General features: G+C 66.8%; 160 protein-coding genes and 1 riboswitch. Of the genes, 63 read left to right on the top strand and 97 right to left on the bottom strand.

Annotation, left to right across the window (positions count from 1 at the left end; genetic code table 11):
- Complete coding sequence (locus EYS42_RS13710) at positions 1-165, top strand: integrase core domain-containing protein (RefSeq protein WP_280960187.1); 165 nt, start codon at positions 1-3, stop codon at positions 163-165.
- 364 nt (positions 166-529) lie between these two features.
- Here the strand turns inward: EYS42_RS13710 and EYS42_RS13705 are convergent, their stop codons facing one another.
- The 3 genes from EYS42_RS13705 to ubiA form a co-directional block, all read right to left on the bottom strand.
- Complete coding sequence (locus EYS42_RS13705) at positions 530-2950, bottom strand: RHS repeat domain-containing protein (protein ID WP_165456787.1); 2421 nt, start codon at positions 2948-2950, stop codon at positions 530-532.
- Between the two features lie 35 nt (positions 2951-2985).
- A complete protein-coding gene (locus EYS42_RS13700; RefSeq protein WP_165456786.1) occupies positions 2986-4902 on the bottom strand; it encodes an RHS repeat domain-containing protein in 1917 nt (638 codons plus the stop codon).
- 733 nt (positions 4903-5635) lie between these two features.
- Positions 5636-6532: a 4-hydroxybenzoate octaprenyltransferase gene (gene ubiA, locus EYS42_RS13695; RefSeq protein ID WP_245503642.1), complete on the bottom strand. Its 897-nt coding sequence runs from the start codon at positions 6530-6532 to the stop codon at positions 5636-5638.
- A 79-nt stretch (positions 6533-6611) separates the two neighbouring features.
- Here ubiA and EYS42_RS13690 point away from each other — a divergent pair, with 79 nt between their 5' ends.
- The gene (locus EYS42_RS13690) at positions 6612-7343 is read left to right on the top strand and encodes a SapC family protein (RefSeq protein ID WP_165456785.1); all 732 of its coding nucleotides are present in this window, start codon (positions 6612-6614) and stop codon (positions 7341-7343) included.
- 104 nt (positions 7344-7447) lie between these two features.
- Here EYS42_RS13690 and EYS42_RS13685 read toward each other — a convergent pair whose 3' ends face one another.
- Genes EYS42_RS13685 through EYS42_RS13675 form a run of 3 tightly spaced genes read right to left on the bottom strand, consistent with a single transcriptional unit; the run spans position 7448 to position 13358 of the window.
- Positions 7448-8914 carry an efflux transporter outer membrane subunit gene (locus EYS42_RS13685; protein WP_342635526.1) on the bottom strand — a complete coding sequence of 489 codons (1467 nt, stop codon included), beginning with the start codon at positions 8912-8914 and terminating at the stop codon, positions 7448-7450.
- Positions 8915-8964: 50 nt separating this feature from the next.
- A complete protein-coding gene (locus EYS42_RS13680) occupies positions 8965-12111 on the bottom strand; it encodes an efflux RND transporter permease subunit (RefSeq protein WP_130968743.1) in 3147 nt (1048 codons plus the stop codon).
- 17 nt (positions 12112-12128) lie between these two features.
- On the bottom strand, positions 12129-13358 hold the full coding sequence (locus tag EYS42_RS13675) for an efflux RND transporter periplasmic adaptor subunit (RefSeq protein ID WP_130968742.1): 1230 nt from the start codon (positions 13356-13358) through the stop codon (positions 12129-12131).
- A 122-nt stretch (positions 13359-13480) separates the two neighbouring features.
- Here EYS42_RS13675 and EYS42_RS13670 point away from each other — a divergent pair, with 122 nt between their 5' ends.
- Entirely contained in the window at positions 13481-14092 is a 612-nt protein-coding gene (locus EYS42_RS13670) for a TetR family transcriptional regulator (RefSeq protein WP_130968741.1), read from the top strand.
- Here EYS42_RS13670 and EYS42_RS13665 read toward each other — a convergent pair.
- From EYS42_RS13665 to epsA, 14 genes are all read right to left on the bottom strand, one after another.
- On the bottom strand, positions 14068-14775 hold the full coding sequence (locus EYS42_RS13665) for a histidine phosphatase family protein (protein WP_130968740.1): 708 nt from the start codon (positions 14773-14775) through the stop codon (positions 14068-14070). The genes EYS42_RS13670 and EYS42_RS13665 overlap by 25 nt on opposite strands.
- 42 nt (positions 14776-14817) lie before the next feature.
- Entirely contained in the window at positions 14818-15141 is a 324-nt protein-coding gene (locus tag EYS42_RS17110; RefSeq protein WP_165456784.1) for a DUF1840 domain-containing protein, read from the bottom strand.
- Between the two features lie 4 nt (positions 15142-15145).
- Positions 15146-15856 carry a coiled-coil domain-containing protein gene (locus EYS42_RS17105; protein ID WP_165456783.1) on the bottom strand — a complete coding sequence of 237 codons (711 nt, stop codon included), beginning with the start codon at positions 15854-15856 and terminating at the stop codon, positions 15146-15148.
- On the bottom strand, positions 15843-17579 hold the full coding sequence (locus EYS42_RS13655; RefSeq protein ID WP_165456782.1) for a putative porin: 1737 nt from the start codon (positions 17577-17579) through the stop codon (positions 15843-15845). Before EYS42_RS13655 ends, EYS42_RS17105 begins: the two co-directional genes overlap by 14 nt.
- Positions 17580-17594: 15 nt before the next feature.
- On the bottom strand, positions 17595-18359 hold the full coding sequence (locus tag EYS42_RS13650; RefSeq protein ID WP_130968737.1) for a TonB family protein: 765 nt from the start codon (positions 18357-18359) through the stop codon (positions 17595-17597).
- 1 nt (position 18360) lies between these two features.
- Complete coding sequence (locus EYS42_RS13645) at positions 18361-18762, bottom strand: ExbD/TolR family protein (protein WP_130968736.1); 402 nt, start codon at positions 18760-18762, stop codon at positions 18361-18363.
- Between the two features lie 20 nt (positions 18763-18782).
- Entirely contained in the window at positions 18783-19190 is a 408-nt protein-coding gene (locus EYS42_RS13640) for an ExbD/TolR family protein (RefSeq protein ID WP_130968735.1), read from the bottom strand.
- A gap of 1 nt (position 19191) precedes the next feature.
- Positions 19192-20895: a DUF2341 domain-containing protein gene (locus tag EYS42_RS13635; RefSeq protein ID WP_130968734.1), complete on the bottom strand. Its 1704-nt coding sequence runs from the start codon at positions 20893-20895 to the stop codon at positions 19192-19194.
- Positions 20896-21031: 136 nt separating this feature from the next.
- Positions 21032-32518 carry a filamentous hemagglutinin family protein gene (locus tag EYS42_RS13630; protein ID WP_130968733.1) on the bottom strand — a complete coding sequence of 3829 codons (11487 nt, stop codon included), beginning with the start codon at positions 32516-32518 and terminating at the stop codon, positions 21032-21034.
- An 8-nt stretch (positions 32519-32526) separates the two neighbouring features.
- A complete protein-coding gene (locus tag EYS42_RS13625) occupies positions 32527-34155 on the bottom strand; it encodes a ShlB/FhaC/HecB family hemolysin secretion/activation protein (protein WP_130968732.1) in 1629 nt (542 codons plus the stop codon).
- 110 nt (positions 34156-34265) lie between these two features.
- Positions 34266-35600: a hypothetical protein gene (locus EYS42_RS13620; RefSeq protein ID WP_130968731.1), complete on the bottom strand. Its 1335-nt coding sequence runs from the start codon at positions 35598-35600 to the stop codon at positions 34266-34268.
- Positions 35601-35669: 69 nt separating this feature from the next.
- Positions 35670-36596, bottom strand: a complete 927-nt coding sequence (locus EYS42_RS17355; RefSeq protein ID WP_130968730.1) for a PEP-CTERM sorting domain-containing protein — start codon at positions 36594-36596, stop codon at positions 35670-35672.
- A gap of 398 nt (positions 36597-36994) precedes the next feature.
- Positions 36995-37888 (bottom strand): ankyrin repeat domain-containing protein, encoded by an 894-nt coding sequence (locus EYS42_RS13610; protein ID WP_130968729.1) that lies wholly within the window; start codon positions 37886-37888, stop codon positions 36995-36997.
- A gap of 4 nt (positions 37889-37892) precedes the next feature.
- The gene (gene epsA, locus EYS42_RS13605; protein ID WP_165456781.1) at positions 37893-38729 is read right to left on the bottom strand and encodes an XrtB/PEP-CTERM-associated transcriptional regulator EpsA; all 837 of its coding nucleotides are present in this window, start codon (positions 38727-38729) and stop codon (positions 37893-37895) included.
- Positions 38730-38799: 70 nt separating this feature from the next.
- Here epsA and EYS42_RS13600 point away from each other — a divergent pair, with 70 nt between their 5' ends.
- Positions 38800-39393: a YqiA/YcfP family alpha/beta fold hydrolase gene (locus tag EYS42_RS13600; protein WP_130968727.1), complete on the top strand. Its 594-nt coding sequence runs from the start codon at positions 38800-38802 to the stop codon at positions 39391-39393.
- Here EYS42_RS13600 and EYS42_RS13595 read toward each other — a convergent pair.
- From EYS42_RS13595 to gspG (EYS42_RS13550), 10 genes are all read right to left on the bottom strand, one after another.
- Positions 39341-39817: a type II secretion system protein gene (locus EYS42_RS13595; protein ID WP_130968726.1), complete on the bottom strand. Its 477-nt coding sequence runs from the start codon at positions 39815-39817 to the stop codon at positions 39341-39343. The genes EYS42_RS13600 and EYS42_RS13595 overlap by 53 nt on opposite strands.
- Complete coding sequence (locus tag EYS42_RS13590; protein WP_130968725.1) at positions 39817-40197, bottom strand: type II secretion system protein; 381 nt, start codon at positions 40195-40197, stop codon at positions 39817-39819. The genes EYS42_RS13595 and EYS42_RS13590 overlap by 1 nt, the downstream gene beginning before the upstream one ends.
- Positions 40198-40200: 3 nt before the next feature.
- Entirely contained in the window at positions 40201-40680 is a 480-nt protein-coding gene (locus tag EYS42_RS13585) for a type II secretion system protein (protein WP_130968724.1), read from the bottom strand.
- Positions 40680-42878 carry a secretin GspD/PilQ domain-containing protein gene (locus tag EYS42_RS13580; RefSeq protein WP_130968723.1) on the bottom strand — a complete coding sequence of 733 codons (2199 nt, stop codon included), beginning with the start codon at positions 42876-42878 and terminating at the stop codon, positions 40680-40682. The genes EYS42_RS13585 and EYS42_RS13580 overlap by 1 nt, the downstream gene beginning before the upstream one ends.
- A 116-nt stretch (positions 42879-42994) precedes the next feature.
- Positions 42995-43582 (bottom strand): hypothetical protein, encoded by a 588-nt coding sequence (locus tag EYS42_RS13575; protein ID WP_130968722.1) that lies wholly within the window; start codon positions 43580-43582, stop codon positions 42995-42997.
- Positions 43579-44253 carry a hypothetical protein gene (locus EYS42_RS13570; protein WP_130968721.1) on the bottom strand — a complete coding sequence of 225 codons (675 nt, stop codon included), beginning with the start codon at positions 44251-44253 and terminating at the stop codon, positions 43579-43581. The genes EYS42_RS13575 and EYS42_RS13570 overlap by 4 nt, the downstream gene beginning before the upstream one ends.
- Entirely contained in the window at positions 44250-45659 is a 1410-nt protein-coding gene (locus tag EYS42_RS13565; protein WP_130968720.1) for a hypothetical protein, read from the bottom strand. The genes EYS42_RS13570 and EYS42_RS13565 overlap by 4 nt, the downstream gene beginning before the upstream one ends.
- A 16-nt stretch (positions 45660-45675) precedes the next feature.
- Complete coding sequence (locus tag EYS42_RS13560; RefSeq protein ID WP_130968719.1) at positions 45676-47244, bottom strand: GspE/PulE family protein; 1569 nt, start codon at positions 47242-47244, stop codon at positions 45676-45678.
- 4 nt (positions 47245-47248) lie between these two features.
- Complete coding sequence (locus EYS42_RS13555; RefSeq protein ID WP_130968718.1) at positions 47249-48508, bottom strand: type II secretion system F family protein; 1260 nt, start codon at positions 48506-48508, stop codon at positions 47249-47251.
- A gap of 2 nt (positions 48509-48510) precedes the next feature.
- Positions 48511-48954 (bottom strand): type II secretion system major pseudopilin GspG, encoded by a 444-nt coding sequence (gspG, locus tag EYS42_RS13550; RefSeq protein WP_130968717.1) that lies wholly within the window; start codon positions 48952-48954, stop codon positions 48511-48513.
- Between the two features lie 202 nt (positions 48955-49156).
- Here gspG (EYS42_RS13550) and EYS42_RS13545 point away from each other — a divergent pair, with 202 nt between their 5' ends.
- From EYS42_RS13545 to EYS42_RS13525, 5 genes are all read left to right on the top strand, one after another.
- Positions 49157-51214, top strand: a complete 2058-nt coding sequence (locus EYS42_RS13545; protein ID WP_130968716.1) for a ribonuclease catalytic domain-containing protein — start codon at positions 49157-49159, stop codon at positions 51212-51214.
- Positions 51215-51295: 81 nt separating this feature from the next.
- Positions 51296-52147, top strand: coding sequence for an energy transducer TonB (locus EYS42_RS13540; RefSeq protein ID WP_245503641.1), 852 nt, complete (start codon positions 51296-51298; stop codon positions 52145-52147).
- Between the two features lie 22 nt (positions 52148-52169).
- Positions 52170-53027 carry a shikimate dehydrogenase gene (aroE, locus tag EYS42_RS13535; protein ID WP_130968714.1) on the top strand — a complete coding sequence of 286 codons (858 nt, stop codon included), beginning with the start codon at positions 52170-52172 and terminating at the stop codon, positions 53025-53027.
- 3 nt (positions 53028-53030) lie between these two features.
- Positions 53031-53828, top strand: coding sequence for a transglycosylase domain-containing protein (locus EYS42_RS13530; RefSeq protein WP_130968713.1), 798 nt, complete (start codon positions 53031-53033; stop codon positions 53826-53828).
- 24 nt (positions 53829-53852) lie between these two features.
- Positions 53853-54815, top strand: a complete 963-nt coding sequence (locus EYS42_RS13525; RefSeq protein WP_130968712.1) for an AraC family transcriptional regulator — start codon at positions 53853-53855, stop codon at positions 54813-54815.
- Positions 54816-54831: 16 nt separating this feature from the next.
- On the opposite strand, the gene EYS42_RS13520 is transcribed toward EYS42_RS13525, so the two are convergent.
- Together EYS42_RS13520 and EYS42_RS13515 are read right to left on the bottom strand one after the other, a co-directional pair.
- The gene (locus EYS42_RS13520; RefSeq protein WP_130968711.1) at positions 54832-56385 is read right to left on the bottom strand and encodes a DEAD/DEAH box helicase; all 1554 of its coding nucleotides are present in this window, start codon (positions 56383-56385) and stop codon (positions 54832-54834) included.
- 42 nt (positions 56386-56427) lie between these two features.
- Positions 56428-57522 (bottom strand): aminoglycoside phosphotransferase family protein, encoded by a 1095-nt coding sequence (locus EYS42_RS13515; protein WP_130968710.1) that lies wholly within the window; start codon positions 57520-57522, stop codon positions 56428-56430.
- A 146-nt stretch (positions 57523-57668) separates the two neighbouring features.
- On the opposite strand from EYS42_RS13515, the gene EYS42_RS13510 reads away from it, so the two are divergent.
- From EYS42_RS13510 to EYS42_RS13490, 5 genes are all read left to right on the top strand, one after another.
- On the top strand, positions 57669-60155 hold the full coding sequence (locus tag EYS42_RS13510) for an LPS-assembly protein LptD (protein ID WP_130968709.1): 2487 nt from the start codon (positions 57669-57671) through the stop codon (positions 60153-60155).
- A 10-nt stretch (positions 60156-60165) separates the two neighbouring features.
- On the top strand, positions 60166-61566 hold the full coding sequence (locus EYS42_RS13505) for a peptidylprolyl isomerase (protein WP_165456780.1): 1401 nt from the start codon (positions 60166-60168) through the stop codon (positions 61564-61566).
- Positions 61559-62392 (top strand): 16S rRNA (adenine(1518)-N(6)/adenine(1519)-N(6))-dimethyltransferase RsmA, encoded by an 834-nt coding sequence (gene rsmA, locus EYS42_RS13500; protein ID WP_130968707.1) that lies wholly within the window; start codon positions 61559-61561, stop codon positions 62390-62392. The genes EYS42_RS13505 and rsmA overlap by 8 nt, the downstream gene beginning before the upstream one ends.
- Positions 62393-62395: 3 nt before the next feature.
- The gene (locus EYS42_RS13495; RefSeq protein WP_130968706.1) at positions 62396-63628 is read left to right on the top strand and encodes a multifunctional CCA addition/repair protein; all 1233 of its coding nucleotides are present in this window, start codon (positions 62396-62398) and stop codon (positions 63626-63628) included.
- A gap of 113 nt (positions 63629-63741) precedes the next feature.
- On the top strand, positions 63742-64245 hold the full coding sequence (locus EYS42_RS13490) for a hypothetical protein (protein WP_130968705.1): 504 nt from the start codon (positions 63742-63744) through the stop codon (positions 64243-64245).
- A gap of 156 nt (positions 64246-64401) precedes the next feature.
- On the opposite strand, the gene ftsZ is transcribed toward EYS42_RS13490, so the two are convergent.
- From ftsZ to mraZ, 15 genes are all read right to left on the bottom strand, one after another.
- Positions 64402-65655: a cell division protein FtsZ gene (gene ftsZ, locus EYS42_RS13485; RefSeq protein WP_130968704.1), complete on the bottom strand. Its 1254-nt coding sequence runs from the start codon at positions 65653-65655 to the stop codon at positions 64402-64404.
- Positions 65656-65688: 33 nt separating this feature from the next.
- Positions 65689-66918, bottom strand: a complete 1230-nt coding sequence (ftsA, locus tag EYS42_RS13480; RefSeq protein ID WP_130968703.1) for a cell division protein FtsA — start codon at positions 66916-66918, stop codon at positions 65689-65691.
- Between the two features lie 28 nt (positions 66919-66946).
- Positions 66947-67774 carry a cell division protein FtsQ/DivIB gene (locus tag EYS42_RS13475; RefSeq protein ID WP_130968702.1) on the bottom strand — a complete coding sequence of 276 codons (828 nt, stop codon included), beginning with the start codon at positions 67772-67774 and terminating at the stop codon, positions 66947-66949.
- 33 nt (positions 67775-67807) lie between these two features.
- On the bottom strand, positions 67808-68779 hold the full coding sequence (locus tag EYS42_RS13470) for a D-alanine--D-alanine ligase (RefSeq protein WP_130968701.1): 972 nt from the start codon (positions 68777-68779) through the stop codon (positions 67808-67810).
- Positions 68780-68803: 24 nt separating this feature from the next.
- A complete protein-coding gene (gene murC / locus EYS42_RS13465) occupies positions 68804-70207 on the bottom strand; it encodes a UDP-N-acetylmuramate--L-alanine ligase (RefSeq protein ID WP_130968700.1) in 1404 nt (467 codons plus the stop codon).
- The gene (gene murG / locus EYS42_RS13460; protein WP_130968699.1) at positions 70204-71331 is read right to left on the bottom strand and encodes an undecaprenyldiphospho-muramoylpentapeptide beta-N-acetylglucosaminyltransferase; all 1128 of its coding nucleotides are present in this window, start codon (positions 71329-71331) and stop codon (positions 70204-70206) included. The genes murC and murG overlap by 4 nt, the downstream gene beginning before the upstream one ends.
- A gap of 106 nt (positions 71332-71437) precedes the next feature.
- Complete coding sequence (gene ftsW / locus EYS42_RS13455) at positions 71438-72733, bottom strand: putative lipid II flippase FtsW (protein WP_245503640.1); 1296 nt, start codon at positions 72731-72733, stop codon at positions 71438-71440.
- Positions 72730-74499, bottom strand: coding sequence for a UDP-N-acetylmuramoyl-L-alanine--D-glutamate ligase (gene murD / locus EYS42_RS13450; protein WP_130968698.1), 1770 nt, complete (start codon positions 74497-74499; stop codon positions 72730-72732). The genes ftsW and murD overlap by 4 nt, the downstream gene beginning before the upstream one ends.
- 16 nt (positions 74500-74515) lie before the next feature.
- Positions 74516-75694: a phospho-N-acetylmuramoyl-pentapeptide-transferase gene (gene mraY, locus EYS42_RS13445; RefSeq protein ID WP_130968697.1), complete on the bottom strand. Its 1179-nt coding sequence runs from the start codon at positions 75692-75694 to the stop codon at positions 74516-74518.
- Positions 75684-77123 (bottom strand): UDP-N-acetylmuramoyl-tripeptide--D-alanyl-D-alanine ligase, encoded by a 1440-nt coding sequence (locus EYS42_RS13440; RefSeq protein ID WP_245503639.1) that lies wholly within the window; start codon positions 77121-77123, stop codon positions 75684-75686. Before EYS42_RS13440 ends, mraY begins: the two co-directional genes overlap by 11 nt.
- The gene (locus EYS42_RS13435; RefSeq protein ID WP_130968696.1) at positions 77120-78676 is read right to left on the bottom strand and encodes a UDP-N-acetylmuramoyl-L-alanyl-D-glutamate--2,6-diaminopimelate ligase; all 1557 of its coding nucleotides are present in this window, start codon (positions 78674-78676) and stop codon (positions 77120-77122) included. Before EYS42_RS13435 ends, EYS42_RS13440 begins: the two co-directional genes overlap by 4 nt.
- Positions 78676-80505, bottom strand: coding sequence for a peptidoglycan D,D-transpeptidase FtsI family protein (locus tag EYS42_RS13430; RefSeq protein WP_130968695.1), 1830 nt, complete (start codon positions 80503-80505; stop codon positions 78676-78678). The genes EYS42_RS13435 and EYS42_RS13430 overlap by 1 nt, the downstream gene beginning before the upstream one ends.
- Positions 80506-80570: 65 nt before the next feature.
- Positions 80571-80867 (bottom strand): cell division protein FtsL, encoded by a 297-nt coding sequence (gene ftsL, locus EYS42_RS13425; RefSeq protein ID WP_425358905.1) that lies wholly within the window; start codon positions 80865-80867, stop codon positions 80571-80573.
- Positions 80868-80872: 5 nt separating this feature from the next.
- Positions 80873-81925, bottom strand: a complete 1053-nt coding sequence (gene rsmH / locus EYS42_RS13420; RefSeq protein ID WP_130968693.1) for a 16S rRNA (cytosine(1402)-N(4))-methyltransferase RsmH — start codon at positions 81923-81925, stop codon at positions 80873-80875.
- Positions 81926-81930: 5 nt separating this feature from the next.
- Positions 81931-82362, bottom strand: coding sequence for a division/cell wall cluster transcriptional repressor MraZ (mraZ, locus tag EYS42_RS13415; RefSeq protein ID WP_165456788.1), 432 nt, complete (start codon positions 82360-82362; stop codon positions 81931-81933).
- A 315-nt stretch (positions 82363-82677) separates the two neighbouring features.
- On the opposite strand from mraZ, the gene EYS42_RS13410 reads away from it, so the two are divergent.
- On the top strand, positions 82678-83001 hold the full coding sequence (locus EYS42_RS13410; RefSeq protein WP_130968691.1) for a hypothetical protein: 324 nt from the start codon (positions 82678-82680) through the stop codon (positions 82999-83001).
- A gap of 7 nt (positions 83002-83008) precedes the next feature.
- Here EYS42_RS13410 and EYS42_RS13405 read toward each other — a convergent pair whose 3' ends face one another.
- Positions 83009-84073: an AraC family transcriptional regulator gene (locus EYS42_RS13405; RefSeq protein WP_130968690.1), complete on the bottom strand. Its 1065-nt coding sequence runs from the start codon at positions 84071-84073 to the stop codon at positions 83009-83011.
- Between the two features lie 200 nt (positions 84074-84273).
- Between EYS42_RS13405 and EYS42_RS13400 the strand changes: the two genes are divergently transcribed.
- The 8 genes from EYS42_RS13400 to EYS42_RS13365 all read left to right on the top strand — a co-directional run bounded on the left by EYS42_RS13400 (position 84274) and on the right by EYS42_RS13365 (position 95795).
- On the top strand, positions 84274-85380 hold the full coding sequence (locus EYS42_RS13400; RefSeq protein WP_207301163.1) for a fatty acid desaturase: 1107 nt from the start codon (positions 84274-84276) through the stop codon (positions 85378-85380).
- 406 nt (positions 85381-85786) lie between these two features.
- A riboswitch (TPP riboswitch) is annotated at positions 85787-85904 on the top strand.
- A gap of 163 nt (positions 85905-86067) precedes the next feature.
- On the top strand, positions 86068-88029 hold the full coding sequence (gene thiC, locus EYS42_RS13395; protein WP_130968688.1) for a phosphomethylpyrimidine synthase ThiC: 1962 nt from the start codon (positions 86068-86070) through the stop codon (positions 88027-88029).
- Between the two features lie 8 nt (positions 88030-88037).
- Positions 88038-89144, top strand: a complete 1107-nt coding sequence (locus EYS42_RS13390; RefSeq protein WP_207301162.1) for an FAD-dependent oxidoreductase — start codon at positions 88038-88040, stop codon at positions 89142-89144.
- A gap of 4 nt (positions 89145-89148) precedes the next feature.
- Complete coding sequence (gene thiS, locus EYS42_RS13385) at positions 89149-89382, top strand: sulfur carrier protein ThiS (RefSeq protein ID WP_165456779.1); 234 nt, start codon at positions 89149-89151, stop codon at positions 89380-89382.
- Position 89383: 1 nt separating this feature from the next.
- Positions 89384-90217: a thiazole synthase gene (locus EYS42_RS13380; RefSeq protein WP_130968686.1), complete on the top strand. Its 834-nt coding sequence runs from the start codon at positions 89384-89386 to the stop codon at positions 90215-90217.
- 5 nt (positions 90218-90222) lie between these two features.
- Positions 90223-91884 carry a bifunctional hydroxymethylpyrimidine kinase/phosphomethylpyrimidine kinase gene (locus EYS42_RS13375; RefSeq protein ID WP_130968685.1) on the top strand — a complete coding sequence of 554 codons (1662 nt, stop codon included), beginning with the start codon at positions 90223-90225 and terminating at the stop codon, positions 91882-91884.
- A gap of 108 nt (positions 91885-91992) precedes the next feature.
- Positions 91993-94239 (top strand): autotransporter family protein, encoded by a 2247-nt coding sequence (locus EYS42_RS13370; RefSeq protein ID WP_165456778.1) that lies wholly within the window; start codon positions 91993-91995, stop codon positions 94237-94239.
- Positions 94240-94340: 101 nt separating this feature from the next.
- Entirely contained in the window at positions 94341-95795 is a 1455-nt protein-coding gene (locus EYS42_RS13365) for a class I adenylate-forming enzyme family protein (RefSeq protein ID WP_130968683.1), read from the top strand.
- 21 nt (positions 95796-95816) lie between these two features.
- Here EYS42_RS13365 and EYS42_RS13360 read toward each other — a convergent pair whose 3' ends face one another.
- A complete protein-coding gene (locus tag EYS42_RS13360; protein ID WP_130968682.1) occupies positions 95817-96302 on the bottom strand; it encodes an AtaL-like protein in 486 nt (161 codons plus the stop codon).
- Positions 96303-96419: 117 nt separating this feature from the next.
- Between EYS42_RS13360 and bioB the strand changes: the two genes are divergently transcribed.
- The 7 genes from bioB (at position 96420) to EYS42_RS13325 (ending at position 113839) form a co-directional block, all read left to right on the top strand.
- Entirely contained in the window at positions 96420-97502 is a 1083-nt protein-coding gene (gene bioB, locus EYS42_RS13355) for a biotin synthase BioB (RefSeq protein ID WP_130968681.1), read from the top strand.
- Between the two features lie 105 nt (positions 97503-97607).
- Positions 97608-98366, top strand: a complete 759-nt coding sequence (locus EYS42_RS13350) for a response regulator transcription factor (protein WP_130968680.1) — start codon at positions 97608-97610, stop codon at positions 98364-98366.
- 3 nt (positions 98367-98369) lie between these two features.
- A complete protein-coding gene (locus EYS42_RS13345; protein ID WP_130968679.1) occupies positions 98370-100382 on the top strand; it encodes a sensor histidine kinase in 2013 nt (670 codons plus the stop codon).
- A gap of 193 nt (positions 100383-100575) precedes the next feature.
- Positions 100576-102279 (top strand): ShlB/FhaC/HecB family hemolysin secretion/activation protein, encoded by a 1704-nt coding sequence (locus tag EYS42_RS13340; protein ID WP_130968678.1) that lies wholly within the window; start codon positions 100576-100578, stop codon positions 102277-102279.
- A 91-nt stretch (positions 102280-102370) separates the two neighbouring features.
- Positions 102371-110017 carry a two-partner secretion domain-containing protein gene (locus EYS42_RS13335; RefSeq protein WP_130968677.1) on the top strand — a complete coding sequence of 2549 codons (7647 nt, stop codon included), beginning with the start codon at positions 102371-102373 and terminating at the stop codon, positions 110015-110017.
- Between the two features lie 169 nt (positions 110018-110186).
- Positions 110187-112724: a JDVT-CTERM domain-containing protein gene (locus tag EYS42_RS13330; protein ID WP_130968676.1), complete on the top strand. Its 2538-nt coding sequence runs from the start codon at positions 110187-110189 to the stop codon at positions 112722-112724.
- Entirely contained in the window at positions 112724-113839 is a 1116-nt protein-coding gene (locus EYS42_RS13325) for a CPBP family intramembrane glutamic endopeptidase (RefSeq protein WP_130968675.1), read from the top strand. Before EYS42_RS13330 ends, EYS42_RS13325 begins: the two co-directional genes overlap by 1 nt.
- Positions 113840-113863: 24 nt before the next feature.
- Here EYS42_RS13325 and EYS42_RS13320 read toward each other — a convergent pair whose 3' ends face one another.
- From EYS42_RS13320 to EYS42_RS13305, 5 genes are all read right to left on the bottom strand, one after another.
- Positions 113864-114556: an OmpW/AlkL family protein gene (locus tag EYS42_RS13320; RefSeq protein WP_165456777.1), complete on the bottom strand. Its 693-nt coding sequence runs from the start codon at positions 114554-114556 to the stop codon at positions 113864-113866.
- A 16-nt stretch (positions 114557-114572) separates the two neighbouring features.
- On the bottom strand, positions 114573-115808 hold the full coding sequence (locus EYS42_RS17100; RefSeq protein ID WP_165456776.1) for an SGNH/GDSL hydrolase family protein: 1236 nt from the start codon (positions 115806-115808) through the stop codon (positions 114573-114575).
- A 147-nt stretch (positions 115809-115955) separates the two neighbouring features.
- Entirely contained in the window at positions 115956-116462 is a 507-nt protein-coding gene (locus tag EYS42_RS13315; RefSeq protein WP_207301161.1) for a DUF4442 domain-containing protein, read from the bottom strand.
- Positions 116463-116514: 52 nt separating this feature from the next.
- Positions 116515-117417 carry a ParB N-terminal domain-containing protein gene (locus EYS42_RS13310; protein ID WP_130968673.1) on the bottom strand — a complete coding sequence of 301 codons (903 nt, stop codon included), beginning with the start codon at positions 117415-117417 and terminating at the stop codon, positions 116515-116517.
- A gap of 67 nt (positions 117418-117484) precedes the next feature.
- A complete protein-coding gene (locus EYS42_RS13305; protein WP_130968672.1) occupies positions 117485-120793 on the bottom strand; it encodes an acetyl-CoA carboxylase family protein in 3309 nt (1102 codons plus the stop codon).
- Between the two features lie 254 nt (positions 120794-121047).
- Here EYS42_RS13305 and EYS42_RS13300 point away from each other — a divergent pair, with 254 nt between their 5' ends.
- The 8 genes from EYS42_RS13300 (at position 121048) to EYS42_RS13265 (ending at position 131984) form a co-directional block, all read left to right on the top strand.
- Positions 121048-121545 carry a Cache 3/Cache 2 fusion domain-containing protein gene (locus EYS42_RS13300; RefSeq protein WP_130968671.1) on the top strand — a complete coding sequence of 166 codons (498 nt, stop codon included), beginning with the start codon at positions 121048-121050 and terminating at the stop codon, positions 121543-121545.
- Between the two features lie 28 nt (positions 121546-121573).
- Positions 121574-123154 carry a methyl-accepting chemotaxis protein gene (locus EYS42_RS17450; RefSeq protein ID WP_130968670.1) on the top strand — a complete coding sequence of 527 codons (1581 nt, stop codon included), beginning with the start codon at positions 121574-121576 and terminating at the stop codon, positions 123152-123154.
- Between the two features lie 159 nt (positions 123155-123313).
- The gene (locus EYS42_RS13290) at positions 123314-124582 is read left to right on the top strand and encodes a pectin acetylesterase-family hydrolase (RefSeq protein ID WP_130968669.1); all 1269 of its coding nucleotides are present in this window, start codon (positions 123314-123316) and stop codon (positions 124580-124582) included.
- A 140-nt stretch (positions 124583-124722) separates the two neighbouring features.
- Positions 124723-125694, top strand: coding sequence for an HD-GYP domain-containing protein (locus tag EYS42_RS13285; protein WP_165456775.1), 972 nt, complete (start codon positions 124723-124725; stop codon positions 125692-125694).
- A gap of 147 nt (positions 125695-125841) precedes the next feature.
- Positions 125842-126876, top strand: a complete 1035-nt coding sequence (locus EYS42_RS13280; RefSeq protein WP_130968667.1) for a hypothetical protein — start codon at positions 125842-125844, stop codon at positions 126874-126876.
- A gap of 52 nt (positions 126877-126928) precedes the next feature.
- Complete coding sequence (locus EYS42_RS13275) at positions 126929-128320, top strand: hypothetical protein (RefSeq protein ID WP_207301160.1); 1392 nt, start codon at positions 126929-126931, stop codon at positions 128318-128320.
- Positions 128321-128322: 2 nt separating this feature from the next.
- Complete coding sequence (locus EYS42_RS13270) at positions 128323-129153, top strand: hypothetical protein (protein WP_130968666.1); 831 nt, start codon at positions 128323-128325, stop codon at positions 129151-129153.
- Between the two features lie 11 nt (positions 129154-129164).
- The gene (locus EYS42_RS13265) at positions 129165-131984 is read left to right on the top strand and encodes an ATP-binding protein (protein ID WP_130968665.1); all 2820 of its coding nucleotides are present in this window, start codon (positions 129165-129167) and stop codon (positions 131982-131984) included.
- Between the two features lie 99 nt (positions 131985-132083).
- On the opposite strand, the gene EYS42_RS13260 is transcribed toward EYS42_RS13265, so the two are convergent.
- Positions 132084-133940 carry a phosphoenolpyruvate carboxykinase (GTP) gene (locus EYS42_RS13260; protein WP_130968664.1) on the bottom strand — a complete coding sequence of 619 codons (1857 nt, stop codon included), beginning with the start codon at positions 133938-133940 and terminating at the stop codon, positions 132084-132086.
- Positions 133941-134294: 354 nt separating this feature from the next.
- On the opposite strand from EYS42_RS13260, the gene EYS42_RS13255 reads away from it, so the two are divergent.
- The 3 genes from EYS42_RS13255 to EYS42_RS13245 are packed head-to-tail and all read left to right on the top strand — an operon-like array spanning position 134295 to position 136817.
- Positions 134295-135014, top strand: a complete 720-nt coding sequence (locus EYS42_RS13255) for a molybdate ABC transporter permease subunit (RefSeq protein WP_165456774.1) — start codon at positions 134295-134297, stop codon at positions 135012-135014.
- Entirely contained in the window at positions 135011-136159 is a 1149-nt protein-coding gene (locus EYS42_RS13250; protein ID WP_130968662.1) for an ATP-binding cassette domain-containing protein, read from the top strand. The genes EYS42_RS13255 and EYS42_RS13250 overlap by 4 nt, the downstream gene beginning before the upstream one ends.
- A gap of 49 nt (positions 136160-136208) precedes the next feature.
- Positions 136209-136817 carry an MOSC domain-containing protein gene (locus tag EYS42_RS13245; RefSeq protein WP_130968661.1) on the top strand — a complete coding sequence of 203 codons (609 nt, stop codon included), beginning with the start codon at positions 136209-136211 and terminating at the stop codon, positions 136815-136817.
- A 14-nt stretch (positions 136818-136831) separates the two neighbouring features.
- Here EYS42_RS13245 and EYS42_RS13240 read toward each other — a convergent pair whose 3' ends face one another.
- Together EYS42_RS13240 and EYS42_RS13235 are read right to left on the bottom strand one after the other, a co-directional pair.
- Positions 136832-137743, bottom strand: coding sequence for a 5'-nucleotidase (locus EYS42_RS13240; protein ID WP_130968660.1), 912 nt, complete (start codon positions 137741-137743; stop codon positions 136832-136834).
- A gap of 53 nt (positions 137744-137796) precedes the next feature.
- Positions 137797-138789: an AAA family ATPase gene (locus EYS42_RS13235; RefSeq protein WP_130968759.1), complete on the bottom strand. Its 993-nt coding sequence runs from the start codon at positions 138787-138789 to the stop codon at positions 137797-137799.
- Between the two features lie 172 nt (positions 138790-138961).
- On the opposite strand from EYS42_RS13235, the gene EYS42_RS13230 reads away from it, so the two are divergent.
- Together EYS42_RS13230 and EYS42_RS13225 are read left to right on the top strand one after the other, a co-directional pair.
- The gene (locus tag EYS42_RS13230; RefSeq protein WP_130968659.1) at positions 138962-141355 is read left to right on the top strand and encodes a hybrid sensor histidine kinase/response regulator; all 2394 of its coding nucleotides are present in this window, start codon (positions 138962-138964) and stop codon (positions 141353-141355) included.
- 78 nt (positions 141356-141433) lie between these two features.
- Entirely contained in the window at positions 141434-143905 is a 2472-nt protein-coding gene (locus tag EYS42_RS13225) for an ATP-binding response regulator (protein ID WP_130968658.1), read from the top strand.
- Here EYS42_RS13225 and gspF read toward each other — a convergent pair.
- From gspF to gspG (EYS42_RS13170), 11 genes are all read right to left on the bottom strand, one after another.
- Positions 143877-145097: a type II secretion system inner membrane protein GspF gene (gene gspF / locus EYS42_RS13220; protein WP_130968657.1), complete on the bottom strand. Its 1221-nt coding sequence runs from the start codon at positions 145095-145097 to the stop codon at positions 143877-143879. The two genes, EYS42_RS13225 and gspF, sit on opposite strands and share 29 nt — an antisense overlap.
- 56 nt (positions 145098-145153) lie before the next feature.
- Positions 145154-146578: a type II secretion system ATPase GspE gene (gene gspE / locus EYS42_RS13215; protein WP_130968656.1), complete on the bottom strand. Its 1425-nt coding sequence runs from the start codon at positions 146576-146578 to the stop codon at positions 145154-145156.
- A gap of 9 nt (positions 146579-146587) precedes the next feature.
- Positions 146588-148807: a type II secretion system secretin GspD gene (gspD, locus tag EYS42_RS13210; protein ID WP_130968655.1), complete on the bottom strand. Its 2220-nt coding sequence runs from the start codon at positions 148805-148807 to the stop codon at positions 146588-146590.
- Positions 148808-148810: 3 nt separating this feature from the next.
- A complete protein-coding gene (gspN, locus tag EYS42_RS13205; RefSeq protein WP_245503638.1) occupies positions 148811-149716 on the bottom strand; it encodes a type II secretion system protein N in 906 nt (301 codons plus the stop codon).
- Positions 149717-149726: 10 nt separating this feature from the next.
- The gene (locus EYS42_RS13200) at positions 149727-150245 is read right to left on the bottom strand and encodes a type II secretion system protein M (protein WP_130968654.1); all 519 of its coding nucleotides are present in this window, start codon (positions 150243-150245) and stop codon (positions 149727-149729) included.
- A 2-nt stretch (positions 150246-150247) separates the two neighbouring features.
- On the bottom strand, positions 150248-151525 hold the full coding sequence (gene gspL, locus EYS42_RS13195; protein WP_130968653.1) for a type II secretion system protein GspL: 1278 nt from the start codon (positions 151523-151525) through the stop codon (positions 150248-150250).
- 112 nt (positions 151526-151637) lie between these two features.
- Positions 151638-152669: a type II secretion system minor pseudopilin GspK gene (gene gspK, locus EYS42_RS13190; RefSeq protein WP_165456773.1), complete on the bottom strand. Its 1032-nt coding sequence runs from the start codon at positions 152667-152669 to the stop codon at positions 151638-151640.
- A gap of 13 nt (positions 152670-152682) precedes the next feature.
- On the bottom strand, positions 152683-153393 hold the full coding sequence (locus EYS42_RS13185; RefSeq protein WP_130968652.1) for a PulJ/GspJ family protein: 711 nt from the start codon (positions 153391-153393) through the stop codon (positions 152683-152685).
- 5 nt (positions 153394-153398) lie between these two features.
- Positions 153399-153767, bottom strand: a complete 369-nt coding sequence (gene gspI, locus EYS42_RS13180) for a type II secretion system minor pseudopilin GspI (RefSeq protein WP_280960184.1) — start codon at positions 153765-153767, stop codon at positions 153399-153401.
- Positions 153757-154257: a prepilin-type N-terminal cleavage/methylation domain-containing protein gene (locus EYS42_RS13175; RefSeq protein ID WP_130968651.1), complete on the bottom strand. Its 501-nt coding sequence runs from the start codon at positions 154255-154257 to the stop codon at positions 153757-153759. The genes gspI and EYS42_RS13175 overlap by 11 nt, the downstream gene beginning before the upstream one ends.
- A gap of 12 nt (positions 154258-154269) precedes the next feature.
- Complete coding sequence (gene gspG / locus EYS42_RS13170) at positions 154270-154704, bottom strand: type II secretion system major pseudopilin GspG (RefSeq protein WP_130968650.1); 435 nt, start codon at positions 154702-154704, stop codon at positions 154270-154272.
- Between the two features lie 164 nt (positions 154705-154868).
- Between gspG (EYS42_RS13170) and EYS42_RS13165 the strand changes: the two genes are divergently transcribed.
- Positions 154869-155540 carry a type II secretion system protein N gene (locus tag EYS42_RS13165; RefSeq protein WP_165456772.1) on the top strand — a complete coding sequence of 224 codons (672 nt, stop codon included), beginning with the start codon at positions 154869-154871 and terminating at the stop codon, positions 155538-155540.
- Positions 155541-155626: 86 nt separating this feature from the next.
- Here EYS42_RS13165 and ilvA read toward each other — a convergent pair whose 3' ends face one another.
- The 11 genes from ilvA to EYS42_RS13110 all read right to left on the bottom strand — a co-directional run bounded on the left by ilvA (position 155627) and on the right by EYS42_RS13110 (position 166196).
- Positions 155627-157276, bottom strand: a complete 1650-nt coding sequence (ilvA, locus tag EYS42_RS13160; RefSeq protein WP_130968648.1) for a threonine ammonia-lyase, biosynthetic — start codon at positions 157274-157276, stop codon at positions 155627-155629.
- Positions 157277-157316: 40 nt separating this feature from the next.
- Positions 157317-158609: an oxygenase MpaB family protein gene (locus EYS42_RS13155; protein ID WP_207301159.1), complete on the bottom strand. Its 1293-nt coding sequence runs from the start codon at positions 158607-158609 to the stop codon at positions 157317-157319.
- Positions 158610-158829: 220 nt separating this feature from the next.
- Positions 158830-159252 (bottom strand): F0F1 ATP synthase subunit epsilon, encoded by a 423-nt coding sequence (locus EYS42_RS13150; protein ID WP_130968647.1) that lies wholly within the window; start codon positions 159250-159252, stop codon positions 158830-158832.
- 142 nt (positions 159253-159394) lie between these two features.
- Positions 159395-160807: a F0F1 ATP synthase subunit beta gene (atpD, locus tag EYS42_RS13145; protein WP_130968646.1), complete on the bottom strand. Its 1413-nt coding sequence runs from the start codon at positions 160805-160807 to the stop codon at positions 159395-159397.
- Between the two features lie 30 nt (positions 160808-160837).
- Positions 160838-161704 (bottom strand): F0F1 ATP synthase subunit gamma, encoded by an 867-nt coding sequence (atpG, locus tag EYS42_RS13140; protein ID WP_130968645.1) that lies wholly within the window; start codon positions 161702-161704, stop codon positions 160838-160840.
- A gap of 11 nt (positions 161705-161715) precedes the next feature.
- Positions 161716-163269, bottom strand: a complete 1554-nt coding sequence (gene atpA, locus EYS42_RS13135) for a F0F1 ATP synthase subunit alpha (RefSeq protein ID WP_130968644.1) — start codon at positions 163267-163269, stop codon at positions 161716-161718.
- A 121-nt stretch (positions 163270-163390) separates the two neighbouring features.
- Entirely contained in the window at positions 163391-163924 is a 534-nt protein-coding gene (locus EYS42_RS13130) for a F0F1 ATP synthase subunit delta (RefSeq protein WP_130968643.1), read from the bottom strand.
- A gap of 2 nt (positions 163925-163926) precedes the next feature.
- Positions 163927-164397 carry a F0F1 ATP synthase subunit B gene (locus EYS42_RS13125; protein WP_130968642.1) on the bottom strand — a complete coding sequence of 157 codons (471 nt, stop codon included), beginning with the start codon at positions 164395-164397 and terminating at the stop codon, positions 163927-163929.
- Positions 164398-164446: 49 nt separating this feature from the next.
- Entirely contained in the window at positions 164447-164704 is a 258-nt protein-coding gene (gene atpE, locus EYS42_RS13120) for a F0F1 ATP synthase subunit C (protein ID WP_130968641.1), read from the bottom strand.
- A gap of 71 nt (positions 164705-164775) precedes the next feature.
- Positions 164776-165684, bottom strand: a complete 909-nt coding sequence (gene atpB / locus EYS42_RS13115) for a F0F1 ATP synthase subunit A (protein ID WP_130968640.1) — start codon at positions 165682-165684, stop codon at positions 164776-164778.
- Positions 165685-165701: 17 nt separating this feature from the next.
- Positions 165702-166196, bottom strand: a complete 495-nt coding sequence (locus tag EYS42_RS13110; RefSeq protein WP_130968639.1) for an ATP synthase subunit I — start codon at positions 166194-166196, stop codon at positions 165702-165704.
- 388 nt (positions 166197-166584) lie between these two features.
- Between EYS42_RS13110 and EYS42_RS13105 the strand changes: the two genes are divergently transcribed.
- From EYS42_RS13105 to hemE, 7 genes are all read left to right on the top strand, one after another.
- Positions 166585-167460, top strand: coding sequence for a hypothetical protein (locus EYS42_RS13105; RefSeq protein WP_130968638.1), 876 nt, complete (start codon positions 166585-166587; stop codon positions 167458-167460).
- Between the two features lie 2 nt (positions 167461-167462).
- Complete coding sequence (locus EYS42_RS13100; RefSeq protein ID WP_130968637.1) at positions 167463-169118, top strand: GH3 family acyl-acid amido synthetase; 1656 nt, start codon at positions 167463-167465, stop codon at positions 169116-169118.
- 64 nt (positions 169119-169182) lie between these two features.
- Entirely contained in the window at positions 169183-170280 is a 1098-nt protein-coding gene (locus EYS42_RS13095; protein WP_130968636.1) for a GNAT family N-acetyltransferase, read from the top strand.
- A gap of 48 nt (positions 170281-170328) precedes the next feature.
- Positions 170329-171333, top strand: a complete 1005-nt coding sequence (locus EYS42_RS13090; RefSeq protein WP_130968635.1) for an HlyD family secretion protein — start codon at positions 170329-170331, stop codon at positions 171331-171333.
- A gap of 15 nt (positions 171334-171348) precedes the next feature.
- Entirely contained in the window at positions 171349-172287 is a 939-nt protein-coding gene (locus EYS42_RS17345) for an ABC transporter ATP-binding protein (protein WP_130968634.1), read from the top strand.
- A 9-nt stretch (positions 172288-172296) separates the two neighbouring features.
- Positions 172297-173424, top strand: coding sequence for an ABC transporter permease (locus EYS42_RS13080; RefSeq protein WP_130968633.1), 1128 nt, complete (start codon positions 172297-172299; stop codon positions 173422-173424).
- 95 nt (positions 173425-173519) lie between these two features.
- The gene (hemE, locus tag EYS42_RS13075; protein ID WP_130968632.1) at positions 173520-174647 is read left to right on the top strand and encodes a uroporphyrinogen decarboxylase; all 1128 of its coding nucleotides are present in this window, start codon (positions 173520-173522) and stop codon (positions 174645-174647) included.
- Between the two features lie 54 nt (positions 174648-174701).
- Here the strand turns inward: hemE and EYS42_RS13070 are convergent, their stop codons facing one another.
- Positions 174702-175622 carry a DMT family transporter gene (locus EYS42_RS13070; RefSeq protein ID WP_130968631.1) on the bottom strand — a complete coding sequence of 307 codons (921 nt, stop codon included), beginning with the start codon at positions 175620-175622 and terminating at the stop codon, positions 174702-174704.
- Between the two features lie 5 nt (positions 175623-175627).
- The gene (locus EYS42_RS17445; protein ID WP_130968630.1) at positions 175628-176794 is read right to left on the bottom strand and encodes a septal ring lytic transglycosylase RlpA family protein; all 1167 of its coding nucleotides are present in this window, start codon (positions 176792-176794) and stop codon (positions 175628-175630) included.
- Between the two features lie 118 nt (positions 176795-176912).
- On the opposite strand from EYS42_RS17445, the gene pcaCD reads away from it, so the two are divergent.
- The gene (pcaCD, locus tag EYS42_RS13060) at positions 176913-178172 is read left to right on the top strand and encodes a bifunctional 4-carboxymuconolactone decarboxylase/3-oxoadipate enol-lactonase PcaCD (RefSeq protein ID WP_130968629.1); all 1260 of its coding nucleotides are present in this window, start codon (positions 176913-176915) and stop codon (positions 178170-178172) included.
- Between the two features lie 99 nt (positions 178173-178271).
- On the opposite strand, the gene EYS42_RS13055 is transcribed toward pcaCD, so the two are convergent.
- A complete protein-coding gene (locus EYS42_RS13055; protein ID WP_165456771.1) occupies positions 178272-178928 on the bottom strand; it encodes a PEP-CTERM sorting domain-containing protein in 657 nt (218 codons plus the stop codon).
- 275 nt (positions 178929-179203) lie between these two features.
- Between EYS42_RS13055 and EYS42_RS13050 the strand changes: the two genes are divergently transcribed.
- Both EYS42_RS13050 and EYS42_RS13045 read left to right on the top strand, forming a co-directional pair.
- On the top strand, positions 179204-181303 hold the full coding sequence (locus EYS42_RS13050; protein ID WP_245503637.1) for an ATP-dependent helicase: 2100 nt from the start codon (positions 179204-179206) through the stop codon (positions 181301-181303).
- Between the two features lie 301 nt (positions 181304-181604).
- Positions 181605-182027 (top strand): OsmC family protein, encoded by a 423-nt coding sequence (locus EYS42_RS13045; protein ID WP_130968627.1) that lies wholly within the window; start codon positions 181605-181607, stop codon positions 182025-182027.
- 25 nt (positions 182028-182052) lie between these two features.
- Here the strand turns inward: EYS42_RS13045 and coq7 are convergent, their stop codons facing one another.
- The 6 genes from coq7 to EYS42_RS13015 form a co-directional block, all read right to left on the bottom strand.
- The gene (gene coq7 / locus EYS42_RS13040; protein WP_130968626.1) at positions 182053-182733 is read right to left on the bottom strand and encodes a 2-polyprenyl-3-methyl-6-methoxy-1,4-benzoquinone monooxygenase; all 681 of its coding nucleotides are present in this window, start codon (positions 182731-182733) and stop codon (positions 182053-182055) included.
- Between the two features lie 83 nt (positions 182734-182816).
- Positions 182817-183971, bottom strand: coding sequence for a rod shape-determining protein RodA (rodA, locus tag EYS42_RS13035; RefSeq protein ID WP_130968625.1), 1155 nt, complete (start codon positions 183969-183971; stop codon positions 182817-182819).
- The gene (mrdA, locus tag EYS42_RS13030; RefSeq protein WP_130968624.1) at positions 183968-186211 is read right to left on the bottom strand and encodes a penicillin-binding protein 2; all 2244 of its coding nucleotides are present in this window, start codon (positions 186209-186211) and stop codon (positions 183968-183970) included. The genes rodA and mrdA overlap by 4 nt, the downstream gene beginning before the upstream one ends.
- A gap of 4 nt (positions 186212-186215) precedes the next feature.
- On the bottom strand, positions 186216-186737 hold the full coding sequence (gene mreD, locus EYS42_RS13025; protein WP_130968623.1) for a rod shape-determining protein MreD: 522 nt from the start codon (positions 186735-186737) through the stop codon (positions 186216-186218).
- 1 nt (position 186738) lies between these two features.
- Positions 186739-187749, bottom strand: coding sequence for a rod shape-determining protein MreC (gene mreC, locus EYS42_RS13020; protein WP_130968622.1), 1011 nt, complete (start codon positions 187747-187749; stop codon positions 186739-186741).
- A gap of 49 nt (positions 187750-187798) precedes the next feature.
- The gene (locus EYS42_RS13015; RefSeq protein ID WP_130968621.1) at positions 187799-188842 is read right to left on the bottom strand and encodes a rod shape-determining protein; all 1044 of its coding nucleotides are present in this window, start codon (positions 188840-188842) and stop codon (positions 187799-187801) included.
- Between the two features lie 212 nt (positions 188843-189054).
- On the opposite strand from EYS42_RS13015, the gene gatC reads away from it, so the two are divergent.
- The 4 genes from gatC to gatB are packed head-to-tail and all read left to right on the top strand — an operon-like array spanning position 189055 to position 193297.
- Entirely contained in the window at positions 189055-189363 is a 309-nt protein-coding gene (gene gatC, locus EYS42_RS13010; protein ID WP_130968620.1) for an Asp-tRNA(Asn)/Glu-tRNA(Gln) amidotransferase subunit GatC, read from the top strand.
- A gap of 15 nt (positions 189364-189378) precedes the next feature.
- Positions 189379-190890: an Asp-tRNA(Asn)/Glu-tRNA(Gln) amidotransferase subunit GatA gene (gene gatA, locus EYS42_RS13005; RefSeq protein WP_130968619.1), complete on the top strand. Its 1512-nt coding sequence runs from the start codon at positions 189379-189381 to the stop codon at positions 190888-190890.
- A gap of 11 nt (positions 190891-190901) precedes the next feature.
- Positions 190902-191795 carry a metal-dependent hydrolase gene (locus tag EYS42_RS13000; protein WP_130968618.1) on the top strand — a complete coding sequence of 298 codons (894 nt, stop codon included), beginning with the start codon at positions 190902-190904 and terminating at the stop codon, positions 191793-191795.
- 8 nt (positions 191796-191803) lie between these two features.
- Positions 191804-193297 carry an Asp-tRNA(Asn)/Glu-tRNA(Gln) amidotransferase subunit GatB gene (gene gatB / locus EYS42_RS12995; protein ID WP_130968617.1) on the top strand — a complete coding sequence of 498 codons (1494 nt, stop codon included), beginning with the start codon at positions 191804-191806 and terminating at the stop codon, positions 193295-193297.
- Positions 193298-193353: 56 nt separating this feature from the next.
- Here gatB and EYS42_RS12990 read toward each other — a convergent pair whose 3' ends face one another.
- Both EYS42_RS12990 and pyrE read right to left on the bottom strand, forming a co-directional pair.
- Entirely contained in the window at positions 193354-194034 is a 681-nt protein-coding gene (locus EYS42_RS12990) for an SPFH domain-containing protein (RefSeq protein WP_245503636.1), read from the bottom strand.
- Between the two features lie 36 nt (positions 194035-194070).
- Positions 194071-194760 (bottom strand): orotate phosphoribosyltransferase, encoded by a 690-nt coding sequence (gene pyrE / locus EYS42_RS12985; RefSeq protein ID WP_130968616.1) that lies wholly within the window; start codon positions 194758-194760, stop codon positions 194071-194073.
- Positions 194761-194776: 16 nt separating this feature from the next.
- On the opposite strand from pyrE, the gene EYS42_RS12980 reads away from it, so the two are divergent.
- Entirely contained in the window at positions 194777-195586 is an 810-nt protein-coding gene (locus tag EYS42_RS12980; protein ID WP_130968615.1) for an exodeoxyribonuclease III, read from the top strand.
- Here the strand turns inward: EYS42_RS12980 and tssH are convergent.
- Positions 195576-198314, bottom strand: a complete 2739-nt coding sequence (gene tssH, locus EYS42_RS12975; RefSeq protein ID WP_130968614.1) for a type VI secretion system ATPase TssH — start codon at positions 198312-198314, stop codon at positions 195576-195578. The genes EYS42_RS12980 and tssH overlap by 11 nt on opposite strands.
- A gap of 264 nt (positions 198315-198578) precedes the next feature.
- Between tssH and EYS42_RS12970 the strand changes: the two genes are divergently transcribed.
- Genes EYS42_RS12970 through EYS42_RS12960 form a run of 3 tightly spaced genes read left to right on the top strand, consistent with a single transcriptional unit; the run spans position 198579 to position 203000 of the window.
- On the top strand, positions 198579-200159 hold the full coding sequence (locus tag EYS42_RS12970) for a PAS domain-containing protein (protein ID WP_130968613.1): 1581 nt from the start codon (positions 198579-198581) through the stop codon (positions 200157-200159).
- Positions 200156-202234 carry a PAS domain-containing protein gene (locus EYS42_RS12965; RefSeq protein ID WP_130968612.1) on the top strand — a complete coding sequence of 693 codons (2079 nt, stop codon included), beginning with the start codon at positions 200156-200158 and terminating at the stop codon, positions 202232-202234. Before EYS42_RS12970 ends, EYS42_RS12965 begins: the two co-directional genes overlap by 4 nt.
- 55 nt (positions 202235-202289) lie before the next feature.
- The gene (locus EYS42_RS12960; RefSeq protein WP_130968611.1) at positions 202290-203000 is read left to right on the top strand and encodes an NAD(P)H-dependent oxidoreductase; all 711 of its coding nucleotides are present in this window, start codon (positions 202290-202292) and stop codon (positions 202998-203000) included.
- Here the strand turns inward: EYS42_RS12960 and EYS42_RS12955 are convergent.
- The 5 genes from EYS42_RS12955 to EYS42_RS12935 all read right to left on the bottom strand — a co-directional run bounded on the left by EYS42_RS12955 (position 202950) and on the right by EYS42_RS12935 (position 209304).
- Complete coding sequence (locus EYS42_RS12955) at positions 202950-204794, bottom strand: ATP-binding protein (RefSeq protein ID WP_130968610.1); 1845 nt, start codon at positions 204792-204794, stop codon at positions 202950-202952. The genes EYS42_RS12960 and EYS42_RS12955 overlap by 51 nt on opposite strands.
- Before the next feature lie 191 nt (positions 204795-204985).
- Positions 204986-205888 carry a metal-dependent hydrolase gene (locus EYS42_RS12950; protein ID WP_130968609.1) on the bottom strand — a complete coding sequence of 301 codons (903 nt, stop codon included), beginning with the start codon at positions 205886-205888 and terminating at the stop codon, positions 204986-204988.
- A 12-nt stretch (positions 205889-205900) separates the two neighbouring features.
- A complete protein-coding gene (locus EYS42_RS12945) occupies positions 205901-206854 on the bottom strand; it encodes an alpha/beta fold hydrolase (protein WP_130968608.1) in 954 nt (317 codons plus the stop codon).
- Between the two features lie 181 nt (positions 206855-207035).
- Positions 207036-208154, bottom strand: coding sequence for a fatty acid desaturase family protein (locus EYS42_RS12940; RefSeq protein WP_130968607.1), 1119 nt, complete (start codon positions 208152-208154; stop codon positions 207036-207038).
- A 25-nt stretch (positions 208155-208179) separates the two neighbouring features.
- Positions 208180-209304, bottom strand: a complete 1125-nt coding sequence (locus EYS42_RS12935; protein ID WP_130968606.1) for a ferredoxin reductase — start codon at positions 209302-209304, stop codon at positions 208180-208182.
- 153 nt (positions 209305-209457) lie between these two features.
- On the opposite strand from EYS42_RS12935, the gene fabR reads away from it, so the two are divergent.
- Positions 209458-210156 (top strand): HTH-type transcriptional repressor FabR, encoded by a 699-nt coding sequence (fabR, locus tag EYS42_RS12930; protein WP_130968605.1) that lies wholly within the window; start codon positions 209458-209460, stop codon positions 210154-210156.
- Here the strand turns inward: fabR and putA are convergent, their stop codons facing one another.
- Positions 210157-213849 carry a bifunctional proline dehydrogenase/L-glutamate gamma-semialdehyde dehydrogenase PutA gene (gene putA, locus EYS42_RS12925; protein ID WP_130968604.1) on the bottom strand — a complete coding sequence of 1231 codons (3693 nt, stop codon included), beginning with the start codon at positions 213847-213849 and terminating at the stop codon, positions 210157-210159.
- Positions 213850-214232: the final 383 nt, after the last annotated feature.

Genomic DNA, 214232 nt, shown 5'->3' with positions numbered 1-214232 from the left:
GTGATCAGAACGCTCAAAGACCAGTGCGTGCACCGCCACCGGTTCGAAACCCTGCAGCACGCCAGCCGCGTGATCGCAGACTGGATCGGCTTTTACAACCACCGGCGCCCTCACCAGGCGCTGGGCATGAAGACCCCCGCTGAGGCTTATGCTTTGGCAGCCTGACCTGTGCAGAAACCGCTGGGTCAATACACGAGGACAAGGGCAAGAAGCCGACCTCATCGAAGCGCAAGACGTAAAACAACAGGGGCCGCTTCGCGGCCCCTGTTACTTCCATGCAGTCACGTTTATCAACGCTTGGTTAAATGCCAAGAAACCCAACAAACGCTTGCTCCAACAAACAGAACGAATCCTATGAAGCACAGCCTCTTTCCATAGGGATCATACTTTTCGGAATCCAGCCACCACCAAAAGGCCCAACTGAACCCACTTTTTCGTCGGGACTCTTCATCAATGATGTGGTCCCTGGCAATAAAACCCAGAACTGCATAGGCAATCCCCAGCAGAGTCCCCACGACAAAAAAAGTCATCAATTGAACAGCCCTCCCATGTCCACCGAGGGCACAAATGGAACGCCAATATGGGGGCCAATCTTTATACAAAACCTTCCATCATTCTTTATGGAGGGGCCGATGAACAGCCCGCCAGCACGCTCCGGAAGAGGAAGGCCAGGCGGCTGGAAAGGATTGGCTTTATCGCACTTTTCCGGCGGTGGATCACATATCTCGATACCCCCGCCAAGCGTCAATTCGGCACTCAATTGAGCACTTACATCATTAGGTCCGCTGGATACACACCCCAAGCCCACACAACCGAAGAAAGACCAACTGGGCGGCCTTCGATGGGCCGCGCCATTGCCTCGTCTCAGCCCATTTGCATCGACATAGCTCAGTGGGTTGCCGCCTACATATGCGTACGTGTTCAGCCCGCCCTCCAACCCGATGGGATCGGATTGCAGATACCGCCCCGTAGCAGGGTTGTACTGCCGATAGTGGTTGAAGTAGGTGCCCGTCTCGCGGTCAAAGTACTGCCCAGGCATCCTCAAATTCATCACGAACCGCACCTGCCCACGCGGCGCGTCAATCGGCATGGTCGAGCCAAAGGCATCATTGGCCAGCGGGCTCCAGTTCCAGCGAGACACCTTGGCCGCATCGGTCACCAGCCTCGGCGTGTTCAAGTGGTCGGCGTGCACGTAGTACACCGTCGGAGCATTGAAGCTGTCGATGGGTTGCTCGGGGTTGGCACCAGCCACAATTGCCACCGGAATGTCGTCCAGCCAGATGTACTCTCGTTTGACCTTGCGCGTGACGGCGTCAACCTCAGCCAGCAGGTGCCCCGCTTCGTCATGGTAATAGTAGGTGTCTGTGCCGCCCACTTCAGGTGCCGGGGTCACGGTCACCCCTTGTGCATTGGTGAAGCTGCTGCCGGTTTTGCGAATGCGGTTGCCAAAGTGGTTGTATTGGTAGGTGTACAAACCACCAGGCCCTTGGGTTTGCGCCATTCTGGGAAATGGCAAGGTGGTGCGCTGGTCATAGATGAAGCGCACAGCGCCCACTGGCGCCCCGGGGTCTTGGGTGATGTTGCCGTGCGGGTCATGCACCACGGCTTGCGCTGAGGTTTGCCCGGGCAACTGCACGGTTTGGATGCGGTTGCTGTCGGGCGCCACGGTGTATGAGGTCTGGGCATTGATCGCCTGCCGGGTCAGGCGATTGCCATTGGCGTCGTAGCTGTATGCAAACAAGGGCATGCCATCGAGCGCATGTCCGACCAGGCGATTTTGGTCGTCATGGTCAAAAACAGCTGTCGACCAGGTGCCTGTGTAGCGGTCAATCGCTTGAATTCTCCCGGCCTCGTCATAACTGAGCGAATGCAAACCGTACAGTGACTGCGCTGTCTGACCACGCCCTAGCGTGTATGTCACGATGCGACCAGCGTCGTCGTAGTCACGCACGTAGCGCTGACCTGAGTTGGCGCCAAACACCCAGCCCGTGACCGCGTGGGTGGCGGTTTCGACGCCCAAGGTTCGGTACGTGATGCTGCTCAGCACGGGCACAGTACTGCTGGCGCCAGGGTTGAGCAACGAGACGCCGCTGACACGGCCAAAGCTGTCGCGCGCAAGAACCACCCGGCGACCAGAGGGATAAGTGATGGTTTTCAATCGCCCGGCTCGAGCCCCCTCTGTGGCGCCCCCCCAGGTGTACGTGATGGCGTCACCAGCCGTCAATTGGGCTGTGTTGGGCTGCACACAAGTTGAGGGCGCCGTGCTTTGCGTCTGACAACGAGACAGCAAACGCCCCAAGGGGTCGTACCGCATCAACACCTGACTTTGAGCACCCTTGCCAAACACGTACTCAGTGACCCGGGTCAATCGGCCTTTGCCATAGTTCTCGCTGCCGGCAACGGTGCTGAATTCGTCATAACGAAACTGGGTGTAGCCCACCTGGTCGTCTTGCCTGAGCAAGCGGCCAAGTTTGTCATATTGAGCCAATTGGTAGATTGACTCGTCGGTCTTGCCGCGCTCTGCCATCAGACCCAGGTTGTTTTCAACCGTCACCAGCTCACCGGTGTCTGGGCTGCGCTGCGTGAGGTCATTGAACCCGGAATAGGTGTACGTGGTGGTGTTCTGTCGGGGGTCAGACACGCTGACCAATCGCCCCAACCCGTCATAAGCGTATGAGACGCTGCCCTCGGTAGCTTCTGGGGCTGGCGCTGGCAGCGTGACCTTTTTGAGGCGGCTCAATGCGTCGTATTGATTGCGCGTGACCACACCGCGGCCGTCGTGTACGGCCGTGACGTTGCCGACCGGGTCGTACTCCAACACGGTTTGCCCCGCGCGCTGCTCAGGTGTGAGTTGCTGCTGCGCCTGAACAGGCGAGCCCAAACTCAACAGATACACCATGGACGACATGGCACACACGAACCCCTGCGGGCGCTGTTGCTTGTGTTTCATCTGTTGGCCCACCTGTTTCGTATTATTTTGTTTCGTCATTGCGTGCCCGCCTTGACCGTCCACAGCCTGTTGAGGTTGTCGTAGGTTTTGGCCACTTTCACCAACAACTGGCCGCTGCTGTCGCTGACAGCCTCGTCGGTTCGGTTGCCCGCTTTGTCATAGGTGTATGACACGCGATTGCCCAAAGCGTCGGTGATGCTGGTCAGGCGATGGGCGTCGTCGTACGCGTAGCTCAAAGTGACATTGCCTGGCTGAGTGACGCTTTTGAGAAGCCCTGTGGGCCAGTACTCCATGCTGGTGGTATAGCCCAATGTGGTCGATTGCTTGATGCGCCCGCGCTCGTCGTACAGCATTGTGGTCACGATGCCGTTGGGGTCCTTCATCTCAAGGGGCAAGCCACGTGCGTCGTAACGCGTGTACTCGGTGACATGGCCCATGGCGTTGGTTTGCTTCCACACGTCACCCAAAGTGTGGCCGGTCGCTGCATTGGATTGATAGGCCAGCGTGGTGGTGTTGCCCGCCTCATCTGTACTGGTCAGCAGCTTGCCAAACTGGCTGTAGGTGTACGTACGAGTGCGGCTGGCAACGGCCGTGTCCACAGGGGCGGCCAAGCCCAACCATCCATTGGCATCGGTGGTGGCCTGAACCACTTCTTTGCACAACACTGCAATGGGCTGACCGTCAGGCAACACTGCCTCGGCGGGTGCGCAACTGGCTTTTTGACCGCCGCTGAAGGGGTCAGGCTGACCGTTGTAAACCCATGTGCTCAGCCTGAAAGGCTCAGCACGGCGGGTTTCGAGGCGCCACTGAGGGTGCCACTCTGTACTGATCTTGCGTGCTTCGGCAGGCAGGCCTGAAGCGCTTGGGGCTGCCAATGCTTCAATGCACGAATTGCCGTTGACGCCACCTTTCAGGCCTTCGATGCGGGTGGTGGGCCATGTGGCAGCGGCATCGGCATAACCAAAACAGGTGCGAATGCCGTTGAAATCATCGGTCGAGATTTGACGCCCCGACGAACTTTCATGAGCAATCGCACTTGTGCTGGCACCGCACCCTGAACCCTCGGCCTGGCTGCGGGCGCCGATTCGCAATTGCCCCTGGACACTTGCGCCAGGAGCACCCGACCTCACCACAGAAACGCGAAAGTCCGTAGCGTGCCCCGAAGGTTGCGTCACACGTACGCCCTCAGGTGCGGACCACTCTTTGTAACGCCAAACTGTGCGATTGGGATGGTCGATCACCTCCCTTACCGACGCCACTGGAGGTCTTTTGTAATCGATCTCATGTCGCTCAACCCCACCAGCGTGTTCCGTGCTTTTCGCCCACCCCTCTGGCGCATAGGTGAATGTTGCATATCGCCGCCCGTTCTCATCCAACACGCCAGTCAGCGCCCACCATTGAAGAGCGTTAGGGCTGTCATATAAAAAGGTTCGTTTTTGGCCATCCTGCCAAGTGACCGCCACCAGATTCTGCGCAGATCCATACTCAAAGATAATCGATTTACCGTTAGGATCTTTGATTCGTGACAGCACGACATCACCTTCAGCGGTTTTGATGTAGGCCAGACCAACCGACCTCCCTGTCGAGTCCTTCAACAAAATTAGTCTATTTGCGTCTGGCGCATCTTGGCTTGGCGTACTTCCCGAACTGTAAGTCGCCTCGATCCAGTATCCGTCCGCATGCTGAGTGCGCTTCAAACGCCCAGCATTATCATAAAGCCAAAAATTCCTTCCCTGCAGATCTGTAATACGCCAGCCATCCTCTGCTTTAGCAATCAATAGGCGCTCAAAATCCAAAAATGACCACTGCCCATTTGAAAAAGTTGCCGTAGCGAACGTACCATCGCCTTTTGGCCACAATATGGTGCCGCTTTGGGGGGATTGGGCATAAGTGCCACCGAAAATCAGGTCACGATGAACAGAACTCCACCAGAGGGGGCCAGCCTGACCCATGATCGCGGGTGATTCCCCAGGCAATACACCGTATGAGCCTTCTGCAACTGCGGGGGCAACAGCACCTGAAAGCCCCCATGGGGACCGAGCCGTGTCATATGTCAATTTGAAGTCCAAGTACCCCAAGGCCACGCCTAGCGAAACGGGTTGAACCTTTGTACCAGTGAGTGCTCGAATTGGATTTCCTGAGCTATCGCACCGATCAGGGTCAGAATCTGTGTCTTTGACGCCATAACATTGACCAGAGCGAAGATCACCGACCCAGCGTTGCCCCATTGAGCACAGCGACTTGCAAACCGACGACCCACTAGATTGATCTAAACCAAAGCCTATCGGACAAATCCTGTCTTCTCCAGTAACCCTCATCAACAACACATCAGGGGGATCTTTTTTATTGCACTGAATGTCAAAAACGTACCATCCAATGGTGCCCGTTGACGTGACAATATCTCCCAGCGAACCGCCCACTCTTGCGCAATCTTGGCTGAGTTGAGCGGATCGTTGAGACATCACCTCGCCCACCGACTCGCAAGCAGAGTCACCCACTAGGTTGTAAACGCTTTTTGCCTTGACAGAGCACTGCCCGCTCGCGCACGACTGTGATCCAGAAGTAGGCGTACTCCTCCATACAAACTTGTCTTGACAAGCAGCTGATGCCCAGCCGGACGCAAAAAACAGGCTTATTAACAGAAGCATTCTCATTCTGTGTCCTCCATCATTTTTTTTGATCGTACTACATTAAGCCAACGCTCCCAGTCAGCCCGCCCGGCAAGGCCGCCCACACGCCCGCGAACCAGGTGGCACCCAGCCAGTGGTTCATGCGGAAGGCTGCAAAGCATGATTCGCGGTCGCGGCCCCGGATCAGCCACACATGGCCCACGGCCTGCACAGCCGCCATGGTGATGCCGGCCCAGAAAGGCATGGCCAATCCGGCCATGTGCCCCACCTGGCTCCAGCACAGCAGGCTGACCATGTAGAACATGGCCACGCCGAAGACATCGGCCCGCCCCAGGGTGATGGCGCTGGTGCGGATGCCGATCTTCAGGTCGTCGTCGCGGTCGACCATGGCGTATTCGGTGTCGTAGGCCAGCACCCAGGCCACATTGCCCGCCACCAGCCACCAGGCCTCGGGCGGCACGTGGCCGCGCACCGCCGCATAAGCCATCGGGATGCCGAAGCTGAAGGCCAGCCCCAGCACGGCCTGCGGCATGGCCACCACGCGCTTGGCATAGGGGTAGGCCACGGCAATGGCCAGCGCCCCGAAGGACATGCCGATGGTCAGCGCATTGGTGGTCAGCACCAGCGCGAAGGCCAGCAAGGCCAGCACCACGGCCACGACCAGGGCTTCTTTCACGCCCAGGCGCCCCGAGGTGATGGGCCGCTCGGCCGTGCGCTTGACGTGCTTGTCGAACTCGCGGTCGGCGATGTCATTGACCGCGCAACCCGCCGAGCGCATGAGGATGGTGCCGCCTGTGAACACGGCCAGCAGGTGCCAGCCCGGGAAGCCGCCTGCAGCCAGCCACAGGGCCGCCAGCGTGGGCCACAACAACAGCAACCAGCCCTGCGGGCGGTTCCAGCGGATCAGGTCGAGGTAGAGCGAGAAGCGCTCACGCAAAGTCAGTGGTTTCACCCTCTGATTATCGCCAGAGCCGTCACACCGCGTTGGTATGCTGTGTGCTTTCCATCTCCGTCATTCAAGCAGGCCCGCCATGAAAACCATGCTGATCTACGACAAGCTCGTGCCCGTCAACCGCGAACAGCACCGCAGCCTGAAGATCAAGCCCAGCGCGCAGAACCTGTCGTTCGCCCGCGATCTCAACTCCATGCTGCTGGCCACCACCGAGCTGCCGCTGGCCGCGCTGGATTTCCCCTGTGTGTTCGTGGGCGAAGGCGACCAGCGCACGCTGGTGGCCATCGTCGGTCTGCGCGACAAGGAGAACCTGTTCCTGGACGACGCAGGTCGCTGGGAGCAGGGCACCTATGTGCCGGCTTTCGTGCGCCGCTACCCCTTCGTGCTGGCCCAGCCCGATGCGAACTCGCAAGAGCTGACCGTGTGCCTGGACGAGGCCTTTGACGGCTTCAACAGCGAAGAAGGTGAAGCCTTGTTCCAGGCCGATGGCCAGGACAGCGACTACCTCAAGCGCCTGCAGCAGTTCCTGCTGGACTTCCACAACGACATGGGCCGTACCGCCGCCTTCGCGCGCCAGCTGGTCGCCCTGGACCTGCTGGTCGAGCGCAACATCGACTTCCAGCTGGGCGAACAGCGCATGAACCTGCAAGGCATCCAGGTGGTCGATGAGAACAAGCTGCGCGCCCTGCCAGCCGACAAGGTGCAGGAGCTGTTCGCCTCGGGCGCCCTGGGCTTCATCCACGCCCACCTGCTGTCGCTGAACAACGTGAACAAGCTGGGCGCGCGCCTGATGCGCAAGCTGGCAAACTGAGCCTGACGCACCTGCAGCGGCAGTGCTCGCTGCCGCCATGAACAAGGGGCCCTTGCATGCATGCAGGGCCCCTTGTGGTTTCAGCGAGGAACAGGGTGCTGCTCTCAGGGTGTCGCTGGTGCCTCCAGCCCACCACCCAGGGCCTTGTACAAGCCGATGTGGGCTTGCTGGCGGGCCAGTTCGGTGCTGATCAGGCTTTGCTGCGCGGCAAACAGGCTGCGCTGTGCGTCCAGCAGGTCCAGCTGGCTGGCCACGCCGGTGCGGTAGCGCAGGGCCGACAACCTGAAGCGTGCCGCTTCGGCTTCGACCTGAGCCTGCTGAGCCTGCACCTGGTCACCGTAGGTGCTGCGGCTGACCAGGGCGTCAGACACCTCGCGGAAGGCGGTCTGGATGGCCTTGTCGTACTGGGCCACCGCCGCATCGCGCTTGAGCTCGGACACCTGCACGTTGGCGGCACTGCGGCCCATGTCGAAAATGGGGGCCGTGAGGTTGCCCGCAAAACTCCAGGCCGTGCGACCGTCGGTGAACAGGCCTTCCAGCGAATTGCTGGCCACGCCGGCACTGGCCGTGAGTGCGATGCGCGGGAAGCGTGCCGCACGCGCCGCACCGATGTTGGCATTGGCCGCCTTGAGCAGCTGCTCGGCCTGCACGATGTCGGGCCGCTTGAGCAGCACCTCAGACGGCAGCCCGACCGGCAGCGCACTCAGGCTGGGCCAGAGCTTGCGCGCGTCGATGATGGGCGCTGCGGCTTCGGCGTCGCCCTCGGTGCTCAGGCGCAAGGTCGGCACCAGAGGGGCCCACTGTGGCTGCAGCGGTTGGCCCAGCAACAAGGTCATGGCATTGGCATCGAGCTGCACGGCGCGCCTGAATTGCGCCACGGCGATGCGGGCCTGCTCCACGGCCGATTGGGCGGTGCGCAGGTCCAGCTCATTGAGCACGCCCTGATCGAACTTCAGCTGCTGCAGCTTGAGGGTGGCTTCGCGGGTGCGCAGGGTCTGCTCGGCCAGGGCCAGTTGCCACTGGTCGGCCCACCACTGGTAGTAGCCATGGGCCACCGACGCCACCAGGCTGATCTGCACGGTCTTGCGGGCCTCTTCAGTGGCCAGGAACTGAGCCGATGCAGCCTCGCTCAGGGCGGCCACGAGGCCGAACAGGTCCAGCTCGAAGGCCGAAATGCTCAAGCCACCGGTGGCCGTGGTGCCCACGGCGTAAGGTGCGGTGCTGCCCGGCTGCCGGGTGCCGTTCAGCGCCGCATTGACTGTGGGCAACTGGTCGGCACGGGCGATCTGCCAGGCCGCACGGGCCTGGTCGATGTTGAGCACGGCCACGCGCAGGTCGCGGTTCTGGGCCAGGGCGGCCTCGATCAAGGCCTGCAGCCGCTCGTCGGCGAAGTACTGGCGCCAGGTCAGGGAAGCCGGTGCAGCCGCCGGTGTGCCAGCGGTCTGCGCAGCGGCTCCGTCGGGCCACTGGGCGGCCACGGGCAGGGTGCGCTCGGGCATCACGGGCACCATGGAGCAACCGGCCATCAGGGCCGAGGCCAGCACGGCCAGGGACACAGAACGCAGGGGCACAGAAGGCAGGCTCACGTGCGGGACGGCCGCAACGGTACGGGGGGTGCAATTCATGCCTTCACCTCTTGAGATGGTTGCGTCTGGGCTTCGAGCTGGGCCGGTGTGGGCTTGTAGGGCACGAACTTGCGCACCACCACGAAGAACACGGGCACGAACAGCACCGCCAGCACGGTGGCCGTGACCATGCCGCTGAGCACGCCCGTGCCGATGGCACGCTGGGCTGCCGAACTGGCGCCCGAGGCGATGTACAGCGGCACCACGCCCAGGATGAAGGCCAGCGAGGTCATGATGATCGGGCGGAACCGCAGGCGGCAGGCTTCCAGCGTCGCTTCGAACAGACCCTTGCCCTGCTCTTGCAGCTCCTTGGCGAACTCGATGATCAGGATGGCGTTCTTGGCCGACAAGCCGATGATGGTGATCAGACCCACCTTGAAGAAGATGTCGTTGTTCATGCCGCGCAGGGTGACGCCAGCCAGCGAACCCAGGATGCCCAGGGGCACCACCAGCAGCACGGCCACCGGGATGACCCAGCTTTCGTACAAGGCCGCCAGGCACAGGAACACCGCCAGCAGCGAGAACACCAGCAAGGCCGTGGCTTGCGAGCCCGACAGCTTTTCTTCGCGCGACAGACCCGTCCATTCGATGCCGATGCCAGGGGGAAGTTGTGCCGCCAGCTTTTCCATCTCGGCCATAGCCTGACCGGTGGAGAAGCCCGCTGCCGCATCGCCCGCAATGCGCATGGCTGGGTAGCCGTTGTAGCGCACCGCCTGCATCTGGCCCGTGATCCAGCGGGTCTTGACAAAGGTGGACAAGGGAATGCTCTGACCGGCGTTGTTGACCACAGTCAGCGCCAGGATGTCTTCCGGACGGGACCGCGCCTGGGCGTCGGCCTGCACCACCACACGCTGCAGACGGCCCTGGTTGGGGAAGTCGTTCACGTAGCTGGAGCCCAGTGCGGTCGACAAGGTGGCACTGATGGTGTCCATGCCCACGCCCAGGGCCTGGGCCTTGTCACGGTCGATGTCGATCTGCAGCTGGGGGGCGTCCTCCAGGCCATCGGGCCGCAAGCCGGTCACCACCTTGCTCTGCGCGGCCATGCCCAGCATCTGGTTGCGTGCAGCCAGCAGGGCTTCGTGGCCCACACCGGCGCGGTCTTGCAGACGCAAGGCAAAGCCCGTGGCGTTGCCCAGCTCGCGGATGGCGGGCGGGTTCAGCGGGAAGATGAAGGCGTCCTTGACGCCCATGAGGGCGCCGAAGGCCTTGCCTGCCACGGAAGCGGCGTCCTGGCCAGGGCCCTTGCGCTCATCCCAGGGCTTGAGGGTGACGAAGCCCAGGGCGGCGTTCTGGCCCGTGCCCGAAAAGCTGAAGCCCACCACGCCCACGATCGATTCGACCTCGGGCTGGGCCAGGAAGTACTGCTCGACCTGCTGCACCACCTGCTCGGTGCGGCCGTTGGTGGCGCCCGGCGGCAGCTGGATGTTGACGATCAGGTTGCCCTGGTCTTCATTGGGCAAGAAGGCCGAGGGCAGGCGGGCGTACATGTAGCCCACGCCCAGCAGCAGCACGGCGTACACGATCAGCACACGGCCACCGCGCTTGACCAGGCCTTGCACCCAGCCGCCATAGCCTTCCGTGAGGCCATCGAAGCGGCGGTTGAACCAGCCGAAGAAGCCCTTTTGCGTGTGGTGGTCGACCTGCACCGGCTTGAGCAGGGTGGCGCACAAGGCCGGCGTGAAGGTCAGGGCCAGGAAGGCCGAGAACACGATGGACACAGCCATCGACAGCGAGAACTGGCGGTAGATGTTGCCCACCGAACCGGCAAAGAAGGCCATGGGCAGGAACACCGCCACCAGCACCACCGTGATGCCGATGACGGCGCCACTGATCTGCTGCATGGCCTTGACCGTGGCCTGGCGGGGCGACAACCCTTCCTTGGCCATCAGGCGCTCGACGTTTTCGACCACCACGATGGCGTCGTCGACCAGGATGCCGATGGCCAGCACCAGACCGAACATGGTCAGCACGTTGATGGAGTAGCCTGCGGCCAGCATGACCCCGAAGGTGCCCAGCAAGGCCACCGGCACCACCAGGGCCGGGATCAGGGTGTAGCGCCAGTTCTGCAGGAACAGGTACATCACGGCGAACACCAGCACCATGGCTTCCAGCAGCGTGTGCACGACCTGTTCGATCGACAACTTCACGAAGCCCGAGGTGTCGTAAGGCACGTTGTAGGTCACGCCTTCAGGGAAGAACTTCTGAAGCTCGGCCAGGCGGTCCTTGGCGGCCTGCGCAGCGGCCATGGCATTGGCTGTGGGCGAGAGCTGCAGGCCCATGCCCACGGCGTTCTGGCCATTCAGGCGTGCGTAGGTGCCGTAAGTCTGCGCACCCAGCTCGATGCGGGCCACGTCACGCAGACGCACCACCGAACCATCGGTCTTGGTGCGCAGGGCGATGTTGCCAAATTGCTCGACGCTGGCCAGCTGACCGCTGACCACCACGGTGGCCGACATGGTCTGGCTGCTCAGATTCGGCCGGTCACCGATGGCGCCCGCCGGCACCAGGGCGTTCTGCGCCCGGATGGCGGTGTTCACATCGGCGGGCGACAGGTTGTAGGCCACGAGCTTGGCCGGGTCCAGCCAGATGCGCATGGCACGCTCGGTGCCGAACAGCTGCACCTGCCCGATGCCGCTGACGCGCTGCAGTTCCGGCACCAGGTTGCGCGAGGCGTAGTCGCCCAGCGCAATCGGGTCATAGGCCGGGTTCTTGGACGACAGCATCACGAACATCAGGAAGTTGCTGCGTGATTTCTCGACCTTCACCCCCTGCTGGGTCACGGCAGCAGGCAAGCGAGGCGTGGCGCGCGCCAGGCGGTTCTGCACCTCCACCTGGGCCAGTTCCACGTTGGTGCCCGGCTCGAAGGTGACGGTGATCTGCCCGGTGCCGTTGGCCTGGCTGACCGATTCCATGTAGGCCAGATTGGGGGCGCCGTTGAGCTCCAGCTCGATGACGCTGATGACGGATTCATCGAGCGTCTTGGCCGACGCGCCCGGGTAGGTGGCGCTGATGACGATGGACGGCGGCGCCACATTGGGGTACTGCGCCACGGGCAACTGCCGAATGGCGACGGCACCGAGCACCGCGATGAACAAGGCGATCACCCACGCAAAGATGGGCCGATCGATGAAGAACTTGGACATGGTTCAGAACCCCCTGGTCAGCGCGCGGCGGCCGAAGCGGAAGATGCCGCAGAAGCATCAGGCACAGCCGCCTGCACCGCAGCGGGCGGGGCCCAGGGCACGGCCTTCACGGGCGTCTTGGGCCGGATCTTCTGGAAGCCTTCGACCACCACCTGCTCGCCAGCCTTCAGGCCCGACAACACCACCCACTGGTTGCCGATGGCACCGCCGAGCTGCACGGGGCGCGGGGTCACATTGCCCTGCGGGTCGACCACCAGCACGGTGTCGCCCGTGGCGCCACGTGTGACGGCCTGCTGGGGCAGCATCAGCCCACCGCCCACCTGGGCTGCCGCGGTGCGCACACGCACGTACAAGCCAGGCAGCAATGCGCCCTTGGGGTTGGGGATCTCGGCGCGCAGGCTCACCTGCCCTGATGTGGCGTCCACACTCAGGTCGGTGAACAGCAGCTTGCCGGCGATCGGGTACTCGGTGCCATCGTCCAGCACCACGCGCACCTGGGCGGCCTGCTGGCTGGCCTTGAGCTGCCCGCTGCCCAGGGCCTGCTTGAGCTTGAGGGCTTCGTTGGCCGACTGGGTGAAGTTCACGTACAGCGGGTCGATCTGCTGGATGGTGGCCAGCTGGGTGGCTTCGCCCTGCCCCACCAGCGCGCCTTCGGTCACCAGCGAGCGACCGATGCGACCGCTGATGGGGGCGGTGATGTTGGCGTAACCCAGGTTGATCTGGGCCGTGCGCACCGCGGCCTTGCCCGAAGCCACATCGGCCTGGGCCTGGCGCTGGGCCACCTGGGCATTGAGGAACTCTTGCGGGCTGATGGCCTTGGCCGCCGCCAGGGGCTGGTAACGCTCGACCAGGGCCGTGGCCTGGGCCAGGTTGGCTTCGGCCTTGGACAGCGCGGCCTGGGCCGTCTGCAAAGCCGCGTCGTAGGTGGCGGTGTCCAGTCGGTACAACGGCTGCCCAGCCTTCACGTCGCTGCCTTCGGCGAACACGCGTTGCTGCACCACGGCCGGCACCCGGGCCCGCACCTGGGCCACGCGGGAGGCCTCCAGCCGGCCGGGCAGTTCCTGCACCAGCGGCACATCTTGCGGCTGCACCGTCACCACGGCCACTTCGGGCGGCGGAGGCGCCTTGCCGGGCTGGCCCTGGGCCACGCCATCGCTGCAGGCCTGCAGCATCACCAGGCTGGCCGCAGCCAGGGTCACCGCGCTCCAGCGCAGCACGTTCGAATCAGGAATACGGGACAGTGACATGCTCACCTCGAAGATATTTGCTCAGTCAACCTTTGGGTGCACTATACATACAAGCACGAATGTATGTAAGATCCAGTCCCTCAATCCCCCCACAGATTCACCAGGTTTTTCACACACACGCCATGCGCCGCACCAAGGAATGCGCCGAACAGACCCGGCAGGCCCTGCTGGACGCCGCCGAGCGCGTGTTCGAAGAAAAAGGGGTGTCGCGGACCTCGCTGCAAGACGTGGCGCAGGCCGCGGGCCTGACCCGCGGGGCCGTGTACTGGCACTTCAAGGACAAGGCCGACCTGTTCAACGCCATGATGGACCGCACGGTCTTTCCCATGGAGCAGGCGGGGGAAAGGTTGAGCACAGCCCCGGAGGCCGACCCGGTTCAGCAGGTGCGCGAGGCCCTGCTGGAGGTGCTGCGGCAGATCGCAGGCTGCGAACGCACGCGCCGCGTGATCAACGTGGCCACCCGAAAGGCCGAGTTCGTGGCCGAACTGGACGCCGCCCGGCAGCGTCACCTGGAGGTTCACCTGAGCTGGCGCGCGCACATCGAAGGGGCCGTGGCACGGGCCCAGGCGGGCGGGCAACTCGGCGCTGCGCGCAGCGCGCGTGAAGTGGCCGTGGGCCTGAGCGCTCTGCTCAGCGGGCTGATCGAGTTGTGGATGCTGGAGCCCAGCCTGTTCCCGCTGGTCACGGCCGGGGAACAGAGCGTGGACACCTACCTGGCCGGGCTGAAGGCCTGAGCCGCGCCCGGGGCCAGGGCCCCGTCCGAGGATTCGTCGAGCCCGGGGGCTGCCCCCGGCAAGGCGTCGTCGAGGTGACGGGTGTCGGCCCAGCCCACCAGGCTGAAGCCTTCGCTGCTGAACATCAGGCGGTTCACGCTGGCGTTGGTGATCTTCCAGGAGCGCGGCGCTTCCAGGCCCACGTGCGTGGCCGCCCGGTAGAAGCAGTCGAGCACGCCGCCATGCGCCACCAGGGCGATGGTCTGCCCGGGGTGCCGAGCCGCCAGGCGCCTGCCCGCATGGATCACCCGCTCGTAGAAATCGGTCAGGGTTTCGCCACCCACAGGGCCGTAGGCCGGGTCACGCTCGCGCCAGCGCCGCCCTTCTTCGGGGTGCGTGGCCATGATCTCGTCGTGCGTGAGGCCCTCGAAGCGGCCGAAGTGGCGCTCACGCAGGGTGTCGTCGAACTGCACCGCCACACCCGCATGGCGCCCGATGGCACGGGCGGTGTCGGCCGCACGCAGCAGGTCGCTGCTGTAGATGGCGTGCAGGCCTTCATCGGCCAGCGCGCGTCCCACCTGCTCGGCCTGCCACAGGCCATGTTCGCTCAAGGGGATGTCGGTGTGGCCCTGGATGCGGATTTCGCGGTTCCAGGCGGTTTCGCCGTGGCGCACCGCCACGATTCGGGTGACAGAGTCGGTCATGCGCGCATCATGCACCAGGCTGGAAGGCCCTGATGAACCCGGTCAAACACCCCAGACGATGGGCTGCCCGCCGGCCTGGGCCTGCTCGATCATGCGGATGAATGGCACTGCACGCTGACGCAGGCTCACGGCCTCGTCCGCAAAGACCGGGGCCTCCGGCGTCTCGCCATCGTCTGGCGTGGGCACGGGCTCGGCCGCGGGCTCCTCGGCCAACCCGCGCAACAGCGTCAGGGCGGCCGGCATGTCGGCCACCTCCAGGATGCCCGGCGCGCCCGCGGTCTTGCCCAGCGCCAGCAACAAGGCCTCGGCATGGGCAGACAGCATCAGCAAGGGCCCAGTGGCCTGGGATTTGAACGTGACGGGCATGGGCTCAGTGTAGGCCCTTCTGGCCCGCTGGGAACCCCTCAGGTGCGGCAGTCGGCGCCTGCTGCGCCGGGCCCTGGCGAGCGGCATCGATGCGCCCCTGGTAACTGGCCTTGAGATTTTCCAGCCTGACCCGCCCGGTTTGCACGAACGGTTCATGGGCCGAGAGCACCTCGCGCAGGCCCTTGTGCTCGTAGCGCTCCAAAAGCTCCAGCCCCAGGTCGGCCAGCACGGCATTGTCCTGACGCGCGCGCTGCAGCTGGGCCTGAAGCTGCGAGACCTGCGCGCGCCAGCGGGCCTCGGCGTCGGCCGACTGCACACGCGCCCGTTCGGCCGATTCGCTCAGTGCCTGGTGCTGGGTCTTCAGGGCCTGCAGCTCGGCTTGCGCGACCGTCAGGGCGCTTTTCAGGGTGCCCTGCTCGCGGGCCAGGGTGGCCGCACGGCGCTCTGCGGCCTCGGCCACGCCCTTGTGCCGGGACAGCGCCTGGTCTTGTGCCTTCTGTGAGGCTTCGGCGCGCTGGCGGGCCTGTTCGGTCTGGGCCAGGGTTTCCTGGGCCTGTTGCAACTGCTGCTGCGACTGGCGCACCTGCAGGCGCAGGCGCTTGATCTGCTCGGCATCTTTGTCGGCCTGGGCCCACACGCCCGTGTGGCTCAGGGCCAGCACCAGGGCCAGCAACGCAGGCTTCGCGGGCCCCCATCGGCGGTCAGAAGCGCACATTGAGTTCCACCTGCAGCGTGTTGACCCCCAGTTGGCCCGGGTTGGTGTCGTTGATGGTCGAGTCGATGTTGCTGGCACTGAGGTAACGCACACCCAGGGTGGTGTTGCGCGCCAGGCCCAGATTCAGCCCCAGGATGTAGCCCTTGATGTTGGTGCCGCCCAGGCCCAGGTCGCTGTCGGTGAAGGCGTCGAGCACGGCGTCCGAGCCCAGGTGCTTGTAGCCCAGCGACAGCTGCCATTCGCCGGCTTCCCGCACATCGAGATGGCCCACGGCCAGCTTGACGTGGTAGCCGTCGCGGCGTCCGCCTGCATCGACGCCGTCAAAGCGGCTGCCGGCGCGCGCCCGGAAATCGGTCTGACTGAACGCGGTGTTGCGCACGTACTCGGCCGTGGCCAGCAGATTGAAGGGGCTGAAATGGTCGAACTGCGCCGAAGCCGTCAGCACCAGCGGCTTGAAGCGATGGGCCAGGCCGAACAGCACCGGGTAATCGGAAACACCCACCGGTGCTGCCGAGATCTCGTACAAGGTGTTGCCCTTCTGTCGCAGGGCGTCGCCATAGGCGGTCTGCCCGTAAGACGGGCCCGCCACGAAGTCGGTGCCCGACACGAGCCAGTCTTCTTCCTCCCGACCCTCGATGTTCTGGTACTCGTAATAGGCCAGGCCCACCTTGAAACGCGACAAGGGGCTCAGGTTGAAACGGGCACCGACCTGCGCGCCATACAGCCAGCGTTCGCGCTGCACAGGCGCGCGGCGCTCGCGCAGGGGGAAGGCACCCACGGTGGCAAAGGGCTCGAAGGTGTCGTCGGCATTGGTCCACCGACCGCTGACCGCCGCCCCCTCGAAGTTCAGGTTCTCGCTCCAGACCATGTCGGTGCTGAACCAGGGGTTGGGGATGCGGCCGAAAGACAGGTCCAGACCATAGGGCTGGTTCAGGCCCGCCAGCGGCGTGAGGCGGATGAACGCCCGGTCCACCATCAGCTGGTACTTGTTGAAGTTCTGCCCCAGCGTCTGATTGGTGGAGACACGGTCGGTGGCGCTGCCCGTGGCCAGGCGGATGCCCACACCGACCTCGTCGCTGACCCGTGCGGTCACGCCCAGGCGCATGCGCAGGCGCTCGCGGTCACGGCCCTCGGTGGTGGTCTCGGTGGGAAAGCCGTTGCTGACGCTGGCATACGACAGGGCCCGCGTGACGGCGGGCGACTGGTCCAACACAGCAGACACGTAGTTGCTGGCCGGCGTGTTGCCCGCATCCAGGCTGTCGCTCTGGTGGCGAAACCGCACATCCCCGTCGATCTGCAGGCGGCTGACCCACGGCGGCACGATGCCGGGCATGCCCCACCGCTCGGCACGGGCCTGCGACAGCACCTCTTCGCGCACTTCGGTGCGGATCTGGGCTTTCACGCTGTCAGGGATGTAGGGCACGCGCTGCACAGGCACGGCAGCGGTGCCGGGCGCCGCAGGCTGGCCGGCCGAGGGCTGGGCGGGGGTGGGCTGCTGCGCCTGTTGCTGTGCTTGCAGGCGCATGGCCTGGGCAGCCTCGGCGGTCAGCACGCCTTTGTCGACCAGCGCCTGGATCAGTGCCAGGGTGGTCTGGCGCAAGGATTCGAGCGACTCGCGCTCCGGGGCGGCCACAGCCGGGTTGGCCACCGCGGCAGACACCGACAGGCTGAGCCACGCGGCACAAGCCACTGCACGCATCGAAGTCGAAGGGTAAGAGGTCATCGTGAACATTCAGGGTCAGCCCGTCATGCGGTTGGTGATTCGCAGGCTGATGGGTTGAGGCAATTGGGCAGGCACATCCCTCATGGGCGGCAGGCGCATCAGCGCCGCCTCCAGCGCGCGGTCGAGGGCCGCGTCACCCGTGCTGGATTCCAGGCTCGCCTGGCGAAAGGCGCCACTGGGGTCCAGGTGCACGCTGACACGCACGCGGTAGTCACCCAGCTTGATGGTCGGGTCTTTGGCCAGCGCACTGGAGATGTGCCTTTGCAGCTGGCTGGTGAACAAGGAGAACTGCAGCTTGTTGACCGTGCCACCCCCTGAGCCGCCCCCGATCTCGCCCTTTTCATATTCGCGTGTGACGCTGCCCGAGCCAAAGGCGCTGGGGCCGTCACCCGCCGCACCCTCCATCTTGAGCTGCTGCGGCTCGGGCGGCGCTTCGACCACTTTCTGCTCTTGCGGCTGAGGGGGCGCGTCTTCCGGCTTGGGCTGCGGCTTGATTTCTTCCTTGGGCGGCGGCGGCGGTGGGGGCGGTGTGTCGGGCAGCACCGCGATCTTGACGGTCTGCCGCTTGGGGGCCGAACTGCCCTGCCCCAGGCTCTGAAAGCCGAGGTACACCAGGCCGCCCAGCAGCATCAGACCGACCAGCCCAAGCGCCCACGCACGGGCCGACGTGCCGCGCGGCGCGTCGGCGAGGTCGTCATCGGGCCATGGGGACCGTGTGGGTGCGGACAGGTCGATCCGACCATCCGCCTCGGGCTCACGGGGTTGCAGCATCGCGCTCATGTCAGGTTCCGATCCGCGAAGTGACCAGGCCCATGGCCACTTCCAGCTTGTTGCACAGATCGATCACGGCCACCACCTGGGCGTACTGGGCGCGTGCATCACCCTTGATGGCCACGCTCATCTTCGGGTCGCGCTGCTTGGCCTGCACCAGCTCCTGTTCGAGCTGGGCCAGGGTGACCGGTACGCCATTGACCATCAACTGCCCGCCTGGCGCCACCTGCACCACCTTGAGCTCGTGCTTCTCGGTACTGGGGGTGTTGCTGGGCTTGGGCATGCTGACCGTGAGGCCCTGCACCGAGGCGGTGGTCATCAGGATGAACACCACCAGCAGCACATAGGCCAGGTCCAGCATCGGTGTGACATTGATGCTGTCGTAGGGTTTGGTTTCGCCTTGAACCTGCATGGGGATACCTCAGCGGGCGCTCACTGGGCGCGTTTGGTGGCCAGGCCAATCTCGGTGATGTCCAGGCGCTTGGCTATTTCAAGCACCTGCATGACCTTGTCGTACTGGGCGGCCGCATCGGCCTTGAGCACGACCGGCAGGGCCGGGTTGGCGGCCTTGTACTGGGCCAGGTTGGTCTGCAGCTCGTCGAGGCTGACCGGGTAGGCGTCGAGGTACACCTGGCCGTCGGCCGTGATGGTGATGCCCTTGGTCTGCGGCTTGGCCAGGTTGTTGGCGGCCTGCGTGAGCGGGCTGTTGACCTTGACGCCTTGCACCGAGGCGGTCGTCATGATGATGAACACCACCAGCAGCACATAGGCCAGGTCCAGCATGGGCGTGACGTTGATGTCGTCGTACGCCTGCAGGTCGCCCTTGACGTCGCCAGCCATGTCAGCGGGCTCCGTGCGTTTCGGCCACGCGGGTGACGAACTCGTCGACGAAGATGCCCATGTCCGACGAGATGTTCTTGATGCGGGCAGCCAGGTAGTTGTAGCCGAACAGCGCCGGGATGGCCACGGCCAGGCCAGCCACGGTGGCCAGCAGCGCCGCCGCGATGCCGGGGGCGATGGCGTTGACGTTCACGTCACCGGCCGCGGCAATGGCTGCGAAGGTGATCATCACGCCCACCACGGTGCCCAGCAGGCCCAGGAAGGGGCCGCCCGAGATGGCAATGGTCAGCAGCACGATCTTGCTGTTGAGGGTGTGGCTTTCGCGGATCAGGTCGGCATCGACAGCGGCCTTGACCGCGTCGATCGAAGCGCCCGAGAGCTTGGCTGCACCGGCCTGCCCCACATCGCGCTTGTGCAGTTCACGCAGGCCGGCCTGGTACAGGCGCGCCAGCTGAGAATGCTTCATGCCACGGATGTCGACCGCCAGCACATCGCGCGCATTGCGGAAGTTCTGCAGGAACTTCATGTTGTCCTTGTCGGCTCGGCCCACCAGCACAGCCTTGTCCCACATCACCCACGCCGCGATGACGAACATCACGGCCAGGATGATGATGACCACCCAGGCGTCCACCGTGAGGTTGTCCACCAGGATGGCGAAATGGCCCTGTTCATGGGCCTCGCCGGCCTCCGCGGTGTCGGGCGTCTGGGTGTTGGACAGCATGAGCTTGGCGTCGGCGCTCTGTGCAGCGTGGGCAAACTTCAACCAGTCGGCACTGCGCACGGTGGCGGCCACCTCGAGCTGATCGACCAGGCCCGTGAGGCCCTGCCCCACCAGCACGGGGCCTTCGATGCCCGCCACGCCCTGCGGCAGATCGGCCTGCGCAGCCTGAGCGCCATTGACATACAGCGAGAGCTTGCCGTTGCCCACTGTGACGGCCAGGTGCGCCCAGGCCGAGGGCGGCAGGTCGCCACCCGCAGCGGTGGCGGCACCCAGTTGTGCCTGCACCTTGCCGTTGGTCAACTTCAGCTGCAGTGGGCCCTGCTGCAGCAGCACGCCCGACAGGGTTTCGGGCTTGAACCACAGGCTGGCGCTGTATGGCCCGGAGCCTGCGGCCTTGGTGGCTTCACCGGCCCATTGCAGGGGCTGCCCGTCCAGGCGTGCGGCCATGCCGATCAGTCCATTGGCTTCGCGGGCCACGCCGGCCGTGCTGCGCAGCTGGCCCGAAGCGTCCACCGCGGGCTCGCCCGGCTTGCCTGCAAACGAGATGGCTGCGCGCATGGCGCCATCGAACAGGGCCGGGCTGGTGGCCTCGGCGGCAGCGGCCTCGTGGCCTGCATACACATGCACCACGTTCTTGTCGGTGCCAGGCAGCGTATTGGGCACCTGCACCCACACCACGGCCAGCTCATTGGCGCCATCGAAGCGCTCCACCCAGAATTTCAGCGGGGTCTTGTCGTCGGCAGCGACCACACGCAGGTCGCTGCCATCGGGCTTGGCCGACAGGAAGTCGAAATTGCCCGAGTGCAGGCGCAGGGGCACCACCGTGCCCGACAGGGCCTCGCGCGTTTCGACGCCCTGCGCCGTGGTGTTCAGCACGAAGCGGGTGCGTTGTGCAAAGTCGGCGTTCCACCAGGCATGGGCAGGCTGGGCCAGGAACAGGGTGCCCAAGGCCAGGGCACCGCAGATTTTTTTCAACACATTCATGGTGGATCACGTGGGCAGGAACAACCCGAAATTCTCTTCACCGCATGTGTCCTCCGTGCCCCTGGCGCATGGATCACGCAGACCACAAAGCCTGCGTGATCCGGTCACGCCAATGTCACAAAGGCCACTCGACCACTCAGTCGCGGGAGTCCTGGGTGGCCTTGTCTTCTTCCTTCCGGGCGGGCTCACCGGCTGCCGTGGCAGGCAGGGCGGCATCGCCCAGGCCCAGCACGTCCACCGTGAGCAGCGAGCTGGGCGCCTTGGCCTGCTCCTTCTGGGTGCTCAGGGTCTTCTCGGCCTCACCTGCTGCTGTTTCGGCACCCAGGCCCGTGTTGACGGCCACAGGCACCGGCGCGGGCGGCGGCGGCGCACTGCCCGCCACACTGCCCTGCAGGTTGTCGCCCCCGATCACCGGGCCAGCCAGCTCGATCGACGGCGCATCGATGAAGGCGTCGAGCGCCCGCACCTCGCCGCGCGGCGCCAGCAGGCTGATCTTGCCTTCGCGGCGGCCTTGACCGTCCACGAAGATGGCCATGCCACTGCCCACGGTGGTCTTGCCCGCTGTCCAGCGCGGGGTGCCGTAGGCATCGACCACCACCACCTTGGGCGGCACGGTCACGGCATTGTTCGAGCCACGGCCCGAATCGATGTCGCCTTCGGCCGCGTACAGCATGATGTCGCCCGAGCCCACGATGTGCACCTTCTGCGAGGCCACCAGGAAATCGCCCTTCGAGTACGACCGCACATCGCCACCGCCATATGCCGCCAGCCCGCGCGTGGCCGCCTGCTGGGCATCGGCTGCCGTGGCCGTGGCCGAACCCACCTGCACCTTGCCGCCTGGGGTGAACATGTCGATCGAAGACTGGCCAGCCCCGCTGGCGCCCGTGAGATGCACCTTGCTGCGCGACAGGTCGGTGTCCCCCTGGAAGTCGAAGCCACGGTTCAAGCCCGCCGCCGTGGCCATGCGGGACACTTCGGCCCAGATGGCGTCACGCGTGGCGGCGCGGCGCGGGTTGAACAGCTGGTTGGCCGAGTCGGCCACCGCCGTGGCGACCGAACCGATGCGCTGAACCTCCTTGAGCAGCACCTGCTCGGCAAAGCGCTGGAAGGCTTCGCTGGCGAAGTCGTCGGCTTTCAGGTTCAACTCGGCCGCACGTTGCTGCCAGGCCTGCGCGTACACGGCGCTGGGCTCTGCGGCCAAGAAGGCCATGGCCATCAGGGGGCTGATGCTGCGTCGCTTGTCGACCAGAGTGGCCTTGTCGGCATTCGACATGACGCGGTACTGCGCCAGGGCCTGCTCGAAGCTCAGCCCGCTCAGGCCCTGCTGGTTCTGCACATGCGTGACCAGCGTGCGCTGTGCGGCCTGGTACTCGGCATACAGGGCCGAACCCTGATCGGCCACCGAAACACCCCCGGCACGGGCCAGCCAGGCCCAGATCGGGTCGGCGGTGCCCGCCGAAGGCTGCACGTATTCGCGTGCGAACTTGGGCAGCACCAGCTGCTTCATGGCGAAGTGGTTCTGGTGCTCGGGGGTCATGTCGCGGAACAGCGCCAAGGCCTGCTCGTAACCCAGGCCGTCGACCGCCAGCTGGGTCTGCACGTACTGCACCAGCTGCGCCCGCGCCTGGGCATCGGGCGCCAGGAACTCGGCGACCAGCTCGTCCACCTTCACCTGTCTGCGCATGCCCGAGGCCACGCGCAAGGAGGCCCCATTGCCGGTGGCCTCGATGCCGCCGGCCGTGCGCAGGTCCAGCGACAGGCCAGCCTGCACCTGCAGCTCACCCGGACCGTTGAGCTGCATCAGACCCAGTGGGCGAGATGGGTTCTGGCCGTTGTCGGCCCCCACCACGCTGCCGGCGGCCTCGATGCGGCTGATGTCCTGCGCGCTGTGGTGCTGGATACGCACCGCAGGGTTGAGGATGTCGCCCTGGGCCAGCACCGCCAGCGCCTTGGGCATGCTCAGGCTGGTGCGGCGGAAATCGATGTCACCCCCGGCGGTCAGCACGGCTGGCGTGCGGCTTTCGCGGTGCAGATTGGCCACCGCAAACGTGTTGGTGGCCGACCAGTTGACCGAACCGGTGACGGGCTGCTTCGTGCCGCCTGCCGCAGCCGCGGGGTCGAAGTCCAGCATGGCGATGCGGCGGCCGCCCGACTCGGGTTGCGCCAGGCGCACGCCCTGCGCACCGTGCACGCGGAACTGCCCCTTGGCAGACGGCGCCAGCAAGAGGTCGGTCTGCGGCAACTCGAACGCCACGCTGGTGTTGCCCGGGAAGCCGCCAAGCGACAAGGCCCCCAGCGCCATGACTTCGAAGCTGCCCGGCAGGGTCTGCAGCACCTGGCGTGATGCGGCGTCGTTGTTGCCCACAGTGAGCTTGTTGCGTTTGGCCCCGAAGCTGGAGTGCAGGGCCAGCAGGCCCGATGCCGCCTGCACCGCATTGCTGCTGCTGAGGCCCTGCAGCAGGTCGGCACGCCAGGCCACGCCTCCACCCAGGCTGTGGATGGAGACCGCTGCGTCGTCGCTGTAGGTCATCACGGATCGCGCCGACGTGACGCGCGCTGTGTCGGTCGCTCCCGACAGGGCGGTCGGGTTGTACACCGCGCTGACCTGGGCATCGCCCATGGCCTGCAGGCGCCACTGGCCGTCCATCAGGCCGAGCACCGGCGCCATGGCCTGGTACTGGGTCGATGCACTCAAGGCTTCGGTCCGGCGGTCACCCACCGTGATCTGCCCGGCGGCCTCCAGGGCACCCTGGCCGCGGCCCAGCAGGTACATGCCACCGGCAATGTCGCCGCCTGCGCGCACGGTCACGTGGCCCCCGTTCTGCACCTCGGCACCACTGGGCGAAGGCGAATCGGTCGGCATCAGGCTGGTGGGCGCCGCAGCCGTCAGGTTGCGGATGTGCCCCCCCGCCACCACGCGCAGGTCACCACCGCCCATCGAGCCCAGGCCCTGGCGGAAGGCGTCGAAATCGCTGGCCCAGGCCACCTCTTTGCCGCTGCCGGTGTGCAGCAACCAGTTGCCAAAGCCCTGAATGGCCGCAGGCGCCGTGATGTCACCCCGGGCGTGCACTTCAAGGCGACCGCCTTGCTGGGTGAAGCGTTGCCAGGTGCTGCGTGCCGCGGCGGAGCCCGTGGGCGCGACGGGCCGCCCCGCCACATACACCGCCGCCTGGGTGCGCTCTTCGGCTTTCGCGCCAGCCTCCTGCAGCACAGTGTTGGCGCCGCTGGCCAGCTCGATGGAGCCGTCGGTGGTGCGCACCACCTTGCTGCCCGCCACCGTCAAGTGGCCCTTCAGTTTGCCGCTCGCATCGGGCGCCTGCGCCAGGGTGCGCATGGTCTGCGCCGACGAGGTGTCGGCACCCGCCACCAACCGCATGGAGGCGGCCTTGTAGTCCGTGGGCGTGGTGGCCGTGGGCATGGCCGTGGGCGTGGTGGCCGAGTCGGCCGCGGGGCCTGCCGTGGCAAAGCCATCGCTGAGGTGCCCGTTCAAGGTCAGGTCACCGCCGGCCCGCAAGGTCAGGTCGAACGATTTGCTGCCTGCGGTGTACAGGTTCCAGTCGGCAGCCAGGGTCATGTTGCCGGTGCTGCGCAGCTCGTGGCCGTACCGCACCTCCAAGGCGCTGCCGGTCTGAAGGCCCAGCCCGCTGCGGACAGAGTCGGCACGCTGCGTGTAGAACGCGCTGGCGGCGTTCTTGAGGCTCGTCAGCTGTGCACTGCCCAGGGTCAGGTTGCCGATGGTCTGTGCCACCTTCACCGCCTCGTAGCTGACCTCGCCGGCGGTCAGGCCGCCGTTGATGCGGGTGGTGCGTTCGTCCGCTGGCCAGTCGTTGCCCAAAGTGCGCAGGGCCGTGCCGGCTTCGTTGAGCGGGCTGCGCAACACCACACGGCCCTTGCCGGCGTTGATGCTGGCGCCCTGGTCGATCTGGATCACGCCCTGGGCGGCATGCACGAGCACGTCGCCGCCCGAGCCCTGGCCCGTGGTGGCGCCGGCGGTCACCTTCGCCCCCTGACCATTGGCCCCTTGCAAGGCCACACGGTTCTGGGCGGCCAGCAACACCACACCGCCGCGCGGGGCGGCCTGGGTGGTGTCGATTTTGGCTTGATGGCCCAGGATCAGCTGGCCCTGGCCCGCGGCGGTGTCGTCTGCGGTCAGCGAGACGCGGCCGGCGCTCAGGCCACTCTGCAGGGTCAGGTTGCCTTCGGTGGTGCGCACCGACACTTCCCGGCCCATGCCACCGGCCTGAGCCAGTGCCGCCAGGCGGTCGAGCGAACCGACCGCGGTGTCCTTGGACTGTTCCTTGCCGTCTGAGCCTATCACCACATCCCGGGTGACCACACGAGCGGCGTCGATGTCCAGGCGGCCTGACTGGCTGAGCTGGTCGGCACGGCCCTTGAGTTCGGCAGCATCCCCCACGATCAGGCCCTGCTTGGCACCCAAGGCTTCCAGGCGGATGCTGCCCGCGGCCACGCCCACCTGGCTGAGGTCGGCCGCCTGCGGCGCAGACACATCCACCACACCCATGAGTTGCACTTGACCTTGTGTGGACACCACCGACACGGCGCCACCGCCGGTGGCGGCCACGGCACGGTCACCCTGCTGAATGCGTGCACCTGCGGCCGAGGTCAAGCTGAGCTTGGCCAACTCCACACCGTTCGTGCCGGCCAGATCGATCTGGCCGGAGGTCAGCTCGATTCGGCCCTTCTGCGCGATACTCTGGCCGGTGAAGGCCAGTTTGGCCCCCGTGCCCACCACATCCCCCAGCGTGCGAGCGTTGGTGGCCGCCGCGATGGTCAGCGCACCTTCAGCCTTCGCACCGTGGCGTGCGCCGGTTTCGGCCGTGATGCGGGCGGCGGTCAGGTCCAGCGCGCCTTGCGCTGCCAGCTGGCCCTGGCCGGCGAACACGATGTCTCCCTTGGTTGTGAGTTCGGCCTTGGCAAAGGCCAGGCGTTGCAGCCCGCCTTCGATGCGAATGCCGTCGGCGGTGGCGTCACGCACCGGCGGCGCGGCCTCCACCAGCAAGTTGCCCGTGCCGCTGTCTGCACTGGGCGCCACACCGCTGCTGTTGCGCAGCACCACCTGCTGGGCGGTGATGCGCGCCACGGCTTCACCCTGCCCCGAGCCCTTCAACACGGGCGCGTCCAGCACCAGGCGCTGCATGCTTTCACCCCCCAGGGTGCTGCCCGTCTGCAGCGTGATGCTGCCCGGCGAACGCAAGGTCAGCTGCTCGCGATCGGTCAAGGTGGCATCGGCTTGCAGCACCGCCAGGCTCTGTGCGCCCAGTCCCAGCCGACGTGTCTCGACCACCGTGGCCCCCGAGTCACCGCGCGCAGCCAGGGTGGCCACGGTTCCGTCCAGGCCGAGGATCGACCCGGTGCTGTCGAGGTCGATGGCGGCGCCTCGCAAGATGGCGCCCGCCTGCCGGGCTTGGCCTTGCGGCGCGTCGGCACGCAGGGTCAGCGCTGCGGTGGCATCGGGTGTCTCGGTGCCCAGCGCGCGGCGCACCGCCGTGTTGGCCAGGTGGCTGACCACCAACGCCGTGCCTGCGCCCTTGAAGGTGATGTCGTTCTGGCGGCCTGTGTCGGTGCCATTGGCCTGCACGGTCTTGCCCTCGGCCACCGTGACGCTCTTTTGGGCGGCCAGGATCAGCTCGCCTGCAGGGGCAGCCTGGCCCTCTGCCGCCAACCCGTGGTCGGTCAGCACCTGCACCGATGTGGCCAGGGTGGTGACCTCTTGCGCCGAGGTGCTGCCCGAACGCACACCGCCCAGCAACACGCTGGCGGCCTGTGTGGCGGCCAGCTGTTCAGCGCTGACCTGGTGCACCTCGTCGGCGGCCGGGACATCGGCGTTGGCCACCAGGGCCATGTTCGTGCCCATGGCCAGGTCGAACTGCCCGCCGGCCAGGTTGTAGCGGGCGGCCCAGTCAAAGCCGCTGGTGGACTGCAGGCTCACGCGCCCGGCATCACCGGGCAAGCCGGGCAAGGCCTGGGCGCGCTTGGCGGCATTGCGGCTGAGCAACTGGGCCACCGACGTGATCGACAGATCGGACTGCTGGCGCACCGTGTCTTCCGGCTCCACCAGGAAGGCCAGGCGGGGGTCGTTCCCCTGGGTGTGGCGCGTGCCGGCTGCCGTGAAGTAACCACCCACCCGCACGCCACCGTCGTCTTGCTCGATGGCCGACTGCGTGGGCGCACCCGAGCCCTGGTCGATGGCCGACACCAGCAACGCCCCCGGCAGCACGGCGTATTCGGCCGGCAGCAGGGTGTAGGTGCCCTTGGGCAGCAGCACCTGCTGCCCGTTCGCATCGGTGCGGGTGACATCGTGCGCCAGGGTGATGCGCTTGCCCACCGTGCCATCGGTGCCCGCCTTGGCCTGCGTGGCCAGGATCTCGGTGTCATGGGGTGCGAAGTCGTGGGTGTAGCTGGGCACGATGGCATACACCCCCGGGCGCGACAGCGTGTTCTTGCTGCCCATGACGCCCTCCAGGAACTCCCATGCGAGCAACTGCCCGCCGGCCTGGGCCTCGATGCGCGACTGTGGGTCGACCGTCAGTTGTGCACCGTCGACATGAATGCCTTTGACCAGGTTGGCCGCCCCCAGTTGCTGCACGACGTTGGCCTGGTCAAGCGAAGCGCCCCCGTTGGGCCCGATGCCCTGCGGCGTGTAGACCCAGGTGGTGCCCTCGATGGTGCGCCCCACGGGCACCGTGAGGCCCTCACCAGACACCGACAAGGCGCTGTTGGCGCCCAGGGTGAGCGAGCCTTCACCCTTCAGCGCAATGGCGCCAAACGGCTGCCGAAGCACGCCATCGATGTCGAGCGTGTGGGCCTGCAGCTTGAGCTGGGCCAGTGCCGACAGGGGTGTCCGGCTGGTCGAGCCTGGACCCTGTGCCTTCACCTCGATCCTGGCGAAGCGGGTTTTGTCCACCACCTGGTTGTTTTCTTCGACGTTGTACGAGACGTTCTGCCCCAGCACCGAGAACTGGCTGAGCGTGGTGGCGTACACCTGGCCGGCACGCATCAGCAGGTCGCCTGCAAAGTTCAACGAGCCGGTCAGGGCCGAACTGTTCGTGTCCTGGGTGCGGCCGATCAGGCGCACCTCGCCGTCGGTGCGCGTGTCGGTCTGGTGGTTGGCGCCCAGGGTGGCGTGCAATTTGGTGCGGTCCACCCCCTGCAGCACGCTGTGGCCGTGCACTTCGATCAGGCCGGCGTTCACCTTCAGGGTGGCTTGGGCTGCATCGGCCGCAGGGTCGGCCATGGTGGGCGCGGGCAAAGCCGCGGTGGTCTGCCCGGCCTTCAAGGGGTTGGTGGCGTCACCCAAGGCCACGCGCGTGGCCTGCAGGCTGTGCGTGCCCGTGCCCTCCAGTTGCAACACGGGGCTGTCGATGGCCAGGGCGCGCAGCGGCGTGCTGCTGGCCGCCCCGCCCAGGCTGACATTGTTTTCCAGCACCACGCGCCCTTCGGCGCGCAGTTGCACCTGCTCGAAGCCCGAGTTGTTGATCAGCTCGGCCGACACCAGGGCGGTGGTGGCGCTGGCCTCCGACTGGGCCAGGTCTTTCGGCACACGGGCCGACACGCGCAGCGTGCGTTCGCCGCCCAGGTGGTCTTGCGACACCGTGTTGTTTTCGCCGTCGCGCTGACGCAGGTAGTCGTCGCTGAAGCCTTCGCGGCTGAGCGACACGGACAGGCGGCCGCCCTCCACGCTGGCATCGAGCGCCTTGGCACTGACCGCGCCTTGCAGCAACACCCCGTCTGCGCTTTCAATGGACAAGGCGCCTGCCCCGGCGAACAAGGCGGTGCTCTGGCCGCGGCCAAAGCTCAAGGCGCCCTGGGCACCATTGAGCGAAATCTCTGAGTTGGCTTCGGTGATGACCTTGCCACGCACCGCCTGGGCCGCACCGCCTTGCGCGTTGAAGCTCACGGTGCCACCGGCCAGCACCACGCCGTCACGGCGGCCATTGTTCAAGGCGCGGGTGCGGTCAATGCCCGACACGTTGATCTTGCCGGTGCCGCTCAACACGATCTGCTGGTCAGGCAGGTAGCCCACCTTGTCGCCACCGGCGTCCGGTGCGCTGGCGGTGCCGCCACCGCGTGCACCCGAGAGGGCCAGGGCCACTTCGCCCCCACGGGCCACCAGGCTGCCTGCCACATGCACACTGCCTGCGGCCGTCAGCCCGATGCGCCCGCCCGCGCCCATGTTCACCGTGGCCTTTTCGCCAATGCGTACCGAGGCGGCCTGGTCCATGCCTTGGTAAGCACCGCCGTCGTTCTTCAGGGCGAATGCAGGGGCAGCCTGGGCCTGCAGCGACAACTGCATGCCGGCGCGCAGCTTCTCGTCCAGCACCGTTTCCTTGGCCAATGCACCTCGCGACTGGCGGAAATCGGCCACCAGGTTGCGCAGCACCGGCGTCAGGTTCACCCCCGAGGCCACGGCCACATCGCCAATGGCCTTGAAACTGAACTTGCCAAAACCATGGTCAGAGAATAAGCCGCTGGCCACTTGCAGGTCGTTGTGCGAATCGGCCAGGTTCCCGTCGGCATCGACCACGGTCAAGGTGCGCAAGCCCGACACCGACAGGCTGCCACCCTGGTTGAAATCGAGGGCCTTGAGCGTGCCCGCCATCTGCCAGGCCCCTGCCAGGGTGATCTGGCCCTCATCGTTCAGCGTCTTGAATTCATTGAGGCCCACCGAGAGCTGGCCCGCCTTGCCTTGCCGCGTGTCCCCTGTGGCTTCGCGCACCAGACCGGCCGACAGGTTGACCACACTGCCGGCTTGCTGCAGCACGGACAGGCCCGCATTCAGGAACAAGGAGCCGCCGTCAACGGCCAAGACCTCAGGGGCCACGACACCTCGGCGCTGGAGGTCGACCTGGTCGCCCGCAAGGTCGATCTGGGCCGTGCCCGACAAGGTGACATCGCCCTGCCGGGACTTCAGCACCACGGTGGCCTGAGGCGCGTCGAGGGTGCCACCGAAATCAAGCGCATCCAGGGACTCCATGCGCACCTGCCCGCCGGCAGCCACCGGCAGTGTGGCGCCCGGGGCCACGGCCACCTGCGGGGCCGCCACCTGCAAGGCGCCGAGCGATGTGCGCAGAGCCGACAGGTCGATCAGGTCGTGCCCGGGCCGGGCGGTCTGCCCGCCCAGGGTCAGGCCACGCTGCAAGGAAAAGGCCTCGCTCTGCCCGACGGTCTGGCCCAGGGCCAGGGTCATGGGCATGGGGCGCAGGCTGGCGTACAGATGCGGCGCCACCTTCAGCGCGGCCGGCCGGCCAATGGCGCGGCTGTTGGCCGGGTGGGTCAGCGCCTTGTCGTTCGCACCCAGCGTGCCCGCTTTGCGCAAGGCCTCGGCCCATTGCTCGGCGGTCTTGCCGTTGCGCTGCGTGAGGTTGCTGCGCACATCCCCCTTCACGCCCGACAGCGACACCGCCATGCCCGCAACACCTGACAGCGTCAAGGAACCCGCGTCAAAGCCCTGGATGAACGAGCCCACGTACCGCCCGGTACCATCGGCCGACACGATCAATTCGTCATAGCGCTCGCCCGGGTTGGCCTGGGCCAGCGTCAGCACGCGGTCGCCCTTGCGCAGCAAGGTGGTGCCCACCGTGCCGGCCTCGTACTTCACGGAGCCTCCGGACACATCCAGCACGCTGCCCGCCGACACGCCCAGCTGACCCTGCGTGGCCAAGGTGATGTGCCCGCCCACCGTCATCCACTCCCACGCGTCGCGGCGAAGGCCGTCGTACAGGCCCTTCACATTGGCCACCGTGACAGCCTGCCCGGCATCGGCCTTGATGTTCTGCCGGTACAGCACGCCGCCGCGCTGCACCGGCGCATCGGCCAGTTCGCTGCTGAACAGGCGCCCGCTGAGCTGGTTGCGCTGTGTGGGCAGGTTCACATCGGTCAGACCGGCCACGGTGACGGTGGCCCCCGCCTCGATGGTCAGGCGGCTGTCATCGGCCTCGGGTGCGCTGCCTTGCGAAGGGTTGATCAGGTAAGACGTGTTGTTGCTGACAGCACCGCGGGCCCCGCTGAGGGCCTGCAACTCGATCAAGCCCGCAGGGGCAGCCAAGGTAGCGCCCGACTGCACGGTCACGTCCTTGCCCATGGCACTGATGCGCGACCGCAAGAACACCTCGCTGTCGGTCTGCGTGACGGCCTCGTAAGCGGCCTTGGCCTGGTTGAACTGGCTGTCCCCCTCGGGGCCCGCGGCAAAGCTGGTGCGCACAGGCGCGGTTTGCGGCGCACGGGGGCCGTCGGGCGTGATCTCGGTGCGGCTGCCCGCGCCAAAGGTCAGCAAGCCCATCTGCTGGCCCAACGGCCGACTGAGGCTGGCGCCATCCCGGGGCTGCCCCTGGCTGTCCACGCCGTTCTTCCAGCTCTGCTCGATGAAAGTGGCTTCTGATGCGGCCTCGAGGGTGATGACCCCGTTGTCGCCTTTGACCGCCGTGGTGGCCGACAGCACACCGTTCTGCCGCACTGCCAGGCCCACCAGGTTGATCAGGCCACGACGCGCTTCCACCGTGCCGCCTGCCGCGTTCTCCGCCACGTTCACCACGCTGTTGTCGATGTGTTCGGTGCGCGTGCGTGTCTTTTCGGTTCCGTCTTCGTCCAGGTCCTTGACAGGCTGGCCCTGCGCGTCGAGTTCGTTGATGATGCGCTCGGCGTAGGCGTCGACCGCCACCACCAGGCCCCGCTGCGTGGGGTCGGCTGCGGCCGATGTCACGTACACCTTTTGACCTGCGGCCAGGACGGTCTGGCCATCGGGGGTTTCGATGCGCCCGGCATTGACCACACTGGGGCCCACGAGGATCACCGTGCCACCGGCCAGCGCACGGATCTCGGCCCCAGGCTCGACCACCACACCGCGCACCAGGCCTTCGGCATCACCCTGCCGGTAATGCGTCGATGCGTTGGGGCTGCTGCCGTCGAAGGCCAGGGACTTTTTCAGATCATCCCTTTCATCGGTCGCGGCCGAACTGAGGGCCAGAGCCGACGCCACAAAGCGTTGCGCATCCACGCGCGCACCGTTGCCGAAAATGAAACCGCCGTTCTGCGATTCGAGGATCACTTCGCCATTGGCCTTGATGCTGCCCAGGATGACGCTGGGCTTGAGGTCCCAGATCTTGTTCAAGGCCGTGCCACCGCTGACCTGATCAAACTCCACCATGTACCCGGGGGCGATGTTGAAGCTGTCCCAGTTGATGATGATCTGGCGCTTGTACTGATCGATCAGGAGCCGCCGACCGTCGTCCATCGTCTTCATCTGGAAGTGCAGCCCTTCACCTTCCGGCGAATTGCCCTTGATGCGCTCGCTGTCGGTGGAACGCACGGGCAAGTTGCTGCCGGGGTGGGTGCGGTTGAGCCAGGCCTGGTGGCCCTTGCGCACGACCGTGCCCTGTGCAGCAGGCACACTGCCCACCAGCGTGCGGGCCTGGGCCTCCTGGCCCGGCCCGCCCGGAAGCCCCGCCCAGCCCAGGGTGCCGAGCACCACGGCCGACACCATGCTGACCGCGGTGGCGCGGGTCTGGCCACCAGCGGCCTTGCCTGCACTGCGGGTGTTCTCGGCCGCGGGCACGCGCATGCCGCGGTGGCGACAGAAGACGAGACGGTGGGTGTGCTTGTTCATGGTGCTGCTCAGAAAGACTGGATGGCGCGCACATGGAGGCGCCAGGACGATTCGGTGGTGGGGCGCAGGCCGTCGGTTTCGGCCCGCTGGGTGGCGTGGATCGGCTTGGCCGCGTCAAGGGCCAGCTGGGTGCCTTGGCCCAGTTGCATGCGCAGGCCCAGGCCCCAGGCGCCCAGGTGGGCCCGTTCGACCTGACCCTCGAGGGCCTGCTGCAGGTTCACGAAACCGCGGTCCATGAACAGCAGGCCCGTCAGGCGGCTGGAGGCCAGCGACCAGGCCGGGGTCAACAGCTCGAAACGGGCGAACCAGCCCGCATCACCGGCCTGCTCGTGGTCGTAGTAGCCGCGCACGGTGTCGGCGCCACCCAGGGTGTACTGCTCGCCAGCCACCAGGGGGCCAGAGGCCAGCTGGCCGTCGAGCGTGGCGTTGAAGCGCCAGCGTCCCCACAGCGGGGCACTGATGTCCAGCGCATGCTTCCAGGCCAGGAAGCTGGGGCGTGCGCCATTGCGCTTGCATTCGAACTGTTCCAGCTGCTGGCCGTCGCAATCGACCTGGCGCGAGGCCAGTGAACCGGCCGAGCCCACCGCCGTGGTCGACCAGCTGACCGAGGTGCCTGCCGACGGGGTCCAGGTCAGGGCGTAGCCCACGCTGACCGCGCCATAGCGCAAAGGCGGCTTGCGGGTGTTCAGCGTGTCGAACAGTTCGGTCTGGTCGTCGTTGTGCTTGAGGTCCAGCGCGGTGCTGAACGAATGGCGGATCGGCCAGTGGCGCGACGGTAGCGCGCGGCGCCAGTTCAGGCCATAGAAGGCGCCCTTGGCCAGGGTGTTGCCGCCGTCGCCCACGCGCACGGGCGTGCTGCTGTCGTTGCGGGTGAGCGAGAAGGTCAGGGTGTCGTCTCTGCCCAGGGGCAGGCCGTACAGGAAGGTCAGGGAATTGGTGTCGTCCGGACGCCATGGGGCGTACTGCCAGGCCACCGACACCTGGTGGCCGCGCTGGAACAGGTTGCCGTGGCTGGCCACGGCCGACAAGCGGCCGCGTGAGGTGTTGAAGCTCTGGTTGTTGTTGAGTTCGACCGACGCACTGGAGGCTGGCGTGTCGTCCACCTTGATGTCCATCTGGATCAGCTCGGGCGCACTGCCACCCGACAGCACCGGGGTGACCTGCAGGTTGGCGGTCTGCGCCGCGGCCAGCTCCTGCTGCACCTGCGGGAAGTAAGGCACCTCGCCCGGATGCAGGCTGGGCAGTTGTTCGCGCAACAGGCTGGGCCGGTGGTGCTGCGCCCCTGACACGCTCAAGGCCTCCACGCGGGCCTGCGTGACCTGCAGACGCACCTCGCCATCGGGCCGCACTTTCTGGTTGGGCAGGCTGACCACCACGGACAGGTAACCCGCATCCTGGTAGGCGCGCTCCAGCGCTTCGCGGGCACGTTCGACGTCGCGCAGTGTCTTGCCCGGGCCCATGTGCGGCATCAGGGCGCGCTCGACCGCATCGGGCGGCAGCACGGTGTTGCCCTCCACCACGAACTCCAGCACATCAAAGCTCACCACCGCAGGGGTGGCCACGGCCTGGCCAGGCGCTTGGGCCTGCACCGCACCCAGGGCCCACAGCCCGCACATTGCCACGATCAGTTTTTTCATTTCGGCTCAAACGCAAAAAGGCAGTCCCCACGGGTGGGGACTGCGCCGTGTGCCCTGGGGGCACCGATCACGCCCTCGGGCCAAAAGCCCCAGGGCTGAGCAGGTTCAGATCAGTTGGCAACGTATGGCGCCACGGCATTGCCGCCGCGGCCAAACTTGGTCTCAGGGGCGCCCGAGAAGCTGTTCAGGAACAGGCCCGGGGTGGGAGCGCCCGTCAGCACCGATGCGTTGATCAGGTCGAGCAGGGGCACGCCTTGCGGGTTGAACAGGGCGGCTTCGTACACGAAGTCGAAGTCACCAGACAGGGCGGTGGCGGTCTGACTGTCGCCGGCCACGCCGCCGGTCATCGACACGTTGCTGATCTTGACGAAGCGGTAGGTGTCGCTGCCACCCAGCGGGTTGTTCTCGGCCGACAGCACGCCGAAGCTGAAGCCGGCGGCGTTCAGGCAGCTGCGCACGTTCGACGAACCGCTGTTCATGGCGAAGGTGACGGTGTTGCCGGTGGGCACTTCGTTGCCGCTGGCATCGAAGGACACGCCTTGCACCACTTCGTTGGCGGCGCCGTCCAGGTCAGGACCGTGGATGGTCAGCTTGCCGCCCAGGGCGCCGGTGGCCACCGGGTCAGCCATGAAGTACAGCTGGGCCGAAGCCTGCGTGCCCGAGGTGTTGGGGCGGCGGCAGTAGGTGATGTTGGTCTGGGTGGTGCCGGGCACCAGGAACTTGGGGCCCTGGGCCTTGGCCTGGTTGAAGTTGTCGGAGTTCATCAACGAGGCCAGCTTGGCGCGCGAAATGCTGGGCTGGTTGGCCGGGGTGGTGCTGCCCACGGTCAGGCCCTGGGCGGCTTGCAGGGCTTCGTACAGGGCCTTGGAAGCGGCCACGCCAAACACCTGGCTGAAGGTGGCTGCGGTGTAGGTGTACTGGCTGCTCAGCACGCCAGTGGCGGTGAACACGGGCGGCTCGACGTCGGTGAAGCCACCGACCGACTTGGCGGTGACCAGGGCGCTGCTGGGGCAGCTGGCGCGCAGCTTGTTGCCCAGGAAGGCCAGGGGGCCGGCGCCGGTCACGGTGGTGCAGGTCAGGCCGGCGGGCAGGAACTTGCCGCTGGCGGCTTGGGGTTCGCCGTTGTCGGCGGCTTCCTGGGTGAACAACACCGAGTTGATCGAACCACCGGTCAGGTCGAACTGGGCTTCGCTCTCGCCCGAGTCGGTGCCGTCAGCGCCGATGAAGTTGCCGCTGTTGCACTTCACGGTGAACTGGTTGCCCAGGTTGTTGTTGGTGGCGTTGGTCTTGAACACATTGACGTTCTCGCCGGCGCACATCTTGGTCAGGGCGATGACGTAGTTGTTCGAGGTGGCGGTGGCACCCGAAATGCGAACGGCGGCTTGGGCTTGCGAAGCCAGGGCCAGCAGGGCGGCCGAAGCCAGGGCGATCTTGGTGAATTGCATGGTGTACCTTGAAGGGTTGGAGCGGGGGGCAGGGAAGGAGGCCCTCAGGCCGAGGGCCTCCTGCGGGCATTACTGAGCGCGACGACGGCGGGCAGCCAGGGTGGCCACGGCCACGCCAGCCAGCATCAGGGCGTAGGTTTCGGGCTCGGGCACAGCCGGGGTGATGGCCGAAGCGGTCTTCCACGACACCGACAGGCCGTCGGCCGACACTTGCAGCGTGCCGCGATCGTTCAGCAGGCCGGTGCTGTCCCAGCCGGTGGCACCCGCAGGCAGAGCGAAGGTGCTGGTCAGACCCACAGCAGATTCCGAGCCGTTGGCACGAACTTCGGTCAGGTTGGTCTTGCCACCCAGCGAGGTCCAGGTCGACCAGAAGATGTTGTTGAGGTAACCGTTGACGGTGGTCAGGTTGTAGCCCGTGCCAACGTAACCCGTGTCAGTCGCACCCATCGAGTAAGCCCCGTTGTCAGCGGTGGCCAGGGTGCCGCCGTTGGCACCCTGGATGTACAGCGGCAGGTCAACCTGCTGCATGTTGGTGGTCTTGGCCGAGTTCTGGTTGGTCAGTTGCGTGGCAGTGGGCGTGCCGGCAGCGAGGAAAGCATTCACGTTCGAGCCTCGGCGCGAACCTGCCACCAGGGCGTACTTCACCTGTGCCATGTCGGCCTTGGAGATGAAGTCCGCCACCTGGCCCGACCAGTCGTTGGTGGCACCGGTCTGCACCGCACCGTTGATGGTGAAGGTGTTGTTGGCCAGGTCCCAGGCCAGGCTCTGGTCAGCGCCCGAGTACATGCCGCCGGCGCGCAGCTGCGAGAAGCTCAGACCCAGGTCCACGGTCAGGCCGCGCACATTGGGGCCGGCGGCGTTGTTGGTGCTGTCCAGCATCACCAGCAGGACCGAGCTGTCACCGTTGACAGTGACGCCGTCCATCTTGGTGATGCCGGCGTGGGCGGTGCCAGCGGCCACGAGGGCAGCGGCCATTGCGATCATCTTGAAGTTCATTGCTTGCTCCGTAGAGGAAAGGGAAATGTGGTTGGTTGTCTGACTCGAGCGCACTGCACCTCGAAGCCCGGCGAAGTATCGAAATCCCGCATGACAGACGTTCACGGAACTCCGAGGAAGCGCGTGATCCGATCCACCCAGGGGAGGCGTCCCGTTCTGACAGTGGCCGCACCAGGGGCGGCCACACCCCGTTCAAAGCGCCCCAAAACGGTCTGCAGGCCCCTCTGTCATGAGCCGTTCAGACCAGGCCGCATGACAAATGACCCCCACCCTTGGGGCCCTGCCTCTTCCCCTCCATTCAGGGGGTGCGCAGGCTTTGCCCCACGCGGGAGCCCATGAAAAACGCCCTGCAAGCAGGGCGTCGGAACCAAGGAGGCGAAAGGCCGTGGTGCTGCGGTTCAGGGCAGGGCCTGCACGCAAGCCGGCAGGCCGGGCGGGCACGCCCCCATCTGGTCGATCAGCACCTGGCTGAGCAGGGATGGCACAGGCACACCCTGCCTCCGCAACCACGCCACGGTGTCCGGCTGGTTGCCCAGGGCCGCGGCATGCACGGCATTGAGGCCGTGGGCGTCGGGCACAGCCAGAGGCTGCCCTGCCTGCACCAGCGCTTGCAGCGCCTGCACATGGCCTCGGTAGGCCGCCTGGTGGAGTGGCATGCGCCCCTCCTTGTTCAGGGCCTGGGGAGCCGCGCCGTGGCGAAGCAGCAAAGCAATGGTTCTTGAACGCCCCGCCTCGGCGGCCATGTGCAGGGGAGTCTGGCCCTGGTGGGTTCTGGCATTGACCTGCGCCCCTGCGCGCAAGAGGTCGTGCACCACCAGGTCATGGCCCTCGGCAGCTGCAGCGGCCAGCGGGGTCAGGCCATGCAGGGCAGGCGTGTCCAGCGGTGCGCCCTGGCGAATCAGTTCACGCACCAGGTCCAGCTGCCCCGCGCGGGCCGCCAGGCCCAGACCCGTGGCGCCCGAGGCATCGGGCACCCCCAGACGCATGCCGTGATCACTTTTCAGGGTGGCCAGGGCCTGCGCCCAGCGCCCGGCCTGCAGGTCGGCCATCCAGCGCTGCTCGGCCGCCGTCTGCACCGGCCTGTGGTCTGCGCGCCAGGGGCCCTCCTGCACGATGGCACGGAAGCTTTCATGCACCGCCAGGCCCTGCAAGGCATCCGGCGCGGGCGCAGCCGCCGCTGGGAAATCGCTCCAGGGGGTGGGGTCGGCCAGCGCCAGGCTCCGGGCCTGCACCACAGCGCCCATCATGCCCATTGAGCAGGCGGCCAGACACAACAATCGGTTCGGGTTCATGTGTTCAGTCTTGAGACGGGTCGGGCATGGACTGCACGGCCCCCAGGGAATGCAAGGTCATGGCCTTGGCCACGGCCTGCGCCCGGTTGGCCGCGCCCAGCTTGCGCAGGATCTTCTGGATGTGGTTCTTGACGGTCAGCGCGCTGATGCCCAGCTTCTCGCCGATCTGCTGGTTGCTCAGGCCGTCACGCACCCAGCTCAGGATCTCGCGCTCGCGCTCGGTGATCTGGGGCGTGCGCTGGGCCAGCGGGGTCAGCGAGGGCGTGCTGCCGCCCAGGCCGCCGCGGTGCTGCGGGCTCATCTGCTGTTCGGTGACATGCACCCGCTGGTAGGTCATGTGCAGGCAGGGCAGCAGCATGTCGATGCCCTGCAGGGCCTCGTGTCCGTACTGACCGCCTGGCAGGCCGAACAGGAAAAAACTCTCGATGTCGTCGGGACGCCCTGGCCGGCTCAGGCCATGCACCAGCAGGTGGTGGTAGCCGGCCTGGCACAGCGCCTGAGCGGCCACATCGGTCAGGGCCACCTCCTGCAAAGGCAGCAGGCAGGGCTGCTGCCGATGTTGTCGCCACAGGCGCATGGCGGCCGTCAGCACCTGGGCGCGGTGCCCCTGCAGTGCCGCCTGTGCCGCTTCGGTCAGCGGCACGCTGTTGAACACATCGAAGACCAGGTCTCGGGCCTGTCGGTCATAGGCGCCGCACACCAGCAGTTTGTGCGGCAACCAGCGCTGAAGGTCTCCCTGGCTCCACAAGAAGAACTGGTAGCGCCTGCGCACCTGCGGGGCCATCTCGACGATGCGCAGCAGGTGCTCGGAGGTGTCCACCGAGTGGGGTTGTGGATTCATGGCATTTATCGTGGTTGAAGCCGCCATGCTAGAAAGCTGGCATGACGATTTGTTGACGGATGGAAAGTTCATGACACCAGCCACCCACCTGCTGTATCTGCACGGCTTTCGGTCATCGCCCGCTTCGACCAAGGCGCAGCGCATGGCCCGTCATGTGGCCGAGCGTGCGGCACAGGGTCGCCAGATCACCTGGGCCTGCCCGCAGCTGCCCCCTTCGCCACGCGAGGCATGGGCCCTGATGCAGACGGTGGTGCAGCATTGGCCCGCCGAAACCACGGCCATCGTGGGCTCGTCGCTGGGCGGCTTTTATGCCACCGCACTGGCGCAAGACCTGGGCTGTCGCGCAGCCTTCATCAACCCGGCGGTGGCGCCAGCCCGTGACCTGGCGCGTTACATCGGCGAGCAAACCAGCTTTCACGACCCCGAAGACCGCTTCTTTTTCCAGCCAGCCTTCATCGAGGAATTCAAGGCGCTCGCGCCCTACCCCGTGCAGCCGCCTGCGCACTGGTGGCTGCTGGTGGCGCAGGGCGACGAGGTGCTGGACTGGCAGGAGATGGTGGCGGCCTACCCGGGTTGCGCCATGAAGGTGCTGCCAGGCAGCGACCATGCCGTCAGCGATTTCGAGGACCACTTGCCGGCACTGGTTCAGGCGCTGGGCTTGTGAGGGCGCCGTCTGGCATGAACACCCAATCCCGGTAGCGCTGTACGCCCACCGGGGGGGCCCAGGGCCGCGTGAGCGATGGGCTGAAAACGCCAACGATGCGGTCGCCCTCTTTCTGAAGGCCCCAAGGCCCGCGCGTGATGGGGTCACGCCCCACCTGACGCAGGTGGCGCAGGCGCTGTCCGCTGCGGGTGTCGTCCAGCAGTTCATCCAGCTGGCGGGGCGCTGTGGGCTGTCCGGGCGGTGTGGCGCGGGCGTAGCGCTGCAAGGCCTGGGTGATCTGTCCCGCGCGAAATACCAGATCGGCCTCGGCCTCGCGACGGGCCTGCGTGAGCCACTGCGTCCCCAGGGCCGACAGCATCACCCCGCTGACAGCCACCCAGCCCAGCAGCAGCAGGTAACTGAACCCCGACTGTCGACGTCTCATCACCAGCCGGCGTAAGGGCTGCCGTCCAGCCCACGGCCTGTGGCGCCGCTGCGCACATCGGCGGCTGCGCCTGGCAAGCCGCTGTCTGGGCGCGGGGGCAAGGTCATCCAGCTGTCGCGGGTGCCTGTGAAGGGGTCTTCCGGCACCTGGCGCAGATAGCCGGCCGCCACCAGGGCGTCCAGCGTGTCCGGGTAACGCCCCTTGTCGGCCGCGTACTTATCGAGCGCATCGCGCATCACGTTCAGGGAGGTGCGCAGGCTGGCCTCGCGGGCCCGCTCGACCTGCCGGTGGTAACGGGGGGCCACCAAGGTGGCCAGCAGGCCAATGATGGCCAGCACCACGATCAGCTCGATGAGGGTGAAGCCCCGCGTGCGCACCATGGCTCACCAGCCTTTCAATGGCGTGCCGTCCAGGCCCATGGCCTCGGAGCGTGAACGCACGTCGAACACATCGGCACCCGGCGCTGGCGCGTCGGGCGGGCTGGCATAACTGCGCAAGGCCCAGGTGTCGACCGGGGCCAGCGTGGGGTCGGCAAAGGGATCCCGGGGCAGGCTGCGCAAAAAGTAGATGCGGCGCTTGCGGGGGCTGCTCACATCTGGCACCCCCTGCACCAGGTGATGCAGGCTGGGCGGGTAGCCACTGTCATTGGGCTTGCGCTCGATGCGGCCTTCTTCCCAGGCCTGGTGGTAGGCGTCGATGGCTGCACGCACGGTGCGCAGGTTCTGGCGCAATTCAGCCTCTTGGGCACGCCGCTTGTTCAGGGCGAGCAGCGGCATGGCGGCGCTGGCCAGGATGCCCACGATCATCAGCACCACCACCATCTCGATGAGGGTGAAGCCGGGTCGACGGGTGGGCATGCGCATCAACGGCCTCCGTCCTGGGGGGTGGCAGGCTCAGGCTCGGTGGTGCGCTCGGCAGGCTCCGGCAGGGGCTCGGCCGAGCCCTGCGGCATGGCCTGCGGGTCGAACACCATGAAGGTGAACTGCTCGCCGGTGCTGCTGCCAATGGTGACCGGGCCCGCTGGGGTGCCGGGCCTGACCGTGAAGGCCACCGCCTGACGGCCTCGTGGTGGCACGGTCAGGGGGCCAGCGCCCAGGCCTGTGGCTGCGCTGCCCTCGGGCGTCAGCAGCACCGACGGGTCGTACTGCAAGGTCACGACCACCGGGGTGTCGCTGCGGTTGTTGAGCCCCAGGGTGAAGCCGCCACCGGCCTGCACCTGCTCGGGGCCGCTGAACAGGCCAGCCTCCACAGGCCCCATGCCTTTGCCAGATGCTGCTGCCCGAGGTGCCCCTGCGGTGGCTGCCCCGGCGCCCGACGGGCTGCCGCCCACCTGGCCCTTGCCGAGTTGCCAGGGTGCAGCACCTGGCTGGCTTTCGGTGCCCGAAGGCATGGGGGAGACCGGCAAGCTTTGCTGGTGCAGGTTGCGCACCACACGCGGCGTGATCAACAGCACCACCTCGGTCTTCTTCTGTGCGTCCTTGCGCGAGCCGAACAGGCGCCCCACCACGGGCGTCTCGTTCACATAGGGCAAGCCAGCACCGCTGCGGCTTTCGGTGTCGTTGATCAGGCCAGCCAGCACCTGGGTTTCACCATCACGCAGGCGCAGCGAGGTGCTGGCCTGGCGGGTGCCGATCTGGTAGGCCGTGGAGCCCGAGGGCCCCATCACCGTGCTGGTGATGCTGCTGACCTCCAGCCCCACCTTGATGGTCACTTCGTCATCGAGCTGCACCATGGGCTCGAGCTCGAGCTTCAACCCCACATCCTGGTAGCTGACCGATGCCGACACGCCCACGTTGGCGGTGGCGGTGGTGGTGAACACTGGCACCTTCTCGCCCAGCAGGATGCGGGCCTTCTCGCGGTTGCGAGCCCGGATGCGCGGGTTGGCCAGCAGGTTGGAAGCGTCCACACTGCTGCGCAGACGTGCCACCGACAAGGGGTTGGGCACGCTCACGCGCAAGCCTTCGGCACTGGTCAGGGCGGTGGCCGCGTTGGCGCCTGGCAGGCCGTAGGTGTACTCGCCAGGCCATGACAGGCCCAGGTCCATCTCGCGGCTGCTGGACACCTCCATCACTTCCAGCTCGAGCATCACCTCGGGGTCGGGCAGGTCCACACTGGCCACAAGCCGCTCGACCAGCCGGATGACCTCGGGGGTGTCACGCACCACCACCAGGTTCAGGCGCTCGTCGACATGGATGTCGCGGCTTTTGGCCATGGTGCGGATCAATGACTGCACCTGCTTGGGGTCGGCACTGGTGAGGTAGAAGCTGCGGGTGACGGTGTCCAGCAGTTCACGCTGCTTTTGCGGTGTGCCTGGAAAGACCAGCACCGTGCGCTCGTTGAGCAGCTTGTGGCCCAGCTGCTGCGTGCTCAGGATGACGCGCAGCGCCTCGTGCACCTGGGTGTCCCGCAGGAACAGCGTGACCTTGGCTTCGGCGCGCACGTCCTTGTCGAAGACAAAGTTCAGGCCAGCGGCACGGGCCAGGGTTTCGAACACGGTGCGCAGGGTGGCCTCCCGGAACTCGAGCGTGATGGGCCGGTCGGCCGCAGCCAGCACCAGGGCACTGCGCTGGCGTGTGGACGCCTGTCGTTGCTCGTCGATCAGGGCCAGTTCACGGCGGGCCTGCTGATGCGCGGGCTCATCGGCCAGCACGGCACGCCAGGCAGCCTCGGTGGCGGCCATGTCTTGCCGCTGCTGTGCGCGCTGGGCTTCCTGCACCAGCCGCTGGATGCGATCGCGGCGCGCAATGTCCTGGCGCAGGCCCTGCGTGCGGGGGTGCTGAGGGGCGGCCACCTCCAGGCGCGCAAGCACCTGCTGCAGAGCGCCCCACTGACCGGCCGCACGGGCCAGGTCGGCCTCGTACAGCAGCGCGGCCACCGTGGTCTCACGCTGTTTGGCCAGGGCCGCGGTGAGGCGGGTGTCGTCCGGGGTGGCCTGCTGTGCGCCTTGCAGGCGCTGCAAGGCGACTTCATGCTGGCCCGACTGGGCCAGACGTTCGGCATCCTGCAAGGCCGTGTGCCCGCAAGCCACCAGCCACAGGGGCGTGATCAGGCACAAGGCCATGGCGCCCAGCCCTCGCACGCATCGGGTGAATCGGCTGAATCGCCCGGGTGGCGACCGGTGGCCAGCATGGCCAGCATGGCCTGCACAAAGGGCGTCCGAAAAAATGGCGGTGTGGTTCATGGGGTCGCAGGCGAACGCGCAGACACCAGCACGGTCTGCTGCAGGGGAAGGTAGGTGAAACTGAGTTGACGCTCGCCCAGCGCATCGAGCCGCCACTGGCCGTCGAGCACCTCGCCGGCGCGCAGCACCCAGGTGCGCTGTGGACCGGCGATCACGGCGCGGGGCATGTCATCCACCACACGGCCCACCCAGGCGTGCGGAAACGCCGGGGCTTGCGGCGCGGTTTGCTCGGGTGCGCGGGCCAGGGGCGCGGGCACTTCGGGGGCCCAGGGGCCCCAGGCAGCGTGGGGCATGTCGAGGGGGCGCTCGGATGTCGTGGTGGCTCGCCGCGTCCATTCGGTGTGCTGAGCCTGCCACCACGCAGGGGAGGCCAGCGCGTCGCGCGGGCCAGATGCCGTGGCCTCCGCAGGCGGCGCCGTGTCAGCCTGCGACGAGACCATTGACGCCGGTGTGAGTCGATCGGGACGCGTGTCTCGGGGTGCCAGCAACTCGTCATCCGGCGTCTGGCCCAACCAGGCAGCCGCTGCAAGCACCAGGGCCAGCACACCCCACAGGGCACGGCCAGGGGCGCGGGAAGCGCTCATGGCCACTCCTTGTGCACCGCGGGCAGGCCCACGGCCTGAGGCGTGTCACGCGAGGTGGTCGGGTCGCGCGTCCAGAGCGACAGGCCCAGACGCAGTTGCCACACGTCGTCATGGGGCTGATCACGCTGCAGGGTGACGGCATCGATGCTGACCGCGGGCTGCGCCAACACATGGGCCATCCACTGCATCTGCTGCGACCAGGGCGCGGTGGTGCTCACACTCAGGCGCCAACGGGACAGACCCGGCAGGGACTTCACGCGTTCGTGCGAGAAACTCACCGGCTCAGACACCGTCTCTGCGGCTGCGCGCAGCAAGCTGGCCTGTCGCGGCCCTGCTTCGCTGGCCGTCGGCAGGGCTTGCCACACCTGCGCCCACAAGGCACTCGGCGTCGCAGGGCCCAGGCCCGGGGCCTCAGACGCGGCACTGTGGCGGGTGTCGGGTGCGGACAGCGTGGTCAGACGCTGCCGCAGCCAATCGTTGTGCGCGGCCAGCTCATCGACCTGCCGGTGCTGTGCAGGCAAGACTCCCCCCCAGACCGCCAATGCCAGGGCACACATGCACAGCCCGATGCGACCAGGCATGCCCAGACGCTGGGCGCCGGTGTGCCAGAGGCGACACCAGGGGCGAACCTGCAATGCCCACCGGTCCCCGAGCAGGCGCAGATCGGTCATCGTGAAACCTCCGGCCAGGGCATCTGCCATTGCCCTTTCAGGGTCAAGACGCCGGCCTGCCCCGGCACCGGTTGGGCCAGGCGTTCGCGCGACAGCCACCGGGCCTGAGGCTCACGGCGCAACCAGGGCGTCAAGGCGTCGTCGTGGGTGGCCCAGCCCGCCAGGGTGATCACGGGCGGCTCGCCCTGTGGCGAGTCCAGCTCACCGAGGTCGAGTTGCCAGTGCGTCCAGCGCGTGTGGGCGGGATCAACCCCGGCGGTGCTTCGGGACAGGCCTTGCATCCAGGGCCAGCCCAGGCGGGCCATCACCGCCTGGGCGGCGACCTGCTGTGCCGCGGGCCAGGGGTCGGCTGGCGCATGCACTGCCTGGGCCGCCTGCACTGGCGGCGAGGCCATGGCACGCGCCAGCCGCAACCGGTGCTCGGCCTGCAACAGCCGCTGCTGCTGAACCTGCAGGGCCTCGTGGCGAGCCTCCAGCGTCTGCCACTGCCACACACCCGCCACAAGGCCCAGCACCCCCATCACCGGCAAGGCCCAGGCCCATGGCGCCATGGGCTGTGCACGGCGTGTGAAATCGAAGGCTTCATCGGCGCGCAGGCGGTGGCACCGCCCGGGTGCCGACTTGCCCCCCCCGGTCCACACGGTCCACCGTCGTTCAGCGGGGGGAGCCCAGGCCACAGGCCCGGCGGCCAGGCCTGCATCGCCTGCGGGCCCCCGCACCGCGACCAGGCGACCGAGATCGCCCCCCGTGCCCGGCTCGGGTTGGGGCGACTGTGGGCCGGGCGAATCACAGGCCACCGGGTCCTGCGGGGCCCACGGCCGACAACTCAGGTGCAGGGCCTCAACGCCGGCAGCATCCCCGCCGGTCTGCACTTGGCGGCGCCATTGCAGCAACCAGCCCGCGTCATGCAGTTGCACAGCGGGCACATCGGCCTCCAGCCAATCGGCCCACCAGGGGCCCACCCACGCCAGGCGCACACGGGCGGCATCGGCCACAGCCCGCAGGTCGGCCAGCAAGGCCCGCGGCAAGGCCACCACCAGCCAAGGCCGCGTCCCCTTCTCGGCCTTCTCGGATGTCTGGGATGTCTGGCCACCCGGCAGCGGCCAGGCTCGCCAGGCCCAGGCTTGCGGCTGGAAGGCAGGGCCCAGGTAATGCGTGGCCTGGGCACAGGCGGCCTGCCAGGCCTGCTCCGGGCCAGCGTGCAAGGGCACCGCCACTTCCCACTGCAGGGACCAGCGGCATGACAGGCCCAGGCTCACCCGCCGCCCTGCATGCGCCACGCACCAGTCGCGCCAGCGCTGCAAGGTGGGTCCGTGCGGGCTGTCGTCCTGCAGCGTGGTGGGCGGGTCATGCGGCGCAGGCCACAGCACCACCGCAGCCGGGCGACGGGCGTGAAGGGCTGCCATCAGGCCGGCGAGCCGTTCATTCGGCCTGGGTGACACGGTCCAGCTCCTCCAGCGTGCTTTCGCCGCGCAGCACACAGGCCAGGCCCGCATGACGCAACAGGCGCGTGCCTTGTTGCAGGGCGTGCGCCTTGATGCGCACCAGCGGTGCACGCGCCACGATCAGGTCACGCAAGGTGTCGTCCATCCAGAGCACCTCGGTGATGGCCTTGCGGCCCGAATAGCCGGTGTGCCGGCACGCCGGGCAACCGCGTGCACGCAGCACCTCGGGCCATCGGCCTTGGGCATCTGCGGTCACCCCCAGGCTTTGCCAACGTGCCGGTGGCACGTCGTCAGGCAGTGCGCAATGGGGGCAGAGCTTGCGCATCAGGCGCTGGGCCACCACGCCATTGAGCGCAGAGACCATGTTGTACAGATCCACCCCCATGTGCATGAAGCGCCCCACCACATCGAAGCTGTTGTTGGCGTGGATGGTGCTGAGCACCAGGTGGCCGGTCAGTGCAGCTTGCGCCGCGATCTGTGCGGTTTCGGCGTCGCGGATCTCGCCCACCATCACGCGGTCGGGGTCGTGGCGCAGCACGCTGCGCAGACCGCGCGCAAAGGTGAGCCCCTTGCGCTCGTTCACCGGGATCTGCACCACCCCCGGCAGCTGGTACTCCACCGGGTCTTCGATGGTGATGATCTTGTCGCGGCCATCGTGGATCTGCTGCACCACGGCGTACAAGGTGGTCGTCTTGCCGCTGCCGGTGGGCCCGGTCACCAGCACCATGCCGTAAGGGCGGGTGGCCAGGTCCAGCAACTGCTGGGCATCGGCTGGCTCGAAACCCAAGGTGGCCAGGCTCATGGCCTGCGCATCGCTGGACAGCCGCGAGCGGTCCAGGATGCGCAGCACCGCATCTTCGCCAAAGCTGGTCGGCATGATGGACAGGCGGAAGTCGACATCGCGCACCCGCGCCTCAGCCCCCCCAGGGGCTGAGGCGGCACCGCTGCGCACGCGCAGCTTGAACCGCCCGTCTTGCGGCAGGCGTCGCTCACCGATGTCGAGCTCGGCCATCACCTTCAGGCGTGAGACCAGCTGCTCGGCCTGCTCGCGGCCTGCCACGCGCCCCACCTCCAGCATGACCCCGTCAATGCGATGGCGGATCACCAGGCCCTGCTCGGTGCTCTCGAGGTGCAGGTCACTGGCCTGGGCCTGCAGGGCGTCGAACAAGGTGGCATCCAACAGGCGAATGACCGGGCTGTCCTGCTGGCTGATGCGGGCCAGAGACAGCTCATGCCGGGGCACTTCGCGGCCCGGGCCGTCGGAGGTGTCGTCGCCCGCCGACGCGTCGGCCACGTCCACCATGCTGCGGGCCTTCAGGCCAGCCTCGGCCTGTAACAGCCACTGCTGCAGGGTCTCGGGGCTCACCTGCACCCATCGGGGCACATGGCCCAGTCGACGGGCCACGGCATCCTGCAAGGCAGAAGCCGCGGGCGCAGGCGCTGCCGCGATCCATTGGCCATCGGCCTGTCGACCAAGCACCACCGACAGGCGTTGTGCGTCGAGCAGGGGCCAGTGCTGCCAGTCGGGTGTGAAGGTCGCGTTCATGCGCTCATCCGATCTGCTCGGCCACCTGGAAGATGGGCAGGTACATCAGCACCACGATGCCGCCGATCAGGCTGCCCATGATCAGCATCAGCACCGGCCCCAGCACCTTGCCCACCCAGGCCGTGAAACGGGCCAGCTCTTCGTCGTAGAACAGGGCGGCGCGCTCGAACATGGCCCCGCTCTCACCGGTCTGCTCGCCCACCCGCACCATGCGCAGCGACACGGGGGTGCACAGGCCCTGGGCCTGCAAGGCCTCCGACAGCCGCTCACCGGCCTGCACCTGCTGCACGGCGCCAGCCAGCCCAGGGCGCAACACCGGGCCCAGCAGCTCACCGGCCGCCTGCAAGGCCGCCACGGCTGGCACGCCCGCCTGCAGCAGCAAGCCCAGCGTGCGGTACAGCGTGGCCAGCTCCAGCAGGCGCAGCCGCTCGCCCACGACCGGCCATTGCCAGGCCCAGGCGGCCGCCCAGGCGCGCAGCAGCGGATGGCGGCAGGCCATCACCACCGCCCCCGCCACCCCCACCAGGCCACCCAGGGTGACCCAGGGGTGCTGGCCCACGGCGCGGCCCACGGCCAGCAGCAGGCTGGACATCCAGGGCAGCTCGCCACCCAGGCCTTCATAGAGCTGGGCAAACCGCGGCACCACGAACACGGTCAGAAAGGCCATCACGAGCAGGCTGGCACCCACCAGGATGGCCGGGTAGATCAAGGCCCCCACCAGTTGCTCGCGCAGGCTGCTCACCCAGGCCAGGTACTGCGCATGCTGCTTCAAAGCCACTGGGGTGTGGCCGGTGCGCTGGCTGGCTTCCACCGACGCCACCAGCAGCTGCCCGAACGCCTGGGGCTGTGCGCGCAGGGCCTGCGCCAGGGTCTGCCCCTGAGAGATGGCCTGCGCCACCTCATGCAGCACCCACGCCACCTGGAGGTCGGCCTCTTTTTCATGCAGGGTGCTCAAGGCCTCGTGCAGGGCGATGCCGGCCTCCAGCAGCACGGCCAGTTCCTGACAGAACAGCCGCACCGGGAAATGCCCGCCCCGGGAACGCACCTCGGTGAAGCCCTGCCTGCCCCCTTCCTGGGCGGTCGGCGTCGGCAAGGCGAGGCCCGCCCGCACGTCCAGCGGGCGCACCCACAGCACATCGGCCGCACGCACGGGGCAGCCCAGCGCCGCGGCCAGGGCCTCGGGCACGGCCTCGCGACTCGGGGCATCGATGGGCATCTGCACAGGGCGACCCTGGGCCATGTGGCGAACGACAAAGCGCGGCATGGTCACCAGCTCGTGATGTCCTGGTTCTCGCCGTCACCGCCTTCTCGGCCGTCCTTGCCCAGCGTGAACAGGTCGAAGTCACCGTGCTGCCCGGGCGATCGGTACTGGTACGGACGGCCCCAGGGGTCGGCTGGCACGGCCTTGCGCAGGTAGGGGCCCCACCAGCGGGGCTCGTCCGATGGGCGGTTGAACAGGGCATCGAGGCCCTGAGCCGAGCTGGGGTAGCGCCCGGTGTCCAGCCGGTACTGGTCGAGCGCCTTGCCCAGCGCGTCGATCTGGGCCGTGGCGGTCTTGACCTCCGACTTGCCGATCTGGGCGAAAAACTTCGGGCCGACATACCCCGCCAGCAGGCCGATGATCACCAGCACGACCAGCAGTTCGAGCAGGGTGAAGCCGCGTGCGGCCGGGCGAATGCCCGAGGAAGAAAGAACCTGAGTGAATGTCATGGTGGGAGACCCGTGAGGCCTCGCATCTTCCCCAGGTGCGCTGACAGCTTTGTGACAGAAGTCTGCCGCCCGACCACCCAGGCCCCGCTGTTCGGTGTGCGCCACTCGGGAGGGCGCCACCGCCACCACCCGCCCCCTCGATTCAGGGGGGCGCCAAAGTGGGACAATGGCAGACTGACCACGACCATTCCCCGCTGATCGCATGTTTGCCCTGTTCGATGACGCTGGCAAGTTCCTCGCCGGCCGCGTGATGTCCGAAGCCGAAAGCTCCCTGCAGGTGGAGCTCGACTCGGGCAAGCGCGTGAAAGTGAAGGCGGCCAACGTGCTGATCCGCTTCGCCAAGCCTGCTCCCGCCGAACTGGTGGCCCAGGCCCTGGCACAAAGTGCCGAGATCGACGCCGACCTGGTGTGGGAAGTGGCGCCCGAAGAAGACTTCGGTTTCGAAGACATCGCCAGCGAATACTTCGGCGACAACCCCTCGAGCGTGCAGCAGGCCGCCATGCTGATGCGCCTGTTCGACACCCCGCACTACTTCCACCGCCGGGGCAAGGGCCGCTTCAAGAAGGCGCCCGAAGACATCCTCAAGCAGGCGCTGGCCGCCATCGAGCGCAAGAAGCAGCAAGCCTTGCAGATCGCGGAATGGGCCCAGGCCCTGGCCGCCGGCCAATGCCCGGCCCCGATCAAGGAACAGCTCTACCGCATCCTGTTCAAGCCCGACAAGAACGGCCCCGAGTACAAGGCCGTGGTCGAGGCGGCCAAGGCCAGCCAGCGCGCACCGCTGGACCTGCTCAAAGATGCCGGCGCCATCGACAGCCCCTACCAGTTCCACTGGCGCCGTTTCCTGTTCGAGCACTTCCCCAAGGGCCCGGGCTTTGCGGCCATGGACGCGCCGCCCATCACCGACGAACTGCCGCTGGCGGCCGTGCAGGCCTTCTCGATCGACGATTCGCAAACCACCGAAATCGACGACGCGCTGTCGGTGCAGGGCCTGGGCACAGGCACCGTCACGTACGGCATCCACATTGCCGCGCCCAGCCTGGCCATTGCGCCGGGCACGCCCATCGACAACGTGGCCCGCGGCCGCATGTCGACCGTGTACATGCCGGGGCACAAGATCACCATGCTGCCCGACGAGGTGGTGCAGCGCTACACCCTGCAGGAAGGCCGCGACTGCCCGGCCGTGTCGCTGTACGTCACCTTCGACGAAACCACGCTGGAACGCAAAGGCGCCGAGACCCGCCTGGAGCGCGTGCCCATTGCCGCCAACCTGCGCCACGACCAGCTCGACCAGGTCATCACCGAAGCCAGCCTGACCGGCCAGGCCCCGGCCGACTACGCTTTTGCCGCCGAACTGGCCTTTGCCTTCCGCCTGGCCAAGGCCCTGAAGGCGCAGCGCGAAGAAGTGCGCGGCAAGCCCGAGAACTTCAACCGCCCCGACTACACCTTCAAGCTGGAAGGCAAGGCCGAGGGTGCCGAGCCGGCAGGCCATGAAACCGTGGTGATCGGCACGCGCCTGCGCGGCGCCCCGCTCGACCTGATCGTGGCCGAAGCCATGATTCTGGCCAACAGCACCTGGGGTGGCTGGCTGGCCGAATGTGGCGTGCCCGGCATCTACCGCAGCCAGGCCAGCCTGCAGCCGGGCATCAAGGTGCGCATGAGCACCAAGGCCTTGCCACACGCCGGCATGGGCGTGGCGCAGTACACCTGGGCCACCTCGCCGCTGCGCCGTTACGTCGACCTGGTCAACCAGTGGCAGATCGTGGCCTGTGCCCGCCATGGCCGTACCGCCGCCCTGGCCGCGCCGTTCAAGCCGAAAGACGCCGAGCTGTTCGCCATCATCTCGAACTTCGATGCGGCCTACAGTGCCTACAACGGCTTCCAGTCGAGCATGGAACGCTACTGGACGCTCAAGCACCTGCAGCAAGCCGGCATCACCGAACTCGACTGCGCGGTCATGGTCAACGGCCTGGTGCGCGCCGACACCCTGCCCCTGGTGTTCAAGGCCCTGGGCTGCGAAGCCCTGCCGCGCCACACCAAGGTGCGCGTGCGCGTCACCGGCATTGACGAGCTCACGCTCGACGTGCATGCCAGCTTGCTGACCCGCCTGGAAGACGGAGCGGGCACCGATGCGGGTGACACCGAGAGTGAAGACGAGGGCGAAGCGCTCGACAATGCAGGGCCGCTGACCCTGGCCATCGACCTGTCGGATTCCGATGGCGATGCACCCGCGGCTGCGCCCTCTTCGGCACCTTCCGCCTGACCGCCAGACTGCCTGACCGCACGTACGCCACCACTTACCCGAACGGCCATGCTCACGCGCCTGTCCACCCACCTCCGGCAGATGTCCTTGCTTCACAAGGCGCTGCTGGGCTCGCTGGTGTTCCACGGGGCCCTGCTGACGGTGCGTTTCGTCGACCCCGAGGGCTTCAATCGGGTCTTCAAGGACACGCCGCTGGAGGTGGTGCTGGTGAACGCCGCCAGCGAGCAAAAGCCCGACAAGGCGCAGGCCCTGGCGCAAGCCAACCTGGCCGGCGGGGGCGATGCCGACACGGGCCGCGCCACCTCGCCGCTGCCCCCGTCGCCGCACAACGAGCTGGGCGATTCGCTGGAATCCACCCGGCGCATGATCGAAGACATGCAGGCCGAGCAGCAGCAACTGCTCAGCCAGGTGCGTGACGAACTGGCCGCGCTGCCGCCCCCGCAACGCCAGCGCCAGAGCAGCAGCGAACAACAGCGCGCCGAAGAAGAACGCCGCCGCCAGCTGACCGAGCTGCTGGCCGAGATCGAAAAGCGCATCCGCGAAGAGAACGCACGCCCCAAGAAACGCTACATCAGCCCGGCCACCATGAAGTCGGACGATGCGCTGTACTACAGCCACTTCCGCACCCGGGTGGAACGTGCCGGCACCGAAGCGTTTCCCATGGCCGAGGGCCGCAAGCTCTATGGCGACCTGGTCATGGAGGTGTGGCTGGACCGGCAGGGCCGTGTGCAGAACGCCATCGTCACGCGCAGCTCGGGCAATGCACGGCTCGACAAGCGGGCCCTGGCCATCGTGCGACAGGCTGGGCCTTTCGGGGCCGTGCCCGACGCCGTGCGTGCAGGCCATGACCTGATCCTGATTTCCTCGCGCTTCCGCTTCACGCGCGATGCCGGTTTCGAGGCCACCACCCAGGCCTCGGCCGATGCGCCCTGACCCCGCCCCCGTTGGAACTGCCATGTCTGTTGACCGCTATGCCGTGGCCGGCAACCCCGTGACCCACAGCCGCTCGCCCGCGATCCACGCCCTGTTTGCCAAGCAGACCGACCAGGCCGTGGACTACGGCCGCCTGCATTGCGAACTCGACGCCTTCAAGCCCACCGTGCAGGCCTTTGCTGCGGCAGGCGCCAAAGGCTGCAACGTGACGGTGCCCTTCAAGTTCGAGGCCTTCGAGCTGGGCGCCCGCCGCACCGAGCGGGCCGAGCTGGCCCAGGCCGCCAACACCCTGCGTTTCGACGCGGACGGCGGCTGGCTGGCCGACAACACCGACGGCGTCGGGCTGGTGCGCGACATCACGGTGAACGCCGGCGTGCCGCTCAAGGGCGCGCGCGTGCTGCTGCTGGGCGCCGGTGGTGCCAGCGCTGGCGTGCTGGGCCCCCTCCTGGCCGAAGGGCCGGCCGAAGTGGTGCTGGCCAACCGCACGGTCGAGAAAGCCGAGGCCATCGTGCAACGCCACGCCGCATGGGCGGCTCGGCACGGCGTGCAACTGCGCGCCAGCGGCCTGGCCCAGCCGGGCACGGCCTTCGACGTGTTCATCAATGGCACGGCGGCCAGCCTGGCGGGCTCGGGCGTGCCCGTGGGCCCCGAGGTGCTGCGCCCCGGCACCCTGGCGCTGGACATGATGTATGGCCCGGCAGCCCAGCCCTTCCTGGACTGGGCTACAGCCCACGGCGCCACGGGCCGTGACGGCCTGGGCATGCTGGTGGAACAGGCCGCCGAAGCCTTTGCCCTGTGGCGCGGCGTGCGTCCGCAGACCGCGCCCGTGCTGCAGGCCCTGCGCGCCCAGCTGGCCGCCGAGTACGCCACACCCCGCTGAGCCATGCGCACACTCGCTCGCATCCTAGTGCTGCTGATGCTTTCGGGCCTGAGCCTGCAGCTGTACTTCGCCGGTCGCATCGCGCTCATGAACGTGGTCGATCCGCAATCGACCACCTTCCAGCGCTCGGAAATGCGCCGGCTGGTGCAGGAGCAAGGCCTGTTCACCTGGTCGCAGCAGTGGCGCCCCGGCGCACAGATCAGCGACAACGCCCGCCGCGCCGTGATCGCCTCGGAAGACGCCGGCTTTGCCGACCACTGGGGTGTGGAATGGGATGCGCTGCAGCAGGCCTGGGAACGCAACCAGCGCGCCGAACAGCGCGTGCAGGCCCAGCAGCAGGCGGCCATGGCCCGCTACCAACGCGCCGTGGAGCGGGCCCAGAAACGAGGGCGTCCGCTGCCTGAGCCGCCCAACGCGCTGAACACCGTGCCCAAGGTGGTGGGCGGCTCGACCATCACACAGCAACTGGCCAAGAACCTGTTCCTGAGCAAGGAACGCAACTTCGTGCGCAAGGGGCAGGAGTTCCTGATCACCTTCATGCTCGAAGGACTGCTCAGCAAGGACCGCATCCTCGACATCTACCTCAACAACGTGGAGTGGGGCGAAGGCGTGTTCGGCATCGAGGCGGCCTCACGGCACTATTTCCGCACCAGCGCCGACCGGCTTGGCCCTTACCAGGCGGCCCGCCTGGCGGTGATGCTGCCCGCCCCGAAAAAGTTCGAGAAGAACCCAGGCTCTGGCTATGTCAGTGGCCGCGCCGGCACGATCGCCGCACGCATGCGGGCGGCCGAGCTACCCTGACCCCAGACCGCTCCCACACACGCCATGGACCCCTTGAGCCTCATCATCGACGACATGCGCTTCGATGGCGTGGTGTTCGTGGGCACGGTGCTGCATGCCCCGTGGTGCCTGCGCCTGCACACGCCCGGCCTGGCAGCTTTCCATGTGGTCACGCAAGGGCAGGCCTGGCTGCACCGCGACGGCCTGGAGGCGGTGCGCGTGCAAACGGGTGACCTGGTGGTGCTGCCAGCCGGTCAGGCCCACCACATCAGCGACAGTGCCGTGCTGCCGCGGGGGCCCGACGCACTGCTGGCAGACGACCTGGCCCCTCACCTGGCCCCTGGCCTGTGGACCCAGCGCGTGCTGCCAGGCGAAGGCCCGGCCACCACCCTGGTCAGTGGCCACGCCCGGTTTGACGTGCACATGGCCGCCCCGCTGGTGCAGGCCTTGCCACCCCTCATGCACATCCGGGGCATGGGGGAAGCGCCACCGCTGTGGCTGGCGATTGGTCTGCAGTTCCTGCAGCAGGAAATGGCCACAGCGCGGCCAGGACAGCAGGCCATCATCAACCGCCTGGGCGACATCCTGTTCATGGAATGCCTGCGCGACCATGTCAGCGCCCTGCCTGAACGCTCGGGCAACTGGCTGTCGGCCCTGAAAGACCGTGCCTTGTCGGCGGCGCTGGCCTGCATGCACCAGAACCCGGCCCACAACTGGAGCGTGCCCGAACTGGCGCAGCAGGCCTGCCTGTCTCGCTCGGCCTTTGCAGAGCGGTTCGGCCAGGTGCTGGGCGAACCGCCGCTGACCTACCTCACACGCCACCGCATGCGCCTGGCGGCGCGCCAGCTGGTCAGCAGCACGCTGCCGGTCAGCCGCGTGGCCACGCAGGTGGGCTACGCCTCAGAGGCCGCTTTCAGCCAGGCGTTCAAACGGGAGTATGGGCTGTCACCCAGTGCCTGGCGGCAGCAAAAAGCACGAAGCCCGGGCAATGCCCAGGCCTCGACGTGAACCGCAGGGCAGGACCTTACTTGCCCGCCGACGACGACCCGGTGCCCGAGCCCCCCAGCAGGAAAGCCACCTTGCGCTTGGGCTTGATGAAGCGTGACATCGACGAGCCACCACCGGCCGGCGTGGCCGGTGCCTTGGCTTCCCAGGCCGCAGGCGCGGTATCGGGCGAAGCTTCGTAGGGCTTGTCGAAGAAGGGGTCGGACGGACGGCGCGGGGCAGGCGCTGGGCGCGACTCGGTGCGCATGGGACGGGCACCACGCGGGCCATCGGTCTCTTCGCGACGCTCGCCACGGCGATCATCGGAACGCTCACCCGAGCCCTCGTTGCGGTCGCGGCGGAAACGCCGCTCCTGGCGATCGTCCAGGGCGAAGGTCTCGATGTCGAGCTTCTTCTTGGTGAGCTTCTCGATGTCAGCGATCAGGCGAGCATCGGCCCCGGTGACCAGCGACACGGCGAGACCCGACGCGCCGGCGCGGCCCGTGCGGCCGATGCGGTGCACGTAGTCTTCGGCGTTGAAGGGGATGTCGTAGTTGAACACCGCCGGCAGGGCCGCGATGTCGATGCCACGTGCGGCCACGTCGGTGGCCACCAGCAGGTCCATCTCGCCGGCCTTGAACGCGGCCAGGGCCTTCAGGCGCTCGTCCTGCGACTTGTCACCGTGCAGGGCGGCGGTCTTGAGACCATCGCGCTCGAAGGCACGCGCCAGGCGGCCAGCGCCCAGCTTGGAATTGACGAACACGATCGACTGCTTGATCTCGCGGTCGCGCAGCACCTGGCGGATCAGGGCGCGCTTGTCGTCTTCGTGCACGCTGTAAAAACGCTGCTCGACGGTGGAAGCCGTGGCATTGGGCCGGGCCACTTCCACCAGCACCGGATCTTGCAGGTAGCTGGCGGCCAGCTTCTTGATCTCGGGCGAGAACGTGGCCGAGAACAGCAGGGTCTGACGCTGCTTGGGCAGGTAGCTCAGGATGCGCTGCAGGTCAGGCAGGAAGCCGATGTCCAGCATGCGATCGGCCTCGTCCAGCACCACATACTCGACCTGCGACAGGTTGCAGTTCTTGGCCTCGATGTGGTCCAGCAGGCGGCCCGGCGTGGCGATCAGCACTTCCACACCGCCTTTGAGTTCGGCGGTCTGCGGCTTCATGTCCATGCCGCCAAACACCACCGCCACGCGCAGGTTGGTCTGCTTGGCGTAGGCCTTGACGTTGTTGGCCACCTGGTCGGCCAGTTCGCGCGTGGGCGCCAGCACCACGGCACGCACCGGGTGACGCGCCGGCGACATGCTGGCGTTCTCGTGCTTCATCATCTTCTGAAGCAGCGGGATGGAAAACGCCGCGGTCTTGCCAGTGCCCGTCTGGGCGGCGCCCATCACGTCCCGCCCGGCCAGCACCACCGGAATGGCCTTGGCCTGGATGGGCGTCATGTGGGCATAACCCTGCACCTCGATGGCGCGCAGCAGTTTGGCGTCAAGGGGCAGGGTGTCGAAACGCGCAGGCGCTTCGGGTGTTTCAGGTGCTGCAGCCGGCGCGGGTTCTTGGGGCGCGGGCGACTGGAAAGTGTCAGAGCTCATGGTGCTCCAGTGGGGCGCACATCAAAGGCACGTGCGCCGGGGTCAGAAGGTGTAGCCGGTCTGGCGCTGCAGACCCAGGTTCTGTGCTTCGGCCGCCTCCAGCAGGTGCGCCAAGGGGCCCAGACCCTGGTAGCGAGCGCACACCTTGTACGCGTATTGCCACACACGGGGAATGTCGTCGAGGTACTGCCGCTTGCCATCGCGCAGGGCCAACCGCGCGAAAATGCCCAGCACCTTCAGGTGACGCTGCAGCCCCATCCACTCGAAATCACGCCAGAAATCACCGAAATCATCGCGCACTGGAAGCCCCGCTTGGCGGGCCTGCTCCCAGTAACGGATGGCGATGTCGATCTGACGCTCTTCGTCCCATGTGACATAGGCATCACGCAGGAGAGACACCAGATCATACGTGATCGCCCCCCATACCGCATCCTGAAAATCAATGACCCCCAGGCGGGCCGCTGGATCGGCCGGCTGCGCCATCAGATTGCGCGAGTGATAGTCGCGGTGTACCAGCACCTTGGGCTGCGCCAGCACCTGCGCTTTGATCAAGGCAAAGCTGCGCTGGAGGGTGGACTGCTGCGCATCGGTGAGGGTCAGACCACGCAGCTTCGTGAGGTACCAGTCAGGCAGCAGGTCGAGCTCGCGCTGCAGCAAGGCGTCGTCGTAGGGCGGCACCTGCTCGGCGGCAGCAATGCCTTGCAGGCGAATCAGTTCGTCGGTGGCCGCCTGGTAGCGGGCCCGGTTGGCCTTGTCTTCGTTGGACCAGGGCGTGGCCTCAGGATGCAGGGTGGACAGCAGCGTGTGCGAGCCCAGATCGGCCAGCAGCATGAAGCCTTGCGGCTCGTCCCAGGCCAGCACGGCCGGCGCCGACACCCCCCCTTGGGTCAGCAGGTGCGCCACCTTCACGAAGGGGCGGCAATCCTCATGCTGGGGTGGCGCGTCCATGATGATGAAGCTGCCCTGCGCACCTTGCACACGAAAGTAGCGGCGGAAACTGGCGTCGGCACTGGCGGCCACCACCGATCCCGCGTCCAGCCCATGGGCAGGGGCCACGGCCTGCAGCCAGGCATCGAAGGCTTGCTGGCGGGCGGGGTCGGCCCAGGCAATCGGGGTTCGATCTTGTGCAGCACTCATGGGGGTCAGAAAACAGCGGGACGGGCGCCACGGCAGACCATGGCGAACAGTCGGCCCAAACGCTGGGTGGCGCTTCAGCCGCATGGAATAATCCACCCATTTTAGTCTGAGCCCTCGTGTTGCCCTCCCCCACCCACCGCCCCTGCATGCCCCGTCGCCGCACGCCCGTGGCCCTGGCGGTTGCCTGGTGCCTGGGCACCCTGCCGGTGTCCAGCTTGCAGGCTCAGTCTTCTGCCCCCCCTGCGGCATCCAAAGACTCCACGGCACCCACGGCTCCGACTGCCCCCGGCACGGCCACTGTCACGGAACCGACCGGGCTGCGCATCGCCAACACCCTGAGCTGGCCGGTGGGCGGCAGCAAGGAGGCTGAACAGCTGCCCATTCATTTCGAAGCCGATCGCCTCGAAGGCAGCCCTGACGATGTCATGAAGGCCACCGGCGACGTGCGCCTGACCCGTGGAGACCTGATCATGCGCGCCGATCAGGTCACGCATCGACAGGCAGACAACTCGGCCCAGGCCGAAGGCCATGTGCGGGTGATGCGCCGAGGCGATGTCTTCACCGGCCCATCGCTGAACCTGAAACTTGACAGCCTGGAAGGCGAGTTCACCTCGCCCATCTACCGCTTCGCGCGCACCGACGCGGGCGGTCAAGCCGCACGCATCGAGTTCCTGGGGCCCAACCGCCTGCGTGCGGTCGACGCGACATACTCCAGCTGCACCTCCGAGAACACGGCAGAGCCCGACTGGGTGCTGGAGACCGGCAGCGTGCTGCTCGACCAGGAAACCGCCGAAGGTGTGGCCCGCAATGCCGTGGTGCGCTTCAAGGGGGTGCCCATCCTGGCCGCGCCCGTGCTGTCATTCCCCTTGAATGACGCACGCAAGAGTGGCCTGCTGCCCCCCAGCTTCGACTACGACAGCAAGAACGGCTTCGAGTACAGCCAGCCTTACTACCTGAACATTGCGCCCGAGCGCGACGCCACGCTCACGCCCACGCTGTCGACCCGTCGCGGCCTGGGGCTGGACGCCGAATACCGTTACCTGGCGCCACGGGATGCCGGCACGGTGAAGGCCTCGGTGCTGCCCAATGACCGCGTGGCCCAGCGCACCCGCGGACTGCTCGATGTGCAGCACCAGGGCAACTCGGAAGACGGCAGCAGCACCCGGCTGACCAGCTACGACGTGCGCATTCGCCGGGTGTCGGACGATGACTACTGGAAAGACTTCCCGCGCACGCTCAACAGCAACATCACGCTGACCCCGCGGCTGCTCGGCAGCCAGCTGGCCGTGGAGCGCCAGGTCAATGCCCGCGCCTGGGGGCTGGGCGGCAACCAGGCCACGCTGTACGGCAAGGTGCAGAACTGGCAGAGCCTGAAAGACCTCGACACCACCTCCGACGTGAGCGCCCAGCTGGTGTCACCCTACCAGCGAGAGCCCCAGCTGGGTCTGCGCGCTCGCAGCGCCTCCGAGTCAGGGCTGGTGTGGGCCCTGACCACCGAGTTCAACCGCTTCACGAATGCCGACAGCACCCGCGTGTCGGGCAACCGCGCGCACGCACTGGGCCAGGTCGAACGCCGCTTCGGCAGCACCGCCTGGTACCTCACCCCACGCCTGAGCCTGAACGCCGCCAACTACACGCTCGACAACAACGCCGCACTGGGCACGCTCAAACGGCACTACACACGGAGCATCCCCACGGCCAGCGTCGAAGGGGGGCTGGTGTTCGAACGTGATTCGCAGTGGTTCGGCAAGGGCTATGTGCAGACACTGGAGCCACGCGTCCAGTACGTGCGCACGCCCTATCGCGACCAGAGCGGCATCCCGCTGTTCGACAGTGCAGCACGCGACTTCAACTCGTACAGCATCTACTCGGAAAATGCCTTCACAGGCGTCGATCGGGTGTCCGATGCCAACCTTGTCAGTGTGGGCGTGATGACCCGCCTGCTGGACCCGGTCACGGCGCAGGAAGCCATGCGTCTGGGCGTGGTGCAGAAGGTGCAGTTCAGCGATCAGCGTGTCACCCCCAACAACGGGGCCCCGATCACGCAGCGACTGTCCGACCTGCTGCTGGTGGGCTCGACCAGCGTGCTGCCGCGCACCTGGCTGGACACCACCGTGCAATACAGCGCGCAGAACAACCGCGTCGAACGCTCGACCACCAGCGTCCGCGTGAATGCCGGGCCCTGGCGCAATGTGGCCTTGAGTCACCTGTTCAGCCGAGACAGCAGCGAGCAGATCGACTTCAGCTGGCAAGTACCCCTCAGCGGCCGCACCCCACGCCTGGATGGCGACGGGCGCGTGGCCAAGGCCGTGCAGACCGAATGCCGCGGCTCGTGGTACAGCGTGGGCAAGGTCAGCTACAGCATGGTCGACAAGCGCATCAGCAGCAGCGTGCTGGGCTTCGAATACGACGGCGGCTGCTGGATCGGTCGCATCGTGGCCGACCAGTCGGCCATCGGCACCACCAACAGCACCCGCATCCTGTTCCAGCTGGAGCTGATCGGCCTGTCCCGACTGGGCACCAGCGCCCTCAAGACCCTGAGCACCAACGTGGGCGGCTACCGCCCGCTGCGCGACGAAAGCTCGACCCTGATCCCCGGGGCCTCTTCCGATTTCCACGCCTACGATGACTGACCTGAGCGCCATGAAACGCAACGCACTCCGCCGCATGCCTCGGCCCCTGCTGCCCCTCGTGGCGACCCTGGCGCTGAGCCTGGGACAGGCCCAGCCAGCCAGCGCCCAGGGCTTTCGCCTGCTGGACGCACCCCAGGTGTCTCCCCGCATCCCGGGTGCACGCAACCTGAGCACCGACCTGCAGCTGGCCGGCAAGCCCACCACGGCCGACTACATCGTGGCCATCGTCAACAGCGAGCCGATCACACACACCGAGGTCGACAAGCGGGTGGCCCGTATCTTCGACACCGCGGGGCGCAACACCCGCCTGCCGCCAGCCGACGAACTGCGCCGCCAGGTGCTTGATGCACTCATCAACGAACGCATCCAGATGCAGGCCGCCAAGGCCATGGGCATGACCGTGGCCGATGCCGATGTGGATGCTGCCATTGCCAACATCGCCGCGCAGAACAACCTGTCGCTGGGCGAACTGCAGTCGCGCATGAAGGCCGATGGCCTGGATTACGAACGTTATCGCAACAGCTTGCGCGAGCAGATCCTGCTGGAGCGCGTGCGTGAGCGCGAAGTGAACGGCCGCATCCGCATCACCGACGACGAGATCGATCGCGTGCGCGCAGAAGCCGCGGCTGCAGGCCGTGACGTGGACCTGAACCTGGCCCATCTGCTCCTGCTGATGCCCGAAGGCGCGTCGAGTGCCGAGCAGCAACGCCTGGCCCAGAAGGCCGCCGACCTGCAAGCCCGAGCGGCCCAGGGCGCCAACTTCGGCGACCTGGTCAAGCAGAACTCCGATGACAAAAGCACCCGCGACAACGGCGGCATCTTCGGCATGCGTCCGGCGAGCAAGCTGCCAGAGCTGTTCACCGATGCCGTGAAAGACCTGAAAGTGGGGCAAGTGTCGCGTGTGCTGCGCTCGAACGCCGGCTTTCACATCCTCAAACTGATCGAACGCGAGAACAGCGCTGCCGCCACCTACACGCAGCACCGTGCCCGCCACATCCTGCTGCGCACCACACCTCAGCAAGACGCAGAAGCCGGCAAGCGCAAGCTGGCCGACATCCGCAAGCAGATCGTGGGCGGCCAGGCCAGCTTCGCCCAGCTGGCCCGCCAGTTCTCGGAAGACGGCAGCGCCACCAAGGGCGGCGACCTGGGTTGGGCTGCCCCTGGCCAGTTCGTGCCTGAATTCGAGCAGGCCCTGGTGGCCCTGCAGCCCGGCCAGGTGTCCGAGCCCATCGTGAGCCGCTTCGGCGTGCACCTGATCCAGCTGATCGAACGCCGGGAGGTGCAGCTGACCGACGCCCAGCAGCGTGAAGCCGCCCGCGCCGTGCTGCGCGAAAAGCGTTTCGAGCAGGCCTATGAAGAATGGGCGGCCGAACTGCGCGCCGCCGCCTTCGTGGACATGCGCGATGAGTAAAGGCAGCCACGGTCACAAGCCCCGCCCGCAGCAAGGCCACGTGGCGCGCAAGCGCTTTGGACAGCACTTCCTGAGCGACGACGGCATCATCGACGAGATCGTGCGCGGCATCGACCCGCGCCCCGGGCAGTCACTGGTCGAGATCGGCCCAGGCCTGGGCGCCATGACCAATCCGGTGGTAGAGCGCTGCGACAAGCTCACGGTGGTCGAACTCGACCGCGACCTGGCGGCTCGCCTGCGCAAGCGCCCCGAGCTCGACGTGATCGAATCCGATGTGCTGCAGGTCGACTTCGGCGCCCTGGCCGATCGCTTCGGCCAGAAGCTGCGCGTGATCGGCAACCTGCCCTACAACATCTCCACACCGATCCTGTTCCACCTGCTACAGTGGGCGCACCGCGTGGAAGACCAGCACTTCATGCTGCAAAAGGAAGTGGTCGACCGCATGGTGGCCTCGCCCGGCAGCAAGGACTACGGCCGCCTGAGCGTGATGCTGCAGTGGCGCTACGAGATGGACAACATCCTCGATGTGCCGCCCGAATCGTTCGACCCGCCACCGAAGGTGGACTCGGCCATCGTGCGCATGGTGCCGCTGGCCCAGCCCCCTCAGGTCGACGATGCCTTGCTGTCCGAGATGGTCTCGGTGGCCTTTTCTCAGCGCCGCAAGATCCTGCGCAACACGCTGGGCGCCTGGGTGACGGCCCGCGGCCTGGACACCGACTTCGACATGCAGCGCCGCGCCGAAGAAGTGCCGGTGGACGACTACGTGGCCCTGGTGCAACTGGCGTCGAGCCAGGCGCCGAGGGCCACTCCGGCCCCCCAAGGCTGAGCCATGAAGGCCTACCTGGTCGGTGGTGCCGTGCGCGACCGGCTCTTGGGCCGGCCCGTGGGCGACCGCGACTGGGTGGTGGTGGGCAGCAGCCCCGAGGCCATGCTGGCGGCAGGCTTTCAGCCCGTGGGACAAGATTTCCCGGTGTTCCTGCACCCGCAGACCCACGAGGAATACGCCCTGGCCCGCACCGAGCGCAAGAGCGGGCACGGCTACCACGGCTTCACCTTCCACACCTCGCCCGAGGTCACGCTGGAAGAAGACCTGGCCCGGCGGGACCTGACCATCAACGCCATCGCGCAAGCCGATGACGGCACACTGATCGACCCCTGGGGCGGGCAAGCCGACCTGCAGGCCCGCGTGCTGCGCCATGTGTCGCCCGCGTTCGCCGAAGACCCGGTGCGCATCTTGCGCCTGGCGCGGTTCGCGGCACGGTTCGACGACTTCAGCGTGGCCCCCGACACCCTGGCCCTGATGCAGCAGATGGTGGCCGATGGCGAGGCCGACCACCTGGTGGCCGAACGCGTGTGGCAGGAACTGTCACGTGGGCTGATGGAAGCCCATCCGTCGCGCATGTTCGAGGTGCTGCGCGAGTGCGGCGCGCTGCAGCGCCTGCTGCCCGAGGTGAATCGCCTGTGGGGCGTGCCGCAGCGGGCCGAATACCACCCGGAAATCGACACCGGTGTGCACCTGATGATGGTGCTGGACATGGCCGCGCGGCTGCAGGCCCCTCTGCCCGTGCGCTATGCCTGTCTGGGCCACGACCTGGGCAAAGGCACCACCCCGCCCGATGTGCTGCCCCGCCACATCGGCCATGAAGAGCGCAGCGTGCGCCTGCTCAAGCCCCTGAGCGAACGCCTGCGCGTGCCCACCGACTGCCGTGAGCTGGCCGAGGTGGTGGCGCGTGAGCATGGCCACATCCACCAGTGCCTGGGGTTTTCGGCGGGCGCCCTGCTGCGCCTGCTGGAGCGGCTCGACGCCTTCCGCAAGCCCGCACGTCTGGCCGACATCCTGCTGGCCTGCGAATGCGACGCCAGAGGGCGTCTGGGCCTGAGCGAGCAGCCTTACCCGCAGGCTGAGCGCCTGACCGAGGCACACCGCGCGGCCCAGGCCGTGGCCACCGCGCCCATTGCGTCCGAGGCACAAGCCCGCGGCCTGAAAGGGCCAGCCATCGCCCAGGCCATCCACGAGGCACGCACCCGGGTCATCGAAGCGTCGCTGCCTGCGGCGCCCTGAGCCACGCCCCCTGATCGGGGGAAATGCGGGCGTATTCCCCAAGTGGCGCGCCCACCAAACAAATTCACGATGCGGAAGATGCGCAGATGCGCTTGTCATTCCGCCCCCGCGTCGTGTCACCTCCCCCCTCACCGCATGCCCGTGCCAGCCTTCAGCAGGCTGTCCAGCGCCAGCTGATGCAGCAGCTGGACCAGCGCTGGCAGCAGGTGCTGGGCAGCTTTGGCCTCAGCGTGCTGCTGCTCGGCTTCGGTGCACTGCGCATGAGCCGCATCGGCCTTGACCTCTGGGCTGTTGCCTTGCTGATGTGCGGCGGTCTGGCCGCCGTCTGGCACTTTCAAGCCCGAGCCCGCTGGAAGGCACAGCTGGGCCCGCACGACGATTGGCTGTCCCCGGTGGACCAGGCCCTGGTGGGCGCCGGGTGGCTCTGGGCCGAGGCCTGGCCGCTGGGTGCCGGCGAATGGGGCCTGGAAGCCGAGCAGGGCTTCTGGTGGCCCTTTCTGGCCGCCTGCACGTATGCATTGTGGCGCCTGCGCCAGAACGCCCGGCGCCACTGGTGCATCTGGCATGCACGCGCGCTCAGACACGCCTTGCGGGCCCATCGACAGCCCTTGCGGTGACCCAGAAACGCGCAGGCCCGGCATCACCCAACAGCGCACAGCACACGTCAAAAAGCGCACCGTCCTTTCGGAGGGTGCGCACAAATCATTGGCGGAGAAAGACACATCGGCGGCGCCCTGACCCGGGCGCCCCAGACTCAACCGACCGGCGTCAGGTCAGTCGGCCTGCTTGCGCAGGAAAGCAGGAATCTCCAGCTCGTCCATGCCGTTGCTGGCCAGGGCATCGACCTTCTGGGCCGCCGTGCGGCCATTGCGCCAGACGCTGGGCGTGTTGAGGCCCGAAAAGTCGTTGTGCACGTGGCCCATGGCCGGTGCGGCGTGGCCGCCCACCGAACCACCCAGCGCGGCCGAGGGGCTCACGGGGTTGTTCAGCACGGGGAAATTGTCGGTGCCGGTGCGGGCAAAGGCCTGGGTGGTGGCTTGCTGGGCGCTGTGCACCACGGTCATGCGCTGCTTGGCCGAGGTCAGGCCGGTGGCGATCACGGTGACGCGCAGCTGGTCGCCCAAGCTTTCGTCGTAAGCGGTGCCGTAGATCACATGGGCATCTTCCGACGCGTAGCGGCGGATGGTGTTCATGGCATTGCGCGATTCGGCCAGCTTGAAGTTCGACTTCGAGGCGGCGATCAGCACCAGCACGCCACGCGCGCCCGACAGGTCCACGCCTTCCAGCAGAGGGCAGGCCACCGCGGCTTCAGCAGCCTTGGTGGCGCGGTCCGGGCCGCCCGCGGTGGCGGTGCCCATCATGGCCTTGCCCGGCTCGCTCATCACGGTCTTGACGTCTTCGAAGTCGACGTTCACCAGACCGGGGATGTGGATGATGTCGGAGATGCCGCCCACGGCGTTCTTGAGCACGTCGTTGGCCTGGCAGAAGGCTTCTTCCTGGGTGACGTCATCGCCCAGCACTTCCAGCAGCTTGTCGTTGAGCACGACGATCAGCGAGTCGACGTTGGCTTCCAGTTCGGCCAGACCGGCGTCGGCCTGCTTGGTGCGGCGGGTGCCTTCGAATTCGAAGGGCTTGGTCACCACGCCCACGGTCAGGATGCCCATTTCCTTGGCCACACGGGCGATCACAGGGGCCGCGCCGGTGCCCGTGCCACCGCCCATGCCGGCGGTGATGAAGACCATGTGAGCGCCATCGAGCGAGTTGCGGATCTCGTCGACCGCTTCTTCGGCGGCCAGACGACCGGCTTCGGGCTTGGAGCCAGCGCCCAGGCCGCTGCGGCCCAGTTGCAGGTGCATCTCGGCGGGCGAGCGGCTGAGGGCCTGCGCGTCGGTGTTGGCGTTGATGAACTGCACGCCCTGAACGCCCTGCGCAATCATGTGATCGACGGCATTGCCGCCACCGCCCCCCACACCGATCACCTTGATCTGCGTGCCCATGTCGAAGTTTTCGATCATCTCGATGGTCATGTGTCTCTCCTAGTCTTTCAAGCAGTTGCCAATTTAAAAGTTGCCAATGAACCAGTCACGCATGCGCGAGAACAGGGTCTGTACCGACCCGGCCTTCTGAGAGGCTTTCATGCCTCGTGTGCGCGACAACCTTGCTTCTTCGAGCAAGCCCATCACGGTGGCTGACCGAGGGCTGGCCACCATGTCGTGGAGGGCGCCTGAGTACAAGGGGATGCCCTTGCGCACAGGCTTGAGGAAGATGTCTTCGGCCAGCTCGACCATGCCAGGCATGACCGCCGAGCCACCGGTGAGCACGATGCCCGACGACAGCAGTTCCTCGTATCCGGACTCGCGGATCACCTGGTGAACCAGCGAGAAAATTTCTTCGACGCGCGGCTCGATCACGCCGGCCAGGGCCTGGCGCGAGAGCATGCGCGGCGCACGGTCACCCAGGCCAGGCACTTCGACGTGCTCGTTCGGATCGGCCAGCAGCTGCTTGGCCACGCCGAAATCGACCTTGATGTCTTCGGCATCTTTGGTGGGCGTGCGCAGCGCCATCGCGATGTCGCTGGTGATCAGGTCACCGGCGATGGGAATGACCGCCGTGTGGCGGATGGCGCCGTCCGCGAAAATGGCCACATCGGTGGTGCCGGCGCCGATGTCGACCAGGGCCACGCCCAGGTCCTTCTCGTCTTCGGTGAGCACTGCGGCGCTCGAAGCACTCGGGTTGAGCACCAGCTGCTCGGCTTCCAGGCCGCAGCGGCGCACGCACTTGACGATGTTCTCGGCGGCGCTCTGGGCGCCCGTCACGATGTGCACCTTCACTTCGAGGCGGCCACCGCTCATGCCGATGGGCTCTTTCACCTCATGCCCATCGATGATGAACTCTTGCGGCTCGACCAGCAGCAGGCGCTGATCGTTGGGGATGTTGATGGCCTTGGCGGTTTCGACCACACGCTGCACATCGATCGGTGCGACTTCCTTGTCGCGCACGATGACCATGCCGGTGCTGTTCTGACCGCGGATGTGGCTGCCCGTGATGCCCGTCCAAACGCGACTGATCTTGCAGTCGGCCATGAGCTCGGCTTCTTTGAGGGCTTGCTGGATCGACTGCACGGTGGCGTCGATGTTGACCACCACGCCGCGCTTGAGGCCGTGTGTCGGAGCGACACCAAGGCCGGCGAGCCGGAGATCGCCACCAGGCAGGACTTCTGCGACAACGGCCATCACTTTCGCGGTGCCGATGTCCAGTCCGACGACAAGGTCCTTGTATTCCTTGGGCATGGTTGAACTGGTTTTGACAAGTTTAAGGTCATTGCCTTTGAATTGCACCGCTCTTCACCACAGAATTTTCCTGAAGTGTGGTGAGGCCACGAAGCTTGACGGCATAACCTTTGGGATAACGCAAATCAGCAGATTCCAGCGGCTGGCCATACTGGGCCTGCAACTGGGGCAAGGTGCGCACGAATCGGCTCGCACGTCCGATGACATCGGGGATCTCGCCCCGACCGAGGTTGATCACGGCCTCGTCTTCGAGGGTCACGATCCAGTTGCCGCGGTCGTTCAATTCGAGGGTGTCGATCTCGGTGCCCAGCGGTGCCAGCACGGTGCGCAAACGCCCCAGCATCTGCAGCATCTGCTGGGCCTGATCAGCGGTGGCATGGGTGGGTGCCTTGAGCGTGGGCAGGCGCTCGTCTTCGACGTCACCGATGTTCACGTCGAACACCTCGCCCTGGATGTTGACCAGCTGGTCGTCGCGCTCGTCGTGCGACCAGTAGGCCGCGGGGCGGTGCTCTTCGAGCGTGACGCGCAACTCGTTGGGCCAGACGCGACGCACCACGGCCTTGCGCACCCAGGGCACGGTCTCGAACACCTGGCGGGCATGCTGCAGGTCAACGCTGAAATAGTCGCCGTGGATGCGCGGCAGCGCGTTGGCGCGCACGGTGGGCAGGTTGTTGCGTTGCAGCTCGCCCTCGATGCGCACCTGGCGGATCTGGAAGAAGGGCTGGCGCGACACCCAGGTCAAGGCAGCTGCCACGGCCAATGCCAGCATCACCCAGGCCATGAACTGGGTGACGGCCTGCATCCAGCGGATGTCCGAAGGCATCTCGTGGGACTGGAAAGCGGCGGCGGCTTGCATGGTGGCTTTGGTGCGATCGATCGACTGCGTGAATCAGCGGCGGCTGTCCAGGCTGGCCGAAGCCAGCAGGTGGATGCACAACTGGGCATACGGCAGCCCGGCCACCTGGGCCGACATGGGCACCAGCGAGTGGCTGGTCATGCCCGGCGAGGTGTTGATCTCCAGCAGGAAGGGCTGGCGGTCGCTCTTGCGGATCATCACGTCGGCGCGGGCCCAGCCGCGGCAGCCCAGCGTGTTGAAGGCCCGCACCACCTGGCGCTGGATCTCGGCTTCCTCGTCGGCGGGCAGGCCGCTCGGACACAGGTAGCGCACGTCGTCGGTGAAGTACTTGTTGTTGTAGTCGTAGTTGCCATCAGGCGCCTGGATGCGGATGACCGGCAGGGCCTGCGCCACACCATCGACGATCAGCACCGGGCAGGTGGTCTCTTCGCCGTCGATGAACTGCTCGCACAGCACCTCGGGGTCGTGCTGGGCGGCCGCAGCATAGGCGGCGGCGCACTGGGCCACATCGGTCACCTTGGTCAGGCCGATGGACGAGCCTTCACGCGCCGGCTTGACGATCATGGGCGCGCCCAGCACGGCCAGGGCCTGTGCGCATTCTTCGGCCGACGACACCATGCGCCAGTCGGGTGTGGGCAGGCCTTCGAAGCGCCAGATGCGCTTGGTCATGATCTTGTCCATCGCGATGCTGGAAGCCATCACGCCCGAACCGGTGTACGGCACGCCCAGCAGCTCGAGTGCGCCTTGCAGCGTGCCATCTTCGCCGCCGCGGCCATGCAGGGCGATGAAGCAGCGGTCGACACCTTCGGCCTGCAGTTCGTGCAGCGGGCGCTGGGCCGGATCGAACGCGAAGGCGTTCACACCGGCGTCCTGCAGGGCCTTGAGCACGCCGGTGCCCGACATGATCGACACGTCGCGCTCGGCCGAGGTCCCGCCGAACAGCACGGCGACCTTGCCCAGCGAGGCGGGGTCGATGGCGGGAGGGGTCAGTTGGATGGCACTCATGGGGATGCGTTCAGGTCGTTGGGGTCAGGGCTTGAGCTGCTCGGCCACCTTGGCCGGCACGGCACCGATGGAGCCTGCCCCCATGCAGATCACGACGTCGCCGTCGCGGGTGTTGTCGGCAATGGCCTGGGGCAGTGCGGCCACGTCGTCCACGAACAGGGGCTCGACCTTGCCGGCCACGCGCACGGCGCGGGTCAGGGCGCGGCCGTCGGCGGCCACGATGGGGGCTTCGCCGGCGGCATACACCTCGGTCAGCAGCACGGCGTCGGCGGTGCCCAGCACCTTGACGAAGTCTTCGAAGCAGTCGCGGGTGCGGGTGTAGCGGTGCGGCTGGAAGGCCAGCACCAGGCGCTGGCCCGGGAAGGCACCCCGCGCGGCGCTGATCACGGCGGCCATTTCCACCGGGTGGTGGCCGTAATCGTCGATCAGCAGGAACTGGCCGCCATCCGCGGCCTTGCACTGACCATGGCGCTGGAAGCGGCGGCCCACCCCGCTGAACTCGCCCAGGGCCTTGGCCACGGGTGCATCGTCCAGCTCGATCTCGGTGGCCACGGCAATGGCGGCCAGGGCGTTCAGCACATTGTGCTGACCGGGCAGATTCAGGGTGACCTGCATGTCAGGCATGACCACGCCATTGCGACGCTGCACCGTGAAACGCATCTGACCACCGGGCAGGGCTTCGACGTTGACAGCACGCACCTGGGCTTCTTCGCTGAAGCCGTAAGTGATCACCGGACGCGAGACCAGCGGGATGATGCTGCGCACGCCGGGGTCGTCCACGCAGACGATGGCCGAGCCGTAGAAGGGCATGCGGTGCAGGAAGTCGACGAAGGCCTGCTTCAGCCTGGCGAAGTCATGGCCATAGGTGTCCATGTGGTCGGCGTCGATGTTGGTGACCACCGACAGCACGGGCAGCAGGTTCAGGAAGGAAGCGTCGGATTCGTCAGCCTCGACCACGATGAACTCGCCCTGGCCCAGGGCCGAGTTGGCGCCCGCACTGTGCAGCTTGCCACCGATGACGAAGGTGGGGTCCACACCAGCTTCGGTCAGGATGGCCGTGACCAGCGAGGTGGTGGTGGTCTTGCCGTGTGTGCCTGCAATGGCAATGCCCTGCTTGAGGCGCATCAGCTCGGCCAGCATCACGGCGCGCGGTACCACGGGCACCCGCTTGGCGCGTGCGGCGATGACCTCGGGGTTGTCGCCCTTCACGGCGGTGGAGGTGACCACTGCCTCGGCGCCGTCGATGTGCGCTGCGTCATGGCCCACGTGCACGGTGATGCCCAGCGAAGCCAGGCGGCGCGAGGTGGCGCTGTCGGCCTGGTCGGAGCCCGACACGGTGAAGCCCAGGTTGTGCAGGATCTCGGCGATGCCGCTCATGCCAGCGCCCCCGATGCCCACGAAATGGATGTGCTTGACGGCGTGCTTCATCGAGCAGGCCCCTTCTTGTTGCTCAGTTGTTCGATGTCGTCGGCGACGGCAGCCGCGGCACGGGCCTTGGCCAGCGTGCGGGCCTGGGTGGCCATGTTCAGCAGCTCGCTGCGGTTCAGTCGGCCCAGCAAGGCAGCGAGTGAATCGGCGTTGAGCTCGCCTTGCGGCAAATGGATGGCCGCGCCGTTCGCGGCCATGTACTGGGCGTTGTCGCGCTGGTGCGAAGTGGTCGACACCACCAGGGGCACCAGCACGCTGGCCACGCCGGCCGCGCACAGCTCGCTCACGGTGATGGCCCCTGCACGGCACACGATCACGTCGCAGTCGGCCAGGCGCTCGGCCATGTTGTCGATGAAGGGCAGCACTTCGACCTGCCCCTCCAGGGCGATGCCCAGCTTGCCGTAGCGTGAACGCACGGCCTCGAACTGGGCCAGGCCCGTCTGGTGCGTCAGGCGCGGACGCTGCTCGGGCGGCAGCTTGGCCAGGGCCTCAGGCAAGGTGTCGTTCAGCACCTTGGCGCCCAGGCTGCCCCCGACCACCAGCACGCGCAGCGGGCCAGTGCGGGCCGCGAAGCGCTGGGCTGGTGGCTCGATGGCTTCGATCTCGGCGCGCACCGGGTTGCCAGTGACACGGGCGATGCGGTGGCGATTGGCCAGGCCCTTGACGTCGTCGCAGTCAAAGCCGAACTCGATGGCGTCGACCACGGGCAGCAAAGCCTTGTTGCTCATCAGCAAGGCCGCGTCGGCATTGACCAGCACCAGCGGCTTGCCGCGCAGCGAAGCCATCAGCCCACCGGGGAAGCACACATAGCCGCCCATGCCCAGCACGGCGTCGGCACGGCGTTGGCCGATGATGCGGAAGCAATCGACGAAGGCCTTGAGCAGGCGCAACCCGCCGGTCAATGTGTGCAGCAGGCCTTTGCCACGCAGGCCACTGAAACCCAGTGTGTCCATGGGGATGCCGGTGGGCGGCACCAGGCGGTTTTCCATGCCGGTGGTGGTGCCCAGCCAGGACACGGTCCAACCCCGGGCCTGCATTTCGCGGGCCACGGCCAGGCCGGGCATGATGTGTCCGCCGGTGCCAGCGGCCATGATGACGAGGTGGCGAGAGGGGGTCGCACTCATGCGCGGCCTCCGCGAATGAGTTGTCTGTTTTGGCTGCGCCGAAATCGACGCCCTGCGCGCTGACTGCGCGCAGTGTCGATGTCGCCGTAGAACGTCGCCAACGCCATCATGCGCGGCCTCCGCGCATGAGTTGTCGATTTTCAATGTCCACACGCAGGCAGATGGCCAGGGCGATGCAGTTGAGCAAGATGGCCGAACCGCCGTAGCTCATCAGCGGCAGGGTCAGGCCCTTGGTGGGCAGCACGCCCAGGTTCACACCCATGTTGATGAAGGCCTGTCCGCCCATCCACACGCCCACGCCTTGCGCCACCAGGCCAGCGAACACGCGGTCGAGCGCGATGGCCTGCCGGCCGATGTGGAACAGGCGCACCACCATCCAGAAGAACATGCAGATGACCACCGCCACGCCGATGAAGCCGAGTTCTTCGCCGATCACGGCGAGCAGGAAGTCGGTGTGGGCCTCCGGCAGGTAGTGCAGCTTTTCCAGACTGGAGCCCAGGCCTTCGCCAAAGATCTCGCCTCGACCGAAAGCGATCAGCGAGTGGGTGAGCTGGTAGGCCTTGCCCAATGCATTTTTTTCTTCCCAGGGATCGAGGTAGGCAAAGATGCGCTCACGCCGCCAGGGGCTGAGGCTGACCATCAGCACGAAGGCGCCCACCAGCACAGCCGTGATCAGGAAGAACATGCGGCCGTTCACGCCCCCCAGGAACAGGATGGCCATGGCGATGGCGGCGATCACCATGAAGGCCCCCATGTCGGGCTCGGCCAGCAACAGCAGGCCCACCACACCCACGGCCACCGCCATCGGGGCCACGGCGCGGAAGAAGTGCTCCTTCACGTCCATCTTGCGCACCATGTAATCGGCCGCATACAGGGTGATGGCCAGCTTGGCCAGCTCGGAAGGCTGGAAGTTCATGACGCCCAGGGGCAGCCATCGGCGCGCACCGTTCACACCCTTGCCCACATGGGGCACCAGCACGAGCATCAGCAGCAGCAGAGCCACCACGAACAACCAGGGCGCCCAGCGCTCCCACACGGCCATCGGAATCTGCGACACCACGGCACCGGCCGTCAGCGCCAGCCCGATGGACAGCAGATGCCGCATGAAAAAGTGCGTGGGCTGGTAGTTGGCGTACTTGGGGCTTTCGGGCAAGGCGATCGATGCCGAATACACCATCACCAGGCCCAGCATCATCAGCGAGATGGCCACCCACATCAGCGGCTGGTCGAAGCCCATCACCTTGGTGGGCTGCGTGTTCACCTGCACCCAGTCGCGCACCGGCAAGCGGCCCACCACCTCGGCGCCGCTGGCGGCGGCCCGACCGGTCAGGCGGCGGAACCAGCCCACCAGACCCGAGGCTTCAGCGGGCGCGCTGCCGGGAGTGTCCATGGCCTCGCTCATGCGATGTCTCCACGGTCGGCGGCCAGTTCGCGCACGGTGTCGATGAACACCTGGGCGCGGTGGCCATAGTTGCGGAACATGTCCAGGCTGGCGCAGGCCGGGCTCAGCAGCACCGCGTCGCCCGGCAGGGCCTGCTCGAAGCACCAGCGGGTGGCGGCTTCCAGGCTGTCATGGCGCTGCATGGGAATGCCCCCCCCCATGGGGTCGCTGAGGCGACCACTGCCGTTCAAGGCCAGTTCGATGGGGCCCGCGTCACGGCCGATCAGGGCCACGGCGCGCGCAAAGCGGCTGACCGGCTCGGCCAGCGGCTCGAAGGCCTGGCCCTTGCCGTCGCCGCCCAGGATGATGACCAGCTTGCCGGGCGACAGGTCGGCACCCAGGCCCAGCAGGGCGGCCACGGTGGCGCCCACGTTGGTGCCCTTGCTGTCGTCGATGGCGTCGACACCGCCCACGGTGGTGACCAGCTCGACGCGGTGCGGCTCGCCGCGGTATTCGCGCAGGCCGTGCAGCATGGGCGCCAGCGGCAGGCCGATGGCCGTGGTCAGCGACAGCGCGGCCAATGCGTTCGATGCGTTGTGGCGGCCGCGGATGCGCAGCGCATCGGCGGGCATCAGGCGCTGCAGCACGATGTCTTCGGTCTCGCCCTTCTTGAGCTTGAGGGTCGGATCGCTTTCGCGGGCGCGAACCAGCCAGGCCATGCCGGCTTCTTCGACCAGGCCGAAATCACCCGGGCGCCTGGGCGCGTCAAGCCCGAAGCGCACCACCTGGCGTTCGACCACGCGGGCCGGGCGGCCTCGCACCCCCGATTTCACCACCTCGGGCGCGGGCACCATGGCTTCGACCAGGGGCTCGTCGCGGTTGATGACCATGACGGCCTGCTTGCCGTAGATGCGGGCCTTGGCCTCGGCGTAGGCGTGCATCGAACCGTGCCAGTCGAGGTGATCCTGGGTGATGTTGAGCACGACCGAAGCGCTGGGCTCGAAGTTGCTGACGCCGTCGAGCTGGAAGCTGGACAGCTCGAGCACCCACACCTCGGGCAGCACCTGGAACTCCGGGGCCGCTGGCGGGGGTGGGGCCAGGACGACGGCTGGCGCGTCTTCGTCGTCGGACAAAGGTGCTTGTTGAACAGACTCTTCGGTGAGCGCTTCTTCAGGGATCGCCTCTGCCGAGGCCGCTTCATCCGTGGCCACGACATCTGTCGCCTCTTCAGCCGCGGGTTCGGCCACAGGCACAGGTTCGGTCTCGGCTAGCTCCGGCTCCTGGTCCAGCGCCTGGCTCAGGGTGTCCAGCAGCGTCGGGCCGATGTTGCCGGCCAAGCCCACGCGCTTGCCGCAGCGCTCGACCAGCATCGCCGTCAGCGAGGTGGTGGTGGTCTTCCCGTTGGTGCCCGTGATGGCCAGCACGTGGGGTGCATAACCGCGCGTGGCTTTCAGGTCGGCCAGGGCCGAAGCAAACAGGGCCAGCTCGCCGCGCACCGGAATGCCGCGCTCGTCGCAGGCGGCCAGCAAGGGCGCCACGGCGGCATCGCCCGGCATCAGGCCCGGGCTCTTGAGCACGATGTTCACGCCCTCGAGCAGTTCGGGACTGAGCCCATGGTGCAGCGACGCGCCCGGCACGTCGGCGACCAGGCGAGGCGCTTGCGGCGGGTTGGCGCGCGTGTCGGCCACACGCACCGTGGCACCACAGCGCGCACACCAGCGCGCCATGGCCAAGCCGGAGTCACCCAGACCCAGGATCAGCACGGTGAGTTGGTTCAGATGCAGCATGGTGTGAACGGGGCGGTCAGCGCAGCTTGAGGGTGCTCAGGCCAGCCAGGCACAGCAGCATGGTGATGATCCAGAAGCGCACGACGACCTGCGTTTCCTTCCAGCCCGATTTTTCGAAGTGGTGGTGCAGCGGCGCCATCAGCAAGATGCGACGGCCTTCGCCGTACTTCTTCTTGGTGTACTTGAAGTAGCTGACCTGCACCATGACCGACAGGGCTTCGAGCACGAACACGCCGCCCATGACGGCCAGGACGATCTCCTGGCGCACGATCACGGCGATGGTGCCCAGGGCACCGCCCAGGGCCAGCGCGCCCACGTCGCCCATGAACACCTGGGCCGGGTAGGCGTTGAACCACAGGAAGGCCAGCCCCGCACCGGCCATGGCCGCGCAGAACACCAGCAACTCGCCGGCCCCCGGGATGTGCGGCAGCAGCAGGTACTTGGCGAACACCGAGTTGCCGGTCACGTAGCAGAAGATGCCCAGGGCCGAGCCCACCATGACCACGGGCATGATGGCCAGGCCATCCAGGCCGTCGGTCAGGTTCACGGCATTGCTGGTGCCCACGATGACCACGTAGGTCAGGGCCATGAAGCCCCACACACCCAGCGGGTAGCTGATGGTCTTGAAGAAGGGCACGATCAGGTCGGCCTTGGGCGGCAGGTCTTTCGCGAAGCCCGAAGCCACCCAGTCGAAGAACAGCTCCATCACCTTGAAGTAGCTGGTCTCGGACACGCTGAAGGCCAGGTAGATGGCCGCGATCACGCCGATCAGCGACTGCCACATGTACTTCTCGCGCGAAGGCATGCCCTCGGGGTCCTTCTTGACCACCTTGCGCCAGTCGTCGGCCCAGCCAATGGCACCGAAGCCCATGGTCACGATCATGACGATCCACACGAAGCGGTTCGACCAGTCGAACCACAACAGGGTCGACAGACCGATCGACATCAGGATCAGCGCGCCACCCATGGTGGGTGTGCCACGCTTGGTCAGGTGGCTCTGCATGCCGTACTCGCGGATCGGCTGGCCGATCTTGAGTTCGGTGAGCTTGCGGATCACCAGCGGCCCCAGGGCCAGGCCGATCAGCAGCGCCGTCATGGCGGCCATCACGGCACGGAAGGTGAGGTACTGGAAGACGCGCAAGAAGCCCCAGTCGGGGTTCAGGGCCTGCAACCAGGCGGCCAGACTAAGCAGCATGGGCACCTCCGGCTTGGGCCAGCAGGGCGGCCACGACGGTTTCCATCTTCATGAAACGGGATCCTTTGACCAGCACCGAGGCCACGGCGGGCGCTGCGGGGCTGTGCGACTGCAGGGCCGCGACGATGTCGGCGGCCGATTCGAATGAGAGGGCCTGCGCGCCGACCGCGCTGGCGGTGTGACGGCACAGGCTGCCCGCGGTCCAGACGTGGTCGATGCCACGGGCCACGGCATGGCGCCCGACTTCTTCGTGGAAAGCAGGGCCCTGGGTGCCGACCTCGCCCATGTCGCCCAGCACCAGCCAGCGCGGGCCCGGCAGGCCGGCCAGCATGTCGATGGCGGCACGCACGGAATCGGGGTTGGCGTTGTAGCTGTCGTCGACCAGGGTGAGACGACCTTGCGGACGCTCGACGGTGAGCAGGGCCGAACGGCCCTTGACGGGCACGAAGGCTTCCAGCCCCGCCACCACGGCCGACAGGGGGGCGCCAGCCCCCAGCGCCGCGGCGGTCGAGGCCAGGGCGTTGCGCACATTGTGTTCACCGGCCATGGCCAGGCGAACGGAGGCCTCTCCGGCCGGGGTGCGCAGGGCCATGGCCCAGTGCGGCTGTGCGGCAGCGTCGACCCATTGGGCCGAGCCGGTCACGGCGGCAGGCGCATCGTTCAGCGCGAAGTCGATCACACGACGGCCTGCCGACAGCTCTCGCCAGATGGGCGTGTGCTCAGCGTCGTCGGCCGGGAACACGGCCACGCCATTGCGCAGCAGGCTGCTGAGCACGGCCCCGTTTTCACGCGCCACGGCTTCCACCGTGTGCATGAACTCCTGGTGCTCGCGCTGGGCGTTGTTCACCAGGGCCACGGTGGGCGCGGCCAGGGCGGCCAGCTGCTCGATCTCGCCAGGGTGGTTCATGCCCAGCTCGACCACAGCGCACTGGTGCACGCCTTCGCGCAGGCGCAGCAGGGTGAGCGGCACACCAATGTCGTTGTTGAAATTGCCCTGGGTGGCCAACGCAGCCTGCTCGCCCGGGCCTTGCGCCATCCAGGCGCGCAGGATGCTGGCCACCATCTGTGTGACGGTGGTCTTGCCGTTGCTGCCGGTGATACCGACCAGCGGCATGTGAAAGCGGCTGCGCCAACCGGCCGCCAGGCGGCCCAGGGCGGCACGGGTGTCACTGACTTCCAGCCCTGGCAGACCGCATTCGGCCACGCCCCGCTGGGCCAGCACAGCCACGGCACCCGAAGCTTGCGCCTGGGGCAGGAAGTCATGCGCGTCGAAACGCTCGCCGCGCAAGGCCACGAAGAAGTCACCGGCCTGCAAGGTGCGCGTGTCGGTGTGCACACGCCACAGCGGGGTGGCGGGGTCACCCACCAGCACCGAGCCGGGCAGCAGTTGATGGGCCAAGCCCAAGGTCATCATGGGGGCAGCGGTCATTGGGGCCCCTTCAGGTGCTGGGTGTTCATGCGCTGGCGCAAGGCAGCCATGGATTCCTCGACATCGGAAAACGGCGTCTTCACGCCGGCCACTTCCTGGGTGGCTTCGTGGCCCTTGCCAGCAAGCAGCACCAGGTCACGCGGGTCGGCCTGCATCACGGCATGGGCAATGGCCTCGTGACGGTTCTCGATCACGGCGATGCGGTCGGTGCGGGTGATGCCGGTCAGCATCTGCGACAGGATCAGCGCCGGGGATTCATGGCGGGGGTTGTCGCTGGTCAGGACGACTTCATCGGCATGCTGATCGGCCATGGCGCCCATGAGCGGGCGCTTGATCGGGTCGCGGTTGCCACCGCAGCCCAAGACGCACCACAGGCGGCCGCCGCGGGCTTCGGTGATGGAGCGCAACGCCCGCAAGGCCTGGAGCACGGCATCGGGCGTGTGGGCATAGTCGACCACCACCAGGGGCAGGCGTTCGGCACCCACCTCGTCCACATGCACCTGCTGCATGCGGCCGGGCACGCTGCTCAAATGCTCGCACACACGGGCGATGTCGCGCAGCGGATGACCCAGTGCACGCAAGGCGCCCACCACGGCCAGCAGGTTGGCCGCATTGAACTCGCCAATCAGGCGGGTGTCGAGGTCGACTTCGTCGAGCACCTGCTGCAGGTCGGCACTGCGTTCGATCAGGCGCAGACCCATGCCCTGCGCGTGGAAGCGCACCGCCTCGGCGCGCAGGCGTGCAGGCGCCATCAGGGCATATGACCACACGTCCAGGCCCCGCTGAGTGCACAGAGGCACCAGCGATTCACCGCGCAGGTCATCGACATTGACCACGGCGGCCTGCAGGCTGGGCCAGTGGAACAGCGCCTCTTTGGCTTCCCAGTAGGCCTGCATGCTGCCGTGGTAGTCGAGGTGGTCCTGCGTGAAGTTGGTGAACTGCGCCACACGGATGTGCGTGGCGTCCAGACGCTTTTCTTCGATGCCGATGCTGGAGGCCTCGATGGCCGCAGCCTTCAGGCCCTGGTTCAGAAACTGACGGAAGGTGGCATGCAGGGTGACCGGGTCGGGCGTGGTCAGGCCGGTGGGCACGAAAGCACCACTGCCGGGCTCACCCACGCCCAGGGTGCCGATGACACCACACGGTTGCCCCAGGGCACTGAGGGCCTGGGCTGTCCACCACGACGTGGAGGTCTTGCCGTTGGTGCCGGTCACGGCCACCACGCTCAGTTGCTGGCTGGGCAGGCCGTAGAAGCCATGCGCGATCTCGGCCAGCAAGGCCTTGAGGTTGGGCACGGCCACGATGCGGGCGTCGTCGAACGCAAAAGCCTGCACGCCTTCGGCCTCGACCAGGCAGGCACAGGCGCCATCGCTCAAGGCTTGTGCCACGAAAGCGCGACCGTCACGTGCGGCACCGGGCCAGGCCACAAAGGCCGTGCGGCCAGAGGCGGCCAGAGCAGGCACCTGCCGGCTGTCGACCGTGAGGGCCTGCACTGCCTGCTGCTGCAGCCAGGCCAGCACATCGACCACATGGTTCAGTGTGTGCAGGGCCATCAGAAGCTCTCCTCCACGGCCACCGCGGCGCCTTGCTGTGCCACGATGCGCGGCTGCACTTCCATGTCAGGCATCACACCCAGGCGTGACAGGGTCTGCTGCACCACCTGGCTGAACACGGGCGCCGCCACAGCCCCCCCGTAATACACACCGTTGCTGGGCTCGTCGACCATCACGGCCACCACGATGCGCGGGTTGCTGATGGGCGCGATGCCCACGAACCACGAGCGGTACTTGTTGCCCGCGTAACCGCGGCCTTCCTGCTTGTGGGCGGTGCCGGTCTTGCCGCCCACGCTGTAGCCCACGGTCTGCGCCTGCGGCGCGGTGCCTTCCGGGCTGCAGACCATGTTGAGCATCTTGCGCACGGCGCGTGCCGTGTCGGGCGAGAACACACGGGTACCTGGCACGGGCACCGGTCCTTTCATGCCCTGGGCCATGCCCACAGCGCCCTTGTAAGCCACCTGCTGGTGCATGGCTTCGGCGGGGGCTTCACTGGGAAACTCCCGCTTGAGCAGAGTCACTGGCACCAACTCGCCGTCACGGGCAAACACCGTGTAGGCCTGCGCCAGCTGGAAGAGGCTGGCCGACAGACCATAGCCATAACTCATGGTGGCCTGCTCGATGCGACGCCAGCTCTTGTGCGGGCGCAGGCGCCCAGTCACCACCCCCGGAAAGCCCAGCTGCGGCTTGTGGCCCAGGCCGACGGCCGAGTAGAGCTCCCACATCTCCTTGGGCTGCATCTGCATGGCCAGCTTGACGGTGCCCACGTTGCTGGACTTCTGGATCACCTCTTCGACGGTCAAGTCTCCGTGCGGGTGCGAGTCGGAAATGGTGGAACCATCCAGCTGCAGCTTGCCCGGGTAGGTCGGGACAATGGAGTCGGGTTTGACACGCCCGCTTTCCAGGGCCCACCCGGCAATCAGCGGCTTCATGGTGGAGCCGGGCTCGAAGGTGTCGGTCAAAGCACGGTTGCGCAATTGCGCACCGGTCAGGTTGCGACGGTCACTGGGCGTGTAGCTGGGGAAATTGGCCAGGGCCAGCACCTCACCTGTCACGGCGTCGAGCACCACCACGCTGCCTGCCTTGGCCTTGTGTTGAGCCACGGCATCGCGAATGCGCTGGTAAGCGTTGGCCTGGATCTTGGCGTCGATGGACAGGTGGATTTCGCGGCCATCCATGGCCGGCACGGTGTCACCCACGTTCTCGACCACATTGCCCAGGCGGTCCTTGATGACCTGACGGCGTCCATCGTGCCCCGACAGATCGCGGTCATAAGCCAGCTCGATGCCCTCCTGGCCCTTGTCTTCGATGTTCGTGAAGCCGACGATGTGCGCCGCAGCCTCGCCTTCCGGGTACTGCCGCCGCGACTCTTTGAGGGCATGCACCCCCTTGACCTTCAGCGCCTTGACCTGCGCAGCCACGTCATCTGCCACCTGGCGTCGCAGCCACACGAAGTTGGGGTTGTCGTCCAGGCGCTTGGCCAGCTCCTGCGGGCTCATGTTGAGCAGCCGCGCCAGTTCGCGGGTCTGCTCGCGGGTGGCCTGGAAGTCCTTCGGAATGGCCCACAGCGACGGCGCAGGCACGCTGGAGGCCAGCAACTCACCGTTGCGGTCGAGGATGCGGCCACGGTTGGCCGGCAACTCGATGCGGCGTTCGTAGCGGTTCGCGCCCTGCTTCAGGTAGAAGTCGTTGTGAATGATCTGGATCCAGGCCGCACGGCCCAGCAGCACAGCAAAGGCCAGCCCCAGGGCGCCAGTGAGCAGGCGCAGGCGCCAGGTGGGCGTCTTGGCCGCCAGCAGTGGGCTGGAGCCATATCGCACCGCGGGCATGGGTGCAGCCGCCTGCTTGCGCGAGCCGCGCAGCCGGCGCCACAGAGCACTCAACCGCCCGCCGCTCACGGAGTACCCCCTTCCGCAGCAGGCTTGGCCACAGGCGCCACACCATCGATCACGTAATGGGTGACCGCCGGATTGGTCGTCGACATCTTCAGTCGGGTGCGCACCATGTCCTCCACCACCAGCGGAGTGGCAGCCGTGCGTCGCTCGACCTTGAGGCGGTCGTGCTGCACCTCAAGTTCCTGCTCTTCGGTGCGCGCGCGCTCAAGTTGCACGAACAGGCTTCGGGCCTCGTTGCTGGTGCGGATCAACCAGAAGGCACTGGCAAGCACGGCCAGTGCAAGAGCAATGTTCAAGCGACTCATCCGCGACGCCCTCCGGTGCGGCGGGACACGCGAGCTGCATGGGCGCGCGACGATTCGACCGAAGTCAGGCCAGCCAGAGCAGGGGACCAAGGCACGTCGGTGCGTTCGGCCACCCGCAGCACGGCCGAGCGGGCGCGCGGGTTGGCTTCGATCTCGGCCTCTGACGGTTTGATGCGCCCGATGGAGCGCAGCAGCATGGGCTTGGGCTCGGCGAAAGGCGCACGGCGGTCGAACTCTTCGCGCGAGTGCTTGGCGATGAACGTCTTGACCAGGCGATCTTCCAGCGAATGGAAACTGATGATGGCCATTCGGCCACCGGGCGCCAGGTGCTTCAGGGCAGCTTCCAGAGCAGCCTGGAGCTCGTCGAGCTCACCGTTGACGTGAATCCGTAGAGCCTGAAAGGTGCGGGTGGCGGGGTTCTGCCCGGCCTCACGGGTCTTGACCGCACCAGCCACGACGGAGGACAGCTCGCCCGTGGTGCGGATGGGGTGGCCGGATTCGCGGCGAGCCACAACCGCCTTTGCAATCGCGCGAGCAAACCGTTCTTCGCCATAGGTCTGGATGATGTGGGTGAGTTCATCGACCGAGGCGCGGGCCAGGTAATCGGCCGCGCTCTCACCTTGGGTGGTGTCCATGCGCATGTCGAGCGGCGCATCGAACCGGAAGCTGAACCCCCGCTCAGGGTTGTCGATCTGCGGCGACGAGACACCAATGTCCAGCAGCAGGCCATCCACCGACCCCAGCCCCAGGTCGGACACCACCTCACCCCAGGTGGAGAAGGCGGCGTGCTCGATGCGGAAACGCGGGTCGACCACCGCACGCTCACCCTGGGTGGCGTGCGCAATGGCGTCAGGGTCGCGGTCGAGTGCCAGCAGGCGCGCACCCTGCGGCAGCTGCGACAGGATCAGGCGGGAGTGCCCACCCCGGCCGAAGGTGCCGTCCACATACAAGCCCTGCGCACGCGGGCCCTGGTCGGCATCCCACAAGCCCTGCACGGCTTCGTGCAGCAGGACGGTGGTGTGCTGCCAGGCGGTGGGGCTGTCGCTCATGGCCGTCAGAAAGAGAAATCAGCCAGGACGTCGGGCATGGGCTGGGCCATGACCGCGGCTTCGTGAACGGCGTAACGCTCGGCGTCCCACAACTCGAAGTGGCTGCCCATGCCAAGCAGCATCAGCTCCTTGCCCAGGCCGGCAGCGGCACGCAACTCGGGCGAAACCAGCACGCGCGAAGCCGAATCGATCTCGACGTCCATGGCATTGCCCATGAACACGCGCTTCCAGCCTGCAGCCGACATGGGCAAGGCGGCCACCTTGTCACGGAAGACCTCCCACGCCGGGCGGGGGAAGACCATCAGACAGCCGTCAGGGTGGCGTGTGATGGTGAGTTGGCCGGCGCAAAGCGCAGCCAGCGCGTCACGATGGCGCGAAGGAACGGCAAACCGCCCCTTTGCGTCCAGCGCCAGCGCTGATGCCCCTTGAAAAACCAGACTCACCACAAAACCCCACTAAAGTGCACTTTCCGACACTTTAAACCATGAACACCCCCGGAACAAGGGGAGCGAAGGCAAAAATCTCGAATGAAATCAAAGACTTACATTCACATTCGCAGGCAAACTTGCGACAAAAAGTTGTTCAAAATGAAGCACTTGCAAGGGCCTGTGGAAGTGAACGTTGAGAAACACCCCTCTTTCGAGCCAACCCGAATGCAGGCCTGCAGATGCGCATGACGGAATGCGCAGGCGGGAATGGACGGGGAAACACCCAGCGTGCACAAAAGGCTGGAGTTGACTACGATGAACGCCATGAACTGGCCTGAACGCATCGCAGCCGGGGTGACCGCCTTGGTCTGCTTGGCATTTCTGGTGCGGCTGCTGCTGCCGGCGCCGGCACAGCAGCGCCTGGACAGCTTCGCCGGGCGCCACTGGTACCGCCTGAAAGTTGCAGCCATCGGCCTGTGGCGTGGCTTGCGAGGCAGGCCACAAGCACGGCAACAGCAGAAGGTGGACCAGGTTCAGGCGGAAAGACTGGCCCGGGAAGCCATCGAGAAAGCCCGGCGCGGTGTGGAGCGTGATGGCAACGTCATCCGCCCCAAAGCGTTCAAGGGCCGTGACCACGACCCGCACTGAATCACGATCAATCCTTGCGTCCCGGCGGCGCCTCACGCCATGCGCTGGGGGAGCTCCCTGTCCAGCGCCGAAAAGCCCTCGTGAACGCACTGACTTCGGCAAACCCCAGCAGGTAGGCGATGTCGCTGATGCTGTGGTGCGGCTGGCTCAGGTACTCCAGCGCCAACTGGTGACGCACCTGGTGGATCAGGTCGCGGAACGAGGTGCCCAACCCGGCCAAGCGGCGCTGCAGGCTGCGCGGGGGCATGTTCAGGCTGGCCGCCAGATCTTCAAGGGACGGGTCGCCACTGGGTAAGCGCTCCTGGAGCAGGCGCTTGAGTCGCACGAGGACATCGCCCTGCCCCAAGTCGGCCAGGTACCTTCCGGCCGCCTCTTCATTGATGCGTGCCAGCATGGCATTGGCGTGCGGCAAAGGGCGTGACAGCACGGCCTCCGAGATGAGCACCCGGCTGTCGGCCTGGTCGTACACCGGCACCACGCGCAGGGTACGCTCGTAGGCTTCGCGCTGCGAGGGCACCGGACGCTGCAGGTGCAAGGCCATCACCTCGAAGCCTGGGCCATGCAGCAGGCCACAGGTGCGCACGGTGGTGAACAGGAAACAATCGAGCACTGCCCAGACCACTTCGTGTGTGTCGGGTGACACCAGTTGTGGGTCGACGCGCAGGATCATCTGCCCGTGGGTAGGCGTTCGCTCGAAGATGAGCTGCCCGGCATCGGTGACGATTCGGAAGTAGCGTGCCGCCCGCTCGAAATACTCACCCAGCGTGCAGGATGCAAGCAAGGCATAGCCCAGCGCATGGAAAGTGGCCGGCGACAGGTACTTGGCCGTGTGCAGGCCCAGCAGGGGGTCGTGCGTATGAGCCAGCGCGGCACGCCAGAATGCCATGGTCTGCTCGACGGGGTAACGCGCCAGCGGGTCGTCGAGTTGAGCCAGGTCCATGCCGACCGAGCGCATCAACGCAGCGGCATCCACCCCTTTGGCTTCGACCGCGCGCTTGACGGCTGCCACCCATGACGACAACGAGGTGGCCCGAAAGGCCGGCGAACGGTGCGCAGGAACAACGACAGACATGGGACAAGGTGCGTTGGATCAAGGCCTTGGCGCGTGCGGACAAGACGCCCCGCGCATGAGCCGGGCAAATTATGCCCATCGTTCACCCCATCATGAAGCAGCTTTTCATGACACACGCCGCTCGTCGAACTCCTCGGTCAACGCCCGCCCCTGCCAGACGCACCATCGGTCGGCCTGTGGGCAGCGGCTCCAGCCCTTCCATGACCGACGCCCAGCGCACGCAAGTCATCCGCACCGAAGTGCAGGCTGCTGCCGCCCGCCTGCGGGACCGCCACCCGTGGCTAGACCATCAGGACGCCATCGGCCTGTTCATCCAGCTGGCCAGTGTGGCTGGCATGGTGGCCTGTGCGGTGCTGTACCTGCAGGGGATGCTGGCCTGGTGGTTGACAGTGCCGCTGGTGGCCATCTTGGCTGCATTCACACACGAGATGGAACACGACCTGATCCACCAGTTGTATTTCAAGAAGAACAAGCCCATGCAGGATTTCCTGCTGCTGATCGGCTGGATCGCGCGCCCTTCGACCATCAACCCCTGGGGCCGTCGGCACCTGCACTTTCACCATCACAAGGTGTCGGGCATGCGATCTGACCTGGAAGAGCGCTCCATCACCAACGGCGAGCCCTGGGGCATCAAGCGCTTTCTGATGCTTGTGGACAGCATGCTGGCCAATGTGCTGCGCGTGCCCACGGTGATGCGCTACACCGGCCTGTACATCCGCGAGGTGGACCGCCCACAGAACCCTGGGGAGGTGCGCCGCGCTGTGATTGCCAAAATGTCCTTGTACATGCCCCTGGGCCATGTGTGCTGGGGCACCTGGCACGCTTTCGTGGTGTTCCACGCCGTGAACCTGGGCGGGCAGTGGGTCGGCCAGCCCGTGGTCTGGCCCGAGTGGGTGCACAGCGCCATGACGTGGGTGAACGCCGCCACGGTGTGTTGGGTGGGGCCCAATGTGCTGCGCACCTTCTGTCTGCACTTCGTGAGCTCGAACATGCACTACTACGGTGACATTGAAAAAGGCAATGTCATGCAGCAATGCCAAGTCTGGACCCACCCGGTGTTCTGGCCCGTGCAACTGTTCTGCTTCAATTTTGGTTCGACCCACGCCATCCATCACTTTGTTGTCGGCCAGCCCTTCTATGTGCGCCAGATGATTGCTGGCGAGGCCCATGCCGTGATGCGCCGCATGGGGGTGCGCTTCAATGACTTCGGCAGCTTCCGCCGAGCCAATCGGTGGGGGGAGCACAACCCCGCCGCCGAGCGCGAGGCTGCGCGACAAACCGCGGCACGCCCGGCCAGCGCGGCCTGACCCCCGGAAACCCGAGGTTTGCGACGGGCAGCCCCACCCCGCAGTCGGGTGGGATCCGTGCACATTTCGACACCAACCCGCATGAACCCGGGGAGCCAGGATCACCGGTGTGTGCTTAAACTGTTTGCACTCAGTTCAGGCAGTACCGAATCACGTTCATGCGCCCCGTGTTCGCAATCGCTCCTTTGGCATTGGCCATGGCCCTTTGGGGCCCTGCCTCGCAAGCGCGCGACGGGGGGCTCTCATGGACGACCGCCTTCATCGAGTGGGCGTTTGCTCGCCACACCATGGCCACGCTGCCTGAACAGACCGCCTCGAGCGCGAGCTTCAACCTGCCCTTTGAGCGGCGCGACGCAGGCCGCTGAAAGCCCCTGCACTTGCACACCCGCCAGCCGTGCCTACAATGGCAGCTGCTCCGGGGTGTGCCCGGCATCGAATGTGATGCCCGGCGCTGAGATGGCATCACCAAACCCGTTGAACTTGATCCGGTTCATACCGGCGAAAGAAGAGCCGTACCGCTGAAGGCCCGTCCGGGGCCGTGGTGGGTGCCGGCCTTCAGGCAGCGCCCATGCTCAGCACAGGCCCGCCTGCAGGCCCTGCCCCTTCCCGCTCTCCCCGAGACACCCGACGTGGGTGCGCCCCTCGGAGCACGTGTCCCCTCACACCTGCTGCCAAGGAGAGCCGCCCATGAACGCCCCCGATCCCGTCGTTGCCCTCGATGCCCTCAGCGAACTGACCCGCCTGACCCGAGAGCCGCTGCCCGGCTCGCGCAAGGTCTACATCCAGGGCAGCCACGAGGGCGTGCGCGTGCCCATGCGCGAAGTGGCCCTGACCAACGGCGAGGTGGTGAGCCTGTACGACTGCTCGGGCCCCTACACCGACCCCAATGTGCCGATCGACGTGACCCGTGGCCTGCCCCCCGTGCGCGAAGCCGCCGTGGTGGCCCGTGGGGACACCGAGCTGTACGAAGGTCGCGCCGTGCAGGCGGTGGACGACGGTCTGAAAGAAGGCGAGCGCCACGACGCCCGCATGGCCGCCCTGCGCGAAGCCACCCAGAGCCTGCAGCGACAGCCTCGCCGCGCCATCGGCGGCATCGGTGGCGGCCGCAACGTCACGCAGATGCACTACGCACGCCAGGGCATCATCACGCCCGAGATGGAGTTCGTGGCCCTGCGCGAAAACCAGCGCCGCATCGACCAGGCCGAGGACTGGCGCGCCAAGTACGGCCAGGACGCCGAACGCGAAGCCCGCCTGCGCGGCAACCCCATGGGCGCCATGATCCCGCGCGAGATCACACCCGAGTTCGTGCGCGACGAAGTGGCCCGTGGCCGCGCCGTGATCCCCGCCAACATCAACCACACCGAACTCGAGCCGATGATCATCGGCCGCAACTTCCTGGTGAAGATCAACGCGAACATCGGCAACAGCGCCGTGACCTCGTCGATCGAAGAGGAAGTGGAAAAGCTGGTGTGGTCGATCCGCTGGGGCGGCGACACCGTGATGGACCTGTCCACCGGCAAGCACATCCACACCACACGCGATTGGATCGTGCGCAACAGCCCTGTGCCCATCGGCACCGTGCCCATCTACCAGGCACTGGAAAAGGTGGGCGGCGTGGCCGAAGACCTGACCTGGGAGATCTTCCGAGACACGCTGATCGAACAGGCCGAACAGGGCGTCGATTACTTCACCATCCACGCCGGCCTGCGCCTGCACCACATCCCCATGACGGCCAAGCGCCGCACGGGCATCGTGTCGCGCGGCGGCTCGATCCTGGCCAAGTGGTGCATTGCCCACCACCAGGAGAACTTCCTGTACACGCGCTTCGAAGAGATCTGCGAGATCATGAAGGCGTACGACGTGACCTTCTCGCTGGGCGATGGCCTGCGCCCTGGTTGCTTGAGCGATGCGAATGACGAGGCGCAGTTCGCCGAGCTGCAGACCCTGGGCGAGCTGACCCAGATTGCGTGGAAGCACGATGTGCAAACGATCATCGAAGGCCCGGGCCATGTGCCGATGCACATGATCCAGGCCAACATGGACGAGCAGCTCAAGCACTGCCATGAAGCGCCCTTCTACACGCTGGGCCCGCTGACGATCGACGTGGCCCCGGGCTACGACCACATCGCCTCGGCCATTGGCGCGGCCATGATCGGCTGGATGGGCACGGCCATGCTGTGCTACGTGACGCCCAAGGAGCACCTGGGCCTGCCCAACCGCGACGACGTGAAGCAAGGCCTGATCGCCTACAAGATTGCGGCGCACGCGGCCGACATCGCGAAGGGCCACCCGGGTGCCCGCGCGCGTGACGACGCGCTGTCGGAGGCCCGCTTCGACTTCCGCTGGCAGGACCAGTTCAACCTGGGGCTGGATCCGGAAACCGCGCGCGATTTCCACGACGAGACCCTGCCCAAGGACGCGGCCAAGGTGGCGCACTTCTGCTCGATGTGCGGCCCCAAGTTCTGCTCGATGAAGATCACGCAGGAAGTGCGCGAGTTCGCGGCCGCACAAGGCGTGGCCGAGGGCGAGGCGCTGGCCCAAGGCATGGCGGCCAAGTCGCAGGAGTTCAAGCAGGTGGGCGGCGAGATCTACATCCCCATTCAGCCAGCCAAGCCCGCCACGCCCGCCAAGCCGTCATCTGACGCCTGAGGCACACCATGCCTGCACTGCACATCGGCATCGCGGGCGCCGGGCTGCTGGGCCGCCTGGCGGCCTGGGCGCTGGCCACACAGGGTCACCGGGTCGAAGTGTTCGACCCGGCGCCCGGCCCTGCGCCGCTGTTCAACGGACAAGGGGCAGCCGGCTTCACGGCGGCCGGCATGCTCAGCCCGGTGGCCGAGCGTGAATCGGCCGACGCGGCCCTGGCCGACCTGGGGTGGCGGTCGATCGCGCTGTGGGAAAGGCTGAGCCAGGCATTGCACGCGCAGGCCCAGGTGCACGAGACGCCTGATGCCCCGCTGTTCACGCGCCAGGGCAGCCTGCTGGTGGCCCATGGCCCTGACCTGGGTGCGGCGCGGCGTGTGCTGGCCCGGCTGGACGACGGCACCCTGCCCTCCGAACGACAGCCACAGCACCTGCCTGTCGACACCCTGCACGGCCTGGAGCCCGAGCTGCACGGCAGCAGCGGCCCACTGCATGCCTGGCTGCTGCCGGGCGAGGCTCACATCGACACGGTGCGCACCCTGACCGCGCTGCACGCGACCGCCACGGCCACAGGGCGGGTGCAGTGGCACTGGGGCCAGACCGTGGGCTCGGTGCGGCCCGGGCAACTGGACGCCATGCATGGCACCCAGCGCTTCGACACCGTGCTGGATGTGCGCGGCACCGGCGCGCGCCCGGACTGTGCCGTGCGCGGCGTGCGCGGCGAGCTGGTGTGGCTGCACGCGCCCGGCGTGCGCCTGAGCCGGCCTGTGCGCCTGCTGCACCCGCGCCACCGCGTGTACATCGTGCCGCGGCCGGGCGAGCGCATCCTGGTGGGTGCCAGCGAGGTCGAAAGCGAAGACCGATCGCCCATGTCGCTGCGCAGCGCCGTGGAGCTGATGGCCGCCGCGCACAGCGTGCTGCCCGCATTGGCCGAAGCCCGCATCGACCGGCTGGACGTGAACCTGCGCCCGGCCCTGCCCGACCACCACCCCGAAGTGCACCACGCGCCGGGCCTGCTGCGCCTCAATGGCCTGTACCGCCATGGCTGGCTGCTGGCCCCTGCCCTGCTGGACCAGGCCCTGCGCGACAGCGCACTGGCCCCCGACGGACTGCCCGGTTGACCCCATGACCTCCACCCCATCCATCACAGTGAACACCGACCAGGGCGCCCTGCAACTGCCGGCCGGCAGCACCGTGCTCGACGCCCTCGCGCAGCTGTTTGCCGCACAAGACAGCGCGGCCCTGCAAGGCGTGGCCACCGCCGTCAACGGCGACTTTGTGCCCCGCGCCCTGCGCGGCCAGACCGTGCTGCAGCACGGCGACCACCTGCTGTGTTTCTCGGCCATCACCGGAGGCTGACATGTCCCTCACGCACACCCCCACCCCTCAGCCCAGCACACGCCCGTTCCGCATCGGTGACGTCGACCTGAGCAGCCGCTTCCTGCTGGGCACGGCGCAATACCCGTCGCCGCAGGTGCTGCAGGACGCCATCAAGGCCTCGGGCACGCAGGTGCTCACGCTGGGCCTCAAGCGCACGCTGGGCGTGCCCGGCGGCGGCGACAACGGCTTCGTGCAGATCATCCGCGACACCGCCCGCGCTCGTGGTGCCCACCTGCTGCCCAACACGGCGGGCTGCCGCAGCGCCAAGGAAGCCATCACGCTGGCCCACATGGCCCGCGAGATCCTGGGCACGCACTGGATCAAGCTGGAGGTGGTGGGCGACGAACAGACCTTGCAGCCCGACCCCATCGAGCTGGTGGCCGCCGCCCGGCAGCTGGTGGCCGATGGCTTCGAGGTGCTGCCCTACTGCACCGACGACCTGGTCACCTGCCTGCGCCTGGTCGATGCCGGCTGCCGCGTGGTCATGCCCTGGGCCGCGCCCATCGGCTCCGGCCTGGGCCTGCTCAACCCCTGGGCACTGCGCACCTTGCGCGCCCGCCTGCCCGACGTCACCCTGATCGTCGATGCGGGGCTGGGCAAGCCCTCGCATGCCACGGCCGCCATGGAGCTGGGCATCGACGGCGTGCTGCTGAACTCGGCCGTGTCGCAGTCAGGTGACCCGGTGCGCATGGCGCGGGCCTTCCGCCAGGCCATCGAAGGCGGCCGCGCGGGCTTCGAAGCCGGCCTCATGCCCACCAGCGACGTGGCCATTGCCACCACCCCCGTCGGTGGCCAACCCTTCGTGCTGCTGTGACCGTCATGCACACTGTCCACGACACCCCGCGCCCGCCGGTGATCTGGTCGATCGCCGGCCTCGACACCGCTGGCGGTGCGGGCCTGAGCGCCGACCAGCGTGCCGCCGACGCCTTCGGGGTGCACCTGTGCCCCGTGGCCGCCTGCCTGACGGCCCAGCATTCGCAAGGGGTGAACGAACTGTTGCCCGTGAGCGAGCTGGCGCTCGACAGCCAGCTGCAAGCCCTGTGCGACGACCTGCCCCCCCGCGTGATCAAGACCGGCCTGCTGGGCTCGGTGGCTGCGGTGGTGGCGGTGGCCCGCTGGGTCGACCGGCTGCGTGCAACCCTGCCCGAGCCGCCAGCCCTGGTGGTGGATCCGGTGCTCAAGGCGAGCGCGGGCGGCGCAGGGTTCAGCAACGAAGCCATCGTGCAGGCCTATCGCCAATGGCTGGTGCCGCGCGCCACGGTGCTCACGCCCAACCGGGCCGAAGCGCTGGCCCTGCTGGGCCGCACGGCCGACGACACCTCAGCCGCCCATGAGCTGGCCCAGGCCCTGTGCGCCCTGGGTGCGCGGGCCGTGCTGTGCACGGGCGGAGACGGCTCGGGCCTGGCCCAGGCCGACGCGCAACTCAGCGTGGACTGGCTGCAGGCGCCACACGCACAGGGCTGGCTGGTGCACCCGCGCGTGCCCACCCCCCATCACCACGGCAGTGGCTGCACGCTGGCCGCGGGGGTGGCCGCAGCCCTGGCTCTGGGGCATGTGGAAGCCGATGCCTGTGTGCTGGGCAAGATGCTCACGCACCACGCCCTCACGCACCACCGCCTGGCCGGTCACGGCCCGGGCCCGGTGGTGGCCCGTGCGGGCTTTGCGGCCGGCCCGGCCCACGGCGGCGCGCCCCTGCCCTGGCTGGGCCTGGGCACCGATCTGCCCTGGTCGCTCGGTGCAGAGTGCCCGCTGTTTCAGCCGTTCACGCCGCCTCACAATGGGCTGTATGGCATCGTGGCCACGGGTGAGCAGGTGCAATGGGCCCTGGATGCTGGCGTGCGTTGCGTGCAGCTGCGGCACAAGGCCACACAGGGCTTCGGGCCGCACCTGGCGCAGGCCCTGGCCGCGGTTGACAAGGCGCCCCCTCCGGCGGCCGAAGAGGGCCCGACGCAGCTGTTCGTCAATGACCATTGGAAAGCCGCACTACAGGCCATGCCGACGGGCACAATGGCGCCTGTTTCGCAGCTTGGCCTGCACCTTGGCCAGGAAGACCTGCTGGCCCTCACCCCGGAAGATCAGCAACAGCTGCTGGCCGCGCGCGCGGGGGTGATGCTGGGCCTGAGCTCGCACAGCCTGTGGGAGCTGGCCCGGGCGGCCGGGTGTGGCGCCAGCTACATCGCCTGCGGGCCCGTGCAACCCACCACCACCAAAGACATGCCCTGGCGCCCGCAGGGTGCGCACAACCTGGCCTGGTGGGTGGCGCACAGCCCGGTGCCGGTGGTGGGCATTGGCGGCCTGCTGACCTGGCAAGACCTGAGCGCCGTGGCGGAGGCAGGCGCTGCAGCCCTGTGCGTGGTGCGGGCGCTGACCGATGCCCCCCCGCCATGGCAGGAGCGAGTCGAGGCACTGGCCGACGCCATCAGCCAGACAGAAACCTCAACCACGATGCGGGAGATACCGCTGCCGCACCCCGTGCTGTGAGGGGAAGCCTGCGGTTCATTTTCACGACGTCGCGAAGAATTGCTACGAATTGCAAAGTTTGCTTTCGGCACAATCGATGGGTTGTATCACTGCATGAGGCCCTGTTCGATGTTGTCCCGCAAACTTCCCGCCCGATTCAAGCCCCAGCCCCTGGCCGCCCTGCTGCTGGTTCTGGGTGCCTCTGCTCAGGCTCAAGCGGCCCCTGCTGCGGCCTCAGGCCCCTCCAACTCGGGCCCCACCCTCTGCACGCTCACCCAGGCGGGTGGCAACACGATCAGCAGCGACTGCGAAGGGTCGAACCCGGCTCCCCTGGACTGGACGGCAGGCAATGTCACCGTGAACGCCGGCGCGACGATCAGCCTGCTTAGAGCGTACGTGGGGCTGGGCAATTCCCCCGCGACAGCGGTGACCTGGGTGAACAACGGCACGATGGTCGGATCGACTGCCAGCTACTCGCCTGCGCTGTCTGACTTCGACGCAAACGCCTCGTACTTCAGCTTCATCAACAACGGCACCTTCAATGGCAACGCGTCGCTGTTCAATACGATCGGCTCGATCGACCTGCTGACCAACACCGGTGTGTGGGATGCCACAAGCAGTGGCTACGGTGCGATTTTCAACGGCCAGGAAGGGCGCATCAACACGCTGACCAACACCGGCAGCATCACCAGCGGGTCGGAGTACAGCGCGAGCATCACCAATTCTGGTGTCGTCAACACGTTGACGAACACTGGCACCATCCAGGCGCAATCAACAAATCCGGCTATCTCGAACTATGGCGTGATCAACACGCTGAACAACGAGGGCATGCTCCTGGGGGGCTCCACGGGTTTTGGTATCTACAACAACTTCGACCGATCCTATCCCGGCGTGGCAGCGGGCCGCATCGTCACCCTCAACAACCTGCAGGGTGGCGCCACGCCCCTGACCTTCCGCGGCATCTTGCCCGAGAACTACAACGTCATCATCCGCAGCCCCTCGCAATACGGCAAGCTGGTGGTGATGCAGCCTGCGCTGGAATCACGGCGCGCCACCCTTCTCGTTCAGGCCCCTGTCGACGCCGCCACGCCGCTGTTCGGCACCATGCGCTTTGGCATTGCCCAGGGTTCCACGGTGGCCAGCACCACCTACACCGACGTGCTGAGCGGCCTGAGCGCCGCCGACCTGGGCAACGCCCTGACTGGCAATTACAACGGCTTCCGCTGGGCCCTGTCTGACGCCGACAACAACCAGGTGTGGGACCTGATCCTCAGCCTCAATGCCGTGGCCACCTCGGCCGTGACGCCTCGCGCGCCAGTGGCCTCCGGCGCGGCCGCCGTGATCGACGCCAACAGCGCCCTGCTCGACCTGTTCGGCAATGTGCAAGCCGACTCGGGCATGCTGTCCAATGCGGTGACACAGACCCTGCCCTTCCTGGCAGGCGGATCGGCCACGCTCACGCAGGGTGCCATGGGTCGCATCAACCAGGTCATCCAGGGGCGCTTCGATGCCAACCGCGGCGCCTCGGCCGGCAACAGCTACTTCGGCAACGGCTCGCTGTGGTTCAAGCCCTTCGGCGGCAAGGTCGTGCAAGGCGATGTGGGCGGCACGCCCGGCTACAAGGCCAACCTGTATGGCCTGAGCGGTGGTGTCGAGGGTGACGCCTCGCCCGCCACACGACTGGGCCTGGCTTATGCCTACGCCCAGAACGACATGGGCGGCCGCGGCGCCACCAGCCCGCAAAGCGGACAAACCACCATCCACCAGCTGATCGGCTACGGCACCCACCAGCTGGACGAACGCACCTCGCTGGACTTCCAGGTCGACCTGGGGTCGAACCGCAACACCACCCGCCGCTTCATGGCCTTCGCTGGTGCCACGGCCACGGCCTCGTATGAAAGCAGCACGGCCCACGTGGGCCTGGGCGTGCAGCGCAGCTACAGCCTGGCCGATGGCCTGAAGGTGTCGCCCTTCGCACGCATCGACTACACCCTGGTGGAAGACGACGCCTACACCGAAAACGGCGCGGGCCTGCTGAACTTGAGCGTGGCCGCCAAGCGCACCGAAAGTTATGTCAGCACCCTGGGTGCCTCGCTGCAACGCGCCCTGAACGATCGCTCCAACCTGGTGGCACGCGCTGGCATCGGCTATGACCACTCGCACGGCAAGGGCGTGCTGACCGCCGCGTACGCCGGCGCGCCCGCCGCCAGCTTCACCACCAACGGGGCCCTGCCAGCGCCCTGGCTGGCGACGCTGGGCCTGGGCCTGAGCTGGCGCACCCTGGGTGGCCCCGAGCTGCTGACCCAGTACGACCTGGAGCTGCGCGAGAAGTTCACCAACCAGACCGTGTCGTTCAAGCTGCGCTGGGCCTTCTGACCCTGCCACGAGGCACGCACAATGAAGGGGCTGCAGCCTGTGCTGCGGCCCTTTTTTCATGGCCGCCCCGGCCATCTCCATCCCACGTCTGTTCGCACCCCATGAACCCGATCATCGACCGACTGCACGCGCAGGCCTCCGCCACACCCGAGGCCATGGCGTTCTTCACCATGGGTCGGCCCACCACCTTCGCGCAGTTGCAGCGCCTGGTCACGCAAATGGCCGAGCAATTGCAGGATCAGGGCGTGCAGCCCGGGCACACGGTGAGCCTGAGCGTTCAGAACCCCTTCATGCTGGCCTGCTTGTCACTGGCCTGCATGCACCGCGCGGCCGCCGTGTGCGTGCTGCCCATCGGCCAGCCCTGGCCCGACAGCCTGAGCAGTCAGTGGCTGATGGCCGATCACCCGGTGCAACCACCGGCTTACCTGGGCAAGGTGGTGGCGCTCGATGCCGCCTGGTTGACGGCCCTGGCCACGCAACCGGGGCAACTGCCGGCCCAGGCCTTTGAGGGGCCTCACGCCATCTGCCGGCTGCAACAATCGTCAGGGAGCACAGGCACACCCAAGTCCATCTTGCTCAGCGTGCAAACCCTCCACGAACGCGCCCTGCAGCGCCATGCCAAGCTGCCGGTCAGTGGCGGGATCATTGTGTTGTTCGACCAAAGCACCTTGCCCGGCATGCACGCCGCATGGCGCCCGCTGTACACCGGGCAGCCCACGCACCTGTGCCCCGACCTGAAGGCCATGTGGCAGGTGCTGGCGCAGCAGCCCTTGGCCTATGTGTCGGGCTCGCCCGCGCAACTGGCCGACCTGGCCCGCATGGGCGAATCGCTGAACGCCCGTGCAGCGCGCCTCGAAGCCGTGGTGACAGGTGGCGGCCCGGTGCGCGAACCCTTGCTGCATCTGCTGCAGCAACGCCTGTGTGCGGAAGTGCTGGTCCGCTACGCGTCGTCCGAGGTGGGCACGGTGGCCGTGGCCGACACCGCCACGCTGCTGTCTGCGCCGAAAGCGGCCGGCCGCGTGGTGCCTGGCGTCGTGGTCGAGGTGGTTGACGCGCAGGACCAGCCTCTTCCCCCCGGGCAGGAAGGTCAAGTGCGCCTGCGCACCCCTTACATGGCCCACGGCTACACACAGCCGCAGGCTGAAGGCTTCCGCGACGGCTGGTTCTACCCCGGCGATCTGGGTGTGCTCGACACCACAGGCCTGCTGCACATCACAGGACGAGCCGACCATGTCATCAACCTGGGCGGCACGAAGGTCAATGCACAGACCGTGGACGACCTGCTGACCAGTGCCCCGGGCGTGCAGGAGGGGCTGACCACCCAAGCCCCCGATGCGCGAGGCCTGCCCGTGATGATGTGCGCCGTGGTGCCTGCACCCGGCTTTGACATGACCGCGGTGCGCCAGCACATTGAACAGGCCTTGCCCCCCGCGCTGCACCCTCGCTGGATCATTGAGGTGGCACAGATCCCCCGCACCGCGTCAGGCAAGCCCGACCGCGCGGCCACAGCCATCGACCTGCTGGCGCGCCTGCAGGCGCAAGGCGTCGGTCTGTGAAGTGCCCGAGGCTGGAAAGCCTCAGTTCACCGCGCGCGACAGCTCGCCATTGCCCAGCCACTCGCGCAGCTGGCTGACCGTGTCGCGGTCGGCGTGCAGCCAGGCGCTGTGGCGATAGCCATTGAACGAGGCCTCTTCGGCCGTCTGTTCACCCAGGGCTTCGTACACGAAGCGCAGCACCATCTGGCGGGGCTGCGGCTCTTCGATCGACACGGTCAGGCGGATCGGTGCCAGCTCGCCATGCGCCTGGGGTGTGAACACCACGCGCTGCATCGGGGTCAGCTCCACCACGTCATGCAGCACGTGCTCGCCGAAATGCAGCGTGCGCTGCACCTGATCGGCCTGCGGGCTGATGCACACGGCCCGCTGCGGGCCGTTGTCGAAACGTTCAGGCGACATCACCTTGAGCATGAGCCCGCGCCACAACTGCTCGCGGGTGAACGTGTCCATCACGCCCTGCAGGGCGGCGGCCGGTGAATTGATCTCGATGAGGTGTTCAAAACGCATGCGGTCGAGGATAGCGCAGCGCAGGGCTTTTCACGCTGCGCAAGGCCTTCACCCCCCCACCCACTACACTGTCAGGCTGTTCCTGACTTGCCGGGGCCACGAGCCCTGTCGATCACCATGTCCCATTGTGCTTCGCCTTCCACCGCGCCTGAAACCCAGGCTCAGCCCGTTCAGTTCATCCCCAAAGCCGCGCTCAATGCCCACGGCTGCGGTGGCGATTGCACCGTGGGAGACGACAGCCAGGCCCGCTGGCCCCGCGCCAAGGTGATCGAGCTGTTCAACCTGCCCTTCAACGACCTGCTGTGGCAGGCCCAGCAGGTGCACCGCCAGCACTGGAACGCCAACGAGATCGAACACGCCACGCTGCTGTCGGTGAAAACCGGGGGCTGCCCGGAAGACTGCGGCTACTGCCCGCAATCGAGCAAGTACGACACCGGCGTGGAAGCCAGCAAGCTGATGAGCCCCGAAGAGGTGCGTGAGGCCGTGGTGGCCGCACGCGACGCCGGAGCCAGCCGCTTCTGCATGGGCGCTGCCTGGCGCGCCCCGAAAGACCGCGACATCGAGAAAGTGGCCGAGCTGATCGGTGTGATCAAGGCCGAAGGCCTGGAGGCCTGCTGCACCCTGGGCATGCTGACCGACACCCAGGCGCAATCCCTGAAGGACGCCGGTCTCGACTACTACAACCACAACCTCGACACGGCACCCGAGCTGTACGGCGACATCATCACCACGCGCGAGCAGCAGGACCGCCTGGACACCCTGGCCCACGTGCGCGCGGCCAACATCAAGGTGTGCAGTGGCGGCATCGTGGGCATGGGCGAAACGCGCGAAGGCCGTGCCGGCCTGATCGCCCAGCTGGCCAACCTGCCGGCCGTGCCCGAGTCGGTGCCCATCAACGACCTGGTGCGCGTGCCAGGCACGCCGCTGGCCGAGCTGCCGCAGCTCGACCCGCTGGAGTTCGTGCGCACCATCGCGGTGGCCCGCATCACCATGCCCACGGCACGCGTGCGCCTGTCGGCCGGCCGGCAGGCCATGAGCGAGGCCGTGCAAGCGATGTGCTTCCTGGCGGGCGCCAATTCCATCTTCTATGGCGACAAGCTGCTCACCACCGGCAACCCGGCGTTTGATGCCGACAAGGCGCTGCTGGCCAAGCTGGGCCTGACCAGCGGCAAGGCGGTCACGGCCAAGGCTGGCAGCTGACCCGCACCGCGCGTTCATCGCGCAGATTTGCACAGATTTCCAAAGAATCTCGCAGCGTGGGATGCAGGGCGCAGGCCTGAGGCCGATTTACAGTGCAGCCCGAACATGCCTTCCACCACACGCATCATCGTTGTCGAAGACGACCCGGATCTGCGCATCGATCTGGTGGACTACCTCACCCTCAAGGGCTACATGGCCATGGGGGCAGCGTCGGCCCAGCACCTGTGGAACCTGCTGGCCATGCATGCGCCGGACCTGGTCCTGCTGGACATCGGATTGCCCGATCAGTCGGGGCTGGACGTGGCGCCCGTGCTGCGTCAGAGGTTTCCTGCCACCGGCATCGTGATGCTCACGGCCTTCGGTGACGAAGGCATGCGGGTGGCCGGGCTGGATGGGGGCGCAGACGCCTACCTGGTCAAGGGCGCCTCGCTGGAGGTGATCGAGGCCACCTGCCGCAGCGTGTTGCGGCGCCTCGCTCTGCACACCCAGGCGGCTGCATCGCAGGCCTCGATGGCTCCCAGCGCCCAGTCGATCCCTGCATTGGACAAGGCACAGGATTGGTTGCTGCATGTGGCCAACTGCACCCTGAACGGCCCTGGCCAGACTGGCGTCGAACTCACGGTGATGGAAGTGAGCTTCCTGCAGCGCCTGATGCGCACCCCCGGCCTGACCGTGAGCCGAACCGAGCTGCTGAACCACATGGGCAAGCCCGAAACCCTGAACAACCTGCGCAACCTCGACGGCTGCGCGGCCCGCTTGCGCAAAAAGGTCGAGCAGGACATGGGCCAGGCCCTGCCCTTGCGTTCCTTCTATGGCCAGGGCTATGTGTTCACAGGCACCTGCCAGATCATTCAACCGGCCTGAACCATGCCCACCTCTCGCCCCATGCCCTGGCAACGTGCACCCTGGGGCTGGGCCCTGGGCCTCATCGCCCTGAGCTGGCTGCTCATCTTCGCGACACTGGTTCGCCCGCCTGCGCAGCAGCCTGTAGACCGCAGTCACCGAGAGGTGCCGGGCCAGCGCGCTGAAGTCGATGCGGCCGTGCTGAGGTTGGTGCCGCAGGTGAACCTGGTGCGGCGCCCGATCGAAAAGCCCTTCACGCCCACCCTGGCGCACTGGGAAGACAAGAGCGCCCAGGCCTCCTTTGCCCAGGCGCGGTCGCAATTGCTCGCAGGACAGTTCAAGCCCCGAGCGGTGCCGCATGCCGCAGGGGCCCGGTCCACGGCCTTCTGGTATGTGGTCCCCGTCAAGCGGACCGATGTGGAGCAGGGGCGATGGCTGGCCGTCGTGGGCATGCCCTACCTGGACGACGTGCAAGTGTGGCTGGAGCGTGGCGATGGCCGCATCGAGCACCTGCAACTGGGCGACCACTTCCTGGGCGACGGCCGACAGATCCATGCCCGACACCACACCGTGGGCATGAACCTGCTGCCCGACGAAGAGGTGCTGATCTGGGTGCGCTCGCGCACGGACGGCACCATGCGGTTCACATTCAGCCTGGACTCCCCCGCCCATTACTTCAACACCGAAGTGAACACCAGCGCGATGCTGGGCATGTTCATCGGTGTGCTGGCGCTGGGCTGCCTGACCTACGCGCTGACCAGCATCTGGCTGCGCGATGGCATGCTGGGTTTTTACAGCCTGTTCCTGGCCACGCTGGTGCTCCTGTACATGGGGCAAACAGGCTTGCTGATCCAGTTGGTGCAGGCACCGCCCTGGTGGTTGAACGACCTGTTCGCAGGGTTTGGCACCACCGGCCCCTGGTACGCCGCAGGGGTGCTGTGGGTGAACTGTCTGGACATGGACAACCACCAACCGCGGCTGGCCCGCATGTACCGCGTGCTGGCCCTGCTGTTTGCCATGGCCCTGCCCCTGGCCCTGACCCCGCACTACAACAAGGTGGTCAACATCAGCTTCCTGATGGGTGTCGTGTCGTCGCCCCTGATCCTGTATTGCGCCTGGGTGGCCTGGCGCCGCATGCACGATCGCTTGCGCATGGTCTACCTGATCGCCTTCCTGAGCTACCAGGTTGGCGGCATCGTGCTGGCCGCTTCACTGCTGGGGCTGCTGCCCTCGAACGAACTGACCAGCCAGATCTACCCGGCCGCCACCCTGTTCCACACCCTGGTGATGGCCGTGGCCATGGGCATGCGCATCAGCCGCGAGCGCAGCGACAAGACCCTGGCACAGGAACGTGCCGCTGCGCACCAGCGCTTTGTGGCCATGCTCACGCACGAGTTCCGCAACCCCCTGGCCAGCATCGACCGCAGCGCCAACCTGCTGCAGGCCTTGCAGTCGCCCACGGGCGAGCAGCTGCATTCGCGCATCGCCAACGTGCGTCAGCAGGTGCGTCGCCTGGGCACACTGGTCGACGGCTTCCTGACCGTGGGGCACGACGACCAATCCCCCATCACGCCCAACCCCACCGAGGTGACCCTGCGCGAATGGCTGAACAGCCTGATCCAGGCCATGGGCCCCGACATGGGGGCGCGGGTGCAACTGGAGATGCCACAGGGGGATCTGCGCGCCCACCTCGACCCGAAACTGATGCGCCTGGCCCTGAACAACCTGCTGGACAACGCGCTGCGGTATTCGCCTGACGACGGCGTGGTGCGCCTGGTGGCCCAGGCCCATGAGTCCGGTGGTGTTCGCATCGCCGTGATCGACCAGGGCCCCGGGCTCAGCGAGGACGAGATGGCCCGCCTGGGCGCCCAGTACCACCTGGGTGACGAACTGTCCCAGGGCCAGCGCAGCACGGGCTCGCAGGGCACAGGGCTGGGGTACTTCTTCTGCCGCCAGATCGTCGAGGCCCATGGTGGCCAGGTCACACCCAGCGCCCTTCGGCCTCAGGGGCTGTGCGTGACCATCTCGATACCGTGACTTTTTCACGGGCAATTGCCACAAAGCGCCCCCCAGGGCAGGTGCCTGCGCAGATTTTCAAAGAATGTCAAAGAATTGAGGCGACAGCCACCCGGCGAAGCCTCCTACAGTGCCTGCAGTTTTCAACCGCCAGGCGCTGAAGCAGTCCCCAGCCCACGAGCTGTGCTTCGGTGCATGCACACCGTCGCACCTCATGAAAAGAACAATCGCCGCTTCGATCGGCCTGATCAGCGCCACCTTCGCCCACGCGCAGACCGCACCTTCTGACCTGGACGCTGCGCAGCGCCGCGCCCAGCAGATCCAGCAGCAGCAGGAACAGCAACTGCGTCGCGACCTGGACGCGGCCACCCCGCCGCCCCCCCGAGTGACCGCCCCTGAGCTGGGCCTGCCCCCGCTGCCCGCCGTGGAGCCGGGCCCCTGCGTCAAGGCCGACAAGGTGGTGATCGAGGGCAGCGAGTGGTTGTCCCGCGATGTGCGCGAGCTGGTCACCAGCCGCTACGTGAACCCCTGCCTGCAACGCAGCGCCCTGCAGGAAGCCCTGACCCTGATGACACAGGACCTGATGGTGCGGGGCCTGATCACCAGCCGGGTGTACCTGCCCGACCAAGACACGGCCACTGGCGAATTGCGTTTCAAGGTGGTCGAAGGCCGCATCGAGCGCGTGGTGTTCGACAGCGCGACCCGCATGGCCCACGCCTTCCCCATCCAGGCCGGTGACGTGCTGAACCTGAGGGACATCGAGCAGGGCATCGAGCAGATGAACCGCCTGCCCACCAACCGCGCCACCATGGACATCCTGCCCGGCAGCGCCGCAGGCCTGAGCGTGGTGCGCATCACCAACAAGCCTGAGGGCCGCGTGCGCGGTTCGCTGTCGCTCGACAACCAGGGCGCCACCTCGACCGGCGAGCACCAGTGGGGCGGCACCATTGCGGTGGACAACCTGCTCAGCCTGCAAGACCTGCTCAGCCTGAACTACAAGCAGAGCACCGACCTCGATGTGGACCGCAAAGGCAGCCGCAGCGCGGGCCTGAACTGGAGCGTTCCCCTGGGCTACCACACGGTCAGCTACACCTTCACCACCTCGGAATACGCCAGCAGCTTCACGGCCCCCTCGGGCCTGACCCTGCTGTCGGATGGCACCTCGTGGAGCCACCAGGTCAAGCTGGACCGCCTGCTGTGGCGCAACCAGACCAGCCGCGTCAATGCCAGCGGCGGCTTCACGCTCAAGGAAAGCCGCAACTTCCTGGAGCGCCAGTACCTGGCCGTGAGCAGCCGCACCCTGAGCGTGGCCAGCCTGGACCTCAATGCCAGCACCCTGGCGGGCGGCTGGATGATCGACGGCGGCGTGGGTGCCGACCTGGGTACCTCGCTCATGGGCGCCCAGAAAGACCGCGACAACCTGCCCGACTGGGCGCCGCGCGCGCAGTTTCAGCGCTACCGCGCCACCTTGAACCTCTCGCGCCCCTTCGAGCTGGCCGGCCAGAACCTCATGTGGTCGACCCAATGGAACGGCCAGTACGGCGCCGACGTGCTGTACGGCTCGGAGCAGATGTCGATTGGCGGCCTGTACTCGGTGCGCGGCTTCGTCCGCAATTCGCTGGCCGGTGACCACGGCCACTACCTGCGCAACGAGCTGAGCCTGCGCAAGCCGCTGCTGCTGCCCAACGGCCAGGTGCATCAGCTGAAGCTGGCCCTGGGCCACGACATCGGCCGCGTGTTCAGCCGCGTGGACAACACACCAGAAGGTGTGCTGTCCGGCTGGTTCGCCAGCCTGAACCTGTACGCCGGCCCCTTCCAGATCGAACTGATGCACACCAAGGCGCTGAACCAGCCCGGCCGCTGGTTCAACCAGCTGGAATCGGGCCAGACCTGGTTCCGACTGAACTGGGCCTTCTGAGCAGCTTCCAGCCACTTCTGAGCCACGGCAGCCATCGCCCCATCGCCTTGCCCTCCGGGGCATCCGCCACCGAACACCTGAGCAGTACGCCATGAACCACGCCTCCATCAACCGCATCTACCGCGTCGTCTTCAACGAAATCACCGGCACATATGTGGCGGTGCCCGAATTCGCCCGTCGAGCTGGGCCGGGGGCTTCGGGCAAGGCGATGACTGCGGCGTTGCTGGGGGCCCTGCTGGTCACGGCGCCAGGCGCACAGGCGCAAATTCAACCGGTGGCGGGCACGCTCACCAATGTGTACAACGCGCCCAACGGCGTGCCGGTGGTGAACATCAACAAGGCCAACAGCAATGGCCTGTCGCACAACCAGTACAACCAGTACAACGTCGACACCCGGGGCGTGGTGCTGAACAATGGCAACACCAGCCAGATGGCGCGCAGCTCGCAGCTGGCCGGTCAGGTCATGGCCAACACCAACCTGGTGCAGGAAGCCCGCGTGATCCTGAACGAGGTGGTGGCCCCCAACCGCACCACCCTGGCCGGCTTCACCGAAGTGCTGGGCAGCCGGGCCGATGTGATCGTGGCCAACCCCTACGGCATCACCTGCTCGGGCTGCGGCTTCCTCAACACCGACCGCGTGACCCTGACCACCGGCGTGCCCACCTTCGATGCGGCCAAGCTGCTCAAGGGCTTTGCCGTCTCGCAAGGTGACCTGCTGATCACCGGCAACGGGCTGAATGGCAACAACCAGACCCTGATGGAGCTGGTGGCCCGTGGCATCAAGGCCGAAGCGGCCATCAACACCCCGGGTGTGCTGCGCGTGGTCGTGGGCACCAACCAGTGGAACCTGGACAACACCGTCACGGCGCTCACGCCGGGTGCAGGCGCCCCCTTGCTGGCCCTGGACACCGCCACCCTGGGTGGCATGTACGCCGGACAGATCCGCATCGTCTCGACCGAAACCGGCCTGGGCGTGCGCATGGCCGGTGACATGTCGGCCTCGGCGGGCGACATCCGCATCTCGGCCGAGGGCCGCATCAGTGGCACCAACAACCTGTCGGCCGCTGGCCAGCAGGTGGTGGTCGAAGCCAGCCAGGGCATGGACCTGTCAGGCAATGTCTCTGCACGCCAGGTCAACCTGAGCAGCCAGCAGGACGTGACGCTGCGCCAGGGCAAGCTGGTGGCCGACGAGCTGCTGGCCGTCAGTGCCGCCTCGCTCAATGACGTGGGCATGACCGCCGCCAGCAAGGCCCAGCGCTTCGGCCAGACCGTGACGCTGAACACCACCGGTGCCGCCTCGGTGGCCAACGCCGTGTGGGGCGCACAAGGCAACCAGACCGTGACCGTGGGTGGCGCGGCCACCCTGAGCAACGCCGACCTGTACGCCAAGGGCGCCCTGGCCATGAGCACCGGCTCGCTGGGCCTGCAAGGCACCAGCCAGGTGTCGTCGACCGCCGCCGCCACCGTGAGCAGCACCGGCCGCACCGACATCGCCGCAGGCAGCACGCTGCAGGGCCAGGCCCTGCTGACCGTCAGCGCCTCGACCGTGGGCAACCTGGGCACCCTGCAGGCCAAGGCTTTGCAGATCAATGGCAACCTGGACAACGGCAGCACCGGCACCGTGGCCTCGGAAGGCGCACTGAACCTGAGCGGCACCCAGCTGACCAACCAGGGCAAGGTGATGGCCGACACCCTGAGCGCCAGCACCACCAGCCTGAACAACTCGGGCACACTGCAAGGCCGCACCGTGAGCCTGACCCAATCGGGCCAGCACACCAACAGCGGCACCGTGGTGGCGACCGGCAACAACGCCGCCCTGTCGGTGCAGGCCAACGGCCTGAGCAACAGCGGCAAGGTGGCCAGCGACGGCAACACCACGCTGAGTGTGAGTGGCACCCTGAACAACACCGCCACCGGCCAGGTGACGGGCCAGGCCATCGGCGTGACGGCCACCACCGTGAGCAATGCCGGTCTGGTCGATGCGGCCAAGGCCCTGACCGTGGGCAATGCCAGCACCCAGAGCCTGACCAACACCGGCGCCTTGCAAGGCGAAAGCCTGACCGCCCAGGCCAATGGCGTGAGCAACCAGGGCAAGATGCTGGCGCAAAAGGCGGTTCAGATCACCAGCCGCACCAGCGCCATTGGCAACACCAGCACGGGCACCATCCAGGGCACGAGTGTCACCCTGAGTGGTGGTCTGGACAACGCGGGCCTGATCAAGGCCAAATCGGCCACCGCACTGGCCAGCGAGATCTTCGTGCGCATGGACGACCTGAACACCGCCTGGGCCAACCAGGTGGGTGGTCGCATCGAGTCGGATGGCAGCGTGCGCCTGCGCGGCACGCAGGGCACCCAGGCGGGCACCGTCAATGCGATGCAGGACATTGCCTTGGGCGACGCCCTGCGCAACCTGGCGCAACTGAACATCTCGGGCACCGTGATCAGCCAGCAAGGCCGGATCGATGCCCTGGTGGGCACCGGTGGCACGACCGTGTCAGGCACGGTGCAGGCCAAGCAGGCGGTGGACCTGAGCAGCAGTGGCGCGTTCAGCCAGACCAGCACCGGCGCCATCGTGTCGACGGATGCCAACGTGGCCCTGGGCAGCACCCAGAGCACCCTGACGCTGTCGGGCAAGACCACGGCAGGTCAACAGGCCAGCCTGAGCAGCACCAGCGGCACCACCACCGACAGCAATGCGGTGGTCACGGCGCAGCACGTGCACGTGCAAGGCGGCGCCTGGGCGAACAGCGGCAAGGTGGCGGCCAGCGACCGCATCACCAGCACCGCCACCCTGACCAACCAGGGGCTGCTGCAAGCCCTGGGACAGGCCAACGGGACGTCCGCCTTCGCGCAGGTCAGCAACCAGAGCGCAGGCCGCATGGTGCTGGCCAACACCACCTTCGGCAACAGCAATGCCGCACTGGACAACCAGGGCCGCATCAGCTCGACGGGCAACATCAGCGGCACCGTCAGCAGCCTGACCAACGGCAGCGGCAGCAACCACACGGCCGCCATCGTGGCGGCCAAGGCCCTGAGCCTGAGCACACCGGCCAGCTTCACCAACGAAGGCGCCCTGTTTGGCGGGGAAAGCCTGAGCCTGTCGGTGACGAACGGCGGCAGCCTGACCAACAGCGCCAACGGCGGCATCGCTGGCAGTGGCACGGTGCAACTCAGCGCGGCCGGCACCTTCACCAACAGCGGCACCGTCTACGGCGCCACCTCGGTGACCGTGAACAACACCCAGACCATCGTCAACCAGGCCGGGGCCGACCTCAGTTCGGATGGCAACGTCAGCCTGGCCGCCAGCGGCAACCTGCGCAACCACGGTGCCATCACGGCCAACGGCAACATCACCCTGAGCGCGGGCGGTTCGTTCACCAACGAAACGCAGTTCAATGGCGTGTCGATCTCCAAGGCCTGGAAGACCACCAGCCCCTTGAGCAAGACCAACCGCAGCACCTTGTCGACCGAAGGCAGCCTCAAGAGCGGCATGAACGTCTGGCTGGACACCTACACCTCGAAGGAAGAGGAAGAGCTGGTCGGCATCACCGAGCAGGCGCTGGACCAGGCCGTGAAGGCCCAGATCGTGGGCACGGGCAGCAACTCGACCGTGACCATCAGCTACGGCAGCAGCGGCCTGAACAAGGTGGCCACCATCACGGCACCGAACGTGAGCATCGGCGGCTCGGGCACCTTCACCAACGACGACATGAGCCTGCTCAAGCGCGACTCGGAGCGTCAGATCCTGCTGGTCAACGACAACGGTGAATTCGACGACGAAAACAAGATCTACGCCATGACCAATGTGTCAGGCAGCTTCAACCGGCCGAACGGCTCGGAATCGTCGGAGGATTACAACCCCGGCAGCGCCTGGACCCAGGTCTGGGGCACCAGCGACGACGACTGGAGCGGTCAGGACGAAATCAATGCGGCCAATGACGCCGTCGGCAACCCCAAGAACCTGGCCACCCACAAGCAGTTCAACGCGGGCATCAAGGCCAACAACTTCAGCTTCACCAGCGGCACGCTGAACAACGTCAGCTCGCCTTTCCCGACCGACACCAGCAAGGTCAGCACCTCGGCCTCGCTGAACACCTCGGGCATCAAGACGCAATCGGGCAGCACCGACAGCAGCCAGAGCGTGCAAGGCGCGTCGACTGTGTCGGGCCCTGGCGCAACCCTGAGCAATGGCCAGAGCATGCAGGCGGCCTCGGCCGTGAACAAGCTCACCTTCGGCGGCGTGAACTTCAACCTGCCGACCAACCCCAACGGCCTGTACGTGGTCAGCCAGAACCCCAAGGCCGGCTACCTGATCGAATCGAACCCGCAATTCGCCCTGCAGTCGGACTTCGTCGGCTCGCAGTACATGGCCGAACGTTTCGGCATCAACCCCGACATGCAGCTCAAGCGCCTGGGTGACGCCAGCTACGAGGCCTACATGATCCGCCAGCAGGTGATCAATGCCACCGGCTCGGCCCTGATCGGCAGCGCCCGCAACGAGGCCACGCAGATGCAGGCCATGATGGACGCCGCCATCAGCCAGGGCAAGAGCCTGGGCCTGACCTACGGCAAGCCCCTGACGGCCGCCCAGATCGCCAAGCTCGACAAGGACATGGTCTGGATGGAAGAGGTGGTGGTGAACGGCCAGAAGGTGCTGGCACCGCGCGTGTACCTGGCCCCCAGCACCCTGGCCAACCTGACCAAGGGCGCCAGCATCGTGGCCAGTGAAAAAGCCACCATCCAGGGCGATGCGCTGACCAACACGGGCGGCACCATCCAGGCCAAGAACCTGGACATCAAGGCCGGCAGCGTCACCAACACCAGCGGCACCATTGACGGCACCGAGTCGGCCCGCATCGAAGCCACCAAGGGCTCGGTGGTGAACCAGACCGTGGCCAACACCACGGGCAATGCCGCCGTGGGCCAGAACACCAGCATCGGCAAGACCGCCACCATGGGGTCGAGCAAGGGCAACCTGACCATCAAGGCCGCCGAGAACATCACCGTCAAGGGTGGCCAAGTGAACGCCGGCCGCAATGCCAGCCTGGAAGCCGGCAAGGCCATCACCGTCGACACGATCCAGAACAAGACCACCTCGTTCGATGCCGACGGCACCTCGACGAAGACCGTGCGCAATGTGGGCTCGGGCATCAACGTGGGCGGCAACCTGGGCATGAAGGCCAAGGACGACATCACGGTGGGTGGCTCGAACGTGAACGTGAAGGGCAATGCCAGCATCCAGTCGACCACCGGCAGCGTGAAGGTGGTGGACCGCGTCGACACGAGAGACACCGAAACCCGCGCCAAGGTCAGCGAAAGCACGATGTCCGACGGCTCGCTGTACAGCAAGAGCACGACCAAGACCGTGACCTCGGAGGGCAAGTCGCAAGGCAGCAGCATCACCGTGGGTGGCAACACCAGCATCCAGGCCGCCAAGGACCTGACCCTGCAGGGCTCCAGCGTGGACACGGGCGGCAAGCTCAGTGTCAAGGCCACCGATGTCAACGTGAAGGCCGGCCAGAACTACAGCACCTCAACCACCACCACCACGACCATGTCGATCGGCAAGATCGACAAGCCCGAAGGTTCAGCCAAGGCGGGCGCAGAAGCAGGCGGCAGCAAGGCTTCGGCCAGCGCCAACGCCAAGGGCTCAGCCGGTGTGAACCTGACCGAACTGGACACACAGACCACGTCCAAGACCAAGATCACGGGTTCGGCCTCATCGCTGAAGTCCGGCGGTGGCATGGCCATCGAAGCCACCAATGCGCTGAATGTGGAAGGCTCGAACATCGACGCAGGCGGTGACCTGGCCGTGAAGGCCAAGTCGGTGAACGTGACCACCTTCAAGGAAGTGGACACCACCACCACCACGCGCAAGACCGAAGGTACGGGCATCTACACCGAAGGCGAAGCCAAGGCCGAGGCCAGCGCCTCCAAGGGTGGCGGCAAGGTGCCCACCGGTGGCCGCGCCAAGGCTGAGGCCGAGGCCACGGGCACCACCACCATCGGTTCGCGCAACAAGAGCTCGACCGAGACCGAAACATCGATCACCAACCTGCGCTCGTCGATCAAGTCGGGTGGCAACATGTCGATCAAGGCAGACGAGACCGCCTCCTTCCATGGGGCCGATGTCAGCTCGGGTGGCGACATGACCATCCAGGCCAAGGACATCATCAACACGGCGGCTGAAGACTCGAAGATCACCACCAGCAGCTCGTCGACCGAGTTGTCGGGGGTGTACATCGACGGCACCGCCAACGCCAACGCCAAGGGCTCGGGCAACGCCAAGAACGCCGCCAGCGTCAACGGCTCGGCAAGCGCCTCGGCCGAAGCCAGCGCGGGCCTGCGTGCGGCCAAGAGTTCCGAGATGAAGCGCGAAGGCGAAACCACGATGAAGGGCAGCACCTTCACCTCGGGTGGCAACCTGACCCGCAAGGCCGAGAACAAGATCTCCGACCAGGGCAGCGCCTTGAGCGCAGAAGGCAACATCGAGCAGTCGGCCAAAAAGATTGTGGAAACGCGTGCCGAGAACACCAAGTTCAGCGAAAGCAGCAGCAGCTCGATCGACGGTCGCATCGGCGTGTCGGCGGGGGCCAGCGCCGGCGCCAGTGGTGGTGTCACCGGTGGCGATGCTGGCGCGGGCACCTCGGTGGGCGTGAAGGCCAAGCTGGACGAATCGGCCAGCAAGGAATCCAGCAAGGACACCACGCAGCAGGTCACCACCTACAAGGCCGGCGGCAAGATCAAGTCGACCTCGCAGGAAGAGACCGTGCTGCTGGGCACGCAGATGAAGGCCGGCAAGGGCGTGGAGATCAGCGGTGGCAGCGTCGACATCCAGGCGGCCCGCGACACCAGCACCAGCAGCAAGGACGAACGCAGCAACTCGGGTGAAGCCAAGGTGGGCACGGGCGGGGTGGACCTGGCCTACAAGCACGGCGAGAAGGGCGAGAACAAGGACAGCTCGACCGCCAAGGGCGCCAGCATCGACGCGGGCGCAGGCGGCCTGGTCATCCGGGCCCGCACGGGCGACGTGACCCTGGAAGGCAGCGAGTTGTCGGGCGCCAGCGCCACCATCAAGGCCGATCAGGGCGCGGTGAACCTCAAGGCCGCCACCAGCACCGACAAGTCGTCGACCATGGAAGCCAACGTGGACGCCAGCCTGTCGGCCTCGAAGGACGGCAAGACGAAGGAGAAGTCGGGCTCGGTGGGCCTGTCGGCCGACTATGCCAAGGGCCAGTCGGCCAAGACCACCCAGCAGGGCGTGAAGATCAACACCACCGGCAACACCTCGATCGAGGCGGCCAAAGACGTGACCCTGCAAGGCACCAGCGTGGACGCAGGCGGCAATGTCGGCATCCAGTCGACGGGCGGCAAGGTCAAGACCGAGGCCTTGCGCAACACCGAGAGCAACAGCAATGTGGGCGCTTCGATCGACTTCAACGCCGGCGGCAAGTCAGGTGGCGATTCTGGCGGTGGCGGTGGCGGTGGCGGTGGCCTGAACGTCGACGCCAGCATCGGCAGCTCGAACCAGTCGACGGTTCAGGGTGTACAGATCAAGGCGGGCGGCAGCAGCCAGATCAAGGCCCAGGGCGCCGTGGAGCTGCAGAACACGCAGATCGACGCCGGCAGCGGCTCTTCGGTGCAAGGCCAGAGCGTGAACCGCAGCACGGTGCAGGGCCAGTCGAGCAGCACCACCATCCACATGGACGTGGGTGGCGTGTCGGTCGAACGCAAGTGAGGCCTTGCCCCTTGTGGGCAACGTGATCAGGGGGGAACTGTGCCATGTTCACCCCCTTGATCAGATTCGCACAGATTTGCGATGAAATGCGAAGACATGGCGCGCGCGGCCTTGCCTAGAGTCCAGCCACCCCCTGCAAGCAACCGCAGGTGATGTGAACACTGGACCCATGAGAAGGACGCTCGCACCCATGATGACGCTCAAGAAACTCTCGGCCTCGCTGATGGCCGCCTCGCTGCTGACACTGGCCACTCCGCTGAGCCTGACCCACGCGGCCAACCACCCGCTGAGCAAGACCAGCAACGCGGTCAATGAGGAAGGCGTGGAGTTTGTGGACCTGACCGTGAACGTGGATTGGGACTTTGTAAATCCCCCCCTTCATTTCAACGCTCCAGGCATCACCCTGAACAAGGATTACATCCGCGCGCAGATCAACCAGCTCTCGCGCAGCCTGTTCGTGATGACCAACGGCAAGCAGAAGCTGCGCAACGTGTATGTGTTCAGCAATAAGCAATACGGCGAAAACGTCGACATCCAGCTGATCAACAAAGAAGGCCGCTCGTACGCCACGGGCTTCAGCGGCTTTGGCTTTGAAGGCTTCAGCACCTACAACTTCCTGGGCATGAACAACGCCCCGAGCGGCCAGGACCCGGAAGTCAGCACCGAAGCCTTCCTGGGCCAGGTCGTGGCCCACGAACTGGGCCACTACTTCCTGGGCCTGGCCGACGAATACGTGGAAGCAGGCAAAGCGGTGGACCCGGCCAACCCCGGATCCCCGGCAAGCACCGACACCGCGTTGAACACCATCATGAACAACCATGAGACGTTCGCCCGCCTGTCAACGGCCGCAGACTATGGTGCAGAAACACAGACAGCACAAGGCCGGGTGTACCGCCTGAGCAGCAACAACCAGGGTGCCAGCGCCTGGGAAACCCTGATCCGCAACCCGGCCCTGGACAGCGAAGTGGCCAGGGGCGATGCGGGCCACAATGGCCGTCGCCAGTGGTTTGCGGCCTTCAAGAACCTGAGTGTTCCGGCCGTGGCCGATTTGAAAACCAACGCCAGCGACGGGCAAGCCCAGATCCAAGGCCATGCCAGCGACCTCAGCATCATTTTCAAGAGCGATGCGGGACAAGAGATTCACAACACCAACGGCCCATTGCCGGAACAGGGCCCCGCCCCCAGGCAACGCAAGGTGATCGTGATCGATCGCACGCTGCCGGAAAGCGCCTTCAACGAAGCCATTGCCACCGCCAAGGCCATGCTGACACGTGAAGCGGCTGTGACCGACGTGCAAAAACAGGCGCGCTATGCCGTGACAGCCTTTCCGATCGTCAGCGGGAATGCACCGACGTTCAGCGATGACAGCGACGGCATCAACGCGCGCATCACGGCGCTCAGTGGCATCACGCGTGCCACCTCGGGCAGCTTTGACATCGGTGTGGCCTTCAATGCCGTCCGCAACAGCCTGTTGACCACCCCGTTGGCCAGCAGCGCCACCACCGACAGCCTGGAGGTGCTGACCCGCCAAGGCGCCACGGCGCCCGCCACGCTGGCGCAAACGGCCAAAGACAACAAGGTGGCCCTGAACGTGGTGGGCTTCCGCCTGCCGGCCAGCGCACCCGTGGTGGCCCCTGCCGCCGACACCGTGCCCCTGGCCACCCTGGCCCCAAAAACCGGCGGTGACTTCAACACCGCCAAGAACGCCCAGGAAGCCACCCGCGAAATGGCCAAGGCCGCTGCTGCGCAAGCCGGCGAGGTGCTGAACCTGATCGACGTGGATTCGCACCCGGCCCTCGGGGCCGGTGGCCTGGCGATCACCACCTTCATCCTGTCCCCCAAGGAGTACGACGGTGAAAAGGTGGTGCTGAAGTGGTTCTTCGACCCCGAAGACGCCAACAAGCTGACCTTCAGCATTCGCAACAAAAATGGCGTGTTCGTCACCTTGACATCGCAAAACGGCTTGACCCTTGACACACAAAATGGCGAAGCCACGTACGTGATGACCAACGACCTCGCGCCTGCGGCGACACGCTCGCCGATGGAGTTTGCGGAGATCGTGATGCGGGCCCAAGCCTCATCGACCACCGTCGATGGCCTCGACATGGAGGTCTACAGCGATGCGTCGACCGCCACCAACCCGATCAGCCTCGGCGCCTCGGTGGTCGGTGGCGCCAGCGACTCGCTGACCGTGCCGGTGATCACGGCGCGCTTTGGTGGCAGCACGCCCATCAAGGGCGGTGATGTGAAGGTGTCGATCGTGCGCACGTCGGACGGCACCACGGTGCTGGAAGGCCTGAGCATGCAGGACAACGGCGCGGGCGCCGACGAGCGCGCCAACGACGGGGTCTACACGCTCAGCCTCGACGGCCGCCTGCCGGCCGGTGACTATGCGGCGGTGATCGTGGCGCTGACCATCCCCGACACCTCGAAATTCAGCTCGAACGTGATCCGTGCCAACGGCAGCCTGCCCGCCCGCGCGGACGTGATCATCGAAGACGAAATCCAGCGCCTGGCCGATGTCGAGTTCACCTTGCTGGAAGGCGCCAAGGGTGTGGTGGCGGCTGCGGTGCCTGCCGCCGCGCAACCTTCGTCGGGCGGCGGTGGTGGCTGCACGGCCCTGCCTGGCCAGACCGATGCTTCGCTGCTGGCCCTGGTGCTGGGCGCCGCAGGCTTTGCCGCCTGGCGCCGTCGCAAGCAAGGCTGATGCACAGCGCCTCCCCCTTGCGGCGCGCCGATGCCGGGTGGCTGATGCTGCTCGGTTCGGCCAGCCTGGGGGTGGCCTGGCTGGCCCACCGCCACCTGGGCCTGTCCCTGCAACCGCTGGGGTGGGTGCACTGGGTGGCGTTTTTGTTGGTGGGGCCCTGGGTGGAGGAATGGGCGCTGCGGCGCCAGTTGCTGCCAGAATGTGTCCGGTGGCTGCACCGTCGCTGGCCCCGACAGGCCCCCTGGGTGGCCAACGGCCTGGTGAGCCTGGTGTTCGTGGCGCTTCACCACGGCATGGCCGGGCCCATGGCCTGGCTGTGGTTCATTCCCTCCTGGGTGCTGGGCATGGTGTGGTTCAGGTTTCAACGGTTGAGCGTGTGCGCCCTGGTGCACACCTGGTTCAATGTGTCCCTGCTGGTGGTGAGCAGCCTGGGGGTGGCCCATGCAGGCACACTGCCGGCGTCAAGCACGCCATCGAAGGGGGCGCACATGCCCGACTGTACGCAAGGGCCCGAAGCGGGCCATGCATCGCTGCACACCGAATCACCAGCCCTGGTCACAGTCCGTCAGGCCGATGCTGGAATGATCCGCCTGGCCATGGTGCAGGCCGCGCCGCCCACATCGCCGGGTGCGCCACGCACATGGACGCTGGTCGTGCAGACTCAGGCCGACTCGGCCGACCACACCACCCGCTGCTGGCGCAACACCACCTTGCTGGGCACGCCCGACACGGCACCGCTGCCCACCATGCAGTTCGAGCACGGTTTGCTGTCGATCACGTGGCTGCGGCCAGGCGCCGCACCACCCGACGGATCTGCTGATGCACAGGCGTTCAGGGAGATGCACCGCATGGTGTTCGACACCGATCGACCCGAGGCCCCCTTGGTGCGCTACGAACACCAGGTGACCACGCTGCGCGAGGTGCGCGGTGTGCGTGCCGACCTGGTGCGTCACACGGCGCAGTGGCATCGCCGACCCGCCGACGCGAGCGAGACGTCACGAATCAACGGCGAGCTGCAGGCCCTGCCGCTGATCGGTTTGCAAGCGATGCCGGAACACACGGCCTACAGTCTGCAGCCCAAGGTCAATCGCGTGTACCGCTCTGGCACGCCTTGATCAGCGGCTCATGTGGCCTGCACCTCAATACCGGTAACCCACGTACAACCCAGCGGTGATCGGGTTCAGACGCACGTCGATGGTCTGCCCTGTGCTGAGCGTGGTGCGCGTTTTGAGCGGTGTGAAGGCCAGCATGCCTTCCACGAACATGCGTTCATTGATGTTGTAGGTGGCACCCATCTGGGCCGTGAGGGTGAACTTGTCTTCGACCTTCAAGGTGACGGGGTTGCCGCCCGGGTTAAGCAGCGCTGTGAGCGTGCCATTGCCCTTTTCCTTGACGAAGTTCACGTAGGTCAACCCCAGGCCGAACAAAGGGCGCACCGCGGCTTTTTCGTCCAGGAACCGGTACTGCACGAAGCCGGTGGCGGGCACCACGCGGGTTTCACCGATCTCTCCCACGCCAGCAATGGCCCCATCACCGCTGATGCGAGCCTTGAATGGAATGCCCACAGGCAGGTCCAGGCTCCAGTGCGAATCCACCTTCCAGTTCACCCCGCCACCCAGGGCGTAGGCATTGCTGATGTCGACCTTGGAGCCTGCCGGTGATGGCGCGCTGAGGTTGCCGCTTTCGACCTGGGGAAAGGCCGCGTTGACCCCGATGCGGGCACTGAGCTTGCCCACCCACCAGCCGCTGTCGGCATGGCTGTCGGTCGGGGCGATCAGCAAGCCCAGGCAGCAGGCGGTCACGGCCGCCACAGCAGTCAGTCGATGTGTCATGTCGAATTCCTTTTGCTCACAACCAGCCAGCTTCGGCCAGGCGCTTGGCCACCAGCTGGGCGAGCAGTTGGTGTCCGTAAGGGGTGGGGTGGAAGTTGTCGGCAAAGACATAGGTCTTCCACCAGTCGGCGCCCGTGGCGTTCTGCGTGGGCATGATGCTCGACGCATACGCGTCATTGCAGGTCTGCGGCACCGACACCGACACATTGGTGTCACCCAGGCCGATGGTGCCGGGTGCCACCACGCTGTTGGTCTTGGTGCCCCCCGCTGCGTTCACGGTTTCGAAGCACACGGTCGAAGTGGTGTTGGTCAAGCCGTACTGCGCGGGGTTGTCCAGCTGGTCGTTGAAGGCGGTGAACAGGTCCACCACGGCGATCTTGCCGCCATGGGCCGCCACGGCCGTGTTCAGCGCCGCGTTGTAGGCCTGCACCCAGGCCCGGAACAGGGCTTGCAACTGCGCGGCCTGGGTCGCATCGAGCGTGCTCAACACCGCTTGCAGCCTGGGGGTGCGGGTCACATCCAGGGTGTTGAGCACCACCACGCGCTGCACGCCCTTGTCCAGCGCCTGGGTCTTGATGGATGCCACCAGGGTCTGAGCCAGTCGGGTCATGTAGGCCGCACCGGCAGCTGCACCCTTGTCGGTGGCCAGCACGCCACTGCCAGCGGTCGTGCCACCGTCCTGCAGCAGCGAGGTGATGACCTGTCGGAACAAGGTAGTGTTCAGCGTGCCAGCCGTCTGTGCATCGGTGAGGTAAGCCGTGATCAGCTGGGCCGCATCGTTCGACGAACCCTCGCCCACAATCAGCACGTCGCCGCTGCTCATGCCACGGGCCGACAGCTCGCTGAGCTGGCGCAGCATGCTCGAAGGCACCACCGGCACCGCCGTGAAGGTGTCGTTCACCGTGTCGCTGTTGGTGTCGGTCATCAAGCCGAAGTTGATGGCAGCCCCCGCCACCGCGTGGTTGAAACACGCGTCGTTGGTGGTGTAACTCACACCGCCGTTGCTGCTGCGGTAGTGGGCGCACAAGGAAAGGCCGTAAGCAGCCGCCACGCGCTCGGTGTAGACCGCATAAGGTGTGCCACTGGCCGATTGCACGGTGAACTTCAGGCCGAAGGTGCCCGAGTCGGCCAGGCTGGCCCCCACCACTTTCAGGCCCACCGGGTTGAGCTTGGTCTCGCCGCTGTTGCCACCGCCGCCGCAGGCAGCCAGCAAACCGGCAGCCACCAGGGCCGCCAAGGTGTGTCGCTTCATGTTGTTGCTCCTCGGTTCACACAGTCGGGCCGGGGAATGCCGACCCCTGCGTGTGAATCTGACGAGGGCAGTCTAGGGATGCAACAGCTGCATCGAATGGTAAAAAAGACGGGGCGCGTGCGGATTGCACGCGATGGACGATTGGCGTCAGGCCTTGCGTTGTTTCGGCACCCACGCCCAGACCATCTCGCACTGGATGGGTTCGGCACCCGTGCTGTCGGTGATCTGAACGGGCACGGTCACCTCGCCTTTGTCGAGCGTGAGGATCTGCTCGACTTGCTCGGGGCGCAGCTGGGCCACGGCCTTCATGTCGCCCTGGGCGCGCTTGAGGTAGTTCACCTTCAGGGTCTTGATGAGGGGAAGCTTGTCATCGGGCAGGTTCATGCCCACGCAAAAGCCGGTGGCCGTTTCGGCCAGCAGGGCCATGGCGGCGGCGTGCACACCCTGGATGTGGTTCTGCACCGGCTTGCGGTTGCGGATGTGCACCACCACACGCTGCGATGACACCTCTTCGAACCGCAGGCCGGCCGTGCCCACCATGGGCACCACGCGCCCGAGCATCTTGGAGGTCAGCCATTGGCGCAAGCCAGCGGGCAGGCCGTCGAGCTTGCTCAGCATGCGGCTCATCTGGTTGGGGCGGCGAGAGGTGCTCATGGGTGTCCTGTGGTGTGGCGGATGAAGGCAGTGAATCATGTCAAGCTGGGCGTCAGGCGCCGCGGGTCAGGCGGGCACGGTCCAGCCACAGCTCGCGCACCGTGCGCTGCAGGCGGGCGATGAAGGCTTCGGGGCTTTCGTCGGGGCGCGGCTCGGTCAGTTCGCGCAGCAGCGCCTCCTGGTCCTGCCCGGCCTGGGCTGCCTGCTGAGCCAGCTCTTCGGCCGGTGGCGCCTTGGGTGTGCGGCTGCCTGATTTGGCCTCCCGCACCTGGCGGGCCACTTCCTTGAGCTGCTTGCTGCCACCGGCCACCGCGTTGTGCTGCTCGTCTTGCGGCAAGGTGGCCACCACGGCCGCAGCAGAAATCGAGATGTCACCGGCCTTCACGGCGGCCACCAGCTCGGGCACGGCCGTTTGCTGGATCTTTTCGATCTGGGCCACGGTGGCGGCGCTGATGCGGGCGGCGCGGGCAATGGCCTCGCGGCTCTTGAGCGGCTCGGCCTCTTCCCACGGCGCGAGGGTGTCGGCGGCCACGGCGCCGACCGCCGGACCCGCAGCGGGGGCGGCATCAGCGACGGCTGCCTCGGGCGCTGCAGCGGTGGCCTGGTCAATCGCCTTCACGGCCGCCTGCTTGCGCGCTTCCAGCAGGGCCTTCTTGCGCAAGGCCAGCACGCCACGCTGGTAATCGGACACGCTGCGCCGCCCCAGGTGCTGGTTGATCATCCACAGGTGCACGTCTTCCATGGAGCGGAAGTGCGGATGCTGCTTCGTCTCGAAAGGAATGCCGTGCTGCGTGCAGATGGCGTAGCGGTTGTGGCCGTCAACCAGGATGTCGCCCCACAGCACCAGTGCATCGCGGCAGCCTTCGGCCAGCAGGCTGCGCTCGAGTGCCTCGTGTTCGTCGGGCGTGAGGGGGTCGATGTAGGCCTTGAGTTCTTCGAGGACGGTGATGTTCATCGGGCGCGGAATCAGGTGCAGAAGCAGGATCGGGTTCGGTCAGGCGGGGCGCGAAGATAGCACGGGCTCACCAGGCGTCCACGAAGGGGCGCTTGCGGCCCTGGCGTGGCGCCGGTTGCGGCATCGAGGCCAGCCCACGCAACAGCCAGCGGCGGGTGTCGGCCGGATCGATCACGTCGTCGAGTTCCAGGTGGGCGGCCATGTTCAAGGCCTTGCCGCGTCGGTAGGCCTCGGCCACAAGGCCATCGAACACCTGCTGGCGCTGCACCGGATCGGCAATGGCTTCCAGCTGCTTGCCAAAGCCCAGGCGCACCGCGCCTTCAAAGCCCATGGGGCCGAATTCGCCCGTGGGCCAGCTCACGGTGAAGTCGGGCGCCAGCAGGCTGCCGGCCGTCATGGCCTGCGCGCCCAGGCCGTAGCCCTTGCGCAGCACCACCACGAAGTAAGGCACCGTGAGGCTGGCCGCGGCCAGGAACATGCGCGAGAAGTGGCGCACGGTGGCGGTCTTCTCGGCCTCGGGGCCCACCATGAAGCCGGGCGTGTCGCACAGCGACACCAGCGGGATGTCGAAGGCGTCACAGAGCTGCATGAAGCGCGCAGCCTTGTCGGCCCCATCGGCGTCGATGGCGCCGCCCAGGTGGCGCGGGTCGTTGGCGATCAGGCCCACGGGGCGGCCCTCCAGCCGCGCCAGGGCCGTGACCATGCCGCTGGCAAAGCGCGGGCGCAACTCCAGCACCGAGCCTTCATCACACAGGGTGCGGATCACGGCGCGAACGTCGTACACCTGGGTGCGCTTTTCAGGGACCAGGTGGCGCAGCAGGCGCTGGTCGGGCGCGGTCCAGTCGGTGGTGCGCCCCTGGAAGTAGCCCATGTAGCGCTGGGCCACGGCCACGGCTTCAGCCTCGTCCTTCACGACGATGTCGATCACGCCATTGGGCTCCTGCATGCTGACCGGGCCCACCTCTTCGGGTGCGAACTTGCCCAGGCCGCCGCCTTCGATCATGGCCGGGCCCGCCATGCCGAGGGTGGTGCTTTGCGTGGCGATGATCACGTCGCAGCAACCCGCCAGGGCTGCGTTGCCTGCGAAGCAGCGGCCATTGACGATGGCCACCGTGGGCACCAGGCCACTGAGGCGGGCCAGCCCCAGGAAGGTCATGTTGTCGAGCAGACTGACCCCGGGGTATTCGTCGTTGGGGCGCCCACCACCACCTTCGGCCCACAGCACCAGGGGGATCTGCCGCTGCAGGGCCAGGTGCAGCAGGCGGTCGGTCTTCTGGTGGTTGATGACGCCCTGCGTGCCGGCGAACACGGTGTAGTCATAAGCCATGACCATGCAGCGGGCGGCCTGCTCACCGAACTGTGCGGCGTTCACGGTGGCCAGCCCGGCCACCAGGCCATCGGCGGGGCTGCGGGCGATCAGTTCGGCCTCTTTCAGGCGGGTGCGTTGCGAGGCCAGTGCCAGCGCGCCGTATTCGATGAAGCTGCCAGCATCGACGAAGCGGTCGATGTTCTCGCGCGCGGTGAGCTGCCCCTGGGCGTGGCGTTTGGCCACAGCCTCCGGGCGGGCTGCGTCCTGGGTCACGAGGTGGCGCTGCACCACCTCGGCCAGGTCGGGGCGGATGTGGTCGGGGTCGAGCGCCTGCTGACCGCTGGCATGCGCCTGCCCGTCGTCGTGCCGCGGGTCGAGTGCCAGCAGGGCCTGCCCGTCGGCCAGCACATGACCCACCTCGGCCAGCAGCACGTCCACACGCCCGCCCTGCTCGACCAGGATCTCGAACTCCATCTTCATGGCCTCGACCAGCGCCACGCACTGGCCGGCACGCACCACCTCGCCGGGCTGCACGCGCCAGGCCATCAGCGAGCCAGGCACCGATGTGCACACGGCCACGCAGCCTTCGGGCAGGTCGGCCACCGCGTGGGCCCCACCTGCAGACGCACCTTGCGTGGCTGGGCCTGCATGCAGGTGGATCAGAGGCTTGGGCCGCGGCTGCTGCTCGGCCAGTGGCAGCAAGGCCGCGAGCTGCTGCTGCAGCCAGCGCGTGCTCACGGCGTGCGCGCCCACATCGGCATGCGCCAGGATGGCCTGGGCCAGCGCGATGTTGTGGGCCACGCCATCGAGGCGAAACTCGGCCAGGGCGCGGCGCGCACGGGCCACACAGGGCGCAAAGCCCAGCGGGTGGTGCACCACCACCTTGGCCACCAGGGTGTCAAAGCCGGGGTGGGGCTGCATGCCGGCATGGCCACAGCCATCCACGCGAATGCCGGGCCCCGCCGGGGGCTCGTAGGCCAGCACCAGGCCGGTGGCCGGCACCGCGCGGCCGTCGGGCAGCTGGCGCTCGGTGTTCACGCGCACCTGGAGGGCACAGCCCTGCGGGCGGGGAATGTCGGCCTGGGTCAGCCCCAGCTCGGCCAGGGTGGCGCCTTGGGCCAGCCGCAGCTGGCTTTGCACCAGGTCCAGGCCCGTGACCTGTTCGGTGACGGTGTGCTCGACCTGCAGGCGCGGGTTGGCCTCCATGAAGTAGAACGCCCCAGACTGGTCAAGGTCCACCAGGAACTCGAAGGTGCACAGGCCCCGCAGCGTCACGGCCTGGGCCAGGCGCACGGCAGCATCCAGCAGCTGCTGGCGCAAGGCCGCATCGAGGTTCGGCGCCGGGGCGATCTCCAGCAGCTTCTGGTGGTTGCGCTGCACGGTGCAATCACGTTCCCAGGCATGGCTGACGGCCCCGGAGCCATCGCCCAGCACCTGCACCTCGATGTGGCGTGCACGGGCCACCAGCTGCTCCACATACACCGCGCCCTGGCCAAACGCGGCCTGGGCTTCGGCCTGGCAGGTGGCGTGCAGGGGCGCGATGTCGTCGAAGGTGTGCACGACGCGCATGCCGCGCCCGCCCCCACCGGCCAGGGCCTTGATCATCATGGCGCCGCCTTCACCCAGACCCCGGAAGAAGGCCTGGGCCTCGGCCACCGTGGTGGCCCGGTCGATGCCTGCGGTGACAGGCACGCCGCAGCGCTGCGCCAGCGCACGGGCCTGGGCCTTGTCGCCCAGCAGGTCGAGCACCTCGGGCGCTGGCCCCACGAACACCAGCCCAGCCTCGGCACACGCGCGGGCAAAGGTGGCGTTTTCGCTCAGCAGGCCATAGCCCGGGTGCACATGGGTGCAGCCCTGAGCACGCGCCGCCGCCAGCACGGCGGCCTGGTCCAGGTAGGCCGGCACGCCACGCCCTGGCAGCACCACACAGGTGCCCACATGCTCGGCATGCAGGGGGTGGCCCTCGTCGCTGGCCTGCAGGCCCACCGTGCGCCAGCCCAGCTCCTGGGCCGCACGGGCAATGCGGATGGCAATTTCACCTCGGTTGGCAATCAGCAGGACGGGCATGGGCAGGCTCGGAAACAAGGGGTGGGAGGGCAGCAGGCGCCACAGGCGTCTGGCTCGGGGCATGGTAACGGCTGCGCCCCGCGTGCAATCGCGCACGAAAAGGCGTGAATCGTTCACGCGACAAGACCTTGTCGAGGTGGACGCAGCCTGGTCAGGCGCTCAGTTCTGCGGTGCAGGAACCGATAGCACGTACAGACCGTGGCGCGTCTTGTCTGTGCCACACCTTCCCACCCGTGCACTTTCAGGAGAGCTCCATGCACCTCAGCCGCCGCACCCTCATTGCGTTCAGCCTGACCCTGTCGGCCTTGTCCGGTCAGGCCCTGGCCAATGACCCCAAAGCCACCATCTCCCAGCTCGAAGAGCGGCTGGCCAAGATCGGGGCCCCCAAGGTGGAAGGCACCATGGCCCAGGGTGACAAGACCCTGCCCGCCCTGTACTTCGGCGCGCGCCGCATCAACGGCAACTACGACGTGGTCGACGAGATCAAGAAGGCCAGCGGCGCCACGGCCACCGTGTTCGTGAAGGATGGCGATGACTTCGTGCGCGTATCGACCAACGTGTTGACGCCAGAAGGCAAGCGTGGCGTGGGCACGCCTCTGGCCCGCGCCAAGGCTTACGAGGCCGTCAAGGGCGGCAAGGAATACTGCGGCGACGTCGACGTGCTGGGCACTCCCTTCAACGCCTGCTACCGCCCCATCAAGGACGGCAGCGGCGCCGTGATCGGCGCCACCTACATCGGCTACAAGAAGTGATCGGGCGCACGCCCGGGGAGTACCGCACATGCTGACCGCATCTGCCCGTCAGGGGCTGTCCAGCCCCTGGAGCCTGAAGGCCCGACTGGTCTCGTCCTTTCTGGCCGTGATCGTGCTCACGGCCCTGCTGGGTGCTGCCGCGCTGTTTGCCCTGCACCGGGTGAGCAGCAGCTCGGACGACCTGGCCGAGAAATGGCTGCCCAGCGTGCGCGCCCTGGGTGAAGCCCGCACGGCCATGCTGGCCTTCCGCGAGCTGGAGGTGAAACACACCACCGCAGCAGACGAAGGCTACATGGCCGAGTACGAAGACAAGATGAAGGCGCAGGCCGAGCTGGTGGGCAAAGCACTGAGCCAGTACCGTGGCCACGAGCTGATGGAAGGCGAAAAGCCCTTGATCGACAAGACCGATCAGGCCTGGGCCGCGTATCAGGCTCAGACGGCCAAGATCGTGAAGATGGGCCGCAGCGGGCAACAGACCGATGCCAAGGACGTCAGCGATGGTGCAGGCAAGGACCTGTTCGACACCGTGCTGACCGATCTCGACATGACCGCCAGCTTCGTGTTCGAGCAGGGGCAGGCCTCTGGCGAAACGGCCACTCAGATCTACCGCACCGCGCTGGGCGTGGTGCTGGCACTGCTGGGCGTGACGCTGCTGGCAGGGATGGGGCTGGCGGCATTGATCACACGGCAGACGCTCAAGCAACTGGGCGGCGACCCGGCCGAAGCGGTGGCCCTGGTCCGCACGGTGGCCTCTGGCGACCTGACCGGGCAGGTGCGCTTGCGTCCAGGCGATCGCGACAGCCTGATGGCGCAACTGATGGCCATGCAGCACAGCCTGGGCCAGGTGGTGTCTTCGGTGCGTCAGACCTCCGAGAGCGTGGCCACCGCCAGCGAGCAGATCGCCCATGGCAACAGCGACCTGTCGCAGCGCACCGAGGTGCAAGCCAGCGCGCTGCAAGAGACGGCAGCGTCCATGGACGAGCTGGGCTCGACCGTGCGCCAGAACGCCGACAACGCACGGCAGGCCAACCAGCTGGCCCAGCAGGCCAGCCAGGTGGCGCAGCAGGGCGGCTCGGTGGTGCATGAGGCCGTGGACGCGATGAAGGCCATCCACGACAGCTCACGCCGCATCGCCGAGATCACCAGCGTGATCGACGGCATCGCTTTCCAGACCAACATCCTGGCGCTGAATGCCGCTGTGGAAGCGGCACGGGCAGGCGAACAAGGCCGCGGCTTTGCCGTGGTGGCCGGTGAAGTGCGCACCCTGGCACAGCGCTCGGCCACAGCGGCCAAGGAAATCAAGGACCTCATCCAGGCCAGCGTGGACCAGGTGCAGACCGGCACCGAGCGGGTCGACCGCGCAGGCCAGACCATGGACGAAGTGGTGCAGGCCATCCAGCGCGTCACGCAGATCGTGCAGGAGATCAGCGTGTCGAGCGATCAGCAAAGCCTGGGCGTGCAGCAGGTGGGCGAAGCCGTCAGCCAGATGGACCAGGGCACCCAGCAGAACGCCGCGCTGGTGGAAGAAAGCGCTGCCGCCGCCGAAAGTCTCAAGCAGCAATCGCGGCAGCTGGTCGACTCCGTGGCGGTGTTCCGCACCCAGGCCTGACCCGTCGCACGCATCCTTTCCACCCGAACCGGGCACAAACCCACCCCCGGTTCGGGGCGGTGCGACAAGCCCTGGAGGGGCAATCGCTCGAAAGCCCCAATTCAATAGCGATCGCTACCAAATGAAACTTGGGTGCATCTGACTGCACACGGAGTTCTCATGCAATCGCTGTCTTCCATGCTGCTGGGCGCTGGCCGCGGCGTCGCCCTCACGCTGCTGACCACCGTGGCCGCCCAGGCCGCCTACCTCAAGTGGGAGATGGTCGAGCTGCCCGCCAGCAGTGGCGCCTCCTGCGGCAACGGCACGCCTTACCGCTTTTTCGTGAACCGCACGCCCTTCACCAGCAAGACGGTGGTGATGTTCGAAGGTGGCGGCGCCTGCTGGGACCAGGCCGCGTGCAAGGGGGGCACCCTGCTGGATGCGGTCAACCCCGACGGCATCCCCACCAACTACATGACCGACTGGAACCGCCAGGCCCACCTGGGGCTGGTCACGCCGTTCACCACCCGCGTCAACCCGCTCACCAGCATCCAGACGCAAAGCTGGAACATGGTCTACCTGACCTACTGCACGGGTGATGTGCACACCGGCAACAAGGCCGCCGTGTACAACAACGTCGATGCGGCCAACCCTTTGACCTACCAGCACCGCGGCGCCGTCAATGCCGAGGCCGTGGCCAAGTGGATGGCGGCCAACCTGCCCAAGCCCGATCACCTGCTGCTGACGGGTTTCTCGGCCGGCGGCGTGGGTTCGGCGGCCAACTACCCGGTGTTCCGCAACACCATCCAGCCCAGGAAGATGGCGCTGCTGGCCGACTCGGGCCCGCTGTTCTCGGTGCCGCGCAATGCCACACCGCAACAGGCGCCCTCGGTGCTGCTGCACAACAAGATCCGTGACGTGTGGGGGCTCGATGGCGAGAATGGCCTGGTCACCCAATTGATCAAGCGCTACCCCGAAGCCGGCAGCGTGGACAACCTGGGCACCCTGTCGACCGGCCTGGGCAAGATCTACCCGCAAGACCGCATCGGCTACGCCGTGTTCCAGGAGGACACGAACTTCTCGGCCTTCAGCTACCAGAAGTTCTACCCCGAGATCGCCGGGGCCCCGACCAACGACGACCGCCTGAAGCTGCTCAATGTGAAATGGCGACAGGAGCTGGCCACCTGGCGCGACATGCTCGACACGCAGCCCAACGTGGGCTACTACGTGCCCAACGCACGGGACATCAATGGCTCGCACTGCCTGACCATCGTCACCTTCGGCGGCACCAGCATCGTCGAGAAAGGCCTGCGCTCGGTCGAGGTGTTCCTGAACAACCTGCTCGACGGCAAGGGCACACCGCTGCGCGCCTGGGAAGAAAAGCCCACCACACAGCGCGTGCTGCTGTCGGACATGTTCGCCGACTGGCTGGCGCAGTACGTGCCCTGAGGCACCGTCCATGCATGGCCTGAACGGCCATGCATTGTGCAAATGCACATCGCTGCGTGTGTGCCGTAGTTCCTGTCCTGCAGGCGGCGCCTGACGTACGCTGGCCCTTGCCAACACCTGTTGGTGACGCAGGAGGTTCCATGCCACGCCCGGATCTCATCGCCCCCGACTGCGCAGGCCCTGAGGCCTCCGAGTCGCTCGCACAAAGTTGCTGGCGGCACTGGCAGCAATTGCTCGACGGGCTCACCCCGGTGCTGATGCAGCCCCTTTCGCGCCTGGACACGCTGGACACCCTGCAGACCACGGCCGCAGCCGTCATGCACCTGGCCAGGCAGTCGCCGGACGTGGGCCTGTTCCATGTCGTGCACGCCCCGAGCGTCGAATTGCATCGCTACAGCGTGGCGCACGCCCTGCACACGGCCTTGCTGATGAGCCTGATCGCTCAGCGCAAGGAGTGGTCCCCGGCACTCGAGCGATCGGGGGTGCTGGCCGCACTGACCATGAACGTGTCGATCACGGCCTTGCAAAGTCAGCTGGCCTTGCACGACGGCCCCCTGGACGAGACGCAGCGCGAAGACATCCGACACCACCCCACCGAAAGCCGTTGGTGGCTCGAAGCACTGGGGGTGACCGACACCGACTGGCTCGATGCCGTGCAGCAGCACCACGAACAGCCCGATGGCACTGGTTACCCCCTGGGCCTGACCGGCACGCATGTGCTGGCCGATGCCCTGCGCACTTGCGATGTGCTGGGCGCCAAACTCAGCCCGCGCGGCAGCCGCCCCGGCCTGCTCTCACCCAGGGTGGCCAGCGAGATCTTCCAGCACCGCAGCGCAGGCTACTTCGGTGCCACCCTGATCCGCGAGCTGGGCCTGTACCCGCCGGGCTCGCTGGTGCAGCTGAACACGGGCGAGGTGGCCGTGGTGCTGCGCCGCACACGTGACCCCATGACCCCCGACGTGGTCCCCCTGTTCACCCGCGACGGACAGCCCCTGAGCACCTTGCAGCGCTGCGCCACCTCGCGGGCGCCTGGGCGTTGCATTGTCTCGGCCTGCGCAGACGCCACACTGCGCCAGCAGATTCCCTGCGAAACCCTGATGAGCCTTGTGTAACACCACTCGTAAACCCATCTGGTGAGGATGCTTCCCCTGGCATAGAGTCCACCGCTCAATGCCTCAGGGAGAACAACGATGCGCACCCGCCCAGATCTGACACGATGGGCCTGCTGGGCCGCTCTGTGTGGCCTGCCAACTTGGGCCATGGCACAAACCTCTTACCAGTACGTGGCACTGGTGCCCACGACATCGGCCTCTCCAGGGCTGTCGCGGGTTGAGGCAAGCCTGGGCTTGCATGTCAACCGCAGCGGCAAAGTGGCTGGCCTGGCCTTTGTCAAAAGCGGCGTGTACTTCAACTGGCGCGGGCTGAGGTACGACGCCACTTACAACGCCCTGCCAACCGTGTGGTCGCCCACAGGGCAGCCCACACCGCTGGAGCTGGGCACAGACAAGAAGACCTCCACTTACGCGGTGCACGGCATCAACAACGCCGGGCTCGTGGTGGGCGCGAGCCCCAACCCCAACACCGTGCCCACCCTGTGGAACGCATCGGGCAAAAGAACCGTGCTGGACCAACGCACCGGGCGGGCTCGCGCCATCAACGACAGCGGGGTGGTCGTGGGCTCGGTGGTCACCTCTGGTTCACTGGAGCTCAGCGCACTCCAGCGGGCCACCATGTGGCGCAACGGCGTGGCCACCGACCTGCACGCACAACTGAGCCTGGGCCCTGACCGGTCCTCGGTGGCACGATCGATCAACGCCAGTGGCGCCATCGCAATTCAGGTCGACGCAGACGCGCAATGCCATGTGCTCAGTCAAGGCGTGGCACAGCCACTGGCCACGCCACCAGGCCACCGTTGCCGCATCGTGCGCCTGGCCGACGATGGGCGGGTCTACGGCGACGTGATCGATGCACTGGGCTATCAGCACCCGACGGTCTGGACACAAGGACAGGCGCAACCCCTGCCCACCGAGCCGCCTCCCCCCGACGTGCCTGGGCCTCTGGCACTGATGAAGGCCGCGAACGCCAGCGGTGTCGCCGTCGGTTTTGACCAGAGCGGGCCCGTCGTCTGGCGCAACGGTGGGCAGAGCGCTTTCACCACCCCGGTGACCGGCTTGCCCCGGGACATCGGTTTGCCGATCGGCAGCATCGAGGCCATCAGCGACGACGGCAAACTGGTGGTCGGCCTGGGCCCTCGGGGGCTGGTGGGCTGGGGGTTGTTGCTGCCGCGGCCTTGAGCGCCGGGCCGCATGGCCGGGTCACGCCCAGCTTCCGGCACAATCTGCCCCCATGAATGAGGCCTTCACGCCCGCACGAAAACCGCCAGACAGTGCCGCGCTCGCCAGCGACGCGGCCGAAGCCGCCGAGCTGAGCCGCTTCGAGGCCTGCTTCCGTGACCCCGACGCCGCACCGGCCCATCCACGCGCCTGGGTGCTGGGCCAGCGCATGCCCCTGATCGACGCCCTGCGCGGCCTGTTCTCGGGCACGCAAGCCCTGGTGCAGTTCCGCCTGTGGTGCTTCCTGGGCCTGTGCGCCGTGCCGCAAGGCCGCCTCAGCCGCGACGAGCTGATGCAGGTCTTCCATGAAGTGCATCCCGAGCCACTGGAGGCCGTGCTGCGCCGCCTGCGCGACCTCGACCTGCTGCAATGGGACGCCAGCGAGCTGACCTACCAGCTCACGCCCCTGGCGCAGCAGGTGCAGGCCCTGCTGGCCCCGCTGAACAACGCCCCCACCGACGACGACGAAATGGGCGCGCTGCTGGCCCAGGTGGCCGGCGCGCAGCAGCTGGGCCTGGTCGATGCCGCCCACCTGCAGCACCTGCACGCGCAGCTGTCGCGCCTGCACGATGATTTCGCCGACGCCATCGCCAGTGGCTCGGAAACCCGCCTGCGCCTGGCCCAGCCCCGCTTCGAGCGCGCGCTGCAGCTGGTCGACAAGGCCGGTCAGGCCCTCACGGCCCTGATCCGCGCCGAACACGACGACCCGCGCCTGGAGCGCGCCGCCCGCTCGCTGGGGGCCGCCCAGGCCCGCCTGCTGGCCATGGCCAGCCAGTTCACCCGCGCCCTGCAGCAGGCCGATCGCCAACGCGTCACGCTGGGCAGCACCGGCCTGACCACCAGCGATGTGCGCCAGTGGCTGCAGAACCACGCCAGCCTCGACACCCTGATGGGCGAGGCCCTGAGCCTGCCTGTGCGTCCTGTGTTCGTCAGCCAGCACGACCTGGTCGACGTGGCCGAAGGCGAGTTCGAGCGAGACCGCCCCGACCCGCAGCGCAGCAGCGGCCTGCCGCCCGCCGCCGAAGCCGGCGACGGCACACTCGACGTGCTGCAGCTGCCGCCTGAACTGGGCGGCCTGATCGACCTGCTGGGCCAGTGGCAACGCACACCGCCGCCGCCCCTGCCCGACGGCAGCTCGGCACCGGAAGACGCCGAGGCCCACCCGCTGCACGAGGCCGTGCTGGGCGGGCGCTTTGCCCACGCCGCCTACCGCCTGCAACTGCTGCCCCTGCTGGGCGACGGCCAGGCCCGCACCCTCAAGGGCCAGACGGGTGACCTCGCCCGCATGCCCTGGCAGCTGCAGTTCAGCGCGCAGCACCTCGCGGTGGACGACCCCGACGTGCAACTCATCAGCCAAGGCCTGCTGCGCCCCGAACCCGGCGCCACAGCCCCCACCGAATCCTGAGCATGAGCCATTCCCTGGACGATGCGGCCCTGCTGGCCGCCGAACTGCTGGCCCGCCGCTGGCTGCCCCGCCAGCACCCCAAGGTCAAGCGCGCCCTGATCGACCACGAGCTGTGGCAAGCCACGCAAGAGCGGCTGGCCCAGGTCGGCCTGAAGCTGGTCGACAACCTCTACGCCGACCACGTGGCTGTGGCCCTGATGCGGCCGGCCGAAGGCGCCGTGTTCGGCGAAGCCGGCCTGAACAGCCACAACAACCTCGACCTGCCGCGCGACGCGGTGTCGCTGCTGGTGGTGCTGTGGGCCCTGATCGTGCTGCCCAAGCGCGAGCGGCAAGCGGCCCGCGCCAACAGCGCCAAAGACGGCCAGAACGACATGTTCGCCAGCGACCGCCCGCTGCCCACCGCCGCCAGCGTCAGCCCCCCGGTGAGCTACCGCGCCCTGCTGGCCGACTTCGGCGTGCAGCTGGGCAAGAAGACCCGCCTGGACACCAACCTCAAGCGCCTGGAGGCCCACGGATTCATCGTGCGCAAGGGCGAAGACATCGTCGAAGGCCCGCTGCTGGATCTGCTGCTCGACTACGACGCCCTGGCCCCGCGTGTGCTGCAAGGCACCCTGGCCGACGTGTTACGCCAGGCGCGCAACCTCGCCCCCCAGCTGCCCGAAGTGATGGACGACGACGCCTACGACGCCACGGTGGCTACCCTGGGTGGTGGGCCCACAGCGAGTGTCGCCCCTGACACCGATGCCGATGCCGATGCCGATGCCGATGCCGATGCTGCCGCAAACACCCCTGCAGCGCCCGACGACGCCACCGCCGACCAAGACCCTGCCTGAGCCCCACCCGCATGTTTCACCTGCAAAGCCTTGAACTGCTGCACTGGGACTACTGCCAGCGCCTGACCCTGCCGCTGGACGGCGCCATCATCACCGTGGCCGGCCCCAACGGCTCGGGCAAGACCACCCTGCTGGACGCCATGCGCACCCTGCTGGGCCTGGACTGCTCGGGCGGCCGCAACTACAAGACCTACGCCCGCCACGCCAACGCCGACAGCGCCTGGCTGCGCGCCACGGTCGACAACCGCCCCCGCACCCGCCAGGCGTCGAACCGGCCCTTCGCCCGCAGCCTGCTCTACAGCGACACCGTCACGCTGGCCTGCCGCATCGACCGCAACGGCGGCGACTGGGTGCGCCGCTACCTCATGCTCGAAGGCGACGTGTCCATCGAAACGATGGTCGAAAAGCACGAGAAAGACTGGATGGGCGTGGACAACTGGCGCAAGCGCCTCGAAGGCGCCGGCCTGAGCCGCGCCATCGCCCGCGTGCTGGCGCTGGAACAGGGCCAGACCGACCGACTGTGCGAATACAGCCCCAAGGAGCTGCTGCGCCTGGTCTTCGACGTGTTCGGTGACCAGGAGGTGCTCGACCGCTACGAAGAGGCCCGCAACCACCAGAAGCAACTACTGCAGGAAGTGGAAGCCGCCGAGCGCGAGCTCTCGCACGGCAAGGCGCAGCGCGCCGAACTCGAATCGCGCGTGAACCTGTACCAGCAGTACCAGCTGAAGCTGGCCGAGCGCGAAACCCTGGCCACCGAGGCCCTGCCCGTGCTGACCTGGGTGGAAGAGCGCAAGCAGGTGGCCAAACAACTGCGTGAGCTGCATGCCCAGCGCCTGCAGGCCGCCGAAGACCACCGCCGCCTGGCCGACCTGAAAGCCGAATCCCTGGCCGCCTTCCAGGCCCAGGGTGCGGCCGCCACCCGTGTGGAAGAGCTGGAAGTGGCCGTGCGCCAGGCCCGCCGCCAGCAAGACGAGGCCCGCGAGGCCGAACGCCCGGTCGAAGCCCTGTGCAAGCACGCCGACGAGCTGGAAAAGCTCGCCCACGTGGAAGGCGACACCGAACAGCTGGGCACCCTGCTGAAAGAACTGGGCGAACAAGAGCAGGCCTTGCAGGCCCGCTGGCAGCGCCTGAGCGACCAGCGCCTGGACGCGCAGCGCGCCCGCGACGGCCTCAAAGGCCAACACCAGGCCCCGCCCCCGCCGGATGTGACCGGCTTCACCCGCGTGCTGAAAGAAGCGGGCATTGCGCACCACCTGCTGGCCGATGTCATCGAGATCATCGACGAGAAGTGGCGCGCCGCCGCCGAAGGCGTGCTGCGCGGCAGCCGCTGGGTGGTGGTGCTGGACAAGGCCTCTGACGAAGGCCGCGCCATGGCCCTGGCCGAGCGCGAGCGTTACCGCCACTACGTGGTGGCCGACGCCGAACACGCGCCCGCCAAACCCGAAGACGGCACGCTGCTGAGCAAGCTGCGCTGGTCGGCCAAGGCCCCTCGCTGGCTGCTGCGCCAGCTGGCGCAGATCGCATGCGTGGCAGACACCGACGCCGGCGTGAAGCAAGGCGGCGAATGGATCACGCCCGAGGCCTACCACCGCGATGGCCGAGGCGGCCGCAGCGTGTGGGTCGACCCCGGCCAGCACCAGTTCGGCGCCGCCGCCGTGGCCGCACGCCGCGCCTCGATCGACGCCCGCCTGGCCAGCCTCGATGAACAGCTCACGGCCGTGGCCCGCGAACAGGAAGTGGTGCAGCGTCAGCTCAAGCAGGCCCGCCAGGCCGCCAAGGGCCACACCGCCGCGCAAGAGCTGGCCGAGCGCCAGGCCGAATTCAGCCAGGCCCGCGCCACCCTGCCCGGTTTGCGCCAGGCCCGCGTCGATGCCGGCACCCGCTGGCAGCAACTCGAAAGCGACCACAAAGCCGCCATCGTGGGCAAGGCCAATGCCGAGCACGCCTACCGCCAGGCCCAGGAACGCCTGGCCCACATCGAGCAGCGCCAGCAAGTGCATGGCCAGAGCTGGGGCGAACGCTTCACCGCCGTGCAGGCCCTGGCCCAGCCCCTGCAACAGCAGAAGGCGCACTTCCCGGCGCGCTGGCGCCAGGCCGAGCACCTGCAGGCCCTGACCAAGCGCTATGGCAACGGCACGCAGGCCCGCCTGCGCCTGGAAGCCATCGAGCAGGAACTGGCCACCGGCCACTGGGAAACCGACGCCACTGTGCAGGAACAGCTCACCCTCATGACCGCCCACGTGGTGCGCCAGGAAGACGAGCTGAACCAGCGCAAGGTCAGCAACGCACAGGCGGCCATTGCAGTCGACAACGCCCGCGAGCGCTACACCGACGTGCTGCGCGTGACCGTGCGCCGCTACCGCAAGAACATCGTCGAGCTGGGCCAGCTGGCCGGCGTGGAGGTCAGCGCCGAGTTGCCCAACCTCGATGGCGACGACGCCCACCTGCGCCAGGCCGAACTGCGCGTGAACTTCAACTTCGACGGCAAGGGCAGCATCGGCCTGAACGACGGCGAAGCCTCGGGCGGCCAGCAGGTGATCAAGTCATTGATCCTGCTGGTAGGCCTGATGAAAGACGAAGAATCGACCACCGGCGGCTTCGTGTTCATCGACGAACCCTTCGCCCACCTCGACGTGCGCAACATCCAGCTGGTGGGCCACTTCCTGCGCAGCACCCGCGCGCAGTACGTGCTGACCACACCCATCACGCACAACGTGGAGGTGTTCGAGCCGGCCGACATCACCCTGGTCACCTCCAAGAAACTCAAGGGCTCGCGCTGGGCACCGCCCATCGGGGTGCTGCAGCGCCGGCCGGTGGAGTCGGGGTACTGAGCCTCGGTTCACACGCCCAGAAAAAAGCCCCGCACTGCGGGGCTTTTGTTCGAGCGCCTGGGGCCACAGCCCCGGGGCGCATCAGCAGGCTCAGGCGCCTCAGGCAGCCAGACGCTGTTCCAGCTTGGCCTTGGTGGCGGGCATGGCGGCCGGCAGGTTGTGCGACAGCTGGGTGAACAGCTCGTCGTGAAGCTTCAGTTCTTGCTGCCAGGCGGCGGTGTCGATGCCGATCACCGACTGGAACTGCTCCTTGGTGAAGTTCAGGCCGTTCCAGTTGATGTCTTCATAGGTGGGGCTCACGCCAAAGGCGTTTTCCACACCACCGGCCTTGCCTTCCAGGCGGCCCAGCATCCATTCCAGCACGCGCATGTTTTCGCTGTAGCCAGGCCACACGAACTTGCCGTCAGCGCCCTTGCGGAACCAGTTCACGCAGTAGATCTGGGGCAGCTTGGCGCCCGAGGCCTGCAGCTTGGCGCCCAGGTCCAGCCAGTGCTGGAAGTAGTCGCTCATGTTGTAGCCCATGAAGGGCAGCATGGCGAACGGGTCACGGCGCACCACACCTTGCTGGCCGAAGGCAGCAGCGGTGGTTTCCGAACCCATGGTGGCGGCCATGTACACGCCTTCGGTCCAGTCGCGGGCTTCGGTCACCAGGGGCACGGTGGTCGAGCGGCGGCCGCCGAAGATGAAGGCATCGATGGGCACACCAGCGGGGTTGTCCCACTCGGGGTCCAGCACCGGGTTGTTGGTGGCGGCCACGGTGAAGCGGGCGTTCGGGTGGGCGGCCTTGACGCCCTTTTCCTTGGCGATGGCCGGGGTCCAGTCGTTGCCCTGCCAGTCGATCAGGTGAGCCGGGGCCTCGTCGGTCATCGATTCCCACCACACGTCGCCGTCGTCGGTCAGGGCCACGTTGGTGAAGATGACGTCGCGGTTCAGCGACTCCATGCAGTTGTAGTTGGTCAGCGTGTTGGTGCCAGGGGCCACGCCGAAGTAACCGGCTTCGGGGTTGATGGCGTACAGCTTGCCGTCTTGTCCGGGCTTGATCCAGGCGATGTCGTCACCGATGGTGGTGACCTTCCAGCCGTTGTAGCCCTCGGGCGGGATCAGCATGGAGAAGTTGGTCTTGCCGCAGGCCGAGGGGAAGGCGGCTGCCACGTGGTACTTCTTGCCTTCGGGGTTGGTCACGCCCAGCAGCAGCATGTGCTCGGCCAGCCAGCCCTGGTCACGACCCATGGTCGAAGCGATGCGCAGCGCGAAGCACTTCTTGCCCAGCAGCGCGTTGCCGCCGTAGCCCGAACCGTACGACCAGATTTCGCGGGTGGCGGGGTAGTGGACGATGTACTTGGTGTCGGGGTTGCAAGGCCAGGCGGTGTCCTTCTGGCCGGCTTCCAGCGGGGCGCCCACGGTGTGCACACACGGCACGAACTCGCCGTCGGTGCCCAGCACATCGATCACGCCCTTGCCCATGCGGGTCATGAGCTTCATGTTGACGGCCACGTAAGCCGAGTCAGACAGCTCGACGCCGATGTGGGCGATGTTCGAACCCAGAGGGCCCATCGAGAACGGCACCACGTACAGGGTGCGGCCCTTCATGGCGCCCTTGAACAGCGCTTGCTCGCCGGTTTGCAGCTTGGCGCGCATTTCGGCGGGGTCACACCAGTTGTTGGTGGGGCCGGCGTCTTCCTTGCGGTCGGAGCAGATGTAGGTGCGGTCTTCCACGCGGGCCACGTCGGACGGGTGAGTCCAGGCCAGGTAGCTGTTGGGGCGCAGCTCGGGGTTCAGCTTCTTGAACGAACCGGCTTCGACCAGCTGTGCGCACAGGCGGTCGTATTCTTCGGTGGTGCCGTCGCACCAGTAGATGTCCTTGGGTTGCAGCAGCGCGGCCATTTCGGCCACCCAGGCGATCAGTTTCGTGTTCTTGACGTAAGCAGGTGCGTTCACCTGTGCGGCGGTGGTCATGACGAAAGCTCCAAAAGTTGAAATCAGGTCTCGACAACACACTGCAATCCCCGGCACGCCAACGCGCCGGACGCTGAATGCGCTCTCGAGACCCAGCTCTCTGGAACCTGCCTCCAGACAGCCTCACTGGCCTCCTCGCCTGATTTGAGCGAAGCCCTCTAGTTTAGTTCATGCGGGATTTCCTGCAATGCCCCCTGTTTCGCGGGGGCGGTACATTGCGGCGGTACTTCGTGTGAGATGTGTCACAGACCGGCGCCACCGCCCCGCATCCCGGGGGATGAAACGCCTGGGCCACGGTGCCCGGACCACCAGATCGCCGCACAATCCACCGGCATCCAGAAAGGAGAACAGGGCATGTCGGACATCGAATGGGCGGCGGTGGGCTTCAGTGCCCGCATTGCGGCCTTGACCGTGCTGCTCTGCCTGCCTGCCTCGGTGGCCCTGGCCTCATGGTCGGGCGGCCGCCGTACGCGAGGCAGGTGGCTGATCGACGCATGCATCATGCTGCCGCTGTGCCTGTCACCGGCACTGCTGAGCGCCCTGATGCTGCCCTTGATCCCCCGTGTGCAAGACAGCGCCTTGGGCACCTGGCTGCACAGCCTGGGTTTCGGCATTCAAGGTTTGCCGGAGGGGCTTGTGGTGGCTTCCAGTCTGTTTGTCATGCCCTTGATGGTTCGGCTGATGCGCCCGGCTTTCGAGGTGGTCGACACCCGCCGCGTCATGACGGCTCGCACGCTGGGCGCGTCTCGTTGGGATGCCTGGTGGAACGTGACGATGGCCCAAGCGCGCCCGGCGGTGCTGTCAGCCGCCGTGCTGGGCTTTGCCGTGGCCTGGGGCGAGGGCAGCGCGGCCCTGGTGCTGGCGGCATCGCTGGGCCCACACGCCGTGCAAGATGCCACAGTGGCGATGCTGCTGGCGCAACCAACCGCATCACCTGACAGCGCCAGACTGATCCAGCCCTTGGGCTGGGTGGGGCTGGGCCTGGCGGCCGTCACGGCACTCGTTTCCGAGGGCCTGCACCAGGTTTGGCGAAGGCGAGCGCTGCCTGAAGGCGCGCGAGGGGGCGTGGCATGAAGAAAACGCTGGCTGCCCTCAATGTCGAACTGCGTCTGCAACAGCCCGGACTGGACATCCAGGCACAGTTCCGAGTCGCCCCAGGACACGTCTGCGCCTTGATGGGGCGGCCCGGGGCGGGCAAGACCGCCGTGCTGCAGGCGCTGGTGGGCCTGCTTCCAGCCCAAGGGGGACGCATCGCGCTGGGCAGCGACGTGCTGTACGACAAAACGCAAGGCATCAACCTGCCGGCTCAGGCGCGTCGGATCGGCTGGGTCGATGGCGAGGGCTTGCTGTTCATGCACCTGTCCGTGCTGGACAACCTGCGATTCGGCTGGACCCGGGGCCAACGCACACCCCGAACATCTGGCGACGCGTTGAACCAGACCATCGATTGGCTGGGCCTGCGTCCCCTGCTGCACATGCGCCCCCAACTGCTCAGCCCTCTGCAACGACAAAAAGTGGCCCTGGGCAGAGCCCTGCTGGCAGAACCGCAGGCCCTGGTGATCTTTCAACCCCTGAAAGATGTGCCTGACCATGAACACGGCGAACTGCTGGAGGCCCTGGCCGAAACCCGACGCAGGTGTCGCATCCCGATGGTGCTGGTGCCCGACCAACTGGATGACGTGGTTCGGCTGGCTGACGAGGTGGTGATCCTGCACGAGGGACGTGTGGCCAGCGCGGGCAGCGTGAGCCAGATCCTGTCGGACGTCTCTCTGGCCACTTTCCTGGACGGCACCCAGGCAGGCTTCGTGCTGGAAGGCAAGGTCAAGCACCATGACATCGATTGGCTGCTCACCGATGTGATGGTGGCCGGGCAAACCGTGACCGTGCCTGCGGTGATGGCCTCGGAAGGCAGCCCGGTGCGGCTCAAGCTGCGCGCACGCGACCTGCATCTGCACCTGACCCCAGCATCGCAGCAGGGCGAAAACTGCCTGAAGGGCCGGATCACCCAGGTGATGCTTGCAGGCGAACATGGCTCGTACGGTGCCGTTGTGGTGGAATTGCAGCATTACGTGGACGCCTTGTCGCATTTGCCCGGACAACCCGAGGTGGTGTGGGCGCTGCTGACGCGCCGCAGCATCCAGCAGATGAAGCTGGCGCCCGGCATGGACTGCCACGTGAGCTTCAAGGCCATGGCCGTGACCGCCATGGCGCGTCACTGAACAAGGCCTCTTGACGCGTGTGTTTGACCCGCCCATCTCACCCCACCACATGACCCCCACTCGCCAGATTGTCTCCCTCCAGGTGGGCCAGCCCCGGCCGTTGCAGATCGAGGGGCGCACCATCCTGTCGGCCATTGGCAAGCAACCGGTGGGCTCCCTGGCCAGCCCCGAGCGCGTGGCCGTGGGCATGATGGGGCTGCAGGGCGACGACCAGGTCGACACCAGCGTGCACGGCGGTCTGGCCAAGGCCATCTATGCCTACCCGCAGGCGCACTACGCGTTCTGGCAGACGGTGCGTGCGCAGGCCGGCGTGAGCGCATGGGACACCCCCCTGCCCTTCGGGCTGCCCGGCGAGAACCTGACCCTGTCGGGCGTGTCGGAGGCCGATGTGTGGGTGGGCGATGTGCTGCAGTTCCCTGACTGCACACTGGCCGTGAGCGAACCCCGCAAGCCTTGCTACAAATTCGCCCACGTGATGGGCTTTGCACAAGCCGTCAAGCTGATGGCCCAGTCGGGCTACTGCGGCTTTTACCTGAGCGTGCGCACGCCGGGCACCCTCGCTGCGGGCGACAGCTTCGAGCTGATCCCCGGCCCACGCGAGGTGAACATCCGCGAACTGTTCGCCGTCAAGATGAAGAGCAAGGCCTACCGCGACTGACCGGTGGGGCGCCTTCAGCGGTGGTTGGTCACGCCGGCCGCCACGTGGCCGGAAGGCACATGGGGCGCAGCATTTTCGACATGACCCGTCTGGTCGTCGAAAAAGAAATCGGGCTCGAACGCCTTCAGGAACGTGCCCTTGGGCAAGCCGCCCAGGAACATGGCCTCGTCCACCTCGATGTCCCACTGCATCAGGGTGCGGATGGCCCGCTCGTGCGCGGGTGCGCTGCGGGCCGTCACCAGGGCCGTGCGCACGCGCATCTGCCCTTCGGTGGCGGCCAGGCCATCGTGCTGCAGGGTGTGCAGGGCCTGCAGCAAGGGCTTGAAGGGCCCATCAGGCAGGGGCGTGTCGGCCTGGGCCACTTCGTGTTCGTGGAAGGCATCGAGCCCGCCTTGCTGAAACACCCGCTCGGCCTCGTCTGAAAACAGCACGGCGTCGCCGTCAAAGGCAATGCGCACCTCCAGTGGGTGGGCGTCACCCGCCCGCGCAGCATGGGGCAGCACCCGCGCAGCCGGCACGCCGGCCTGCAAGGCCGCCCGCACATCGGCTTCGTTGGCCGACAGGAACAGATTGGCACCCAACGGTGCCAGGTAGGTCCAGGGGCTGCGGCCGCGGGTGAACACACCGCGGTCGATGGCCAGGCCATGGTGCTGGGCCGAGCGGAACACGCGCATGCCCGAGACCGGGTCGTTGCGCGACACGATCACCACCTCCACCCGGGGCCGGTCAGGCTGGTTGAAGGCCAGGAGCTTGCGCACCAGTGAAAACGCGACGCCCGGCCGTGCGGGCGTGTCCAGCCGGTCCAGCTGCAGTTGCATGTAGGCGCGGTCGTTTTCCCCTTCGAAGAACTGGTTTTCTTCTTCGAAGTCGAACAGGGCACGCGACGAGATGGCGACCACCAGTCGCCCTTCCAGGGTGGCAGGCATGGTGTGATGGTAGCGCGGTGCCATCGCCCGCACCGCACCATCGGTTCAAGCCCTCACATCGACGGCATGAAGCCCATGGGTGCTCGGCGTGGCCCACCGTCGGGCAGGTCTGCCACTTCCAGCGCGTCACGCCCGGCCAGCTTGGCGTTGCCGAAGGCCGTCATCAGGGCGCGGCGCATTTCGCGCGGGGCCATCAGGCCCATGGCTGCCAGCACGTCTTCCGACAACTCGGGCTCGAAGCGCTGACCCCAGGCATGGTCGGCGCGGATGCTGCGGTACAGCTTGGCCGCGATCTTGCGCGAAGCCTCTTCGTCGGGCATCTCGATCTGGAACACGTTGACGCGGTTCAGTATCGGGTCGGGGATCTGGCGCGCGTCATTGGCCGTGGCCACCCAGATCACCTGCGAGGCATCGATCGGGACCTCGGCAAACTCGTCGATGAAGTGGTGCGAGGTGTCGTGCTCCAGCAGGCTGTACAGCGAGCCCAGCGGGTCGTAGGCATGCTCGCCACCGGCCTTGTCGATCTCGTCGATCACCATCACGGGGTTGGCGTAGGAGCCATCGACCAGGGTCTCGAACACCTTGCCAGGCTTGGCGCCTTTCCACTGGCTGGACGCACCCGACAGCACCCAGCCAGCGGTCAGCGAACTCATCGAAATGAAGCCCATGCCAGTGCCCAGCAGCTGGGCCATCTCGCGTGCGAAGTGGGTCTTGCCCACCCCTGGCGGTCCCAGCAGCAACATGGGCGTGATCTCCAGGGCGTCATGGCTGTCGCTGCACAGGGCCAGCTGGCGCTTGAGGTCGTCGAGCACTTCGTGGAAGTTGGGCAACTCGTCGTACAGGTGGCTCATGGCCGGCAGGCCCGAAGGTTTCACCTGAAAGCGGTCGGAGCCCTTTTCCAGCATGCGCTCGTAGGTGGCCCTCAAGGCTTCGTGCTCACGCGGGGGCAGCTTGCCCAGCCGCTTTTCCACCTCGTCGAGGCGGTACACATGGCGCATGTGCGCGATCGGGATGCGGCCGCGGTTCGCGCCGCCATCGAGGGTCATCAGTTCACCACCGCTGTTGCCAGGCTGACTCATCGCACACCTCCAACAGGCCCCGGCTCAAACGTGGGGCCAGTCCCTTCAGATTGCAACAAAATGGCAAGGCTTTCAGCCCTCGAACAAGGGGGGCAAATGTGCACTGTTCACGCAGCCGGCCCCCGACAATCCCTGACACATGACCGCGAACATTGCCTCCCCCCCGACCGCCAAGGCCACGATGTCGCCTGTCGTGAAGGACTGGCTGATCCGCCTGTGGATGCTGCTGTGCTTCGCGCTGGTGCTGTCGGCTGGGTGGGCCATGGACGCGCTCAGCCCGAACGCCAGTTCGGCCCCCGACGTGCACTGGGGCGAGGTGCGCTTCAACTGGATGAGCCCCACGCTGCCTGACCCGCAGCCGCTGGAGCAGGTGGTCACCCTGCCCGACGCCTGGAGCGCGCGCGACCTGCCCAGCAACGGCATGGGCCGCTACCGCATCAGCTTCGACCTGTTGCCCATCGGGCCCCTGTCGAAAGAGGCCCCCTGGGTGCTGCGCATTGACCACCTGTGTTCCCAGCATCGCGTCGTGCTCAACGAAGAAGTGCTGGCCAACACCTTCCCCGACGAACACATGCGCGGCAGCATGATGCCGACGCTGTTCAGCGTCCCGGCACGGCTGCTCAAGCCTGGCCAGAACGAGCTGGTGCTGGAGGTGTCCTGCAGCATCCAGGGCGGACTGACCCCGCTGGCGCTGGCCCCGCAACGCGACATCCAGCCAGCCTTCGAGCAACGCCACCTCTGGACCGTGTCGGTGCCTTTGGCCCTGAACGTGGTGGGCCTGTCATTCGGCCTGTTCCTGCTGCTGCTGTGGTGGCGAGACGGCAACACCACGGTCGGCCTGCTGGGCATCGTCACCGTGGTCGGCTGCGTGCGCAACGGCACCTACTTCATGCCCGACCTGGTGCGCTTTCCCTCGCTGATGAGCTGGCTGCACTTTTCAGCCCACACCATGATGTGCGGGGTGTTCGGCCTGTTTGCGCTGTCGTTCACGCGTGAGCGTCTGGCCTGGTTCCGCCGCGCCATGCTGGCACTGCTGGTGGGCTTCCCGCTGGTCGGCATGGCGGCTTTGCCACTCGACCCACAGCTCACCATGGTGCGCGGCGTGGGGCAGGCCCTGCTGCTGTTCACCTTGCTGCCCAGCTTCTGGCTGCTGTTCCGCGCCAGCCGAAATTGGCGCATGACCTCGACCATGGCCTTCGCCCTGGGCGCTCTGATCGTGACCGTGGCTGCAGCCCGTGATTACCTGGTTGTGCGCGTGCTGGGCGACCCTTCCGCCACTTACTGGATGGCCGTGTGCTTCCCGCTGTCGCTGCCTGGGTTGTACCTGGTCATGACCGAGCGCTACACCCGCACCCTGGTCGACGTGGAACGTGCCAACGCCGTGCTCGAGCGCAAGGTGCAGGAGCGCACCGCCGAACTCGAGGCAGCCAATGCGGCCAAAACACACTTCCTGGCCGCGGCCAGCCACGACCTGCGCCAGCCCATGGTGGCCATCGGCCTGATTTCGGGCCTGCTGCGCGAACGCATGCAGTCGCCCGAACTGGTGAACCTGACCAGTCGCCTGACCGATGCGGTCGACGCCATGGAAAACCTGCTGAGTCGCCTGCTCGACCTGTCGCGGCTGGAGGCTGGTGCGGTCGACATTCACCCACAGCGGGTGAGCCTGCAGGCCCTGTTCGACGCCATCGCCGCCCATGAGTGCGACTCGGCGCGGGCCAAGGGCCTGGAGATCACGCTGCGCGCCAACCACGCCGCCGTGTGGTGTGACCCCATGCTGCTGGAACAGGTGCTGCGCAACCTGGTGGGCAATGCCGTGCGCTACACCCGCGAAGGCCGCGTGCTGGTGTCGGCGCGCCGGCGCGGTCGCCACTGGCTGGTGCAGGTGTGGGACACCGGCATCGGCATCGCCGACATCGACCAGCGCCGCATCTTCGAAGACTTCGTGCAACTGCACAACCCGGCGCGCAACTCGCACGGCGGCCTGGGTCTGGGCCTCGGGCTGGTGCAGCGCGCGGCCCGCCTGCTGGGCAGCGAGGTGAAAGTGCGCTCCATCCCGGGCAAGGGCTCATGCTTCAGCATCCTGCTGCCTGTGGCGGGCCAGCCTCGCCAGAACCTGCTGACCGACGCGCGCACTCCGCTGCCCGACACCGACACCCCGCTGCAAGGCCACCATGTGCTGCTGCTGGAAGACGACGAAGGTGTGCGCCTGGCCCTGGAGCGGCGCCTGCTCGACTGGGGCGCCCGGGTGACCTGCCTGAGCTCGCTGGGCGACCTGCGCACCTGCCTGACCCGCGACAGCCATGACGAGGCCAACCGCCCCGATGTGCTGCTGACCGACCTCAGCCTGGGCGATGGCCATGGGCTGCAGGCCAAGGCCGAAGCACTGGCCGTGTGGCCGACGGTGCGCACCGTGATCATCACCGGGGACACGGCCCCGACCCAGCTGCAACTGTTGGCCGACTGTGGCTCGCCCGTGTTGCACAAGCCCTTCAAGCCCAAAGACCTGCTGCGCGCGCTGTTGACGATCCGCTGAGGGGGCGCCGAGCGCACGGGTTGCGCCCCTACAATCCGGACACAACAATTCACAGGGCATCCAGACGCCGAGGCACCCATGGCCAGTCCCCTTGCGCCATCCGACTCCCCCAACGGTCAACTCGACGGCCTGCGTGCGCCGGTGCTCAACGGTCGGCAGCGCAAGATGCTGGCCCTGCTCGGCTGGCTGCTGCTGGCCACCGTGATCAGCCTCACGTCCTGGGCCCTGGCGCCCTTGCTGGTCGATCGGGCATCGGACGAGATTGTTCAGTTCCGCGACATCCAGTTCCGCATGCTGCCCACCGACAGCGAGGCGGGCTCCGACTGGGAAGCCGTCACGCTGCCCGACACCTGGCCTGCGCGGGGGCTCAAAGGCCGAGGCGTGGGCGCCTACGACATCCGCTTCGAGATCGAAGCCCCGCCCAAAAGCCGCGGCGCCGGCGCCTGGGCCCTTCGCATCGACCGGCTGAGCTTCCAGCACGAGATCCGCCTCAATGGCTTCCTGGTGCGCCAGGAAATCGACGAACAGGGTGCCAATGGTCGCCCCTTGGCCTACCTCATGCAGATCCCGCCCGAGATGCTGCGGGTGGGCGACAACCGCCTCGAGATCGTGGTGCACCACGGCAGCATGGGCGGCCTGTCCATGCCCATCATCGGCCTGGCCACCCAGGTGGGGCCCGGTCACCGCGCCCAGGTCTTCCTGACCGAGGTGCTGCCCCTGACCGTGAACGTGGTCTCGGCCGCCTTCTCGCTGTTCCTGATCCTGATCTGGGTGCGTCGCCCTTCTGAAACCGCCCTGGGCATGCTGGGCCTGCTCAGCCTGGCCGTGTCGGTGCGCAACGCTTCGTACTACCTGCCGCATGGCATGAGCCTGCCGCCCGAAGTGCGCACCTGGGTGTACGTGGTGGCCCAGAACACCAACACCGTGCTGCTGGGCGGCTTTGCCATGGCCATGGCCCGCCAGCGCTGGCCGGTGTTCGAGCGCCTGCTGTGGGCCATGCTGATCGGTGTGCCGCTGGGCAGTGGCCTGGCCGCGGCATTGGGGTACGCCGCCGAGGCGCGTGCCTTGATCTACCCGGCCCTGATCGGCCTGATGCTGCCCACCCTGTACCTGCTGCTGAAGGTGCCGCGCCAGTACGGTGGCCTGGCGGGTGTGGGCATGGTGCTGGGTATCGCCATCTCGCTGGTGGCCGCTGTGCACGACTACCTGCGCCTGCAGGGCATTGTCTCGGTCATGGACACCTACTGGATGACGTTGGCCACGCCCATCACCCTGGGCTTTTACAGCGTGGTGGTGACCAACCGCTTCGTGCAGGCCATCGGTACCGTCGAGCAGTACGCCGCCACCCTGGAGGCCAAGGTGGTGGAGCGCACGGCCGAACTGGAAGCCGCCAATGCGGCCAAGGGCCACTTCCTGGCCGCGGCCAGCCATGACCTGCGCCAGCCTGTGGCGGCCGTGGGCCTGCTGGCCGGACTGCTGCGCGAAAAGCTCAAGGGCAGCCTGCTGGCCGACCTGACCGTGCGGCTGACCCAGGCCGTGCGCTCGATGGAAGGCCTGCTCAGTGGCCTGCTCGACCTGTCGCGCCTGGAGGCTGGCGCCATCAAGCCGCATCCGCAGCCGGTGGCCATGCACGACCTGCTGCAGCGCATTGCCACGCATGAGGCCGAGAGCGCCAAGGTCAAGGGTCTGCAAATGCGCGTGCACCCCACCCGCGCCGTCGCCCACAGCGATCCGGTGCTGCTGGAGCAGATGGTGCGCAACCTGATCGGCAACGCCGTGCGCTACACCAGCAAGGGTGGCGTGCTGGTGGGCGTGCGCTCACAAGGCTCGCACCTGTCGATCGAGGTGTGGGACACCGGTGGCGGCATCGCGCCAAAAGACCAGAAACGCATCTTCGAAGACTTCGTGCAGCTGGGCAACCCCGAACGCAACCAGGCCCGCGGCCTGGGCCTGGGGTTGGGCATCGTGCAGCGGGCCTCACGTCTGATGGACCACCCGATCTCGCTCGACTCGCGCCTGGGCCGGGGCACGGTGTTCCGCATCCGGGTGCCGAGGGCGCAGGCCCAGCAGGTGGCCGCGCCAACGCCGCAAGAGCCCGTGCAGGTGGTCGAAGGCAAGCCCCTGACCGAGCTGCACGTGGTGGTGGTCGATGACGACGAAGCCGTGCGAACGGCCCTGCGCCTGCGCCTGAAAGAATGGGGCGCGCACGTGTCGGCGGTCGAATCGTTGGAAGACCTCGACGAACTGCTGTGCCGGGTCATGCACATCGACCTGCTGATCACCGACCACGGCCTGTGCGACGGCAATGGGCTGCAGGCCATCGAGATGTGCCGTGCGCGCCATGCGAACCTGCCCGCTTTGGTGGTCACGGGCGACACCTCGGCCGAGCACCTCAAGACCCTGATGGACACGGGCGCGCCCGTGCTGCACAAGCCCTTCCAGGCCGAAGGCCTGCTGCGGGTGATTCAGCTGCTGCTGTCGGTGAAGAACGGAGCGACAGGCACCGCAGGTGACAGCGAACTCACTTCACCCAGGTGTTCATCTGCATGATCGGCAGCATCACCGACATCACGATCAGCATCACCATCAGGCCCATGGCCACGATCAGCAGCGGCTCCAGCACCGTGGCAATGGCCATGGCCTTGCGCTGCACCTCGGTCGACAGCTGCGTGGCCGCACGCTGCAGCATCACGGGCAGCTGACCGGTCTGCTCGCCGAGACGGGCGAACATGGCCAGCAGGCCCGGAAAGCGCTTCTTGGCCGCCAAGGCCGAGGCCAGCGGCGCGCCTTCGCGCACCTGGATGAGCGCGTCGAGCGCATCGGCCCGCATGGCGCGGTTCGACAGTGTTTCAGCGGCGGCCTGCAGGGCCTTCAGGATGGGCACGCCCGAGCCCGCCAGCATGGCCAGCGTGCCAGCAAACCGCGCCGCGTTGTAGCCGCGAGAGAGCCGCCCCACCAGGGGCAGGCCCAGCCAGGCCGAATCGAACTTGAGTCGGAAGTCTTCATTGCGCAAGGCCACCGCCAGGCCCACGCCCCCCGTCACCAGGGCCAGCAGCAGCAACCAGCCCCAGCCACGCATGAAGGCGCTCAGGCCCAGCATGAACTGGGTCAGCATGGGCAGGGCCCGCTTGCTGCTGGAAAACACCTCGGCCACCTGGGGCACCACGAACACCAGCAGGGCCACCACGATCACCACGGCGAACACCGACACCACCGCAGGGTACAGGGTGGCGCCGATCAGCTTGGACTTGAGCGCCTGCTGCTCTTCCAGGTCGGTGGCCAGCTTCTCCAGCACCTGGCCGAGCTGACCGCTTTGCTCGCCCGCAGCCACCACGCCACGGTACACGTCATCGAATTCCTTGGGCGAGCCCGACAGCGCCTGCGCAAAGGGGGCACCTGCGTTCACTTCCGAGCGCAGGTGGGCCACCAGCTCGCGCTGGCGGGGGTCTTCTGCTTCGTCGGCCAGGGCCGTGAGCGCACGCTCCAGCGGCAGCCCCGCCACCACCAGGCCCGACAGCTGGCGCGTCCAGATGGACAGGTCGGCGGGTTTGAAGACACGCCCGGCAAACAGCACGATGCCCTGCTTGGCCGCATCGTTGCCCACCTGCACCGCATCGACCTTCAAGGGCACCAGGTGCTGGGTGCGCAGCTGCGCGCGCGCCGCCTTGGGGTTGTCGGCGTCGACCAGACCGGTGATGGTCTTGCCGGCGGCGTCCAGGGCTTCGAATCGGAAGGCGGCCATGTCGGTGTTCTTGCGGTTGGGTGCGAGGCGTCAGTGGGGCAGGTGCGCAGGGCCCGTCACTCGCGGGTGACGCGAAGCACCTCTTCCAGCGAGGTCACGCCCTCGGCCACCAGTCGGTCACCGTCGTCGCGCATGGTCTTCATGCCGCTGAGTTGGGCCACTTCGAACAGCTTGGCCTCCGAGGCCTGGGCATGGATCAAGCCGCGGATCTCGTCGTCGGCCACCATCAGTTCGTACACGCCCGTGCGGCCCTTGTAGCCGGTCATGCCGCACTCGGGGCAGCCCACCGGGTGGTAGCGCCCCGCATCGTCGCGGCGCTTGCAGTGCGGGCACAGCTTGCGCACCAGGCGCTGGGCCAGCACCCCGAGCAACGAGCTCGACAGCAGGAAGGGCTCGATGCCCATGTCGGTCAGGCGGGTGACGGCGCTGGGCGCGTCGTTGGTGTGCAGCGTGGCCAGCACCAAGTGGCCTGTCAGCGAGGCCTGAACGGCGATCTGGGCAGTTTCGAAATCTCGGATTTCACCGATCATGATGACGTCCGGGTCCTGGCGCAGGATGGCGCGCAGGGCCTTGGCAAAGGTCAGGTCGATGCGGGCATTGACCTGGGTCTGCCCGATGCCGGGCAGCTCGTACTCCACCGGGTCTTCCACCGTCAGCACATTGGTGGTGGCCGCATCGACCGTGGCCAGGCCGGCGTACAGTGTGGTGGTCTTGCCCGAGCCGGTGGGGCCCGTGACCAGCACAATGCCGTGGGGCTGGCGCAGCAGGCGCTTGAACCGGTCGAGCGACTCGCCGCTCATGCCCAGCGATTCCAGCGTGAACTTGTTGGCGTCGCCCTTGTCCAGGATCCGCAGCACGGCACGCTCGCCATGCGCCGAGGGCAGGGTCGAGACCCGCACGTCGACCGCACGGCCGCCGATGCGCAGGCTGATGCGGCCGTCTTGCGGCAGACGCTTTTCGGAGATGTCCAGCTCGGCCATGATCTTCAGGCGCGAGATCAGGGCGGCGTGCAGGGCCTTGTTGGGCTGCACCACCTCACGCAAGGTGCCGTCCACACGGAAGCGCACCGCCGACGAGCGCTCGTAGGGCTCGATGTGGATGTCCGAGGCGCCATCTTTCGCGGCCTGCGTGAGCAGGGCATTGAGCATGCGGATGATGGGTGCGTCGTTGCTGGATTCCAGCAGGTCTTCGACCGCGGGCAGGTCCTGCATCATGCGCGACAGGTCGACCGCGTTTTCCACTTCGCCCACCACCGCCGCGGCGCTGCCTTCACCGCCAGCGTAAGCCGCGGCAATGCGCTGGGCGATCGACTCGTCGGGCTCGCGTTCGATTCGGTTGATCACGAACAGGCGCATCACCTCCGACAGGGCCGGCAGCGAGACCTTCTCGCTGGCCCACAGGGTGGCCTGGTCGCCCTCGGCCTCCAGCAGCAGGCTGTGGGCTTTGGCGTAGGCGTAAGGCAGGGGGTGTCGGGCAGCCATGGGCAGTCCTCAGGGCTGAGCCGGCTTGGGCAGATAGGGCGAACCGGCAGGCACCACCACCGTGGGCTGCGGCGCCTTGGGGTCGTCCAGGGGCTGGCGCACCGAGGGCAATGCCACGCCATCGCTCATCTTGAGCGAAGGCAGTTGCTGCGACACATCGACGGGCATCAGCCAGGTCGGCGGAACCGCCACCGTCGACTGCTCGTTGCGGATGTAGTCATAGCGGTCCAGGGTCAGGCGATTGGCTGCATCCTGGGTGCGCATCACGACGGGGCGCAAGAACACCATCAGGTTGGTCTTCGTGCGGCTGCGGCTCTCGGTGCGGAACAGGGTGCCCAGGTAAGGCAGATCCCCCAGCAGAGGCACCTTTTGCTGGGTGATGCCACTGTTTTCCTTGATCAGGCCACCCAGGATCAAGAGGGTGCCATCGTCCACCACAACCGAGGTTTCCAACGAACTCTTGTTGGTGGTCGGGCCATTGGCCTTGTCCTCTGTGCCAGCCTTCACATCCGACTTTTCCTGGAAGACGGTCATGCGCACCGTACCGCCCTCACCGATCTGTGGCTTGACACGCAGGGTCAAACCCACGTCCTTGCGTTCAACCGTCTGGAACGGGTTCTGATTGGCCCCCGTGGTGGTGAACTGGCCGGTGACGAATGCCACGTTTTCACCGCTGACGATCTTGGCCTCTTCGTTGTCCAGCACCACCAGGTTCGGCGTGGACAGGATGTTGCCGTCGGCCTTGGTCTGCAGGAAATTGGCAAGCGCCGCCAGACCGTACTGGTTGTTGCCGAAATCATGGATCAGGCCCACATTCAAGCCATTGCCCAGCGAGGGCGCTGCGGTGCTGGTGGCCAGCCCGATGGATGTGGAGAGCAAAGGCTTGGTGTTCTTGCCGAGCAAGTTGGTGCCAATGGCCAATCCGTTCTTGTCGCCCTCCTTGCCGAGCAGGCCCTGCCACTGGACGCCGACTTCAGCAAGTTTCTCGGCGTTGACCTCGACGATCATCGCCTCGATGTAGACCTGTGCGCGTCGGCCATCGAGCTGGTCGATCACGGCGCGCAACTGCCGATACAGCGCCTCAGGCGCCGTGATGATCAGCGAGTTGGTGGCTGGGTCGGCCTGGATGAAGCCGCCCACAGAAGGTTGGGCCGAGGCCGTCACCGGCGCCGTGGACTGCTGCGAAGCCGTGGACGATGTACCCCCTGCGCCCGCGCCAGTGGTCGATGCCGTGGGCGTGGTCGGCGCAGGCGTACCGGCCGCGCCCGCACCACCACCTGAGCTGCCTTGTGCTTGCGGCGCAAACGAAGCGCGGAGGATCGCGGCCAACTTCACGGCATCGGCATTGCGCAGGTAAACCACATGAATGTTGCTGCCGCCCACGCCATTGGCGCCGGGCTTGTCCAGGCGCTGAACCAGGCCGCGGATCATGGCCAGGCGAGCCGGGTTGGGCGCACGCACCAGCAAGGAATTGGTGCGGGCGTCGGCCATCACCAGGGTGCTTGCTCCGCCCGCTCCTGCGGCTGCCGTGCCGCCCCCTTCTGCGAGCTTTTGCACCACCTGGGCCAGATCGGTGGCCACGGCGTGTTGCAGCGGCATGGCCTCCATGTCGGTCGACGAACTCACGTCCATGGCCGCAATGATCTGCCCCAGGCGCTTGAGGTTGTCAGCGTAATCGGTGATCACCAGCGAGTTGCTGCTGGGGATGGCATTGATGGTGTTGTTGGGGCTGATCAAGGGGCGCAGCACAGTGACCATGTTGTTCACGTTCTCGTGCTGCAGTTTGAAGATCTGGGTGAGGATCTGGTCACCTGCGCGCTGGGTAGCGTTGCCCACTTCAACCGTGCCTGTCTGCAATTTGGCATCGGCCTCAGGCACCACCTTGAGCAGGCCGGCCACCTCGATCAGCGCGAAGCCCTGGCCGCGCAGAGCCGACATGAAGTTCAGGTAAGCCTCGCGTGCGGAGAGCGGCTGCTCGCTGTACAGGGTGATCTGGCCCTTCACGCGAGGATCGACCATGATCTGGCGATCAATGATCGCAGCCATGGCACGCGCCACGCCTTCGATCTCGGCGTTCACAAAATTGAGGGTCACGGTGGGCCCCGCCTTCTTGGCTGGAGCCGCCACGGCCACCCCAAAAGGCATCAGTCCGCCGGGGCCAAAGGTCAGTGCCAGCGCAGTGGCCAGTGCCAGGGCACGGAATCGGGGATGTGAAGGATGGGTCGACATGACTTATCCGATCGAAATGACAGAGCGGTCGCCCGTGCGGCGGCCGATGATGTTCAACAAGTTGTTCAGCGCAGGGCGATCGGCCGCGGTGGCCGTGGCTTCGCCGCGGAAACGGACACCGAAAGCGCCGACAGCGCCAGCGCCGCTCAATTGCAAGGCGCCTTGGTCGGTCTGCATCAGCAGGTTCATGGGGCCATCACCCTGACCGATGAGACTGAGGCGATAGGAGCCGAGTTCGGGCAAGGTGGTCACGCGGGACGAGACATGCGAGAGCGTCAGTTGCACTTGCCCCTGCAGGGCCATGCGGCCTTTGGCCCATCGCCACTGCACCCCCTGGGCCGAAAGGTTCATGACCCCACCGAGTTGCAATGTGTTGAAGGGTGTTCCCAGCCCCCCCAGCCAGGCGGCAGGCCACTCCCCCACGCGCCCGAGTCCGGCTGTGTCAGAGGTTTGCACCGTCGCCGTGAGTTGCGCCCAGCCTGGCTGGAGCAGCAAGGTCACCGGGGCCTGCATGCAGCAATCCTGGCTGAGGTTCATGGCCAAAGCCAAGCCCTTGGGGCGCAAGGTCCAGAAGGTCCGGCCAGGCAAAGCGCGTGCGTCGCGGCTGCCTGAGCCTCCGGTCAGCACCATCACCGCACTGCCGGACCAGACGGTGCCCTCGGCTTCGGCCAGGATGAACCTCTGCTGGGTGGCTGCCGACACTGCCGAAGCCAACCACGAAGCCGGTGCGAACAGCGAGACGCCAACCAGTCCGCCCAATGCGCCCCCCCACCAGCCCCACCGGCGCCCAGCACGGCGCATGTGCTCCCAGCGAGCGACCTCCAGGGTGGACTCCAGCCAGCGAGTGGTCACGTCGAAGCCCTTGGGCATCCAGTCACCTGAGCGGCGGAACAAAGCCAGCAAACCCATGGAGCTGACCTCAGCGGTTCATGCCCGACGGCGCGGACATGAGCAATGTGACCGTGCCCGAATAGGCACCACCTTCAACCTGGGACAGGTTGGCCTCCAGGGGGCGCACGCGAGCACTGGACCGAGCCTCGGCCAACCAGTTCGCCAATGCCGTACCACTGACTTTGTCGAGCGTCAGCACGGCCCGGTCGGATTGCAGCCGCAACCGCGCGCCCTCACCCAATCGATCGGTGGCCGATTGCAGGGCCGCTTGCGCCTGAACCGGCGGCACCGGCGGCTGGCTGCGCATGGCCTTGACCTCTTCGGCCTGCTTGCGCATCTCGTCGAGCACGGCTTGTGCCTCACGCAGCTGAGCCGGTGTCTGCTGCAGGGTCTTCCAGGCGGGCTTGACCGCCACCATGAACACCAAGGCCATGCCAATGGCCCACCCCATCACGCCGAGCATCTGACGCTCGCGGGGCGCCAGGGCTTGCCACTTGGCGCGCAAAGGCGCAAGCTGGGCCTTGAGTTGTTCGATCTGGTCGCTCATGTTCATCCACCCCGCTGCGACGGTGTGCGTCGAATGGTCATGCGGGCGTCGGCCTGCTCGACCACAAAGCCAGCAGACTGCAGGCGTGTCTTGACCTGCTCGGACTGGAAGTTGCCCCAGTCACCAGGCAGGTTCACCGTCAGGGCCGTGCCGTCGTAGCTCAGTCCGCGCGATGGGGTGTCACCTACCCAGGCTCCGGCCACCGCCTGCATCAGCGCTTCCATGTCGTTGTCCCCAGACAGGCCAGACTGGGCGCGCAGGGTGTCGGTCTCGCGACGCATCTGCAGGGGCGCATCGAGCACCGCTTGCACCTGCGGGTGCGCGGTCTTCAGCACCGACACCATTTCGTCCTTCTTGAGTCGCACCTCGCGTGCCTGATGCCAGGCCCAGAGGTTCAAGCCCAGCACTTGCACACCCACCAAGGCCACCACACCCAGGCGGGCAGCCCGCCACTGAGGGCTCAGGAACCGTTTCCACTGGTCTGAAACGGCCTGCAACCCTTTGCTCTGGGGCGCCAGTTCGAACTGCAAGAGATTCCACAATGACCGCGCGGCCTGCAACAGATGCTCGCTCTGAGTCTGGGCACTGACCACTTGCCCCAACCAGCGTTCGGCCGGAGCCGCCGCGGCTGGCGTGGCGAAAAACCGCGCCCCGGCTGGCAAAGGTTCAGGCAGCAGGGTGCGAGACAAGGAGCCCCCCAAGGGCCAGGTGGCCACGCCATCGGTGGTGGACCAGGTCAGCATGAGCTCCAGGCCACGCTCTCCTTCGGCGACATCGGCTTCGGTGTCGTGCAGCTCATGGAAATAGCCTGTGGCAGGCGCGTCGGGCCACACAGCGGGCACGACGCCGCTCACGCGCACTTTGGATTTCTCCAGCGCCATGAGGTGTGCCGTGAGCACTTGGTGGTTCACCACAGCCACCCAGGTGGGCTCACCCGCCTTGGCGCCCGGCGCCACGGCAATGTGCACGTCCTCAGGGTCTTCGAGCAACTGCTCTTCCAACAAGGCACCCAATGCTTGACGCAATCGCGCAGCAGGCGCCTTGGGCAGGGTGATGCGGTGCCAGCTGACATCTGTCGGCGCCAGCACGGCGATCACAGCCTCCGCCTCGGGCAGCATGTTGGCCGGGCTCACCCCCTGGCGCACAGCCGACTGACCGTTGGTGGTGAGCACATAAAAGTATTCGCGGGACACCGACGCCCCCCCGGATGCCGCCTCAAGGGCGGCCGGGTCGGCCGACAGGCGCGCATGCGCCGGGAGCTGGATGATGAGCGTGCTCATGCCTTCAGGGAGGCTGGGGGTTGATCGGTGGGGTGAGCGTAGGCTAACCCCGAAAGCATTGTAGGAGCGAGCAAACAGGGGGCATTTAAGGATTCATACCCGAATTGAGACATCAGGGAGTCCTTCCTGCACCCGGCATCAGCTCAACACCAGAGACTCGGTTTTCAAACAGCACCGTCACATCGGTGCCACTGCGCTGGATCACATAGCTCTGGCTGATGACACGATCTTCCAGGCGCAGGCGGCCAGACACCTCGAAATAATCGGATTTGACGGAGATCTTCGCGTCCTCCAGCTTGACGCCCTGCCCCACCACGTCACGCACTTCGCTCAGGTCGTTGAACGGCTTGCGGGCTCGCTGCTGGACCAATCGATCGGCACGACTGAGGTCCAACCCTTCGATGACCGCCGCAAGCACCTCTCTGGACGCCGTGTTGACATTGACCGTGTTGGGCTCGGGCAGCACCGTGACGTAGGGGCGCAAGCGGGACACCGTGCCCGCATCCAGGCCCAGCCAGACCAGCTGGTCCAGGGTCTGAGGCGCCAGTGGAGCGCCATTGACCGCATCGGCTCCACCCAGCTTGTTCAGTGCCTCTGGCGACTCTTCTGCGGCCGCCGCCAGCTTGGCGCGCCGAAACGCCTGGGCAATGCCATCGGCCATCGACGGGGCCAAGGTGGCGTACTCACACAACCGACGCAAGGCCGCCAGCTCGACCGGGTCCACCTCGCCTTCGGTGTTCACCAGGTTGCGCAGGTTGTAACGGGCAGAGACATCGGCGATGCGACCGGAGAGAAACGCTTCAGGTCCGTCATCGGTGTTCTCCTTGTCGGCTGACAAGAAGCTGGACAGACGCGCCTCGGCCAACTCCACCGCCCAGGGCTCTCCGAGGTGATCAGCGCCGCCATTCTTGGCGTCCTCGCGCAGGATCAAGCGCCCCCAGTCCAGGGCCCCCTTCAGGATCCATTGCGACTGCGTCAGAGAGCGCTCAGCCGCCTCTACCTGCACAGCCCGCCACTGTTGCCACACCATGGAGGCCGCAACCGTGGTCACCAGGGTGACGATGACCATGGCCATGAGCAAGGCAGCCCCCCGCTGCCGACGCGGCGGAGATGAGGGCAACCGAGAAGGTCCTGTGTGTCGCATGGCGGGGCTCACGTCACTGATTGGGCTGGGCCGCCATGACCACATCCCGCACGATGTTGCCACTGAAGCCACTGCCATCGCCCAGGCTGAGCACGGTGCGGACCCCATAAGGCAGCGGCTCTCGGCTGTTGGCCTGGCCCAGCAAATTGCCCTGCGCCCCCACGGCACCAGTCGCGCCACTGGCTGCCGCGGCCGCTGCTGAGGGCAGGACCGTGCTGGTGCCCGCCGAAGACTGCGCATTGCTCCATGGACCGGTGCCTCGCCAGAAGTACACCTGCCACTGGCTGACGCCCTTGAGCGCGGCCAGGCTGCCCGACTCCCGCCCCTGGAAAGCATAGGAACGCGCCCACTGGTCTTTCAGTGGCCCCAAGGACGTGACAGGCTCGCCCGCCCAGCGCACCCAGCGCCCGGACCGCAAGGCCCAGACCACCACCTGCACGCCCCCTGCAGCCTGGCGGGTCATGCGCAGAGCTGCGCCGTCGAACTGCAAGGCCTGCACGGCCCCGGTGTCCACCACGGCATTGAGATCGGCCGTCCACTGCTGCATGACCGATTGGAGACGCAAGCTGCGTTTGAGCCCGCCGTCGGCGATCTCGCGTGATTTGAGGATGCCATCGAGGCCCTTCCAGCACAGCGTGGCCATGACAGACAAGATCATCAGGGCCACCAGCACCTCGATCAGGGTGAAGGCGCGTGCGGCGCGGAGGGCAGGTGGGCGAAGCATCGGTGTCACACCCCTGGCCTCGGCACCACAGTGGACACCCGCACGATCACCTGCTTGTTCTCGTCGAACACCACGGCGTCAACCTTGCGGAAATTCAGGTTGGGCGTGGCTTTGACCTGCAGGCTGCCGGGGAAATCGCGTCCCAGCTGGCGACAGGTGAAATCACTGTCGCCCACGGCGGGCCAGGAGGACTTGTTCAGCCTCAGGGCCACCAGTTGGTTCTCCGCGCACCACTGGGCCATGGTGAGGTCGTTCAGGCGCTGGGCATTGAGGGTGAGTCCGCCGGCGGCCTTGAAGCCTGCGGCCAGCGTGATGGCCACCACCGCCAGGGCCACCAGCACCTCGATCAGGGTCATGCCACGGTCAATTCGCACTGGCTTCTCCTGGGACTGGATTGCCCTCGAGCGGAGGCAGGTCGATGTCTGGGGTGCCAGCGCGCACCACATCGAAGGGGCCAAGGCCATCGGTGCCGATGAGGATCTGCTGCTTCTCCAGGCGCAGCACAATGCTTTGAGGCCCGACCACAGGCTCAGGCCCCAGGGTGATGCTACGGCCCCCCACCACTTCGGCACGCACCTCCCGCTCAAGCCACTGCTGAGCCGGCGTGGCCTTGGGTGGCAACCCCATGAACTGGTAGTCGGTGTCGGGGCCATTGGGCTGGGGCACCCAGATCACGGTGAGCCCGCCAGCGCGGGCTTCGGCCCGGGCCGACTCCAGGAAAGCGATCAGGCGCGCAGCCTCCCTCTCTAGGCGAGAAGCCGAGGGATCAGGCAACGCCAGGGACACCACAGCCGTGCTGATGGCGATGATGGCCACCACGACCATCAATTCCAGCAAGGTGAAGCCCCGAGGGCGAAGGCGCATGTGGCCGCCGACTCACTGCCAGGATCCGAGGTCCGCGTCCTTGCCTTCGCCGCCCTCTTTGCCGTCAGCACCCAGGCTGAACACATCGACCTCGCCCTTGAGTCCAGGGTTCAGGTATTTGTACGGCTGACCCCAGGGGTCATTGGGCAGCTTGTCCATGTAGGCACGCCAGTTGGCCGGCACCGGGCTGGCGGTGGGTTTGGTCACCAGCGCCTGCAGCCCTTGCTCGGCCGTGGGGAAGCGCTGGTTGTCCAGCTTGTACAGCTTGAGCGACTGCATGACGTTGCTGATGTCGGTGCGGGCGGCCGTGACGCGGGCGTCGTCGGCACGGTCCAGCACGTTCGGCACGATCAGGGCGGCCAGCAGGCCGATGATCACCAGCACGACCATCAGTTCGATCAGGGTGAAGCCGCGGGCGATGCGTTGGCGCAGGCGAAAGGTGGTCATCTTGAAACACTCGGTAAAGCGACGGATCGCGCGAATCGGCGCGCGAACACAACAGGGGCGCCAGCATGCCGCAATTTGCACCGCGGACACTGCAGGATCTACCCCAACTCTTCGGGACTGTTCTCACACCGAAGTTCCCTTGCACCCATCATAATGTTCTGATCATGCTCTCACGCTTCTTTGCTCTGCTGATCTGGGCCGCCGTGGCACTCAGTGCCGCCTATTGGGGATTGCGCTGGTTCGGCAAGGGCCCAGGTGTGCCGCCAGGCACCACCCCGGCCATGGTCGAAAGCGCCCTCCGCGGTGATGTGTCTCGGCTGCTGTCGGGCCCGGTGAAAACCGTGGCCGACACCACCACACCGGCCCCCAACGCCTTGGCGGGCCGGGTTCAGCTGCTGGGTGTGGTGGCGCCACGTCAAGAGGACAGCCGCGCTGGCGTGGCCCTGCTGACAATCGATGGCAAACCGGCTCGCGCCTACAAGGTGGGCCAGACCGTCGACGGCGATCTGGTGATTCAGAAAATCCTGCAAAAGCAGGTGCAGATCGGCCGCGCGGACAGCCCTGCCTCACTGACGTTGGACCTGGCAGGATTGCCGCTGGCCTCGACCGGCAGCCTGCCCGCGCCCACCGGGCTGGGTGGCGCTCCCGGGTATGTGCAGCAGCCGGCCACAGCGCCCGTGCCCCCCCCCGAACTCACGCCCCCTGGCATGGCAGGCTCTCTGGAGGGCAGTGCGCCGCCGCCCGAAGCCCAGGAAGCGCCGTCACGGCCACGGATGATGCCGCCTCGCCTGCGCCGAGCCCTTCCTGCTGGCGACGTGCCGCCCCCCTCCAGCTGAGCATGCGCCCCGCGTTGGGGCCGTCACTCCAGCGGAACGGCACCAGGGCCTCTTTTGTCTGGCCGCACGGCATCGCCGGTTGCGGCTCAGCGCAGGAACAACCGATACACCGGGTTGCGGGTCTCGTCCACGTAGTGGTAGCCCAGGCCTTCCAGCACCTGCCCGATGGCCTTGACCTCGTCCTTGGGCACCTGCAGCCCCACCAGGATGCGGCCATAGTCAGCCCCCTGGTTGCGGTAATGGAACAGGCTGATGTTCCAGCCGGGCGGCATGCTGGTGAGAAAACGCATCAACGCCCCGGGGCGCTCCGGAAACACGAAGCTGTACAGGCGCTCACCATCGGCCAGCGAGGAGCGCCCGCCCACCATGTGGCGCACATGGGTCTTGGCCAGCTCGTCATGGGTGAGATCGACCGTGGCAAAGCCCTGGGCTTCGAAGGCCTGCGCCAGCTGCTTCGACTCGCCCTTGCGCTGGGTGCTCAGGCCCACGAACACATGGGCCTGTTTGTCGTCGGAGATGCGGTAGTTGAACTCGGTCACGTTGCGCGGACCGATCATTTCGCAGAAGCGCTTGAACGAGCCGCGCTCTTCCGGGATGGTCACCGCGAACAGGCCTTCCTTTTCTTCGCCCACGTCGGCACGCTCGGCCACGAAGCGCAGGCGGTCGAAGTTCATGTTCGCACCGCAGTTGATGGCGATGTACGTCCTGCCCTGGCCGCCATGGCGCGCGGCGTACTGCTTGATGGCGGCCACGCCCAGCGCACCGGCCGGCTCCACGATGGAGCGGGTGTCCTGGTAGATGTCCTTGATGGCGGCACACACGGCGTCGGTGTTGACGATCACGAAGTCATCGACCAGCTCACGCACCAGGCGCAGTGTTTCTTCGCCCACCAGCTTCACGGCCGTGCCATCGGAGAACAGCCCGACATCGTCCAGCGTGACGCGCTGCCCGGCCTTGGCCGACCGCACCATGGCATCGGAGTCGTTCATCTGCACGCCGATCACCTTGATCTCGGGGCGCAAGGCCTTGATGCAGGCGGCCACGCCACTGATGAGGCCGCCGCCACCGATGGCCACGAACACGGCATCGATCGGGCCACTGTGCTGGCGCAGGATCTCCATGGCCACCGTGCCCTGCCCGGCGATCACGTCCGGGTCATCGAAGGGGTGCACGAAGGTCATGCCGTGCTTCTTTTCGAGGGCCTTGGCATGCAGGGCCGCATCGGAATAGCTGTCGCCATGCAGCACGATGTTGACGTTGTCGCCACCGAACGAAGCCACCGCATCGATCTTGACCTGCGGTGTGGTGGTGGGCATCACGATGGTGGCCTGGCAACCCAGTCGACGCGCACCCATGGCCACACCCTGCGCGTGGTTGCCAGCCGATGCGCAGATCACGCCTTTGGCCAGGGCCTTGGCACTGAGTTGTGCCATCTTGTTGTAAGCCCCACGCAGCTTGAAGCTGAAGACCGGCTGGGTGTCTTCGCGCTTGATCCAGACCTCGTGCCCCAGGCGGGCAGACAGGTGGCGGGCGCGCTCGAGCGGCGACTCGACGGCCACGTCGTACACGCGGGTGGTCAGGATCTTGCGCAGGTAGTCGTCCAGCCCCAGGGCAGGCGCCTGAATCGTCGCGCCGGGCTTTTTCGACGGCTTCGTCGACTTCAACGCGGCTTTCGGTGTGACGGGCTTCGAGGCGACCTGGGCGCGACTGGCCTTGGCGGCTGGCTGACGGGGCATGGGCGGAGTTCCGATCTGAGAATCCCGCCATTGTCCTGCATCAGGCGTCGGCCTGCCCCGCCACACGCCCCAGCTGATGCGGACAGGCGGGCACGTCGCCCATCAGCACCTTGAGGTAAGCCTGCTGTTCGGCCAGGCCGCGCACCACCCGATTCGCTCGCCAGACGGGCGACAGCGCGGCCAGCACCGAGCTGGCCGCCTTGGGCGCCGCCGTCAGCACCGGGTACCAGGGCAGCGTCAACGGCAGGCCCAGCGCGCGCATGCCGCGCGCCCCCACGAACCACTGCACCAGGCTCAAATGCCTGTGCTTGTTGAGCCAGCCGCGCAGCTTCGGCCAGTCGGCATACCGACGCTGCAAAGGCTCGTCCATGAGCGCTCGGGCCAGGGCCACGCTGCTGTCATCGGCCGGCGCCTGGCTCAGCAGATTGCGGTACAACGCCACGCGCCCCTCCTGCTCGCTGCTCACCAGCAGGGCCTCGTCCACACCCATCAGCCAGCCAATGGCCCGCCACAGGTGCATCACATCTTCGCTGTCCTGGCGGGACAGCCACGTGCCCGTGCTCTTGAGCGCAATCAGCTGCACCACACTGAAGCCCAGGTAAGTGGCCTGCATGTCGTGCTGGTTGATGGCCAGGCCCCAGGTGTTGGCGTCCCAATCGGCATCGTGGGCCAACTGGTGGCGCACCAGGGCATGCATCAGGCGCACGCGCAGGGTCATCTGCACGCCCGGCCCGTTGTCTGCCAGTCCGCCCGGGGCCGTGCAGGCCAGCCACCAGGCGGTGGTCTCGGCAATGCGTCGCTGGGCGCCCTTGGCCAGGGCCCCCGTGTGGATCAGGGGCTTGTTCAGGCCAGCAGCCTGGTAGCCCGCCATCAGCCCGGCGTCGCGCAGCACCATCATGCCGTGCAGGCCGGTGCCGTGCAGCACGGCGGCGCCACGGGCCAGGCGGTCAGGCTCCACCCATGCCGGCCACCGCCGGGCCTCTCGCAGGTAGCGCGCCAAGGGTTCAGGCGTGTCAGACGGCAGGGCCTGCGGTGTTGCCAGCAAGGCCTCGAACTGCTTCCAGGCCTTGCCCATGCCTTGCTGCCGCATCCAGACCATGAGGTGGTCGGCCAGTGGATCACCCAGCCACAAGGCCTGCCCCATCTGGGCCCACTGCCCGGCATCGGGCTCTGCATGGCGGCCAGCGAACCAGCGCAGCCGCGCCACCATCTGGCGCGAACGTGCCGGCGACTGCCCATGCCGGCTCGGGGGCAGCGGGTGCACTGGGTACACGGGGTCCAGCGCCGCACCGGCAGGTGCGCCACCAACGACGGCGTCCACTGAAGGGGCCAAGGGACAAGACATGGGCATGGGGATCGGGGCTTGAACGTGCAGGCCCCCATGGTGTGGTGACCCGCCGTGCGGGTCATTGGCACCACGTGCCGAACGGTACGCAGCACCGGCCTCCCTCGGGAACACCCCAGGTACCCGAAATCTGCGCCCATGAAAAAAGCCTGCATGCGTGAGCATGCAGGCTTTCGGCAACTGCCGGCGGAGGCCGGCAGCGCGGGGATCACTTGCGGGTGTTGCGCAGGCGGCGGATGGCGGCCAGCTGGGCCACCATCTCGGTCAGTTCGCTCTGGGCCTTGGCCAGGTCCAGATCGCCCTTGGCGTTCTGCACGGCCTCTTCGGCCAGGCGCTTGGCCTCGTTGGCCTTGGCCTCGTCCAGGTCCTTGCCGCGGATGGCGGTGTCGGCCAGAACGGTCACGCAGTTGGGTTGCACTTCCAGGATGCCGCCAGCCACGAAGACGAACTCTTCCTGCTGGTTGTCGGCACGCTGGATGCGAACGGCACCGGGCTTGATGCGGGTGATCAGCGGTGCGTGCTTGGGCAGGATGCCCAGCTCACCGACTTCACCCGGCACAGACACCACCGTGGCTTCGCCCGAGAAGATGGACTCTTCGGCCGAAACGACGTCAACGTGAATGGTGGACATAGGTGCTTCCTCTGTTACTTGCCAGCAAAGACATCAAAGAGCAATCAGCAAGTCATGGGTGGGCTGGCGAGGCGCCTCGCACAGCCAGACCCGAAGTCTGGCGAGCAAGGCAACGAAGCCAGCGCGCCCAGGACGCCGCTGATTACATCTTCTTGGCCTTTTCGAAGGCTTCGTCGATCGTACCAACCATATAGAAGGCTTGCTCGGGCAGGCTGTCGCACTCGCCGTTCACAATCATCTTGAAACCACGGATGGTTTCCTTCAGGGGCACGTACTTGCCAGGGGCGCCAGTGAACACTTCGGCCACGTGGAAAGGCTGCGACAGGAAGCGCTGGATCTTGCGAGCGCGCGAAACCAGCAGCTTGTCTTCCGGAGCCAGTTCGTCCATGCCCAGAATGGCGATGATGTCGCGCAGTTCCTTGTAGCGCTGCAGGGTGCCCTGCACGGCGCGGGCCACGGTGTAGTGCTCTTCGCCGACCACGTGCGGGTCCAGCTGACGCGAGGTCGAGTCCAGCGGGTCCACGGCGGGGTAGATACCCAGCGAGGCGATGTCACGCGACAGCACCACGGTCGAGTCCAAGTGGGCGAAGGTGGTGGCAGGCGACGGGTCGGTCAGGTCGTCCGCAGGGACGTACACGGCCTGGATCGAGGTGATCGAGCCAACCTTGGTCGAGGTGATGCGCTCTTGCAGGCGGCCCATTTCTTCGGCCAGAGTGGGCTGGTAACCCACGGCAGAAGGCATGCGACCCAGCAGAGCGGACACTTCGGTACCGGCCAGGGTGTAACGGTAGATGTTGTCCACGAAGAACAGCACATCACGGCCTTCGTCGCGGAACGACTCGGCCATCGTCAGACCGGTCAGGGCCACGCGCAGACGGTTGCCCGGCGGCTCGTTCATCTGACCGTACACCATGGCGACCTTGGATTCAGCCAGGTTGTCCTGCTTCACCACGCCAGCGTCCGACATTTCGTGATAGAAGTCGTTGCCCTCACGGGTACGCTCGCCCACACCAGCGAACACCGACAGACCCGAGTGAGCCTTGGCGATGTTGTTGATGAGTTCCATCATGTTCACGGTCTTGCCCACACCGGCGCCACCGAACAGACCCACCTTGCCGCCCTTGGCGAACGGGCAGACCAGGTCGATCACCTTGATGCCGGTTTCCAGCAGCTCGGTCGAGGGCGACAGTTCGTCGTAGGCCGGAGCCTTGCGGTGGATCGAAGCGGTCTTGGTCTGATCGACCGGACCACGTTCGTCGATGGGGTTGCCCAGCACGTCCATGATGCGGCCCAGGGTCGCGGGACCCACGGGCACGGTGATGGGCGCGTTGGTGTTGCTCACGACCATGCCGCGACGCAGACCATCCGACGAACCCAGCGCGATGGTACGGACAATGCCGTCACCCAGAAGCTGTTGCACTTCCAGGGTCAGGGCCGAACCATCCATCTTCAGGGCGTCGTACACCTTCGGCATCTGGTCACGCGGAAATTCCACGTCCACCACGGCGCCGATGCACTGAACGATCTTGCCCACTGCGTTTTGCGTGTCAGCCATTTTTCGTTCCTTCAATCATCAAAATTCAGATCAGACCGCGGCAGCGCCGCCAACGATCTCGGAGATTTCCTTCGTGATCGCGGCCTGGCGGGTCTTGTTGTAGACCAGCTTGAGTTCCTTGATCACATTGCCTGCGTTGTCGGTGGCGGCCTTCATGGCCACCATGCGTGCCGACTGCTCGGAGGCCATGTTCTCGGCCACAGCCTGGTACACCAGCGCTTCCACGTAGCGAATCATCAGGTCATCGATGACGACCTTCGGCTCGGGCTCGTAGATGTATTCCCACTGGTGGCCAGCGTCTGCCTTCAGGTCTTCGGCCTTCAGGGGCAGCAGCTGCTGCACCAGGGGCTCCTGCTTCATCGTGTTGATGAAGCGGGTGAAGCACAGGTAGACGGCGCTGAGTTCACCGGCGGCGTAAGCATCCAGAAGGACCTTCACCGGACCGATCAGCTTTTCCAGGTGCGGGGTGTCGCCCAGGCCGGTCACTTGGGACACGACGTTGGCGTTGATCCGACCGAAGAAGCCAGCTGCCTTGTTGCCGATGGCCACCACGTCAGCCTTCACGCCGTTGCCCTCAAGCTCCTTGAGCTTGTTGGTCACGGCACGCAGGACGTTGGTGTTCAGACCGCCGCACAGGCCCTTGTCGGTGCTCACCACGATGAAGCCCACCTTCTTGCCGGCCGGGTTGGCGGCCATGAAGGGGTGAACGTACTCGGGGATCGCAGCCGACAGGTTGGCCGTGATGTTGCGCACCTTTTCAGCGTAAGGACGGGCCGCACGCATGCGATCCTGCGCCTTGCGCATCTTCGAAGCCGCGACCATTTCCATGGCCTTGGTGATCTTCTTGGTGTTCTCGACGCTCTTGATCTTGTTGCGTATTTCCTTGCCTGCCGCCATGGCGTGCTCCTTTAGGCGAAGGTCTTCTTGAACGCAACGACGGCCGTTTGCAGTTCAGCTTCAGCGTCCTTGTCCAGGGCCTTGGTCTGCTCAACCTTGGCCAGCAGGGCAGCGTGGCTGGTCTTCAGGAACTGGTGCAGGCCGCTTTCGAAGGCCAGAACCTTCTTGACGTCCACATCGTCCATGTAGCCCTTGTTCACGGCGAACAGCGTGGCAGCCATCAGCGACACCGACAGGGGCTGGTACTGAGCCTGCTTGAGCAGTTCGGTCACACGGGCACCGCGGTCCAGCTGCTTGCGGGTGGCTGCGTCCAGGTCGGAGGCGAACTGGGCGAAAGCCGCCAGTTCACGGTACTGCGCCAGGTCGGTACGGATACCGCCGGACAGGCCCTTGATGACCTTGGTCTGAGCAGCACCACCCACGCGCGACACCGAGATACCGGCGTTGATGGCGGGACGGATGCCTGCGTTGAACAGGTTGGTTTCCAGGAAGATCTGACCGTCGGTGATCGAGATCACGTTGGTCGGAACGAAAGCGGACACGTCGCCGGCTTGCGTTTCAATGATGGGCAGGGCGGTCAGCGAACCGGTCTTGCCCTTCACTTCGCCGTTGGTGAAGGCTTCGACGTAGTCGGCGTTCACACGGGCGGCACGCTCCAGCAGGCGCGAGTGGATGTAGAACACGTCGCCAGGGAAAGCTTCGCGGCCGGGCGGGCGGCGCAGCAGCAGCGACACTTGACGGTAGGCGACGGCTTGCTTGGACAGGTCGTCGTACACGATCAGGGCGTCTTGGCCGCGGTCGCGGAAGTATTCGCCCATGGCGCAGCCCGAGTAGGCCGACACGAACTGCATGGCAGCCGAGTCAGAGGCCGAGGCAGCCACCACGATGGTGTACTCCATGGCGCCAGCTTGCTCCAGCGAGCGCACGACGTTCTTGATCGACGATGCCTTCTGACCGATGGCAACGTAGATACAGGTCACGCCTTGACCCTTCTGGTTGATGATGGCGTCGATGGCGACAGCGGTCTTGCCGGTCTGACGGTCACCGATGATCAGCTCGCGCTGGCCACGGCCGATCGGCACCATCGAGTCGATCGACTTGATGCCGGTCTGCAGGGGCTGCGACACCGATTCACGAGCGATCACGCCAGGGGCGATTTTCTCGATGGGCGACGACAGCTTGGCATCGATCGGGCCCTTGCCGTCGATGGGCTGACCCAGGGCGTTGACCACGCGACCCACCAGTTCGGGGCCCACGGGCACTTCCAGGATGCGGCCGGTGCACTTGACGGTGTCGCCTTCGGAGATGTGCTCGTACTCACCCAGGATCACGGCGCCCACGGAGTCACGCTCCAGGTTCAGGGCCAGACCAAAAGTGGGCACGCCAGCAGCGTTGGCGGGGAATTCGAGCATTTCGCCTTGCATCGCATCGGACAAGCCGTGGATGCGCACGATGCCGTCGGTCACGGAGATGACGGTACCTTGGTTGCGAATGTCGGCAGCCGCGCCGAGACCCTCGATGCGGCTCTTGATCAGTTCGGAAATTTCTGCGGGATTCAGTTGCATTGCTTAGCTCCCAGGCTGGTCAAGGGCTGCCCTTGGGCAAACCTCGTTGACGACAACCGGTGGCACACGCCACCGGCAGGGTTGTGAGCGACAGTGTGTCTGTTGCGGGCCGGGCTCCGGATCACGCCAGGAGAGCCGACTTCATGCGTTCCAGGCGGGCCTTGACGGAAGTGTCGAGCACCTCATCGCCGACGACCACGCGCACACCACCGATGAGTTCAGGATCAACCTGAACAGTCGGAGCCAGCTTGCGACCGAAGCGCTTTTCCAGCGGCACCACGATGTCGGACACCTGGGCGTCAGAGATCGGGTAAGCGCTGAAGATCTGGGCTTCGGCAACGCCCTGGCGGGCTTGCACGAGTGCTTGGTACTGTTCGGCCATCAGCGGCAGAGCCGCCAGACGACCGTTTTCCAGGACGGTACGCAGGAAGTTGGCCACGACCGGAGCCAGAACCACCTTGGCAGCCCCGGTGACCACGCCAAAGACTTGCTCTTGCGTGACACGGGGGTTGTCGGCAAATTCGCGCAGCTGTGCGTCGGCAGCGACGACAGCCAGGGCGCGAACCTGGTCGACCCAGGCAGCCTGCTCGGCCTCAGGGGTGGCCTTGAAGAGCGCGTCTGCGTAGGGGCGGGCGATGGTGGCAAGCTCGGCCATGATCACAGCTCCGACTTCAGACGGCTCAGCAGGTCGGCGTGGACCTCGGCGGAGACCTCACGACGCAGGATCTGCTCGGCACCCTTGACGGCCAGGCCAGCGACCTGCTCGCGCAGGGCTTCACGGGCCTGGACAGCCAGCTGATCAGCCTCAGCCTTGGCGTCGGACACGATCTTGGCGGCTTCTTGCGAAGCGCGCTGCTTGGCTTCTTCAACGATGGCAGCGGCACGCTTTTCAGCGTCGGCCAGGCGTTGAGCGATTTCGTCGCGGGACTGGGCGAGCTGCTCCTGGACGCTCTTGTTGGCATTCGCCAATTCCAGCTTGGCCTTGTCGGCAGCGGCCAGACCGTCAGCGATCTTGCTTGCGCGCTCGTCGAGGGCCTTCGTGATCGGTGGCCACACGAACTTCATCGTGAACCACCAGAGGATCCCGAAGACCACGATCTGCGCGAACAGCGTTGCGTTCAGATTCACGGCTCGGACCTTTCTCGGTTACAGGGATTGTTCAGTCGAGAAGGACCGATTACTTGGCCAGACCAGCGATGAAGGGGTTGGCGAAAGCGAACAGCATGGCGATACCGACACCGATCAGGAAGGCGGCGTCGATCAGACCGGCCAGCAGGAACATCTTGGTCTGCAGTTCGTTCATCAGTTCGGGCTGACGAGCGGTGGCTTCGAAGTACTTGCCGCCCATCAGAGCGATACCGATACAAGCACCGATGGCGCCCAGGGCGATGATCAGACCACAAGCCAGAGCGACGTTTGCCAACACCAGTTCCATGATTGCTCCTAAAAGAAAGGTTGGTTAAGGAAGAAAAAGAGAGGGAGAAAACGTTTGGGCAGAACCCGAGATCAGTGACCCTCGTGGGCCTGACCGATGTACACCAGGGTCAGCATCATGAAGATGAATGCTTGCAGGGCAATGACCATGATGTGGAAGATGGCCCAGGCCGAACCTGCGAACAGGTGCAGGACCCACAGGCCGGCGCCGCCAGCTGTGAGGGTCGACCCCACAGCGGCACCCAGCAGGGCGATCAGCATGAACACCAGTTCACCGGCGTACATGTTGCCGAACAGTCGCATGCCGTGCGAGATGGTCTTGGCACCGAATTCGACCAGGTTCAGGGCGAAGTTGGCCGGGGCCAGGGCCAGCGCGGCCAAGCCATGGGCATGGAAGGGGGCGGTGAACAGTTCCTTGATCCAGCCGCCAACGCCCTTGATCTTCATGTTGTAGTACAGGCAGACCAGCAGCACCGAGATGGACAGGCCCAGGGTGGTGGACAGGTCGGCGGTGGGCACGACACGCATGTAAGCGTGGTGCGGGTCGTGTCCGGCTGCGGCATAGGCACCTTCCCACAGGCGGGGGATCAGGTCAACCGGAATCATGTCCATGGCGTTCATGAAGAAGATCCACATGAACACGGTCAGGGCCAGCGGGGCGACAGCCTTGCGCGAGGCGGCGTTGTGGATGATGCCCTTGGCCTGCGTGTCGACCATTTCGACCAGCATCTCGACCAGACCCTGGAAGCGGCCCGGCACGCCCGAAGTGGACTTGCTGGCAGCACGCCACAGGAAGAACACCGCCAGCAGACCCGTGGTGATCGACCAGAACAGCGAGTCGACGTTCAGGTAGGTCCAGTCGACGATCTGGCTCTGATTGCCGGTCTTGCCCACCAGGTTGTACTGCAGGTGGGTCAGGTGGTGCCCGATGTATTCGGGCGCGGTCGGCGCGTGCGCGGCGGCGTGAGCTTCAGCAGACATCAGCAACTCTCGTCAATTCAAGATTTTTTCAAGCGGCCCTGCATCAGCAGCGCCACCCCAATGACCTTCATGCACAACACCATGGTGATCAACATGGCCGCCCAGTTCAGGCCTGGCACCACCACCGGCGAGATCGCCAGCAGGGCGCCGGCGCCGCAGATCTTGATGAGCTCCCACACGAGCAACCCACCGACACTGCGCCCACCGTTGGGCCCAAACACCCCACGCACCATGAGCACGTTGGGCACCACAGCCACTGCCGCCCCGTAAAGCGACGACTTGACCGCGACCAGATCACCAGACGCCACACCCCACAGCAGCGCGACAAGGACACCCACCACCAGTTGCCAGGCGATCACGCGCCAAGGCGACAGGGTCGGGTAGCGAGCAAGGAGGGCTTGCGCCTCATCCCGCGTCAGCGGCTGCACCGGGGCATCAGGTTTTTCATCGGGCCACAAGGAATCTTGCGAATCCTCAAAGCCACCCGAGGGCTTGCGTTCTGAAGGCGTCATGCCAGCGAGTGATTGAAAAACCCGACCTTGGTGTCGGCAAAACCTAAAGATTATACGGGCTACCCCGCAGATCGCCAAGCACTGTCTTATAGAAGACTTGAGATCCCAGCCCCTCAGGCGCGGGTGTCACGCAGAACGCGTTGCCGGCGCGCCCTTCGGCCACCCAGCAGAAACAAGGCCTTGGGCCTGTCGCCACCAACCCCCAGGGGTGTCATTGCATACCCCCCGTTCGAGGGATCCCCCCGGGCAAGCCCCACATGCCCCCTCCAGGGGTGAGCGGCATCATTCACACAAACGTATTGAAACATTTTGCGTTTGCAGCAAGCCCCTTTGTCCGATGGTCGCCGGCTGCCGCCGACCGATCGTTCAAACATCCCGGAGCCTCACCATGCCGACATCTGCCCCCAAGGAAAAGACGCGCACCTTCTATTGCCCGATCGATCGGGTGACGGTCACGCACATCAAGCAGATGTACGAGCTGTACCAGTCCTACTATGAGAACACGGCGCTGGACATCTTCATCAGCGACCTGAGCAAGAAGACCGGCGTGATCATGGTGACGCGCAAGTCGGACGACCGCCTGGTGGGCTTTTCCACGCAGGTGCTGATGCACATGACGGTCGATGGCCGCAAGGTGCGTGGCATCTTCAGCGGCGACACCATCGTGGACAAGCGCTACTGGGGCAACAACGAGCTGGCCAAGGCCTTCTACAAATTCTGCGTGCGCCAGATCGTGGTGCGCCCGCCCTGGATCCCGCTGTACTGGTTCCTGATCTCCAAGGGCTACAAGACGTACCTCTTGATGACCAACAACTCGTACAAGTTCTATCCCCGCAGCGGTGGCGACCCCTGGGGCAACGACGAGTTCTACAAGCATGTGACCGAGTCGTACAGCCAGCAGCTCTTCCCCGAGTACTACGACAAGGAAAAAGGTGTGCTGGACTTCGGTCACGACTACGTGCACCTCAAGGGTGACGTGGCCGACATCACGCCCGAGCTGGCCGCCAGCAACGAGCACATCGCCTACTTCGACCAGGTCAACCCGGGCTGGCGCGTGGGCCACGAGCTGCCGTGTCTGGCTGCGCTCGACTACCACTCGATCCTGCTGTCGCTGTGGCACCGCCCGGCCAAGTGGTTCAAGCGCAATGTGCTGGGCCAGAAGGTCAAGGGCAAGCAGGTCGAGCAAAAGCTCAATGCCGCCCCGCCCGCCCAGCGCTGGGCCAATGACAGCGAAGACGCGCTCGACGCAGGCAAGGCCTCCTGAGCATGGGGATCGGCACCACCCTCGGCCACCAGCTCCTTCGATCGCTCGTCAACCCCGGTTGCCGCCGATTCGAGCAGCAACTGGGCCAACTGGAACAGGTTCAGCGCGAACGCCTGTCGCGCTGGCTGGCTGCGGCCGCCAATTCGCCAGAAGGGCGCAAGCGCGGCCTGCAGGCCGACTGGACCTGGGAGCAGTTCGCCAAGGCCGTGCCACTGAGCACCTACAAAGACTACGCCGAAGTGCTCGAGCGCCAGCGCGTCTCGAAAGAAGCCCTGTTGATCGACTCGCCCACAGTGCGCTACCAGCCGACCAGCGGCTCGACATCGGCGGTGAAGTGGATCCCGTACTCCAAGATGTTCCTGGCCGAGATGGACGAGGTCATCACGGCCTGGTTCGGTGACCTGTACCGCCAGTACCCGGCGCAGATGCATGGCACGCACTACTGGTCGCTGTCGTGGATCCCGACCGAGATGCGCAGCCAGACGGCCGGCGACATCAACGACGACATGAAGATGCTGTCGTTCGGCAAGCGCCTGCTGGCTTACCTGACGCAGGCCGTGCCGCAAGACGTGGCCCTGGCCGAAACGTCGGACGATTCGCTGTTTGCCACCATCGCCAACCTGTGCGCCGACGAACACTTCGCTTTCCTGTCGGTGTGGAGCCCCACGTTCGCGCTGGGCGCCATGGAGCAGATGTCGCAATGGCGACTGGAGTTGGCCCACAGCCTGGCCACCGGCACCTGGGGTGCCCGGGAGCCGCGCATGGCCGGCACCCGCTGCCCACGGTCGGATCGTGCCGCCCGCCTGCTGCGCGCCTGGGACGGGCAGCTCAGCCCCACCTTCTTCAAGCAACTGTGGCCCAAGCTGGCCGTGGTGAGCGCCTGGGACACGGCCGCCGCCGCACCCTGGGCACAGCGCCTGCGCGAGCTGCTGCCGCATGCCAGCTTCCAGGGCAAGGGCCTGTGGGCCACCGAGGGCGTGGTGACCTTCCCCTTCCGTGGGCGCTTTCCGCTGGCCTACACCAGCCACTTCTACGAGTTCGAGCGTGTGGACACCGGTGAGGTGATCCCGAGCTGGCAGCTCAAGGAAGGCATGGAAGTGATTCCCATCATGACCACCGGCTCGGGCTTTGCGCGCTACAAGATGAGCGATGTGGTGCGTGTGGACGGTTTCTTGGGCACCGTGCCCTGCCTGACCTTCCTGGGCCGCAACGACGGCGTGGACCTGGTGGGCGAAAAGACCGCCGCCACCCGCGTGCAGGAAGTGCTCGATGGCCTGCAGATGCAGCGGGCCATGCCGGTGACCCTGCTGGCCCTGGACGAATCGCGCGGGCGCACGCCCGGCTATGTGCTGCTGGTGGAGTGCCAGGCAGGCGTCGACACACAGGCCCTGCAGGACAGCCTGTCAGCCCAAGTGGAGCTTGGCCTGATGAGCAGCTTCCACTACAAGCTGGCGCGCGAGCTGGGGCAACTGCAGGCCGCGGCCTGCGTGGCCCTGCCCCACATGCGCGAGGTCTACCTCGACCAGTGCCGCCTGCGCGGCATGATCGAAGGCAACATCAAGATCGAGCCCCTGCGGCACTGGAAGGGCGCAATCCCCGATGTGCTGCGTGACGTGCTCGACCAAAAGGCGCCACAAGTGGCGCTGATCGACGCTTGATCGGGGCACGCTTCCCCTATCCTTGCGACGCAGTACACATTCCGCAGAACGACAAGAGGTTTCCATGGCGATCACGGTCCGGCTGGGCAACAAGGCCGACAACCCCAAGATCCAGGACCTGGTGACGAAGATCACCATGCCTGGGCCTGCCGAGATGTGCTTCCAGCGCACGCCCGATTTCTTCACCGGGGCCGCCGTGATCGGCGAAGAGTTCGTGATCACCGTGGCCGATGACGACGAGCGCCCTGATGTGCTGGCCGGCCTGACCGTGATCTCGGGCCGTGACCTGTACATCAGCGGCAAACGTCGCCGCGTGTTCTATTCGGGCGACACCCGAGTGGACCCGTTCTATCGCCGCCGCGGCATCGCCTCGCAGCTGTTCATTGCGCAAAAAGAGTTCCGCACGGGCCAGGACCTGCTGCAGGGCATTGTGCTCAAGGACAACACCGCGCCGCTGGACGCCGCCCGCAAGGCCGCCGACGGTGTGCTGTTCGACTACTGGGTGAGCCACACCATCGAGACCAGCTTCATCTACACGCGCAAGCTGACGCCTCGCATCCCGGCGGGCGTGGAGATCCGCGCGGCCACGGCGGCCGATGTACCGGCCATGCAGGCCTTTTTCGACCGCGAAGCGCCCCGCCGCAACGGCTACCCTTGCTACGACTTCAGCAAGATGATGGCCCAGGACCCGTACTACGCGGGCATCTCGATCGGTGACTACGCGCTGGCGTTCAAGGGCGGCCAGATCGTGGGCATGCTGGGCGGCTGGAACCAGAAGGCCTTCAAGCAGACGCGCATCGTGGGCATGAAGCCCATCATGCAGGTGATCAGGCCGCTGTACAACGTGTACGCCGGCCTGTTCGGTGGCTTCAAGCTGCCCCCGGTGGGCGGCATGCTGAACTACCTGACCCTGCACACCACCCTGGTGGCGGGCGATGACAAAGCCATCTACCAGGGCCTGATCGACTGGATCATGGCCAACGCCGGCCAGAAGTACGACGCGCTGGCCTGCGCCGTCTGCAACGACGACCCGCTGCTGGAGGTGCCCCGCGGCTACAAACGCCAGAAGCTGTTTTCGACGCACTTCTGGCTGAGCTATGGCGACGACCCTCGTCCGGGCATCGACAACCGCCCGTTGTACGTGGAGCTGGGGCGCCTCTGACCGGCTGCCCACGCCTTTTCCAGAATTCCAAGATTGCCGAGTGTGCCCATGCTCCACCCGTTCCAACGCCCCGCACTGACCTTCACTTCACGCCGCATGGCGAGCTTTGCTGCCCTGGCCAGCGTGCTGGCCCTGAGCGCCTGCAAGGACCCGCGTGAAACCGCGCAGCTGCCCGCCTATGTCGAAGCCGACATGACCCAGGTGGCCTCGCCTGTGGCAGGCATCCTGTTCAAGCTGGGCGTGCAAGAAGGCCAGAGCGTGAAGGCCGGCGACGCACTGTACGTGCTGGAGTCGAACCGCGAACAGGCCCAGCTGGCCGAAGCGCAAGCACGCAAGCAGCAGGCCGAAGCCCAGACCCAGAACCTGAGCAAGGGCGCCCGCGAAGCCGAGCTGGACACCTACAGAGCCCGCCTGCGTGCCGCCAAGGCCCAGCGCGAGCAAGCCCGCACGCAACTGAAGAAGACCGAGGCCCTGCTCAAGCGCGGCTTCATTTCCGAGGCCCAGGTGGAAACCGACCGCACCGCCCTGCAGGTGGCCGAGGCCACGGTGGAGGAAGCCCGCGCCGCGCTGAAGGCCGCCAAGGCCGGCGCCCGCTCGGACGAGCGTGCCGCTGCCGCCGCTCAGGAAGACGCCGCCAAGGCCGGCATCGACCAGGTGCAATGGCTGCTGCAGCAAAAGCAGGTCAGCGCCCCCGTGACCGGCGTGATCCAGGAGATCTTCGTGCGCAAGGGCGAGTTCGCCCAGGCTGGCGCCGCCGTCATGAACATCCTGCACAAGGACAGCATGCGCGTGCGCTTCTTCGTGCCCAACGACCTGCGCCCTCGCTTCATGCCTGGCAGCAAGTTCGAGGTGCAGATCTCGGGCTGCGACAAGCCCCTGAACGCCCGCATCACCCGCGTGAGTGCCCGCCCGGAATACACCAACCCGTTGATGTTCGGGCCCGAGTTGCGTGACCGCCTGAGCTTCCTGACCGAAGGCCACCTGGAAACCGGCAGCTGCTCGGTGCCGCCCGGCACGCCTGTTGGCGTGATCGTGCCGGACGCCAAGGGCTGATCGGCGGGAGACACCGTGTCGGCATCGAACGCGATCATCGAGGTCAAGGACCTCACCAAGACCTTCGGTGAGAAAACCGTGGTCGACCAGTTGACCATGGACATCCAGCCTGGTCAGCTCTACGCCTTCCTGGGCCCCAACGGCTCGGGCAAGACCACCGCCATCCGCATGATGTGCGGCCTGATCCCGCCCACCTCGGGTGGCGGCGTCTGTGCAGGCTTCGACATTGCCACGCAGGCCGACCAGATCAAGCCGCTGCTGGGCTACATGACCCAGCACTTCTCGCTGTACCCCGACCTGACCGTGCGCGAGAACCTGGAGTTTGTCTGCCGCCTGTATGGCGTGAGCGACGTGAAGGGCCGCGTGAACGACCTGATCGAGCAGTTCGCCTTCCACGACCTGGGCCGCGACAAGCAACAGGTGGGCACGCTGTCGGGCGGCTGGAAGCAGCGCATGGCCCTGGCCTGTGCCGTGTCGCACCGCCCCAAGCTGCTGCTGCTGGACGAACCCACCGCCGGCGTGGACCCGAAGGCCCGCGAAGCCTTCTGGGACATCCTGCAGGAAGTGACGGCCAGTGGCGTGTCGGCCCTGGTGTCGACCCACTACATGGACGAGGCCATGCGCTCGAACCGCCTGGCCTACATGCTGTACGGTCGCCTGCTGGTGGACGACAAGCCCGAGAACGTGCTGCGCAACTGCGCGCTGGTGTCGGTGCAGGTGGACCTGCTCAAGGCGGTGGACCTGGTGGCCGTGGGCCGCGATCCCCGCGTGGTGCGCATGGCCCGCCTGGGCAACAGCGTGCGCGTGGTGGCCCGCTCGCAAGACGATGTGGACGGCTGGATCAAGGACCGGCTGGGCGATGCCGCCGGGCACACCACCGAGATCGACGTCGGCCTGGAAGACATCTTCTTCCACCTCACCCTGCAGCAGCAGGGCACCAACACTTCGTTCTGAGCACGCCCCATGTCCCTCCAACGCATTTACGCCATCGCGATGAAGGAATGGTTGCACATGGTGCGCGACCGCCTGACCTTCATCTCGCTGCTGCTGGCCACCAGCGGCTACGTGATCGTGTTCGGTTACGCGATCAACCCCGACCCGCGCCAGATCGACACCATCGTCGTCGACCACGACAAGAGCGAGTTCTCGCGCCTGTACCGCGCCGCCCTCAAGCAGAGCAACTACCTGAACATCCACCCGGCCGAGATGTCGGCCGACCAGGCCAGCGACTACCTGCGCCGCGCCAAGACCTCGGTGGTGATCGAGATCCCGCCCGACTTCACGCAGAACATGATGGCCGGCCGCACGGCGCAAATCCTGGTGGAAGCCGACGCGACCGACCCCGTGAGCCTGAACGGCGCCATTTCGTCGACCGGCGAAGTGGCCCGCCAGGTGGCGGCGCATGTGCTGCGCAAGGACCAGCTCACCACCAACAAGCCCAACGGGCCCCAGGTGGACGTGCGCGTGCAGCGTCGCTTCAACCCCTCGGGTGAACACACCTTCTTCATCATCCCTGGCGTGATGGGCATGATCCTGAACATGTCGCTGATCATGATGACGGCCATGTCGATCACCAAGGAAAAGGAACGCGGCTCGATGGAGTTCCTGATGGTGACGCCCACCAAGCCCGCGGAAGTGATCATCGGCAAGATGGGCCCGTACTTCCTGATGGGCGTGGTGCAGGTGATCTCGATTCTGGCCATTGCCTTCTGGATCTTCGGGATGCCCTTGACGGGCAGCGCCGTGGCGCTGGGTGCGCTGCTGTTCATCTACGGCATCACCACGCTGATGGTGGGCATCCTGATCTCGACCATGGCTGGCACCCAGATCCAGGCCATGCAGCTGTCGTTCTATTACATGATGCCGACCATCCTGCTGACCGGCTTCATGTTCCCGATCAGCGGCATGCCGGAGTGGGCGCAGAAGTTCTCGACCACGCTGCCCATGACCTACTTCATCCGCGGAGCGCGGGGCGCCTTCCTGAAGGAGTTCTCGCTGCTGGACATGTGGCCCAACCTGTGGCCCATTGGCCTGGCCTTCATCGTGTTCCTGTGGGCCTCGGTCAAGAGCTACCGCAAGACCCTGGGTTGACCTGACGCAGGTCATCTCGCCCACAGCGCCGCACTGCCCGGGCTTTGTCCCCGGATGACAGGGCAGTGCGCGCTGCACTTGCCTACAATCCGCAGATGACTGCTGCCCACCCTTCCCTGCCACCGCTGGCCAACGACCAGTTCCTGCGCGCCTGCCTGCGACTGCCCACCGACTACACGCCCGTGTGGCTGATGCGCCAGGCCGGTCGCTACCTGCCCGAATACCGCGCCACGCGCGCCACGGCCGGCAGCTTCATGGGCCTGGCCACGAACCCTCAGTTCGCCTGCGAGGTGACGCTGCAGCCGCTGGAGCGCTACGACCTCGACGCCGCCATCCTGTTCTCGGACATCCTGACGGTGCCCGACGCCATGGGCCTGGGGCTGACCTTCGAAGCCGGAGAAGGCCCCAAGTTTGCCAAGGTGGTGCGTGACGAAGCCGCCGTGGCCGAGCTGGCCGTGCCCGACATGGACAAGCTGCGCTACGTGTTCGACGCGGTCAGCACCATCCGCCAGGCCCTGACGAACGCCGATGGCCAGGGCCGCGTGCCCCTGATCGGTTTTTCGGGCAGCCCCTGGACCCTGGCCTGCTACATGGTCGAAGGTGGCGGCTCGGACGACTACCGCCTGGTCAAGTCGCTGATGTACAAGCGCCCCGACCTGATGCACCGCATCCTGTCGGTGAACGCCGATGCCGTGGCCCTGTACCTGAACACGCAGATCGAAGCCGGCGCCCAGGCCGTGATGGTGTTCGATTCGTGGGGTGGTGTGCTGGCCGACGGCGCCTTCCAGCAGTTCAGCCTGGCCTACACGCAGCGCGTGCTCAGCCAGCTCAAGAAAGAGCACAACGGCTACCGCATCCCGCACATCGTGTTCACCAAGGGCGGTGGCCTGTGGCTGGACCAGATCGCGGCCACCGGCTGCGACGTGGTGGGCCTGGACTGGACCATGAACCTGGGCAAGGCCCGCCAGATCACGAGCGACCAGGTGGCCTTGCAGGGCAACCTCGACCCCAATGTGCTGTTCGCCGACCCGGCGCAGGTGGAAACCGAAGCACGCCGCGTGCTGGACGCTTTCGGCCGCCCGCAGCGAGCCGATGGCCAATGGGGCGGGCACGTGTTCAACCTGGGCCATGGCATCAGCCAGTTCACCCCGCCCGAGAGCGTGAGCGTGCTGGTGGACACCGTGCACCAGCACTCGCGCACCCTGCGCACACCCCAGGGCTGAGCCCGGCAAGCCCGGCGCCCAGCATGCCCAGGCCCCTTCGGGGGCCTTTGGCATTCAGGGCTGCGTGGGGTCGCGCGTGAGGGCTTGAAGCGCCTCGTGCTCCGGCAGGCGGCTGCCCTCGTTGGCCTCGGCCAGCGCCGACATCAAGGAGGCCGCCAGGATCATGGCGCCGCCGGTGAGCGTGAGCGTGGTCAGCTGTGCCTCACCCGCCAGCACCGACGAGCCCGTGGCGAACACCACCTCGGTCAGCATGATCACCGAGGTGACCGCCACCGGCAGTTGCGAGGCCCCCACCTGCAAGGCCATGTTGCTGGCGAAAAACAGCAGCCCCATGGCCAGCGCCCCCAGCACCCAGCCCCAGGCGGGCGCCGGCCAGCCCGGGATGCTGCCCTGAAGCGCCAGCACCACGCCCAGCGCGGTGGGCAAGATCAGCCCGCCCATGAACATGGCCAGCGCACGGGCCGACGAGGGCACATGCGCCTGCTTGCGCAGCAGCACGTTGTTCAGCGCAAAGCCGATGCCCCCCAGCACGCCCAGCACATCGGCCAGCCCATGGAAGGCGGGCCAGCCCCCTTCGGCCGGGCGCAGCACCAGCCCGGCGCCCAGCAGGGCCAGCGCGATGCGCGCCAGGGCACCCGACGTGATGGCCTCGCCCAGCAGCACCCTGGCCAGCAGCACCGCCCACAAGGGCATGAGGTAGAACAACAGCACCACCCGCACCACGTCACCGATGCTGACCGCCCAGTTGAACGCGGCGTTGGTGCTGCCCGCGGCCAGGGCCAGCGCCCACAGCCAGGGCTGGCGCACCACCATGCCCAGGGCCTCGCGGCGCGTGACCAGCAGCACCAGCAGGCCCACCAGGAAGAAGCAGCCTGTGGCCCACACCGGGTGCAGGCCCTGGGCCTGCAACTCGCGCAGGGGCCACCACGACAGGCCCCAGACCAGGGCATTGAACAGCAGACCCAGGTACGCCATGGGGCTCAGCGACGCTCCACCACGATGGGGCTCAGGCGCAAGGCCTCACGCACCCGCTGGGCAATGCCATGGGCTTCGTCACGGCGCGCATACGGGCCCACCTGCAATCGGTAGCCAGGGCCCTCCTGGAACACCGCCAGCAGCGGCGCCAGATGGGACAGCTCGGTGGCCACGCGCTTCTGGAAGGCGTCCACACCGGCGCGCTGACTGAAGGCCGCCAGCTGCACCCAGAAGCCCTCCTGGTGGGGCGTGAATGCTCGGGCTCGCGCTGGCGCTGACACCGCGCCCCCCGCCACAGATTCGGTGGCCGACAAAGGCGCCGAGACCGGTTCGGCAGGCGATGCCACCGGGGCCGGGCGGGCCGCATCCAGACGCGACGCCAGGGCCTCGATGGGATCACCCCCCACGGCCGAGGCGGTCATGCCCAGGTTGCCGGGCTGGGCCGACACACCGGCCACACGGGGCGGCACCATGGCAGGCTCGCTGCCGCCATCGGCCCCGGGCCCCACCCAGCGCCCGGTGCGGATGTCTTCGAAGGTGATGCGCTCGATCTCGACTTCGCCGTGCCCGCGCGCGAGCAGTTCCAGCCGGGCCGCTGCGGTATAGCTCAGGTCCAGCACCCGGCTGGCATGGAAGGGGCCGCGGTCGTTCACACGCACGATCACGGCCTTGTCGTTCGCGGGGTTGCGCACGCGCACGTAACTGGGGATGGGCAAGGTGCGGTGCGCAGCCGTCATGCCATACATGCTGTAGACCTCGCCGCTGGCCGTGCGACGGCCATGGAATTTGGTGCCATACCAGGAGGCCGTGCCCTTTTCCTTGTAGGGCACGTCGGCCGCCATGGGCTCGTAGTCCTGGCCCAGCACCGTGTAGGGCTTGTTGGGCCCGCGCGGCAGGATGGGCTCGATGCGTGGCACCGCATCGGGCACGCTGGCCAGGTCTTCGGGCGGGCGGTCGGGCGCGCCATCGCGTTCCGGGCGCACGTCTGGGCGCACCACCGGCGGCGCGGGACGGTCGTTCTCGGCCTTGGCCGACGGGCGAGCGACCGGCTCGGCGGGCGGCAATGGCACGGTCGAGCATCCGGCCAGACTGACCAGCACACCTGACAGGGTCCACGCCGCCACACGGCCCAACGCCGGCAGGCGCACCAGGGATAAGGCTGCACGCAACATGGCGAGACCATACACCAAAGGCGAGCCCTGCCACTGTGGGCCGGAACCCGCAGTTCAGGTGAACTTTGCCGGGTGAGTTGGCACAATGGTCCATCTGCCAACGAACCGCCCGTGCGCCATGTCCAGCTCCACCGACCTGCCCTTTGATCACCCGTTCGAGCGCGGCATGCGCAACCGCCGCGCGGCCTTGGGCGACGCATGGGTTGACAAGTCGGTGGCCAAAGCCAATGCCTTCAACGCCGAGTTCCAGCACTTCATCACCGACTATGCGTGGCACGGCGTTTGGGGCCGCCCTGGCCTGGACTGGAAGACACGCCGGGCCATGGTGCTGGCCATCACCAGTGCACTGGGGCGCTGGGACGAATTCGAAATCCACCTGCGGGGCTCGCTCACCCCAGGCAACACCAGCACCCTGACGCCTGAAGAAGTGCGCGAGGTGCTGTTCCAGGTGGCCATCTATGCAGGTGTGCCCGCCGCCAACACCGGCTTCTCGCGGGCCGTGGGCATCTTGCGCGAGCTGGGCATGGAGCCTCCGCCGCATCCCGCGACCGAAGCCTGGCACCCGGGCGTGGGCCGCTCGGTGTTCACCTGCACACGCCCCAAGTTGCATGCCACCGTGCGCGAGGCCCGTCAGGGCTGCGCGGCGCACACCGTGGTGCTGAGCCATGCCCTCGGACAAGACCACAGCATGTGGGACCTGGTGGCCAACCGCCTGGCCGGCCATTGTCGCGTGATCTGTCCTGACACCCGCGGCCACGGCCGCTCAGAGATCCCGGCCGCACCGCTGACCCTGGCCGAACTGGCTGCCGACGCTGCACGCCTGATCGACGAGGTGGCCAATGGCGAGCCCGTGGTGTGGGTGGGCCTGTCGATGGGGGGGCTGATCGGGCAGGAACTGGCGCTGCGACACCCAGGCAAGATCAAGGCGCTGGTGCTGGCCAACTGCACCAGCCAGTACCCCGTTGCCGCGAAAACGGCGATCGGCGAGCGCATCACGGCGGTAGAGCACCATGGCCTTCAAGCCATTGCCACCACCACGATGGCGCGCTTTTTCACGCCGGGCTTTCGTGCGGCACAAGCGGCCACGGTCGACCGCCACCGCCGATTACTTGAAGCCATGGACCCAGAGGGCTACACCGCCTGCGCCGCTGCGGTGTGCGAGGTCAACACCCTGGGCAAACTGGACCAGATCAGGGTGCCCACCCTGGTGCTCACCGGCGACCAGGATGAAAGCACTCCCAGTGCCATGGCTGAGGCCCTGGCGCGCGGCATCCCGGGCGCTCAGCTGGAAGTGCTGGCAGATTGTGCCCACCTGAGCGCGGTGGAGCAGTCTGGGGCGTTTGCCGAGCGCGTCGGCGAGTTCATTGCTGGCATTTGACGGTCGACACGCCCAGACACATGAAAAAAGCCCTGCACTGCAGGGCTTTTTTGTTCAGTGCCACACCGTGACAAGCATGCCACGGTCATCACCGAGCACTCAGGTGGGCTTGCGACGCGACCAGGCGGCCAAACCAGCCAGACCCAACAACAACATGCCGTAGGTGCTGGGCTCAGGCACAGCGGGGGTGCCCAAGAAGTGCACGTTGGAGCTGAGCAGGGTTTTGTAGGGCGAGCCGACGTTCGAGATGTCGAGCATGGGCGTGGTGCCCCGGGTGAAGGACCTTGCGGTCACGCCCTTGCCCAAAATGGTCAGGACGGCGGTTTCACCCTCGGCAAAAGTTCCCGCCTTGAAATCGATGTCCCAGTCGTAACCGTAGCCAGGCTCAGGGAAGTCGGGGAACAAGATGTTGTAGCCTGTGCCAGCGGCCAACAGGGTGTTGGTGGTCTTGAGCTTGATCGAACCGTTCGGACCATCGAGCCACAGGTTGTCGATGAACGTGCCCGAAGTCGTCTTGGCGGGGAATGCGGTCTTGAAATGGTTCAGGGTCAGCTGGACCCCGCCAGAAACGTCGGCGATGCTCAGGCTGGCCACGGGGACCGCGAAGGTCTTCTTGTCGGTGGTGTTCAAAAATGTTGACGTGTCGAAGAACGTCTGAAACGTGTAGTTGAACGTTTCCGTGGTGGCGCTGGCGATGGGCGCGGCCGTGGCCATCGCAAGTGCGACGATGGGCATCAAAGCAGGCTTGAAACTCATGGGTTCCCTTTTTGGTCGGTTTTCGAGGTGGATGCCACGAGACGGCATGTGCTCATCCTGTTTGACATCGTCCGTGAACTTTGCCGCACCGTCAAGTGCGATCCATGGAATGGAGTCCGTCATGCGCCACAGACCCCCTTGGCCACGGGGGAGGGTGCAGCCCCTCCCGACCGGGTTAACCCTGCGACCCGGCTTCCACCCGCCAACCCGTCGGCTTGCACTATCCTTGCCGCCTTGCCGAGCCCTGCCAGCGCACTGAACCGCCTGCCGCCACGATGTCTTCCCACGCAGTGAAAAACACCGGCCCCGCCATGATGAACCCGGCCCAGATGGAGGCGGTGCAGCACCTGCACAGCCCCTGCCTGGTGCTGGCGGGCGCGGGCTCGGGCAAGACACGCGTGATCACGCACAAGATCGCCCGGCTGATGCAACCCGGGTATGGCGCCGACCTGGCGCCCTCGCAGATCGGCGCCATCACCTTCACCAACAAGGCCGCGGCCGAAATGCGCGAGCGGGTGAAGGACCTGGTGGGCCCCCGCGCCGCCGGCAAGCTGATGGTGTGCACCTTCCACTCGCTGGGCGTGCGCCTGCTGCGCGAAGACGGCGAGGCCCTGGGCCTCAAGCCGCAGTTTTCCATCCTGGACGCCGACGACGTGACCAGCATCCTGCGCGACTGCGGCGCCACCACCGACGCCAAACTGGCGCGCAGCTGGCAATGGCAGATCAGCCTGTGGAAGAACATGGGGCTGACCAGCGGCCAGGCCATGTCGGTGATCAAGACCGACGAAGAGCAGGTGGCCGTGCGGGTGATGAAGCTGTACGAAGAGCGGCTGCTGGCCTACCAGGCGGTCGACTTCGACGACCTGATCGGCCTGCCCCTGAAACTGCTGGCCGAGCACGAACACGTGCGCGCCAAGTGGCAGCGCCAGCTGCGGCATGTGCTGGTCGACGAATACCAGGACACCAACGCCACGCAGTACGAGATGCTCAAGCTGCTGGTGGGCCCGAACGGCATCTTCACGGCCGTGGGCGACGACGACCAGTCGATCTACGGCTGGCGCGGTGCCACGCTGGACAACCTCAAGCGCCTGCCGCAAGACTTCCCCACGCTGAAGGTGATCCCGCTGGAGCAGAACTACCGCTCGACCAGCGCCATCTTGCGGGCGGCCAACAACGTCATCCAGCTCAACCCCAAGCTGTTCCAGAAGACGCTGTGGTCGGACCTGGGCGAAGGCGAGCCGGTGCGCCTGGTCGAGTGCGACAACGAAGAGCACGAGGCCGAACGGGCCGTGGCCCGCATCCAGGCCGTGCGCGGCGGCAACGCCAGCGGCGTGCAGGCGGCGGTGGAGTGGAACAACTTCGCCATCCTCTACCGCGCCAACCACCAGGCCCGCATCTTCGAGCAGGCCCTGCGCAAGGCCAACATCCCCTACAAGGTGTCGGGTGGCCAGAGCTTTTTCGACAAGGCCGAGATCAAGGATCTCTGCGCCTGGCTGCGCCTGCTGATCAACAACGACGACGACCCAGCCTTCCTGCGCGCGGCCACCACGCCCAAGCGGGGCATCGGCCACCAGACGCTGGGCTCGCTGGGCGAGTTCGCCGGCCAGTGGAAGAAAAGCCTGTTCGAGGCCCTGTTCGCCGATTCGCTGGCCGCCAAGCTCAACGCCCGCGCGCTGGGCACCCTGCACGAGTTCGGGCGCTTCGTGAACGACCTGGAGTACAAGGCCCGCCACACGCACGGCGCCGAAGACGCCAAGGCCTTCCTGATGGAATGGCTCAAGGAGATCGGCTACGAGCAGCACCTGTACGACAACGAAGAAAACGAGAAGGTGGCCGCGGCCCGCTGGAACAACGTGCTCGATTTCGTCGACTGGGTGGCCAAGCGCTGCGGCGGGGAGATCGAAAACGATGGCGGCATGACCACCGAGAGCGAGCGCAAGAGCGTGCTCGACGTGGCGCAGACCATCTCGCTGATCACCAGCCTGGCCGAACGCAACGCCGACCAGAACGTGGTGACGCTGACCACGCTGCACGCTTCGAAGGGCCTGGAATGGCCCCATGTGGTGCTGGCTGGCTGCAACGAGGGCCTGCTGCCGTTTTCTCGCGAAGAAGGCGAGATCTCGGGCCAGCAGGTGGAAGAAGAGCGCCGCCTGATGTATGTGGGCATCACCCGGGCCCGGTTGAGCCTGATGGTGTGCGTGCTGCGCCGGCGCAAGAAGGGCCGCGAGTACGTGCAGGCCATGCCCAGCCGCTTCGTGGCCGAGATGAAGCTGGGCGAAGGCACCCCAGGCGAGAGCCCCCGAGAACGCATCAAGCGCCTGCGGGAAGAGCTGGCCGCAAAGGCCAAGGCCGCACCGCCGCCTTCAGGCGACTGAAAGCCCAGCACCCAAGCCAGGCGCAAGCAGGACGCCGGGCAGAAAAAAGCCCGGGGCATTTGCATGCACCGGGCTGAAATCCACCAATGAATGGGGGTGGAGGAGACAAACAGAACACATGATGGACACCACTTGAATTAAATGGTTCCGTCAATGAACGCAAAGATACCGTTTGTCACAGGTTGGGCGCAAGTTATCCCACACAAAGCCCCACGCTGCGCTCAAGTGATGCGGGTTTACCCGTGAATCACCAGGGGGCGCGCAGACAGTGCACAATCGGCGCCGATTCAAGGAGCCCCACATGGAATGCACCATCCACTGGCAGCCCGCTTCGGGCATGGCCTTCATGGCCGAAACCGGCAGCGGCCACATCATCAACATGGACGGCGCCCCCGAGGGTGGCGGCCGCAACCTGGCCCCGCGCCCGATGGAAACCGTGCTGGCCGGCACCGGTGGCTGCACCGCCTATGACGTGGTGCTGATCCTCAAGCGCGGCCGCCACGACGTGCGCGGCTGCCAGCTCAAGCTGACGGCCGAGCGCGCCGAGACCGACCCCAAGGTGTTCACCCAGGTGAACATGCACTTCGTGGTGACGGGCGTGAACCTGCCGGAGGCCGCCGTGGCCCGTGCCATTCAGATGTCGCACGAGAAGTACTGCTCGGCCAGCATCATGATCGGCAAGACGGCCGAGATCACCACCAGCTTCGAGGTGGTGGCCGCCTGACCTGCCGCGGCGGGTCAGCGCGTCGTCACAGGTGGTAGGCGGTGCGGGTCATCACCCGCGCCGTGAGCTTCATCAGGCCCCGCACCGGGGCTGGCAACTCGGCCCCGCCGGCCTGCTGGGCGGCGTTGGCGTGGGCGATCTCGTCGTCGCGCATCTGGCGCACGATGGCGCGTGAACGCTCGTCACCCGGAGGCAACTGGCTGAGGTGGCTGTCGAGGTGGTGCTCGACCTGGCGTTCGGTTTCGACCACGAAGCCCAGGCTGGTGGCGTCGCCCGCGCGAGAGGCCAGCAGGCCGATGGCGAACGAGCCGGCAAACCACAAGGGGTTGAGTACGCTGGTGCGCCCACCCAGTTCGCGCAGACGCTGTTCGGTCCAGGCCAGGTGGTCGGTTTCTTCGCGGGCCGCTGCCTCGAAATGGGCCTTCAAGGCCGGGTCGCGCGTGCCCAGCGACTGCGAGGCGTACAGCGCCTGGGCGCACACCTCGCCCACATGGTTCACGCGCATCAGGGCCGCCGCATGGTGCTTGTCGGCCTCGCTCAACTCGGTGTCAGGCGTGCCTTCTGGCGGGCGTGGGCAGGCACGCGTGGCCACATGGTCGCCCCACACGGCACGCAAGGCACTGTCGGCCGCGATCAGCAGGTGGTCCAGGGGTGAATGCGCCACAGAGAAAGAAGTCTTGGCGAGGTGCTTAACAGGCACAGTCATGTCAACATGCTAGCGCAGGCAGGGCGCCAAGGGTTTGCTTCAGGGCAGACAAAACTGGGGCAGGCGGCATGTCACGCGCGGTGTCAGCGCTGCATCAGCCCCCGGCTGCGCGCGATCGACATCAAAATGCCCAGCGACAGGCCCAGGGTGACCATGGCCGTGCCGCCGTAGCTGATGAAGGGCAATGGCACCCCCACGACGGGCAGGATGCCGCTGACCATGCCCATGTTCACGAAGGCATAACTGAAAAAACTCAGGGAAATGCTGCCGGCCATCAAGCGGGCAAACTGCGTGGGCGCCTGTGCGGCGATCACCAAGCCGCGGTAGATCATGGCCAGGAACGCCGCGAACAAGGCCAGGCAGCCCACCAAGCCGAACTCTTCTGAGAATGCGGCAAAGATGAAGTCGGTGGTGCGTTCAGGAATGAACTCCAGGTGGGTTTGCGTGCCCTGCATGAAGCCCTTGCCGGACACCCCGCCCGAGCCGATGGCGATCATGCCCTGGATGATGTGAAAGCCCTTGCCCAGCGGGTCCTTGGTAGGATCGAGCAGCGTGCACACCCGGTTCTTCTGGTAGTCATGCAGCACCACCCAGTCCACACCAGGTTGGCAAATGTGCTCCTCTGACATCACCAGGGTGGTGATGCCGATGGCCCCGGCCGCGACCACCGGCAATATGAGCTTCCAGGGCAGGCCAGCAAAGTAGATGACATACAACCCGGCGAACAGGATCAGCAGCGAAGTGCCCAGGTCGGGCTGCTTCATGACCAGGCCGACCGGCACGGCCAGCAACAAGCCAGCCACGGCAAAGTCCAGCCCGCGCAACTGCCCCTCACGGCGTTGGAACCACCAGGCCAGCATCAGCGGCATCGCGATCTTCAGAATCTCGGAAGGCTGGATGACCACGCCCACGTTCAGCCAGCGCGTGGCGCCTTTCTTGGTGATCCCGAACAACTCCACTGCGATCAACAGCAGCACGCCCGCGACGTACAACGGCGGCGCCAGCGCCATCAGGCGCTGCGGAGGCACCTGAGCCACGGTGAACAGGATCATGGCACCCAGGGCCATGTTGCGAGCATGATCGACGAACCGGGTGCCATGGTCATAGCCCGACGAGTACATGGCGATCAGGCCCATGCTGCACAAGAGCATGAGGATCAGCGCCATGGGCAGGTCGAACCCGGAAAACACCGGTCTGACCCGGTGCCACAGCGAAGGCTTTTCAAAGGCCACGTTCATGGTCGGGCTCCCGGAGCGCGTGTGGGGGTCGAGGCAGGCGCCGACGCGCCCGCGGCCACCCAAGGCGTGGACGGCCGCGGGGACGAGGGCGCACGCAAAGGCTCGACCGCCGCTGTGGTGACCGCGGATGCCGCCACAGGAGCGGATGCGCCCTGCGCGGCGGATGCGGCGCTGGCGGCCTCCATGGGCGCCGAGGCCCCCTGTGCAGACGACGCAGCACGCACCGGCATGGGGCCCAGGCCAGGCTGCTCGGTGTAGGTCGGGTCGGTCACGTCGCTGCCAAAGGCATCGGTGCCGCGCGGCAAAGGCACATCGGCCACCCGACGCGACACGCCTATGGGCGCAATGCCTCGGCCCTGACTGACCTCGACGATGTCTTCTTCACTGGGGTAGATGCCCGCCAGCAGGTAGTCGAGCACACGCCGCGCGATGGGTGCGGCCGACTGTGCGCCAAAGCCAGCGTTTTCAACGATCACCGCCAACGCAACCCGGGGTTGATCCACCGGGGCAAAGGCTTCGTACAGGGAGTGGTCGCGCTGGTACTCGGCCATCTTGGACGCGTTGTACTTCTCGTTCTGGCGCAAGGTGACGGCTTGCGCCGTGCCGGTCTTGCCACCGCTGAGGTAGGTGGCGCCCGCGAACACCCGGGTGCCGGTGCCCTCGGTGGTGACCCCGTGCATGGCCTCACGGATGATGGCCGTGTGCTCGGGCTTGAGCGGCAACGGTGGCAGGGCCTGCCCCGAAACGATGCGGCGCTGGCGCGTGACCACGTCTTCGACCTCTCGCACCACCCGGGGCTCGAAGCGCTGCCCGTCGGCCACCAGGGTGCTGAGGGCCGAGGCCACCTGCAACATGGTGAAGGTGTTGTAGCCCTGGCCAATGCCCAGGGAGATGGTTTCGCCGGCGTACCACTTCTTCTGCTCAGGGCGGCGGTAGGCCTTGCGCTTCCACTCGGTGGACGGCAGGATGCCCTTGACCTCGCCTTGCAGGTCAATGCCGGTGAGGCGACCAAAGCCCAGGGGTGACATCTGGCTGTGGATGGTGTCCACGCCCAACTCGTTGGCCAGCGAGTAGTAGTACACGTTCGACGACTCGACGATGGAGCGGCGCATGTTCATGGCGCCGCCCTTTTCGTTTTCCGGGCTGCGGAAGCGGTGGCCCCCGAACAAGAAGACTCCGTTGTCCATGATCACGGTGCTGGGGCTGCGCTTGCCGGTGTTCAAGGCCGCCAGGGCCATGAAGGGCTTGTAGGTCGAACCTGGCGGGTAGGTGCCTCGCAGCGCGCGGTTCAACAGGGGTTTGTCCATCGACTCGTTGAGCTCGCGCCAGCTGTCGCTGTCGATGCCGTCGACAAACAGGTTGGGATCGAAGGTGGGCTTGGACACGAAGGCCAGCACCTCGCCATTGCGCGGGTCGATGGCCACCAGCGCGCCACGGCGCCCACCGAACAGGCGCTCGATCAGGTGCTGCAGCTTGATGTCGATGGCCAGGTGCAGGGTGTTGCCCGGGGTGGCCGGGTTGGAGCGCAGGCGACGCACGGCGCGCCCGCCCGCGCTGGTCTCGACCTCTTCGAAACCGGTGATGCCGTGCAGGTCGCGCTCGTAGGCCTGCTCGATGCCCAGCTTGCCGATGTAATCGGTGCCGCGGTAGTTGGCCTGGTCTTCTTCGGGCCAGTCTTCGATGGCCTCTTTTTCCTTCTGGTTGATGCGGCCGATGTAGCCCAGCACGTGGCTGGCCAGCTCGCCGTAGGGATAGTGGCGGAACAAACGGGCCTGCACCTCGACTCCCGGGAATCGGAAGCGCTGCGCGGTGAACTTGGCCACCTCTTCGTCGGTCAGGCGCGTGCGGATCGGGATGGACTCGAAGCGCTTGGATTCTTCTCGCAGGCGCTTGAAGCGGCGACGGTCTCGCGGCTGGATGTCGATGAAGGTGGCCAGCTCGTCGATGGTGGCCTCCAGGTTCTCGACCTTGGAAGGCGTGATTTCGAGCGTATAGGCCGAATAGTTGTTGGCCAGCACCACGCCATTGCGGTCGACGATCAGGCCGCGGTTGGGCACGATGGGCACCACGGCGATGCGGTTGTTCTCGGCCTGGGTGGCCAGCTCGTCGTGGCGCACCACCTGCAGCACCAACAGCCGAAACACCAGCAACCCGAAGCAGAACAGCACGAAGCCGGCCGCCGCCCACAAGCGTGTGCGGAACCGGCTGAGTTCGACTTCGAGGTTCTTGAGCTCCGTCATGGGCTCACAGCGGTCGGTTCTTGTCGCGGTCGGGCGGACGGCGTTGCGGCGCCAGCAGCAAGGCATGCGCCACGGGCCACAGGGCCGCCTCCAGCACCGGCGCCAGCATCAGGCCCCAGCCCGGGAACGAGGCCCCGGCCACCATGCGCACCACCAGCGAAACCACGTGCGCGGCCACGAACAGCGGCAGGATCTGCACGGTCTGCGAGCCCACCGTGAACCACAGCAGGCGGCGGTGCACCGTGATGGCGAAATAGCTGAGCAGCGAGTAAGCCAGCGCGTGCTGCCCCAGGAGCGCACCTTCGTGAATGTCCATGAACAGGCCGAACAGGAAGGCCACGCCCACGCCGACGCGCCGCGGCTGGTGCACGTTCCAGAACACCACCACCACGGCCAGAAAGTCAGGCATGGCCGACAGCCGGCCCACCGGCAACAGGTTCAACATGAAGGCCACGGCCAATGTGAACCACATGAAGGCCGGATTGACCGGCAGCAGCAACTGATCACCACGCGGCATGATGCTCATGTCAGGGCCTTTCCGTGGTCACGCGTGACGAGGCCAGCGACGCAGCGGAAGCCCCTGACGGGCCCGAAGCGCCAGATGCCGCAGACGCGCCGGTCGCGGCCGAGGCGCCGTCATTGCCAGTGGTGGCGCGCGGCGCCGAGGGATCAGGGCGCTCTGGCAGCTGCTCGGACAAGGGATGCAGCACCAGCACATGGCGTGGGCGGTCTGGCAAGGCCATGGGGGTGAGCAGGATGCGAGCAAACGCCGAATCGGCACGACGGTCTACACGCAGCACCTTGGCGACAGGCAAACCTTCCGGGTAGATGCCGTCCAGGCCAGAGGTGGTCAGCAAATCGCCCTGCTGGACGTCGGCATTGCCAGCCATGAAGCGCAACTCCATGCCCTGCGCCTGCGGCAGGCCATAGGCCACGCCGCGCTGCTGGGTTCGGTCATTGACGACCGGGATGGCGGCGTCGCGGTCGGTCACGAGCGTGACCTCGGCCGTGAGGGGGTACACACGGGTGACTTGACCCAGCACCCCCTGGCGATCGAGCACGGGCGAGCCCAGCTTGACGCCTGCGCTGCTGCCGCGGCTCAGCACGATCTTGCGGGTGTAGGGGTCGGGAGCGTCGTACAACACCTCGGCAGCCATGCTGCGCGCCTGCACGCGGGGCTGAAGCTCAAGCAAGGCCCGCAAGTCGGCGTTTTCGCGCACCAGCGTGCGCTCGCGCATGAGGGCGTCGGCCTGCGCGGCCAACTGCTGCTCGGCTCGCTCCTGGGCCACGCGCGCTTCGTCAAGGCCCCGCAGGTAGTCGCCTGCCTGGGCTGACCAGTGCAGGGGCGCCAGAAGCACCTGTTGCACAGGGTGCAGCGCCGTGGCCACCGCCGCCCTCAAAGGGCGCACCATCTGGAATCGCAGGTCGGCCACCATCAGGAAAATGGCCAGCGAGGCAAAAAACACCAGGCGGGTGAACGCCGACGGCCCTTGCTTGAAGAAGGGCGGTGGGGTGCGGTCCAGCGTGCCGAGGGCCATGCGGTGGAATGCGGTACCGGCGGGCGGTCAGCCCGCCACAGGGATCACGTCACTCCGACGTGAAGATGCTGCCCAGGCGATCCATGCGCTCCAGGGCCATGCCACAGCCGCGCACCACGCAGGTCAGCGGGTCTTCGGCCACCAGCACCGGCAAGCCGGTTTCTTCGGCCAGCAGGCGGTCGAGGTCGCGCAGCAGGGCGCCACCACCGGTCAGCATCATGCCGCGCTCGGCGATGTCGGCACCCAGTTCGGGCGGCGTCTGCTCCAGCGCGTTCTTCACGGCCGAGACGATCTGGTTGAGCGGATCGGTCAGGGCTTCGAGAATCTCGTTGCTGGAGATGGTGAAGCTGCGGGGCACACCTTCCGACAGGTTGCGGCCCTTGACTTCCATTTCCTTGACTTCCGAGCCGGGAAAGGCGCTGCCGATGCTCTTTTTGATGGCTTCGGCGGTGGGCTCACCAATCAGCATGCCGTAGTTGCGGCGGATGTAGCTGATGATGGCTTCGTCGAACTTGTCCCCGCCCACGCGCACAGAGCCCTTGTAGACCATGCCGCCCAGCGAGATCACGCCGACTTCGGTGGTGCCGCCGCCGATGTCGACCACCATGGAGCCCGAGGCCTCGGCCACCGGCAGGCCAGCACCGATGGCTGCGGCCATGGGTTCCTCGATCAGGTAGACCTCGGAGGCGCCGGCGCCCAGCGCCGATTCGCGGATGGCACGACGCTCCACCTGGGTGGAGCCGCAGGGCACGCAGATGATGATGCGCGGCGACGGCTTCAACACCGAGCGCGGATGGACCATCTTGATGAACTGCTTGAGCATCTGCTCGGTGACGGTGAAGTCGGCGATCACGCCGTCCTTCATCGGGCGGATGGCCTCGATGTTGCCGGGCACCTTGCCCAGCATGGCCTTGGCCTCGTGACCCACGGCTTGAATCGACTTCTTGCCATTGGGGCCACCGTCGTGGCGGATGGAGACAACCGAGGGCTCGTCGAGCACGATGCCCTTGTCACGCACAAAAATGAGCGTGTTGGCAGTGCCCAGGTCGATGGCCAGGTCGGTCGAGAAATAGCGGCGGAAAGTTCCGAACATGGAAATGCGGCTCCGGCAACCCGTCTCAGCAAGGGTCTCAAGGCGCGCGAGGCGTGGCCGGCTTGTGGCGGGCGGCAGCAGAAAGTGGCGCGGGGCTCCCTGACGCAGTGCTGGGCTGCGGGGGGTGATGGATAACCTAGGATAATACCGCATCGCCCGGGAGGAACCGGGCCCGACAACACCTGTCTCAACCTCTTTCACCCCGGAAACAAATGGCCCTGACCTCCCAAGACGTCAGCCGCATCGCCCAATTGGCGAGGCTGGCCCTGCGCGAAGACGAGAGCGCCGCCATGCTCGAACAGCTCAATGGCTTTTTCGAGATCGTCGAGCGCATGCGTGCGGTGGACACCACCGGCGTGGAACCGCTGTCCACCCCCCTGTCGGCCATCGAAGACGTGACCCTGCGCCTGCGCGAAGATGCGGTCACCGAAGACGCGGCCGGTGAGCGCCGCGAAGCCCACATGGCCAACGCCCCCGCCCGTGACGAGGGCCTGTTCCTCGTGCCCAAGGTGATCGAGTAAAGACCGGCAAAGACCATGACCGCTTCGCAAGCCCTCCATGACCTGACCCTGGCCCAGCAAAGCCAGGCCCTGGCCTCGGGCCAGACCACCTCGGTGGCCCTGACCCGGCACGCGCTGGAACGCGCCGCCGCTGCCGCCCACCTGGGCGCCTTCCTGCACATCGATGCCGACGGCGCGCTGGCCGCAGCCGCTGCCTCCGACGCCCGCCGCGCCGCCGGCCAGGCCCTCGGCCCGCTCGACGGCGTGCCCATCGCCCACAAGGACATCTTCGTGACCGAAGGCCAGCCCACCACGGCGGCTTCCAAGATGCTGCAGGGCTACCAGAGCCCCTTCGACGCCACCGTGGTGGCGCGCCTGAAGGCCGCCGGCGTGGTCAGCCTGGGCAAGCTCAACTGCGACGAATTCGCCATGGGCGGCGCCAACGAGAACTCGGCCTATGGCGTGGCGCGCAACCCCTGGGACACCACCCGCATCCCGGGTGGTTCGTCGGGCGCATCGGCCGTGGCCGTGGCCGCGCGCCTGGTGGCCGGCACCACCGGCACCGACACCGGCGGCTCGATCCGCCAGCCCGCCGCGCTGACCGGCATCACGGGCATCAAGCCCACCTATGGCCGCTGCTCGCGCTTCGGCATGATCGCGTTCGCATCGAGCCTGGACCAGGCCGGCCCCATGGCCCGCACCGCCGAAGACTGTGCCCTGATGCTGCAGGCCATGAGCGGCTTCGACGAGCGTGACGCCACCAGCGCCCAGCAACCCGTGCCCGATTTCGTGGGTGCATTGAATGCACTGCGCGCAGGCGCCACGCCTGACAAGCCCCTGCAAGGCTTGCGCGTGGGCGTGCCCAAAGAGTTCTTTGGCGACGGCGTGAGCGCCGACGTGCTGGCCGCCACCCGCGCCGCACTGAGCCAGCTGGAACAACTGGGCGCCACGCTGGTCGACATCTCGCTGCCGCGCACCGAGCTGTCCATCCCGGTGTACTACATCATCGCGCCGGCCGAGGCCTCGTCGAACCTGAGCCGCTACGACGGCGTGAAGTTCGGCCACCGTGCCGCCAAGTACAGCGACCTCAATGACATGTACCGGCAGACCCGCGCCGAAGGCTTCGGCCCCGAGGTCAAGCGCCGGATCATGATCGGCACCTACGTGCTGAGCCACGGCTACTACGACGCCTATTACCTGCAGGCGCAGAAGCTGCGCCGCATGATCGCCGACGACTTCCAGGCCGCCTTCAAGGTGTGCGACGTGATCGCCGGCCCCGTGGCGCCCACCGTGGCCCGCGCGATTGGCTCGCAGACCGACCCGGTGCAGGAGTACCTGGCCGACATCTTCACGCTGCCGGCCTCGCTGGCCGGCCTGCCCGGCATGAGCCTGCCTTGCGGATTCAGCGATCACGACCTGCAAAAACCTTTGCCCATTGGGCTGCAGCTGATCGGCAACTACTGGCAAGAGGCGCAACTGCTGCACACGGCCCACGCCTTCCAGCAGGCCACCGACTGGCACCAGAAGGCGCCTGCCGCCGCGGCCTGAGGCCCTGCCCCATGCGCACACCCGGCACCGAACAGCCCGCCCAGGCCGACCTCATCGTGCGACAGCCCGAGGTCGACCTGAGCCGCGGCTTTGAGCGGCACTGGGTGGGCGGTGACGCCTACCGCTCGACCGTGTTCAATTCGCTGTCGCTGCTGTTCCCGGTGGGCGAGCAGTTTTTCATCGATGCGGTGCGTCGCTTTGCCCCGCGCATCCGGGCCATGGGCCTGCACACGCTGGCCGAAGACATCGACCACTTCATCGGGCAGGAAGCCACACACCGCCACCTGCACAGCCGCTACAACGCGCACCTGAAGGCCCTGGGTTACGACGACTGGAATGCCCGCACCATGGCGGCCTACATCCAGGCTTTCGAGGGCAAGGCCCCCAAGGCCGACCTGGCCGGCACCGCGGGCTACGAACACTTCACCGCGCTGCTGGGCGACGGCCTGCTGCGCCACCCCTCCTGGACGGCCGGCATGGCCCCCGAGATGCGCAAGCTGTGGCTGTGGCATGCCGCCGAAGAGCTGGAGCACAAGGCCGTGGCCTACGACACCTACATGGCGGTCGATGGCCGCTACTGGCTGCGCATCGTGGTGTTCCTGTACGTGACCCTGGAATTCACCGTGTTCAGCACGGTGCAGATGCTCAAGATGCTGCACCACGACGGCCAGTTGCTGAAGTGGCGAACCTGGGCCAGCGCCGCACGTTTCTGGTTCGGGCGCGAGGGCATGGTCTGGCACACCCTGCCACACTGGCTGGCCTACTTCAAACCGTCTTTCCACCCCTGGCAGCACGACAACCGCGCGCTGCTGATGCGCTGGCGCACCGAACACGCGGCCGATTACCGCGAAGTGCACCGCCCCACCGATTCACCCCTGTCCCCCACGCCGCCGCAAGGCGCCTGAGACACGCCATGAGCTCTCCTGTTCAAGCCAAGTTGATCCGCGGTTACGAAGTCGTCATCGGCATCGAGACCCACGTTCAGCTGTCCACGCAATCGAAGATCTTCTCGGGCGCTTCCACCCGATTCGGGGCCGAGCCCAACACCCAGGCCTGCCCGGTGGACATGGCCCTGCCCGGCACCCTGCCCGTGATGAACAAGGGCGCGGTCGAACGCGCCATTGCCTTCGGCCTGTCGGTGGGCTCGACCATCGCGCCGCGTTCCATCTTTGCGCGCAAGAACTACTTCTACCCCGACCTGCCCAAGGGCTACCAGATCAGCCAGTACGAGATCCCGGTGGTGCAAGGTGGCTCGGTGAGCTTCTTCGTGGGCGAGCAGGCCCACACGGTGCGCCTGGTGCGCGCCCACCTGGAAGAAGACGCCGGCAAGTCGCTGCACGATGACTTCGTGGGCTTCAATGGCGAGAAGTCGTCGGGCATCGACCTGAACCGCGCCGGCACACCGCTGATCGAGATCGTGACCGAGCCCGACATCCGCACCAGCGCCGAAGCGGCCGAATACGCCCGCGCGCTGCACACCCTGGTGGTGTGGCTGGGCATCTGCGACGGCAACATGCAGGAAGGCTCGTTCCGCTGCGACGTGAACGTGTCGGTGCGCAAGCCCGGCGCGCCGCTGGGCACCCGCCGCGAGATCAAGAACCTCAACAGCTTCAAGCACATCGTCCAGGCCACCGACTACGAGATCAACTGGCAGATCGACCAGATCGAGGACGGCTACGCCATCCAGCAGGCCACCGTGCTGTTCAACCCCGACACGGGTGAAACGCGCGCCATGCGCACCAAGGAAGACGCGCACGACTATCGCTACTTCCCCGACCCCGACCTGCCGCCGCTGGTGATCGCGCCCGAGTGGGTGGAGCGCGTGCGCGCCGAGATGCCCGAGTTGCCCCGTGTGATGGCCGACCGTTTCGTGGCCGACTACGGCCTGCCCGCCTACGACGCGACCATGATGACGCAGTCGAAAGCCTTCGGCGCGTTCTTTGAAGCCGCGGCCAAGGCCTGCGGCCAACCCAAGCTGGTGAGCAACTGGCTGATGGGCGAGGTCTCGCGCCGCCTGAATGCGACCGAGCAGGCCATCGACGCCTCGCCCGTGTCGCCCGAGGTGCTGGCCGCCATGATCTCGCGCATCAGCGACGGCACCATCTCCAACAACGGCGCCAAGCAGGTGTTCGACGCCCTGTGGGCGGGGGAAGGCGAAGGCGCCACGCCGATCGCCCGTGTGGACGCGCTGATCGAGGCCAAGGGCCTCAAGCAGATGAGCGACACCGGCGAGCTGGAAAAGATCCTCGACGACATCCTGGCGGCCAATGCCAAGTCGGTCGAAGAATTCCGCGCCGGCAAGGAAAAGGCCTTCAATGCGCTGGTGGGTCAGGCCATGAAGGCCACCAAGGGCAAGGCCAACCCGGCCACCGTGAACGAGCTGCTCAAGAAGAAGCTCACGGGCTGAGCTGTCGGCGGCTTCACAACGCCAGCAACAAGGGGCCTGCGGGCCCCTTGTGACTTTCAGCGCGGCGGAGCCACGTCGAAGGCCGGGGGTTGCCCGGCCCACAGCTTTTTCAGGCGGGCCAGTTCGGTGTCGTACAGGCCATGGATGCGCACCTTCTCGGCCTGCTGGTTCTCGATGATGTCCTTCTGGGCCTGTTGCGAGGCCTCGTTGCCATCGAGCTTGACCCGCAAGGCACCCGGCAGGCGCTTGCCCTTGTAAAACTCGGCGTCATCGAGCAGGGGCTTGCGCTCCTTCTGCAACTCGGCGATGCGCTTTTCCGACGACGCGATGGCACGCTCGATGTCGTCCAGCGCCGACTGCCGCGCCTTGTCGTGCGCAGCCTGCGTGGGATAGCGCACCAACAGGTTGCGGTCACGGCGAACCGCATCTTTGTACGACTGCTCGGCCTGGACCCGCTTGCGCTGCTGCTCTTCCCAGGCGGCCCGCTCGGCCGGGGTCATCCGGGGGGGCACCACGCGCTTTTGAGAGCCGTCTTTGTTCAGTTCACGCTGCTCGAGGTCCAGGCACTCGGGAATGGGCCGGTCGGAGGTGAGGTGTTTGCCCGACGGGCTGACGCAGGTGTAGATCCTGGCCTGGGCCAGGGTGGGCAGCACGACCAAGCCAAGCACGCACACGGCCCGCAGCCCACCACGCCGCAACCCGCGAAAACGACCGAAACAGGAGCGGCGGGCAGGCATGGGGCAAAACGCGGGCGACGACAGGTAACTCGGTGGTCAGACCCCGTAGCGCTGACGGTAGGCCAGCACGGCAGGGTGGAACGAGGACAAGGCCGGATCGGCCTGCCCCTGCAGATACTGCAACAGGTCGGCCAGGCAGGCAATCGCAACAACCGGGAGTTTGTAGTGCTGTTCCACCTGCTGTACCGCGCTCTCGTCACAATCGGCGCCATTGAGCGTGGCCTTTTCCTGACGGTCGAGGGCGATGGTGACGCCACAGGGGGTGGCGCCGGCCTTCTGGATGAGTTCGATCGACTCGCGCACCGAGGTGCCGGCCGAGATCACGTCGTCGATGATCAGCACGCGGCCTTGCACGGGCGCCCCCACCAGGGTGCCGCCTTCGCCGTGGTCCTTGGCTTCCTTGCGGTTGTAGGCAAAGGGCTTGTTGTGGCCCAGGCGGGCCAGCTCGACCGACACGGCCGCGGCCAGCGTGATGCCCTTGTAGGCGGGGCCAAACAGCATGTCGAACTGCAGGCCCGACGCCACCAGGCGCTGTGCATAGAATTGCGCCAGACGGCCCAGCTTGGCGCCGTCATCGAACAGACCGGCATTGAAGAAATAGGGCGACAGGCGCCCGGCCTTGGTCTTGAATTCCCCGAAACGCAGCACCTTCGACTCGACGGCAAAGGCCACGAACTGCTGGGCCAGGTCGGCGTTCGCGGCATTGGGGGTGGTGGTGTTCGTCATTTCAGAGATCTCAAACATGTTTCGACTGGTGTCCCTCAACCTCAACGGCATCCGCTCGGCGGCCACCAAAGGCGTCATCCCGTGGACGGAGGGCCTCGCAGCCGATTGTATGGGGGTGCAGGAACTCAAGGCGCAGAAGCCAGACATCGCCGGCAAATTCGAGCAGATCGCCGGACTTCAGGGCCATTTCCACTGCGCCGAGAAAAAAGGCTACTCGGGCGTGGGCCTGTACACCCGCCACGAACCGTCGGACGTGATCGTGGGCCTGGGGGCCCACGACCCCAGCGGCGAGTTCGACCCCGAAGGCCGCTATGTGGAGCTGCGTTTCGACAAACCCGGCCGCAAGCTGTCGATCATCAGCTGCTACTTCCCCAGCGGCTCGAGCAGCGAAGAGCGGCAGGCGGCCAAATTCCGCTTCCTGGACATCATCGAGCCCCACCTGGCCCGCCTGCGCGGCGAGCGCGAATTCATCCTGATCGGTGACGTGAACATCGCCCACAAGGAAGCCGACCTGAAGAACTGGAAGGGCAACCTGAAGAACTCGGGCTTCCTGCCCGAAGAGCGCGCCTGGATGACCAAGCTGCTGGACCCGGCCCAGGGCGGCCTGGTCGACGTGTACCGCACCCTGCACCCCGACACCACCGACGCCTGCTACACCTGGTGGAGCAACCGCGGGCAGGCCCGTGCCAAGAACGTGGGCTGGCGCATCGACTACCACCTGGCGACACCGGGCCTGGCGGCCACAGCGCGCACGGCCAGTGTGTACAAAGACAGCTGGTTCAGCGACCATGCGCCGCTGACGGTCGATTACGACTTCACGCTGTGAAGCTGTAGCTGAACTCGCGCCCGGCCTCACCGTCGGCCACCCCCACCGTGACCGCGGTGAACGGCTCGCCCGCCATCAGGCGCTCCAGGAACTGGCGGGAGATGGTGGGCAGCAGGGTGTTGGTGAGGATGGCGTCGATCATGCGGCCGCCCGATTCGCTTTCGGTGCAGCGCGACACCACCAGGTCGACCACCTCGGGGCGGATGCGCAGCGGCACCTTGTAGCGCTGCTGCACGCGCTGCTGGATGCGGCCCAGCTGCAGCTCGACGATCTGCGTGAGGATGCCGTCGGTCAGCGGGTAGTAGGGAATGGTGACCAGGCGCCCCAGCAGGGCTGGCGGGAAGTGGCGCAGCAGCGGCTGGCGCAGGGCCTGGGCCATGGCCTCGGGGGCAGGCACCTCTTCGGGGTTCTGGCACAGGTGCTGGATCAGCTCGGTGCCCACGTTGGTGGTCAGCAGGATGAGGGTGTTCTTGAAATCGATGCGGCGGCCCTCGCCGTCTTCCATCCAGCCCTTGTCGAACACCTGGAAGAACAGCTCGTGCACGTCGGGGTGGGCCTTCTCCACCTCATCGAGCAGCACCACGCTGTAGGGCTTGCGGCGCACGGCCTCGGTCAGCACGCCGCCTTCGCCGTAGCCCACATAGCCCGGGGGCGCCCCCTTGAGCGAAGACACGGTGTGCGCCTCCTGGTACTCGCTCATGTTGAGGGTGATGAGGTTCTGCTCGCCGCCATACAGTGCCTCGGCCAGGGCCAGGGCGGTTTCGGTCTTGCCCACGCCCGAGGTGCCGGCCAGCAGGAACACGCCCACCGGCTTGTCGGGGTTGTCCAGACCGGCGCGCGAGGTTTGCACGCGGCGGGTGATCAGGGCCATGGCGTGGTCCTGGCCGATGACGCGCTCGCCCAGGCGTTCGGCCAGGGTCAGCACGTTGTCGATTTCGTCGCGGGCCATGCGGCCCACGGGGATGCCCGTCCAGTCGGCCACCACGCTGGCCACCACCTGGTGGTCGACCGTGGGCAGGATCAGGGGGCTGTCACCCTGCAGCGCGGCCAGTTCGGCCTGAACGGCCTGCAGCTCGGTGCGCAGGGCGGCATCGGCTTCTTCGATCTTTGCGCAGGGCTCGGCCGGGGCAGCTTGCCTGTGGCCGTCGGCCATGTGGTCAGCGGGCGAGTCGGTGCCTGGATCGGGCTCACGAAGGGCGGCACGCAAGGCCAGCAGGCGCTCGACCAGGGCCTGTTCGGCCTGCCAGCGCTGGCGCAGGTCGAGCAGCTCGGTGCTGGCGGCATCCAGCCGCTCGCGGGCCGAGGTGGCGCGCTCGGCGACGTCCACGCCCAGGCGGGCCTCGCGCTCGATCAGGGCCAGCTCGGTGTGCAGGGCTTCGATCTCGCGTTCGGCGTCGTCAACGGCGGGCGGAGTGGCGTGCAGGCTCACGGCCACGCGGGCGCAGGCGGTGTCGAGCAGGCTCACGCACTTGTCGGGCAGCTGGCGCGCCGGGATGTAGCGGTGCGACAGGCGCACGGCCGCCTCCAGGGCTTCGTCAAGGATCAGCACACGGTGATGGGCCTCCATGGTGGCGGCCACGCCGCGCATCATCAGCAGGGCGCGCACTTCGTCGGGCTCGTCGACCTGCACGGCCTGGAAGCGCCGCGTGAGCGCCGGGTCTTTCTCGATGTGCTTTTTATACTCGGCCCAGGTGGTCGCGCCGATGGTGCGCAGCTGCCCACGGGCCAGGGCCGGTTTGAGCAGGTTGGCCGCATCGCCCGTGCCGGCCTGGCCGCCTGCGCCCACCAGGGTGTGGGTTTCGTCGATGAACAGGATGACGGGCTGGGGCGAGGCCTGCACCTCGTCGATGACCGAGCGCAGGCGCTGCTCGAACTCGCCCTTCATGCTGGCGCCGGCCTGCAGCAGGCCCACGTCGAGCACGCGCAGCTGCACGTCGCGCAGGGCCGGAGGCACGTCACCGCGCACGATGCGCTGGGCCAGGCCCTCGACCACGGCGGTCTTGCCCACGCCGGCCTCGCCCACCAGGATGGGGTTGTTCTGGCGGCGGCGCATCAAGATGTCGATGACCTGGCGGATCTCGTCGTCGCGGCCCACGATGGGGTCCATGCGCCCGCCTCGGGCTTGCGCGGTCAGGTCGGTGGTGAAACGCTGCAAGGCCTCCTGGCCCGACACACCGCCGCCCCCCAGGGCGCCGCTGGCCTGCCCAGGCTCACCCATGCCCAACGCTTGCGCACCCGCCGGGGCCACGGCCTCGGGCGAGGCCTCGCACCAGGTGTGCCAATGCTCGCTGAGGCGGTCGGTTGCGATGCGCTCGAACTGGCGCGAGATGTCGAACAATTGCACGCGCAGTTCTCGGTGCTGCAGCAGGGCCAGCAGCACGTGACCACTGCGCACCCAGCCCTGGCCGTCACCCAGCGAGGCCAGCACCCAGGCTTTTTCAAGGGCTTGCTCGATGGTGAGCGACAGGTCGGAAATGCGCGTGGCGCCGCGAGGCAGGCGGTCAAGGGCGGCCGTGATGTCGCGCGACAGGGCGGCGGCATCGATGCCGGTGTGCGGCAGCAGCATCGCCCAGTCGTTGCCCTGCCCCTGCACGGTCTGGGCCACCCAGTGCACCAGCTCGACAAACGGGTTGCCGCGCAGCTTGCAGAACACGGTGGCGGCATCGACCGTCTGGTAGGCCACGGGGTGCAGTTTGCCGAACAGGGTGGCGCGACGGATTTCGGCCATGGGGAACCTCCTGGATGTCTGAATGCCGGCCTTCAGGCCGTGCTGGCGCGCAGTCTAAAGGTCGGCTGATGCGCCCAAGGATCATCACTCACGCGGCATTGACATCCGGATACAAACACCCCCGCGAGGGTGGCCTTAAGGCACAGCAAAACGCCACTGAGGGCCAAAAAGTGCCGAAATCAGGCCCACTTTGCTTCACCACGCCAGCGAGGTGCGGCCTACAGTCGGCGAGACGTGGACACCTTGCCCCCAGGAGCGCCTGCCGTGAATCGGACCGTGCTGTCGTGGTTATTGCCGCTGGCCGTGCTGGTCGGCCTGGCCAGCCACGACCTGCCGGCGCACCGGGACACCGTGGAGCTGCTGCTGGTGATGGCCGTGATCGCTGCCGGCACACCAGCCGCCTACGTGGCCGTGATGCAGGCCCTGCGCACCCACAAGGAATCGCGTCAGCGCGCGGTGCGACGTGCATTCGACCGCATGTTGCAGGCCGACGAGAAAGCTCGCCGCGACGCGCATCTTTTGCTGCAACGCGAACCTTCGGGGCTCCCGCACCGCCTTCAGGCGATGCAAGGCGGCGGCCTGGGCCATTGGGATCTCGACGTGGACCGGCATTGCTTGACCGTGCACTCGCCCTTCCAGCAAGCGCCCCTGCTGCTGCAGGGCACCGGGCAGCAGCCCGCGAGCCTGTGGCTGCAGGTGTTGCACCCTGATGAAAGTGCAGCCCTGACGCGCACCCTGACGGCGGTGATACAGGGCGACCTCACACGGATGGAGTTCGAGCACCGCCTGCCCCTGCCACAAGGGGGCTGGGGCTGGGTCTTGTCGCGCAGCACCCTGATCGACTGGGATGAAAGCGGGCGCGTGCGCCGTGTGGTCGGAGCCTTCCTGGACGTGACCGACCAGCGTCGCCTGCGCCTGAACCTAGAGCGAGAAAAAGCACTGTTCGACGCGGGCGACGTGCTGCTGTTCAAGTACGCCCTGACCGGCGATCGGCAGATCCTGGCCATGAGCGGCAATGCGGCACGCATCCTCCGGCAGAAAAGCCCCTCATGGAGCGGGGTGGGCCTGACCACCGACGCCATGGCCCACCCTGAAGACCTGCCCCGCCTTCGGGAACAAGTGCGTGCGACGATCGAACGCCAGGAGCACGAGTTCCAGATGTCCGTGCGCATGAAAACGGGGGATGGCATGTGGCGGTGGTTTTCTCTGCATGGCGTGATTGCACGACAAGACGATCGCCCTGTGCTGCACGGCTACATGCTGGACATCCACGAGCAACTGCAGATGCTGACCGTTCAGGAGCAGGAGAACCTGCACCTCGAATGGTTGGTCGAGCGACTGGAGAAAGCCCGTGGCACCGCCTTGACCTTGCAACGTGTGACCGACCTGCTGAACTCGGCACGCAACGAGACCGAGGCGGCTGTGATCGTGCAGCAAGCCGCTGAAGCCTTGCTGCCAGGCTGGCACGGCGCCTTGAGCATCGGCCGAGACGGGCGCCTGTACGTGCTGGGACGGTGGGGCTGCCCGCCGGCGATGCTGGAGCCCTTTCACTTGCGGGACTGCTGGTCATTGCGCCGCAACAAATCCCATACCTACCAATGTGGCGGCTGTGATGCGCTGTGCCTGCACCTGACCGTCGACGAAGACCCGATACCCGCCAGCATCTGCGTGCCCTTGAGCACCACCGGGGATGCGATCGGAGCCATTCACCTGTTTGCGCCACATGAGATGCTGCCGCAGGAGCTCAGAGAAGCCGAGGAGCTCGCCGGCCGGCTGGCCGAGGGCGTGAAGTCAGCTCTGGCCAGCCTGCGCCTGCGCGACGAAATGGCGGAGCCCAGCGCATGACCGCATATCAATGGCCCATGGGGATCCTGTGGCTGACGATGGTGCTGATGTGCGGCATGGCGTGGCGCTTGTGCCAGGTTTCACGACGTGACTGGTGGACCACCGCCTGGATGCCTCTGCTGACCTGCGGCATCTGGTGTCAGGGCGTGATCGCCACGGCCGCGCTGGGCCCCTTGCGACAGCAGGTGTCCACCTTGGGGCTGGTGAGCTCGTTCGGCATCACGTTGATGGGACTGGCCCTGGTGATGTCGATGCGCCAGAGCCGTCACCCGATCTGGCCCATGGCCCTGGGCTACAGCCTGAGCTGGCAAGGCCCGATGGTGGCCTTGCTGTTCGACTGTACTCAGGCACAACTGCCGCCATCCGTCGTGCTGGCTTCACTCTGCCTGGGCACCGTGATGGGCGTGGGCCTGCACCCCGCCAAAAACGGGCATCGGCTGTCGATGAGGCACTGGCTGCTGCTGTCGGTGCTGCAACCGGCGATGCTGGCCAGCTTGCTTGAATGGCACGGGTTGCCCGACGCCGTACTGGGCATGGCCAGCCTCTTCAGGCTGAGCACAGAAGCTGCGGCCTGGCGCAGCTGGTACGTGACCGCGCCCGCCTTGAGCGTGCTGTTGATTTACAGCGGCATGCGGCGCGCCCAGAGGGTGTGGGCCCTGCGTGCAGGCCAGCAACAGCCATTTCCGGTCGAAGATCTCCATGCATTGACCCAAAAACACCTGCAGGCGATGCGGCAAGAGCGGGCCTCGCAAGAGTGCCTGAGTGATGCGGTGATGCGTGTGGCCCAGGTGCAGTTCTGGCAATTCGACATGCGCACGGAGACCTTGAACTTCCAGCAGGCCCTGATGGACGACAATGGGGTCAGCTACATGGAAGACCGCATCCCCATGTCGCAGTGGATGGCACAACATGTGCACCCGCAAGATGGTCCCAAGGTGCGCAAGCGCATGCAGGAGCAGATGATCGACGGCCAGCCCATGGACGTGACCTGCCGCATCAAGCGCAACCCGGAGCACGACGACTGGCGGTGGATGCGCTGCAAGGGCATGATTGTGCAGCGCAATCGCGTGGGGCGCCCACAGTTGCTGTCGGGCACGCTGACCGATGTGCACGCGCTGGAAGAGGCCAAGCTGGCCCGCATGGCAGATGCCGCCGTGTTCTCGGCCGGCCCGGTGGTGATGCTGCGCTGGACACTGGACACCGACACCGCCGAGATCAACAGGCTGGAGTTCGTCTCTGCCAACGTGCAGGGTTTGTGGGGGCATCCCCACGAGTTGCTGGTGCAGCCGACAACCACACCGACCTACCTGGACATGCATGCCCTGGCAAACCTGAACCGGGCGCTGCACCACGCCTTGCACAGCGGCCAGTCACAACTGAAGATGAACATCGAGATCACCTTCTCGGACGGCAGGAAGGTTTGGCACCAGCTGGACGGACGTCTCGAGGTCGAGGCCGATGGCACTCACCTCGATGCGTTCCTGCTGAACGTGGACGGCTTCCTGCGCGCTCGGCAAGCGGCCACCACACAGCAGGCGGAGTTGCAACAGTTGCTGTCCCGGCTGGATGCCACCCGCAAGGAAGGCGCCATCGTGCAGGAGACCAGCGAGATGCTCAATGCCTGCAACTCGATGCAGGAGGCCGGCACCATCCTGACCCACGCTCTGGCGCGCCTGCTGCCACAGTGGGGCGGCTGGCTCACGGCCAAACACCCGGGCACCGAACTGATGGACCGTGTGACCCACTGGGGTCTGCCGGAAGAGCCTCCACACGACCTGGGCATGAACCAGTGCTGGGCCCTGCGCCGCGGCAAGATGCACTGCTGCAGTCGTCCAGGCCTGGACCTGGCCTGCAAGCACAACGCGGAGCGGTGGGCCCAACGGGTGCCTTCGTTGTGCCTGCCCATGATCGCCAATGGGCGCACCATCGGCTCGCTGCACCTGGTGGCACATGCCTACATGGGCGAAGAACAGGTGCTGCAGGATGCCAGCCTGGCCCAGCGGCTTGCAGACGCGTGCAAGCTGGCCATCTACAACCTGATGCTGCAGGACGAGCTGGGGCAGATGGCGACCTGAGTGGCCATCTGCCCCACAATGGCGGGCTGTCTGCGTTCCCTCGAAAGCCATCGCCATGAACCTGCTGATCGTCCACGCGCACCACGAGCCCCAGTCGTTCGTGACCAGCATGAAAGACCTGACCGTTCGCCACTTCGAGGCCGCGGGCTGGAGCGTGCAGGTCTCCGACCTGTACGCGATGGACTTCAACCCGGTGGCGAGCCCGGCCGATTTCGGTGCGCGCCAAAACCCCGACTACCTGACCTACGCGCTGGAGCAGCGCCACAACTGGAACGGCAAGACCCTGGCCCCCGACATCGTGGCCGAGGTCGAGAAGGTGCAGTGGGCCGACCTGATCATCTTCAGCTTCCCGGTGTACTGGTACAGCCTGCCGGCCATCCTGAAGGGCTGGGTGGACCGCGTGTTCATTTCGGGGGTGTGCTACGGCGGCACCCGCATCTATGACAAGGGTGGCCTCAAGGGCAAGCGCGCCATGCTGGCCACCTCGCTGGGCGGGCAGACGCACATGTTCGGGCCCGGGGCCATCCATGGCGAACTCGACACCCTGCTCAAGCCCATCCACCAGGGCATGCTGGGCTATGTGGGCCTGACAGTGCTGCCACCGTTCGTGGCCTACCACGTGCCTTACCTGAAGGCGCCCGAGCGCGAGGCCATCATGGCGCAGTACCAGGCACACCTGAACCAGATCGACAGCCTGCAGCCGCTGCGCATGCCCTCACTGGCCGACTACGACGCCACGATGCACCCGCTCAAGCCCGTGGGCTGACAGAGTGGCGGCCAGATCCTCCAGGTCGAAGGGCTTGCCCAGGTAGGCGTCCATGCCGGCGGATCTTCCTTTGGTCTCGAATGTTTCGGAGCCATTGGCGGTCAGGGCCACCACAGGGCATCGAGGGATGCCCCGCGCCTGCTCCATCACACGCCAGCGGCGCGTGGTCTCGAAGCCGTCGATGCCGGGCATCTCGCAGTCCATCAGGATGATGTCCGGCGTGCCGTGCTGCAGCCATTGCAAGGCGGCTTCTCCATCGTCCACCATCGTGACCTGGGTGCCCAACTGATCCAGCATCACCTGGGCCACCAGGGCGTTGACCGGGTTGTCCTCCACCAGCAGCACGCACAACCCCTTGAGTGCGTCGCGAGAAGCACCCACCGGCCATTGGGTGTTCACGCGCTCGGCCTCAGGGCGACGCACCCTGGGCAGCGGCCATTGCGCCACGAACACCGAGCCCTGCCCGACCACGCTGGTGCAGGTGATGTCGCCGCCCATGGCGCGGCACAGGTCGCGCGAAATGGTCAGGCCCAGGCCGGTGCCGCCATGGCGGCGCTCGTAGGTGCCCTGGGCCTGGTGGAAGGGCTCGAAGATGCGGGGCAGCTCCTGCGCGGCGATGCCCTCGCCCGTGTCTGAGATGGCCACACGCAGGTGTCCGGTGTCGTCGTCGCGCGCGGCCAGCAGGCGCACGCCACCATGGGCTGTGAACTTGATGGCATTGCCCAGCAGGTTCAGCAGCACCTGGCGCAGGCGCATGGCATCACCCTCCACCCATTCGTCCGGCGTGACACGGATCTGCACCTCCAGGCTCAGGCCCTTTTCCAGGGCCGAGGCGCGCACCATGTCGGCCGCTTCCTGAAGCACAGGCTGGAGCGCAAACGGCTGGCTGTGGATGGGCAGGCTGCCCGCTTCGCTGCGCGAGAAATCGAGCACGTCGTTGATCACCTGCATCAGGTGCTGGCCCGAGCGCTGCACCACCGAAAGGCGCCGCTGCACATGGGCATCAGGCACTTCGTGGCGCAGCAGGTTGACCATGCCCAGCATGCCGTGCAGCGGGGTGCGCATCTCGTGGCTCATGGTGGCCACAAACCGACTGCGCGCCTCGCTCAGCAAGCGGGCCTGGTCGAGCGCCTCGGCCTTGGCCTCGTTGGCCATGTCGCTTTCGATGCGAAGCCGCATCAATTCGGTGATGCGGCGGTTGTTGTCGCGGGATGCCAGACTGAGCATGACCGCCAGGCCTGTGACAGCAGCGGCGCAGAACCAGCCCAGGTCGTCCTGCCTGCCCGAGGCGTACACGGCATTGGGCAGGCACATGGGCCACACAAAAGCCAGAGAGATCGGCAGGTCGATGCTCATGATCAGGCCACCGATGCAGGCCACGGCACAGAGCACCGAGATCGTCACGACCGACACTTCGAGGTCGAACAAGGGCGTCAGGCCCCAGCCCATGTAACCCCAGGCCACCCCATCGCACAGCGCCATGAGTTCATGCAGGCGACGGTGTCGCCAGGGGATGAAGCCCCCTGTGCGCAGCACATGGCGGGCATGGATCGCGCGGGCCACCATGATGAGCAGGCGAATCAGGCACCAGGCCATCAAGGGGCCATGAGGCAGGCGCGGCCACAGGATGAACGTGACGCCCAGCGTGATGCAGATGCTGGCCAGCATGCCCAGTGGCAGGGTGTCGAAGGCTGCGCGCTTGGCGCTCTGGCGCACCCGGTCATGCAAGGTGAAGCCGGCGCTGAGGTCAGCGTCGGTCACCTGCATCCACTGGCTCCAAGAGTAGGCTCGCATGTCACATCCCGGTCGATGCGTTCAGTGTGTCGTGACCGCGCGGGCAGAGCGATTCGGTCAGACACGCAAAACGCACGGCCGTGCGCCCAATTTCACGCGGCAGCACCCCCTTGTTTCAGGGGCCGGGGCCTGGCACAGCCTGGGGTTTGCCAGATGTGCGGCAGGCCTGGAGAAACGCGCCGGGGCTGTGCTCAGCGCTGGAAGCTGCCGCCATGCTGGGCGGCCGATGCGGCAGGCGAACGGGCCAGGTAGGCCAGGGCCTTGGCCGTGTCGCCCTCTCCACCCGGGTGGAACCAGGGCGAGAAGTAGCGCGCAGCAGCCGCCATCACGCTGATCAGGTTGGGCAGGCGCCCTGCCCTGGCGCTGCGCCACCAGCCGCGCACCAGCCCCGGGTCGGCCGGGCGAAGCGGATCGGCCTTCATCAGGAACCGGTTGCCCTGCAGGATCAGCGTCAGCAGGATCACCATGACCAGCAGCATGTGCACCACACGCTCGACATAGGTGCCGCCCATGTGGCGGAACAGGTCGTGGGCCACGGTGCGGTGCTCGACCTCCTCGGCGCCGTGCCAGCGCAGCAGATCGAGCATGGTGGGATCGGGCTGGGCCTCGTCCAGGCCCTGGGCGTCCAGCACCCACTGGCCCAGGTAGCCGAAGAAGTGTTCCAGCGCCGCGATGATGCCCAGCTGCTGGCGCATCCAGAAACGCGTGTGCCCGATCTTCAGCCCGAACGGGGTTTCGCCCAGCCAGGTGCCGAACAGGCGCTCGATGCGGGCCGTGAAAGGACGCGCGTCCATGCCGTGGGCCTGGTAGTAGTGGTTCAGCACGCCTTCGTGCGAGCGGGCATGGATGGCCTCCTGGCGCATGAAGCCCTTGGCATCGGCATGCACCTGGGGATCGGTCACGTGCGGCAGCACCTTGTTGTACACGCGACAGAACCAGAGCTCACCCGCAGGGAACAGCAGGTGCAGCACGTTGATGGTGTGCGTGGCGAAGGGGTCACCCGGCAGCCAGTGCAAGGGCGTGTGCTGCCAGTCGAACTTCACATGGCGTGGCGCCAGCACAGGGCGTTCGGCGCGGGGGTGGGGAGCGGTCATGGCAAGGTGTGTTCAGGAAACGCGCGCTGCGCGCAGGGCCGCGGCTTCCGGCGCGCCATCGATGTGGTCGATGAACTCGGCCACCAGGGCACTGAAGCGCTCGGGGTGCTGCAGGGTCAGCCAGTGCCCCCCGGCCAGCTCGCGACGCCAGAGCTGCGGCACCCAGCGGCGCAGGTCGGCACTGAGCGCAGGGCTGACGTAGTGATCGCCCGTGGGCACCAGCACCTGCACGGGCGCATGGGCCACGCGCTCGCGCGGCTTCCACAGCGCCGGGATGAAGTTGGCGCGGTACAGGCCCACGCCGTTGGCGCCGTCGCGCACCTGGGTGGCGCGTGGCTCGGCCTGCACGCCCTCCAGCCAGCCCAGCACGCGGTGCCAGTGGCGGCCCAGCCAGGTCTTCCAGGTCAACTCGGGCAGCAGCGGCAGGTGGAAAAAGTAGATGTACCAGGACTTCAGCAGCTGGTGCAGGGCCTGGCCCAGGTGGGCCGGAGTGGGCTTGCGCAGGCGGTCGCGGAACCAGTGGCCCACATGGTCGAGGCAGGGCCCGGACATCGAGGTGTACGAGGCGATGCGCCCTTGCAAAGCCGGTTCGGTGGCGAACTCCCAGGCCTGGATCGACCCCCAGTCGTGCGCCACCAGGTGCACCGGGCGGTGCGGGCTGACCGCGTCGATCACGGCCTTGAAATCGGCGCACAGGCGGGCCAAGGCATAGGCCCGAGCGCCGCCTTTCGGCGTGAACGACGCACCGGCCCCCCGCACGTCGTAAGCCACCACATGGAAGCGCTGCGACAGGCAGGCCGCCACGCCTTCCCACTTGGTGGCGTTGTCGGGGTAGCCATGCACCAGCACCAGCGTGGGCAGGGCTGGATCACCCCAGGCCCGCACGGCCAGCAGGCCCTCGGGGCCTTGCACGCGGAACTGGCGGCAGGTGGTGGAATCGGTGGCGACAGAAGAAGAATCGGCCATGGAGGCACCCTCAAAGCGAACAGCGCCGCGATGATGGGTGCGCCATGGCCGCTGCGCGGGCATCGCACGCGACAGGCACGGGCGTGCCTGCGACTTTGTCGAAAATGCGACCGAATCAGCCCCGTCAGGCAACCGACAGTCTGCCCATGCACATGGGCGGGTAGGCGATTCGGTGCGGGGTTCAGCGGGCCTGGGTCAGTGCTGGCGCCACCGGCGCGGGCGTGCTGGGGAAGCTGTGGCGAAGGATGCGCCACACCACCTGGCCGAACTGCCTGACCATCGAGCCGGTGTTGTAGTGGATGCCATAACGCTGGCAGATGTCGCGCACCACCGGGGCCATCTCGGCGTAACGGTTGGCGGGCACGTCAGGGAACAGGTGGTGCTCGATCTGGTGGCTCAGGTTGCCCGTGAAGATGTGCAGGGCGCGGCTGCCGCTGAGGTTGGACGAGCCCAGGATCTGGCGCAGGTACCACTGCGCGCGGGTCTCGTTCTTGACCACGCTCTTGGGGAAGGTCTGCACGTTCGTGGTGAAGTGCCCGCAGAAGATGACGGTGTAGGTCCAGAGGTTGCGCAGGCCGTTGGCGATCAGGTTGCCCAGGGCCACCTGTGCAGCCACGGGCCAGGCCAGCAGCGGAAAGACGATGTAGTCCTTGATGAGCTGGCGGCGCGACTTGCGCAGCACCGGCGCGGCCTCGCGGGCCAGCTGGCGCCAGGTGATGCGGCCGATGAACACACGGCCGATGCGCAGGTCCTGCACGGCCACGCCCCACTGGAACAGCAGCGCGAAGATCACGGCATACAGCGGCTGGAACAGGGCAGCCGGGTGCCACTTCTGCTCGGGGAACAGGCGCAGCACGTCGTAGCCGATGTCGTCGTCCATGCCGTGCACGTTGGTGTAGGTGTGGTGCTTGAAGTTGTGGGTCTTGCGCCAGTTATCGCTGGTGCCCACGATGTCCCACTCGAAGGTTTTGCCCTGGTAGTGCGGGTCGCCCATCCAGTCGAACTGGCCGTGCATCACGTTGTGGCCCAGCTCCATGTTGTCCAGGATCTTCGACGCCCCCAGCACCAGCACGCCCACCGCCCAGGTGGCCCACACCCAGCCCTCGGGCATGAACAGGCCGGCCATCAGCAGGCCACGGCCCACCACCTCGGTGATGCGCACGGCGGCGTGGATGCGGCGGATGTAGCGGGCGTCGCGCTCACCCAGGGTGGCCACGGTGCGGTCACGCAGGGCGTCGATCTCGGCACCGAACTGCTGCAGGGCGTCGGCGCTCAGGTGGGGCATGGCGGGAGCGGTCATGGGCGGTGTCTCGGGGTACGGCGGATCAAAGGTCGAGCGTGAGGTCGGTGCAGGCGCGGCTCACGCACAGGCGCACAGGCTGCGTGGCCTCTTGCGTGAGCTCGCCCGTCAGGCTGTCTTGCGTGCGGCCTTCGACGCGGGGGCAGCTGCAGGTGTGGCAAATGCCCATGCGACAGCCCGACGGCGGGGTCAGGCCCTGGGCTTCCAGGGCGGCCAGCAGGGTCTGATCGGTGCGCACGGCCAGGGTGCGGCCACTGCGCTGCAGGTGCACCTGCACAGTGGTGGCTTCGGCCTTCTCGGTGGGCGCCACCACAGGCGGCGGCGTGAAGCCTTCGGCCACGAAGCGCTGGGCCACCGGCTCGGTCAGTTCACGGGCCGTGGCCACGAAGCCCCCGGGGCCGCAGGCATGCACCTGGCGCTCGACCAGGTCGGGCACCAGGGCGTTGAGTTGCTCGGCGCTGATCAGGCCACCCACCTCGCCAGGATGCAGCACGGGCTGCTCGGTCACGATGGGCTGCCAGCGGAAATTCGGGTGGCGCGCCGCCAGGGCCTTGAGCTCAGGCACGAAGCACAGCTCTTCGCGTTGGCGCACCCAGTACAGCAGCTGCAGGTTCACCGGCATCTGGCGGGCGGCCAGCGCTCGGGTCAGGCCGATCAGGGGCGTGATGCCCGAACCGGCCGCCAGGAACAGCCAGCGACCGTGCACGCTGCGCGGCAGCACCATGTCGCCAAAGGCGGGCCCCAGGCCCAGCACGTCACCCACGCGGGTGTGCTGGACCAGGTGGGTGCTCAGCAGCCCACCGGGCATGCGCTTGATGGTGAACGACAGGCGGCCGTCAGGGCGGGGAATGCCGGTCAGGCTGTAGCTGCGCGTCACGCGCCGGCCCTGCACCTCGGCCGTCAGGTTCATGTGCTGCCCGGGCTGGAACGGGCCCACATGGCGGTTGGGCGCCAGCACCAGAGTGACGGTGTCCGGCGCTTCTTCGATGCGCTCGACCACCCGGGCCAGCGGCTGGGCCCACGACCACACCGGGTTCAGGCGCTGCGCCCAGAAGTCGAACACCATGGGGTCGACCACGGGAGCCAGGAGGCGCTGCCAGCCCGGCTGGGCGGACGGCAGGTCGGCAGAACGCAGGGTGGCAGCAGACATGGGCAGGCAAAACTCCGGCTCGGGCCAGCCCCACTTTGGCACTGGCAACGCATCGCAGTATAGCCATTAATGCACAGCTGTCTATAAATACGTCCTGCATTGTGGTTGGTATGATCGGACGTCAGGGTACGCCACCCTGCCGACCGCCCTCCGATGCCCTCTGCCACCCTGCCCCCCAACGATCTGGCCGATTCACTGGCCGACTTCGCCGTGCGTCCCCGGCCCACGGTGGGGCGCAAGGCCGTGATCTCGCGCGAGGACATCGTCGAAGCCGCCCTGCGCCTGCTGGGCCCGCATCGCAGCATCTCGACCCTGAGCCTGCGCGAGGTGGCGCGTGAAGCGGGCATTGCGCCCAACAGCTTCTACCGGCAGTTCCGTGACATGGACGAACTGGCCGTGGCCCTGATCGAGCGCGCAGGCGCCTCGCTGCGGGCCATCATTGGCGAGGCCCGCCAGCGCGCGCAGGAAGAAAGCAGCGTGGTGCGGGCGTCCATCGAGGCCTTCATGGAAAAGCTGCGCAGCGATGACCGCCTGCTGCACCTGCTGCTGCGCGAGGGCTCGGCCGGCTCGGAAGGTTTTCGCCGCGCGGTCGATCGCCAGCTGAGCTTTTTCGAAGACGAGCTGCGGCAAGATCTGGAGCGCCTGGCCCAGGCCAATGGCACCGGCCTGTACGAACCCGCCCTGACGGCCCGCGCCATCACGCGGCTGGTGTTTGCGCTGGCCTCACGTGCCACCGAGCAGCCCCCGGAAGCGCTGGCTCAGACCACGGAAGACGTGATCGTGATGGTGCGCATGATCGTGACCGGCACCCAGGCCATGGGCCGCATGAGCGAGCGGCAGGTTCGGCGCTGATCAGGCCAGGGCCATCAAGGCCGCATTGCCGCCCGCTGCGGCCGTGTTGATGCTGGTGCTCACCTCATGCACCAGCCGCTCCAGTGGCAGGCTGCGCTGCCCAGGCAGGGCATGCACCACGCTCACGATGGGGCCCGACGTGGCGGCCAGCACCTTTTGCACCTGCACCAGGGCCTGCACATCGCCATGCAGCAGCACACGCTGCACACCCAGGGCCGCCACGGCCTGCGGGTCGGGCCAGGCCGCCGTGAGCTGCACGCATTCGCGTTCGGCCTCGGGCAGTTGCAGCCACACCGAGCGCCAGCGTTCGGGCCACAAGGCCTGGCCACCCAGCGCCCGCACCGCCCGCCATTGCACCTGCAGGTCGGCCTCGGTGTCGGCCAGGCACAGCACCCGCGCCACGGGGTGCAGGCTGTAGGTGTTGGCCTCGCCTGTGGGGCCAGGCAAAGGCATGTCGTGGGCCATGTGCACCGCGGTGCATGTGTGCCCGGCGTCATCGGTCTGAGGCACCAGCCACGGGGCCAGGGCCGCATCGGGCCGCTGACTGAGCAGGCGCAACAGGTACAGCGGCCCTCCGGCCTTGGGGCCGGTGCCCGACAGGCCTTCGCCGCCAAAAGGCTGCACGCCCACGACCGCGCCCACCATGTTGCGGTTCACATACTGGTTGCCCGCCAGCCCGGCGGCGCGCACGTGGTCGATGGTTTCACCAATGCGCGAATGCACGCCCAGGGTGAGGCCGTAGCCGGTGGCCTTGATCTGCGCCAGCAGCGCAGGCAGTTCGGCCCGGTGGTAGCGCAGCACGTGCAGCACGGGGCCGAACACCTCGTGCGCCAACACTTCAAGCGACGGGATCTCGACCACCGTGGGGGGCATGAAGTGGAGCATGCGCCCGGGGCCTGCCTCGGGCCTGGGCGCAGGCCACTGCCGCACAGGCCAGCCCTGCGCCCGCATGCGCTGCACATGGGCCTGCAGGCGCGCCAGGGCCTCGGCGTCGATCACAGGCCCCATGTCGGTGGCCAGCTCAGCCGAATCGCCCACACGCCATTCGGCCAAGGCGCCGTGCAGCATGTGCAGCACGGTGTCGGCCACCTCGTGCTGCAGGCACAGCACCCGCAGCGCCGAGCAGCGCTGACCGGCGCTGTCGAAGGCCGAGGTCAGCACGTCCTGCACCACCTGCTCGGGCAGCGCCGATGAATCGACCACCATGGCGTTCTGCCCGCCGGTTTCGGCCACCAGGGGCACGGCGTGGCCCGTGGGCCCCACCCGGCCCACCAGCGCGCGCTGCAACAGGCGGGCCACTTCGGTCGAGCCGGTGAACAACACGCCCATCACGCGCGGGTCGGCCACCAGGGCTGCGCCCACGGCACCGTCACCTGGCAGCAGCTGCAGCACATCCAAGGGCACCCCGGCGGCATGCAGGTGCTGCACGGCCCGCTGGGCCACCCGCGGGGTCTGCTCGGCGGGCTTGGCCAGCACGGTGTTGCCAGCGGCCAGTGCGGCCGACACCTGCCCCATGAAAATGGCCAGCGGGAAGTTCCAGGGGCTGATGCAGGCCATCGCTCCCCAGGGGCGGTGGCCACGGCCCCATGGCGCAACACGGGCCGAGGCGGAGGGCTCCGGCTCGCGCGGGTCTCGCGGGTCTCGCGGGTCTCGCGGATCGATCTGCGCGGCATGAAAGCGCAGGAAATCGACCGCCTCGCGCCATTCGGCCAGGGCATTGGGCCAGGTCTTGCCAGCCTCGTGCACCAGCAGGTGCAGCAGGGCCGGGCGGTCGGCCAACAGACGGTCGGCCGCGGCCCGCAAGACGCGGGCACGCTGGGTGGCCGGCACCGCGGCCCAGACGGGCACCGCCTGCACGGCTGCGCCCACGGCCTGCGCCACCGCCGCAGGCCCTTCACTGGCAGCGATGGCCAGGGGGCTGCGCAGCACGGTGTCCAGCTCGGGGGCCACTTGCTGCACGGCGTGCTGCAGGGCCTGCAGGCTGGGCTCGTGGGCCCAGTCGATGCCCGGTGAATTGCTGCGCACGGGGCCGTACAGGGCCTCAGGCAACACAATGGCCGGATGCGGCAGGCCCGCCTGGCCCTCTTCAGACGCCCAGGCCTGCACCTGGGCCAGGGGGTCACGCACCAGGGCCTCCAGGGGCTGCGTGGTGTCCGCCAGCTGGTGCACGAACGAGGTGTTGGCCCCGTTTTCCAGCAGGCGTCGCACCAGGTAGGCCAACAAGGTCTCGTGGGTGCCCACGGGCGCGTAGATGCGGCAGCGGCGATGCGGCATGGCAGTGTCGCCCGGCTCGCCCCTGCCAGGCTCGCCCAGCGTGTTGCTGACCACCGCGTCGTACAGGGCCTCGCCCATGCCGTGCAGGCACTGGAACTCGTACTGCTGCGGGTGGTAGGGCCCCGGCCCGGCCATGGCCACGATGGCCGCCACCGTGTGCGCGTTGTGCGTGGCGAACTGCGGGAACACCTGCTCGGGTGCGGCCAACAGGCGGCGGGCGCACACCAGGTAGGCCAGGTCGGTGTGGGCCTTGCGCGTGTACACAGGGTAATCGGCCTGGCCCTCCTGCTGCGCGCGCTTGATCTCGCTGTCCCAGTAGGCGCCCTTGACCAGGCGCACCATCAGGCGTCGGCCACTGCGTCGGGCCAGGTCGATCAGGTGATTCACCACATGAGGCGCACGCTTCTGGTAGGCCTGCACCACAAAGCCCAGACCGGGCCAGCCCTGCAACGAGGGCTCGAAGCAGAGCTGCTCGAGCAGGTCGAGCGACAAGGTCAGGCGCTCGCTTTCTTCGGCGTCGATGTTCAGGCCAATGCCCTGGGCGCAGGCCTGCTGGCACAACTGCAGCAGGCGCGGGTACAGCTCGGCCATGACACGGGCCTGCTGGCTGCGGCTGTAGCGCGGGTGCACGGCCGAGAGCTTGATGGAAATGCCCGGGCCATCGAACACGCCACGCCCGGCACTGGCCGCGCCGATGGCCTCGATGGCCTGGGCGTAGGCCTGCAGGTAACGCTGAGCGTCGGCCTCGGTCAGGGCGGCCTCGCCCAGCATGTCAAAGGAGTGTCGATACCCCCGGGCCTGCTGGGCCTGGCTGCGCTGCAGCGCTTCGGCGATGGTCTGCCCGGCCACGAACTGCTGGCCCATCAGGCGCATGGCCTGGTCCACCCCATGGCGCACCAGGGGCTCACCGCCACGGGCCAGCAAGCGCCCCAGACTGGCCAGCAGCCCCTGCTCGCTGTGCGTGGCCACCAGCTTGCCCGTGAGCAGCAGCCCCCAGGTGGCTGCGTTCACGAACAGCGAGGGGCTGTGCCCCAGGTGGTTGTGCCAGTGGCCGGGCGCGATCTTGTCGCGGATCAGGGCGTCACGCGTGGCGGCATCGGGAATGCGCAGCAAGGCCTCGGCCAGGCACATCAGGGCCACGCCTTCTTGCGACGACAGGCTGTACTCCTGCAGCAGGCTTTGCACCAGGCCGGCACGCCCCAGCCCGCTGGCGGCCTGAGCGGCACGGGCCTGCGCCGCCAGCTGCAAGGCCAGGGCCTGGGTGGCGTGGGTGTGTGCGGGGGCCTGCAGCGCTTCGGCCAGCAGGGCCTGCACCGCCTGGGGCTCGGGCAGGCGTGCGGCCTGGTCGATGGCCTGCCGCAGGGGCAGGTGGCCATGGGGAGAGGCGGCAAAGAACCCGGAAGGCGAGCAAGCTTGCATGGCGAACACACAACCAGACACTGCCACATGGCAGCCCGCACACCGCCGGAGATGGGCGGTGCCCATGAGCATCATTGTGGACCCCCTTGTACCCGTGTCAAGGCACAAAGGCCGGACACCTGGGTTAACCTTGAGGGTTGCTGCTAACAAAGTCTCAAAACTGCGCCCTAGAGCAACGCGACGCGGCCTCCCCAATTTGCACCTTGCAAAGTTTCAAAAACGGACCATCGGAAAACCATCGGCAAGCCATACTTTGCCTGCAATGTTTCAAAACGCATTGATTTCATTCAACTTTCTGACCGCAAAAAGCTGAGCGTTTTGCCCTTGCTGAAATCCCCATTGATATGTGGTTTCTGCTCCGAATTTGGCGACTTCCACACTGT

Origin of the sequence: Aquabacterium lacunae, from assembly GCF_004310865.1 — a bacterium.
In the GTDB taxonomy this organism is placed as follows: domain Bacteria; phylum Pseudomonadota; class Gammaproteobacteria; order Burkholderiales; family Burkholderiaceae_C; genus Aquabacterium; species Aquabacterium lacunae.
The sequence above is the reverse complement of the archived record's forward strand: the minus strand, read 5'-3'. Positions and strand labels throughout refer to the sequence as shown.

Excerpts from the sequence above, each read along its gene's own strand:
- EYS42_RS12935 (WP_130968606.1), bottom strand. The coding sequence starts at position 209,304 with ATGTCTGCTGCCACCCTGCGTTCTGCCGACCTGCCGTCCGCCCAGCCG.
- gatC (WP_130968620.1), top strand. The coding sequence starts at position 189,055 with ATGGCCCTGACCTCCCAAGACGTCAGCCGCATCGCCCAATTGGCGAGG.
- EYS42_RS13100 (WP_130968637.1), top strand. The coding sequence starts at position 167,463 with ATGGGGATCGGCACCACCCTCGGCCACCAGCTCCTTCGATCGCTCGTC.
- gspD (WP_130968655.1), bottom strand. The coding sequence starts at position 148,807 with ATGTCGACCCATCCTTCACATCCCCGATTCCGTGCCCTGGCACTGGCC.
- EYS42_RS13600 (WP_130968727.1), top strand. The coding sequence starts at position 38,800 with ATGACACCAGCCACCCACCTGCTGTATCTGCACGGCTTTCGGTCATCG.
- EYS42_RS13585 (WP_130968724.1), bottom strand. The coding sequence starts at position 40,680 with ATGCGCATGCCCACCCGTCGACCCGGCTTCACCCTCATCGAGATGGTG.
- EYS42_RS13200 (WP_130968654.1), bottom strand. The coding sequence starts at position 150,245 with ATGAGCGACCAGATCGAACAACTCAAGGCCCAGCTTGCGCCTTTGCGC.
- EYS42_RS13105 (WP_130968638.1), top strand. The coding sequence starts at position 166,585 with ATGCCGACATCTGCCCCCAAGGAAAAGACGCGCACCTTCTATTGCCCG.
- ftsW (WP_245503640.1), bottom strand. The coding sequence starts at position 72,733 with ATGAGCGAGGCCATGGACACTCCCGGCAGCGCGCCCGCTGAAGCCTCG.
- gspK (WP_165456773.1), bottom strand. The coding sequence starts at position 152,669 with ATGCGACACACAGGACCTTCTCGGTTGCCCTCATCTCCGCCGCGTCGG.
- fabR (WP_130968605.1), top strand. The coding sequence starts at position 209,458 with ATGCCCTCTGCCACCCTGCCCCCCAACGATCTGGCCGATTCACTGGCC.
- EYS42_RS13675 (WP_130968742.1), bottom strand. The coding sequence starts at position 13,358 with ATGTCACTGTCCCGTATTCCTGATTCGAACGTGCTGCGCTGGAGCGCG.
- EYS42_RS13070 (WP_130968631.1), bottom strand. The coding sequence starts at position 175,622 with ATGGCGTACCTGGGTCTGCTGTTCAATGCCCTGGTCTGGGGCCTGTCG.
- EYS42_RS13495 (WP_130968706.1), top strand. The coding sequence starts at position 62,396 with ATGAAGGCCTACCTGGTCGGTGGTGCCGTGCGCGACCGGCTCTTGGGC.
- EYS42_RS13300 (WP_130968671.1), top strand. The coding sequence starts at position 121,048 with ATGCACCTCAGCCGCCGCACCCTCATTGCGTTCAGCCTGACCCTGTCG.
- EYS42_RS13515 (WP_130968710.1), bottom strand. The coding sequence starts at position 57,522 with ATGAGTGCTGCACAAGATCGAACCCCGATTGCCTGGGCCGACCCCGCC.
- EYS42_RS13570 (WP_130968721.1), bottom strand. The coding sequence starts at position 44,253 with ATGACCGATCTGCGCCTGCTCGGGGACCGGTGGGCATTGCAGGTTCGC.
- EYS42_RS13505 (WP_165456780.1), top strand. The coding sequence starts at position 60,166 with ATGAAACGCAACGCACTCCGCCGCATGCCTCGGCCCCTGCTGCCCCTC.
- EYS42_RS13405 (WP_130968690.1), bottom strand. The coding sequence starts at position 84,073 with ATGTCTGTCGTTGTTCCTGCGCACCGTTCGCCGGCCTTTCGGGCCACC.
- EYS42_RS13400 (WP_207301163.1), top strand. The coding sequence starts at position 84,274 with ATGACCGACGCCCAGCGCACGCAAGTCATCCGCACCGAAGTGCAGGCT.
- EYS42_RS13635 (WP_130968734.1), bottom strand. The coding sequence starts at position 20,895 with ATGAATGTGTTGAAAAAAATCTGCGGTGCCCTGGCCTTGGGCACCCTG.
- EYS42_RS13260 (WP_130968664.1), bottom strand. The coding sequence starts at position 133,940 with ATGACCACCGCCGCACAGGTGAACGCACCTGCTTACGTCAAGAACACG.
- gspG (WP_130968650.1), bottom strand. The coding sequence starts at position 154,704 with ATGACCACCTTTCGCCTGCGCCAACGCATCGCCCGCGGCTTCACCCTG.
- mrdA (WP_130968624.1), bottom strand. The coding sequence starts at position 186,211 with ATGACGGAGCTCAAGAACCTCGAAGTCGAACTCAGCCGGTTCCGCACA.
- EYS42_RS13330 (WP_130968676.1), top strand. The coding sequence starts at position 110,187 with ATGAGAAGGACGCTCGCACCCATGATGACGCTCAAGAAACTCTCGGCC.
- EYS42_RS13555 (WP_130968718.1), bottom strand. The coding sequence starts at position 48,508 with ATGCCGCGCTTTGTCGTTCGCCACATGGCCCAGGGTCGCCCTGTGCAG.
- EYS42_RS13380 (WP_130968686.1), top strand. The coding sequence starts at position 89,384 with ATGTCCCTCACGCACACCCCCACCCCTCAGCCCAGCACACGCCCGTTC.
- EYS42_RS13560 (WP_130968719.1), bottom strand. The coding sequence starts at position 47,244 with ATGAACGCGACCTTCACACCCGACTGGCAGCACTGGCCCCTGCTCGAC.
- EYS42_RS13360 (WP_130968682.1), bottom strand. The coding sequence starts at position 96,302 with ATGCGTTTTGAACACCTCATCGAGATCAATTCACCGGCCGCCGCCCTG.
- murD (WP_130968698.1), bottom strand. The coding sequence starts at position 74,499 with ATGCTGCATCTGAACCAACTCACCGTGCTGATCCTGGGTCTGGGTGAC.
- atpE (WP_130968641.1), bottom strand. The coding sequence starts at position 164,704 with ATGGAACTGGTGTTGGCAAACGTCGCTCTGGCTTGTGGTCTGATCATC.
- EYS42_RS13625 (WP_130968732.1), bottom strand. The coding sequence starts at position 34,155 with ATGAAAAAACTGATCGTGGCAATGTGCGGGCTGTGGGCCCTGGGTGCG.
- EYS42_RS17450 (WP_130968670.1), top strand. The coding sequence starts at position 121,574 with ATGCTGACCGCATCTGCCCGTCAGGGGCTGTCCAGCCCCTGGAGCCTG.
- EYS42_RS13530 (WP_130968713.1), top strand. The coding sequence starts at position 53,031 with ATGCGCACACTCGCTCGCATCCTAGTGCTGCTGATGCTTTCGGGCCTG.
- EYS42_RS13045 (WP_130968627.1), top strand. The coding sequence starts at position 181,605 with ATGGAATGCACCATCCACTGGCAGCCCGCTTCGGGCATGGCCTTCATG.
- gspL (WP_130968653.1), bottom strand. The coding sequence starts at position 151,525 with ATGAGCACGCTCATCATCCAGCTCCCGGCGCATGCGCGCCTGTCGGCC.
- EYS42_RS13095 (WP_130968636.1), top strand. The coding sequence starts at position 169,183 with ATGGCGATCACGGTCCGGCTGGGCAACAAGGCCGACAACCCCAAGATC.
- EYS42_RS13175 (WP_130968651.1), bottom strand. The coding sequence starts at position 154,257 with ATGCGCCTTCGCCCTCGGGGCTTCACCTTGCTGGAATTGATGGTCGTG.
- ftsA (WP_130968703.1), bottom strand. The coding sequence starts at position 66,918 with ATGCCCAAGGAATACAAGGACCTTGTCGTCGGACTGGACATCGGCACC.
- epsA (WP_165456781.1), bottom strand. The coding sequence starts at position 38,729 with ATGAATCCACAACCCCACTCGGTGGACACCTCCGAGCACCTGCTGCGC.
- EYS42_RS13110 (WP_130968639.1), bottom strand. The coding sequence starts at position 166,196 with ATGACGCCTTCAGAACGCAAGCCCTCGGGTGGCTTTGAGGATTCGCAA.
- EYS42_RS13240 (WP_130968660.1), bottom strand. The coding sequence starts at position 137,743 with ATGCCTGCCACCCTGGAAGGGCGACTGGTGGTCGCCATCTCGTCGCGT.
- EYS42_RS13670 (WP_130968741.1), top strand. The coding sequence starts at position 13,481 with ATGCGCCGCACCAAGGAATGCGCCGAACAGACCCGGCAGGCCCTGCTG.
- atpB (WP_130968640.1), bottom strand. The coding sequence starts at position 165,684 with ATGTCTGCTGAAGCTCACGCCGCCGCGCACGCGCCGACCGCGCCCGAA.
- EYS42_RS17100 (WP_165456776.1), bottom strand. The coding sequence starts at position 115,808 with ATGAAGCGACACACCTTGGCGGCCCTGGTGGCTGCCGGTTTGCTGGCT.
- mreC (WP_130968622.1), bottom strand. The coding sequence starts at position 187,749 with ATGGCCCTCGGCACGCTGGACCGCACCCCACCGCCCTTCTTCAAGCAA.
- thiC (WP_130968688.1), top strand. The coding sequence starts at position 86,068 with ATGAACGCCCCCGATCCCGTCGTTGCCCTCGATGCCCTCAGCGAACTG.
- pyrE (WP_130968616.1), bottom strand. The coding sequence starts at position 194,760 with ATGACGAACACCACCACCCCCAATGCCGCGAACGCCGACCTGGCCCAG.
- EYS42_RS13265 (WP_130968665.1), top strand. The coding sequence starts at position 129,165 with ATGTTTCACCTGCAAAGCCTTGAACTGCTGCACTGGGACTACTGCCAG.
- EYS42_RS12980 (WP_130968615.1), top strand. The coding sequence starts at position 194,777 with ATGTTTCGACTGGTGTCCCTCAACCTCAACGGCATCCGCTCGGCGGCC.
- EYS42_RS12990 (WP_245503636.1), bottom strand. The coding sequence starts at position 194,034 with ATGCCTGCCCGCCGCTCCTGTTTCGGTCGTTTTCGCGGGTTGCGGCGT.
- EYS42_RS13430 (WP_130968695.1), bottom strand. The coding sequence starts at position 80,505 with ATGCCCGCGGTGCGATATGGCTCCAGCCCACTGCTGGCGGCCAAGACG.
- EYS42_RS13510 (WP_130968709.1), top strand. The coding sequence starts at position 57,669 with ATGCCCCGTCGCCGCACGCCCGTGGCCCTGGCGGTTGCCTGGTGCCTG.
- rsmH (WP_130968693.1), bottom strand. The coding sequence starts at position 81,925 with ATGAGCGACAGCCCCACCGCCTGGCAGCACACCACCGTCCTGCTGCAC.
- EYS42_RS13665 (WP_130968740.1), bottom strand. The coding sequence starts at position 14,775 with ATGACCGACTCTGTCACCCGAATCGTGGCGGTGCGCCACGGCGAAACC.
- EYS42_RS13050 (WP_245503637.1), top strand. The coding sequence starts at position 179,204 with ATGTCTTCCCACGCAGTGAAAAACACCGGCCCCGCCATGATGAACCCG.
- EYS42_RS13650 (WP_130968737.1), bottom strand. The coding sequence starts at position 18,359 with ATGAGCGCGATGCTGCAACCCCGTGAGCCCGAGGCGGATGGTCGGATC.
- EYS42_RS12955 (WP_130968610.1), bottom strand. The coding sequence starts at position 204,794 with ATGCGAGCCTACTCTTGGAGCCAGTGGATGCAGGTGACCGACGCTGAC.
- EYS42_RS13315 (WP_207301161.1), bottom strand. The coding sequence starts at position 116,462 with ATGAGCACCTCTCGCCGCCCCAACCAGATGAGCCGCATGCTGAGCAAG.
- atpD (WP_130968646.1), bottom strand. The coding sequence starts at position 160,807 with ATGGCTGACACGCAAAACGCAGTGGGCAAGATCGTTCAGTGCATCGGC.
- EYS42_RS13700 (WP_165456786.1), bottom strand. The coding sequence starts at position 4,902 with ATGGGTCAGGCTGGCCCCCTCTGGTGGAGTTCTGTTCATCGTGACCTG.
- EYS42_RS13410 (WP_130968691.1), top strand. The coding sequence starts at position 82,678 with ATGAACTGGCCTGAACGCATCGCAGCCGGGGTGACCGCCTTGGTCTGC.
- EYS42_RS13130 (WP_130968643.1), bottom strand. The coding sequence starts at position 163,924 with ATGGCCGAGCTTGCCACCATCGCCCGCCCCTACGCAGACGCGCTCTTC.
- EYS42_RS13340 (WP_130968678.1), top strand. The coding sequence starts at position 100,576 with ATGAAAAGAACAATCGCCGCTTCGATCGGCCTGATCAGCGCCACCTTC.
- bioB (WP_130968681.1), top strand. The coding sequence starts at position 96,420 with ATGTCCCATTGTGCTTCGCCTTCCACCGCGCCTGAAACCCAGGCTCAG.
- EYS42_RS13275 (WP_207301160.1), top strand. The coding sequence starts at position 126,929 with ATGAATGAGGCCTTCACGCCCGCACGAAAACCGCCAGACAGTGCCGCG.
- EYS42_RS13285 (WP_165456775.1), top strand. The coding sequence starts at position 124,723 with ATGCCACGCCCGGATCTCATCGCCCCCGACTGCGCAGGCCCTGAGGCC.
- EYS42_RS13080 (WP_130968633.1), top strand. The coding sequence starts at position 172,297 with ATGTCCCTCCAACGCATTTACGCCATCGCGATGAAGGAATGGTTGCAC.
- EYS42_RS12945 (WP_130968608.1), bottom strand. The coding sequence starts at position 206,854 with ATGGCCGATTCTTCTTCTGTCGCCACCGATTCCACCACCTGCCGCCAG.
- EYS42_RS13680 (WP_130968743.1), bottom strand. The coding sequence starts at position 12,111 with ATGTCCAAGTTCTTCATCGATCGGCCCATCTTTGCGTGGGTGATCGCC.
- gatA (WP_130968619.1), top strand. The coding sequence starts at position 189,379 with ATGACCGCTTCGCAAGCCCTCCATGACCTGACCCTGGCCCAGCAAAGC.
- EYS42_RS12940 (WP_130968607.1), bottom strand. The coding sequence starts at position 208,154 with ATGACCGCTCCCGCCATGCCCCACCTGAGCGCCGACGCCCTGCAGCAG.
- EYS42_RS13590 (WP_130968725.1), bottom strand. The coding sequence starts at position 40,197 with ATGGTGCGCACGCGGGGCTTCACCCTCATCGAGCTGATCGTGGTGCTG.
- EYS42_RS13325 (WP_130968675.1), top strand. The coding sequence starts at position 112,724 with ATGCACAGCGCCTCCCCCTTGCGGCGCGCCGATGCCGGGTGGCTGATG.
- EYS42_RS13620 (WP_130968731.1), bottom strand. The coding sequence starts at position 35,600 with ATGCAATTCACCAAGATCGCCCTGGCTTCGGCCGCCCTGCTGGCCCTG.
- rodA (WP_130968625.1), bottom strand. The coding sequence starts at position 183,971 with ATGAACGTGGCCTTTGAAAAGCCTTCGCTGTGGCACCGGGTCAGACCG.
- EYS42_RS13525 (WP_130968712.1), top strand. The coding sequence starts at position 53,853 with ATGGACCCCTTGAGCCTCATCATCGACGACATGCGCTTCGATGGCGTG.
- EYS42_RS13235 (WP_130968759.1), bottom strand. The coding sequence starts at position 138,789 with ATGACCCTCGATGGCGGCGCGAACCGCGGCCGCATCCCGATCGCGCAC.
- putA (WP_130968604.1), bottom strand. The coding sequence starts at position 213,849 with ATGCAAGCTTGCTCGCCTTCCGGGTTCTTTGCCGCCTCTCCCCATGGC.
- EYS42_RS13345 (WP_130968679.1), top strand. The coding sequence starts at position 98,370 with ATGCCCACCTCTCGCCCCATGCCCTGGCAACGTGCACCCTGGGGCTGG.
- atpG (WP_130968645.1), bottom strand. The coding sequence starts at position 161,704 with ATGGCGGCAGGCAAGGAAATACGCAACAAGATCAAGAGCGTCGAGAAC.
- EYS42_RS13655 (WP_165456782.1), bottom strand. The coding sequence starts at position 17,579 with ATGACCTCTTACCCTTCGACTTCGATGCGTGCAGTGGCTTGTGCCGCG.
- EYS42_RS13475 (WP_130968702.1), bottom strand. The coding sequence starts at position 67,774 with ATGCAAGCCGCCGCCGCTTTCCAGTCCCACGAGATGCCTTCGGACATC.
- gatB (WP_130968617.1), top strand. The coding sequence starts at position 191,804 with ATGAGCTCTCCTGTTCAAGCCAAGTTGATCCGCGGTTACGAAGTCGTC.
- thiS (WP_165456779.1), top strand. The coding sequence starts at position 89,149 with ATGACCTCCACCCCATCCATCACAGTGAACACCGACCAGGGCGCCCTG.
- EYS42_RS13610 (WP_130968729.1), bottom strand. The coding sequence starts at position 37,888 with ATGAACCCGAACCGATTGTTGTGTCTGGCCGCCTGCTCAATGGGCATG.
- EYS42_RS13435 (WP_130968696.1), bottom strand. The coding sequence starts at position 78,676 with ATGGCCCTGCACACACTGAACCATGTGGTCGATGTGCTGGCCTGGCTG.
- ilvA (WP_130968648.1), bottom strand. The coding sequence starts at position 157,276 with ATGCCCCGTCAGCCAGCCGCCAAGGCCAGTCGCGCCCAGGTCGCCTCG.
- mreD (WP_130968623.1), bottom strand. The coding sequence starts at position 186,737 with ATGAGCATCATGCCGCGTGGTGATCAGTTGCTGCTGCCGGTCAATCCG.
- EYS42_RS13245 (WP_130968661.1), top strand. The coding sequence starts at position 136,209 with ATGACCCCCACTCGCCAGATTGTCTCCCTCCAGGTGGGCCAGCCCCGG.
- EYS42_RS13440 (WP_245503639.1), bottom strand. The coding sequence starts at position 77,123 with ATGACCGCTGCCCCCATGATGACCTTGGGCTTGGCCCATCAACTGCTG.
- EYS42_RS13225 (WP_130968658.1), top strand. The coding sequence starts at position 141,434 with ATGGCCAGTCCCCTTGCGCCATCCGACTCCCCCAACGGTCAACTCGAC.
- hemE (WP_130968632.1), top strand. The coding sequence starts at position 173,520 with ATGACTGCTGCCCACCCTTCCCTGCCACCGCTGGCCAACGACCAGTTC.
- rsmA (WP_130968707.1), top strand. The coding sequence starts at position 61,559 with ATGAGTAAAGGCAGCCACGGTCACAAGCCCCGCCCGCAGCAAGGCCAC.
- EYS42_RS13540 (WP_245503641.1), top strand. The coding sequence starts at position 51,296 with ATGTCCTTGCTTCACAAGGCGCTGCTGGGCTCGCTGGTGTTCCACGGG.
- coq7 (WP_130968626.1), bottom strand. The coding sequence starts at position 182,733 with ATGACTGTGCCTGTTAAGCACCTCGCCAAGACTTCTTTCTCTGTGGCG.
- EYS42_RS13290 (WP_130968669.1), top strand. The coding sequence starts at position 123,314 with ATGCAATCGCTGTCTTCCATGCTGCTGGGCGCTGGCCGCGGCGTCGCC.
- gspN (WP_245503638.1), bottom strand. The coding sequence starts at position 149,716 with ATGGGTTTGCTGGCTTTGTTCCGCCGCTCAGGTGACTGGATGCCCAAG.
- murC (WP_130968700.1), bottom strand. The coding sequence starts at position 70,207 with ATGAAGCACGCCGTCAAGCACATCCATTTCGTGGGCATCGGGGGCGCT.
- EYS42_RS13280 (WP_130968667.1), top strand. The coding sequence starts at position 125,842 with ATGGCACAAACCTCTTACCAGTACGTGGCACTGGTGCCCACGACATCG.
- EYS42_RS13365 (WP_130968683.1), top strand. The coding sequence starts at position 94,341 with ATGAACCCGATCATCGACCGACTGCACGCGCAGGCCTCCGCCACACCC.
- EYS42_RS13310 (WP_130968673.1), bottom strand. The coding sequence starts at position 117,417 with ATGAACATCACCGTCCTCGAAGAACTCAAGGCCTACATCGACCCCCTC.
- EYS42_RS13470 (WP_130968701.1), bottom strand. The coding sequence starts at position 68,779 with ATGAGTGCCATCCAACTGACCCCTCCCGCCATCGACCCCGCCTCGCTG.
- murG (WP_130968699.1), bottom strand. The coding sequence starts at position 71,331 with ATGAGTGCGACCCCCTCTCGCCACCTCGTCATCATGGCCGCTGGCACC.
- pcaCD (WP_130968629.1), top strand. The coding sequence starts at position 176,913 with ATGTCCAGCTCCACCGACCTGCCCTTTGATCACCCGTTCGAGCGCGGC.
- EYS42_RS13375 (WP_130968685.1), top strand. The coding sequence starts at position 90,223 with ATGCACACTGTCCACGACACCCCGCGCCCGCCGGTGATCTGGTCGATC.
- EYS42_RS13575 (WP_130968722.1), bottom strand. The coding sequence starts at position 43,582 with ATGAGCGCTTCCCGCGCCCCTGGCCGTGCCCTGTGGGGTGTGCTGGCC.
- EYS42_RS12965 (WP_130968612.1), top strand. The coding sequence starts at position 200,156 with ATGACCGCATATCAATGGCCCATGGGGATCCTGTGGCTGACGATGGTG.
- EYS42_RS13645 (WP_130968736.1), bottom strand. The coding sequence starts at position 18,762 with ATGCAGGTTCAAGGCGAAACCAAACCCTACGACAGCATCAATGTCACA.
- aroE (WP_130968714.1), top strand. The coding sequence starts at position 52,170 with ATGTCTGTTGACCGCTATGCCGTGGCCGGCAACCCCGTGACCCACAGC.
- EYS42_RS13545 (WP_130968716.1), top strand. The coding sequence starts at position 49,157 with ATGTTTGCCCTGTTCGATGACGCTGGCAAGTTCCTCGCCGGCCGCGTG.
- gspG (WP_130968717.1), bottom strand. The coding sequence starts at position 48,954 with ATGACATTCACTCAGGTTCTTTCTTCCTCGGGCATTCGCCCGGCCGCA.
- EYS42_RS13090 (WP_130968635.1), top strand. The coding sequence starts at position 170,329 with ATGCTCCACCCGTTCCAACGCCCCGCACTGACCTTCACTTCACGCCGC.
- EYS42_RS13055 (WP_165456771.1), bottom strand. The coding sequence starts at position 178,928 with ATGAGTTTCAAGCCTGCTTTGATGCCCATCGTCGCACTTGCGATGGCC.
- EYS42_RS13350 (WP_130968680.1), top strand. The coding sequence starts at position 97,608 with ATGCCTTCCACCACACGCATCATCGTTGTCGAAGACGACCCGGATCTG.
- gspE (WP_130968656.1), bottom strand. The coding sequence starts at position 146,578 with ATGGCTGCCCGACACCCCCTGCCTTACGCCTACGCCAAAGCCCACAGC.
- EYS42_RS13520 (WP_130968711.1), bottom strand. The coding sequence starts at position 56,385 with ATGAGCTCTGACACTTTCCAGTCGCCCGCGCCCCAAGAACCCGCGCCG.
- ftsZ (WP_130968704.1), bottom strand. The coding sequence starts at position 65,655 with ATGACCATCGAGATGATCGAAAACTTCGACATGGGCACGCAGATCAAG.
- mraY (WP_130968697.1), bottom strand. The coding sequence starts at position 75,694 with ATGCTGCTTAGTCTGGCCGCCTGGTTGCAGGCCCTGAACCCCGACTGG.
- EYS42_RS13015 (WP_130968621.1), bottom strand. The coding sequence starts at position 188,842 with ATGTTCGGAACTTTCCGCCGCTATTTCTCGACCGACCTGGCCATCGAC.
- EYS42_RS13335 (WP_130968677.1), top strand. The coding sequence starts at position 102,371 with ATGAACCACGCCTCCATCAACCGCATCTACCGCGTCGTCTTCAACGAA.
- EYS42_RS13320 (WP_165456777.1), bottom strand. The coding sequence starts at position 114,556 with ATGACACATCGACTGACTGCTGTGGCGGCCGTGACCGCCTGCTGCCTG.
- EYS42_RS13690 (WP_165456785.1), top strand. The coding sequence starts at position 6,612 with ATGAAAACCATGCTGATCTACGACAAGCTCGTGCCCGTCAACCGCGAA.
- EYS42_RS12960 (WP_130968611.1), top strand. The coding sequence starts at position 202,290 with ATGAACCTGCTGATCGTCCACGCGCACCACGAGCCCCAGTCGTTCGTG.
- EYS42_RS12950 (WP_130968609.1), bottom strand. The coding sequence starts at position 205,888 with ATGACCGCTCCCCACCCCCGCGCCGAACGCCCTGTGCTGGCGCCACGC.
- EYS42_RS17105 (WP_165456783.1), bottom strand. The coding sequence starts at position 15,856 with ATGTGCGCTTCTGACCGCCGATGGGGGCCCGCGAAGCCTGCGTTGCTG.
- EYS42_RS17355 (WP_130968730.1), bottom strand. The coding sequence starts at position 36,596 with ATGAACTTCAAGATGATCGCAATGGCCGCTGCCCTCGTGGCCGCTGGC.
- EYS42_RS13230 (WP_130968659.1), top strand. The coding sequence starts at position 138,962 with ATGACCGCGAACATTGCCTCCCCCCCGACCGCCAAGGCCACGATGTCG.
- EYS42_RS17445 (WP_130968630.1), bottom strand. The coding sequence starts at position 176,794 with ATGTTGCGTGCAGCCTTATCCCTGGTGCGCCTGCCGGCGTTGGGCCGT.
- EYS42_RS13390 (WP_207301162.1), top strand. The coding sequence starts at position 88,038 with ATGCCTGCACTGCACATCGGCATCGCGGGCGCCGGGCTGCTGGGCCGC.
- EYS42_RS13000 (WP_130968618.1), top strand. The coding sequence starts at position 190,902 with ATGCGCACACCCGGCACCGAACAGCCCGCCCAGGCCGACCTCATCGTG.
- EYS42_RS13165 (WP_165456772.1), top strand. The coding sequence starts at position 154,869 with ATGCTCTCACGCTTCTTTGCTCTGCTGATCTGGGCCGCCGTGGCACTC.
- tssH (WP_130968614.1), bottom strand. The coding sequence starts at position 198,314 with ATGGCCGAAATCCGTCGCGCCACCCTGTTCGGCAAACTGCACCCCGTG.
- EYS42_RS13565 (WP_130968720.1), bottom strand. The coding sequence starts at position 45,659 with ATGGCAGCCCTTCACGCCCGTCGCCCGGCTGCGGTGGTGCTGTGGCCT.
- EYS42_RS13580 (WP_130968723.1), bottom strand. The coding sequence starts at position 42,878 with ATGGCCTTGTGCCTGATCACGCCCCTGTGGCTGGTGGCTTGCGGGCAC.
- atpA (WP_130968644.1), bottom strand. The coding sequence starts at position 163,269 with ATGCAACTGAATCCCGCAGAAATTTCCGAACTGATCAAGAGCCGCATC.
- EYS42_RS13630 (WP_130968733.1), bottom strand. The coding sequence starts at position 32,518 with ATGAACAAGCACACCCACCGTCTCGTCTTCTGTCGCCACCGCGGCATG.
- gspF (WP_130968657.1), bottom strand. The coding sequence starts at position 145,097 with ATGGCCGCCTTCCGATTCGAAGCCCTGGACGCCGCCGGCAAGACCATC.
- EYS42_RS13270 (WP_130968666.1), top strand. The coding sequence starts at position 128,323 with ATGAGCCATTCCCTGGACGATGCGGCCCTGCTGGCCGCCGAACTGCTG.
- EYS42_RS13305 (WP_130968672.1), bottom strand. The coding sequence starts at position 120,793 with ATGCCCGTCCTGCTGATTGCCAACCGAGGTGAAATTGCCATCCGCATT.
- EYS42_RS13250 (WP_130968662.1), top strand. The coding sequence starts at position 135,011 with ATGAAGAAAACGCTGGCTGCCCTCAATGTCGAACTGCGTCTGCAACAG.
- EYS42_RS13150 (WP_130968647.1), bottom strand. The coding sequence starts at position 159,252 with ATGTCCACCATTCACGTTGACGTCGTTTCGGCCGAAGAGTCCATCTTC.
- EYS42_RS13370 (WP_165456778.1), top strand. The coding sequence starts at position 91,993 with ATGTTGTCCCGCAAACTTCCCGCCCGATTCAAGCCCCAGCCCCTGGCC.
- EYS42_RS13185 (WP_130968652.1), bottom strand. The coding sequence starts at position 153,393 with ATGCTTCGCCCACCTGCCCTCCGCGCCGCACGCGCCTTCACCCTGATC.
- EYS42_RS13255 (WP_165456774.1), top strand. The coding sequence starts at position 134,295 with ATGTCGGACATCGAATGGGCGGCGGTGGGCTTCAGTGCCCGCATTGCG.
- EYS42_RS13640 (WP_130968735.1), bottom strand. The coding sequence starts at position 19,190 with ATGGCTGGCGACGTCAAGGGCGACCTGCAGGCGTACGACGACATCAAC.
- EYS42_RS13705 (WP_165456787.1), bottom strand. The coding sequence starts at position 2,950 with ATGAAACACAAGCAACAGCGCCCGCAGGGGTTCGTGTGTGCCATGTCG.
- EYS42_RS13595 (WP_130968726.1), bottom strand. The coding sequence starts at position 39,817 with ATGAGACGTCGACAGTCGGGGTTCAGTTACCTGCTGCTGCTGGGCTGG.
- EYS42_RS17110 (WP_165456784.1), bottom strand. The coding sequence starts at position 15,141 with ATGCCCGTCACGTTCAAATCCCAGGCCACTGGGCCCTTGCTGATGCTG.